The organism is Campylobacter sp. CFSAN093260, from assembly GCF_012890095.1.
Lineage (GTDB): Bacteria > Campylobacterota > Campylobacteria > Campylobacterales > Campylobacteraceae > Campylobacter_D > Campylobacter_D jejuni.
Genome location: NZ_CP040618.1, coordinates 57672 through 287632 on the forward strand (window position 1 = coordinate 57672; position 229961 = coordinate 287632).

Below are 229961 nucleotides of genomic sequence, written 5' to 3' on the forward strand. Positions count from 1 at the left end.
CTTTGCTTTTTAAATTTTGCCCCAAAACGACGTAAAAATAAATTTAAAGCATTAATTTGTAATTCTTTTTGTGCGAGTTTTAGTTTTTTGGCTGTAAAACGAAAGAAAAAAACACCTACAAAAACAGCTAAAATTACTGCGATTAAGGCATCTCTTATAAAAACAAAGGCTAAAAAACCTACAAGTAAGGCTTCGATAATGCTTAGGAATTTTAAGATTCCTAAGCGTTTAAGTATATAAAGTCTATTATTTTCTAAGCTTTTTAAATCCATTAAGATTTTGCTTTTTCCATTCTTTTTCTTTGAGTTGGGTCAAGATAGCGTTTGCGAACACGCACATTTACAGGTGTAACTTCTACAAGTTCATCTTCTTCTATCCACTCTAAAGCTCTTTCAAGACTTAATTTTCTAGGTGGCACAAGTTTGATTGCATCATCGCTTCCACTTGCTCTTACATTGGTAAGATTCTTTCCTTTGATAGGATTAACATCTAAATCATTTGGACGAGAGTGCTCACCTATAATCATACCGGTATAAACTTTAGTTTGAGGCTCTATGAAAAGTACTCCACGCTCTTGAAGGTTAAACAAAGAATACCCTAAAGCCACGCCATTTTCCATAGAAATTAACGCTCCATTATTACGCTTTTCAACCGCACCGCTAAAAGGACGGAATTCTAAAAAGCTATGATTCATCACGCCTTCGCCTTTGGTATCAGTTAAAAACTGACTTCTAAAACCTATAAGTCCGCGTGCTGGAATTTCAAACTCAAGTCTTGTTTGTCCATCGCCTGTTGGTGCCATGGTTTTCATTTCAGCTTTTCTTTTGCCAAGTTTTTCTATTACCGCACCACTAAATTCTTCAGGCACATCGATAACTAAATGTTCAAAAGGTTCTGTTTTAACTCCATCTTCAACTTTTACGATAACTTCAGGTCTTCCCATGCAAAACTCAAAACCTTCACGACGCATATTTTCAGCTAAAATAGTGATTTGAAGTTCGCCCCTACCGCTTACTTTAAATTTACCTTCTCCTGTGCTTTCGTATTTCATAGCAATATTAGTTTTCATTTCAGCTTCTAAACGTTCAGCGATTTTATTTGAAGTTACATGTTTTCCTTCAGTTCCTGCTAATGGTCCATCATTTACAGAAAATACTATGCTTAAAGTCGGCTCTTCAATGTGTAAAGGATCAAGTGGCATAGGATTGTTTGGATCTACAACGCTATCACCCACATCTAAAGCTTCAAAACCTGCTATAGCTACGATATCTCCACTTCCTGCTTCTTCGATGTCCATTTTTTCTAAGCCCATAAAGCCAATGAGTTTTGAAATTCTACCATTTACCTTGGTACCATCAGCTTTTGCAAGCATTACGCTTTGGTTTTTCTTCACAACCCCATTGAAAATTCTAGCAATGCCTATTTTACCTACGAAATTATCATACCCCAAAGTGAAAACTTGAAGCTGCAAAGGATTTTCATCACTACCACTTGGAGCTGGAACGCGTTCAAGTATGGTTTTAAAAAGTGGCTCCATATTATCACTTTCATCGTTTAGATCAAGCTTAGCATAACCATTTTTTGCTGCAGCATAAACTATAGCAAAGTCAAGTTGCTCATCGTTTGCATCTAGGGCTACAAAAAGATCAAAAATTTCATTGATCACTCTTTCAGGATCAGCAGCTGGTTTGTCTATTTTGTTGATTACAACTATAGGTTTAAGCCCTAAAGATAAAGCTTTTTTAACCACGAATTTAGTTTGTGGCATAACGCCTTCTTGAGCATCTACTAAAAGCAAAACTCCATCAATCATTTTTAAAACACGTTCTACTTCTCCGCCAAAATCAGCATGCCCTGGAGTATCTATGATGTTGATTTTTGTACCTTTGTAATTGATCGCTGTGTTTTTTGAAAGTATGGTAATACCGCGTTCTTTTTCTATATCGTTGCTATCCATAACGCGTTCTGAAATTTGTTCTCTTTCGCTAAAGGTGCCTGATTGTTTTAACAATTCATCTACCATAGTGGTTTTACCATGGTCAACGTGAGCTATAACTGCTATATTTCTAATGTTTTCCAAATTTTCTTCTCCAAAGCTAAATTTTTAAAAGCTTAAATTATACAAAAATTTAACTTAAACTACAAAGTATCAAAACTTGGAACACTTCTTGCTTTAAAAACTTATGAAATTAAAATTTTAAAAAGGAAGTTAAAATGTCAAAACCATTAAATGAAGAGATTTTTGTTGAATTTAAAAGTGATTTAGCTGAAAGAAAAAATGAAGTTTTGCTTCAAGTTTTAGAGCTTTTAGAAACTTTTAGATCAGATGAAAACGAAAAAATGGCAAGAATTTCAAGTGAGCTTACAGAAATTTTAGAAAATGAAGAAAATTTAGAGAAAATTTTAAATGCTAAAAATTTAGAAGAGCTTTTAAATATCTTAACTGCTTTAAATGAAGATAAGATGATTAAAGTATATGAAGATTCTTATTTGAAAGAAAAATTTCCTAATGTAATGGTAGATAAATTTTTAAAATAATTTTTTGAAGGAAAAGTGATGTCAAATTTAGCTCCGCAAAATGATGTTTTAAATCTTACGCCGAGTAAAACTTCTACTACTAGCAGTTCTTTTAGTAAAACTAGTAAAAATAAAGAACATGAAAGTAGTGATAGTAAAAATTCAACTCAAGATGATACGGAAAGTTTTTTAAATTCTTTGCTTAATTCTATCAATGAAACCAATGAATTTTTACCTGATCATATGAAGATCAGTCAAAAAGAAGTTGTTAATGAAGCGATGAGCAGACTTCAAAAAGGAGCTTTTGATGAGAGCGATAAGATAAGCATTTTCGAATCTGCTTCTTTTATGCAAATTCTTTCTTTGTTAGATAAGCTAAAAACAGATACAGCAGATGTTAAACTAGCAAATCTTTCTACTCAACTTTCAAGTCTTATTAAAACAGAGGCTAATTTTAATGCTTTAAAAGGTGCATCAAATCTTAGTGAGCTTTTGGACATAGCTAAAGATCTGGGCTTAAATGTAAAAAATATTAAAGTAGATCGTCTTCTTGATCTTAAAGCAACTTTTCCAAATTTAGATAAGGCTGATTTTTTTAAGGGTGCTGTGGATAATGTTTTTAAAGAAATCATCAATAATAAAATTTCCAATGTGAGTAAAAATTTAAATCACAATTTAGAAAATACAACTCATACTACAAGCACTCATTCTATGCAAAAAACAAATTCTAAAGATAGCGGTTCTTTGCTTTCTCAAACTTTAAAAAATTTAGATTCCATACTTTCATCCAAAGAAAGCAAACACGAAAAAAACGATAAAGTTAAATCAAAAATAGAAGAAGATACCACAGATGCTAAAAATACTTTAAAAAATATCAAAAATGATGAGTTTGCAAAAAATTTAACAGAAGAGTTAAATATAAAAGATAAAAAAAACCAAGATAATTTAAATAAAGAAAGCAAAGACTTAAACAAAGATTTTAATAAAGAGTTAAATAAAAATCAAGAAAAAAACAATTTAAATCAAGAAAATATACAAGATCAAAATAAAAATTTAAAGAACAATGATCAAAATTTAAATCTTGATAAAAATTTAAATAAAGAAATTGTTAAAGATACTCAGAAATTAGTTTCAAATTTAACACAAAAAGATTTTAATCTAAATAAAGAGCCTAAAAACAACAACAAAGAAAATAAAGATATAAAACAAAATTTCTTTGATCAAAAATTAAATTTTGAAAATTTAAATAAAACTCAAGTAGTTCAAAACAAAGAGAATAATGCAAATTTTAATAATAATACTACTAATAAAGAAACTTTTACTCAAGAGCAAACAAAAACGCACAGTGAAAATGTAGATAAAAATAGCTTAGATGAGTTAAATTCTTTAGTCAAAGATTTAAATAAAGTAACACAAAACAATGCTCGCAATATCACTCCTAAAGAAACTTTGCAGTATTTTTCACAAGATTTAAAAGAGGCTGTAGATCAATATAAAGCGCCTATTACTAAACTTAGTATCACTCTAAATCCTAATAATCTTGGAGAAGTGGAGGTAACTTTGATACAAAGAGGTAATAACCTTCATATCAATTTCAACTCCAATACCAATGCAATGAATTTGTTTATCCAAAATCAAGCCGAGTTTAAAAATTCTCTTGTAAATATGGGATTTACTGGACTTGAAATGAATTTTAGTGATCAAGGTAAAAGAGAGCAAAATCAAAATCAAGGAAAAAATCGTAGTGGATATGGTTTTAAAGATGCTTTAGATGGAAAAAATGAAAGTGAAAAAGTCAATCTAGAGCTTGTTTTAGCGAAGTATTTTTAAATTGGAACACTTATTGCTTAAATAATAAAAAACTAAATAAAAAGGAGTTTATAATGATATCATCATCGGATTGGAATTTAAATACCACTGCTACAACTTCAGGTACTACTTCTTCAGGAAGTACTAGTGGAACAACTAGAACAGATTCAAGTAGTAGCTCAGGAATAGTGAGCAATCCAAACGCTACCTTAGATAAGGATGCGTTTTTAAAACTTCTTTTGATAGAGCTTCAACATCAAGATCCAACAGATCCTATGGATAGCGATAAAATGCTTACTCAAACTTCGCAGCTTAGCGCACTTGAAATGCAGCAAAATACCAATACAACTATGCAAAAAATGGTTGAAACTATGCAAAAGCTTTCTGATTCTTTTAGTACAAGTATGAGTACTTCAGCTTTAGGGGCTATTGGTAAAATGGCAACTGTTTCAGATAATAAAATCAAACTTACAGGTGCAGATGAGCTTATCGCTCTTAAAATGTATTTGCCTGAAGATTCTGATGAAAACGGTGTTACGCTAGAAATTTATGATAGCAATAATAAACTTGTTTTCAGTGAAAAAAGCGATGCTAAATCTATTTCTCAAGGTTTATTTACTATGGAGTGGCCAGGAAGAAATAACGATGGGGTTTATGCAGGTGATGGTGAGTACACTGTTAAAATGGTTTATAATAATAAAAATGGTGAAAAAATCACTGCAAATTACGGAACTTATCCTATCGAAGGTGTTGTTTTTAAAGATGGTGTTGCCTATGCAAAAATGGCTGGACAAGAAGTTCCTTTTGATGCGATACAAGAAATAACAGATTATAAGCTTGGTTCATCTTCATCTACTGGAGGAAGCGGTTCAAGTGGAGACTCAAGTGGTGGTTCAAGCGATGGAGATTCTTCTGGGTCTGGATCTACAGAAGATGGCGACAAAGAGGAAAAGGCATAAGCCATGATGAATTCATTTTATAATGGGATTTCTGGAGTAAAAAGCAATAGCTTTGGTATTGATATCACTGCTAATAACATAGCAAATGTCAATACCACGGGCTTTAAATACTCTGATGCTCAATTTAAAGATATTTTTTATACTACCATAACAACCCAATCAACCAACCCTGCTCAAGGTGGTTATGGTAGCGGTGCAGCATCTTCTCAAGTTGTTTTCGAACAGGGTTCTCCTGTTGCAAGTGATGGCGAATTTGATGTGGCTTTGCAAGGAAAAGGATTTTTTGGGGTTTTAGGGGCTGATGGCAATGCTTACTATACTAGAAATGGATCATTTAGAAGAGATGCCAATGGATATTTGGTAGATTCTTATGGAAATTTTGTTTTAGGAACAATGAATCCTGCTTTTACTGGTATTAACTATAGCGATAGAGTTGCTGGGCTTATGGGGGATTATCTTAACACAGGAACTCCGGTAAATAATGGTTTTACTGTAAATTCAAATAATTCTTTCAGTATAGGCACAACCGCTTCTCAAGGGGCTATTAAAGTACCTGTGAATATGTATTTACCTCCTCAAGTAACTCAAAATGTAAAATGGAGTGGAAGTTTAAATACTAACACAACAACAGAAGTAGTTAAAGTAGATCTTGATCCTAGTAAATTTAACATTACAAAAACTGAAGATGGAAAATATGTAGTTAGTGGTAGTGTTAGCAAAGAAGATGTGTTTAGTGCTAAAGCGGGTGATAGGATTATTTTAAATTTCACTGATGATAATGGCGTAAAAACAAGCTTTGAAGCGACTTTAGATGAAAATCTAAATTTTAAAAGTAACGAGCTTGATTTAAAAGGATTGGATGAAAATAGCATCAAGCTTGATACAGCTCAAATTTCAACAGAGCAACAAAAAGCCAATAAAGATATTTTAGAATCCCCTATTTATAATGCAGATGGAAGTAAAAGCACTTTAAGGGTTACACTTGAAAGAGTTTTACCGCAAGAAGGCGATAATATACAATATAAAGCTATTGCACAAATTTATGATTCTAATGGCAATGCCGTAGGCAATCCGACTGAAGGAAATATGGTTTTTGATAAAAATGGTGCTTTGCTTCAAAACAATATTACAAGCATTGCAAATCCAAATGGTGGAACAATTAATATTGATTTAGGTTCTCCTTATGATGCTAACAAGCCTGGTTCGGGTTATAGTGGGATTTATATTAAACAAGGCGTCGAAAAAAATGTAGTTACACAACAAGATGGTGTAGCTGAAGGGTTTTTTGAACAATATAATATATCCGATGATGGAAGTATTGTTGCGCAATTTAGCAATGGTAAAAATGCCATAGTTGGAAAGCTTGCTTTATATAATTTTATCAATGAGCAAGGATTAGTTGCTATGGGAGATAATATTTTTGCAGCAACGGCAAATAGCGGTGATGCAAGTTTTATTATGAAAGATGGTCAAGTTGTTAATACAGCTAAATTTAAAGGCGGATTCTTAGAACAATCAAATGTTGATTTAAGCGCAGAGCTTTCAAACCTTATCGTAACTCAAAAAGCCTTTGATGCAAGCTCAAAAAGTATCACTACAAGTGATCAGATGATACAAAAAGCCATTAATATGAAAAGATAATTCTTAGGAATTATCTTTTTCTAATTTTTCAAAAATAATTTTAATTTCTTCTATGTCGCTTTCGCTATAATTATGACTTGATTTAATATAACTTACTTGCTGTCCTTTTTCAAGATATAAAACCTTTTCATAGTCTTTTAAATTTATATGATGTTTTAGTTCAAGGTTGGTGTTTGTGTTAGGATAAAATTTTAAAAAATTATCCTCTCCGATATTTTCGGCTTTTATGTATATTTTTACATTGTAAACCATTTCATTTAAGAAATTTAATTTCGCATCAATTTGATATTTTAATTTTATAAATTTTTTATACGAAATGCTAAGATGATTGTATTTTTTTATGATATCGTGATAAAGATTTGAAAATTTCATTTCTATGGCGCTAGGATTTTTAGTCTTTTGAAGTTTGATGATTTTGATTTGATTTTTGATTAGATAATCATAGTAATTTTGCATTTTGCTTATGGTGTCATCAAGCTTACTTTTTATTTTAAGGCTTAGATTTTTAAGATTTTCGCATTCTGTATCTGAGTTGTTTTCAATAGAAACTAGTGGTGAAACTACGATATTGTTTTTAAATTTTATATTGTTTGTTATGATTAGATTTTTTCTTGGATATAAAGTATTATCCGTTAGTAAATTGCAAATATAAATATTTTCTGCTTCTATTTTTCCACCCATGCAGTTTTCAACAAATACATTTTTAGCTATAATTGTCCCATTTTCTAAATTTTTTATATATACAGTGTCAGCTTGCAAAGTTCCTTTGTGTGTTGTAATAAAAATATCTTGTGCAAAAATTTCGCTTTTTGCATGAGTTAAGCCTTTGATACTGATATTTTTTCCATAAAGTTTTGTTGCTCCAACATTCCCATTTACTTTTATATTTGAAGCTTGAACATTTACAATACCTGATTTAATAGCATCATCACTTATATCAAAATTAGTGATTTCTAAGTTTATATTTTCATCGGTATTTGTTTTGATTGAACCGGTTGTTTTAAGCCCTATTTGTGATAATTTTAAATTATTTGCGATGCAATATCCTGTATGATCTTTGTTTAAAAATCCATAATTGGCGCTAAAATATTTAATTCTATCTTCTAATTCTTCTGTGTAAATGCTTTCATCTTTTATGATAAAAGGATTATCAAGAAAGGCTATTGGATTTAAATGAAGTATCTCTCCTCTTAAATTTCGTCCTTCTTTTCCAAGAATTCTATAAATGTATTCAAAAAGTAGCTCATTTTTTTCAATAGGTTTACAGTAGTTTCCTTCATCATAGTTAATATTTTCGTCAAAACATTCTTCGTTAACATCTCTATGATAAATAATTTCATCACTTTTATGTTCAATCTTATCTACACCTTTGGCAATTTCAAGCTCTATTTCTTTAATAGATGGACTTTTTTGTATTGATAAGATAAAATCATCAATCTTATCAAATAAATTTTTATCAAGTCTTAAGATTAAAAATTTTTGTTTGATCATTATTTTGTAGATATTTTGCAAAATATCAAATTTTAAATTAGGGTAATATTTAAAATTTTCTGTAAGGTTGATACTGGCTTTTAGATGGGTTAGGTTGGAGTTGGATCTAAGTTTGACTGTAAAAGGAAAACTTTGGGTTTTTGGGTAAATTTCTATAAGAAATTTTTGCACTATGGTATTGTAGTTTTTTACAAAAAAATCATCTGCATAAAATAAGTCAAAATCCTTTCTTTCATAAGTTTTTGTTTTTGCTGGTTTTACACTAGAACACAGAAGTTTAAAATCTATAACTCTAAAATCAAGAATTTGTTCTGTGTTTGCTTGTTCATGATTTAAACTTTCAAAAGGATTGAAAGTTTCTAAGGTTTTTACTTGAAAATTCATCTATCCCCCCCCCCATATCATTTTTTTGAGTCGTGAAATGGTGATTTTGTAGTGCATCTTCAAAAATAGCATTGAATTTTTCGAAATTTTGATTCAAATCAAAATAATCCAAATGAACTAAAATTTGCCCACATTTTTCGCACTTTAAGGTATTTTCTTTGCTAACAAGCTCTTGATGTATAGTCTGTGGAACTGCATGGATACGCAAAGAACAATTGCAAATATAATCATGAGTTTTTTCAGCTCTTAGGTCTTGTTTGATTGATTTTAGTTTTATGTATTGTTCTAAGGTATAATGGATTTCTTGAAGGTGTAGGGTTTTTTTTGTAAAATTAGCTATCCATAAATCTTCATTAGCAAAATGATCTAAAATCCAATCTTTGGTTAATATGGAAAGTTCTTGAGACATTTTTACAATATCATTTGAGTGTTCTAAAAGCTCTTTAGTTTTTTCTACTAATATTTGATGAGATTTTTTATGTTCTTCAATCAAAGGAAAATCAATGCTTTCCATAAATTTTTCTTCATCTTTAAAATGAATTTTGATGTATTGAAATAGCTTTACAAGAATTTGTTTTAAATCATTTTTGTGTTGTGTATTATTATCTTGAATGTTTAGAGCTAAATCATTTGCAAGATTGGTAATTTCAAAAATTAGTTCGTGTTGTTTGTCTAATTGCATATTTTTAATGCTAAAATCTCTACTCCATTTAACTTTCATATTTTTTCCTTGCGATATAAATTATTTTTATATCGTATTTTTAGAGAATAAAATAATAGTTTTTATAAATAAATTTTAAAAAATGTATAAAATTTTAACCAATTTATTATTTATATATTATTTTTTTAGTTTTATAATTCTCAAGGCTTTTTAAGTATATTGTGATATAATTTTAGAGCCTTTTCTTAGACCTGTGCAATGCTATTTTTAAGCACCGCTTCAGGGTGGGAACACAGCAGAGCACTTGATTTTAGTGTGTGCCGCAGTTATCTGGGGAAGGGTTTTATTCATTTTAAAATTCCCTATTTATTTTTCAATCAGGCTAGCTTTTTTATAAATTAAAAATTTATTTAAAAATTATAATTTTAAGATTTATTAAAATATTAGTTAACTAGAATTTCATTACCAATATCAAAAGATAAACAATGGATAGAAAGAAAATTCCCTTGTTGGTGCTGCGTATTTTAATTGCAGCTGTGTTTTGGCCTATACCTACTCCTTGTAGGTTTGGAAGATAATTCTTGGCATTTTCTTGGGCTTTTTATTGCTGTGATTATGGCAGTGATTTTACAAGTAATGCCTTTGGGGCCTGTTTGTATGATAGCTATTGCCATAGTAGCTCTTAGTGGCATTACCACTACCCAATTGAAAATCTAAGTAAAATTTACACCAAAGCTACTTCGAAAACTTCTACGCAACAACTTATTGATGAGACTAAAATTTCCTTTAAATACTTCAGCACTTGATTTTTTATATCAAAAGAGCATAAGATGAAAAGGTAAATACTGCTATATCAAATTTAAAATCTAAAACGGGTATAAAAGACGCTTTAAGTGGTTTTTCAAATTCTCTTATTTAGCTTATAGTTATTCTATTATTGTGGCTCGTGGAGTTATTAAAACAGGACTTGGAGAGCATTTGGCTTATCATTTTATCAGTATTCTTGGTAAAAAAACCTTAGGTATTGCTTATTCTATAGCTTTTTGTGAAACTATTTTAGCTCCAGTTACTCCTTCAAATACTGCAAGAGCAGGGGCTATCATAAATCCTATAGTTCAAGTTATTGCAAGAAGTTTTAAATCCACTCCTGAAGATGGAACACAAAATAAAATAGGCACTTATCTTTCTTTGGTAAATTATCAAGAGCCAATCCTATTTCATCAGCTATGTTTATTACAGCTACAGCTCCAAATCCTTTGGTGGTTGATCTTATAGCACAAGCTACAAATTTAGAAGTGCATTTAACTTAGGGGTAATAGGCTTTAGGGATGTTTTTACCTGGTATAGCTGCTATGCTTTTGATGCCTTTGATGCTTTATTTTCTCTCTCCGCTAGAAATTAAATCCACGCCTAATGCTTCTACTTTTGCTAAAGATAAATTAAAAGAACTTGTAAAAATGAAAAATAGTGAAAAAATCATGCTCAGTGTTTTTATCTCGCTTTTACTTTTATGGGCTGGAGCTTTGGGCTAATTTCTCTTGATGCGACTAGTGTGGCTTTGCTTGGGTTGTCTTTGGTGTTGATTAGTGGAGTTTTAACTTTTGGGGAAGTTTTGGCTGAAAAAGCTGCTTGGAATACTTTAGTATGGTTTTCAGCTCTTGTAATGATGGCAACTTTACTTGGCAAACTTGGTGTTACACAGTTTTTAGCTGAAGCTTAAGGTGAATTTGCTTCTGCTATGGGACTTGGGGAAATTTCTATTATGATATTTTTAAGCCTTGCTTTTTTTATATACACACTATTTCTTTGCTTCTACTACAGCTCATATATCAGCAATGTTTTTTGTTTTTTATAGTGCAGCTTGCCAGGAGCACCACCACTTTTTTGTGCTTTTATTATGATAGCTTCAGGTAATGTTATGATGGCATTAACTCACTATGCAATAGGAACAGCTCCTGTTATTTTTGGAACAGGCTGTGTAACTCTTAAAAAATGGTGGAGTACAGGTTTTGTGATTTCCATAGTTGATATAGTAGTGATGATAGCTGTTGGGCTTGTTTAGTGGAAAATTTTAGGATTTTATTAATAATTTCTAGGAATTAATTCCTAGAAATTATTCTATAAAACCACTTGCTATGACTTTATCATGATCATAAAAGACTGCCATTTGTCCGCTAGCAAGTCCATAAACAGGATCTTTTAGGATGATTTTTGCACTTTTATCTTCATAAATTTCTACCTTGCAAGGTGTGGATTTTGAACGATAGCGGATTTTCACTTCGCAATCAAGCTCTTTAGCGTCTATAAAAAGATTGATATTTTTTAGGTTAAATTCACTGATTTTAAGTTCTTCTTTGGTTCCTACGATGATTTGGTTTTGCTTAGGATTGATTTTTAAAACAAAATGTGGTTCATGTGCCCCACGCACTTCAAAGCCCCTTCTTTTGCCTATGGTATAGTGCATATAGCCCTCATGTTTGCCTACCACTTTTCCGCTACTATCTAATACTTCTCCAGGAATTTTTGTATCCATAAACTGATCTAAAACTTGCACATAAGTATCTTCAACAAAGCAAATTTCAGAACTTTCCTTTTGGGTGGCAAAAGATTTTAAAACCTCTATAGTGGAAGCAAATTTTTTCACATCTTCTTTTTTCATTTCGCCTAACGGAAAAATAAGATATTTTAAAGCTTCTTTATCTGCGCTAGCTAAAAAATAGCTTTGATCCTTGCTTTCATCTACTGCGGTTTTTATTAAGTTGTTTTCAAGTCTTGCATAATGCCCTGTGGCAAGTTTTTCACAACCTAAACTTTTAGCAAATTCTAAAAGTTTTCCAAGTTTGATAAAACGGTTACATAAAGCGCAAGGATTTGGTGTTTTACCCTCTTTATAAGTATCCACAAAAGGCATGTAAACTTTGTTTTTAAAATCTTCTTGTAAGTCTAAAATATGATAAGGAATTTGCAAAAAGTTTGCAACTTTTTCTACTTTTTTGATATTTTCTTCGTGATAATTTGGTTTGCCATGAAGTTTCATATAACAACCTATAACTTCATGACCTAAATTTTTAAGTTTATAAGCAGTGACTGTACTATCAACTCCACCGCTCATAGCGACTAGAATTTTCATTAAATTTCCTTTAAAGTATTAATTATAAAATCCAAGTCGTCAGTGATTTTATACTTTAACTCATCTCCTTTAGAAATCACTTCAAGTTTGAGTAAAGAATTTCTGACGAACTCATCAAAACCTCGCCAAAATTCACTCCCAAACAAAATAATAGGAACATCTTTTTTAAATTCTAATTGTTTTAATGTAAGAATTTCACACAATTCATCAAGTGTTCCAAAGCCGCCTGGGAAGATCACAAAAGCTAGACTCTTTTCAATAAGAGCCATTTTGCGTATGGCTAAGCTCTCAAAAGTAATATTATATTCTACAAAATCATTAAGTTTTTGCTCGTGAGGTAAAAATATATTAAACCCTACAGAACTCATTGAATTTGTATTATTTTTTTGTGAAAAAGCACCTTCGTTGGCTGCACGCATAATACCACCACCTCCACCACTTATCACACAAAAACCATTTTGAACACATTTTTGTGCCAAAATTTTAGCCTGCTGATAATAAAAATTATCTTCTTTAAGTCTTGCTGAACCAAAAAAAGTTACGGCATTTTTTAGGTTTGGTATGTTAGCAAATTTTTCTAAATCTTGGCTTATTTTTTCATTCATTTTTCAACCTTTAGTTAAAATAAATTCCATTCTAGCTAAAAATTTATAATAAGTTCTTTATTATATAAGTTTTAATAGGTTTATTTTATTAAGATTAGGAATTTAAAGACTTTTAAATCCTTAAGCTTTAATATCTATACTTTTTTGTGCAGTATTTTGAGAAATAATTTTGTTAAATTCTCCTGTGTTATCATCACTAAATTTCATACCAAAAAGAAGTTCTAACTCATCGCTTGTGCCAAATTTATTTTCCAGTAGCTTTTTTAAAAGCTCATTCATTTTATTATCATCTTTATAGGTTTCGCTTGAACTTTGCGCTTGTATAGGTTTAAATGGCTTTTTTTTGTCTTCTTCTGAAGTTTCTTTGTTATTTGTATTTTTTGTAGGATTGTTTAAATTTTCTTTTTGTTCTAGTATTTTTTGTTTAAAATCATCAATGCTCATATCTGAATTTAATAAATCAAAAAGCTTAAAAATATCTCCTTTAAAATTCATACTATTTTCACTTATGAATTTGTTTAAATTATCAATTTCACTTTGACTCATAGTTTTATCAAATCCTTGCATTTTGCCTAAAATACTTGTTTGTCCTTCGATAAAATAGTTTTTTGCTTGAAATCCAGTAAAGAAAGTCATAAAAATACCACTTTTTGTTATAGTTTTATCATTATTACTATAAGGAGTAGGATCTATTAAAGAATATTTAAAAATATCACTTTTATCATCAAGTGAGAAAAAAGTCATTATTTTTATATTATGGGAAGTCGGAGAGTAATTTTGATAATTAGACATAAAATCTTTATACTCTTTATCATTTAAATTATATTTTTTATTTATCTCCAAAGTATTTTGATTAAATTCGAAACCTTGTGGTATTTTTACTAAGTCTTCTTTTGTAAAATTGATTTTATTGTTTAACTCATCATTTAAAAGTTGTGAAAATACTTTATAAGCATTTCCTATACTTTTTGCTATATCAATATTAATATAACTTGATAATAGACTTTTTGTTTGAATATTAACAAAATTTTCTATATCTTTAGCATAAATCTTATAATCTTTTGGTAAGCCTGCAGCTTCGTTAAAATCGCTTGTAAAAAAGCCATCTTTATCTACGCCATATCCTAGCATTTTACTTACTGCCCTAGATTTATCGCTTACAAGGCTTGAGTTATCATTTGCAACATTAGATGATTTTATATTTGAAGTATTATTACTAAAAGTATTTGTGTAATTGTAGCTTGAATAAGAATTTATACCATTAATCATTTTTACCTTCCTGTAAGTAAAGTTTTATTTATAAGATAAATCGGCAAAAATGATTTTTTCATAAGTTTTTTATCTTCTAGCTCTAGCAGTCCAGCCACCAAGATTACTTTCAAATTGAGTTTTATATTTCATAGTTAATTCTTTAATAACCTGATTATTATTTAAAATCTCACTCGAATTAACTCTATGCAACCCCGTTTGTCTATCAAGTAGTGCAACACCATAGTTAAAAAGAACATAAGGTTTTCCCGAGCTTGATATTGCGATATTTCTTTTTACTGTATAACCTAAAAATGTATTTGAAAAAGTGTTATCGCCAGTTACGGTATAAATGGCTACCAACTGTTTATATGTTGTTGTTATCTGGAATAGCTAATGCTATATATTCAGAATTTCCAAGTTTGCTTGTAAGAACTTGATATCCACCCTTAACTTGTTTCATCTCATCTAAATTAAGAGCCTTAACTCCTTGAGAATTATCACTTAAAGCACCATTACTAACCTTAGCTAAAAAATCCCCAGCAAAAGCAGAACTTGTAAATAAAGAACCCAAAATTAAACAATTTACTAATTTTTTTAACATATAATTCTCCTTTTCTTAACTATTTTACTCTTTATTTGAATAATATCATAAATTATATATTAAAATCAAATTTTTTTATTTGGAACATTCATTGCTTTAAAAAAATTTTTTAAAATATTTAGAAAGGTAACAATGAAAAAGATTTATTTAACATTTATGGTTTTAGTCAGTTGTGTTTTTGCTAGTGATGAACTAAATATAGACAGTTTGTTTAAAAAGCAAATAGGTTTAAGAAGTATTACAAGCTTTTCTTTACTTAGCACAGGAAATGCAAACTCGTATTCTCTTTATCCTAATATAACAATAGGCGGAGATCCTACAATTTGGAATGATACAAAGCAAGTGTTTTTAACTCAAACTTTCATTTATACCATAACACCTAAGTTTGACATACTTATTTCAGGGGGCGGAAGTTATGCAAGACAAGAATATACAAACTTTTTTACAAATGAGTATTCTAGTAAAACAGAATAGGTTTTGATAGTTTATGGCTAGGTTTTATTTATACAGGCGATAGCATTGCAGATTTAATTCCACAAATTACCTTTCAAACTGCAGTCGTTCAAAGAGAAAAAGCAGTCAATCAAACCAAAAACTTTTACCTAAAATCACAAAGCTTACAAGCTAGTCTAAGGGGATATAGCGATCCTGTTGTATATAGCATTTATACCGGCTTTGGTTATAACCAATCAAGAAAATTTAAAACCCTTAAAATAGAGTATGGAAATAGTATTTATGTGGGTGGGGATTTATCTATTATTCTAAGTCCTAAAATTACTTTAGATTTAGGAGCAGAGCAAAGATTTCAAACCGAGCAAAAAATTAATGGTTATCAAAATTCTGAAGTGCGTTCTATTCCAACTTTAAGTTTAGGTTCTACTTATAGCATTAATTCAGATACAGCAGTCTCAGTTAATGCTAGTTTTGGAGGAAGCTCTGCTTCTCCTGATAGCATATTTGGGATAAGCTTATGGAAAAAATTCTAAAAATTTTATTATTTTTACCCATTCTTACTTTGAGTGCAAAAGCGGAATGGGTAGTTAAATCCTATCAAGAAATTAAAAACGAAAGAGTAATAAGGCAAACTTACGAGCAATCTTGTGGGGCTTCATCTTTGGCAACTTTACTCAATATACTTGATGATAAAAAGTTTGATGAACTTGAACTTTTAAAGATTATGAGTGGACAGGAACTTTATACGGATATGGTAAGCTTTGCAGATTTAAGCGATGCAGTTGAAAAACTGGGCTTTCAAAGCAATTCATATCAAATCAATAGAGAAAACTTGGATAAACTTGTAAATATTCCAATGCTTGTAAAAATTGAAGATGATCCACGCTTTCCACATTTTGTTATAATTATCAATCATAAAGGTAATTATTTACAAGTGCTTGATCCAAGCCATGGAGAATATATAAGTTCTAAAAGTCAATTTTTTAGTATTTGGGATAGATATAATAAAGGTGGTTATGCTTTAATTGTTGCTTCTAAAAAAGAGCTAAAACCTTTTAAGTTAAACACTCCAAAATCTTTACATTTTGATTTCAGCCCTTTTAATTTGTTTTAGTTTTAATTCGTTTATATTTATTATTCTTAATTTGTAGGCTAAAACTTTTTATCTTAGTTGTTCTAATCTTTCTTTTTTAGAACCAATTTCTGTAATTTGAACGCCGAAGTTACCATCGACAATTACTACCTCGCCATAAGCAATTCTTTTATCCCCAATTAAAATTTCAAGCGGATCGTTTGCAAGTTGATTAAGCTCCACAACTGAACCTATATCCATAGTTAAAACATCTTTTAAAAGCATTTTTTTATTGCCTATACGCACACGAACAGGCAAACGCACATCCATGATAAGATTGATATTTTTAAGCTCTTCGCTAAGCATTATCGCTTTTTCTTCAGTATTGTGATTAGAATCAGTGCTTGTATTTCCTGTTTCAGCAGGTTTCCCGCTTAGGATGTTATGGAGTGTTTGATCCATGGCTAAAGAAACTTGTTCTTCTAAATCGCCTATTTTTACATCATATAAAAATAATTTTTTAAAATCTTTAAAATCTACGCTTTCAGGCACAAATTCACAAGATTCTATGCTAAAATCCATTTTTGGAATGTCTTTTTGGGCTCCTAAGGTTGTAGAAAATGCTGAAATGATATTTTGGATGGCTTCTTTAGCTGCATCCATTTCATCAGGACCTAGTTTATCGTTTTTGGTGATCTCTTCTTCACCCATCATCCATTCACCAATAGCACTCATTAAAACAGCACCAGCTAAAATTCCTATTTTTCCACCATTTGCTATATTAAATATAGCATACACTAAAGGTGCTTTTAAAGTATCGCTTGCATTGACATCAAATTCTTTATATTCGCTAAATTCAGCACTTTTTCCTGTTAAACCTTCAATGGTGCTGATGCATTCATTTGTAAACATTTTTAAAAAATCATTGATCATATTTCTTCATCCTCCTCTTCAGGCTCATCATAAACACTGGCTTTAGCTTTACGCTCTTCTTCGTATTTTTCCAAAATTTCTTTGATTTCATCTTTATCTGTGCGTATAAGTTCTAAAATTTTAATAGATTTTCTAAAACGATGCAATCCAATTTGTGCTAAGAAAACATCTTTTTTATCGATACTTACTATAGCTTTATCGTCTGCTTCTCTATCAAGCCTTAAAATATCGCCTTGTTTAAGTTCTAAAAATTCATGAACATTAATTAAGGTTTTTCCTAAAATTGCCTCATATACCACTTCAGCACGACCGATTAAAGTTTTAAGCTCTTTGTTACGTGATTTTTTGGCTGAGGTTTCACCCATCATAATATCACGGTTTGCTAAACGGCTTAATATACTTTCTAAATGTACTACAGGATAGCAGATATTTACCATTCCGCTTGAATTTCCTATGATGATTTCCATTACTACCATGATAACAATCTCATTTTGAGATACGATTTGCACAACATTTGGACTTGATTCTTTAGCTTCTATACTAGGATAAATTTCAGTTACGGTAGCCCAGCTTTCTTTAAGTCTTTGCATAATGATACGCAAAATAGAATCAAGTAAATTAAGCTCAATATCCGTAAGCTCACGCGAAGCTTCATAGCTATCGCCTTGACCACCTAAAAGCCTGTCTATCATAGGAAAAGCTATGCTTGGATTGATTTCTAAAACACAGTTTCCATCTAAAGGTTTGATAGAAAAAACATTAAAACTTGTTGGGCTTGGCAAAGACATTAAAAACTCTCCATAAGTCATCTGATCGACTGAATGAAGTTTAGTTTCAACAATACTTCTCATCATCGATGAAATTTGAGAGGCTAAATTTCTTGCTAATTTATCATGTATGCCTTTAATCGTCCTAAGTTGTTCTTTTGAAACTCTGTTGGGACGCTTAAAATCATATACAACGATATTTCTTTCATCTTTTTCATCTTTTGAATTTGAGGCTATGGGTGTGTCGGTGTTATCATCGACAACTTCAAGTAGAGCATCAATTTCTTCTTGGGAGAGTATCTCAGCCATTACACTAGCCTTTCTCTAAGTTTTTTAAGAAGTTTTTTGTGAATTTGTGAAATTCTGCTTTCACTGATTTGTAAAATTTCACTGATTTCTTTTAGGCTTAATTCTTCATAATAATAAAGCTGAATAATTAACTGATCGCGCTCTTTAAGATCATCTAGCACTTCGTGAATTTTTTCTAAAAGTTCTTCTTTTTCAATTTTTTCTAAAGTATTGTCTTCATTATAAAGTTCGATTTGCTCATCAATGGGCAGGGTATAGCTAATAGCATGAGCTGTTCTTACTTCTTTGATTTTTTCTACATCTAAATCAAGTTTTTTGGCTAGATACTCATCATCAGGTTCGCATTCATGTTCTAAAAAATATTCATCCATGATTGCATCAATATCTTTAATAATTTTACGATTATTCCGACTCATTACATCAAGACTTCTAAGATAATCAAGCATAGAGCCGTTAACTCTTTTTCTTGCAAAACCCCAGAAGTTATCATTTTGTTCTTTATCGTAACGGCGTGAAAGCTTTATCATTTCTTCAACGCCTATGCTAATAAGATCATTAACATCTATACTTGAAGGCAAGCGTTCTTTTAGTCTAAAAGCCATAGCACGCAGAGCTGGCATGTAAGAAAGCACAAGCTCATCTTGCTCTTTCTTTAGCATTTGTGCATAAGCTTTAGGCGGCTCTTTTAGCATTTCTTCGTCTTTCTTTGAATTCATTTTTCTTTAGCTCTTCTCTTTCTTCATTGAGCTTTTCTAAAATTATATCCATTTTCTTTTCACGAATAACTAAATCGTTGATAATATTATTGCTAGTTTTTTCATAATCGTGTTTATTAAAGATTCTGCCACTAATTTTCTTTACATCTATAAAATTCATAATAGCAATATGAACAAAAACATAAAACATAAAAGTAATAAAACAAGTAAAAATCAGTATATCAAAGGCTTCATCTATACTAATAATGCTAAATGCAAGTCCTATAAAAAATCCACAAACAGTGAAAAATGCTACGTAATTTTCTGGCCTCATAATCTCTTCTCTTTATTGCTAAAATCTTTCAATAATTTTTCTAAAAAAACTTGAAAAACTACGATTTGAAACATTATCAAGCACTTTCCGTTCCAATCTATATAAAAGCTTGGAAGCTAGGGCTTTAATCTCATCACTTGAGGCTGTGTTTTCATCGCTAAATAAAGTTCTTTTTTTAATACTACCACTTACATCTTTAGAAGCGCTTAAATGACCTAAGAATTCTAAATTTAAAGGATTTTTAATGTTTGCATCTGCAACTTTTTTAATATTTTCAAAAACTTTTAAAGCTTCATTTTCATTTTTTACAACATTAAAGAGCATTAGTAAATTTTCTTTTGTCTTAGAAGTTGTTTTTATGGTTGCATACGCATCAGTGATTGCTGCAGGATCAGGAACAGTTACTACTATAACTTCATCAGCCATTTCTAAAAAATTTAAAATATTTCCACCAATACCCGCGCCTGTGTCGATAATAAGAAAATCAAGTTCATCTAAAATACTTGCTTGATTTAAAAATCTCTCGTAAATATTTTTATCATTATATTTTAAAATCTCATCTCCACTTTCGCCTGGGATGAGCCATAAATTTGGCTTAACTTCTATTAAAATGTCTTCCAAGGAGCATTCTCCGCGTAAAACATGCAAGAGATTTTTTTGTATGCGTACATTTAAAATGACATCCAAATTTGCCAAGCCAATATCAGCATCAAAAAGCCCAACTTTATAGCCATTATTTGCTAAAACATTGGCTAGATTCGCGCTAATCGTACTTTTTCCAACGCCACCTTTTCCACTTGTAATAGCTATAAAATGAGTGTTTTGGGATTTTTTGGTTCCATTTTGACTCATGAGATTGAGAAGTTTATTTGCTTGGTTATTCATTATTTTTTCCTTTGTTAAACCCTTCTAAAATACAATGAACTAGAAAATCACTATTGGCTACTTCTAAATCATCTGGCACTTCTTGTCCTATAGAGAAAAAGCTTAGAGGAATATTTGTTTCATAAACAAGAGAGAAGATATTTCCAAAAACCTTTGTTTCATCAAATTTAGTAATAATCAAAGTATCAATATTTAAGAATGAAAAATTTTTATAAATTTCCATTAAATCTTCCTGTTTGGTGTTTGCAGAAACCACTAAATTTACATCAATTTCTGCATTTGAGTGCATTAAAAATTCTTTAGTTTTAGCAAGTTTGCTTTGATCGTATTGTGAATTTCCTATAGTATCAACTAAAATTACTTCGCAATTATTTAAGCTTTTTATCGCTTCATCTAAATCCTTTGGTTCTATGCTATCAATAATAGGAAGTTTCATCATTTTTGCATACTGAAAAAGTTGCTCAACCGCACCGATTCTATAAGTATCAAGCGTAATAATACCTGTTTTATAACGCTTATCTCCATAAGCATAGCGAAAAGCTAACTTAGCTAAGGTTGTTGTTTTTCCGACTCCTGTTGGGCCTACTAGCATCATGATTTTTTGTTTTTTTATATCGCTTTCAACACGACAAGGCAAGATATTTCTTAAAAGTGAGTGAAAATATCTTTGAACCGCATCTTTGTTGGTTTTCATAGCAGCTGGCATATTTTCTATAGTTGCTTTCATAATCGCTTCTAGATGATTTTCAAGCATTCCACTTTCTTTGGCTTGTTTATAAATACTTGCAAATTCAGGAGGTATCATAAGATTTTTTCTAGCTTCAGCTTTATCGTCCCACATCATATCTGCAAGAAGATCTATTTTATCATTAAGCTTGTTGATTTGTTTTTCAAATTGCTTTTCAAAATTTTCTATTTTTTTATTATAATTTGGATTAGGGGTGTAATTTTCTAAAGGTGTGTTTGTGACTTTAGAAATTTCATTGCTAACTTCACTTAGTTTTTCTTTGAAATCATCAAAGCCTAGAGTCTTATTTTGATGAGGGTTGATTTTGTTTTGCGGAAAATCTTGATAGGTTTTTTTAGTTAAGTCATTGTTTTTTACAGTGTTTAAATTTGTATTTAAGCGAGTGTTTGAGAAATCCAAGACTACATCTTCATCTTCTTGAGGGATTTGAGATCTAATTTTTTCTTCTGCAAGAGAGGTAGAAGATGGTTTTGGCGAGCTTTTTTTTGCAGGTAAAGATTTTCCTTGTTTTTTTAAGTGTTCTTCATAGTCGCTTTCTTCTATGGCTACCATAACCTCATAAAGCGCACTGCGATTTAAGGTTTTAGGACGAATTTGTTTATTTGTTATAATTAAAGCTTTATCTCCGTAATCTTCTTTTACTTTGGGTATAATTTGTTCTGTATCTTCAACAGTAAAAGTATGTATAAGTTGTCCCATTTATATTCCTTATATCATGCCTAAAGGCAAAATTACACTCACTCTTTCTTTAGCCCCTTTATGAGGCACCTCACACCACTTATCACGCTTGACTTTTTGTGAAAAGTATAAAAGATCTAAATCAAGCGTTCTAGGAGCGTTTTTGAAAGTTCTCTTGCGTTTAAATTTTACTTCATAGTAAAGTAAAACTTTCAAAAGTGCTCGTGCATGCAAATTAGTTTGTATCAACATAACAGCATTGGTAAAATCTTTTTGCTCTTTAAAACCAAAGGCTTCATTTATCAACATAGGAGATGTGGATAAAATTTTAAATCTTTTATCATCCATCATTACTCGAAAAAGCATATCAAATCTTTTTTTTTCGGGCTCTATATTGCTTCCTAAGCCTATAAGAGCTAAATATTTAAAAGATCGTATATTTTGACTAAAAAAAGGAAAAAAACGACTTTTTTCAAAGTGTTTTACTCCTTGAATTTTTAGCATTATTATTTATTCGTTTGTTGTGCTTGTTGCATTGCGCGCAAATTTTTTATTTGTTCGCAAATTTGAATTATACCCATTAAAGCCAAGTGATAGCCAAAAGGACCAAAACCAACAATAGTTCCAGAACATACAGGCGCTATAAGACTTTTTTGACGAAATTCTTCTCTGCGATAAACATTGCTAATATGTACTTCAATTGTAGGCAAAGCTACTGCTGCAATAGCATCGCGAATAGCTACTGAAGTATGAGTATAGCCTGCTGCATTGATAATAATTCCATCAACTGTTCCAAGGCATTCTTGAATTTTATCTACGATTTCACCTTCAAAATTACTTTGGAAAAAGTCAAGTTCTACATTATTTTGCGATGCTGCAAGTTTCATTTGCTCGTGAATTTCTTCCATTTTCATAGCACCATAAATTCCCACTTCTCTTACGCCAAGCATATTAACATTTGGGCCTTGGATAATCATTATTTTCATGGATTTAACCTTAAAAATTTATTTTTAACCTTTTATTATAACATTTTAAAAATAAATTTTTGCTACAATGTAATTTTTGAAAGGAAAATCGTGTTTATAATTGCTGCAAGATATCTTTTTTTATGCGATGAAGATTTTACAATACTAGAAAATCAAGCCTTTGTTTTTGAAGATAAAATTTTAGAATTGGGTGAATTGGATAATTTAAAAAAAAAATATCCTAAGGCTAAAATCATCAAAACACCTAAAAATTCGGTTATTTTACCTGCTTTTATAAATCCTCACACACACTTAGAATTTAGTGCAAATTCAACAACTTTACATTTTGGAGAATTTTTAATTTGGCTTAAAAGTGTTATAAATTCTCGTTCCATATTAAATGCACAGGCCAAAGAAGAATTAATACTTCAAAGCATTAAAAAAATGCAAAAAAGTGGTATAGGCACTATAGGTGAAATTTCAAGTTTTGGGAGTGATTTAGATCCTTGCTTAAAGGCTAGTCACAAGGGTATGCGTATAGTATTTTTTAATGAAATTTTGGGTACAAATGAAAATCAAGTTGAAGATAAAAAACAAGAATTTTTAAAAAGATTTGAAAATTCTTTGAAATTTAAAAATGATTTTTTTATCCCGGCAATTTCGATTCATTCTCCTTATTCAACTCATCCTAGTTTGGCTTATTTTGCTCTTGATTTAACTAAAAAGCAAAATTTACTAGTTAGTACGCATTTTTTAGAAAGTAAGACTGAAAATATCTGGCTTAGAGAGTCTAAAGGGGGTTTTAAAAAATGGCTTGAAAATTTCACACTTCATCCTAAGCCTCTTTATACACCAAAGGATTTTGTTAAACTCTTTAAAGGAGTAAGGACTCTTTTTACGCATTGTGTTTATTTAAAAGAATATGAATGGTTAGATAAAAATTTACATTCTATTACACATTGTGCATTTTCAAATCGTCTTTTAAGTCAAAAAAGCTTAGATTTAAAAACGGCTTTAAAAAGTGGATTAAATATCCATTTAGGAACCGATGGACTTAGCTCAAATATTTCATTGTCCTTACTTGATGAAATGCGCGCGAATTTGCTTATACATAAGAATTTTGATTTATTAGAGTTAGCCTCTAAGCTTTTGCAAATGGTAACACTTTATCCTGCAAGGGCTTTAAATTTAAATTTAGGAGAGCTTAAAAAAGGTAAAATTGCTGATTTTAGCGTATTTGAGCTAGGAGAATGTGATAAAAAGCAAGCTCCTTTGCAGTTTATTTTAAATGCTAAGGAAGTGGATAAATTATTTATAAAAGGAAAAGAATGCAAATTTTAAAATCATTTTTTAAGGCTTTAGGATGCGGTATAAAATTTATTAATACTTATTTTAAAACCTTTGTTTTATTGTTGATTGTTATATGGATTTTAATGCCTAGTGCAAATTCAAGCTCCAATCTTGCAAATTTAGAACGCATTGATTTAAAGGGTGAAATTTTTGACAGCTCTGCGGTTTTGGAAAAAATTATCAATGCTAAAAATGATAGCAATATCAAAGGAGTGCTTTTTGTTATAGACTCTCCTGGTGGAGCTTTTGCTCCTAGTATGGAACTAGCTCTAGCTATAAAGGATTTAAAAATTAAAAAGCCTGTGCTTGTTTATGCAAGCGGAACTATGGCAAGCGGAAGTTATTTAGCAGGAGTTGGAGCTAATAAAATTTTAGCCAATCCAGCAAGTTTTATAGGCTCTATCGGTGTGATTATGCAAGGAGCTGATTTAAGCGGATTGGCTAATAAACTCGGTATTAAAGAACAAACTATTCAAGCGGGTGAATTTAAAAGTGCTGGAACTTTTGCAAGAGCTTGGAATGAGAATGAAAGAAATTTTTTACAGGGTTTAATTGATCAAAGTTATGATCTTTTTACAGGTTTTGTTGCCAAGGAAAGAGCATTAGATCTTAATAAAAAAGATCAATGGGCAAATGCAAGAGTGTTTTTAGCTGCCAAGGCTAAGGAGCTTGGTCTTATAGATGAGCTTAGTAATTATGAAAATGCTAAAAAGGAGCTTGAAAAACTTGCTAATGTTTCAAATCCTGTTTGGAAAGAAGAAGATAAGATTGATAAATTTCTTAACCGCCTAGAAGGACAAACATCAAGCTTGATAAGTAAAAGCTTAATCGAAATCGCTTATAAAACTAATAGCAGTTTTATAAACGCTAGATAAAATATATAAATATTTTTATTTAATTTTTGTAATATTTTTATGCAATAATTATTTATATCTTAGATAAGGAGTAAAATAATGAAAAAAAATATTGTTTTTTTCGAAGTTAAAGGTGGGAGTGATAAAGGTGAAGATGGTTATAGAAAAGATACTATGCCTATGGTAAATGCCTTAAAAGCTAAGGGTTGGAATGCTGAGGTGATTTTTTTTGAAGTGGGTAAAAAAGATGAAATTTACAAATATGTAAAAGAAAATTTTGATGGTTATGTTTCTCGCATCAATCCTGGCAATCTTAAAGAAGAAAATGAGTATTTTGATATGTTAAGAAAACTTTGTGCCGATAAGCTTGTAGGTATGCCTCATCCTGATGCTATGATAGGTTATGGTGCTAAAGATGCACTTACAAAATTAGTAGATACTGATCTTGTTCCAAGCGATACTTATGCTTACTATGATATTAAGACTTTTAAAGAAAATTTTCCAAAAAGTTTGGCTAAAGGTGAAAGGGTTTTAAAACAAAATCGTGGCTCTACAGGAGAGGGAATTTGGCGTGTGAGTGTAGAGGGTAATGTTAGTGGAGATAGTTTGCCTTTAAACACAAAAATCAAATGTGCTGAAGCTAAGGATAATCATGTAGAACATAGAGAGCTTGGGGAATTTATGGATTTTTGCGAGCAATATATCATAGGTGATAATGGTATGCTTGTGGATATGACTTTTTTACCGCGCATTAAAGAAGGTGAAATCAGACTTTTAATGCTTTATAACACCCCTGTAAATGTAGTGCATAAAAAACCAGCCGAAGATGCTGATGCTTTTTCTGCTACGCTTTTTAGTGGGGCAAAATATCGCTATGATAAGCCAGAAGATTGGAAAACTTTGGTGGATATGTTTTTAGGCGAGCTTCCTAAGGTAAGGGAAAAATTAGGCAATTACGACTTACCATTGATTTGGACGGCTGATTTTATTTTAGATACTGATGAAAAGGGCAATGATAAATATGTTTTAGGCGAGATTAATTGTTCTTGTGTAGGTTTTACTTCTCATTTAGAACTTGCTGATGAAGTAGCTTCAAATATTATTAATATTGTAAGTAAAACTAAGGCTTAGTCTTTAAGCTTAATGTCCATTTTATTATTGCAAAATGGACATTCTTTTTCTATTGTTTTTAAGTTTGAGCTATATTCTATCGAGAAAAAATTTTCACAAAATGAGCATTTTGTATCTTTGGTTAGTATTAGGATAGGAATAGTCAAATTTATCCAAAATAAAATATTTTATTTTTTTATCCTTAAATTTCCTTCTTTGTCTAACTTATACTTTATTTATTATTTTAACGCATAAATAGTTAATTAGAAATTTTCTGAATATTTTTTATAAAACTGTATGGCTTCTTTGCATTTTTTACATTTAAATTTTACGCCCTTAAGTTGAATTTTTTGATGAATTCCAAATGGTACATCATGCATTTGTTCTACGCATTCGCATGTATAAAGATAAACTGTATTTTCATCATCTTTTTCTTCTTTGACTTCTTCAAAGCTTACTTCCCCATCATCTTCAGAAGTTAAAGAAGATCTTCTGTATTGTTCAACTTTCACATCTTTATAGAGTATATGTTCTAAAAGCCATTTTTTAGAAACTGTGTAAAGCTTCTCTTTTAAATCATTAGTGGTTTTTATGTTTTGTATAAGATAAGACATATCACGAATGATATTTTATGCATGATTTTGTGTTCATTTAAATAAGGATAATGAATTTCTTGCATATAATCTTATTCATTACTAAAATGTTCTTTCATATAGTTAAAAAGTTCTGTTAAAATTTCTTTGAGTTCTTCTCGTTTTACAAATTTATAAACAGCACTTTCAACCTTGCTTGCAAGTTCACAAAGTTTTTGGTGTTGAATGTCAATCATTGTGTCATGAATACTGTATTTTTCATTTCAAGTTGGAATTAATTTATCCAAAAGCACCTTCTTTAATTTTTGTATTTAAAATTAATTTAATATATTTGAGTGAAATATTACATAATATTTTATTAAAATATTATTAATTAGAAATTATTTATTTTATTTATATTTGTATAATATAAAAAATATATATAATTAATATTAAAAGTTAAGACTTACTGATTCTAGATATAGAATCAGTAAATAATAATATGTGCAATTTGTGGCCCATGAACACCAAAAACAGTGATAAGTTCTATATCTGCTGTTCTTGAAGGCCCTGCTATAAATAAGATATTAGTAGGTAAAATTTCATTTTCTTTTTTTACTAAATTTAAAGCTTCGCTAAGACTTTTAACAACATTTTCTTTTTTAAGTAATACTATGCAAAGTTTAGGTGCAAGGCTTAGCATTCTAGGTTGGGTTTTACTTGAAGGTATAAGTGCAACTCCGTGAGAACTTACCCCTGCTCTTGCGTGAATGATGGAAAAATCACTATGAAAAACTTCAGATCTTAAATTTTCGATTTCTTTATCAAAGCAAATCTTTTTTTCTGCTTTGATTTGTTCTAAATTTAAATTTAAATCCGCTCCATAAATCATACTTTTAAAGCCATATTTTGCGACAATTTCATTGATTTTTTCTTCTAAGGTATCTTTTGTAGCATTTTCAACGATGTATTTGTTATCGCTCATTTTTTGCTTCATTTCTGTAAGCATATCTTGGGTTGTCTGGATATGTTCTACAGGATCTATACTTTCAATGCGTGTGAAAGTTGTTTCTTTGTAAGCTTTTTTAAGATGTTCTAAAATATTTGCTTTGCTTTTGCTTGAAATTTCATCGATTTTACTCATAGCTTACTCCTTCTAGTTTTTGCACTTCTTTATAAAGATCCATTTTAATTTGAGGTAATTCTTTAAAAGCGTACCATTTTTTAATCACAGGCAAAATGCTTGCGAAATTTTGTACCGTCCAGTTGAAATAATGTGCTTTTGAAAGTGAAAAACGCCATTTATCGCCATTGGTTGCGATATTTTTAAATTGTTTAAAAGCAAAGGCTTCTAGGGCATTGTGATGAACATTATTTGCTCCTAAAGGTGGATTTTTACCTTGTCCTATTTTATCACATCTTAATTTGCGAATAAGATCAGCCAAAGGAATTTGGACTGGACAAACTTCAGAACAACGCCCACAAAGTGAACAGAAATTCAAAATATCTCCTGTATGATCTATACCAAAAATATTAGGACTGATTACTTCTCCTATAGGTCCTGGATAAGTGGTTTGATAAGCATGTCCGCCGATTTGATCATAAACAGGGCAAAAATTCATACAAGCCCCGCATCGAATACAACGCAAAGCCTCATAATAATCCTCATGAGCTAACATTTTAGAGCGATTGTGATCAAATAAAATCACATGTACTTCTTTAGGACCATCTAAATCTCCATTTTTTCTAGGGCCTGTAATGATATTGTTATAAGTTGGTATAAATTGTCCTGTGGCTGAAGGAGTAAGTAAAGAAACCATAGTAGCCGCATCTTCAAAGCTTTCCATGACTTTTTCTATACCACAAAGTGCGATATGAATATCAGGTGCTGTAGTGCACATTCTACCATTTCCTTCATTTTCTATAAGCCAAAAAGCTCCTTCTCTTGACATGGCAAAATTGACCCCACTAAGTCCAAGTTTTAAGCCTTCAAAATCTTTTCTTAAATGTTCTCTAGCCACCGCATTTAAACTTTCGGGTTCATCGTTTTCTAAATTTGCTCCTAATTTTTCTTTGAAAATTTCTCCGATTTCATGGCGGTTTCTATGTATGGCAGGTACAACTATGTGTAAAGGGGGTTCTTCATTAAGCTGTAAAATAAGCTCTCCAAGATCGGTTTCTATAGCTTTTAACCCTTTTTTTTCTAGGTAGTGATTTAGGCCTATTTCTTCGCTTGCCATAGATTTACCTTTTAAAAGCTTGGTGATATTTTTTTCTTTCATGATTTCATAGACGATTTCACAGGCATCTTCATCACTACTTGCCCAATGCACTTTAATGCCATTTTTTGTAGCATTTTTTTCAAATTCTAAAAGCCTTTCTTCTAAACTCATTAAGGCATTGTTTTTAGCTTGTTTAGCTTTAGATCTTAAACCCTGCCAGTCTTTAAATCTAGCATCAATAACATTGAGTCTATTTTTTTGTAAAGTATGCATGGCAGTCATTAAATTTTCTTGCATTTGTTTGTCATTGAGTTTAATTTGAACGATTTGTTCGTGAGGAATTTTTTGACTCATAGTCTTTCTCCTTCTAAGCGTTTAAGTAAAAAGTCATATAAATGTATGCCTTTTATATCTAAACCCATTCTTTTCATTGTACCATCTATATTTAAAAGACAACCTCCATCGCCACTGATGAGATATTTTGCACCGCTATTTTGTATATCTTTAATTTTACTTCTTACCATAGCATTTGAAATTTCAGGCTCTTTTACTGAAAAAGTTCCGCCAAAACCACAACATTCTTCTTCGTATTGAAGTTCTACTAATTCTACATTTTTTAGTTTTTTGATAAGATTCTTGCTTGCTTGTATGCTTTTTTGCACTCTTAAAGCATGGCAATTAGAATGCCAAGTTACTTTTATAGGTGCACCTTTATCTTCATAATCTACTTTTAAAACTTCATCAAGGTATTGTGAAAGTTCTATAACCCTAGAGCTAAAATCTTTGACTTTAGAAAATTCAGGTCTGTTTTTAAAAAGTTCTTTATAGTCATGACTCATCATACCCGCACAAGAACCACTTGGCACAACGATGGGATAATCTTTATCAAATAAATCTACATTATATAAAGCAATCTCACGACTTTCATCGAAATAACCTGAGTTAAAAGAAGGTTGAGCACAACAGGTTTGATTTTTTTTAAAAATCACTTCAATACCTTCACGCCTTAAAAGTTTTATTGCATTTAAAACGCTTTGTTGCATAGCAGCAGTTCCTAAGCATGTGGCGTAAAAATACACCTTTTTCATCATCTCTCCTTTTGGGATAATTTAGGATAAATATTCTAATCCTGTAAAAATAAAAGCAAAGTAAAATTTCCAACAAATATTCTAAAAATGAATATTTGTTGAAATAAAACTTAAATTTTTAATTATTTCACTATAACTTCAGGGATGATTCCTTGTAAGAAAAAAGCTATAATGCAAGTCCAAATTCCTATTAAAACAATAAAAGCTACAGAATATTTTAATGTGAATTTGAAAAGATCAGATTCTTTTCCCACAAGTCCAACCGCTGCACAAGCTATAGCAATGCTTTGTGGACTGATCATCTTTCCAACAACCCCACCTACTGAATTAGCTGCTAAAAATAAAGCTTCGCTAATACCTAGTTTTTGAGCGCTTACTTGTTGCAAGGTTCCAAAAAGTAAATTAGCACTTGTATCAGAGCCTGTTAAAAATACCCCTATCCAGCCAATGATTGGTGAAAAGAAAGAAAAAGCATCACCTGTGTGTGCAAAAGCAAGTCCTAAAGTAGTGCTCATACCACTATTTTTAGAGATAAAAGCAAAGGCCACAACCAAACCTATGGTGATACAAGGTATAGCCATTTCTTTTAAGGTAACCCAAAAGCATTCTGCAGCATCTTCGGCTTTGATTTTTAAAATAGCTATAGTTAGAAAAGCGGCAAGTAAAATCGCTGTTCCTGCTTGAGCTACGGTTTTTCCATTGATTAAATCTACACCCAAGGCCAAAGATAAAGGCTTAGCTTCTCCTATGCCTGTGATAGAAGGGCTTAAAATTCCAGTTGTGATATTGCTAAATTGTAAAGTAATACTTGTATAGCTTAAAATTCCGTCCTTGTCAAAGAGGGCTTTAAACCAAGGTTGTGTCCAAATGATAATACAAACAATGAGTAAAATAAAAGGTGACCAAGCTTTTAAAATTTGATTAAAACTTAAGGTGTTATCTTGAGTGAAATTGCTTTCATTGTCAAATCTAAAAATATTTTTTGGTTTCCAAAATTTCAAAAATACAGTCGTAACTGCTAAAGAAACCACAGCTGAAATAATATCAGGTAATTCCGCTCCTAGGTGATTTGAGCTTAAAAATTGAGTAGTTGTAAAACTTAGCGCCGCAACTAAAATAGCTGGAAAAGTTTCTTTAATACCTTTAAATCCATCCATTAAAAAAACTATGAAAAAAGGTATAGTAAGGCTTAAAGGAACTAGCATTCTACCTACCATGGCAGAAACTGAATGCTGTTCTATGCCGACAAGATTTGCCATAGCAATAATAGGAATTCCCACCGCACCAAAAGCAACAGGAGCGGTATTTGCGATAAGACAAAGCCCTGCAGCTTGTAAAGGACGCAAGCCAAGTCCTACTAAAAGTGCAGCGGTTATAGCCACAGGGCCACCAAAACCTATAGCACCCTCTAAAAATGAACCAAAACAAAAACCTATTAAAATCACTTGAATTCTATGATCTGGAGTAATGCTCATCACGCTTTTTTTAATGATTTCAAAAGAACCTGACTTGATAGAAAGTTTGTAAAGAAAGATTGCCGCGATGATAATCCAAGCTATAGGCCACATACCATTTGTAAAGCCTTGAATAAAACTTGCACCCACTAAATTCCAAGGCATTTTATAGGCAAATAAAGCTACTAAAGTAGCAAGTATAACAGTTAAAAAACCTGCTTGATAGCCTTTAAGTTTTAAAACAACCAAACAAACTAAAAAACATAGTATAGGTAAAAATGCCACTAAAGCACTTAGCCAAATGTTTGAAAAAGGGTCATAAATTTGTTGCCATGTTAAAATTTGTTCCAATTTTTCCTCCTTGATAATTATTATGTATAAATTTATTGTAACAAAAAATTAAATTAAAATAAAAGAATTATAGAGTAAGGTAAATTACATTGTATTATTATTAATTATTTTGTGTATTTTAGTAATATCATAAATATTAAATAAATATAAAAATAGAACAAGATAAAAATCTTATTCTAAAGGGGTAGCAGCTGTTAAAGGTGGGGTTATAATCATTAGTTCATTTACTTCAGCAAAAAAAATAGGATCTAGGGTGCAAGGGGCTATTCCAAAGCGTTTTTGTATAGGAATATTTGGATTAAAAAAAGTTACTATACATTCATCAGATTCCAAAACTAAAGAACGAATTTGCACAGCTGAAGTTGTTGTTGGCATTATAGAAAATACAGTTTCTAATTTACCATCTTTTAGATCATCTTGACAAGATTTTGCTCCAAAGGTTCCATCTTCTAAGATGGCTAAACAAAGATCGCTTTCTTTTGGATTTGTAAATTGCACATAACCAAAAGGAAATTCATCAGCTAATTTATCTTTTTGTTTTAACTCATCGCTTAAAACAATTTCTTTAATATTCCAATTTTGATCAATAGGATCTTTTGAGGTATCCCTAAAGGCGCTTAAAAAAATTCCCGTTTCTAAGCTTCTTATAGAAACCATTTCGGTAAAATCTTTCAAATCTCCAGTAGGAGTTGCAAAGGCTAAAGTTATAAACATAAAAAACAAAGTAATAATTTTTTTCATATTAAATGTCCTAAAATTTTCTAAAATTTACTGGAAAATGATCTGAAACTATATGAGATCTTAAACTTGCAAGCATTAAAATTGCAGCTAAAAGCGGTGGAGTATAGGTTTGTTGTCTATTTGAATTTCCTGTAATTGCATAATCAAGAGTCCCTCCGCTTGCTTGAGTTGCGCTAGTTGGAAAAACCACTCTAATTCTATTTGCTAATTCTCTATCCACTGTACTTGTTATAGTAGAAGGATCACGGTTAAAATCCCCTGCTATCATCCAGTTAACTTGAGGCATATTTGCAAAATGTGCATCTACAGCTGTGATAATTGCTCCTACATCTGTTCCTCCATTAGCTAAAGCATGGATATTGAAAAAAGCATCATTTCCATTGCGAATTCCTATAATGGGTCTTGAAACTGTAGTAGGTGGAGGTAAAACAATCACTTCTTCAGCTTGCATTCTTGAAACTATAGCTAAATTTACACGATTAGCTCCTACATCAACGCGAGAATAATAAATAAAAACCCTATCAGGCCTTGAAAGAGTTCCTAAATTCCACTCATATTCATCAATAGGTGTTCCACCTTGTTGCACATGGCGTCCTGTTGGAGTGGCTGTTCTTGGTAAAGTTCCTGCTTCTTGTATCATTAAGATATCTAAGGGGTTTGCTCCACTTACAAGTTGTCTTACGCTAACACTCCATTTGCTTTCTGTGGCTGCGGATGAGCCTTGCAAATTCCAAGTGCCAACATTAAAATTTTCTAAATTTGCAAAAGCAAGGTTAAAAGATAAAAATAAACATATAATTTTTTTCATCGTACCTCTCCTTGGCGATATAAAGGTTTTGCAGTAAAAGGCGGAGTAGTTAAAAACCATTGTTGATCAAAATTATCTTTTTTTGCACACTCTACGGTAAAAATTTTAAAAACCTTGTGAAAATCACCATAAAGATTTGTAATAGGTGCTTGTATGCATTTTCCATTTCCTAAATTTTTAATTTGAACCGCTGTATTGCTCATAGGGATAAGTTTCCACATTTGTGCGTGATTGCTTGCATCGCAAGGATAATGGACAATTCCATTACCATAAGCATTAAGACAAGTATTGGTTTTGGCATTTTTAATCATTGCAAAATCATTAGGATAAAGCAAAAGTTGCCAAACTCTAGCATCGCCAAATCCTTTACTATCGATTAAAGTATAGCCCCAAATCCAATTTCCTTGTGCTAAAGCCCAAACCGTTAAAGCTGCTCCGCTAGGGCCTAAAATGGTTAAAAAATCAGAAACCGCAGGGCGATTTTCAAAAATTAAAACATCATTAAAAGCTTCGTCTTTAAAGCGAGGATTGATCCCATTTACTGCATTATTGTTGGCACTATTGCTTGTTCTAGTTAAAGGTGGGGTAATAGGAGTAATAGGTACTAAATCAGCACCGCTAATTAAACTTGGAATTTCTTGATTGGTAGGAAAAGTAGGTTCAAGTCCTAGTTTTAAAGGATCAGTATCTTCAAATTCGCCAAATGAACGCCCCAAAGGATTTACATTTTCAAATTTAGAAGAACATGCATAAAGAAAAAAAGTCATAAAACAACATAAAATAAAAACTATAATTTTTTGCATTAAAAACCTTGATATGTATTTAAATTTTTAAGAAAATAATAACATAAATTTCATTATAATTTTCCGCTTTTTAAAAATGTTTTATTTTGTTGTTTTTAAAGGTAGAATTTACATGTATCTTAAACACTTATATTTTAGCATCTCTCAAATTTTTAATTTTTACAAAGAAGGTTTTAAAAATTTAACTCTTGGAAAGACCCTTTGGAAAATTATTTTTATCAAACTTTTTGTTATGTTTGTGATTTTAAAACTTTTTGTTTTTGATGTAAATTTTAATTCTATTTTTAAAAGCGACAAAGAAAAAAGCACTTTTGTACTCAAAAATCTTACACTCGAAGGAAAATAAATGAACGAACTTAGTAGCGTTGATTGGTCAAGAGCGCAGTTTGCTTTAACTGCACTTTATCATTTTTTGTTTGTGCCTTTAACCTTAGGCTTGTCTTTTATGATCGCTATCATGGAAACCATCTATGTAAAAACTAAAAATGAAAGATGGAAAAAAATCACCAAATTTTGGCTTTCATTATTTGCTATAAATTTTGCTATCGGTGTAGCTACAGGCATTATAATGGAATTTGAATTTGGAACAAACTGGGCAAATTATAGCTGGTTTGTGGGTGATATTTTTGGTGCACCTTTGGCGGTTGAAGGTATTATGGCATTTTTTTTAGAGGCTACTTTTTTTGCAGTTATGTTTTTTGGCTGGGATAAAGTAAGCAAGGGTTTTCACTTACTTTCAACTTGGTGTGTGGCTATAGGAAGTAATCTTTCTGCTTTTTGGATTTTAGTGGCAAATGGTTGGATGCAATATCCTGTAGGAATGAGCTTTAACCCTGACACAGCAAGAAATGAAATGCAAAGCTTTTTTGAAGTAGCACTTTCTCCTGTAGCTATTTCAAAATTTTTACATACCATAGGCAGTGGTTATGTGATTTCAGCTTTATTTGTAATGGGAATTTCAGCTTGGTTTATGTTAAAAGGACGCCATATTATCGAGGCTAAAAAAAGCTTAGTTGTAGGAGCTAGTTTTGGTTTGGTTTGTTCAATCTTTTTGTTTTTCAGCGGAGATGAAAGCGCTTACCGTGTAACTCAAACTCAACCTATGAAACTTGCAGCTATGGAAGGGGTTTATCAAGGTGAACATCGTGCAGGACTTGTACCTTTTGGAATTTTAAATCCTAAAAAAACCATAGATAATAACGAAAGTGTGTTTTTATTTGACATTACTATACCTTACGCTCTTTCTATATTAGGAAACCGTGATCCAAATTCTTTTATTCCAGGAATTGAAGATTTGATCTATGGAAATGAAAGCAAAGGTATAGAACCTATGCAAAATCGTATCGATAGAGGAAAAATCGCTATACAAGCTCTAAAAGACTATAAACTTGCTAAAGAAAACAATGATACAATAGCTATGGCAAATCACAAATCCATTTTAGAAACTCATTTTAAAGATTTTGGTTATGGATATTTAGAAAAACCAAGCGATACTATTCCACCTGTGGCTTTAACTTTTTATAGCTTTCATATCATGGTTGCTTTAGGAAGTTTTTTCTTTTTACTTTTCATCGTTACGCTTTATCTTACCATGGCAAATGATATTGAGAAATTTAGAAAAGTACTTTGGGTGTGTTTGTTATCCATTCCATTGGGTTATATTGCCGCTGAAGCAGGTTGGATTGTTGCTGAAGTAGGCAGACAACCTTGGGCAATTCAAGACTTGCTTCCTGTACATATCGCAGCAACACAACTTGGAAAAGTCAATGTTCAAATTTCATTTTGGATTTTTGCAGTACTTTTTACAGCCTTATTGATTGCAGAAGTTAAAATCATGCTTACTCAGATTAAAAAAGGTTTTGACGCACATGCAGGACATACTCCACTTATGGGCAAAGGAGAAAAATAATGTTTTTTGGTTTAGAACTTGAAGGTTTGCAAATTTATTGGTGGTTGATTTTAAGTTTACTCGGCGGACTTTTGGTTTTTATGTTTTTTGTCCAAGGTGGACAGACTTTAATCGATGAGCTTAGCAAGGATGAGCTTGAAAAAACCATGCTAGTCAATTCTTTAGGGCGTAAATGGGAGCTTGGTTTTACAACTCTCGTACTTTTTGGTGGAGCAGCTTTTGCGGCTTTTCCACTTTTTTATAGTACAAGTTTTGGCGGTGCTTATTGGGCTTGGCTTTGTATTTTATTTTGTTTTATCTTGCAAGCTGTAGCTTATGAATATCGCAAAAAAGAAAATAATGTTTATGGCTCTAAAACCTATGAAATTTTTCTTAAAATCAATGGCTATTTAGGTGTGTTTTTAATCGGAGTTGCGGTAAGTAGCTTTTTTAGCGGCTCTGAATTTATCTTAAATGAGCATAATTTTGTTTCTTGGCAAAATCCTTTGCATGGCTTAGAACTTTTACTTAATCCTTTTAATTATCTCTTAGGCTTAGCTTTAGTATTTTTAGCAAGGCTTTTAGGTGCAGCGTATTTTATGAACAATATCAATGATGAGAATATCAAAATAAGAGCTATGAAAAAACTCATGGTCAATAGCATTTTATTTTTACCTTTTTTCTTAGGTTTTTTAGTGTGGATTTTCTTAAAAGATGGTTTTAGTGTAGATGCAAATGGAGTTGTAAGCATGAGTGCGAATTTGTATTTATATAATTTCTTAAATCAAATGATTTTTGCTATCTTGCTTGTTGTTGGTGTGATTTTAGTGCTTTTAGGTATGGTTCAAGGAGCAAAAGGTTGCTCTAAAGCTATTTTTACCCTAGGACTTGGAACGGTTTTAACAGTTTTTGCTTTATTATCAAGCATTGGTTTAGGTCAAAGTGCTTTTTACCCATCTTTAAGTGATTTGCAAAGTTCTTTAACTTTAAAAAATGCAAGTTCAAGCTATTATACTCTAAGCGTCATGGCTTATGTGTCTTTACTTGTACCTTTTGTTTTAGCTTATATTATCTATGTTTGGAATGCAATGGATAAAGTAAAAATCACACGCGAAGAAATCGCAAACGATGATCACGCATATTAAGGAGAAAAAATGTTACATGCTTTGTTTTTATTGGCTTGGCCTTTAGTAATTTATCTAAGCTATAAATTTATCATGCTAAATATCAATCAATTAGAAAAAGATAGCAAACTATAAAGCAAGATAAGATTTAAACCGATATAAGTATAAATCTTTTCAAAATATTGCAATTTGCCCATTTTTGGGCATCTTTTAATTATAAATCTTTTAAAGCTTCATTAGCAGCATCAAGGGCGTGAATAAGACTTGTATCAAAAATTTTGATATTTGTATCATTTTTGGATATTAATAAACCAATTTCAGTGCAAGCTAAAAGCACTCCCTTTACCCCTTTTTCTTGTAGTTTTTTTATAATATTTAAATATTTTTCTTTAGATTCTTGCTTGATTTCACCTTTACAAAGCTCATTAAAAATAATATCATTAACGATTTTTATATCTTCATCGCTAGGAATAATAACGCTAATATTTTCTTCAATAAGCACTTTTTTATAAAAATCCTGCGTCATTGTGTATTTAGTACCCAATAAACCAATTTTTTGTATGTTTTCTTGTTTTAAAGCCTTAGCAGAACTTTTTGCAATATGTAAAATAGGGATATTTATATTTTGTTGAATTTCATCAAAAACCTTATGCATAGTATTAGTTGCAATTATTATAAAATTAGCCCCTGCAAGTTCTAATTTTTTAGCACATTGAGTCAAAATTTGTGCAGCTTCTTGCCATTTATCTTGGCTTTGTAAATTTTCTATTTCTTCAAAATTAACACTGTAAAGTAAAATTTTTGCAGAATTTAAAGATTTTAATTTATCATTTATAGCTTGATTTATTGTTTTATAATAAGTAATAGTGCTTTCAAAACTCATTCCGCCTATAATACCAATGGTTTTCATTTTTCTCCTTAAGAATTAATTTTTGAGTCGTTTTATTACAATATATTTCATAGAAATATGATTTATTTTTAAATAAATAAATATATTTTAATATTTTTATTAAAGTTTAAAATAATTTTTTAAACTATTTTCCAATCTATAGGAATTTTACCAACTTTTTTTAAAAATTCATTAGCCTTTGAAAAATGCTTACAACCTAAAAATCCTGTTCTAGCTAAAGGACTTGGGTGAGCTGCTTTTAAAATCAAATGCTTAGTATTATCAATCAAAATCTCCTTGTTTTTTGCGTAATTTCCCCAAAGCATAAAAACAAGCCCTGATTTTTCATTACTTAATTTATGTATTATAGCATCACTAAATTCTTGCCAACCCCACGAACTATGGCTAGCTGCTTTATTTGCTTCAACGCTAAGAATAGAATTTAAGAGCAAAACTCCTTGTTTTGCCCAAGAGCTTAAATCTCCGCTTTTTGCTGGAGTGATGTTTAAATCATTTTGCAATTCTTTAAAAATATTATTAAGACTTGGTGGGATTTTTACATTTTTTGGAACCGAAAAACTAAGCCCCATTGCTTGATTTGGTTGATGATAAGGATCTTGTCCTAGGATAATAATTTTAATTTCTTTTAAAGGACATAAATTAAAAGCATTAAAGATTAAATTTGCAGGCGGATAAATAACTATATTTTGATTAATCGCATTTAGGTATTGTTTTTTGATTTCTAGAAAATATTTTTTTTGAAATTCGTCTCTTAAAAATTCTTTCCAGTCATCATTTATTTTAATCTTATCTATGTTTATTGTAATTTCTTCCATATTATCCCTAATTATTTAAATTATTAAAAATTTTATTCTAACAAAAAAGCTTGCAAAAATATATTAATTTTTTTTGAAGTAAATAAAATTTTTTATATTAATAAAAATTAAATATAAAGACATAATAGGATATAAAAATACTTAATTTATTGTATTTGAAAGTAGTTTTCTTATTAATCAATTATTAACTAAAAATGCAATATCATTATTTTATGATTTAAATCAAAAATTTTTGATTTTAAATTAAAATACTTTTATGAAAGGTTCAAAATGGGAACAAGAAAAGAACATGATTTTATTGGGGAATTAGAAATCTCTGATGAGGTTTATTATGGAGTGCAAACTTTTAGAGCTGTTGAAAATTTTGATATTTCTCATGATAGATTAAAAGATTTTCCTCGCTTTGTTAGAGCTTTGGCTAGAGTAAAAAAAGCTGCAGCTATGGCAAATCATGAATTAGGTCTTTTGGATAAAAATATCCAAGATGCGATTATTAAAGCGTGCGATAAAATTTTAGAAGGCGGGTATTATGATCAATTTGTAGTAGATATGATCCAAGGAGGTGCTGGAACAAGTACAAATATGAATGCTAATGAAGTTATAGCGAACATAGGACTTGAACTTATGGGTCATAAAAAAGGTGAATACCAATATCTTCATCCAAATGATCATGTTAATTTAAGTCAAAGTACTAATGATGCTTATCCTACGGCTTTACACCTTGCCTTGCATGATTATTTAAGTGATTTGGCAAAAGCTATGGAACATCTAAAAAAAGCTTATGAGAGAAAAGCTGAAGAATTTAAAGATGTTCTTAAAATGGGTAGAACCCAACTGCAAGATGCTGTACCTATGACTTTAGGTCGTGAATTTAAAACTTTTGCCGTAATGATAGGTGAAGATATACAAAGAGTATTAGAAGCTAGAAAATTGATTTTAGAGATCAATTTGGGTGGAACTGCTATTGGAACGGGAATTAATTCTCATCCTGATTATCCGAAGGTTGTAGAAAGAAAAATAAGAGAAGTGACAGGTTTTGAATATACTGTGGCTGAGGATTTGATCGAGGCGACTCAAGATACGGGAGCTTATGTACAAATTTCAGGTGTTTTAAAACGTGTTGCAACAAAACTTTCTAAAGTATGTAATGACTTAAGACTTTTAAGTAGTGGTCCAAAATGTGGTCTTAATGAGATTAATCTTCCAAAAATGCAACCAGGTAGTTCTATCATGCCAGGTAAGGTAAATCCTGTTATTCCTGAAGTAGTTAATCAAGTTTGTTATTTTGTTATTGGAGCAGACGTAACTGTAACTTTTGCTTGTGAGGGTGGACAATTGCAACTTAATGTTTTTGAACCAGTTGTAGCATATAGCTTATTTAATTCTGTTGTAATGCTAGAAAAAGCAATGTATACTTTAGCTGATAAATGTATAGATGGTATTACCGCAAATGAAAAAATTTGTTCAGACTTTGTCTATAATTCAGTAGGTATAGTAACAGCTTTAAATCCTTATATTGGTTATGAAAATTCAGCTTCTATAGCTAAAGAGGCAATGAACACTGGAAAAAGAGTGGCTGATATTGCGCTTGAAAGAGGGCTTTTAAGTAAAGAACAAATTGATGAAATTTTAACTCCATCAAATATGCTAAATCCTCACATGGAAGCTAAAAAATAGCATTTTAGGATTTAATATGGATATAATGATAATTTTGCAAGTAATCGTCCTTCTTGGGGCGATTTTTATCGGTATTCGCCTAGGCGGCATTGCTATAGGTTATGCTGGAGGATTAGGTGTAGTTATACTAGGACTTGTTTTAGATATGAAACCTGGTAATATTCCTTGGGATGTTATTTTAATTATTGCTGCAGCTATTGCAGCAATTTCTGCTATGCAACAAGCAGGTGGACTTGATTATATGGTAAGGGTGACAGAAAAAATTTTAAGATCAAGCCCTAAATTTATAAATTATTTAGCTCCAGCTTGTGGATGGTTGCTTACAATCTTAGCAGGAACAGGAAATGCAGTATTTTCTTTAATGCCTGTTGTAGTTGATGTTGCAAAATCTCAAAACATAAAACCTAGTGTTCCACTTTCATTAATGGTTGTTTCTTCGCAAATTGGAATCACTGCTTCTCCTGTAAGTGCAGCTGTGGTTTATATGAGCGGAGTTTTAGAGCCACTTGGATGGAATTATCCAACTTTAATTGGAATTTGGATTAGCACAACTTTTGTAGCTTGTATGCTTGCAGCTTTTATAGTGAGTTTAATCACTCCTATGGATTTGAGTAAGGATAGTGTTTATCAAGAACGATTAAAAGCAGGACTTGTAAAGGATGCAGGAGCTGTTTTGCATGGCGAAGATAAACCAGGTGCTAAACTTTCAGTGGTAATTTTCTTGATCACTGTTTTGGCAGTTGTACTTTATGCAACCGCAATTTCAAGTAATATTAAATGGATTGATCCTGTTGTGGTTCCAAGAGATGCAGCTATTATGAGCTTTTTGCTTACTGCAGCAACTTTGATCACTTGGCTTTGTAAAGTTGAACCAGGTAAAATTCTTGACACTAGTGTATTTAAAAGCGGTATGACTGCTTGTGTTTGTGTTTTTGGTGTAGCATGGCTTGGAAATACTTTTGTTGCAGGACACGAAGCTTCTATCAAAGAAGTAGCAGGCGACTGGGTTAAACAAACCCCTGCTATGTTAGCAGTTGCATTTTTCTTTGCAAGTATGCTTTTATATTCCCAAGCAGCAACCGCAAAGGCCATTGTACCTGTAATTATCACTGCTTTAGGAATTTCAGCAGCAAATCCGCATGATTCTTATATGCTTGTAGCTTGTTTTGCAGCAGTTTCGGCACTTTTTGTGCTTCCAACTTATCCAACCTTGCTTGGTGCAGTGCAAATGGATGATACAGGAACGACTAGAATTGGTAAATTTATATTTAATCACTCATTCTTTATACCAGGGGTTTTAGCTATTGCAATTGCTGTAGTATTAGGCTTTGTATTAGCTCCTATGCTTATTTAAATCAAACCCTAGGTTTTTCTCCTAGGGTTAAATTTTTTTCATTAGTTTTTAAGTATATACTACGTTATAATATTCATTTTCAATTTTCTTTAAGAAAGGAATTTAATGAAGATAAAAGTTGGATTGATTTTTTCAGGTATTGTTTGCCTTTTTTTAACAGCTTGTGTTAATCAGGTTAAACAAAATACAACATTTGAAAATACTTTAACACAAAAATATTGTGGTGATGATTTTTTCAATCAAAATTTAGAAAAAATTAAAAAAAATGATGATGTCATTTATACAGGATTAAATGCAGGTTTGATTGCTAGAAATTGTGGTGATTTTAATAAAAGTAATGTATTTTTTGATGCTGTAGAAGAATCTTATAAATATGATGTGGATTTAGAAAATGTAAGCCCTAAAGCAACTAAATTTGTTGGTACAACCTTGCTTAATGATACTATAGTAGATTATGATGGTTCTTTATATGAAAGAATTATGGTTAATATATATAAAGCTCTAAACTATATGGAAGAAGATGATTATGAAAATGCAAGAGTTGAGTTTAATCGTGCTTTAATGCGTCAAGATAAGGCAAAAGAATATTTTGCTAAAGAAATTGAAAAAAATCGTGCTGATTTAGATAAGGCAAAAGAAGATAAAAATTATGATAAAAATATGAATGAAAATTCAAAAGTTATAGAAGAGCAATATGACAACTTATTTAAAGAATTTGATACAACAAAAAATTTCATAAATCCTTATGCGACTTATCTTGCTTCAATATTTTTCTTTATGGATAAAGATTATAGAAAAGCTGCAGATTTATTTAGAGAAGTAGCTATTATTTATCCAAAAAACAAAACTATCAAAAAAGAGGCTAAAATTTTTAAAGAATATGCCACAAAAATAAAAGTTAAAAAAGCTAAAAAATATGTTTTTGTAGTTTATGAAAATGGATTTGGTGTAGTTAAGGATGAATTTGCTTTAACCTTACCTTTTATAGTGGATAAAAAAATTATTAGCACAAATATTGCTTTACAAACCTTAAAAAAAAGGGAAGCTTCTTTTGCAAATTTAAATATAAATGGTCAAAATACAAATGATTTTGTAGATTTAGACAATATTGTCACTACTGAATTTAAAATAAATATGCCTGCAATGATTGCTAAAGCCTTAGCTCAAACTATAATTAAAACCACTTTAAATGTAGCTGTTGCAAATAATGACTCTACAGGTGGATGGCTAAGTCTTGCAACAGCAGTAGCAACTGCTGCAACCAATAAAGCTGATGTGCGTTCTTGGAGAGGTTTACCAAAAAGTATTGCCATAGCAACAATAGAAAACGACGGAAATTTAGAAATCAAAGATCCACAAGGCAATATTTTGTTTCAAAAATCATTGGATAAAAATAAAAATGCTCTTGTGATAGTGCGTTCTTTTGCTCCGTATTTACCCGCAAGTGTTGCTATCATGGAAAAATAAGGCTAAAAGATGAAAAAAAATATTTTATTTATTTTAATGTTTTTACTTAGTGCTTGTGTACCAAGTTATCAAATAAATTCAAATCAAAATACTGTAATTTTAGGTTCAAATTTACCAAAAAGTTTAGTAAAACAATTTCAAAAGCGTATAAATAGCAATGGTTATTTAGAATTTGAAGTGATTTTACGCAGTACTTTTGCTAAAGATGTAATTTATAAAGTGGATTGGTTAGATAGAGATGGTTTTGTGCTAAGAGATGTTTTAAATGAGGACTATCAAGCCCTTAGAATTCCAGCAGGACAAGAGGTGATTCTTCGTAAACTTGCATCTGATACAAGAGCGAAGGATTTTAGATTAGAAATTAAAGCAAAAAATTAATCTCATTTTAGGAAGGATAAATCATGAAAAAAACAAAAATTTTAGGAACAGCTCTTATTGGAGCTTTGCTTTTTAGTGGTTGTGCGCAAATAGCTTATACAGATGGAAAGGCAAGTCAGATAAAAAAAGGCGATGCTTTAACCTTGGGTCTTGATAGACAAGATTTTGAAAGTGCAGCTGAAACTATGATAAATAGTATGTTAAGCGATCCTGCTTTTGCAAATATTAAACCAGGTACAAGAAAGGTTATTGCTATTGGTAGGGTTGTGAATGATACCCCGCAAAGAATCGATACTGAAAAACTCACCGCAAAAATCACTTCTGCATTAAGAAAATCAGGTAAATTTGTTCTAACTTCAGCAGTTGCTGCAGGCGGAGCACTTGATAGCATGAGTGAAGATGTAAGAGAATTAAGAGATAATGATGAGTTTAATCAAAAAACCATAGCAAAAAAAGGGACATTGGTATCGCCTGATTTTTCTCTTGCGGGTAAAATTAGACAAGATAATGTAAAACTTAGCAATGGTAAAACTCAAGTAGAATACTTTTTCTTGTTAAGACTTACTGATCTAACATCAGGTTTAGTTTATTGGGAAGATGAGCAAACTATTGATAAAACCGGTTCTAGTAAATCAGTTACTTGGTAAAATAAAAATTAATTTATGAATAAAATTTTTTAGCTCAAGTGTTTAGCTTGGGCTTTTTTTATGATTTTTAAAAGGATACGAAATGAAAAAAATATTATTTATCGGCTCTTTAGTTATGGCAAGTTTACTTTATGCACAAGGTTCCCAGCCTGTAGAAATTACACAACAAGATATAAATACTCAAAATGAAATGTCTGACGCAAGTACTAAGGATATTACCCCAAAGTCAATTGAAGATTTTTTTGAAGAATTTGCCGATAATTTCGGTATAGAATATGGTATAACCAAAGATGGAAAAACTTTTTATACTGGAAAAAGTACTGTTGCTGTAAATGATACTGATCCACAATTTGCACAAGCTTTACAAAATGCTTACCAAAAAGCAATGTTAAATTTGCAAAGCGAATTTATAAGAGATGCTTTTGGAAGAATTGCTACAAGCAAGATTCAAAATTATGAAGCAGATAATTCTACTAATGCTAAGGAATTTGATGAATTGCCAAAAGGTGATAAGGTTGATCAAATTTTAAATAAACTTACACAATTAGCTGGTGCTCAGCTTGATAAGGCATTAAAAGATTTAGGTATAGATACAAATTCTTTAAGCGAAGACAGAAAAAAGACTTTATTAAAGCAAGAATTTCTTAATAAAACTATGACAAATGCCATAGGTTCTATGAGTGGACTTGTTCCTGTGCAAACTATAGTTACACAAAGAAGAGGTGAGTATGATGTAGGTGTTATTGCTGTTATTTCCAATAAAACTCGCCAATTAGCAAAAGATATGGCACTAGCAAGACAGAGTGCTATTAAGGGTAAAGGCAAGGCAATAAGTGAGTATCTGCCAAAAGATACAAAAGGCTTTTTAAATGAATATGGAATTCGCTTAGTTTATGATGAAAATGGTGCACCTATTATTTTAAGTTATGGAAACTGGGGTTATGTAGCAGATCCTAGCAATGCTAAAAAAACAAATATTTTAGAAGATAGAGCCAAAGAAACAGCACTTACTATGGCTGATGCTGCTATTATAGAGTTTATTAATACAAATTTAAGTCTTAAAGATGAAAGAACAACTGGTGATACTTACGAGGAAATCATCAAACAAAGTATTAATGTTAATGATAGTTCCACTCAAGAACAAACTCAAAACATAACAAATATTATTGATAAAGTAAATAGTAAAATAAAAGCAAGCGCAAGCGGTAAAATTCGTGGTATTCGTACTCTTAAAAAATGGAGCTATACAAGTGAAAATGGTATTGAACATGTAGGAACTGTGAGATTTTATTCTTATGAAAATTTAGCTAACACAAATGAGGCTTTAAATTCAAAGTCAAATGCAACAAAAAATGAAGCTAAAAAATCTTCTAGCATACAAAGAAGCTCTAATGTTGTAAATAGTATGGATGATTTTTAAAGGTAAAAGATGAAAATAATTAAAATTCTTTTTTTAGGCTTATTTTTAAGCCTAAGTCTTAATGCTAAAGTTATAACCACAACTTCAACAAAATCAAGCACAGGTGAAGGCACAGGCTTGACTAGGGAAGATGCGATAAACAATGCCATTATAGAGGCTATAGGAAAAATGAGCGGAGTAAGCATCAATTCTCTTAAGAAATCTAATACTAGCGTTTCAACTGATAATTCAGGTTCAAATATACAAGATAATTACAGCGAGCAAATTTCAAAAGCCACCAAAGGTAGAGCTGATACTTATGAAATCAATAGTGTTGAACAAGATGCAAATGGTAAATATACAGCCAATGTAACGATTTTTAAAACCACAACAACAAAAAAGTATCAAGCTCCAGGTTTAAGTGCAGATAATAGAAGAAGTATTACTGTTTTTGATTCTACTCCAGATGCTGCAAAAAGAGGTATAGGCTCAGCTTTGCAACAAAAAATCATTTCTGATTTATTGCAAAGTCGTAAATTTAATGTTTTAGACCGTGATTCTAGTGGCTATTATGAAATGGAAAAAGCTTTAATCAAAAGTGGCGACGCAGCTAGCGATGAAGTTTATAAACTTAAAAATGTGTTAGCAACAGATTATATTTTATTGTTTTCTATTTCAGGACTTGAAGGTAAACAAAAAACAAGCAATTTAACAGGAAAAAGCAAAACTGAAATTGAAGTTATCGTAGATTATCGTGTGCTTTTATTTGCTACAAGACAAATTAAATTTTCTAATACTTTAAGCATGAAAGTCAATCTTAAAGACAATAGTCTTAGTGCCAATGAAACCGCACTCAAACAAATTGCAAATCGTATAGCAGGAGATATTTTAAACGCAATTTATCCTTTGAAAGTTGCAAGTGTTGAAAACAATGAAGTAATATTTTCTCAAAGCTTAAATCAAGGTGATGTTTATGAATGTTTTGCTCTTGGGAAGGTTATAAAAGATACTTATACAAAAGAAAATACAGGAAGAGTAGAAAGCAAAACAGGAAGTATTGAAATCACTCGCACAAGCCCTAAATTTTCTTATGCAAAAATCACAGAAGGTAGTGTAAAAGTGGGCGATATTTGCAGACCTTTAAGTAATACTGGTAGTGGAAATGGCTACACTATAGGTCGTGATGCAAATTATCAAACCCAAGAAGGCGGCGGAGTAAATCTAGGCTTTTAAATTTTTAGAGTTTGATTTTTCTCAAACTCTAAACTCTTTCTTAAATTCATCAAAAATTAAAGAAAAATTTTGTAAAATCGAAATTTTATTAAACCACTAAAGCTTTTAAATCCGTTATTACGGTGCTTTATGGTACTACCAATTTATAAGGAAAAGCAATGTATGCTATTATCAAACACAGCGGAAAGCAATACAAAGTAAGTGTTGGCGATGAGCTAAAACTAGATCACTTTGAAGCTGAAAGCAAAGCAAGTATTGAAGTAAGCGAAGTTCTTGCTATCAATGATAAAGAATTAAAGGTAGGTGCGCCTTTCGTAGCAGGTGCAAAAGTTGTTTTGGAAGTGATCAATCACGGAAAAGATAAAAAAGTTGTGATTTACAAAAAAAGACGCAGAAAAGATTCTAAACTCAAACGCGGTTTTAGAAGACAATTTACTCGCGTTGTAGTAAAAGATATTAAAGCTTAAGGAGTAAAGAATGGCACACAAGAAAGGTCAAGGTTCAACTCAAAATAACCGCGATTCCATAGGTCGTCGTTTAGGTGTTAAAAAATTTGGTGGCGAGTTTGTTAGAGCTGGAAATATCATCATCCGCCAAAGAGGAACTGCAACTCATGCAGGTAACAATGTAGGCATGGGAAAAGATCATACTATCTTTGCTCTAATTGATGGTTTTGTAAAATTCGAAAGAAAAGACAAAGATAGAAAAAAAGTTTCTGTATATCCTGCATAAGTTTTTAGGACGCTTTTTAGCGTCTTGAAAACTTTAAATTTATAAATTTAACTTCTTTTATTTACTCAAATTTAGCTTTATAAATTTAAAGTCAAAGGCAATTTAAATGTTTATTGATAGTGTTAAAATTACTTTAGCTTCAGGCGATGGTGGCAAAGGTGCTGTAAGTTTTCGCCGTGAAAAACATGTTCCACTTGGTGGCCCTGATGGAGGAGATGGTGGAAATGGTGGTGATATTATTTTCGTATGTGATAATAATACCCACACTCTTGTAAATTTCAAAGGCAAAAGAGAATTACGCGCGCAAAATGGTGCTGGTGGAATGGGACGCAATAAAAATGGCAAAAAGGGTGAAAATTTAGAACTTATAGTGCCCGAAGGAACGCAAGTTATCGATGTACAAACCAATGAAATTTTACTTGATCTTACCAAAGAAGGACAAAGAGAGCTTTTTTTAAAAGGTGGAAAAGGTGGACTTGGCAACACCCATTTTAAACACGCCACCAATCAACGCCCCGATTACGCACAACCTGGTATAAAAGGAGAAAGTCGCTTAGTCAGACTTGAACTTAAACTTATTGCCGATGTAGGGCTTGTGGGCTTTCCAAATGTGGGAAAATCTACTCTTATAAGCGTTGTTTCAAATGCAAAACCTGAAATTGCAAATTATGAATTTACCACCCTTACTCCAAAACTTGGACTTGTAGATGTAGATGAGTATAATTCCTTTGTTATGGCTGATATTCCAGGGATTATCGAAGGAGCAAGTGGGGGTAAAGGCTTAGGACTTGCCTTTTTAAAGCACATAGAAAGAACGAGCTTTTTACTTTTCGTGCTAGATCCTATGAGGCAAATGCCTTTAAAAGAACAATTTATAGTACTAAGAAAAGAACTTGAAAAATTTTCCAATGAACTTTTTGGGCGTAAATTTGGCATCATGATTTCAAAAAGTGATAGTGTTCGTTTAGGAGAGGAATTTGCTGAGCAAATTGCTTTAAACATTAATGAGTTAGACAATTATCTCAAAGAAATAAATAATCCACAAAGCTTTTTAATCAAAGTCTCAAGCCTTGAAAAAACAGGACTTAAAGAACTTAAATTCATGCTTTTAGAAGAAATTAAAACTTTAAGAAACAACAAAAAAATTTTAACAATCTAGGAAGTGTTTTATATTAAAAATTTCAAACACTCCCTATTTTTTCAAAAATAACTAGTTTATATGAAATTTTGGCTAAAATTATAAAAATTTTTCAAGGAATAAGCATGAAAAGAATAGTTGTTAAAGTGGGTTCTCATGTGATTAGCGAAGAAAACACTTTAAGTTTTGAGCGTCTTAAAAATTTAGTCGCATTTTTAGCTAAACTCATGGAAAAATATGAAGTAATTTTAGTAACCTCGGCGGCTATTTCGGCAGGACACACCAAACTAGATATCGATAGAAAAAACCTTATTAATAAACAAGTTTTAGCTGCTATTGGACAACCTTTTTTAATCAGTGTTTATAACGAGCTTTTAGCCAAATTTAACAAACTAGGCGGACAAATTTTACTTACAGGCAAGGATTTTGACTCTAGAAAAGCTACCAAACACGCAAAAAATGCTATCGATATGATGATAAATTTAGGAATTTTGCCTATTATCAATGAAAATGACGTTACAGCTATAGAAGAAATTGTCTTTGGTGATAATGATAGTTTAAGTGCTTATGCTACGCATTTTTTTGATGCGGATTTGCTTGTGATTTTAAGCGATATTGATGGATTTTACGATAAAAATCCTAGTGAATTTAGTGATGCAAAGCGTTTAGAAAAAATCACTCATATTAAAGAAGAATGGCTACAAGCAACCATAAAAACAGGTAGTGAGCACGGAACAGGTGGTATAGTAACCAAACTTAAGGCAGCTAAATTTTTACTTGAACACAATAAAAAAATGTTTTTAGCAAGTGGCTTTGATTTAAGTGTGGCAAAGACATTTTTATTAGAAGATAAACAAATAGGTGGAACTTTGTTTGAGTGATTAATTTATTAAATTCTCTTTTAAAATCAAATAAGCTATAATTAAAACTTTTAATTTCACACAAAGCGAAAAAATGAAAAAAATTATTTTTATGGGCACTCCATCTTACGCAACTTGTATTTTAAAAGCACTAGTAGAAAATGAAAATTTTAAACTCGTAGCACTTTTTACTCAGCCTGATAAAGCCGTAGGTAGAAAGCAAATTTTAACTCCAAGTGATACTAAGGCTTTTTTAAGTCAAAATTATCCTAGTATTCCTATTTTTACTCCAAGTTCTTTAAAAGATAAAAATATTATAAGAGAGATTAAGGATTTAAATCCTGATTTTATCGTGGTTGCTGCCTATGGAAAAATTTTACCTAAAGCCATTTTGGATTTAGCGCCTTGTGTGAATTTGCACGCTTCTTTACTTCCAAAATACCGTGGTGCCAGTCCGATCCAAAGTGCAATTTTAAATAAAGATGAAAAAAGTGGAGTTTGCACCATGCTCATGGAAGAAGGGCTTGACACAGGTGCTATACTTGAAAGCTTAGAATGTGATATAAAAGATAAAAATTCAAGTGAAGTTTTTGAACTTTTAGCAAATTTGGCCGCTAAGCTGATCCTCTCTACTCTTTTAAATTTTGATAAAATCACCCCTAAAAAACAAGAGGAAAGTCTAGCAACGCTTTGTAGAAAAATCAAAAAAGAAGATGGGCTTATAAATTTGCAAAATGCAAGAGAACTTTATCAAAAATATCTAGCTTTCACCCCTTGGCCTGGAGTTTTCTTGGAAAATGGACTTAAATTCTTAGAACTTGAACTTGTGGATGAATTAAAACAAAATGCTAAGATGGGTGAAATTTTAGAATTAGAAAAAGAAAGTTTTTTGCTTGCTTGCAAACAAGGAGTTTTGCGTATTAAAAAACTTCAAGAAAGTGGAAAAAAAGCTCTTGATGGCAGGACTTATTTAAATGGAAAAAGGCTTAAAAGTGAAGATAGTTTGTGTTGAAAGTATAGACTCAACTCATCTTTTTTTATGCGAGCAAATACGCAATGGAAAGATTGATGAAAATTTTGCTATTTATGCTTTAGAACAAACAAATGGAGTTGGAAGTAGGGAAAATTCTTGGCAAAGCTCTAAAGGAAATTTACATCTTTCTTTTTGTATTAAAGAAGAAGATTTACCAAAAGATTTACCTTTAGCTTCTGTGAGTATTTATTTTGCTTATTTACTTAAAGAAGTTTTACAAGAAAAAGGTTCTAAAATTTGGCTTAAATGGCCTAACGATCTATATTTAGATGATAAAAAAGCTGGAGGAGTTATAAGTGCTAAAATTTCAAATTTTATCATAGGCGGTATGGGTTTAAATCTTAAATTTGCACCCCAAAATACAGCTTTATGCGATATAGAAATTTCGCTTAAAGATTTAGTGAGTGAGTTTTTGCAAAAAGTAGAAAAAAAAATTTTATGGAAGAATATTTTTAGCAAGTATATGTTAGAATTTGAAAAATCAAGAAAATTTAGCGTCCATCATGAAGGTAAAGTTTTTTCACTTGAAAATTCTTTTTTGTACGAAGATGGTTCAATTTTACTAGGCGATAAAAGGGTGTATAGTTTAAGATGAGCGAAATTATTACAATAGCAAATCAAAAAGGTGGAGTAGGAAAGACTACAACAGCAGTAAATTTAGCCGCTTCTTTGGCTGTGGCTGAAAAAAAAGTACTTTTGATTGATGTTGATCCGCAAGCTAATGCGACTACAGGACTTGGTTTTAATCGTAATAATTATGAGTATAATATTTACCATGTTTTTATAGGAAGAAAAAAGCTTTCAGATATTATTTTAAAAACAGAATTGCCACAACTTCATTTAGCTCCTTCAAATATAGGTCTTGTAGGTATAGAACAAGAGCTTGCTAAAGGTGAAAATAATGAGAAAAAAATGCTTCTTAAAAATCAAATTCAAGAAGTAATTGATGAGTATGATTTTATTATTATTGATTCTCCACCTGCTCTTGGAAGTATTACTATAAATGCTTTTGCAGCAAGTGATAGCGTAATTATCCCTATACAGTGTGAATTTTATGCGCTTGAGGGTGTAGCTATGGTTTTAAATACAATTAAAATTATCAAAAAAACTATTAATTCTAAACTCAGGGTTCGTGGATTTTTACCGACAATGTATAGCTCTCAAAATAATCTTTCTAAAGATGTTGTAGATGATTTGAAACAAAATTTTAAAAAACAACTTTTTACTATTAATGGAAACGAAGATGACTTTATTGTGATCCCTCGCAATGTAAAACTTGCAGAAAGTCCAAGTTTTGGAAAGCCTATAATTCTTTATGATATTAAATCGCCAGGTTCTGTTGCTTATCAAAATTTGGCGTATTCTATATTAGGATAATTATAATGGGGTTAAATAAAGATAAGGGTTTAAGTAGTTTAATCAGTGATATGGATACTGTTTATAGCAAAGAATTGGGTTTTGATAAAAATCAAAGCACTATGATAGAAATTGATCAAATTTCACCCAATCCATTTCAGCCAAGAAAGAATTTTGATCAAGAAGCTTTAGATGAGCTTGCTAATTCTATCAAAGAATTTGGACTTATTCAGCCTATTATTGTATTTAAAAAAAATAATAAATTTATTTTAATTGCTGGGGAACGTCGCTTAAGAGCAGTGAAAGCATTAGGAAAAAAAGAAATTCTAGCTTTTATTGCTGATATTGATGAGAATAAACTTAGAGAATTGGCTCTTATTGAAAATATACAAAGAGAGAATTTAAACCCTATTGAACTTGCTAATTCTTATAAGGATTTGATGCAAGTTCATAAGATTACTCAAGAGAATTTAGCAGAACTTATTCATAAGTCTCGTACTCAAATAACAAATACTTTAAGACTTCTGAATTTAGATATTAGAACTCAAAAGTTGATTGCTTCTGGAAAAATTTCTCAGGGTCATGCTAAAGTTTTGGTTGGTTTAGATCAAAAAGATGAAAAAATGTTGGTTGATAGCATAATAGGTCAAAAACTTAATGTTAGAGATACTGAAAAAATAGTTAAAAAAATAAAAAATAATGAAAGCTTACCTAATCAAGAATTTGAAGATGAAATAAAAAAATTAAAACAAATACTAAATCGCTTTGGATTTGACTGCAAAAATAAAAATAATGATTTTGTAATTCATTTAGAAAATATTGATAAAATTAAAAAATTAATCAAAATGCTTGAAAAGCTTTAACCAAAATCTTAGCTTTTTTATGGTAAAATAGTCCTTCGAAAATTCTAACCAAGGAGAATTATGTTTGAAGATATGCATCCTTCCATAATGCTTGCTACTATGGCTATTTTTTTAGCTATGATAGTTATTTTAAATAGTATGCTGTATAAGCCGCTTTTAAAATTTATGGATGAAAGAAATGATTCTATAAAAAATGATGAGAATAAAGTAAAAGAAAATTCTCAAGAAGTTTTAGGTGTGAATGATGAATTAGAAGCTATTCATATTAACACTAGAGAAGAAATTCAAAAAATTAAACAAAGTGCTATAGCTGCTGCTAAAGAAGAGGCAGAGCAAATTCTTAGAAGCAAGAAAGAAGAATTAGAAAGAAAAATGGCCAGTTTTTATGCAGATTTAGCCGTTCAAAAAAAAGAGTTGCAAGAACATTTAAACATATATTTACCTGAGCTTAAGCAAGCTTTGCAAAATAACATAAAGAAAATTTAAGAGGAGAGAAATGAGTAAGTTATTCTTTATTATATTTTTGCTACCTTTATATGCTTTTGGTGCATCAAATGGTAGTGGAGAATATGATATTATTCCAAGGACTATTAATTTTCTAATTTTTGTGGCTATATTGTATTATTTTGTTGCAACTCCATTTAAAAATTTTTACAAAAACCGTATTGTAAAAATTTCTTCTAAACTTGATGAAATTCAAAAAAAACTTTTAGAAAGTAAAGCTAAGAAATTAGACACGATGAAAAAACTTGAAGAAGCTAAGGCAAGTGCTGCTGCCGCTTTAATTACAGCAAAAAAAGAAGCTGAAATTTTAGTTCAAAATATTAAGAAAGAGACTCAAGATGAGTTAGATTTACTTCAAAAACATTTTGAGGAACAAAAAGATTATGAATTTAGAAAAATGGAAAAAGAATTAGTATCAAATACTTTAAATGAAATTTTTTCTGATCCAAATATGACATTAAAACAGAGTGAAATAATAGAACTTATGATGAAGAAGGTATCTTAAATATGGAAAATATAATTGCAAGAAGATATGCAAAAGCGATAGCTTCAAGAGCTGATATAAATGATTTTTATCAGAATTTGTGTATTTTAAATTTTGCTTTTGTTTTGCCAAAATTTAAAAATATTATAGAATCTAATGAGATTAAAAAAGAAAGAAAAATGGAATTTCTTGATTCTTTTTTTGATATTAAAAATTCTAGTTTTCAAAATTTTTTAAGACTTTTGATTGAAAATTCAAGATTAGAATGCATTCCTCAAATAGTTAAAGAACTTGAAAGACAAAAAGCTTTTAAAGAAAATATTTTTGTTGGTATTGTGTATTCTAAAGAAAAATTAAGTCAAGAAAATCTTAAAGATCTTGAAGTAAAACTTAACAAAAAATTTGATGCAAATATTAAACTAAATAATAAAATCAGTCAAGATGATAGTGTTAAAATAGAATTAGAAGAATTAGGTTATGAACTTTCTTTTTCTATGAAAGCTCTTCAAAATAAGCTAAACGAATATATATTGAAAATTATCTAAGGAGAAAAAGTAAATGAAATTTAAAGCTGATGAGATCAGTTCAATAATCAAAGAAAGAATTGAAAATTTTGATTTAAATCTTGAAATTGAAGAAACAGGAAAAATTATTTCTGTAGCTGATGGTGTTGCTAAGGTATATGGACTTAAGAATATTATGGCTGGAGAAATGGTAGAATTTGAAAATGGTGATAAAGGAATGGCCTTAAACCTTGAAGAGTCGAGTGTAGGTATTGTTATACTTGGAAAAGGAGAAGGTTTAAAAGAAGGTGCTTCTGTAAAAAGACTTAAGAAATTACTTAAAGTTCCAGTAGGTGAGGCTTTGATTGGCCGTGTTGTAAATGCTTTAGGTGAGCCAATTGATGCTAAAGGTGTGATCAATGCTAATGAATATCGTTTTGTTGAAGAAAAAGCAAAAGGTATTATGGCGAGAAAAAGTGTTCATGAGCCTTTACATACAGGAATTAAAGCTATTGATGCGCTTGTGCCAATTGGTCGTGGTCAAAGAGAGCTTATCATAGGTGATAGACAAACAGGTAAAACTACTGTTGCTGTTGATACTATTATATCTCAAAGAGGTCAAGGAGTTATCTGTATATATGTTGCAATTGGTCAAAAGCAAAGTACAGTGGCACAAGTGGTTAAAAGACTAGAAGAACATGGTGCTATGGAATATACTATTGTTGTAAATGCCGGTGCTTCAGATCCTGCGGCTTTACAGTACTTAGCTCCATATACTGGTGTAACCATGGGTGAATTTTTTAGAGACAACGCAAAACATGCTTTAATTGTTTATGATGATTTGAGCAAGCATGCTGTAGCTTATCGCGAAATGTCTTTGATTTTACGTCGTCCTCCAGGTCGTGAAGCTTATCCAGGCGATGTTTTTTACCTTCATTCAAGATTGCTTGAAAGAGCAAGCAAGCTAAATGATGAATTAGGTGCTGGTTCTTTGACGGCATTGCCGATAATTGAAACACAAGCAGGAGATGTTTCTGCTTATATTCCAACTAATGTTATTTCAATTACAGATGGACAAATTTTCTTAGAAACTGATTTATTTAACTCAGGAATTCGTCCTGCAATTAATGTTGGTTTATCAGTATCTCGTGTAGGTGGGGCTGCTCAAATTAAAGCTACAAAACAAGTTTCAGGCACATTAAGACTTGACCTTGCTCAATATAGAGAGCTTCAAGCTTTTGCACAATTTGCTAGTGATTTAGATGAGGCAAGTAGAAAACAACTTGAACGTGGACAAAGAATGGTTGAACTCTTAAAACAACCACCTTATTCTCCGCTTAGCGTTGAAAAACAAGTAGTTTTAATTTTTGCAGGAACCAAAGGTTTCTTAGATGATATTGCTGTTTCTAGAATTAAGGAATTTGAAGATGGAATTTATCCTTTTATTGAGGCAAAACATCCAGATATTTTTGAGCAAATTCGCTCTAAAAAAGCTTTAGATTCTGATTTGGAAGAAAAACTAGCTAAAGCCATTAATGAGTTTAAAGCAAATCATTTATAAGGTCTTTTATGTCTAATTTAAAAGAAATTAAAAGAAAAATTAAAAGTGTTCATAACACTCAAAAGACTACAAATGCTATGAAGCTAGTTTCTACTGCTAAGTTAAAAAAAGCAGAAGAAGCAGCTAAAAGATCAAAAATTTATGCACAAAAAATCGATGAAATTTTGAGTGAAATTTCATTTCAGATCAATAAAATTGTTCACAATGAAGATGATGTGCGTTTATCTTTGTTTCATAAAAAAGAACAAATTAAAACCGTAGATTTAATATTTATCACTGCAGATAAAGGCTTATGCGGTGGTTTTAATATTAAGACTTTAAAAACAGTAAGTGAAATGCTAAAAGAATATGAAGCAAAAAATATTAATATTCGTCTTAGAGCTATAGGTAAAACTGGGATTGAATATTTTAATTTTCAAAAAATAGAATTGTTAGAGAAATATTTCCATCTTAGTTCTAGTCCTGATTATGAGAAAGCATGTGAAGTAATTCATGCTGCTGTAGATGATTTTTTAAATGGAAATACAGATGAAGTGATTTTAGTTCATAATGGTTATAAAAATATGATTACCCAAGAACTTAAAATTAATCATCTTATTCCAGTTGAGCCAAAGAGTATTGAACAGACTCATAATTCTCTTTTAGAGCTTGAACCGGAAGGAACTGAGCTTTTAGAAGATTTAATGAAAACGTATTTTGAGTATAATATGTATTATGCGTTAATCGATTCTTTGGCGGCAGAGCATAGCGCAAGAATGCAAGCTATGGATAATGCAACTAATAACGCAAAGGCAAGAGTGAAACAACTAAATTTAGCTTATAACAAAGCAAGACAAGAATCCATTACTACTGAGCTTATAGAGATTATCAGTGGTGTTGAATCAATGAAATAGTAAAATTTTAAGGAGAAGATAAATAATGCAAGGATTTATTTCACAGGTATTAGGTCCGGTTGTTGATGTAGATTTTAACGACTATTTACCTCAAATTAATGAAGCAATTGTTGTAAATTTTGAAAGCGAAGGAAAAAAACATAAACTTGTTTTAGAAGTAGCAGCTCATTTAGGAGATAATAGAGTTAGAACTATTGCTATGGATATGACAGATGGTTTGGTAAGGGGCTTAAAAGCTGAGGCTTTAGGTGCTCCTATTAGTGTTCCTGTTGGTGAGAAAGTTTTAGGAAGAATTTTCAATGTTACTGGAGATTTGATCGATGAAGGTGAAGAAATTTCTTTTGATAAAAAATGGGCAATTCATAGAGATCCACCAGCTTTTGAAGATCAAAGCACAAAAAGTGAGATTTTTGAAACAGGGATTAAAGTTGTAGATTTACTTGCTCCTTATGCAAAAGGTGGTAAAGTAGGTCTTTTTGGTGGTGCAGGTGTTGGTAAAACTGTTATTATTATGGAGCTTATTCACAATGTTGCATTTAAGCATAGCGGCTATTCTGTATTTGCAGGTGTGGGTGAGAGAACTCGTGAAGGAAATGACCTTTATAATGAAATGAAAGAAAGTAATGTTTTAGACAAAGTTGCTCTATGTTATGGACAAATGAATGAACCACCAGGGGCAAGAAATCGTATTGCTTTAACAGGTTTAACAATGGCTGAGTATTTTAGAGATGAAATGGGTCTTGATGTGCTTATGTTTATTGATAATATCTTTAGATTTTCACAATCAGGTTCTGAAATGTCAGCACTTTTAGGAAGAATTCCATCAGCTGTGGGTTATCAACCAACCTTAGCAAGTGAAATGGGTAAATTCCAAGAAAGAATTACTTCAACTAAAAAAGGCTCAATCACTTCAGTTCAAGCTGTTTACGTTCCAGCTGATGACTTAACAGACCCAGCTCCAGCAACTGTTTTTGCTCACTTAGATGCTACAACGGTTTTAAATAGAGCTATTGCTGAAAAGGGTATTTATCCTGCAGTTGACCCACTTGACTCAACTTCAAGAATGCTTGATCCAAATATCATTGGAGAAGAACATTATAAAGTTGCTCGTGGTGTTCAATCAGTGCTTCAAAAATACAAAGATTTACAAGATATCATCGCCATTTTAGGTATGGATGAGCTTAGCGAAGAGGATAAACTTGTAGTTGAAAGAGCAAGAAAGATTGAAAAATTCTTATCACAACCATTTTTCGTTGCAGAAGTTTTCACAGGTAGCCCAGGAAAATATATAAGCCTTGAAGATACAATAGCAGGATTTAAGGGAATTTTAGAAGGTAAATATGATCATTTACCAGAAAATGCTTTCTATATGGTTGGAAATATAGATGAAGCTATTGCAAAAGCGGATAAATTAAAAGGTTAATTTATGAACGATTTGATTAATTTCGAGATAGTTACGCCTTTGGGTGTAATCTATCAAGGAGAAGTAAAATCTGTTACTTTACCAGGTAGTGAAGGAGAATTTGGTGTGCTTAAAGGACATGCTGCTTTGGTTTCTTCTTTAAAATCTGGAGTAATTGATATTGAAAAAGCTGATTTAAATCATGAGTTAGTTGCTATTGATGCTGGACATGCAAAGGTAGATGAAGATAAGATTTGCGTGTTAGCAAAGGGTGCGATTTGGGTTTGTGGAAGTGATGAAAGTGAGATTGAAAGAAATCTTGCTCAAGCAAAAGATTTGATTAAATCTATGAGTTCTGATAATGCAGCTTTAGCAGCAACTTTTTCAAAACTTGATAATGCAAGGATGCATTAATGAATTTTGAAGCTATATTTCATTTTTTCAATAGTTCAAGTATTATTACTTATATAGTTTTATTATGGCTTTCTTTATATTTTATTTTAGCATTTAGTATTTTGTTTGCTAGATTGACTTATTTGGCTACATGGAGAAACAAGGAGAAAGAAAGTTTAGAAACTTTGCTCTTGGGTGAGAAGGATTTAAGTCGTACTGATTCGATTTTAAGAAAATGTAATGATACAACTTCAAATCATTTAGAAATCTATAAAAATTTAGCAAGTCGCCGCGCTTCTGCTGGACTTACTTGGCTTAGTATTATTGCTTCAACTTCACCTTTTATAGGTCTTTTTGGGACAGTTATTTCTATACTTGAAACTTTTGGTGGGCTTGGAACTCAAAATTCTTTAAGTCTCATAGCTCCTAAAATCAGTGAGGCTTTAGTTGCTACAGGTTGTGGTATTTTAGTAGCAATTCCTGCTTATACATTTCATCTCATCATTAAAAGAAAAGCTTTTGAACTTTTAAGCATTATTGATAGCGAGATTAAAGTTATAAGTTCGAGTAAATAAGGTTAAAAATGCCATTTGATGATGAAAAACCTGAACTTAATATCACACCTTTAGTAGATATTATGCTTGTATTGCTTGCGATTTTAATGGTAACAGCTCCAAGCATTACTTATGAAGAAAAAATTAATCTTCCACAAGGTAGTCAAAAAAATACTAGCGCTCCAACTGTTAAGAGTTTAATTATTAGTATTAATGCAAAAAAAGAAATTTTTTTAAATCAAGAAAAATACGATTTTATAAGTTTTGCTGACAATCTTGCTCAAAGAAAAGCACAATTTAATACCGAAGATCCGGTTTTTATACGCGCTGATAAAAGCTTAAAATATGACGATGTTATTTCAGTCTTAAGAAGTGTAAAAAATTTAGGATTTAATAAAGTTGCTTTACAGACTGAATAATCATGAAAAATTATGGTTTGAGTAATTTAAATTCGTTTTTACTTGCTTTAGCAATATATGTTGGTATAGTAATTCTTGTTTTTTTTAGACTTGTAAGCGAGGTTGAACCTGCTATACAATATACCGATATAAAAGATAGTTTTGTAGATATTGAACTTGCTGAACCATCAAAACAAGTTATTACTCAAAGCAACACTCCTAAAGAAATACAAAAATCAACAGAGCAAATTGATATAGAAAAGCTTTTTGCTCAGACTACAAATAAAACAGTTAAAACCGAAGATATTGACCAAAAGGCAAGTAATTTTAATGAGCTTTTTGGAAATATTAAAGAAATACAAGAAGAAAAGACTACAAAAATTCAATCAAGTGCTAAATCAGGAATTTCTAGTGCCCCAAAACCTCAAGCTTCTGAACTTGTAAAACAACTTAATGATAGCTTGCTTCAAGAAGAAAGTTCAACACAAGGTGAAAGTACAAAGGCACAAAAAATTGGAATTTATGATGAATTTTTAGGGAAAGTTGTGCGTATTATCACTCAAAGATGGACTCAGTATTATCCAAATAGTGAAAAAATTTCTGTTAAGGTAAAAATTTTTATTGATGAAAATGGAAAATTTGGCTATACTTCAGTTGAAAAAAGTGGGAATCCTTTATATGATGCTAAAGTGGCTGAATTTTTACAAAGTCAAAAAGGTAAATTTATTACTTATCCTCCGCAAAATAAAAATATAAGCATTATCATGAATTTAAGAGATGAAGTGAAAGTTAAAAATGATTAGGAGAAAAAAATGAAAAAAATTGTAGCAATTTTTTTAGTCTTTTTAGGAAGTCTTTGGGCAGAAGATCCAGTGATTGATGTTGTTAATTCTGGTGTAGTTTTACCAAAGATTATTGTTAAAGACAATTCAAATTTAAGTGACGAGAATTTAAAGAAAAGCTTTTATAATATCATTGTGAACGATTTGAAAGTAAGTTCAAACTTTGAAGTTGTTGCTAATGCAACTGAGACAAGTAATTATATTTTTGAATACACTTTAAATAAAAATGGTAACACTTTGAGTTTAAATGTAAAAATAAAAGCTGGCGGTTCTGATAAGTCAGAGCAAACTTATACTTTAAATGGTTTAGAGCAATATCCATTTTTGGCACATAAAAGCGTCAAAGCTTCTGTAAATGCGTTAGGACTTGCACCTGTTGATTGGATGGATCATAAAATTTTGATCGCGAGAAATTCTAGCTCTAAAAAAAGTCAAATTATTATGGCTGATTATACTTTAACTTATCAAAAAGTTATTGTTGATGGTGGACTTAATTTATTTCCAAAATGGGGAAATAAAGAACAAACTCTATTTTATTATACAGCTTATGATCATGATAAGCCAACTTTATACCGTTATGATTTAAATACCAATAAAGCTAGTAAAATTTTATCAAGTGGCGGTATGGTTGTAGCAAGTGATGTGAATGTAGATGGAAGTAAACTACTTGTTACCATGGCTCCAAAAGATCAGCCTGATGTTTATTTATATGACTTAAATACCAAAAATCTAACACAATTAACTAATTATTCTGGTATTGATGTTAATGGAAATTTTATTGGCTCAGATGATAGTAAAGTGGTATTTGTAAGCGATCGTTTAGGATATCCTAATATTTTTATGCAAGATTTAAATAGCAATAGTGCTGAACAAGTTGTTTTTCATGGTAGAAACAATTCGGCTGTTTCGACTTATAAAGATTTTTTGGTTTATTCAAGTCGTGAACCAAATCAAGCAGGTGTTTTTAATATTTATTTGATGTCAATTAATAGTGATTATATTCGTCAACTTACAGCAAATGGAAAAAATTTATTTCCAAGATTTTCTAGTGATGGTGGAAGTATAGTATTTATCAAATATTTAGGTGCGCAAAGTGCTTTGGGTGTTATTCGTGTAAATGCAAATAAGACTTTTTATTTTCCTCTTAGGGTTGGAAAAATTCAATCAATTGATTGGTAAAAATTTCAATTTTAGGTTAAAATTAATTAAAAATTAGATATAATAATAAGAATTTATTAACTTTGAAAGGTCATAAATGAAAAAAATTCTTTTTACTTCAATCGCAGCTCTTGCAGTTGTTATTAGTGGTTGTAGCACAAAAAGCACTAGCGTAAGCGGTGATAGTAGTGTTGATTCAAATCGTGGTTCAGGTGGAAGTGATGGTTGGGATATTGATTCAAAAATTTCTCAACTTAATGATACTTTAAATAAAGTATATTTTGATTTTGATAAATTCAACATTCGTCCTGATATGCAAAATGTTGTAAGCACAAATGCTAATATTTTTAACACTGAAGTAAGCGGTGTAAGTATTACTGTTGAAGGAAACTGCGATGAGTGGGGAACCGATGAATATAACCAAGCTCTAGGTTTAAAAAGAGCAAAAGCTGTAAAAGAAGCTTTAATCGCTAAAGGTGTAAATGCTGATAGAATTGCTGTTAAAAGCTATGGAGAAACAAATCCTGTGTGCACTGAAAAAACTAAAGCTTGCGATGCGCAAAATAGACGTGCTGAATTTAAATTATCAAGATAATTAATGAAAAAAATATTCACAGTAGCTCTTCTTGGAGCTACTTTACTTTATGCAGAAAGCTCAGCTTTTGGTGCAGGAGATATAACAAGCAATTCTTCTTATGGTTTAACTTCAAATGAAAAATTATTTAAAGAAAAGTTAGATAATTTAAATAATGAAAATATACAAACAAATGCTAGAATTAATGAAATTAACGAAAGAATCGAGGGTTTACAAAGCACTTTAGAAGGTATAAATTCTCAATATGCCAAATCAAATTCTAGATTAAGTCAAGTTGAAGAGAATAATCAAAATATTGAAAATAATTTTACTAGTGAAATTCAAAAATTAAAGGCTTATGTTGAAGAAAGTAGAAAAATTCAAGAAGCTAATAATAAGCAAGTAAAAAAAGTTTTAGCCGAACTTAGTTCTTTAGTAGATGCTATTAATGCAAATTATGTTTCTAAAAACGAATTAAATGATGCAAATTTAAGCGTTAAAACTATTACACCTAGTGTTGTTGTTTCAACTACAGATTCAAATAGTACCATTGAAAACAATAATACTCAAAATACCCAAGATGATAAAGCAAAACAAATTGATGAATCTTGGAAAAAGAAAAAAAATAATGAAATTTTAGAATTAGCGATAAAAGATGTTGATAAAAATGCTTTTGAAGATTCCAAAGCAAAATTAAATTTTCTCATAACAAAGCAGTATAAACCTGCAAGAGCAAATTTTTGGTTAGGGGAGATCGAGTATAAACAAAAAAATTATAACAATGCTATTGTTTATTATAAAAAAAGTTCTTCTTTGAGTACAAAAGGAGATTATTTCCCAAAACTTTTATATCATACTGCCATTTCATTGGATAAAACAGGTGATACAAAAACAGCAAATGGTTTTTATAAAGCTTTAAAAACTAATTATCCAAATTCACCCGAAGCAAAAGCTTCACCTAATAGAAAATAAATTAAGGAGATAAAATGGCTATAGAAAAAAATAGTGTAGTTTCAATGTTTTATGAGTTAAAAGATGCAAATACAAATGAAGTTTTAGAATCAAATTTATATTCTCAACCTATTTCTTTTATTTTAGGCAAAGGTCAGATTTTAGAAAGCTTAGAAGAAGAAGTGATGAAGCTTGATTGCCCTAGCAATGCTGATGTGGTAATTAAAAAAGAAAAAGGTTTAGGCGAATACGATGAAAATGCGGTTCAAACTTTACCAAAAGAGCAATTTGCAGGTATTGATTTAAAAGTAGGTATGGAACTTTTTGGCGAAGGTGAAAATGGCGAAACCGTTCGTGTAACTGTAAAAGAAATTGGTGAAAATGATGTGACAATTGATTATAATCACCCTTATGCAGGTCGTGATTTGCTTTTTTCTTTAAATATCGTAGATGCTAGAGCTGCAAGTGAAGATGAAATTCTTACAGGTATTATCGCAGGAAGTCATAGTTGTGGTTGTGGGAGCGGACATGGGCACGATCATCATCACGGACACGGACACGGTGGCGGCGGTTGCTGTGGCGGCGGTGGTTGCGGTTGTCATTAATGAAGACTGCGTTTATATTTCCAGGTCAAGGCTCACAAAGTCTTGGCATGGGAAAAGATTTTTATGAAAACTCTATAAAAGCCAAAGAACTCCTTCAAAACGCAAGTGATTTTTGTAAGATTGATTTTAAACATTTGCTTTTTGAAGAAAACGAAAAACTCAATCAAAGTGAATTTACTCAACCCGCCATCGTTTTAAATTCCTTAATGGCTTATAGTGTTTTACTTGAAAAAAAACCTGATTTAAGTTCGAAATTTGCTTTAGGGCATTCTTTGGGAGAATTTTCAGCCTTAGCTGTTAATAGTGCTTTTGATTTTTTAGAGGCTCTTTCTTTGGTCAATAAAAGAGGACTTTTTATGCAAGAAGATTGTGCAAAAGTTGAAGCAGGTATGATGGTGGTTTTGGGGCTTGATGATGAAAAGGTTGAAGAGCTTTGTCAAAAAGCACAAAAAGAAAACAAGCAAATTTTTGCTGCAAATTATAACTGCGATGGACAAATCGTTGTAGCAGGTTTAAAACCTGATTTAGCAAGTTATGAAAGTGTATTTAAAGAAGCAGGAGCTAAAAGAGCTATGCTTTTAAATATGAGCGTGGCAAGTCATTGTCCTCTTTTGGAAAATGCTTCAGCTAAGCTTTGTGTGGAGCTTGAAAAGGTATTAAAACCAAATTTTAAAGCCGTGCTTTCTAATGCAAATGCTAAAATTTATACATGTAAAGAAGAAGCCCTTGAACTTTTAAAAGCACAACTTATCTCACCTGTGCTTTATAAACAAAGCATTAAGGCATGTGAAAATGAAGTAGATTATTTCATAGAATTTGGTGCAAGCGTGCTTAAGGGTTTGAATAAAAAAATCACTTCAAAAGAAACTTATGCTTTAACAAATATGAATGATATTGATGAATTTTTAAAGGTTATATGATGAAAATAGCAATTTTAGGAGCCATGAGTGAAGAAATCACTCCTTTGCTTGAAACACTTAAAGATTATACAAAAATAGAACACGCTAATAATACTTATTATTTTGCAAAGTATAAAAATCATGAACTTGTTTTAGCGTATTCTAAAATCGGCAAGGTAAATTCTACTCTTAGTGCTAGTGTGATGATAGAAAAATTTGGCGCACAAGTGTTGCTTTTTACGGGTGTTGCAGGTGCTTTTAATCCAGAGCTTGAAATTGGTGATTTGCTTTATGCAACAAAATTAGCTCAATACGATCTTGATATTACCGCTTTTGGGCATCCTTTGGGTTTTGTTCCAGGTAATGAAATTTTTATCAAAACCGATGAGAAATTAAACAATCTTGCTTTAGAAGTTGCTAAGGAATTAAATATCAAACTGCGTGCAGGCATTATTGCAACGGGTGATGAGTTTATTTGCGATGAAGCAAAAAAAGCAAAAATCAGAGAAATTTTCAATGCTGATGCTTGTGAAATGGAAGGCGCAAGTGTGGCTTTGGTTTGTGATGCCTTAAAGGTGCCTTGTTTTATCTTAAGAGCTATGAGTGATAAAGCAGGGGAAAAGGCTGAATTTGATTTTGATGAATTTGTGATCAATTCAGCTAAAATTTCAGCCAATTTTGTGCTTAAAATGTGCGAGAAATTATGATAAATCTTAGCAAAAAACTTATACGCCAAGTTGCACAAGCTAATGCTAAATTTGGACTTATTAAAGATGGAGATAGGGTTCTTTTAGGGCTTAGTGGCGGGAAAGATTCTTTGGCTTTAGCCCATCTTTTAAATCGTATGCAAGCTCATGCTCCTTTTGAATTTGAACTTGAAGCGGTAACTTTGAGTTATGGCATGGGCGAGGATTATTCTCATCTTCATGCACATTGTGAAGAACACGGCATTAAACATAGCGTGCTTGATTCAAATATTTATGAAGTTTCAGGCGATACCATAAGAGAAAATTCAAGTTTTTGTAGTTATTTTTCGAGAATGCGTCGTGGAGCTTTATATACTTACGCTCTTGAAAAAGGTTTTAACAAGCTTGCTATAGCCCATCATTTAGATGATGCAGCAGAAAGCTTTTTTATGAATTTTATTCATAATGGAGCTTTAAGAACCTTAGCGCCTATTTATCAAAGCAAACGCGGTATAACTGTGATACGCCCTTTGATTTTTGTGCGAGAAAGACAGCTTAGGGATAATGCTACGCAAAATGAACTTAGCGTGATAGGAAATGAATTTTGTCCTGGTATGAAACTCAGCGAAAAAAATGTAAAATTTCCACACGCTAGAGAAGAAGCTAAACAGCTTTTAGCAAATTTAGAAAAAGATCATCCTAAGTTTTTTACAAGCTTAAAAACTGCTTTTGCAAATTTACACACAGAAAGTTTTTGGCTAGAAAGGACAAAAATATGAAAAAAGCTTTTGTTTTAGTGGATTATCAAAATGATTTTATTGATGGAAGTTTAGGTTTTGATAAGGCTTTAAAAATCAAAGAAAATATTCTTAAAGCCTTAAATCAAATCGATTTTAATAACACGCATTTGCTTTTAACCTATGATACGCATGATGAGCATTATCTACAAAGTAAAGAAGGTTTAAATTTACCTGTAAAACATTGCATTAAAGAGAGTTTGGGTTGGCAAATGCCAAAGGAATTTGAACCTTTTTTACAAAAAGCTCATAAAATTTTTTATAAAAATACTTTTGGTAGCTTAGAATTAGCTAATTTCATACAAAAAAGTGATTATGAAGAACTTCATTTTGCAGGGCTTGTTTCTCATATTTGTGTGTTTTGTAATATTATTTTAGCTTTTGGTGCTAAGCCTAATGCAAGGATAATTTTACACCAAAATTTAAGTGCAAGTTTTGATGAAAATTTAGAAAAATCCGCTTTTGATATACTTAGGGCTTATGGTATTGAAATTGTTTAATGCAAGGCTTTATACTTCATACTCAAAAAGTTAAAGATGAGGATTTGATTGTTTATATTTTAAGTCCTAAAATGCTTATTAAGGCTTATCGTTTTTATGGACTTAGACATTCTAGTATTTTAAGCGGCTATAAAATCGACTTTGCTTTAGAAGAAAATCCTAGTTTTTTACCAAGACTTAAAGATGTATTGCATTTGGGATTTTTATGGATTATGCAAAGGGATAAAATGCTTATTTGGCAAGAATTTATCCGTCTTTTATATAGGCACTTAAAAGATGTAGAAGAGCTTGATAGTTTTTATTTTGATTTACTTGATGAGTGTGTGAAAAGGTTTGAAAAACAAAATCCAAAGCGTGTTATTGTTGATGCTTATTTAAAAATTTTGGAATTTGAAGGAAGATTGCATAAAGATTTTTTTTGTTTTGCCTGTGATGAGAAAATTCAAAATTCCATTACATTGCTAAGGGCTTTTTTACCTTCGCATTCTCAATGTGCTTTAGGATTTGAGTTTGAAGAGAAAAAACTAAAACGATTTTATAGTAGTAAAAATTGTGCGATTTTTGATGATGAAGAAATAGAAAATTTATATCATTTGATTAAGGAAGGTTTATGATATTAAGTGATGAAAAATGTGATTTTTTAGAATCTATAGCAAGTTTTTTAAGTCCTAAAGATGTGGAGCTTGTCTTTGTGGATAGTAAAGAAATGCAAGAAATTAACTTAGAGCAAAGAAAACAAGATAAAACCACTGATGTACTTTCTTTTCCACTTGAAAATATCGATGAGAGTTTGCCTTTGGGTTCTGTTGTGATCAATGTGGATTTGGCAAAAGAAAAGGCTAAAGAGTTAGGGCATAGCTATGAAGAAGAAATAAGCTTGCTTTTTATCCACGCTATGCTTCATTTGTTAGGTTTTGATCATGAAAATGATAATGGAGAAATGAGAGAAAAAGAGAAAGAACTTATAGAGCATTTTAATTTACCTAAAAGTTTGATTGTAAGGACTTTGGAAGATTAAGTAAGATTTTTTTCAAGGGCTAGAAGACTTGCGCTTTATATTTTAAATATATGAGTAAAAATATTAAAAAAAATCATTTTTGCCGATTTACTTTAGAATAAAATTTATTCCAAGGTGATAAAGATGATAGTATTTCCTCTAAGCTCTTTTAATAGATATTTTGGAAACAATCCTTTGCAAACACTTACCAAAATAAGAGATGAAAGTATTGAAAATGGAAATCCCGAGCTTACAAAAAAACAAAGAGAAGAATTAGGTAATGATTTGATAGATTTGTATAAGATTTCTAAAAAATTCAGCGATAAAATAGAATTAGTCGAGGGTTCAATAGAAGATAAGCTTAGAAACAATGAATTACCAGAATCAGAAGTTAAAAATTTATTTCAATGGATGGATGAAAATGCTAAACACCCTCGTTGGATGCATATTGATGGCGTGAGTTATGATGAAGCTTATGTTAAAATTTTTCACATAAGCAAAAGTATAGATGAATTTAAAGAAAAATATCTTGAGCTTCAAAAAAAATATTTTGTTGATTTTAACAATATTGATTCATCTCAGAAAAAACTGCAAGAAACTTCAGAAGAAGACAAAAAAGCTTTCAAACCTATACAAGTAGAAAGTAAAAGTGAAACCTACAAAGATGATAATAAAATGAATGAGCTTTTAAGAAAACTACTAGAAACTAAATTTGGCACAAGCGATGAGTTAGAACTTCTTTTTGGTATGAAATTTAGTGATGATAACACAGGAGAATTTAATAAAATTCTTTCTTTAAATTCTACACCAAAAGGTATAGATATTAAGGCTTAAGGTTTTTTAATTATAAAAATCGATCAAGCTAAACTAAAAAATTCTTCTATTTTTTTTCGCATTTTTTCTGTATTGTCGATACGATTGACTTCATCTCTAAAGACTGAAGCGTCTTTGTGTCCTTTAGAATACTCGTGTAAATGCTTGCGAAATATACTTACGCCTTGATCTTTGTAGTGTTTTATCATTTCATCAAAATGAGTGAGTATGATTTCTTTTTTGAGTTTTTCATCTACACTTTTACCGCTTTTGATTTCATAAAATATCCAAGGATTTCCTACGCTTGCACGCCCTATCATGAGTCCATCACATTTTGTGATTTTATAAACTTCTTTAGCGTTTTGTGCGTTAATATCGCCATTTGCAATCACAGGAATTTTCACGCTTGCTTTAGCATTGGCAATGGATTCATAATCGGCTTTTCCGCTATAAAGCTGTTTTCTTGTGCGTCCATGAATACTTACAAAATCCACCCCCAAGCTTTCGCAAATTTTAGCCATTTTTTCAGGATATTTTTCATTAAATCCTAGTCGAAATTTCACACTTGTAAGGCTTTTTTTATTGTTTTCTTTAATCACTCCTACAAGATTTTTAAAAAGCTCTAAATTTTCTAGCAAAGCACTGCCAGCACATTGTTTAACAACTTTATTTACAGGGCAACCGCAATTAAAATCGATCCCATCTACAAAATCCATTTCATTTAGCATTTGCACTGCTTTTTTTAGCACTTCTTTATCTCCACCTGCAATTTGGACTATATAGGGATTTTCTAATTCAGCTCTTTCTAGCATATGTAAAGTTTTAGAACTTTCATAAACTAAGGCATTAGAACTTATCATTTCACTTATGGTAATATCAGCGCCAAATTTTTTTACTACATTACGAAAAGGCAGATCTGAAAAACCTGCCATAGGGGCTAAAAACAGGGGTTTTTTGCTAAAATCTATCATTGTATGAGTTGATTTAGATCGATTTTGATATTTTTTTCACGCAAGGCTAAAAAGGCTTTAAAATCATTAAATTTTTTATCATCATTGTGAATTTGTTCTCTTAACTCATCTAAAAGTCCAAATTCAGCCAAAAGATATAAATATGCTCTTAAAGCTTCGCTTTTTTCATTTTTAATTTTGTTAAAAATTCCTAAAATAGCATCAGGATTTAAAAGTTTAGTACTTAGTTTTGCTGCGTTAAGATAGTCTTTTTCGCTTAATATGTTGTGTGAAAGTAAAACTTCATATTCTGCTACACTAAGTTCTAAATTTCCTTCTTTAAAACGCTTGATAAGTGTGAGAACTTCAGAAGGCTTTTTAGGGATTTTTACATTTTTAATTTGCTCATAACTAGCTTTTTCTATAAGAGTGTTAAAAGCAATTTCTTCAAATTCATCTTTGATTTCATTAAGGTTTTTAAGTTTGTTATAGGCATAATTTGCATCATTTTTGAGATGATTTTTTTCATTTTGCAAATATAAAACATTGTTATTTTCGAGTTTAAATTTGCTAAGGTTAAAAAATTCGTTTTTATTTAAACCATCAATAAGATCTAAAATTTCATTGATTTTATTTGAGTGTGGAATTTTTTCATGTGTTTTTATGGTTTTAAAAAGTTGTGCTACAGATCTAAATTCTTTTGTTTGAAAAGTGGTTTTAAGATCTTTTTCAAGGAGTAAATCTTGAGTATAAGCTTCAAATTTAGCTGCATCTTTAAAAAAATGCTTAAATTTTAAATAACGCAAAAATCCATAAAATGCTATGTGTAAAACGGCTAAAATCATATAAATAAATAAAGGAATAACAAGCCATATCATAATAGGTAGTTCAAAGGTATAAGTGCTGATATTTAGAGTATAGCTTCCTAATTCTAGATGCCAAGCAAAGGCAAAAATAAGTGCTATATAAATAAAACTTGCAAGTAAGAAGAGTTTAATTTTCATGTTTTTTTCCTTGTTCCGCAATTTGACGGCAAGTGATACAATATCTTGCGTGAGGTTTGACTTTTAGTCTTTGAGAGTCGATTTCATCATCGCAAGATTCGCAAATTCCATAAGTGCCGTTTTTGATTTTATCTAAAGAATCTTCGATTTCTATGAGTTCTTCTTTGAGATTGGTACTGATAGCAAAGTCAATTTGAGAGCCTGTTTCTATGACAGAAAAATCTACACTATCGCTTGGGACGCTATTGTGAAGAGCTTCGATTTCATTCGAATTGCTTTGCAAATTTTCTAAGATGGCTTTTTTTCTTTCTTCTAAAATATTTTTGAAATTTTGTATTTCATTTTTTTTCATTTTAAAACTTTCTATTTGTGATAAGGGTGATTGTTGTTGATGCAAAATGCACGATAAATTTGTTCTAAAAGTAAGGTTTTAACAAATTGATGTGCTAAAGTAAGTTTGCTTAATGATAGTCTAAAATCCAAACTTTGATTAAATTCTTCTCTTAAACCATAAGCACCGCCTATAAAAAAACTTAATTCATTTTTATCTTGGATGAGTTTTGCAAATTCTATACTTGTAAGATCTTTCCCTTTTTCATCAAGAGCGATACAATAGCCTTTTTTATAAGGCATAAAAGCTTCTTCATAGCTTTTTTTTGCTTCTATGGCATTTAAATTTTGAGCTAAGGCTATTTTTTTATTAAAAACATTTATTTCTTTTAAAGTGGCGTATTTGGAGATGAGTTTAGAGTATTTCTCATTCCAAGTTTTAAATTCATCACTTTTTTGAATACAAAAGATATTAACTTGCAAATTATTTTCCACTAAAAAATTTTAGTACATCGCTAAGATATTGTTTTTGTTCTCCTCTTTCAACTATGGCATCTATAAGTCCATGTTCTAACAAGAACTCTGCTTTTTGAAAACCTTCAGGCAAATCTGCTCCTATAGTTTGTTTGATAACTCTTGCACCAGCAAAACCTACTAAAGCTTCAGGTTCAGCGATGATTAAATCTCCAAGCCAAGCAAAAGAAGCACTTACCCCACCCATAGTAGGATCAGTTAAAATGCTAATATAAGGAAGTTTTTCTTTGCTAAGAAGTTTAAGTGCGGCACTAGTTTTGCTCATTTGCATCAAAGAATAAGTGCTTTCTTGCATTCTAGCTCCACCACTTGCACTTACGATGACAAGAGGGGTTTTACTTGTGATGGCTCTTTGTATAGCTCTAACGATTTTTTCTCCTTCAACAGAACCTAAAGATCCGCCCATAAAAGAAAAATCAAATACAACAAGTTGGGTTTTTAAACCATTGATTTCACATTCTCCACTGATGACAGAACTTTTTCTACCTGTTTTACTTTCACCTTCGCTAAGGCGTTTTTTATAGGATTTGCTATCAACAAATTTTAAAGGATCTATAGCTTCTAAATTTGCATCATACTCAATAAAACTGCCTTCATCGCTTAAAAGTTTAATACGTTCATCAGCTGAAATTCTCATGTGATAATTGCATTTAGGACAAACATTAAAACAAGATTCTATTTCTTTATAATACATCAAAGCATGACAACTTTGGCATTTTACCCAGTGATTTGGAGCTTCTTTAATACTAGGTTGTTGTCTTCTTATTTTTGAAAAAATATCTGCAAAATTCATATATTCACCTAATTATTTTTTAAAAATTCTAAGATTATATCAAAAATTTTTTTGTCTTGGCTTAGGAGAAGGAAATTTTCATTTTTTTCTATATATAAATTTTGATGAATTGCTAAAGCAGCTGCTGTATCAAAAATTCGTGTTTTTCCAAGAATTAATACAAAACTAAAATACGAAGCATAAGCAAGACTTAAGGCTGTTGCACCCAAAGAGCGAAATTTTAATTGATTTTTTGTTAAAAAATCGAGAAGTTCTGGATAAAATGAAATTTTTTCAACTATACCTATTTTAGGAAATAGATTAGGTGTTAAGGGTGAGTATTTTGGATCGGAAAGATTAGATTTAAAAGCTTGATTGTTCTTAAAAGCAAAAATTTCTTGACTGACAAGATTGCAAACAAAAGCACTTTTTGCCTGATCTTTTTCCATAAGAGCTATAGAAGTCCCATAAAATGGTATTTTAGAAACAAAATTTGAACTTCCATCCAAAGGATCAAGAATCATTTGTTTTGGGCTAGCTTTTCCGATCAATCCGCTTTCTTCAGAAAAAATTTGTCCAAAACAACTAAGATATTTTATGAAAATTTGTTCACATTTTAAGTCAAGCTCATAGCCTTGATTTTTATCATAGCCTAATTTAGAGCAAAGTTTAAGATCATTTTGTGGGATATTGTTTAGATACTTGCGTATTTGCAAATTTGCATTCAAGCAAGCATCTAAAAATTCTTTCATTAAAAGCGTGTTCCAAGATTAAATTCAAAACTATTAGTATCATCACCTTTTTTATCATTAAGAGGTTTGGCAAATACAAGTTGTAAAGGTCCAATAGGTGTAATCCATTCAATGCCTATACCTGTACTCATTCTTTTTATTTCATCTAAATTTTTACGCCCTATCATACCATAATCAAAAAACACGCTACCACGAAGTTTGATTCTATCAATCAAAGGAAAACTAAGTTCTACGGAATTGGCAAAAGCTATGGTTCCGCCTATTTCATCTCCCCATTGATTTTTAGGACTTACTGTTCTGCTTTCAAAACCGCGTATCGATCTAATACCACCTAAATAAATTCTTTGGTTAATTGGTAAATAACCTTCATCCCATACTTTATAAAAACTCGCTTTATAGCGATAAATAAGATCATATCCTATATAGTCTTGCAAACCTTGATAAAAGTTAAATTTAGAGCTTGATGAAATAAATTCTTGATCTCCGCCAAGTCCAGCGTATTCTAAACTAGTTGAAGCAATAATACCTGATCGTGGCAGATAATAATCATCTGTATTGTTAAAGGTGATTGCTGGAGTTATAGAGCTTTTAATACTTTTGCCAAGTTCATATCCTGTTCTTAAAAGAGTTGGACTTAAGTGATATATATCGCTTTGTTCAAGATTATAAGTTAAGCTTACATTATAGTATCTTGCAAATTGGCGTCCAACTGTTATATCAAAGCCGTAATTTTTTTCTGAATAATTATCCCATTCATAGTCATTTGAATAAAGTGTTCCACCCAGACTATATTGACTATCAAGAACGCGTGGATTTACGAGACTAATCCTTCCCGATAAAGTATCATCGCTTTTATCTACGCTTACAGAGCTTTTTATTCCTGAACCAAAGATATTTGTATCCGATAAAGAAGCGTTAAGCAAAATACCATCGCTTGATCCATAGCCAATGCCTCCAGAAATAGCTCCTGTAGAAGCTTCTTTAACATCAACAATCAAATCAATATGTGTATCATCAACTTTTTCTTCTTTGATATTTACATCGTCAAAATAAGAAGTTCTTTTTAAAGCATTTTTTGACTCGCTTAAGTCTGTTCTATTGTATAAATTACCTTCTGTTATATATAATTCTCGGCGTATGACGCGATCTACGGTGCGTGAATTTCCTGAAATAATAACATTTCTTATATAAACTTTATCGTGAGGGATTACTTTAAATACAACGGTGGCTTCTTGAGTTTGATCATTTTTTTGAATATCAGGATAGACTTCTACAAACGCATAACCCAAATCAGCACTTTGTGTTTCTATGGTTTTAACATCTTTTCTAATGTCTTCGATATTGATAGTTTTGCCAGCGCTTGATCTTAAATCTTTTACGGTTTGTGCATTTTGCTTATCATCAAATAAAGGATTTTCTATGCTTATACTTTTAATTTTATAAGGCTTTCCTTCTTTGATAAAATAAGTCAAATTTGCTTGATAAGTATCTGTGTAGGTTTTAAGATAAGGGGAGGATACTTGAACATCTAAATATCCTTTTTTCATATATTCATCAGCAATTCTTGAACTATCGTTACTAAGTTCAAAAACTTTTAATTTTCCATCATTGCGTCCCCACATCCATCCCATAAATTCTTTTTCTTTGTTAACAACAGCAGGTTCTATATCAGAATATGAAAATTTCTTTGCTCCACTTAAATGAACATTATCAATAATGATATTTTCACCACGATTTACTATAAATTCAAGCTCTAGTCCATCAGTATTTTCTAAAGTCTTTTTTTTGTATTCTACAATAGTATCAAAATAACTTTTTGCTTCATAATAAGCTTTAATGCGTTCAATAGCTTCTTTTATACTTCCTTCATCAAGTAGTGTACCTCTTTTAATCCCTAAAATACTTTCAACTTGTTTTCTATCATTTGAAGCTATACCTGTGATAGTAACCTTTGCTATAGTTGGTTTTTCAGTAACTATAATTTCCAAAATTCCATTGTTGTTTTCTACTGCAATATTTTCGAAATAATTTTGTTTATAAAGATTAAGAATAGCAGTGTTGATTTTTGCAGGATTTATTTCCTCGCCTATTTTAAGCCCCGTGATATTTATAGCGCTTGTGTTCGATAAATGATTTAATCCGATAAATTTAATATCTTTAATGGTTGCTGCATTGGCCATAGCAACTAAAGCACAAATACTAATAAGATGTTTTTTCATTGATTTTTTACCTAAAGCTTTATTAAAAGCTGTATAATAGCAAAAAAAATTTAACAAAAAAACTAAGGTAGAAAGTATGAAAATAGCAATTATAGGGCTTGGGCTTATGGGTGGATCTTTAGGGCTTTGTTTGAAAGAAAATAAGCTTATTTCTTGTGTTTATGGTATGGATTTAAGCAAAGAAAATGAAAAAGATGCCCTGCAATTAGGTCTTATTCATGAGCTTATAGAATTTAAAGATTTAGCTTTATGTGATATGATTTTTGTCGCAACTCCTGTTGATGCTATTATAGAAATTTTGCAAAAGTTAGTTGATTTGCCTTCTAATGTAACAATTATAGAGCTTGGAAGTACAAAAAGAAAAATTATAGAAAGTTTGCCTAAGAATTTAATCAAACAAACTCTTTTTGCTCATCCTATGACAGGAACTGAAAATTCAGGTCCAAAAGCAGCTTTTAAAGAGCTTTATAAAGATGCAGTTTGTGTTCTTTGTGATAGTGAAATAGCTGATGATTTACATCAAAAAAGAGCGGTAGAAATTTTTTCTCATTTAGGGATGAAAATTGTTTTTATGGATAGTAAAGCCCATGATCATCATGCTGCTATTATTTCTCATTTGCCTCATGTTATAAGTTTTTCTTTGGCAAATTTTGTAATGAAGGAAGAAGATAAAAGAAATATTGTTCATTTAGCCGGAGGATCTTTTAAAGGTATGAGCAGAATTGCCAAATCATCGCCACAAATGTGGGAAAGTATTTTTTTACAAAATAAAGATAACTTATTAAGTTCTATTGATTTTTTTCAACAAGAATTAGAGAGATGTAAACAAATGATACAATTAGACAAAAACGATGAATTAAGAGAATGGATGAAACAGGCTAATACCCTAAGAGAAATTTTATAAATTTGCTAGATATTTACTGAAAATATAATAGAATTTATATTAAAAGCAACAAAAATATTGAAAATTTTTAAGGAAGGTTATGGCAAAAAGAAAAGGCAAAACTTATTTATCTGTTTTAATTTTAGTTTTAATAGCAATTTTGATTTTTTTTATTTCAAGATTAAGTATTTTTGAAAAAAATCCTCCTCAAATTTTAATGCCAGATGTTGTATATACTGATCTTAAAAAACCTATTTTAGTGCATATTAAAGATGATGAAAGTTCTATCAAAAACGTACAAATTATATTGCATAAAGACGACAATACTAGTGCAATGGTTATAGCAGATGAAAAGATTTCTAATTTAAAAGATATTACCTTACAAGTTGCTTTGCCAAAATTTGGTTACAAAGAAAATGTAAAATCTTTTGTTTTGGAGGTGATAGCTAAAGATTCTAGTTTTTGGAATTTTTTTAGTGGCAATGAAGCAAGAAAACAAATTGCGGTATTAGTAGATAATACGGCTCCAAAAATCAATATCATAAGCAATTCTTACCAAATCGAGCAAGGTGGTGCTGGGGCAGTTGTTTTTAAGGCTGATGATGCTAATTTAGATAAGGTGTATATAGAAACAAATAAAGGTAAAATCTTTAAAGCCACACCTTATGTAAAAGAAGGATATTATGCGGCTTTGATTGCTTGGGATGCAAGAGATGAGGAATTTCGTGCATTTGTTATCGCTACGGATAAAGCGGGCAATATTTCAAAAGAACGTATAAGGTATTATTTTGTTAATCGTAAATATCGTGTTTCAAATATCAATCTAACGGATAAATTTTTAGATGGAAAGATTGAGAATTTAGCAAATCAGTACGCTCCAAAAGATAATAATCTCAATCGTTATGAAAAATTTAAGTTTGTCAATGAAACTTTAAGAAATAGCAATGAAAAACTTATCCATGAAATCACTTCAAAAGTACCTGAGGAAAAAATTGATAATTTTGATTTGAATTTATTTTTACCTCTTAAAAATGGTATGAAAGTAGCGGATTTTGCTGATCATAGGTATTATTCTTATAATGGGCAATTTGTGAGTGATTCTTATCATATGGGACTTGATCTAGCAAGCGTAGCACAAGCTCCTATCATAAGTAATAACGCAGGCAAGGTTGTTTTTGCTGCTGAAAATGGAATTTATGGTTTAAATTTAATTGTTTATCATGGTTTTGGAGTATATAGTCTTTATGGGCACTGTTCTTCTAAAAATGTTGATTTAGATGAAATGATTAATAAACAAAGCATTATAGGCAAAACAGGAACAAGTGGTTTAGCCTTAGGCGATCATTTGCATTTTGGAGTTTTGGTTCAAGGGGTTGAAACGCGTCCTGAACAATGGCAAGATAAAAAATGGATAGAAAATAATATTTACAATGTTTTAAATGATGGTAAAAAGATAATTTTAGGAAAAAATTAATGAAACAATTAACTTTAGCAAAAACTGTCAAAGGCGTAGGTATAGGACTTCATAAGGGTGAACCCATAGAAATTACTTTAGAGCCTTTAGAAGCAAATAGTGGTATAGTATTTTTTAGAAGTGATCTTAATGCAAGCTATAAGGCAAGTCCTGAAAATGTGATCAATACTCAAATGGCAACTGTTTTAGGAGATGAAAGAGGGTTTATTTCTACAATAGAGCATTTAATGAGTGCGATTAATGCTTATGGAATCGATAATGTACGCATTGTTTTAAATGCAAATGAAGCTCCTGTTATGGATGGATCAAGTATTAGTTTTTGTATGATGCTTGATGAAGCAGGGGTAAAAGAACTTGATGTGCCTAAAAAAATTATGGTAATTAAAAAGCCTATAGAAGTAAGAGATGGTAATAAATTTGTGCGTTTAACTCCTACTAAAGAACCCCGTATTAATTACACAATTAAATTTGACAATGCTGTCATAGGTGAACAAAGTTACAATTTTGAATTCAGCAAAAAAAATTATATAGAAAACATAGCAAGGGCTAGAACTTTTGGTTTTTTAAAAGATGTTCAAGCTCTTAGGAGTATGAATTTAGCACTAGGTGGAAGTTTAGAAAATACTATAGTAGTAGATGAAAATCGTATTTTAAATCCTGAGGGTTTGCGTTTCAAAGATGAGTTTGTAAGACATAAAATTTTAGATGCAATTGGAGATTTAACCTTACTTGGATATCGTGTTTTTGGAGATTATACTTCATATGCTGGGAGTCATCATTTAAATCATTTACTTACTAAAGAAGTTTTAAAAGATAAAGATGCTTATGAAATTGTAAGCCTTGAAAAAACAACCCAAAAAGCTTATGAAAAGGTATTTGCATAAAAACTTCTCTTTTACTTAATACTTTATCTAAGCCTTTAATGATCGGAATTTATCAAGATGATAAACTTATAAAAACTTATAAAAGTGAAGAAAAAGCAAGCGAATTTTTACCAAAAATTTTAGATGAATTGCTTAAAGAATATGATTTTACAAGTTTAATCTATGCTAATGGTCCAGGTTCTTATATGGGGATTAAAATTTCTTATGTAAGTTTGAGTACTTTAAGTATAGTAAAAAATATTCCTTTATTTGCGGTGAGTGCTTTTGAATTAAATGGCTATAAACCCATAAGTGCAAATAAAAATTTTTGTTTTGTATATAAGGAAGGTGAAATTTGTTTAGAGCAAAATATCCCAGCAGAGTTTTTTTTACCAAAAAATTTACAAGAGCTTAAACTAAATAATGATAATCTTCCCTTTTATTTTTTAGATGCAATTTAGGATGAAATTTGAAAATTTTAGTTCCAGCTACGAGTGCGAATTTAGGGCCAGGTTTTGATTGTTTAGGACTTAGTTTAAAGCTTTTTAATGAAACTCAAATCCAAAAATCAGGTGTTTTTAGCATTAGTATTGGAGGCGAGGGAAGTGATAATATTTTTCTTAAAAAAAACAATATATTTGTAAATATTTTTTATGAAATTTATGAAAAACTAAGCGGAAAAAAAGATAATTTTCGTTTTATTTTTCAAAATAACATTCCTCTTTCAAGAGGATTAGGAAGCTCTTCAGCTGTGATTGTTGGAGCTATTGCCAGTGCTTATTATATGAGTGGATTTAAGGTAGAAAAAGAACGTATTTTAGATGAAGCTTTAATTTATGAAAACCATCCAGATAATATCGCTCCAGCTACTCTTGGTGGTTTTGTGTGTTCTTTGGTTGAAAAAAATAAAGTTTATAGTATCAAAAAAGAGATTGATAAAGATTTAGCTGCTGTGGTTGTGATCCCAAATTTGGCAATGAGCACGGAACAATCACGCCAAGCTTTGGCCAAAAATTTAAGTTTTAATGATGCGGTTTTCAACCTTTCTCATGCTTCATTTTTAACCGCTTGTTTTTTGGAGAAAAAATATGAATTTTTAAAATTTGCAAGTCAAGATAAGCTCCATGAAATCAATCGTATGAAAAACTTACCCGAGCTTTTTGAAGTGCAAAAATTTGCCTTAGAAAATAAAGCTTTAATGAGCACACTTTCAGGTTCGGGATCGAGCTTTTTTTCTTTAGCTTTTAAAGATGATGCTTTAGCTTTAGCAAAGAAAATACAAACAAAATTTAAAGATTTTCGTGTGCAATATTTAGAATTTGATGATAATGGCTTTGAAATTTGCTAAAAAATATAAAAAAAAGATATAATTTTGAAAAAACATATACCAATTAGAATGTGCATAGTGTGTAAAAACCGCTTTGAGCAAAATATGTTATTTAGATTTAAAGTTGTTTTAGGAGATATTGTGCCTAAAGCAGAACATGGAAGAAGCGGATATTTATGTCAAAATTGTATTGAGAGAGAAGATAAAGTCTTACAAAAAGCATTTTCTAAAATATGTAAAAATTTAAATACTAAAATTACTCAGCAAGGACTTAAGGAGATATTTTTAAATGGCAAAGATTAGAATTCATGAAATCGCAAAAGAATTAGGTTATGATAGTAAGGAAATTATTGAAAAGGCAAATGAATTAGGACTTGGAATTAAAACAGCATCAAATGCTGTAGAACCTGAGATTGCGGCAGCTATTTATGAGTATATACAAACAAGAGAAATTCCAGAAGCTTTTAAGAAAAATATCAAAACTCCTACGGCAAAAAAGCCTAAAAAAGAAAATATAAAAGAACAAGAAAAGCTAAATGAATCTGAAAAAAAAGAACCTAAAAAAGAAGAAAAGCTTAAACAAGAAGTTAAAAAAGAAGAATTAAAAATTGAAAAAGAAAATGCAAAAGAGGAAGAAAAACAAGAAATTATTGATGCTCATAAGCCACAAAGCCTTGCTAGTGCAACTTTAGCCAAAAGACGCGGACTTGTTATTGTTAAAAAGAAAAAAGACGAAGAAGAAATTCAAGTTAAAAAAGAAGAAGTAAAAAATTCAAATGATATATCTATCAATAATGAAGAGCGCTTAAGTTTAAAAACTATGTTTTCAAATGCTGATGAGAGTTTAAAGAAAAAGAAAAAAGAAAAAAAATCTTTTGTTGCGAGTAAAAAAGAAAGTACCGAAAAAATGAATTTTTTAGATGAACATGATTTTGGTGATATTTCTTTAGATGATGAAGATGAGGTAGTATTACCTGATTTTAGTGTAAAAGAACAAGAAAAACCACAAAATATCAATAAAAAACAACCTAATTTTATAAGACAAGCTGTTGGAAATTCTGCGGGTTTTGGGCTTGAAGGTGGAATTCAAAGAAGAAGTCGTAAAAAACCATCTAAAAAGATTGAAAAAAAGGAAGTAGAAGAAGTAGGTAGCGTTGCTATTTCTAAAGAAATTCGTGTGTATGAATTCGCTGATAAGATAGGAAAAAGCACTAGTGAAGTGATTTCAAAACTTTTCATGCTTGGAATGATGACAACAAAAAATGATTTCTTAGATGAAGATGCGATTGAAATTTTGGCTGCTGAATTTGGTATAGAGATCAATATCATTAACGAGGCTGATGAGTTTGATTATGTAAAAGACTATGAAGAAGAGACTGATGAAAAAGATTTAGTGACTAGAGCACCTGTGATTACCATCATGGGGCATGTTGATCATGGTAAAACTTCTTTGTTAGATTATATTAGAAAATCACGTGTTGCAAGTGGTGAAGCAGGGGGTATTACTCAGCACGTGGGTGCTTATATGGTAGAAAAAAATGGACGTAAAATTACTTTTATTGATACTCCAGGTCACGAAGCTTTTACTGCTATGCGTGCAAGGGGTGCAAGTATCACTGATATTGTAATCATCGTTGTAGCCGCAGATGATGGGGTAAAACCACAAACTAAAGAAGCGATAAATCATGCTAAAGCAGCAGGTGTGCCTATTATTATTGCTATTAATAAAATGGATAAAGAAGCAGCAAATCCCGATATGGTAAAAACTCAACTCGCAGAAATGGAAATCATGCCAGTAGAATGGGGCGGATCTTATGAATTTGTAGGAGTTTCGGCTAAAACAGGAATGGGGATTGAAGATTTGCTTGAAATCGTGCTTTTACAAGCTGATATTTTAGAACTTAAAGCCAATCCAAAAAGTTTTGCTAAAGCAAGCATTATAGAAAGTTCTGTGCAAAAAGGGCGTGGTGCGGTGGCTACTATCATCGTGCAAAATGGAACACTTACTGTAGGAAGTACCGTGGTTGCAGGTGAGGCTTATGGAAAAGTGCGTGCGATGAGCGATGATCAAGGTAAAGCCTTAAAAGAAATTAAACCAGGCGAATGTGGGGTTATCGTAGGGCTTAGTGAAGTAGCAGATGCAGGTGAAATTTTAATCGCAGTAAAAACCGATAAAGAAGCAAGAGAATATGCTAATAAACGCCACGAATACAATCGCCAAAAAGAACTTAGCAAATCCACTAAAGTTAGCATTGATGAGCTTGGAGCTAAGATCAAAGAAGGTAATCTAAAAGCCTTGCCTGTTATTTTAAAAGCTGATGTGCAAGGATCTTTAGAAGCCTTAAAGGCAAGTTTAGAAAAACTTAGAAATGATGAGATTAAAGTGAATATCATTCATAGTGGAGTAGGAGGAATCACGCAAAGTGATATAGAGCTTGCAAGTGCGAGTGAAAACTCTATAGTACTAGGTTTTAACATACGCCCAACAGGGGAAGTTAAAGAGCGTTCTAAAGATAAAGGTGTAGAAATTAAAACTTATAATGTGATTTATAATCTTTTAGATGATGTAAAAGCCTTGCTTGGTGGTATGATGAGTCCGATTATTTCTGAAGAGCAATTAGGACAAGCAGAGATTAGACAAGTGATCAATGTACCAAAAATCGGACAAATTGCAGGTTGTATGGTAACCGAAGGGGTGATTAACCGTGGGGCTAAAATTCGCCTTATCCGTGATGGAGTTGTGGTTTATGAGGGAAATGTAAGCTCACTTAAACGCTTTAAAGATGATGCTAAAGAAGTGGCAAAAGGCTATGAATGTGGCGTAGGTATAGAAGGGTGCGATGATATGAGAGTGGGTGATTATATAGAAAGCTATAAAGAAGTAGAGGAACAAGCAAGTCTATGAACCCAAGTGAGATTAAAAAACTACGCACTGAAAGTATCTTAAAAGAGCTAATCCCTGAAGCTTTAGCAAATTTAGATGATGAAAATTTGAAAAATTTGTGTGTAGTGGATGTAGAGTGTAAAAAAGGCAGATATGATGCTTTTGTGTATCTTGATAAGATGTTTTTTAATGTTCATGAGCAAGAAAAAATTTTATCTTCTTTAAAAAAGGCAAGTAGAGCTTTGCAAAATTACTGCATGAGTGAGCAGGGTTGGTATAGGTGTCCGAATTTTCATTTTAAATTTGATGATAGGCTTGAGTATCAAAACCATATGGATGCACTTTTTGAAAAAATAAAAAAGGATAAAAATGAATCTTGAAGCCCTTTGCAAAGAAGCAGAGCTTAGCTTTTATGATGATGAACTAGTAAGTGAAAATGGCAGAAAAATTTATAGAATTTATGTGCAAAAAGAAGGTGGGGTAAATCTTGATGATTGTGCAAGGCTTAGTGAAATTTTATCGCCTATTTTTGATGTAGAGCCACCTGTAAATGGGGAGTATTTTTTAGAAGTATCTTCACCAGGACTTGAAAGAAAACTTAGCAAGATAGAACACTTTGCTAAAAGTATAGGTGAACTTGTGAAGATCACAACCAATGAAAAAGAAAAAATCGAAGCAAAAATCATTGCTGTAGATGATGAAAATATCACTTTAGAAAATTTAGAAAATAAAGAAAAAACTACTATAAATTTTAATGATATAAAAAAAGCTAGAACCTTCATACAATGGTAAAAATTTAGATTTTTTTATATAATTAAAATAAAAACAAAAAATCAAAAGGCATGCAATGTTAGAAAATAAATGTGATTGGAAAATAAGTAAGGCAGATCAAAATGGTAATGTGTATTATTATTTTCCAAAAGATGAAGATGAATTTAAAGAAGCAGTTGTAAAAAATGGCGGTATGAGTGTGTATGTTTATCAAGAAGGTAAATTTATAGATGAATTTCACACAAAAAGTCAAGGTGATAAATGGACTTCTTCTATTCTTAATTATTTAAAAACTATGAGTAAAGATGGAGAAATATTTTATAGATATTATAAAAATTGCAAATTTTTTGCTATACCAAAAAATACATTTTCTAAAGATGATTTTAAAATTATAAAGGATAATATAAATAATAATATATCCTTAAACCAAATTCTTTATGGGTCTCCAGGGACAGGAAAAACTTATCATACTATAGATAAGGCTTTGGAAATCTTGGGTGAAAATTTAGAAAGTAGAGATGAGAAAAAAGCTAAATTTGATGAGTATGTAAAAAATGGACAAATAGTATTTACTACTTTTCATCAAAGCTATGGATATGAAGAATTTGTAGAAGGTATAAAGCCTCACATAGATAGCGAAGAAAATTCTAAAGAAATAAAATATGAAATAAAAGATGGAATTTTTAAAGAACTTTGCGAAAAAGCTTTAGAAAATAGGGATAGTATAAAAAATTTTAATTTTTATATAGATAAATTAAAAGAAAAAGTAAAAATAGATGATAATAATCCAGAAAAATATTTTGAATTACCAAATACTAAATATTCTATTCAATATAGAAATGGAAAAACATTTAGAATTAAATTTGATGATATGAGTAAAAATCATAAAGATTATCCAGTAAGTATAGATAATATAGAAAAATTATATAAAACTTCTAATATAGATGAAATATATAATTCAGCATATGTTAGAGCTATATTAAATTATTTAAAATTGCAGGGTTTAGAAGATTACAAAGAAAAAGATGAAAAAGTAAATTTACCTTATATAATCATCATCGATGAAATCAATCGTGGTAATGTAAGTAAGATTTTTGGTGAGCTTATAACCTTGATAGAAGCTAGCAAAAGGATAGGTGAAAAAGAAGAGTTAAAAGTGACTTTGCCTTATAGTGGCAAAGAATTTGGAGTACCTAAAAATGTTTATATCATAGGCACTATGAATACAGCCGATAGAAGCATAACTTCTCTTGATACAGCTTTAAGAAGAAGATTTGAATTTATTGAGATGATGCCTGATGTGAGCAAATTATCTATGGATTGTGAAGGTATTAATTTACAAGAATTATTAAAAGCTATAAACACTCGTATAGAATATTTACTAGATAGAGAAAAAACCATAGGTCATGCATTTTTTATAAGTGTTGAAAATTTAGAAGATTTAAAAAAGGTTTTTAAAAATAAAATCATCCCACTTTTGCAAGAGTATTTTTACAATGACTATGTTTTGATTGACGCAGTTTTAAATAAAAATGGTATGTTGGAAATTAGTGTTGAAAATAAAGATTATTTAAAAAATATGACAGAATTTATAGAAAGCGATAAGATTGTTTATAAATTTAGTGATAGTAATAATTGGAGTAAAGATACTTTTATAAAAATATATGAATAATGAAAACAAGTAATACTTTTTCCATCATCGAATACCAAGCTTTTTCTAAAGAAGATTTAAAAGAAATTTTCAAAGAAAAGGCTGAAGGGTTTTATAAAGAGCTAGAAGACTTTGCAAAAAATAATGAAAATCTTCTAGGCTTTAAAAACAAAAATTCCTTAAAAGCTAAAAATTATGTCGGCATTATACAGACCAAAAGCGGGGTTTTGGAGATTTTGCCAAAATGCACGAATTTAGATAGTTATAAAAAAGAAGATAGTTCTTCAAATCATGACAAAGAAAAACTAAGAAGATGTTATGAATTAGACAATATTTCTAAAAATAATGATTTTTATGAAAAAGATTTTAAATTTAATCCTAAAAATCTTTTGATAAATATGCTAAAAACCTTAAAAAACTCCCCCTTTAAAAAATCGCAAATTTCATCTTTGCAAAGTTCTAAAATTCCTTTATTTGAAGTGTTTATCACTATGTTTTTAGATGAATTTGATAGCGTATATAAAAAAGGCTTGATGAGATCTTATCTAAGTTGCGAAGAAAATAGGGCTTTTTTAAAGGGAAAATTACTATTTAACGAGCATATCAAGCGAAATTTGATACACAAAGAAAGATTTTTTACAAGCAATGATGAGTTTGTTTTAGATATAGCACCCAATCGTTTGATAAAATCAACGCTAAATTTTTTAAAATCAAAAACAAGTTTGAATAAATTTAGACTTATAAAATCTATGCAAATTCTCGATGAGGTAGAATTTTCTAAAAATTATGAAAAAGATTTTAGTTATAAAATTTCAAGACATTTTGATTATTATGAAAACTTGCTTTTGTGGTGTAAAATTTTCTTAAAAAATGAAAGTTTTATGCCTTATCATGGTAAAAATGAAGCTTTTGCTTTGCTTTTTCCTATGGAGAAAATTTTTGAAGATTATGTAGCTTATATGCTAAAAAAAGTAAATCCAGCTCAAGATATTAAAGTTCAAAACAATGGAAAGTATTTAATCTCAAAAAATGATGAAAATTGTTTCATGTTAAAGCCTGATTTATATATAGAAAATAAAATGATCCTAGATACCAAATGGAAAATTCCAAATGATAGTGAAGATGAGAAAAAACAGGGTATAGAACAAAGCGATTTGTATCAAATGTTTGCTTATGCTTGCAAATTTAAAATTTATGATATTAAACTTGTGTATCCTTTATGTGAAAAAACTCAAGATTTACAAAGAAAAATCGCAGAAAAATTTTTTGTTTTTAAGGCAAGCGAACATTTGTATTTTAAAGAACAAGGGCAAAAAGATATAAAAGTGCAAGTGTTTTTTGCACCTTTACCTTTTTAAAAATTTTTCTATCAAATGCACTAAAAAACCAAAGCAAGCTACAGCTATGATGCAAGCACCGCTTGAGAGATTAAGATAATAACTAAGTATAAGTCCTAAAACACAAAAAATCATACTTAAAAAACTTGCCAAAATCATGATAAAGCCAAGTCTTTTAGTAAAATTTTCAGCAATAAAGCTTGGGATACTAAGTAAAGCCACAACTAAAATAAGTCCTACAAGGCGTATAGAAATAACTATACAAAAAGCCATAAGGGCGATTAAAAGATAATGAAAAAAACTTGTATTGATACCACGAACTTTTGCAAATTCCGCATCAAAGCTTAATGCTTCAAATTGTCTATAAAATAAAAAAATTAAAAGCACTACTACGCCATCAACCAAAGCCATAAGCCATAAATCTTGTGTTCCTACAGCTAAAATACTTCCAAAAAGATAAGCCATTAAATCTGTGTTATAACTAGGGCTTAAATCGATTAAAATAATCCCAACAGCCATTCCAAAAGCCCAGATTACAGCGATAATGCTATCACTTCTGTGTTCATAGCGTTTAGCTAAAAAAGCTACTAAAAAAGCCAAAAATAAAGTAAATATTCCCGTGCTTAATAAAATAGGCAAAGAGAAATAAAAAGCTATACCTATACCACCAAAAGCCCCATGTGTTATACCTCCAGCCATAGAAAAAAGGCGATTTATCATCACCAAAGTGCCTATGATCCCACAAGTTATACTGACTAAAATCGCTCCTAATAAAGCGTTTTGAAAAAAGGTGAAATTTAAAATTTCAAGCATTATTTTCCTTTGAAAATTTTAAACAAAAATTTTCTTTTTTAAATTCTGTTTTTTTCAAATTTCTTCTTGTAAATTCTTGTTCGCATAGTTTTTTACTATCGCAATTTTCTTCATCGCAAAAACAAGTATTTAAACTCATTTCTACATCACAAAAATGAGAGTGGTTTTCGCATAAATGTTTTAAAAATGAACTTTTTTCTTTTTCTTTAGTGTTGGTATGCAAGAAAAGTTCTTTGTTTAAATGTGCAATTTTATCGCTATAAGCTAATACAAGGTTGATATCGTGGCAAATGAGTAAAATTCCCATGCCTTTTTGGTGCAAAGAGCTTAGAAGTTCAAAAATTTGTATAGCAGACTTGTTATCAACGCTTGCGGTAGGTTCATCTAAAATAAGCATTTTGCATTCACTAGCTAAGGCTCTTGCGATAAAAACACGTTGCCTTTGTCCTCCACTTAGAGAATCAATGGTTTTGTTCCAAAATTTTTCCATTCCTACACTTTTTAAAGCTTGCATAGCTTTTTCTTTATCTTTTTTCCCATAAAAACCAAAAATTTTTTTACTTACAAGTCCCATAAGAACGATTTCAAGTACTCTTGGACAAAAATTAGGATTGGCTAGAGTGTGTTGAGGAACATAGCCTATTTCTTTTTTTTGAAGAGCTTTGAAATGGATTTCATTTTTGGATTTTAAAAGTCCTAAGATAAGTTTTACGAGTGTTGATTTTCCTGCGCCATTTGGACCTATGATAGAGAGAAAGTCTTTATTGTCATAGCTAAGATTGATGTTTTTTAAGATGATTTCATTATTATAAGCGTAGTTTAGATTAGAAATTTCAAAAAAAAGCATCAAAAAACCTGATTATAAATTATGAGAAAAGGCATCAGCAGTTTTTAAAAGCTCATTTTCCCAATCATAAGATAAATGATCTATTTTGTAAATTTTTGCATCACATTCTTTAGCAAGTGTTTTTACTGCATTTTCAGGGAAACCATTTTGAACAAAAATGACTTTTAAATTTTTATTTTTCATTAGAGTGATAAGTTTTTGCAAATCTTTGCTTTTTGGTTCCTTGCCTAAAATTTCTACAGGAATTTGCGTAAGATTATAGCGTTTTGCAAAATATGTCCAAGAAGGATGATAAACTACAAATTCTCTATTTTTTAATTTTTCTAATTTTGAGGCAATTTGTAAATTTAAACTATCCAATTCTGCTAAAAATTTATCTAAATTTTCTTTATATAAATTTTCATTTTGTGGATATTTTTGAATTAAGGTGTCATAAATATTTAAAGCCATAGTTTGGACTAAAATAGGATCTAGCCAAGTATGAGGATCAAAATGCTCATGTTCGTGGTGTTCATGTTCATGAGAGTGTTCGTGTGTATCATGAGTTTGAATCAAAGCTATGTTTTTTTGCATATTTATAACTTGAAGTTTTGGAAAATTTTGTTTAAATTTATCCGTAAAAACTTTTTCAAATTCTAAGCCTATAGTGAAATAAATATCACTTTTTTCAAGTTTTTTCATAGTACTTGGTTTAAATTCAAAATTATGCTCATTGCTATTTGGGGGCAAAATAACATTGATATCTAGAGTATTTGCAGCTATTTTTTTAACAAAAAATGCTTGAGGTGCTATACTGACACTAACTAAATTGCTACTAGTATTTTGTTCTTGCTCTAAATTTTTAGCTTGTGTGAAAGTATAAAATATCCCTAAAGATAAGATAAATAATATAATTTTTTTCAAAATATTTCCTTTCGATATAAATTTTTTAAATTATAACGATATTAAGCTTAATACATAGAATTTTCGAAGCGATATTTATTTAAATAAAATTTTTTATTACTTTTATATTTAAGTAAAAATCTAGATTTTTTAATTTATAATTCTAAAACTTTATGTAGATATCCCTATAAAATAATATTAGAAAGGAGCGCTTAAATTATGAAAAGCGTAAAATTGAAGGTTTCACTGATTGCAAATTTAATCGCAGTAGTGTGTTTGATAATTTTAGGTGTTGTAACATTTATATTTGTAAAGCAAGCAATTTTTCATGAAGTTGTGAATGCTGAAATAAATTATGTTAAAACGGCTAAAAATTCTATAGAGTCTTTTAAGGCAAGAAATTCTTTAGCTCTTGAAAGTTTAGCTAAAAGTATTTTAAAGCATCCTATAGAACAGTTAGATAGTCAAGATGCTTTAATGCATTATGTTGGAAAAGATTTAAAGAATTTTAGAGATGCTGGAAGATTCTTAGCAGTTTATATTGCTCAACCAAATGGCGAACTTGTTGTAAGCGATCCAGACTCTGATGCTAAAAATTTAGATTTTGGAACTTATGGAAAAGCTGATAATTATGATGCTAGAACAAGAGAGTATTATATAGAAGCAGTTAAAACAAATAAACTTTATATTACCCCATCTTATATTGATGTAACTACAAATTTACCTTGCTTTACATATTCTATTCCGCTTTATAAAGATGGTAAATTTATAGGGGTTTTGGCTGTAGATATTCTTGCGGCAGATTTGCAAGCTGAATTTGAAAATTTACCAGGTAGAACTTTTGTATTTGATGAAGAAAATAAAGTATTTGTTTCTACAGACAAAACTCTTTTGCAACAAGGTTATGATATTAGTACTATTGCAAATCTTGCTAAAACTAAAGAGGATCTTGAACCTTTTGAGTATACTAGACCAAAAGATGGTAATGAAAGATTTGCTGTATGCACAAAGGTTTCTGGAATTTATACTGCTTGCGTTGGAGAGCCAATAGAACAAATAGAAGCTCCAGTTTATAAAATTGCATTTATACAAACTGTGATTGTTGTTTTTGCAAGCATTCTTAGCGTCATCCTCCTTTATTTCATCGTATCAAAATACCTCTCCCCACTTGCAGCTATCCAAACAGGTTTAACTTCATTCTTTGATTTTATCAACTATAAAACAAAAAATGTTTCTACTATAGAAGTAAAAAGCAATGATGAATTTGGACAAATCTCAAATGCTATCAATGAAAACATTCTTGCTACTAAAAGAGGCTTAGAACAAGACAATCAAGCCGTTAAAGAATCAGTTCAAACCGTATCAGTTGTAGAAGGTGGTAATTTAACAGCAAGAATTACTGCTAATCCAAGAAACCCACAACTTATTGAACTTAAAAATGTTCTAAATAAACTTCTTGATGTTTTACAAGCTAGAGTAGGTTCTGATATGAATGCTATTCATAAAATTTTTGAAGAATACAAAAGCTTAGACTTTAGAAATAAATTAGAAAATGCTAGCGGTAGTGTAGAATTAACTACTAATGCTTTAGGTGATGAAATAGTTAAAATGCTAAAACAAAGTTCAGACTTTGCTAATGCTTTAGCTAATGAAAGTGGAAAATTACAAACTGCTGTTCAAAGCTTAACCACTTCTTCAAATTCTCAAGCTCAATCTTTAGAAGAAACTGCAGCAGCTTTAGAAGAGATCACTTCTTCTATGCAAAATGTTTCAGTTAAAACTAGTGATGTTATCACTCAATCTGAAGAGATTAAAAATGTTACAGGTATTATAGGTGATATTGCAGATCAAATCAATCTTTTAGCTTTAAATGCAGCTATTGAAGCAGCTCGTGCTGGAGAACATGGTAGAGGCTTTGCAGTGGTAGCTGATGAAGTTAGAAAGTTAGCTGAAAGAACTCAAAAGTCTTTATCAGAAATTGAAGCTAATACTAATTTACTTGTTCAATCTATCAATGATATGGCAGAAAGTATTAAAGAACAAACTGCAGGTATCACTCAAATCAATGATAGCGTAGCTCAAATTGATCAAACTACTAAAGATAATGTTGAAATTGCTAATGAATCAGCTATTATTTCTAGTACAGTAAGTGATATAGCTAATAATATCTTAGAAGATGTTAAGAAGAAGAGGTTTTAATTAATCATTTATACCTAGTGAAAAACTAGGTATAAATTTTTTCTTCAGTTTAAATTTTTCATCAAAGTTTCTAAAAAGTTTCCAAATATTTTTATACTTCCATTGTTTTAAATTTCAATATGGGGTAAAAACAAATGGAAAGAAGATTGTTTTTAAAAGGTTCAGCTTTAGGTTCTATGGTGGCTTTTTTTGCAAGTTCAAATTTAAGTGCTGCTATGCTTAAGGATAAGGATTTGCTAGGTTTTAAAGCTGTTAGTGCAAGCACACAAGATAAAGTTATAGTACCACAAGGTTATGAAGCAAAGGTTTTAATTTCTTGGGGTGATCCACTTTTTAGTAAAGCAAAACCTTATGATGAAAATAAAATCATCGACATGAATGCAGTTAAAAATGCTCATTTGGTTTTTGGAGATGACAATGATGGTATGAGTTTTTTTCCACTTTCAAAAAACAGAGGAATTTTAGCCGTTAATAATGAATATATAAATCCTGAAATCATGTTTAATCATCATGGTAAAAATTTAAGCAAAGAAGATATTTTATATGAGCAAGCCAGTGTGGGTGTGAGTATCTTAGAAATCGAAAAAAAAGGTGATGATTGGACTGTGGTTTTAGACTCTAAGTATAACCGCAGAATCGATGCAAACACTAAAATGCAAGTAAGTGGAGCAGCTAAAAAAGAAGTTTTAAAAAATGAAAAATTTGTTCATGGAACTTTTGCAAATTGTGCAAATGGACAAACACCTTGGGGAACTTATATCACCTGTGAAGAAAATTTTGACGATTTTTTTGGAAGTTCAGATGAAAATCTAGAATTTAATGATGCCTTTAAGCGCTATGGATTTAACAAAACTAGTCTTTATGGATGGGAAAAATTTGATGAAAGATTTGATTTAGCTAAAAATATCAATGAAGCCAATCGTTTTGGTTGGATAGTGGAAATCAATCCTTTTGATGCAAAAAGCACACCTGTTAAAAGAACTTCTTTAGGGCGTTTTAAACATGAAAATGCAGAAATTATCGTAGAAAAAGATGGTTCTGTTATAGTTTATATGGGTGATGATGAGATGAATGAATTTATTTATAAATTTGTTAGCAAACATAAATACAAAAAAGGTGCTGATACAAGTAAAATTTTAGATGAAGGCACTTTGTATGTAGGACAGTTTAACGGCAATGTGGGAGATTTTAAAGGACAGGGAAAATGGATAGCTTTAGAATATGGCAAAAACGGCCTAGATGAAAAAAATGGTTTTAAGTCTCAAGCTCAAGTACTCATCAATACGCGTCTTGCTGCAAGTATTGTAGGTGCAACTCCTATGGATAGATGTGAATGGATAGCAAGCCATAAACAAAGTGGTTCTAAAGAGGTATTTGCAACACTAACGAACAACAAAAATCGCCAAGAACCTAATGCAGCAAATCCAAGAACTAAAAATGTTTATGGACAAATTTTAAAATGGATGCCAAAAAATTCTCATAAAGACGATGATTTTACTTGGGAAATTTTTGCTCTTGCTGGAAATCCTGATAACCAACAAGGCTTATATAAAGGTTCAAATAATATTACAAGTGAAAATAAATTCAATTCTCCTGATGGACTTAAATTTGATAAAGATGGAAGACTTTGGATACAAACAGATAGATCTTATTCTAATAAAGACGAATACGAAGGCATGGGAAATAACTGCATGCTAGTAGCAAATCCAAAAACAGGGGAAATCAGACGCTTTTTAACAGGACCTATTGCTTGTGAATTAACAGGGATTGCTTTTAGTGAGGATTATACCACAATGTTTGTAGGCATACAACATCCAGGAGAAGGTTTAAAAGGTAGTACTTTTCCTTATGGAAAAACACCAAGATCGAGTGTAATGATGATAAGAAAACTTGATGGTGGAGTGATAGGAAGCTAAATAAAAATAAAGTTGCTTTTAGCAACTTTATAAAATCTTAATGCAAGCTTTCTATATAAGCCATAGCACTTAATGCAGCTACAGCTCCATCACCTGCAGCACAAATCACTTGCTTAGGTGCATCTTTTCTAAGATCTCCTGCGGCAAAAAGTCCAGCAATACTAGTTTGCATTTTAAGATCAACACTTACTTGCCCACCTTCTTCCATATTGCATAAAAACTTACCATCGTCTTGTTTTAAAATTTCATTTCTTACATTAAGACCAACAAAAGTAAAAATTCCTGGAACATTTAAATCTCTAATACTACCATCTTTTAATTTTACTTTTACCCCAGTAACACCCATTTTATCACCATATACTTCATCTACACTTGCACTAGTAATGAGTTCTATTTTTTCGTTTTTCTTAACTTTTTCTACTGTAGATGGAGCCGCTCTAAACTCATCTCTGCGGTGGATAAGATAAACCTTAGAACAAATATTTGCTAGATACAAGGCTTCTTCTAAAGCCGTATCTCCACCACCTAAAACTGCAACTTCTTTATTTTTATAAAAAAATCCATCACAAGTTGCACAAGTACTTACACCTTTTCCAAAAAATTCATCTTCGCCTTTAAAACCTGCTCTTTTTGGAGCCGAGCCTGTGCAAACTATCACAGCTTTAGTAAGTTCTGTTTTACCACCTTCTAATTTGATGGTAAAACTTCCATCACTATTTTTTAAAATTTGTTCTACTCCAACCATTTCATGTTTTAAACCAAAACGCATACATTGTTCATTCCAAGGAGCCATAAAAGAAATTCCATCCATAACTTGGGCTACACCCGGATAATTCTCTATTTCAGAACTTGAGGTAATTTGTCCACCAGGCATACCTTTTTCAAACATTACTACATTCTTAAGACCACCTCTAGTTGCATAAAGTCCGGCACTAAGTCCAGCAGGACCTCCACCTATGATTGCTACATCTAACATTTACATTTCCTTTATATTGAATTTTATTATTAATAATGATATAAAAATTATTCTTAATAGTAGTTAATAAAAATTATTATTTAGTATAAATTTGAAATTTTTAAGAAGAAGGCTAGTTATACTAGCCTTTAGTTTATAGTAAAGAGTTTAGTTTATCACTAATTGCTTGTTTAGATTGTGCACCAACGAGTTGATCTACAACTTCACCATTTTTAAAGAAAATAAGCGTAGGAATAGAGCGAACACCAAATTCAGCTGCTAAATCACCTTGTTCATCTGTATTTACTTTGCAAATTTTAGCTTTACCATCGAAGTCATTTGCAAGTTCATCAATAACTGGAGCAAGCATTCTACAAGGTCCGCACCATGGAGCCCAAAAATCAACTAAAGCTACACCTTCTTTTGCTTGAGCAAAATTATCACTTGTTAATTCAATATATTTTCCCATAATTTTTCCTTTCTTTAATTTTTGTCTAATTGTATTTTATTTTTTTAAATATCAGCTTAAAAACTTATATTTTCGCAAAATTGTATCACATCATTTTTAATGCAAATCAGATCAATCTGAAAATCCGATGAAATTCCATTTTTAAGATGATAAAATTCTATAGTTTTTAAAATTTTTTCAAGTTTTTTTCTATCCAAACGCTCGGAAACTTCATAATCATCTTGAGTAAATTTAACCTCTATAAAATGTAAAATTTCATCTTTTTTGGCTATTATATCGATTTCTCCAAATTTAGAATAGAAATTTCTTTTTAAAATTTCAAAGCCCTGTTTTTTTAAAAATTTACAAGCCTTATCTTCACCTAAAATTCCATCTAAATAAGCTTTTAAACCCATTATTCTATACGCATCATAAAAGGTTTGGTTTTTATAAAATCTTGTTTGCGTAAAATTTCAAGCAAATTTTGTATGCTTTTTTCATAAGTTAAATGTGTAGTAAAAAACAAAGTACTGTAATTTTCATCATTTTTTTTAGGTTTTTGTAAGAAACTATCGATAGAAATATTATTTTCACTCATCAATTGTGTGATTTTAGATAAAACCCCTATTTTATCTTCAACTTTCACCCTTAAATAATATTTTGTATAAATTTCATCTTTGCTTAAAAGCTCGTATTCTAAAGTGTTCACAAAACCAAGCATTGGTGCTTTTACCTGATCTCTTGTTATATCCATAAGATCTGAAATCACAGCACTTGCAGTGGCCTCTCCTCCTGCTCCTGCTCCATAATACAAACTTTCACCCAACAAATCTCCATTAATGCTTATAGCATTCATCACTCCATCAACTTTTGCAAGCATTTTTTCTTTATCTATCATAGTAGGATGCACCCTTAATTCTACTTTATTTTCACGCACCTTAGCTATACCTAAAAGTTTTATGGTAAATTCAAACTCATTAGCAAAATACATATCTTCAGGTGCAATTTCACTAATACCCTCGATCAAAATATCTTCAGGTTTAGCTTTAAGATTATAAGCGATACTTGATAAAACAAGCAGTTTATGTGCTGCATCTTGCCCTTCTATGTCAAAAGTTGGATCAGCCTCTGCATAACCTAAATTTTGAGCTATTTGTAAGGCTTGTTTAAAACTCATATTTTTTTGACTCATAGAACTTAAAATATAATTACTCGTACCATTTAAAATCCCTTTTATAGCCAAAATATTATTTGCACTTAAACCTTCTTTTAAAACCTTTATAATAGGAATTCCTCCAGCCACACTTGCTTCATAACCAAAGGCTAAATTTTTAGCCAAATTTTCAAGTTCATAACGATGATAAGCAAGCATAGCTTTATTTGCAGTAACAACAGCTTTTTTCTTTTTTAAAATTTCACTCACTATTTTAAAAGCTTCATCCACCCCACCCATTAATTCCACAAAAACATCTACATCAGCATTTAAAATTTCTGCAACGCTATGAGTAATTGGAATTAAAGCATTTTTTTTAGGACTTCTAGCAAGAGCGATCACAGGAGTTATGCTTTGCCCACATCTTGCACGAATAAGTTTATCATTTTCTAAAAGAAATTTAACCACCGCACTTCCAACAGTGCCATAACCAAGAATCGCTACTTTCATAACTTACTCTTTTAAATATTTTTTGATATTACGTGCAGCTTGGCGTATGCGATTTTCATTTTCAATTAAAGCAATTCTTACATACTCATCACCTGCTTCGCCAAAACCTACCCCAGGACTTACTGCAACACTAGCACGCTGTAAAAGTTGCTTTGAAAATTCTAAACTTTTTAAATGTCTTTTGCTTTCAGGGAGTTTTGCCCAAACAAACATACTTGCTCTTGGTTTTTGAAGTTTCCAGCCTGCATTTTCAAAAGCTTCAAGTAAAATGTGCATTCTTTTATCATAAGTTGCACGGATTTCATCTACACAAGTTTGATCTCCATCTAAAGCTATGGTAGCTGCTACTTGAATAGGTGTGTACATACCATAATCAAACCAAGATTTTATTTTTTTAAGCGCGCTGACTAAGCGTTTATTTCCTACTACAAAACCCACGCGCCAGCCTGCCATATTGTAAGATTTTGAAAGAGTGTAAGTTTCTACCGCTACATCTTTTGCGCCTTCAATTTCCAAAATAGAAGGAGTTTTATAGTCATCATAAGTTAAATCTGCATAAGCAATATCTGAAATAATATAAAATCTTTCTTTTTTTGCCGTTGCTATCAATCTTTCATAAAAACTTTTCTCACAAGTTACTGTTGTTGGATTATGCGGGAAATTAACAACGACATATTTTGGACGCGGGATGCTTTCATTTAAAGTTTTATGTAAATTTTCAAAAAATTGATTTTCATCAAGCTCAAATTTTTCATTATAAGCTAAAGGCATTTTTGCTACATTACCTCCTGCTATAATAAAAGCTTGAGTATGTATAGGATAAGCAGGAGTTGGCACAATAGCAACATCTCCAGGATTTATAATCGCTCTTGCAAGATTTACAAAACCCTCTTTTGAACCCATAGTAGCTACAACTTCATTTTCAGGATCTAGGTTGACATTATATTTTCTTTTATACCAATTACAAATTGCTAAGCGAAGTTTATAAATCCCCATGGATGTAGAATATCCCGAGGTTTTATCTTTGTTAGCACTTTCACAAAGTTTATCTATAATGTGTTGTGGAGTTTTACCATCGGGATTTCCCATTGAAAAGTCGATGATATCCTCTCCAGCACGTCTTGCTGCCATTTTTATCGCATTTACTTCTGCGAAAACATAATTTGGAAGTCTTTCTATGGTATTAAAACGGATTTCATCAAACATTTCTTAATCCTTTATTTTTTAAGTGTGATTTTTAAACCCCTGCGTATATTATCTAAACTATACATATCGCTTACAATAGCATATATAGCACCATTTGGAATAAGTTCTGAAAAATGATTATTTTTATTTTCGCTTTTTACTGCTTTAATTAGATTCAGATTTTTATCTAAAAAGAAGATTTTAGGAAACCAATTGTCTAAATCATTTGCATCAATAATCAAATTTGTAGCATTTTTTAAATCAAGCACATAGTCTTTAAGGGGTTTTTCTAATGATTTTGGAGTATTTAAATTAACATTTGTATTGGTTTTTAATACAGCATTGGAAAAATTTAAATCATATTCATAGTCATATGCCCCAATGCGCTTAATATTATCTATATAGACAGAATTTTCTTTTAAGAGATTGTAAAGCGTTCCAGGATCTAAAACATATTGAGATTCTACTTGTATGGTATAGTCAATATTTCCTTCTCTTAAAATCAAATCTGTAGGGATAAAATATATATATCCGGCATCTGTTAAAACATCGGATAAAATTTTAAAAAACATAACTTCATCAGCTTTTGCTTTAAAATTTAGTTTTAGACTTTGAGGATTTGATAGTGTTAAGGCAATTAAAGAATTGGTTTTTAATATTTGAGATATTTTTGCAATATCACAATTTCCATTATTATCTATGTAAGAATTATTTGAGAATAATAATTCTAGTTGAGAATTTTTACTAGGATTGTTTACTAAATTTTTTGCTAATTCAAGACTTGAGATTGCAAAAGATATATTAACCCAAAGAGTAAGAATAATAATTTTTTTTACCATTCTTTACCTTTATTTAATTTTACAAATTCAGCAGCTGAAATACTTGTAATTTTTCCATCTTTAATCAAGAAACGTTTTGAAATTCCTACAGGAAATTTTTGTTCTTTATTTTCTTGATCAAACATTGTTAAAGCTGCAGCCCCTGTTAAAATTAACTGATCTTTATCTAAAGAAATATTAAAATCTTTTTCTTTAACAAAGCTTGTTTTTTTAAGGCTTTTTAAATCTATCAAACCTATCCAAATCTTGGTAGAGGTTTTAAAATGTGCTTCTTTTAAAGAATCAGTTTTTGGTGTATTTGTGTCTTCTTGGATTTGGGTATTTTTTTCTTCATCGAGTAGGGTTGTGTTATTTTCACTGATATTATTTTCTATGCTTATGTTTTTATCATTTTCTTGTAATGAGATGTTTTGGCTTGGTAAAACGCTCTCTGTTTGATTTGTTTCTTGTGCTTTATTGTTGTCTATAACAACAACATTGTTTCCACCTAAAGATTTTAAATTTTCTTGTGCTTGTCCTATGATATCTATAACTGTTGCACTAGTATTATTTTGTTCATCTTTGAAAAAAGTTCTAAGTGTATCAAAATAATAAATTCCACTTCCTATAATCACTAAAACAATAAGAACAATCAAAAAAGGCCAAGTGTTAAAGGATTTTTGACTATAAGCATCTAGTTTTGGGGTTATCATTTTTGATTTTGTTTGTGGAGTAGGATTGTTTTCGTTAAGATAAGCTTCATACTCTTCGTTAAAATCACTAAAGTCGAGTTCGTATTCTCTGCTCAAAATTTTAACAAAACCTTTAACATTAAAACGACTTAAAACAGCAAAATTCTTTTCTACTAAAGCTTCAAGAAAATCAAGTTCAATTTGCGTTTTTGCTGCAACTTCTTTTAAATTTAATTCTTGTATTTTTTTCCAATTAAGCATTTAACATCCTATCACAAAGTATTGCAAAAGCAGCGCTGACATTAAGACTATCAAAATTATTTTTCATCGCAATGCCCACACATTCATCGCATTTTTTTATAATTTTAGAGCTTAAACCAAAACCCTCACTACCCAAAACTAAAACTTTTTTACCATTGCTTATTTTTACACTGTGAATTTCTTTTCCCGAGCCATCACTCGCATAAAAATAAAAACCTACTTGTTTTAGTTCATTTATTACACTTAAAGCATCGTTGCTTATCACAATAGGTAAATCAAGAGCCGCTCCGCTGCTTGTGCGAATTACTCCTTCCATGGCTAATTTTTCACCAATAAAAATTAAAGCCCCAACCCCTAAAGCATAAGCTGTACGCGTGATAGCCCCTATATTTCCTACATCACTAATTCCATAAAGCATAACAATAAAATCATTTTTTTTGATCTCATTTAAATTTGCAAAAGAACTTTCTTTAATATCTAGCAAAAAACCTTGATGATTTCCACCTTTCGCATAAGCTTGAGCAGTTTTAAAATCAAGTTTTTTGATTTTAAAACCAGATTTTGCGATTTTGGAAAAAGTAATTTTATCACATTCTTTTGCTAAATAAAGCTCATTGATACAGTCTTTATGATATTCTAAAATATAAAAAAATATTTGCTTCCCATAAACTATCATATTAAAATTTTACCTAATCTTGACTTAAAAGCAGTTTTTGATAAATTTCTTTTGCATTTTTTCCATTGATCTTTGATAATAATTTTGCTTTTGCTTTTAAAGACAGCTCTAAATCCATAATATCTTTTTCACAAAGAGTATTTTGCAAAAAATTTTGCTCTTTTGATTGCAGTACTACAACCCATTCACCGTTTAAATTAGACTTTTTTAAAATTTCAGAAAGCTCTTTAGCATTGCCTTTAAATTTTTTTTCAAATTTTTTACTGATTTCTTTAATCAAAAAAATTTCTCTTTGGCTGTCTAGAATCATAATCTGTTCTACTAAAGATAAAATACGCTTGGGGGATTCGTAAATAATACTTGGATAAGGAAAGTTTAAAATTTTTTCTATATCTTTTTGTCTTTCTTTGCCTTTATTTGCTAAAAAACCAATAAAGATAAATTCTTTTTGACAAAATGCTGAGCTTACAAGAGCAACTAAGGCTGCATTTGCACCTGGTAAAATTTCATAGGTGATATTATTTTCTTGTGCAAATTCTACCAAAGCCTTGCCAGGATCACTAATCCCTGGCATTCCTGCATCGCTTAAATAAGCTACATTTTTTTCAAATATCTTTAAATCAATACTTGCTAAAACTTCTTTTTCATTATGGGAGTGTAAGGCTATAAATTTAGAAATATGTATATCAGTGTGAAATTTGGTATTTAATAACGAAATCAAAGACTTACTTACTCTTGTATCTTCGCAAAACACAAGATCGCAAGTCTTTAAAAGTTCTAAGGCTCTAAAAGAAATATCGCTTAAATTTCCTATGGGAGTAGGAATAAAATAAAGCATAATTATTGCATTGCGTATTTTTTCTTAAATTTCTCTACACGACCTGCAGCATCTACAATTTTTTCACTGCCTGTAAAAAAAGGATGGCAATTTGAACAAATATCTACTCTTAATTCTGCTTTGTTTGACTTTGTTGTAAAAGTATTTCCACAAGCACAACTTACTTTACATTCTACATATTCTGGGTGAATTTCTTTTTTCATTAGTTTTCCTTAAAAATTAAAACAATAAGCCGTGATTATAAATTATTTAACATAAAAAAGAGATTAATTTAAGAAAAGTTAAAGCAAAATTTTTGAAGCTATAGCTATAATAGCTGTTTGACTTTTTAGAATATTAGAGCTTTTAAGAGAGATTTTCCGGTTAAGCAATAATCTCTCATCATTGTTAAATCCACCTTCAGGACCTATAAAATATAATTCTTTTTCATCGAAATGACTTTGTTGTTCTCCTTGAAAATCAACCATAATTGCATTTGGAAATTTTTGAACAAATTCTTGAGTGCTTTGGTGGATAATTAAATCCATTTTAGTATTTCTACCGCATTGTTCACAAGAAGAAATAATGATTTTTTCAAATCTTTCTAAATCGATTTTAAAATTTCTTTGTGAAAAATTTGTAAAAACCAAATGTAACTTTTTTACTCCAAGTTCATTTAAGAAAGGTAGAGTTTTTTCTAAAATTTTAATATCTATAATGGCTAAGGCTAAGTTTAATTCACTTTGTTTTATATTTTGTGATTTTTTGTTTAAAAATTTTAAAGTGCAAGAATTTCTTGTTAAATTTGTGATTGTATAGTTGTAAAGAAAATTATCTTGTAAATTTCTAAGATTTAGCTCCGAATTTTCCTTTACTCTTCTTACTTTTAAATGGTTAAAGTTTTCACCTTGAAGTTGTATAAACTCTTCTCCAGCTTGCTTGTTATACAAAAATTGCATTTTATAGATATCTTTCTATTAAAAAAGGCAAAAACAATAAAAAAATTTCAAAAGGTAAAATCAAACAACTAATCCATCTAAAAGTGGCATATTTTCTAAATCTTCTTGCTTTTTTAAAACAAATAAAGTGAAAAATTGCTAAGGCAAAAATTAAGATCCAAGAAAAAATCATTACCCAGATATTGACATTCATTTGAAATTGTTTCATTGCTGATAACAAACAACCTGTAAAAATAATCAAAGCTAAAAATAAATAATAAATTGGTAAAAATAATCGTATTCTGCGAATAAAAATGAATTCGGTTTTAAAATTTCCTTGTGTTAGTATAAGATAAAAAAGCATTAAAAAACCGCTCGCATAAAGACTATAAAGATGTAAAGCTAAAAAGAATTCGTAACTTTGATCCATTATTTTCCTTTGTTTATAAAATCAGCTAAATTTTGAATTTGTTCATCACTTAAAAAACTATGGTTTTTATCTTTTATCGTTTTTATTTTTTGTATAAAAATTTTATTGCTCAAGGTTTTAATGGCCGTGCTGTTTTTAGGTTTTAATTCCCCTTTTTCTCCATGACAAGTGGCGCATTTTTGTTTATATAAAGAGTTGATAATACTAGGATTGACTTCATGTTCATCATCTGAACTTTGTGCTTCATCATCTACAGGTAAAGGCAGGTTGGAGTCACTTAATTCTGTTTTTTCATCGTTTTGTTCTATTTGGACTACTTCTTGATCTGTATTTTGAGTCTTGGAAATATTTTTTTCATCATTAGAACAGGCAGATAAAACTAATAAAAAAAAACTTAAGGCAATTAAAATTTTAGCTTTTTGCATTAAATCTCCTTTGGATTTATAAAAATTTCTTCATTTTTTAATTTGTTATAAAAATCTATATCATTCCATTCTACTTTAATGCCATTGGAAAATTCTATGTCTTGAAGTGAAATTTTTGGCATTAACTCACTATAGGCATCTTCTCTAAAACCTTGTGCATAGCCTGTTCTTGTTTCATGAACAATGATGCTTTGTAAAGTCACTCCTTGTTCTCCATTTACCATTTTCGTTTGTTTTAATAAAGCATCTATAAGTATGAAAAATACACGACAAAAATTTTCAGCACTTACATTAACAGGCAGGCAAATCCAACGACTTGAATATTTTTTCATTTCTTCTAAATATTTTGCGTCATCATATTTAAAAAGAGTGATAGCATGATCAAAACTATCAATAATTTGGCGTATATAGGTTTTTAAAAGTCCAAAATCATAGACCATTCCAGCATTATCTAAATATTTGCTTTCAAGTAAAACTTCAACTTTGTAAGAATGTCCATGAATACTACTTTTGCAACGCTTAGAAGAACAAAATCTAACAATGTGTGCGTTTTCAAATTCAAATAATTTTCTTATAATCATACACCCTCTTTATCGTTCCAAAGACGAATATGAATTCTATCAGAATAATTATAACCATTCTTAATACAAAATTCAGCAATTTTTTGAGCATTTTTTTTAAGGTTTTGCTCATTTTCACCCATAGGCATACAAAAAATTTGATTCGGAGCTTCTTTTAGAATTTCATTGATTTCTAAAAATGAATTATCAAGGGTATTGGCATCTAAAACAAATTTATAAAAACTATCTTTTGCGTAATTTTTAAATGCTTTTAAAGCTTTAAAATTTAATCGTTTATCTTTTTTTATCCCACTATTTTGGAGTTTAACGCTTAAAGCAAAAATACATTCTTTGTAAAAAGGATATCTATCAAAATCAATTTCTATGCTTCCATTGCTTTCAAAGTGTATTTCGAATTTATTTTTTAATAACATTTGGATAAATTCTATAAATTCAGGATTTTCATAATGGATTAATGGCTCTCCACCTGTGATAACAACTATAGGATCAAAGTCTTTTTTTAATTTTATCACTCTTTTTAAAAGTTCATTAGCATTTAAAGTTTCATAACTTTCTTTAAAATCTTTTGTGAAAACAGCTCTTATCGTGTCACATCCAATGAGAGTTTTATCGTTTTTTGATATTTTTACATTAAAACCTAAACAGTTGAAATTGCAACCAGCAAAACGCATAAAAATAGCTAATTTTCCATTATATTTGCCTTCTCCTTGAATGCTTAAGAAACTTTCAACAAGTTGCAAAATTAACCTCCAGTTTGATAAAAAGCACGAGATGAGGTTTCATTATCAACAACACTCCATTTATTTTTTTCTGGTTTATTTCTTAATACTTCTTGTAATATTTCTACAGCGGCTTTAATATCACCTTTTCGAACCGCTTCTTTTATGCTTAATGCTTCATCAAAATAAAGGCAAGGTATTAACAAGCCTTCAGCACTTAAGCGTATGCGATTGCAAGAATCGCAAAATTCATGGCTATGAGGATCTATAATTCCAAATTCATAATCATCTGCCTTGTAAATACTCACAGGTGCTTTTTCATCTTTTTTTATAAGTTGAATTTGATATTTTTGACTCAAAATTTGTATAATTTCATCTCTTTTTAATCCTTGTAATTTACCATAAGCATGAGTATTTTCCATAAATTCTATAAAGCGAATTTGAGCTTTTTTTGATTTTGCAAATTCCAAAAGAGATATCAGTTCATCATCGTTTAAATTTTTAAGAGCTACAGTATTAAGTTTTACTTTCAAATCTAGATTTAAAGCTTCATCAATTCCAGATAAAACACTATCTAATACATCTTTTTGCGCAAGAGTTTTTGCTTTTTTGTGATCTAGGGTATCAAGTGAAATATTAAGTCGTTTAAGTCCAGCATTTTTTAGGTCTTTAGCAAAGTCTTTTAGTAAAAATCCATTTGTAGTTATAGCAAGGTCAATATCGCTTTTATAATCGCTAATCATTTTTATAAAAATACTTAAATCTTTTCTTAATAAAGGTTCTCCACCTGTTATACGGATTTTTTCAATTCCTTCGTCTATAGCTGCTTTAACAAATAAAAAAAGTTCTTCGAAGCTTAATAAATTTTCTTTTGGCTGATAATCGAAAGGAATTTTTGGCATACAATAAAGGCAGCGAAAGTTACATCTTTGTGTAACTGAAATTCTAAGATAATTTATCTTTCTACCGAATTGATCTATAAGCATTTATTTTCCATTCTATTTTATTAATTTCTTAAATTTTAAGACAAGTTCTACATTTCCAGTGCCAATGCGTAAATCTTTAGCGATTTGTTCTATGCTTTTTCCTTCTTTGAAAAGATTTTCTATTTTTTGTTCTTCTGTATCGTAATTTGGCGTAAGTTTAGCCATGCTTTGTGCTTTTTGTTCTAAATTTAAAAGACGATTTTGTTGTTCATTTTGAAAATCTTCTATGATATGTTCCATAGTTTTTAGTGTTCTTAAAACAGGAGTGATTTTTGAACTGATTTGTTTATCAAGTTCAATCATAATTTCTTCTTTTAAAAGAGAGGTTTTATAGTCTTCATCCTCTTCGCTATCATCTTTAACTCCTAATTCTTTACGAAAATAATGAAGTTCTTTGGTAATATCTTCTATCACATTTTGAAGTTTTGCTATTTTTGCATTATTTTCTCTTTCTTTGATATTCATATAGGCTAGCATTGCAATTAAAAGCACAATTATAAAAACTAAATAAAGTACATCATCACTCATTCTTGGCCTTTCTTATTTCTTATCATATTTCTTTGAATTTCAACAACAAAAGCATCAAAAGCCATTTTGTCTTCAGGCTTAATTTTGATAATTTTTGCCAATGTTTGACTTTGAGCTTTGATAAAAATAGCTATTTTTTGATTATTTAAATCAAATCTTAAATAATATTCTTTATCTTCTTCTAAAATAGTATCCAAAAAATTTAGATATTCAAAATTCAAAGATTCTACTACCCCTTTTTGCTTAAGTGGTATAAGTTCTTTATTTTTATCTAAAGAATTTTCAAGCCTTAAAATATCTTCTTTTAGACTTAAAAGAAGATCAAAAATAATTTTTTCACCCTCGTCAAAATCAATGCGTAAAGCAAGTTTTTTCCATTTTAAAATTTGAGAAATTGCTCCAAGTTTTAGGTATTCTCCAAGAAAACGGTTATTTTCTATTTCACAACATTCTAAATGAGCTTCAAATCCTGCTTTAAAAAGTGCTAATTCCATAATAAATCAATCCAAATAAAAATAAAAAAGATAATACTTAAATAACCATTTAGAGTAAAAAATGCTCTATCAATATGAGCAAAATTCTTGTGAACAATTTTATGTTCCAAGGCTAAAATAATACCGCTTATAATTACCCCAATAAGTGCTATTTTTCCAAGTGCTACACCCCAAACTTCCCACACAAAAAGAAGCCAAAATAATACCGCTAAAATATGGCAAAAAGCTGATATAAATAAAGTAGCCTTTGAACCAAATTTAGCAGGAATAGAGTGAAGTCCTATTTTTTTATCATACTCCATATCTTGTAAAGAATAAAGCAGATCAAACCCAGCTGTCCAAAAAGTTACACCTAAACATAAAATAACGCTATAAATGTGAATTTCACCCATAATTATAACACTTCCTGCAATAGGCGCAAGTCCTAAACAAAATCCTAAAACTAAATGTGCTAAAGAACTAAAGCGCTTAAAAGCTGAATAAATAGCCAATACCAAAAGCACAGGAAAAGACAAATAAAAGGCCAAGGTATTAATAAAATAAGAACATGATATAAAAATAAGTGCATTAATAATGATAAAAATCCATACGCTTTTTCTACCTATTTTTCCACTGACATTAGGGCGATTTGCACAACGAGGATTATCCTTATCTATATCTTCATCCATTAAACGATTTGTAGCCATGGCAAAATTTCTTGCACTTACCGCACAAATAATGCCTAAAATCAACGCCTTAAAACCAAACCAAGCAGTGTCATTTGCAAGTTTTGATGCTACAATCATAGAGGAAAATAAAAAAGGCAAAGCAAAAATAGAATGCTTAAATACTACAAGTTCTAAAATATCTTTAAATTTTATCCAGAATGTGTTCATTTTTCTACTTTAAAATATTTTTTGCTATGATTTTACTAAAATTTTTATAAATTTTAGGATAAATATTAAAATGTTTTTTGAAATAGCATTAATAGGAACAACTGCGAGTGGAAAAACATACATAGCCAATACTTTAGCAAGAGAATTTAATGCTGTTGTTTTAAGTCTTGATAGTCTTTGTGTTTATAAAGAGATTAATATAGCAAGTGCCAAGCCTTCACAAGATGATCTTGCGAGTATAAAATACTTTGGGGTAAATTTATTGAGCGTGAATGAACATTTTAATGTTGAGTTATTCATAAGAGAATATCAAAAAGCAAAAGAATTTGCTTTAGCTAGAAATTTACCTCTAATTATAGTAGGTGGAACTGGATTTTATTTAAAAACTATGATAGATGGTTTAAGTGAAAAAACCTTAGAGTCAAAGAGTTCTTTAAATAACGATGAAATTTATGCTCTTTTATTAAATATTGATCCAAACTATAAAATAGAAAAAAATGATACTTATAGATTAAAAAAATGGCTGGGTATTTATGAACAAACAAGAGAAATTCCTAGTGAATTTTTAAAAAGAACACAAAAAACTGGAGTGCTTAAAGATATAGAAATTTATGAGCTTGCGTGGGATAAAGAAATTTTAAAAAAACGTATTAAAACTAGAACAAAAGAAATGCTTGATAATGGACTTTTAGATGAAGCAAAAATTCTTTTTTCTAAATTTGATCATAAACTTAAAGCATTAAATTCTATAGGTTTGAAAGAGTGTAAAGAATATTTAGATGGAGAAATTTCCTTTAAAGAGCTTGAAAATTTAATCACGATACATACTACACAACTTGCCAAAAGACAAAGAACTTTTAATAAAAAATTTCAAAGTAAAGCCTTGGAATTTGATAAAGCTTTAGCTACTTTAAGAATGAAATTTTCAATCGAAAAATAAATGTTCTATTAGAATTTTTACTCCTAGTATAATTAAAACCAATCCGCCTAAAAGTTCAGCTTTATTTTTAAGATAAATTCCAAATTTATTCCCTATTTTTAGAGCAATGATACATAAAATGAAGGTGATAATACCTATTAAAAATATAGCTAATAATAAATTTACATTTAAAAATGCAAAACTCACACCAACTGCTAGTGCATCGATACTCGTAGCAATTGCTAAAGCTAGCATGGTTTTAAAGCCAAATTGATTGGCATTACTATCGCAATTTTCATTTTCCAATGACTCTTTGATCATTTTTAATCCTATTAAAGAAAGTAAAATAAAAGCTATCCAATGATCAATACTCGCAATAAAAGATGCAAAAGTTATGCCTATAAAATAACCAATAGTTGGCATCAAAGCTTGAAATCCACCAAAATAAATTCCAACAATAAGATAATGTTTTAAATGTAGTTTTTTAACACTAAAACCTTTACATAGTGATACAGCAAAAGCATCCATTCCTAAAGCACAGGATAAAAAAATAAGACTATAAAAATCCATAATAAATCCTAAAATTTTATAAAAAATTGAAGATGAAATTATAATTAAACAAAGATAAAAATCACATAATTTTGATATATTTAATTAAATTTTAAGAAATAAATATATATAATTCAATTTCATTTTTATTTTTTACTCCTTAAAAGTGGCCCATTCGTCTAGCGGTTAGGACATCGCCCTTTCACGGCGGTAACACGAGTTCGAGTCTCGTATGGGTCACCACTTTTTAATTTTTCTTTTAAAATAACAATTTTTTCATTTTTTCTATTGAAATTTAATAAATATTAATAATTTATTTTGTAGAATACGAATAGCTTTTGATATAAGTCTATTATAGACTTATATCAAGGCTGGGCATTATTGAGCTGGTGTTTGCTCTTTTGTTTTTTTGTGAGTTTTAGCTTCATGTTTTTTATCAGCTTTAGCTTTTGAATGATGAGCTTTTGTATGTGTTTGATTCACATCGCTTGGAGTATTAGCTGCAAAAACATTAGCTGCGAAAGCACCTAGTAATGCTGAGATTAGTACAACTTTTTTCATATTTTCCTCCTTATGAATAATTTTTAGTTGCAAATTAATTGTAATTATTAAAAATCAACAAATAGATATTTTTGTAAAAATATTTCAAAAAAATATAATTTTTTATAATATATTTAAATTATTATTAAAATATATTATAAATGTATCTTATTTTATTTAGGTTAAATAAATAGAAATTTTACCCACTAAGCTTTTAAGATATTTTTACTCTTTTTAATATTATTATGGTAATATTTTCAATATCAAACTAAAAATAAAGGAGAAATTATGTTTGAATTAAGAAAATTACTTTATGATACCAATGCTTTTGGTGATTTTTTGAGTGCTGAAACTTTTAGCTATCATCATGGAAAACATCACAATACTTATGTTACAAATCTAAATAATCTTATTAAAGATACTGAATTTGCAGGTAAAGATCTTGTAAGTATTATCAAAACTTCAAATGGGGGCGTATTTAATAACGCAGCTCAAGTTTATAATCATGATTTTTATTTTGATTGCATTAAGCCAAGTACAGGCTGTGGCTGTGGCGGTTCATGTCAAAGTATAGATGCTAATTTACAAGCGGCACTAGAAAAAGAATTTGGATCTTTAGAAAATTTCAAAGCTGAATTTATCAAAGGTGCTACAGGAGTTTTTGGTTCAGGATGGTTTTGGTTAGTTTATAATACTAAAAATCAAAAACTAGAATTTGTAGGTACTTCAAACGCAGCTACACCAATTACTGAAGATAAAGTTCCTTTACTTGTTGTAGATGTTTGGGAACATGCTTATTATGTAGATCATCGCAATGCGCGCCCTGCTTATTTAGAAAAATTCTATGCTCATATTAACTGGGAATTTGTTGCAAAAGCTTACGAATGGGCTTTAAAAGAAGGCATGGGATCAGTTAGCTTTTATGCAAATGAACTTCACCCTGTAAAATAACTTTAATCTTTTTTGTGCTAGAATGGATTTTGACATTAAGTCAACATTCTACACAAAAAGGGACAAAAATGGATAATTCTTTATCTGCATATACTCAAAAATATGACAAAGAAGGTTATGGACTTCAATATCCTGATGGTCATGTTATAAGATTTTACGAGAGAATCTTAAAATACAAACTAAGCAAAACAAGTGGAAAATTACTTGATTTTGGTTGCGGAAATGGAGTGCATTCTAAGTATTTTAAAAATATAACCGGGGGGGGTATAGAGCCTTATGGCATTGATATAGTTCCTAGTTTAAAAAAAGTTTGGGAAAAAGATCCTTGCTTAGATTCTAAAAATTTTCACATCATATCTCCTAATTCTAGCTTTAAAAAACTCTTCAATACAAAAATGGATTTTATATTTGCAAATCAAAGCTTATATTATCTTACAAAACAAGCTTTTAAAGAAGCTGTGCAAGAATTTTATGAACTATGCAATGAAGGAGCTATTATATTTGCAACCATGATGAGCGATAAAGGCTATAGTATGTATGAAAGAGGAGAACTTATGGATAATGGCTTGCGTGAAGTAAAAGGATGTCCAAGTGGTAGATTGAGTGGTTCTTCATATATACGCTTTACTAAAGACATAGAAGAATTAAAAGAAGATTTTAAACCTTTTAAACCTTTATTTTGGGGAGATTATGAATTAATTAATCTGTATAATTTTGAAGGCAGTGTGGAGCACTTTATTTATATAGGACAAAAGTAAGTGCTCTAGCACTTACTCTCCTAAGCTTGGAGTCATTTCGATAATCTTCCAAGGAAGTCCTTGAGAATTCAGTTCTTCCATAAAAGGCTTAGCGTCAAATTCTTCCATATTAAACACGCCTTTTCCTTGCCAAATCCCTTTAGCGATTAATTTCGTACCTATCATAGCAGGAACACCTGTAGTATAGCTCACAGCTTGTGCACCAGTTTCTTTATAACATTCTTCATGATTGCAAACATTATAAATATAAACTTGCTTGTCTTTTCCATCTTTTTTACCACGAATCACACAACCTATATTGGTATAACCTTTAGTGCGTGGTCCCAAACTTGCAGGATCAGGAAGTAAGGTTTTTAGAAATTCTATAGGAATGATTTCTTTTCCTTGGTGCATCACAGGTTTAATCCCTAACATTCCAACATTTTCAAGACATTTCATATGAGTTAAATAACTTTGTCCAAAGGTCATAAAAAAGCGTATTCTTTTTAAACCTTTGATATTTTTTACCAAACTCTCAAGTTCTTCGTGATAAAGCAAATAGCTATCTTTCACACCTACTTCTGGATAATCCCACTCCATTTTTATTTCCATAGGCTGCGTTTCTATCCACTTGCCATTTTCCCAATAACGCCCTTTAGCAGAAACCTCACGCAGGTTGATTTCAGGGTTAAAATTGGTCGCAAAAGCATAGCCATGATCACCTGCATTGCAGTCTAAAATATCTATATAAGAAATTTCATCAAATAAATTTTGCTGTGCATAAGCACAAAAAACATTAGTTACACCAGGATCAAATCCACTTCCTAAAAGTCCTAAAATTCCTGCTTGTTTAAACTCATCATTTCTCGCCCATTGCTCTTTGTATTCAAATTTAGCTAAATCAGGATGTTCATAATTTGCCGTATCTACATAATCAATTCTTGCTTTTATACAAGCATCCATTAAACTCAAATCTTGATAAGGCAAAGCCACATTGAGTAAAATTTGTGCTTCTGTTTTCTTGATAAGTTCTACAACTGCATTGCTATCATCAGCATCAATTTGTGCCGTTTCAATTTGAACCCCTAAACGCTCTTTGATAAAAGCAGCGATTTCATCACATTTGCTTTTTGTTCTACTAGCTAAAGTGATTTTACTAAAAGTATCAGAATTCATTGCACATTTTACAGTAGTCACACGACTTACCCCACCTGCGCCTATGATTAAAAGATTTTTCATTCCTATCCTTCAAAAATTTTTTTGATTTTATCAAATTTAAACTAAAAATTGATAATATCAAAACTTATTTTCTCTTCTAAATCATAACTTGAACTCACCAAAATAAAAAAAATTATATTTTTATAAAGTAATTTTAGCCTACAAAAAGCCCCTAAAAATTCTTTTTGTAAAATTTTAGCCTCAAAGCGATTTCCTATTTTAAGCTCTGCATAACCAAAAATATAATTTTTTGAAGCTATCCAAGCAAAAAATTCATCTTCTAAATCAAGTTTTTCTTCTATGATATTTAAATCAGGTAAAATTTGTGCACTTTTAAAATCAGGTTTAAAATAAAGTTCTTTAGGATTTGCATGAGCTAAAATTTTTCCTTTTTCTAAAAAAGCGATTTGATCAGACATGCAATAAGCATCTTCAATATCATGAGTTACCATAATAGCCGTAATGCCTTGATTTTCTATCATTTTTTTCAATTCTCTTCTTAAATCCTGTTTTAAATTTTGATCCAAATTAGAAAAAGGTTCATCTAAAAGCAAAAGCTGACATCCTCTTGCTATAGCTCTAGCAAAAGCCACTCTTTGCGCTTGCCCTCCTGAAATTTCATCGATTTTTTTATATCTTAAATCTTCAATTTCAAAAGTTTTAAGCAAATGATTTAAAATTTGATTTTTATCTTTTTTATCGTAAAGTGCAAAAAGTATGTTTTTCTCAACATTTAAATGAGGAAATAAAGCATAATTTTGAAACATCAAAGCCACTTCACCTTTGCAAGAAAACAAATCATAAGAACTAGCTTGTTCAAGCTTAGCAATAATCCTTAAAAGCGTGCTTTTTCCACTTCCACTACCTCCTAAAATGCTTAAAAATTCTCCTTCTTTGACATGAAGATTGATATTTTCTAAAGCTTGTATTTTTTCAAAATTTTTAGATAAATTTTTAATTTCTAACATCATCTTTCCTTGTGATTTTATCCATCCAAACAACAACCATTAAAGAAAGAAAAACGATAAACAAGGAAGGCAAAGCTGCATCATAAATTCTTTCATCACTTGCAAACCAGAAAGCTTTAACACTTAAAGTTTCAAAGCCAAAAGGCGCTAAAATTCTACTTAAAGGAAGTTCTTTAATCGTATCAATAAAAACAATAATAAAAGCCAAAAATAAAAAATGTTTCATTAAAGGTGTGTGAATTTTAAAAAATAAAATAAAATAACTCGCTCTTAAATTTAAACTTGCCTCATCAATATTTAGATGAATTTTACTATATCCTCCTTCTAAAGAATAAATTGCACTCGCTAAAAAACGAATTATATAAGCAAAAACAAGAACAAGTAAAGAATTTCCCAATAAACTCATGTGAAAAAATTTATCCAAAAATACAAAAAGCACTATAATGCTAATCCCTAAAGCAGCAGCAGGTATAGAATAACCCAAAGAACTTATTTTTAAAATAAATAAATTAAAAAAATGATTTTTAACTATCCTAGAGCTAAACATCAAAAAATAAGCTAAAAAAGTGGTAATTAAAGCAGTGATTAAAGCTAAGATTATAGTTTGAAAACTGATAATATAAAATTGCGATTCAAAAAGCTTATGATCTTTTAGCCCCCAATAAACTAGCCAAATAAAAGGTAAAATAAAACCTACAAAAGCAATCATAAAACAATAAATACAGGATAGAATTTGTTTAATAGGATTTAATTTTCTTTTTTTGATAAAAAGAGCTAAATTTTGATTAAAACTATAATGATGTTTATTTTTATAATAATAATCCACATACATAATCAAAAATACAAAAAGCATTAAAATACCCGATAAAACACTAGAAGAATAAGAATCATTCAAATCATACCAGAGTTTAAAAATTCCAGCCGAAAAAGTATCCACTCCCAAATAAGCACTTGCACCATAATCACTCAAAGTTTCCATTAAAACCAATAAAGCTCCAGAAAAAATGGCAGGTTTTGCACTCAAAAGTGCCACGCGTGTAAAAATTCTAAATTCAGAATATTTCATGATTTTAGCTACTTCATAAGCCTCTTTAGCTTCACTTTTAAAAGCTGTTTTAGCAAATAAATAAATATAAGGATATAAAGAAATAGCCAAAACAAAAATAACACCATAATGATTGAAAAAATCCATCCTAAAGCCAAAATTTTCGTGAAAAAATCCTTGAAAATCCATAATTCCCACATAAACAAAGGCTAAAATATAAGCAGGTATGGCTAAGGGTAAAATGAGTAATTTTTCTAAAATTTTACAGAAATAAAAATCATAATTTGCAATCAAATAAGCAGAACTCACACCCAAAATCAAGCTTAAACACAATACTCCCATGCTAATTATAAAAGTATCTTTGATGAATTTTAAAAATAAATAATCAAAAAAATGACTCAAATTTTCTTTAATAGATGAAAATTGGGTTAAATCACTTGTATTAAAATTTTGAAATAAAATATAAAAAAGTTCAGCAAAAATACCAAAAATAGGTAAAGCAAGAAAAAGGGCAAGTAAAATTGCCCCGAGTTTATAGTATTTTAAGGTTTTATACATTATCTAAAACCGACTTCATCGTAAATTTTAACCGCTTCTTTAATATTTTCTGCTATCTTACTCACAGGGATTTGATCTTCTTTGAAAGTTCCAAAATCTTTTACCGTTTGGCTTAATTCTACATCATTTCTTATAGGAAATTCATAATTACTATCAGTAAGAATTTTTTGAATTTCAGGACTTAACATAAATTCCATAAATTTTTTAGCCGCATCTTGATTTTTACTTGATTTTGTCATAGCAATACCGCTAATGTTAATATGCGTTCCTCTATTGTCTTGATTAGGAAAAATAATACCCAAAGAATTGCCCACTTCTACATCTTTTGGATTTTTAGAATTCTTTAAAAGCCCTATATAATAAGTATTCATAACTGCAAATTTAGCTTCGCCTGCAAATACTTGTCTGGCTTGATCTCTATCTCCACCCTTTGGATTTGTCGCAAGATTTTCAAGCACACCTTTAGCCCATGCTTTAGCCTCTTTATTTCCATCATTAGCTATAATAGATGCTAAAAGAGTTTTGCTATAAGGAGCTGTAGCACTTCTCATAACAATTTCTCCTTTAAATTCAGCTTTTGCTAAATCTTCATAATTTTTCATTTTGCTAATATCGATATTTGCGTTTTTGTTGTAAGCAATAATTCTTGCTCTTTTTGTAATCGCAAACCACTCTTTATCCTTATCTCTTAAATGAGCAGGTATAAATTCTTCTAAATATTTTGATGAAACAGGGGATAAAAGTCCTAAATTTTTAGCTTCTGTAAGATTTGAAATATCAGCTGTGATGAAAATATCAGCAGGGGAATTACTTCCTTCAAGAGAAAGTCTTTTAATAAGTTCTGAAGCTTTAGCTTGAGTATGATTGACCTTAATACCTGTTTTTTCTTCGAATTTTTTTATGATTTCAAAATCAGCATCATAATGTCTTGCTGAGTAAATATTAAGCTCACTAGCACCTAAAAATGAAAAAGCCGTTAAAAACATAAGAAAGATTTTTTTCATATTTTATCCTTTATTGAGAATTATACTCGGTTTTATTAAGATCTTTAAAATCGGTATGAGAATGTTCAGAGCAAGCAAAAGCAAAGCCAAAGCACAGTAAAAATAAAATTATTTTTTTCATAGGCATTAATTCCTTTTTATATATTTTGATAAGAAATATTAATATTAAAAAGTAAATATAAAGTAACTTAATAATTTTATAACTGATAAATATTTTCATTTTATTATAATAAATTTTGATAATAATTATAAATAATTAAATTTTAATATAAATATTTAAGAGTATTTTTATATATAAAATATTAATATTCAATATCAAAAATAAACCACTAAGAAAGTAACAATAATAATGAAATTTTATACTATTTTAAGCATTCTATTTATAAGCTTTATGTTGAGCGCTTGTGCTGTTTTGCAAAAATCATCTCCACTTCAAGAAAATAAAGATTTTTATATACTTGATACGCATACTCAAAAAAAGATTTCTTTTGAAGATATGATTTTAGAATTGCTAAAAGCAGATGTGATACTGCTTGGCGAAAAACACGATGAGGTTAAACATAAGATAAGTCAAGTTATGATTTTTAATGCCTTAGAAGGAAATTTAAGTTCTCAAAATATAAACTTTGATGTAGCTTTAGAAATGTTAGCAAGCACAGAGCAAAATCACTTAGATAAAGCTTTTAAAAATAAAAAAACCATTAAAGCCAATGAACTTACTAATGCATTAAATTGGGATAAGATCTGGAAATGGAAAGATTATGAGCAATTTGTCAATGTGGTTTTTTATTCAAAGTCAAAAATATTGGGTGTAAATCTTTCACGCTCAGAAATTACAAGTATTTATAATGGGGCTCAGCCCTTAAAGGGTTATGTTTCAACCACAAATGAAGTAAAAAAACAACTTTTTGACATTATATCCTTAAGCCATAAGCTAAATCCTGAAGAAAATAAAGAATTACTAGATAAATTGGTGGAAATTCAACAATTCAAAGACAGGCGTATGGCTGATGTATTGGTTCATCATGTAAATAAAGTTTTATTGCTAGCTGGAAGCTATCATACAAGTAAAAAAATAGGAATTCCTTTACATATACAAGATTTTAAAAGCAGTAAAAAAATAGTTGTAGTGAATTTAAGCTATGGAGAAATAGATTTAAAAGACAGTGATTATGTTTTGATTTATAAGGGGGAGGAATGAAAAAATTAAGTTTATTTTGTGCTGTAGGTTTATGTTTTGCTAGTTTTGCTTTTTCTGAAGAATTAGAATTTGATAGTCTTGAAATTTCAGGTTCAAAAATCAAAAACGATGAAAAACCTTTTGTAACTTCTGGAGCAACAAGCACAAGAGAGGGTATAGGTTCAGATACACAAAGTATAGATTCTATAGTGCGTAGTATACCTGGAACCTACACAAACACAGATCAAGCTCAAGGTACAGTTCAAGTAAATATTCGTGGTATGAGTGGTTTTGGGCGTGTTAATACCATGATTGACGGTGTTACTCAAACTTTTTATGGTAGTGCATCAGATGATCCAGCTAGATTTCATTCACAAACGGGAACTTCAGCTTTTGGAGCTGTTATTGATACAAATTTCTTAATCGGAGTTGATGTTACAAGGGGAACTTTTGAAGGAGTAGGTGGAGCAAATGCCTTGATGGGATCAGCAAATTTTAAGACCATAGGTATAAATGATATTGTACATGATGGCAATATCTTTGGATTTTTAGGACGATTTTCTTATGGAAGCAATGGAATCGGACCAAGTTATATGAGTGCAGTGGCTGGAAAGACTGAACTTGAAAATAATGGATATGTGGGCGCGCTTTTTGGTTATAGCGCAAAGAGAATTACTCAAAATTACACTGTAGGCGGGGGTGGCAAGATAGGTAGTAGTATGGTTGATACTGATGGAGATGGTATAGCTGATACCAATATCGCTCCTTTTGATCCAGATTTTTTAACCCAAAAACCAAACTCTCAACTTTTTAAACTTGAATATGTCCCAAATTCTTTTACAAACACTATATTTTCTTATCGTAGATATCAAAACGAACTTGCCGGTAGAAAAATACACAATGACAATTATCAACTTGATTTTTGGCACAACCCTAATGAGTGGCTTAATGTAAATACGCTTATTGCCTACAATCAAGGCATACAAACCTATGGATCAAAATCTACTTTTGCGGCAAACGATGCCATAGCTAACACAAAGGCAAAAAATACTGCCACTACTTTTGATATAAGTGATACTTTAGAGGGTGAATGGCATGGATTTAATCTAAACACACGCTTTGGAGCAAATATTTTGCTTAATGATTATAAAAATACCTTAAATACATCAATTCAAGGAGTAAATTCTATACCTTTTCAGCCTCGTGGAAAACAAAATCTTTTTACTTATTATCTTGATAATAGTCTAAATTATGGTATCTTTACACTTGATACTAATGTGAATCTTTTAGATTGGAATATCAAAGGACACAGACCTGCTTGCGATGAAGTAAATTTTATGTGTTTTCCAAAAGCGGCGACAGATATAGATAAAAATGGACTTCGCCTGAATGCTTCTGTCATGCTTTCAGCTGCCATACACGAGCTTTTTACACCCTTTGTAAGTTTTGCGAGAACAAATAGAGCCCCTAATGTGCAAGAAATGTTTTTCTCAAATAACGAAGGCAATGGTATCAATCCTTTCTTAAAACCAGAACAAGCCAATACTTGGCAAATAGGTTTTAATTCTTTTAAACATGGACTTTTAAAAGATGATGATCGCTTTGGTTTTAAAGCCGTGTATTATCATACAAAAATAAAAGATTATATTTATAATGAACAATTTTATCTTGAAGATCCAAGTAAAATTCCTCCAAGCTCGCAATTTTATATGCACTTAAATTCAGCTGATGATACTATATTTAAGGGTGTGGAGTTAGAATTAAGCTATGACTTGGGTTTTGCTTATGCTAAAGCTATGTATTCAAGACAAGATACAAGTTCGACTATTTCTCAAACTTCAGGACCTCTTCTTGGCTCTTTTTCGGCAAGTAAAATCATGGAGCTTCCAAAAGATTATGCAAATGTAGAGCTTGGCTTTAGGCTAAATGACAAAATAAGCTTTGGTGGTATAGCAAAATACACAGGCAAAGCAAAAAGGGTAAATCCAAATACAGATGATTGGAATAAGGATCCAAACAATCCTTATTATCCTAAACCAACCACACAAGACTTACCAAAAATTCCTATTATAGTAGATTTATATTGGAATATAGAATGGTTTAAAAACCTCACAATGAGAGCAGAGGTGCAAAATTTATTTGATAAAAACTACATGGATGCCTTAAATGCTTATAATTCCTTAGATAATCAGCTTCAATATAATGGAGCAGGTGATCCTATCTATCTTTTTAGCAATTCTGCTCGTGGTCGCACCTTTGTAGTAAGTTTTGAATATAAATATTAAGGAATATACAAATGTTAAAAAAATGTTTTTATTTTGTTTTTTTATTGTTAAATTTAAATGCAGAAGCAAATGCAACAGATACAAATTTATCTTTTGATTCTTCTAAGATAGAAACCAAAGCACCTAAAATAGAGCTTTCTCTTTCTAGTCTTTATCAAAATGCTGATGAGGTGGTAAAAGGTGTTATTTATATATTGGTTTTATTTTCCATTTTAGCATGGGCAGTTTTTATTTCTAAGCTTATGCAATTTTATTTTATGAAAAAAAATCTAGACTTGTCTATACAAAAGATAAAAGAATTAAAAAATCTCAATGAATTAGATCAGACAAAAGATTTTGCAGGTGTTTTATCTTTAGAAATTCAAGATGAGCTTGAAAAAAGTGAATATAAAAATGATCACATAAAAGAGCGTATAGAATTGCGTTTGCAAAATACCATCTCAAAGCAAATCACAGCAAGCAAAAATGGCTTGAGTTTGCTTGCGAGCATAGGTGCTAGCGCACCTTTTATAGGGCTTTTTGGAACAGTTTGGGGAATTATGAATGCATTTATAGGTATAGCAAATCTTGGCAATGCTTCTTTGGCAGTCGTTGCGCCTGGTATAGCTGAAGCCTTGTTTGCTACAGCTTTTGGCTTGATAGCTGCTATCCCTGCGGTGCTTTTTTATAATTATCTTACAAGAAAAAATTTAAAACTTATGCACCATTTAGATGAGCTTGCAAATTTTGTCTATATACTTTTTCATAGGAGTTATTTTAATGATAAAAACTGAAATGGCTCACAAAGAAGAGGAGTTAAGTGAGATCAATATAACTCCTTTTATAGATATTATGCTTGTATTATTGATTGTTTTTATGGCTGTTACTCCTCTTATCACAAGTTCTATCAAAATAGAATTACCCAAGAGTTCGCAGCAAGCAGAGGATAAGCTTAAAAATCCCATCATACTTTATTTAAATACTGATAATACTTTGGCTATTAATGATGATAAATTAAGCCTAGAAAATCTTTCAAGTGCTTTAGATATAAAAACCAAAGGCAATAAAGAAGAAATTATTTATTTTCATATCGATAAAAGTGTAAAGTATGAAGATATTATGCAAGTAATGCAAAAATTAAAAGAGAATGGCTATGGAAAAATAGCTCTTTCAAGTAAAAAGATGGATTAGTATGAAGTCTAGTGTGATTTTTGGGTTTGTGTTAAGTTTGATATTGCATACTTTAGTATTAATGTTTTTCCTTTTTTCTTTTTATACTCAAGAAAAATCAAGTGGTGTTGATTTTAAACAAGGAGCGGAATTTACTTCCATTATGATGGTATCAGAGCTTCCTATCGGGGAATTAAAAGAAGTTTCGATTGATCAAAAAAAGAGTAATTCTCAAGATAAAAACAAAAAACAAGATGAAAGAATAAGTCTTAATTCTCAAGATAAAAATGCTGTATTAAAAGTTCAAAAAAAGATTGAAAAGCAAGATGAAAACCAAGCTCAAAAAGAAATAGCTAATGCAAGTGAAAATTCAAAATTTAAAAATGAATCGCTCAGTGCTCCGCTACAAAGTAATGAAGATAAAACACAAACTATAGTAAGTGGCAATGCCAAAGAACAAGTTAAAAGCTATCAAGCTTTGCTTATGGCTCATTTGACTAAATTTAAAAAATATCCTCAAGAAGCGATAATGCAAAAACAAGAAGGCGTTGTAAGAATTCGCGTAAGCATTGATGAAAGCGGAAATGTCTTAAGCAAAGAGCTTAAAAAATCTTGCCCTTATGCAGCGCTCAATGATGAAGCTTTAAGTTTATTTAAAAGAGCTTCTCCATTGCCAAAACCGCCTAAAGAAATGTTAAAAAATGGTGATAAAATCAGTTTTGTTATGCCTATTGATTACAATATTAAAGACTATTTAGGTAAAAAATAAACTTTTCATTAAAAAAAGTTTATTAGAATTTTTATTTTAAAGGTGATGATTATGTTCTCTTCGTTTTTTAAAAGTAAAAAATGGGCTTTATGGGCTTATTTGGGACTTTTTTTACTGTTATTTTTCTTATATATACAAACAAGCTTAAATGTTGCGATCAATTCATGGTATAGTGATTTTTACAATGTTTTACAAAAGCCAAAAATAGAACTTTTGGATTCTAATTCTACGCAAAAAATAGAAGAAAATCTTGAAAATAATGCCACTTTAATCCAAGAGGCTAATCAAAGAGCTGAGCAAAATTTCCAAAAAGCTAATTTTATCAATAAAGGCGCATTGTATTATTATCAAAATTTATTAGAATATTTTTTCAACTCTAGGGCTATGATTGAAAAGCCAAATTATTCAGCAAGTGATTTTTATGCTTTGATTTTAGTTTTTTTGGCTATTGCTATTCCTTATGTTTTAATCGCTACAATTAATATCTATTTTGCTAGCGTCTATGCTTTTAAGTGGCGTGAGGCTATGACTTTTTCTTATTTAAAATTTTGGAAAAATAAAGATGATAATATAGAAGGAAGTTCGCAAAGAATTCAAGAAGATACTTATAATTTTTCTAAAATCGTAGAGAGTTTAGGACTTAGTTTTATAAAAGCTTTGATGACCCTTGTAGCATTTATTCCGATTTTATGGAGTTTAAGTGATGTTGTGAGTAAAGCTTTATTTGCAAATTTAAGCGAAAATTCTTTTTTTTATTTTTTAAAAAACATTGATGGTTTGCTTGTTTATATTGCACTTTTGATTTCTTTAGGAGGCTTGGTTGTGTCATGGTTTGTAGGTATTAAGCTTCCTGGACTTGAATATAACAATCAAAAAGCTGAAGCAGCTTTTAGAAAAGAGCTTGTTTATGCTGAGGATAATCGCAAAGAATACGCTAAAAATGAGACTATGATAGAGCTTTTTACAGGGCTTAAATTTAACTATAAAAGACTTTTTTTACATTATGGATATTTTAATATTTGGCTCATTTTATTTGAGCAAATGATAGTTATAGTGCCATTTTTAATCATGGCACCAGGGCTTTTTGCTGGAGCTATAGGACTTGGTATTGTAATGCAGATTAATAATGCATTTGATCAAGTGCGAAGCTCTTTTAGTGTTTTTATCACAAACTGGACAACTATCACTCAACTTAGAAGTATATATAAGCGTTTAAAAGAATTTGAGAAAAATATTTCTTATAAGCCTTAGTTTTTTCTTATAAAATACAAGAAAAAATTCAAATATTAAATTTACTTTTAATTGTGTATAATAAGGTTTAATAATATTTTATTTCTTAAGGAGCTTCATTGGACCCCAGTCAGGTTTTGGATTTAAACCAAACTTCTACAGCATCTTTTGATGCAGGATATTCTATGCTTATGGTTGTTGTTGCACTTGCTCTAGTGTTTTTAAATGGTTTTTTTGTTTTGTCTGAATTTAGTATTGTTAAAGTACGTCGTTCCAAGCTTGAAGAGATGGTAAAAGAAAAAAAAGCTGGTGCCAAGAAAGCTTTGGAGGTTACTTCAAGGCTTGATACGTATCTTAGTGCTTGTCAATTAGGAATTACTTTAAGTTCTCTAGCTCTTGGTTGGATAGGTGAGCCTGCTATTGCAAAAATGCTAGAAATTCCGCTTATTAATCTTGGTTTTAGCACTGTTATTATCCATACTATAGCTTTCATTATTGCTTTTAGCATTATTACTCTTTTACATGTGGTTTTAGGAGAACTTGTGCCAAAAAGTATAGCTATTGCAGTTGCAGATAAAGCGGTTTTATTTATAGCTAGACCGCTTCATTGGTTTTGGATGCTCTTTTTGCCTTGTATTAAAATTTTCGATTTTTTAGCAGCTATAAGTTTGAAACTTTTTGGAATAAAACCTGCTAAAGAAAGCGAGCTAACTCATAGCGAAGAAGAAATTAAAATCATAGCAAGTGAGAGTCAAAAAGGTGGAGTTTTAGATGAATTTGAAACAGAGATCATACGCAATGCTGTTGATTTTTCAGATACTGTTGCTAAAGAGATTATGACTCCTAGAAAAGATATGATTTGTCTAAATAAACAAAAAAGTTACGAAGAAAATATGCAAATCATTTGTGAGCATAAACATACTCGCTTTCCTTATATTGATGGTTCTAAAGATACTATTTTAGGTATGATACACATACGAGATATAATACAAAATGAATTAAACCATAAAAGTCAAAATTTAGATACTTTTGTGAAACCTTTGATTTTGGTTCCTGAAAATATCAGCATTTCAAAAGTACTTGTAATGATGAATAAAGAACGCTCTCATACTGCATTAGTAGTTGATGAGTATGGTGGAACTGCTGGAATTTTAACCATGGAAGATATCATGGAAGAAATTATTGGCGAAATTAAAAGCGAGCATGAAGAAGACAGCTATAAAAAACTTGCTGAAAATATCTATGAATTTCAAGGACGATGCGATATAGAAACTGTTGAAGAAATGCTTGTAATAAACTATGATGAGGATTTAGAACAAGTTACTATAGGTGGTTATGTATTTAATCTTTTAGGACGCTTGCCTATGGTAGGAGATCGCATTGAAGATGAACTTTGTTACTATGAAGTTAAAAAAATGGATGGGAATTCTATAGAGCGTGTTAAGGTGGTTAAAAAAACAAATAAAGATGAAGAATAAGCCTCTTTAGGCTTATTTCTTTTTGTAAATTTGGTTTTTAATTTCTATACACTCAAAACCTTTTTCATCTAGTGTAACTACGCGTAAATATCCACCATCATCTATTTTACCCTCGCATAAAAATACTCTTTTGGCTATTTTCATAGGAAGTTTTTCTTTATTTCTGTGTCCAAAGATTTGATAAAGATTGTCCGAGGTGAAATTACAAAATTGATTTGCTACTTTTTGACTGTCTTCATATCCACCTACACCATAAATAAAGTCATGGCTTGGTATAAAACTTATTTTTTCAGGTTTGGAGGGTATAAAATTTACTCCTCCATGTGAACAAAATATGAATTTATTTTGGAATTTGTAGTATAAACATTCTTTTAGATGAGGATAGAGTTTTCTAGCATCTCTTGGAGTAAGTTTTTCTTTTCTAAAATCCTTTAAAGTATTTTCATTAAATTCTTTGGAATTTGACAATTCTCCATTAGCCCATTTTATAAGATGTCTTTCGTGATTTCCTTCTAATAAGCATACGTTTTCTTTTTCGCAAATTTTTAAAAGAAATTTTATTACTTTGCCATTTTCTATACCTCTGTTGATATAATCTCCCAAAAATATATAAAATTCATCTTCTTTGATTGTTTTAATGTATTCTTTTAAAACACTATAGCAACCTTGTAAATCTCCTATATGATGAATTTTTTTGTATTTGCTTAAATTTGGCATTTGGTAAAGACATTTTTTCCAGTCTCTTGAGTCTAAAATTGGGTATTTTTTTGGATTTTTTTTGAGCAAATCTTGAGTTTTTTCCAAAAGAGCATAAGGAATGATATATCCATTTTTTTTAGCTTCTAAAAGATTTTTTTCTTGACATTGTTTTAAAGAGCTATCAAAAACAATAACATATATTTTATAGCGATATTGTTTAGCTAAGTCTTTATAAATTTTTAATGTTTCGTTGTAAGCGTTTATGATGCTAAACTCACCTTTTTGCATACGCATTTCTAGAAGTTTGAGTAAAATTTTACTCAAATCTTCATCATTTTTAACATTTAAAATTTTATATTCACTGACTATATTTTTAACGCTTCCTGATAAAAGACGCAAAGCATTTAAATCAAGTGTATAATTTTGAAGTTTATTATTTTTGATAAATTCTTCTTGTCCTGCGTAATAATTCCCTCTTAAAACAAGTAAGATTCGCACATTCTTTGCCTAGATTTTCTTTAAAAATTCAGTTTTTAAAACAATAACGCCAAATTTATCTACTCTAGCCTCAATTTCACCTTCTTTAGAAGTGAGCTTAATATTTTTTATAGTAGTTCCACGTTTTAAAGTTGTACTTGCACCTTTAACCTTAAGATCTTTTATTACACTCACGCTATCACCTGTGTTAAGTTCTATTCCATTAGCGTCTTTAGCCATTTTTTTCCTTTCTTTGATCTAAAATATTTAAAATTTGCACCACTAAAGCAAAAGCCATAGCGGTATAAATATATGCCTTATCAATATGAATATCAAAACTTTCAGCAACTAAAACTACGCCTATTAGCACCAAAAAAGCTAAGGCTAAAATTTTAATGCTTGGATATTTTTCAACAAAATCTGCTATAGGTTTAGAAGCAAAAAGCATCACAGCTACTGCGATAATAACAGCGATAATCATGATGGTTACATCTTGAGCAATTCCTACTGCGGTAATAACACTATCAAGCGAAAACACTATGTCAATCACAGCAATTTCAGCTACAACTATCCAAAGTTTATTGCTTGCTTTAAAATGACTTTGACTTTCTTCTTGATGAGAAATTTGCTCTTTAATTTCTTTAATAGACTTTACAATCAAGAAAAGCCCACCTAGTAAAAGAACTAGATCTCTTCCTGAAATTTCATTGTCTAATACACTAAACAAAGGTGTTACAAGTTTCATCACCCAAAAAAGAGATAAAAGAAGTAAAATTCTTGTAATCATTGCAAAAGCTAAACCTAAGATACGTCCTTTATCACGATGTTCAGGGGGTAGTTTGCTTACTAAAATAGCTAAAAAAATGATATTATCTATCCCTAGTACAATTTCAAGAGCACTTAAAGTAGCTAAAGTAATCCAAGCATCAATACTAAATATCCATTCAAACATAAATTTCCTTGAAAATTTTAAAATTTTTTAAAGCGATATTTTATAGTTTTAAAGCAAATACCTTTAATTCTTTAAGAAAAAATTTCAATCACACTTAAGGGTAAAATTTCATGTTCTAGACTATGAATTTTTTCTTCAAATTCTTCAAAACTCAAATTTCTTTTTTCAAAAGCTTTTTGAGCTATAATCATTCCACCATCAAGTTCTTCACTGACCCAATGCACACTGACTCCAGCCACTTTCATATCACTTTCATAACTTTCTTTAATCGCATGTGCTCCTTTAAAAAGGGGTAATAAAGAAGGATGAAGGTTAATTGTCTTGATATTTTTTGTAAAAACAGGACTTAAAATTCTCATAAAACCTGCTAATACAGTAAGATTTGCTCCACTTTCTTTGATTTTTTGTACCAAAATCGTATCAAATTTTTCACGAGTATTATAAGCCTTATGATCAACAATTACAGTATCAAGACCAAATTTTTTTGCCCTTTGTATACCAAAAGCATCTTTTTTATTGCAAAGGCAAAGTACTACTTCATAGGTATTTTCCCCTATGGTTTTTTTATGAAGTTTTTCTAAAATATTTTCTAAATTACTTCCATTTCCACTAAAAAGTACAGCTAATTTTACAAGCATTTTAATCCTTTGATAAGTTTTAAAGCGTCAAAGCTATTTTTATTAAATTTATATTTTTTTGCAACAAGTCCATGAGCTAAAGTAGCATTTTTTGCTGCTTCTAAAGCGCTAAAACCAAAACCTAAATGTGCAGCAATCATTCCACTTAAAACATCTCCACTCCCACCTTTAGCTAAGGCTTGATTTCCTAAATTTACAACAAATAATTTTTCTTTTTGCACAATAATAGGATTTGCTCCTTTTAAAACAAGAACACAATCATAATTTTGCGAAAATTTTCTAGCATAGAAAAAGCGATTTTTTTGCAATGTTTCTATATCTAAATCCTCATCAAAGCACATTTTATAAAGTTTTATAAATTCTTTTGGATGAGGGGTTATAACAACATCTTTTCTGTTTAAATACCAAAGCAAAGCTTCACTTAAAAAGCAGTTTGCATCCAAGATCAAAGGAGTGTTTTGCAAAATTTCATCTTTTAGAAAATCCAAATTTTCAAGCCCCATACCTAAAGCAATAGCACTTGCATTATTTTCAATTTTTTCTTTTAACATCAAAAGAGGCGAGAAGCTTTTTTGCGCTACTAAAGAAACAAGACCTGCTCCAAAATTTAAGGCTCCAAGTCCTGCTAAAGTTCCAGCGCTTGCATTGGCAACTATATAAATATGGCCAAAATTTCCTTTATTGGCGTTGATTTTTCTATCTATAGTTTTTAAATCTTTTTTTTCAAGCAAAAAAGCTTGAGAATTAGAGTAAAATTTCTTAGAGCTAATGCCTAAATTGGCTATTTTAATCCTTCCTACAAATTCCTTAGCAAAATCTTCAAATAAAATTTCCTTTAAAACTCCCATACAAAGTGTAATATCAGCTTTAAAACAAGGATAAAATCCCAAATTTGTAGGTATATCACAAGCTATTTTTAAAGCCTTACTTTGATTAACTTTTTGAATAATTAAACTTGTTTTTTCATCTAAACAACGATTTGAACCTGTACCTAAAATACAATCAATGATAATATGAAATTTTTTAAAATTAGGCTCCTTTTGACAAAATTTAAAAGCATAATTTTGTAAAATTTGCTCTTGTTTTTTAAAAAGCGTATTTTCTTTAAAGCCTATTTTATAAGCTTTAGCGTGTTTTAAATTTCTTAAAGCCACCAAGCCATCTGAAGCGTTGTTACCCCCGCCTAATAAAAAAAGTATTTTTACTTTTCTAATCTTGCGTTGAATGCGAATTTTTTTAGCTTCTTTTTTAATTAGCTTGGCTAAATTTAATCCCGCATTTTCCATTAAAATAAGCTCATCTAAGCCTTTATTTATAGCATTTTGTTCTAAAATTTTTATATTATCAATAATAGCTTTCATAATCTTTTTTCACCAAAAAATATATATTTTTTTCTCTTTCTTCTTCAAATTTTTTCATTTTGGGTAAAAATTTCTGGATCAAAGCACGAAAATTCTTAAAACCATAATTTTGCGGATGAAAATCCGAGTATTTGCGGTTCATATTAGTACGGATTTGTGCGTATTCGGCACGCCCTTTTTCATCGATAAGTTGTTCGGTGATATTGATTAAAGCTCTTAAATAATCCTTACTTAAAATATCTTCTTTTTTACTCTCATCTTTATCTAAATAAAAAAATTCACTAAAGGCATTTACATAAGATTTTATAGACTTTTCAAGCCCCATTCCTATAACTTGTTTTTTATTTTCTCTTAATTTTTGAATGAGTGAAGTATAATCACTATCGCTTGAAACAATAACAAAAATATCTATATTTTTTTCATAAAATATGGACATAATTTCAGTGATTAAATACATATCGCTTGAGTTTTTGTTGGCTGCAAAATTAAATTGTTGCATAGCGATTAAAGAATATTCAGCAATTTGCTCTCTCCAACCTTGTATATTTTTTTGGGTCCAATCCCCATAAATGCGTTTAATGATAACCTCTCCGTAATCTGAAGCGATATCAAAAATACTTTTAGCGTATTTTGCAGGGATATTTTCTGCATCTATAAAGATAGCTATACTTTTATTTTCCATTTTAATTCCTTGCTCTAAAGCTTAAAGCTTCTAAAATATGGGTTTTGCTAATATTAAGACTTTGTTCTAAATCCGCTATACTTCTTGAAACTTTTAAAATTTTATTAAGCGATCGCAAAGAAAGATTATAACGTGAAATTGCTAAATCTAGCGTATCTTTGGCATCTTTTTCCAATACACAAAAACGACTTAAATCTTCATCTTTTAATTTCCCATTAAATTCTTTTTGCCCCCGTTTTTTACTAAAAATAAAAGCTTGTAAAATTTTTTCACTCATTTCTTTAGAACTTATACTCGTTTTATCATCCTTGCTGATCTCATCCATAGCTACATAAAGATCAATCCTATCCATAATAGGAGCTGAAATGTGATTTTTGTATTTTTTAATCTCATTTTCACTACAAACACAAGAAAGATTTTTGGAGAATAAATTTCCACAAGGACAAGGATTTTGGGCAGCTATAAAGCTAAATTTTGTTTCATAAGTGATTTTAGAATTTACTCTTGAAATATGAATTTTATGATCCTCTAAAGGTTCTCTTAAACTCTCTATGATTTGCTTGTTAAAATGTGGAAATTCATCAAAAAACAATACTCCACCATTTGCAAGTGCGACTTCTCCAATTCTAGCATTTTTTGTTCCTCCGCCAAAAATACTTGCTCTTGTAGAAGTATGATGAGGATGACGAAAAGCACGAATTTTAGTAAATTCACAATCTTTTGAATCTAAAGACATATAAGCATTTTGCATTAAAATTTCATTTAAACTTTGAGGAGGCATGATATAAACAAGGCGTTTAGCACACATACTTTTACCACTTCCTGGACTTCCTTCAAATAAGATATTATGCATACCTAAAGCAGCTATCATACAAGCTCTTTTGGCTTTTTCCTGCCCTTTGATGTCTTTAAAATCAAGTTTAAAATCCATATTTTGTAAAAAAATTTCATTTTCTATTTGTAAAGGGTTTGCAAATAAAGGATGATTGTGAGAAAAACGAAAATTTTCATAATTTTTTTCTTTAAAAAACTCTATTGCTTCATTTAAATTTTCAAGTCCATAAACCTCTAAATTTGGTATCATGGAAGCTTTTTGTGCTATACTTTTTGGAACAACGATCTTAGCTTTTTTAATTTTAGCAGAGAGAAACAAAAGCAAAGAAAAAAGCTCATTTGTGCTTTTAATACTTCCATCAAGTCCTAATTCTCCTACTACAAAAAAGTCATCTAATTCTTCATTTTGCAAAAGGATTAATAAAGCGATAGCCAAATCAAAATGCGATCCCTTTTTTGGGATGCCTGAAGGACTAAGATTGATAGTGATTTTTTTAGCAGGAAAAGCAAAATCACAACTTAAAAGTGTGGCTTTGATGCGTTCGACACTTTCCTTAATCGCTGTACTTGCAAGCCCTACTATGCTTAAATTTGGCAAACCTCTTGTAAAAGTGGATTCTACCTCTATAATGTCTAAGCCTTCATGAAAGCTTATGCACTTTAGTTTTTTCATTTCTCTTTTTTATGATTTTTCTTTTTTTTCTTAAATTCTTTATCGAATTTTTGACGCTTAGTAAAGGAAATTTTTTCTATAAATAAATGTCCATTTAAATGATCATTTTCGTGTTGAATAGCCACAGCTAAAAAACCTTTTGCTTCAAGTTCTTTAAATTCTCCAAAGCGATCTTGATATTTAAGCAAGATATGATTATAGCGTTTCACTTCTTCAAAAAAATCTGGCACACTCAAACACCCTTCTGTGCAAGTGATCATTTCTTCATCTAAAGGAATAATTTCAGGATTGATAATCTCTAGCAAATCTTCTTTTTTTTGTTCATCGTTTTCATCAAAAATATTTACAAGTAAAACACGCAAAGGAATATCCACTTGAATAGCTGCTAAACCTACTCCATTACTTGCTATCATAGTTTCATACATATCATCAAGCAAGGTGTGAAGTTCTGTATCAAATTTATTTACAATTTCAGAGTTTAAAAAAAGTCTAGGATTGGGATAGGTGATAATTTTTCTAACCATTAAAAAACCTTTGTTTTAAATGATCTCCAAAGAAATCATTTAAAACTTTTTTCCAAAACCTTATCAATCAGCCCATATTCTTTAGCTTCTTGTGCTGACATGAAAAAATCTCTTTCTGTATCTTTTGCTATTTTTGCAACTTTTTGCTTAGTATTTTTTGCCAAAATATCATTAAGTATAGTTTTGAGTCTTAAAATTTCTTTGGCTTGAATTTCAATATCTGTGGCTTGACCTCTAGCTCCACCTAAAGGTTGATGAATCATAATACGTGAATTAGGCAAAGCAAAACGTTTTCCTTCTGCGCCACAACTAAGCAAAAATGCTCCCATAGAAGCAGCTTGTCCTATACAAATCGTACAAACATCAGGTTTGATATAGTTCATAGTATCATAAATACTAAAACCACTTGTAATTACACCACCTGGAGAATTGATATAAAGATAAATATCTTTTGTAGGATCTTCAGCTTCTAAAAAAAGAAGTTGTGCTACGATAGAAGCGGCAAGTTCATCATGAATTTCACCACTTAGCATAATAATTCTATCTTTTAAAAGGCGTGAATAAATGTCATAACTTCTTTCACCACGACTAGATTTTTCAATAACATAAGGAATAAACATTATTTATCTTCTTTCTCTTTTTTGCTCACTTTTTCCGATTTTTCTGTTTTTGGTATAAAAATATCATTAAAAAGTTTTTCTTCAATTAAAGCCATTTTCACAGCAGGCAAAGCTCCTTGTTTTTTATAGTTTTCTAAATGCTCTTTTGGATTCATACCATAGCGATATGCTTCAAAATAAATCGCTTGAATCAATTCTTGATCATTTACTTCAATCTTACGCAATTTTGCAAGTTCATCAATGATAAAAGTAAGTTTTACACTTTTTTGTGCTTCTTCTTTAAAAGAATCACGTTTTTCTTGATATTTTTCTTTACTTGCTTTAAGCTCTTCAATTTCTTTTTCGCTAAAAGTATTAAAAGCCGCACGCATCTGCATATCAGTTTCTTGTTCTACTATGCCTTTAGGTAAATCAAAATTATATTTTTCAATCAAAGCATCTGCAAATTTGCCTTTTAATTCATCATTTACAAGTTTGAAAAGTTTTTCATTTTTGATTTGCTCTTTTAATTTTTCATCTAAAACTTCAACACTAGCTTTTTCTTCTCCTGGTAAAAGTTTTTTAAGCATTTCATCATCAAGTTCTGGAATTTTAAGCTCTTGAATTTCATGTAGTTTTACTTTAAATACTGCATCTTTACCCGCTAAATGCGCTGCGCCGTATTCTTTAGGGAAAGTTACTTTGATATCTTTTTCTTCACCTATTTTCATTCCCACCATACCATCTTCAAAACCTGGAATAAATTGCTTAGAACCAATTTCTAAAACATAATTTTCAGCTTTACCACCTTCAAAAGCTTTATCATCTACAAAACCTTCAAAATCAAATTTTGCAAAATCACCTTCTTTTAAAGCTCTTTTTGTTTTTATAGCTTCAGGAGTAGCAAAACGCTTTAAAAGTTCATCTTTTTTCTCATCAATTTCTTTTTTACTTACTTTTGGAGTTTGATATTCAGGGATGAGTTTTTCATAACCCTCAAGTTTGATTTCAGGTTTAAAAGAAAGTATTAATTCAGCAATAATTTCTCCATCTTTACGATCAAATTTTTCAAAATATGGCTCACCTACAAGCTCTTTATTTTCTTTTTTAAGTTCTTGTAAAGCGCTATTTACAGCGGATTTAAAAAGATTTTGTTCTGCATCTTGAGTGAGCTCTCTTTCATATCTTTTAAGTACGGCACTTACAGGAACTTTTCCTGGTCTAAACCCATCCATTTTTACACTTTTAGAAGCTTTTTTTGCTAAATTTTCTACTTCACTTTTGATCATTCCTGAAGGAATTTTTACACTAGCAGTCGCATTAACAGAATCTAGTTGCTTTGCCTTTACTTCCATAGTTTTTTCCTTATAAAATAAAATTTGCCTTCAATGATAGCAAATTTTTCCTTATTACTTGCATAAAATTTTAAAGTAATTTATGATAAAATTGCAATATTACATTAATTATTAAAATATAAAAAATATTTTTGGAGAAAAATTTGCAAAAAAAATTTGAAGATTGTGTTAAAACCATACTTGGAATTATAGGAGAAAATCCAAATCGTGAAGGGCTTATTAAAACGCCAAATCGTGTTTTTAAAGCTTATGAATTTCTTACTAGTGGTTATACGCAAAATGTCAAAGAAATTTTAAATGACGCTTTATTTGAAAGTTCTAATAATGAAATGGTTTTAGTGCGTGATATAGAATTTTACAGTCTTTGCGAACATCATCTTTTGCCTTTTTTTGGGCGTGCTCATGTAGCCTATATCCCTAATAAAAAAGTAGTAGGTTTAAGCAAAATTCCACGCCTTGTAGAAGTGTTTGCAAGAAGACTTCAAATTCAAGAACAACTTACTGAACAAATCGCACAAGCTTTAATGGAAAATGTCGATGCAAAAGGTGTGGGTGTAGTCATAGAAGCAAGACATATGTGTGTTGAAATGCGTGGAGTGCAAAAAGCTAATTCCACCACTACAACTTCAGCTTTACGTGGAATTTTCTTAAAAAATGAAAAAACCAGAGAGGAATTTTTTTCTCTCATAAACTCTGCTAAACAGGTAAGATTTTAATGAATCTTGAAAAACTACGCTCCAAACTTGGCAAAGAAAATTTAAGTGCTATTTTTGGAGAGATTACAAAAATTTCTGCTACAAGTATAGAAATTCGTGGGCTTAAAACAGGGGTTGGAGATATAGTGAAGTTAGTTTCTAATGAAAATGAAAATTTAAACACTCTAGCTATGGTTGTAGAAATCAAAGAACAATTTAGCTATTTAAGCCCATTTTCTTTTATAGAAGGTTTTAAAATAGGCGATCGTGCTTTTATAAGTGATGCAGGTATGCAAATAGGCGTTAGCGATGAACTTTTAGGCAGGGTAGTAGATCCTTTTATGCGTCCAAAAGATGGTAAAGGAGCTATAGAAGCAACCAAATATATGCCTATAATGCGTGCACCTATTGATGCCATGAAAAGAGGGCTTATAGAAGAAGTTTTTCCCGTGGGTGTTAAAACCATAGACGCGCTTTTAACTTGTGGTGTAGGACAAAAACTTGGTATTTTTGCAGGAAGTGGGGTAGGAAAATCCACTCTTATGGGAATGATAGTTAAAAATTCCAAAGCTCCTATAAAAGTAGTGGCACTCATAGGAGAAAGGGGGCGTGAAATTCCTGAATTTATACAAAAAAATTTAGGCGGAAAGCTCGATGATACAGTGATTATTGTTGCTACAAGTGATGATAGTGCTTTGATGCGTAAATACGGTGCTTTTTGCGCAATGAGTGTGGCAGAATACTTTAAAGAACAGGGCAAAGATGTACTTTTTATCATGGATAGTGTAACGCGTTTTGCTATGGCGCAAAGAGAAATAGGACTAGCTCTTGGGGAGCCTCCTACAACCAAAGGTTATCCGCCAAGTGTTTTAAGTCTTTTGCCTCAACTCATGGAAAGAACCGGTAAAGAAGAAGGTAAAGGCACTATAACAGCCTTTTTTACCGTTTTAGTGGATGGTGATGATATGAGCGATCCAATCGCCGATCAAAGTCGTTCTATCTTAGATGGACACATTGTTTTAAGCCGTGAATTAACAGACTTTGGAATTTATCCTCCTATTAATATACAAAACTCTGCTTCAAGGGTAATGAGCGATATTATAAGTCCTGAACATAAACTTTGGGCAAGAAAATTTAAGCGTTTAAACTCGCTTTTAAAAGAAAATGAAGTATTGCTTCGCATCGGTGCTTATCAGAAAGGAAGTGATAAAGAACTTGATGAAGCTATTTCTAAAAAAGAATTTATGCAAAAATTCTTAGGACAAAATCCTGAAGAAAGCTTCGAATTTAATCAAACTTTAGAGCTTTTAAGTCAAATTGATACACCAAATACTCCTTTGCCACCAACTCAAAATATAAATGTAGGAAGTGCAAGTGCAACTTTGCCTAATCCTAATTTAAAATAAAATTATTTAATAAAATAATCTCCATCAAAACTGATTAAAGAATATTTCCTTTCATCGCCTATGCTTTGAGTTAGCTCTTCTATGCTTAAAAAACTTAGCGTATCAGCTTCTACATATTCACGCACTTCTTCAGCATTTTTATTTGCACTGATAAGTTCTTCAAAAGTTGGAGTATCTATGCCATAAGTATCAGGAAATTTGATCTCAGGACAAGCTATGGCAAGATGGATTTTGCTCGCTCCTGCAGTACGAAGCAAAGAAATTATTTTTTTAGAAGTAGTGCCACGCACCAAGCTATCATCAATGACTACGATTTCTTTGCCTTCTAAAACTTTACGCATAGGATTAAGTTTTAATTTTACTTTTAAATTTCTAAGCTCTTGAGTTGGCTCTATAAAAGTTCTTCCTACATAATGATTTCTTACTATTGCCATTTCAAGAGGGATTTGTAAATATTGCGCAAAACCTATAGCTGCACTTACTCCACTATCTGGCACAGGCACGACAAAGTCTGCTTTATAAGCAAATTTTTTAGCTAAAGCTTCGCCCATTTTTTTACGCACTTCATACACGCTTTTGCCTTCTACTATACTATCAGGTCTAGCAAAATAAATGTATTCAAAAGCGCAAATTCTAGGAGTTTGAGAAAAAAGTTCTATGCTTTCAAATTTATCATTTCCCTGAGTAAAAATAAGCATTTCCCCTGGTTTAACATCACGAATAAATTCAGCCTCTATAAGATCAAAAGCACAAGTTTCACTAGCAACTATATAGCCTCCATCTTTTAAACGCCCTAAAGACAAAGGACGCACCCCATGAGGATCTCTTACAACATAAAGTTTATCTTTGCTTGCTAAAACAAAACAATAAGCTCCTATACATTCTTTTAAACTCTCAATAAATCTATCTTTTAGACTTTCTTGCTTACTTCTTGCGATAAGATGGACAACATTTTCTGTATCCATATTGGTTTGAAAAATAGCCCCATCTTGAATAAGTCTTGATCTTACCTCTTCTTTATTGACTAAATTTCCATTATGCGCTAAAGCAATATCACCTAAAACCGAAGTAGCTGCTATGGGCTGAGCGTCATTTAAACTTGAATTTCCTGCTGTAGAATAGCGATTATGCCCTATAGCGATTTCACCTTCTAAAGTTTTTAAATTATCGGGATTAAAAATTTGACTCACTTCACCTTTGGCTTTAATAGTCTTAATATTTTTACCATTACTCACACTAATACCACTTGCCTCTTGCCCACGGTGTTGCATAGCAAAAAGCGCATAATACGCATAAGTACTAGCATTTTTTGAATTAATAACTCCTACAACTGCACACATTTTAAATTCCTAAAAAATCATTGATTGAATACATTTTTGCTTCTTGCTTGCTAAGCCAAATAGCGATTTTAATCGCACCTTTAGCAAAAGTCGCCCTTGAAGTAGCGGTATGATTAAGTTCTAAAAATTCTCCATCTTCATAAAAACCTACTGTATGACGTCCTACTATATCGCCACCCCTTAAACTCATCACGGCAATCTCATCTTTGCTTCTTTCACCTATAATGCCATCTCTTCCACTTACTCTTACTTTTTCAAGTTCTAAATTTCTAGCTTTTGCTACACTTTGAGCTAAAGTCATAGCTGTACCACTTGGTGCATCTTTTTTATGGCGATGATGCATTTCTAAAATTTCTATATCAAAATTTCTTAGCATTTGACTGGCTTTACTAGCAAGATAGTTTAAAACCGCAACACCTAAAGACATATTGGTCGCATAAAAAATCGGCATCACTTCACTAGCACTTTGCATCAAATGTAAAATTTTCTCATCAAGCCCTGTTGTACCTATTACCAAAGGTTTAGGCATAGTTCTTGCATAATTTAAAAGCTCATGAGTTCCACTTGGGGAAGAAAAATCAATAATCACATCGCTTTTTTCAAAAAGCTCTCCTAAATTTCCACCCTTATCATAAAGTATCGAAATTTGTGCTTGTGTTTCGCTTTTTAAACATTCTTCAATCTGTTTTCCCATTCGTCCTTTAGCGCCATAAATTCCTATTTTAATCATCTTTTTCCTTGAAAATAAAATATTGATTTTAGCATTTATTTTGTAAATTTTAAATAATAAAATTAAGCTTTATGGTTTTTTAATTTATATAAATTATCTAACAATTTTGCTTCTTCTCCTAAGCCCTTGCTATGATAAAATTTTAAATTTTTACTAAGATATTTTTGCTCTACCCGGCCACCAAAATCATGTGGATAAAGATAGTTTTGTTTTTCTTGATGATTGTTGTTAAGATAATTAGGTATTTCTAAAGCTTCATTATTTTTTACATAGTTTAAAGCTTCATTGATAGCTTTGTAGCTTGCATTAGATTTGATTGTGCTTGCTAAATAAACTACGCATTGGGCTAGGATAATTCTTGCTTCAGGATAACCTATATTTTTAACAGCCTCTAGAGTCGAAACCGCTAAATTTAAAGCATTTGGATCGGCATTTCCGATATCTTCACTTGAAAAAATCACCAAACGCCTAGCGATAAAATCCGCACTTTCTCCTGCATCAATAAGTCTTGCAAGATAATAAATAGCTGCATCAACGTCACTTCCGCGTAAACTTTTTATCATTGCACTTGCTAAAATATAATGTGTATCTTTTGAGCTAACACCTTCACTATTTATGGTGTTGCGAAGTTTTTTAAGATTTTCAAGACTGATATGTTTTTCATCTAAAACCAAGACAAATTCAAGCAAATTTAGCATAGCTCTTGCATCAGCACTTTTCAGTAGAAAATCTTTAGCTTCTTTATCAATACTAAATTTCATTTTTTCTTGTACACGCAAGAGTAAAGTTTCAAGTTCCTTTACCCCTAAAGATTTAAATTCAAAAAGCATGGAACGACTTCTTATACCAGAACTTAAAACAAAATAGGGATTTTCAGTGCTTGCGCCGATTAAAATTAAACGGTAATTTTCCATAGGAATTAAAAGCATTTCTTGTTGGGTTTTGCTAAGGCGGTGAATTTCATCAATAAAAATTAAAGGCTTATAAAGACTATTTTTATAATTATCTAAAATTTTTCTTAGTTCTTCGAGTTTAAAATTTCCTCCATCAAATTCATAACAATCTAAGCCAAATTCTTTGGCTACAACTCTAGCAAAAGTTGTTTTTCCAGAACCTGCCGTTCCAAAAAAAATACTATGAGGAAGTTTTTGTAAAGCAGTAAATTTTTTGAAAATTTCTATAAGCTCATATTGTCCTAAAATATCATCAAAATTTTCAGGGCGAAAGGTCAAAGCTAGGCTCATTAATTTAAATCCATATTTGAAAATTCACTACCATTAATTTTTAGTTGAGGATTGGCTAAGCTATCATAAGATAAATTTAGAAAAAAGTTATTATTTTCTTTTAAAAAATATTGATTTAAACCTCCATAATCTTTTGTCCAAGGAAAAATTTCATCAGGCTCATCTGAACTGATAACTTGTAATTTTGCTTGATAAGAGTTGTTAATATTTAAATTGCCTTGTAGACTGATATTTTGTTTATTTTTTTCAAGAATTAAATTTTGTATTTCTAGATCAAGATTTTTTTGAATAAAATGAGAGATATTGAAATTTGAGTTAAGAAATTTATTTATGGTTATATTAAATTTTGTTTTGTCAAAATTTAAATTCTGACCCAATAAAGATTTAAGATCAATATCAATTTCATTGGATTTTCCTTGTATGTTTAAGTTTATTGTTGAATTTTCTTCATTAAAATTTACTAGATTTTTGCTATAAAAAGAATTGATTTTATTGTTATCTAACACAAGATAATCAAAGTTGATTTGTTGTTGGCTTTTGCTAAATAAATTTAATTCATAAAATTGTACAGGATTGTTAAAAAATTGTTCGTAATTTAAATTTTGCAACACAAATTTAGTATAAAATTGAGAAAAATTAATCATATCAAAATGTATTTTAATGTTTTTAATTTCTAAATTTTTATTCATTAAAGCTTCAATATATCCGCCGTTTATGATGGTATCTCCACCTTCATTGCTTAAATTTATATCTTTAATATTTAGAAATATTTTAGAGTTGTTATCGTGTAATTTGAGAGTAAAAGTTCCTAATTTATTGTTTTTTAACACTTTATCTAAAAAATCAAAAGGATTTGTAAAATTTCCTTTTATAATTTTATTTAAGAAAAAATAATTATTAAATTTAAGGTTGATTTTGGTTGAAAGCTGTGTATGAGAGTGATTTAAAGTAAAACTTCCTTTAGAGGTTAAAAAACCTTTTTTGAAGTAAATATCTGTAATTGTATAATCAGGATTGCTGTTTTTAATAAATTTATTAAATAAAAGTTCGTTAGTGTATCCTATATAAAATATATGAATAATAAAACCTAATATAAAACAAAAAACAATAAAAATCCATTTTTTCATTATTTGCCTTAGATGAAAATATAAGTGTTATTTTATAAATTGCTTGTTAAAAAAGAGTTTAAATTTTTATTTAAGAGTAATGAAGTAGTTTGCCGAAGAATGATTTTTATAAATCCCTTGTTAAGGGATTTATATTAATAAGCTTTTTTATAACATTGAATTTCAATTTTTCTAGCTACTGGAATAGCCTGAGTATTTGGTGTAGCAGGTATTCCATAAGAAATTTTACTTTCTAAAAAATTTCCAACCTGTAAATCTTTAAAAGTTCCATCTTTATCTGTTCCAAAAATACCACAATCATCCATTTCTATTTCGGTATTTGGTAGAACTTTTATAGCCATTTGTCCGCCATAAATAGAGTCAATAAGCAAGGTTTTATTGTTATCATAAATTTGTGCAATAGTACCTTCAAGTTTTAGACTATCTGCAAAAAGCATTGAGCTAGCTAAAAGTGCTGATGCGAATAAAATACTTTTTTTCATAATTATTTCTCCTTAATGTAAAGTGATGACATTATAAAATTTTTAAGTGAAGTGAATGTGAAATTAAAAATTTTTGACTTTCATAAAATTAATACGCTTTAATTATTTTCAAAAAAAGCTTGTGGAAAAAGATATAAACCTTCATTAAAAGGAGCTTTGATTAGAGTGTATTGAAGATGAAATGGGGTAATGGAGTTAATAGATTGTTCTAAAAAAGTAGTGCAGTAAAAAGCATCTTTATCTGTACTTATGATAAATTTTCTGCCTAAATGTTCCAAAGCTTTAGCAACTATTTTTTGTTTGGTTTTTTCATCAAATTTTAATCTTTTAATAGCAATTTTATGACTCAGTTTTAAAAAATCATCCATAGAGCTTAAGATAACTTGGTTTTTAGCATTTTTGTCATCATCTGTTGTAGCATGTATGAGTATAGTTGGAGAAGTTTTAACTACCATAGCGATATGAGAATAAGGGCTTTGACTTAAATTTTCTATTAAAAAACTTTCACTTCCTATTCCTGCACGAAAGACAAGATCACCTATTTCAAGAAAAGGTAGATAGGGTTTTTTGATGATTTGATTTGAAGGATTGGAATTTATAAAGAAACCCAAAATTCCAATCAATAAAAATAAAATTAAGAAAAAATATAAAATTTTATTTAAGTAAAACAAGCCATTTTCTATCTTTTTTAGCAAGAAAAACATTGCTGCTTTGATTATTATCATTGTTAAATAACACTAAAACTCTGATTTTAGCAGAATCTTTATTGATTGTTTTTTCTTCAATTTGAATATCTTTAACACCACCCATTCTTTTTGCTTTGGCTGCATTTTCAGCAACAACTTGAGTGATTTTATCACTAACAAATGTTTTTTCTTCATCGCTTTTAGCTTCGCTAAGATCAATGTAACTCATAACAGATTTAGTATCACCACTGTAAAGATCTTTTGTAAAATTTTTAGCTAAATCTTCAGGATTTGAAGAACCGCAAGTCACTAAAAAAAAGTAACTAAAGCCAAGAAAGAAAGTTTAAAAAATTTCATTTTTTTCTTTTGATAGTATAAATTAAAATATTCATAATTATAGCAAAATAATTCAAAATTATTTTTTTATTCTTGTTTATAATGGTTACATTAGAAAATATATTTTTTTAAAAAGCTATAAATTTAAACACATATAAGTTGGAGTTAAAATATCCTATTTTATTATCGAATAAAAATGATACAAAAGGATAGGATATGGAAATTTTTTTAGCTTTATTGGGTTTTTTCTCGTTAGGATTGATAGTTTGGCTTTTGCTAAAAGATTATACTACTCCAGCACTAGCTTTTATAAGTGTAAGTATTAGTGTAGCTTGTATTTTACTTATTCTTGAACGGCTTGGTTTTGGCGTGGGTGTAGCTTTAGGGGTTAAAGGAGGTGTTTTTGATATTAAAACATTGGTTGTTTTTATTAAAGATGGAGTCAAAAGCGTAACGGATACGGCAGCTTTGTTTGTTTTTTCTATACTCTTTTTTAGTGTTTTAAATACAAGTGGTTTTTTTACTAAAATTTTAAATGCATTTTTATCAAAAATGAAAGCTAATATATATCAAGTTTGCATTCTTACTGTTTTTATTGCTGCTGCTGTACATTTAGATGGTTCGGGTGCTTCTACTTTTCTTATTGTAATACCTGCATTATTACCTATTTATGAGCGTTTAAGTATAAGAAAGACTTCAATGTTATTGATTATTACTTCAGCTATGGGGGTTATGAATGTTATTCCTTGGGGTGGTCCTACTTTAAGAGCGGCTACTAATATAGGAATGGATGCAAATTTGCTTTGGCACCATATTATACCTATTCAGATTGTAGGTTTAGTATTATCCCTTCTTTTGGCAATTTGGATTGCTAAGATAGAAATAAAAAGAGGCGCAGGCGCAGGTAACTTGTCGGGAATAAAATTAAATATAGAAAAAAGCGAGCACCATAATGAAAAATGGTTTTGGTTAAATTTACTTGTAACTATTGGGGTTATTGGGCTTTTAATTAGTGGTATTATTCCTAGTTATATTTGCTTTATGATAGGGCTTGTAATAATTTTACCGCTTAATTATCCTAATTTAAAAATAGCTAAAAAAGTTTTAGATCGTGCAAGTGCTGGTGCAATGCTTATGTATATTACTTTAATTGGTGCTGGGATATTAATAGGCGTATTTGATAAAAGTGGTATTATGGAGAAAATGGGTGTTTTGATTTTAAATTTCGTTCCAGATTATTTAGGTACTTATATTCCTTTAATGGTAGGGATATTGGCTGTTCCAATGGCAATTATTTTTTGTACGGATTCTTATTTTTATGGAGTGATGCCTATAGTTTTGAGTGTAACTAAGGCTTTTGGTGCTGAACCTTTGACTATAGCTATTATCATGGTGATAGCAAGAAATTGTGCGACATTTATTTCTCCTGTTGTACCTGCAACTTTGCTAGGTTGTGGTTTAGCAGAGGTTAATATTAGAGATCATATCAAAAGAAGCTTTTTTTATATATGGGGTATAAGTATTATTTGCTTGATTTTTGCTGAGGTAGCTGGGATAATATAATTAAAATAAAAGAACTTTTGATTTTTCAATGATTAGCTCATTGTTTTATGATATTTTTGAGTCAAAAATTTATAAAAATATAAGCGTTTTTTTGTATTATTTTATTTTACTTTAGAGAAAAATTATAAATTTAAACTTATAAGAATATTTTTTAAGTTGAAAGTAAAATTTTAAAACGGAGAAATGATGTACAAAAAACAAAATTTACCAGAACTTACCTTAAGGGGTTTGATTTTGGGAAGTATTTTAACTATTATTTTTACAGCTTCAAATGTATATTTGGGGTTAAAAGTGGGACTTACTTTTTCATCATCAATTCCAGCTGTGGTCATCTCCATGGCGGTTTTGAGTCTTTTTAAGACTTCAAATATTTTAGAAAATAATATGGTTCAAACTCAAGCTTCAGCAGCAGGAACTTTATCATCAGTTATTTTTGTTATCCCAGGGCTTTTTATGTGTGGGTATTGGAGTGAATTTCCACTCTGGCAAACTTTTATGATATGTCTTTGTGGTGGCGGACTTGGAGTGCTTTTTACTATACCATTAAGAAGGACTATGGTGGTTGAAAGCAAGCTTGCTTATCCTGAAGGTAGAGCTGCAGCTGAAATTTTAAAAGTAGCCAATAAAGATCAGAGTAGTAAAAAAGGAAAACAAGGCATTAAAGAAATAGCATTAGGCTCTTTTATAGCTGCTATTTTTAGTTTGTTAAGCAATGGTTTTAAACTCGCTGCAAGTGAGAGTAATTTTGCTTTTATTTGGAATAAAATGGCTTTTGGTTTTTCTATGGGATATTCTTTGGCACTTTTAGGGGCAGGTTATTTAGTTGGTTTAGCAGGTGCTATAGCTCTTTTTGTAGGTATGTTTTTAGCTTGGGGTATTTTTACTCCCTATCTTTCAAATTTTGAATTCGATAGTGCAAAAAATGCCGTAGATTTAGCTTCTAGTGTATGGAGTTCTAAAGTAAGGCTTATAGGAACAGGAGCTATTGCTATAGCAGCGCTTTGGACTTTAATAGAACTTTTAAAACCCGTTATTGAAGGTATTAAAGAAATTGTTAAAAATGTTAAAATTACTAATCAAGAAAAAAATGAAAGAACAAATATAGACCTTTCTTTAAAAAGTATTTTTATACTTTTTGTTTTAATGGTTGCGGGTTTATTTATTACTTTTTATAGTTTTGTTGAAGATGCTAACTTAAGTATTTATTATCAAATGCTATTTTCATTTGTTGGAACTTTAGTTTCTGTTTTAATAGGTTTTTTTGTTGCAGCAGCTTGCGGATATATGGCAGGACTTGTAGGATCTTCTTCTAGTCCTATTTCTGGAATCGGACTTATTGGTGTTATTATTTCTTCTATTGTTTTTTTGGTTTTAGGTGTGGAACTTTTTCAAGATCCTATGCTTTCTAAATTTGCAGTAGCATTAGCTATTTTTACTACTAGTGTTATTTTAGCTACAGCTGCTATTTCGAATGATAATTTACAAGATTTAAAGACAGGACATTTAGTCGGAGCTACTCCTTGGAAACAACAAGTTGCTTTACTTGTAGGCTGTGTTTTTGGTGCTTTGGCTATAGTTCCTGTTTTAAATTTGCTTTATCAAGCCTATGGTTTTGTCGGAGCAATGCCAAGAGAAGGTATGGATGCTTCATCAGCTTTAGCAGCACCGCAAGCAAATTTAATGAGCACTATCGCCCAAGGAATTTTTCATCACAATATAGAGTGGGGTTATATGGCTTTTGGTGTATTTGTAGGAATTTTAATGATTATTATAGATAAAATTTTAAAAGGAACACAGAAAATGTCTTTGCCGCCTTTAGCCGTTGGAATAGGTATTTACCTTCCCCCTGCTGTAAATATACCTTTAGTTATAGGCGGAATTTTAAAATATATTGTAATGCAACACTTGACTAAAAAATATGCAAAAAATTCTCATAAAGAAGAAAAACTTGCAAGTTGTGAGCAAAGAGGCACGCTTTTTGCTTCAGGGCTTATAGTGGGTGAAAGTATTTTTGGGGTAATTATCGCAGGAATTACTGTATTTTCAGTAAGTATGGATGGTAGTGAAAATCCTTTAGCTTTAAATTTAGCAAATTTTCATGATAGCGAGCTTTTCGCACTTATCTTTTTTGTGGGAGTTGTATTATATTTTATTAAGCGTATTGTTAAAAAAGATGCTTAATTTTTGGGGTTAAAACCCCATTTAATCCATTCTGATATAATTTTTCTTTTGCAATTATCATTCAAGGATTAAAATGGAAAATTTATATGCTTTAATACTTGGAATTATAGAAGGTCTGACTGAGTTTTTACCTGTTTCTTCAACAGGACATATGATTTTAGGTACGACTATTTTAGGTATTGATATAGATGAGTTTTGGAAAAGTTTTTTGATTATCATCCAGCTTGGTTCTATTTTGGCGGTAATTTTTGTATTTTGGCGTAAATTGTTTCAAGGGCTTGATATTTGGTTAAAACTTGCAGTGGGATTTTTTCCTACTGGAGTTATAGGGCTTTTTGTGGCAAAATACTTAAATGCTTTATTTAATGGTTGGGTTGTGGTTGGAATGCTCATTTTTGGTGGTGTTGTGCTTATTCTTATAGAACTTGCGCACAAAAATAAACAATATCGTATCAATTTCTTAGAAGAAATAAGTTTTAAACAAGCTTTTTGTATAGGTATTTTTCAATCTTTAGCCATGATTCCTGGCACTTCAAGAAGTGGAGCAAGTATTATTGGTGGGCTTTTGTTAGGATTTAATAGAAAAGTGGCTGCTGAATTTAGTTTTTTGCTTGCTATTCCAACGATGATTATTGCTACAGCTTATAGTATTTATAAAGAGCCTGAATTACTGAGTAATGCAAATTCTTTAATTCCTTTAGGCATAGGTTTTATCACTGCTTTTGTTGTTGCGGTTTTAGTTATAAAATTTTTCTTAAAATTTATTTCTAAATTTGACTTTATCCCTTTTGGAATTTATCGCATTATTTTAGGATTTATTTTCTTTTATTTGTATTATAGTGGGATTTTAAATACTGGAAGTGAATTTAAGCTATAAATAAATATTAAATTTATTCTAAGATTTTTTTAAAAATAAGCTGAATTTCAAAAATAATTAAGTCTTAGAAAGTTAAAATTAGAACTTTATAAACACTCACAGGGTAAGTGAGCGACAAAGGGTTAAAAATATGGAAAAAGAAGTTATTGCGTATTTGGACAATGAGACAATAATTGACTCTCAAAGTGTGAAAAATACAAATTTAAAAGAAATTTATTTTGATAATTCTAAAGAAAGTTTAGAGGTAATCCGTCATTCTTGTGCGCATTTAATGGCACAGGCGATTAAGAGTTTGTATCCTGAAGCTAAATTTTTCGTTGGTCCTGTTATAGAAGATGGATTTTATTATGATTTTCGTGTGGAAAGTAAGATTGGCGAAGAAGATTTAGTAAAAATTGAAAAAAAGATGAAAGAACTTGCTGAAGCAAAGATTGAAATTTTAAAATATGAAATCACAAAAAACGAAGCTTTGGCTAAATTTCAAAATGATGATTTAAAACAAGAAGTTTTATTGCGTATTCCTGATGGAGCTGTAAGTATTTATAAACAAGGTGAATTTGAAGATTTGTGTCGTGGTCCTCATGTGCCAAATACGAAATTTTTACGCTTTTTTAAACTCACTCGTGTTGCAGGAGCGTATTTGGGTGGCGATGAAAAAAGAGAAATGCTTACTCGAATTTATGGTACCGCTTTTGCAGATAAGGAAAGTTTAAAAGAGTATTTAACCATTATTGAAGAAGCTAAAAAACGCGATCATAGAAAGCTTGGAACAGAGCTTAAGCTTTTTACTTTTGATGATGAGATCGGAGGAGGTCTTCCTATTTGGTTGAGTAACGGTGCAAGACTTAGATCTAAACTTGAACATATGCTTTATAAGATCCATCGTTTACGTGGTTATGAGCCTGTGCGTGGGCCTGAACTTTTAAAAGCAGATGCATGGAAAATCAGTGGGCATTATGCAAACTATAAAGAAAATATGTATTTTACACAAATTGATGAACAAGAATATGGCATTAAGCCTATGAACTGTGTGGGACATATTAAAATTTATCAAAGTGATGTAAGAAGTTATCGTGATTTGCCTTTGAAATTTTTTGAATACGGCGTGGTACATCGTCATGAAAAAAGTGGCGTTTTGCATGGACTTTTTAGAGTGAGAGAATTCACTCAAGATGATGCACATATTTTTTGTATGCCAAGTCAGATTAAAGAGCAGGTTTTAGAAATTTTAGCTTTTGTGGATAATTTGATGAAATTATTTGATTTTAGCTATGAAATGGAAATTTCAACTAAACCTGAAAAAGCCATAGGTGATGATGAAATTTGGGAAATAGCGACTAAGGCTTTAAAAGAAGCTTTAGATGAACAAGGTTTAAAATACGGTATTGATGAAGGTGGCGGGGCTTTTTATGGGCCAAAGATTGATATTAAAATCACCGATGCTTTAAAAAGAAAGTGGCAATGTGGAACCATACAAGTAGATTTTAACCTGCCAAGTCGTTTTAAACTTGAATACACTGATAGTGATAATGAAAAAAAACAACCTGTAATGTTGCATCGTGCGATTTTAGGTTCTTTTGAAAGATTTATAGGAATTTTAACCGAGCATTGTGCGGGTGAGTTTCCATTTTTTATCGCACCAACTGCGGTGGGTATAGTGCCAATAGGCGAAGCACATATTGCTTACGCAAAAGAAATTCAAAAAGAATTATTAGAGCTTAATATCGATAGCGAGGTGTATGAAAAAAATGAGAGCTTAAGTAAAAAAATTCGTATCGCTGAAAAGCAAAAATTACCTATGATTTTAGTTTTAGGCGATGATGAGGTGGCAAAGCGTAGCGTTGCTTTAAGAGATAGAAGAGCTAAAGAACAAAAAAATCTTAGCTTGGACGAATTTATTAAATTAGTTAAGGAGAAAATGAGTGAGGTACACTTTTGAGTAAAGAAAAAGAAGTATTGCTCAATGAAGAAATAAGAGCGGATGAAATCAGATGTGTTGGCGATGATGGCAAAGTTTATGGTATTATCAGTAGTGATGAAGCTTTAGAAATTGCAAATCGTTTAGGACTTGATCTTGTAATGATAGCTGCAGATGCTAAGCCACCTGTTTGCAAGATCATGGACTATGGTAAATTCCGTTATCAACAAGAGAAAAAACAAAAAGAAGCAAAGAAAAAACAAAAAGTGATTGATATAAAAGAAATCAAACTTTCTGTAAAAATTGCTCAAAATGATATTAATTACAAGGTAAAACATGCTTTAGAATTTTTAGAACAAGGTAAGCATGTGAGATTTCGTGTGTTCTTAAAAGGACGTGAAATGGCAACTCCTGAAGCAGGTGTAGCTTTGCTTGAAAAAATTTGGACTATGATAGAAAATGAAGCTAATCGTGACAAAGAGCCAAATTTTGAAGGTCGTTATGTAAATATGCTTGTAACTCCAAAAAAAGCTTAATCCACTTTTGTGGATAAGGCTTTTAAAGGTTTTAAATTTTGAAAGAAAATCCTTCTTTTTTAAAAGAGCAAATTATAACTTATCTTGGAAATAAAAGAGCGCTTTTAAGTTTTTTAAATAAGGGCTTTAAGGTAGCTAAAAAAGAACTTGGTAAAGATAAATTTAGTTTTTGTGATATATTTAGTGGCTCAGGTGTTGTAAGTCGTTTTGCAAAAGCGCACTCAAATTATATTTTAGCCAATGATTTAGAGGATTATTCAAAACTCATCAATGAGTGTTATCTTGCTAATAAAGACAAAGATTTACTTCAAAATATAAAAAAGTATTATAAAAATTTAATCCAAAATTTAGATTTTCAAAAAGGTTTTATCAGTGAGCTTTATGCTCCAAAAGATGATGATGATATTAAAAAAAATGAAAGGGTTTTTTATACTTTTAAAAATGCTTTATATCTTGATACTATAAGGCAAAAAATCGAAAATGAAATTCCAAAAGAATTGAGGCATTTCTTTATAGCTCCTTTGATTTATGAAGCCAGTGTTCATTCAAATACTAGCGGAGTTTTTAAAGGTTTTTATAAGGGTAAGGATGGCATCGGAAAATTTGGTGGCGAAGGACAAAATGCACTTAAACGCATTAAAGGAGAAATAGAGCTTAAAATGCCTATTTTTTCAAATTTTTCTTGTGAATTTGAAGTGATGCAAAAGGATGCAAACATGCTTGCAAAAGAACTTGATTTTTTTGATGTAGTGTATCTTGACCCCCCTTATAATCAGCACCCTTATAGTTCTAATTATTTTATGCTAAATTTAATTGCAAATTATAAAAAACCTGAAGAAATTTCTAAAATCAGTGGCATTCCAAAGGATTGGAACCGCAGTACTTTTAATAAGTCAAAATTTGCCCAAGATGCTTTATTTGAACTTATTAATGATTTAAAAGCAAGAGTGATTTTACTTTCTTATAATTGTGAAGGTTTTGTAAAAAAAGAAATTTTTTTAAAGCGCTTAAGCACTCTTGGAAAATGCCGGATTTTAGAGCAAAAATATAATACTTTTAGAGCTTCTCGCAATCTTAAAAATCGCAATATCCATCTTCATGAGCAACTTTATATTTTAGTTAAAAATTAGTTTTTCGTGCTAAAATTGCACTTAAAAATGAGGAGGGATTTATGAAACTAAAATTATCTTTTTGTACATTAATGGCATTTGGTTTTTCTAACTATCTTTTTGCTTCAGCTATTGATCCAAAGTTATTTTCAAGAATATCTTGATTTTGCCAGTAATAAAGGCAAATTTCAAGTAGGTCAAATTGGCTTTTAAATTTTAGCAAAAAATCCTAGTCAAAATATCTCTTTTAATGTGCCTATGATTGATTTTTCTACTTCAAATCGTGGAGGAAAATTCCAAGGAGAATTTACCAATATAGGATAATCTTATATAGTCAGCGCTTCTCATATGAGTACAAGTTTAAATACTGGGAAGTAAATAAAGGCTATGTGAAACAAGGTAGTGTTTTACACTTTGGAGGGGTAGCAAATAGAATCGTAAGCTCAAGTGATAATTTTACTTATAAAAAAGAAAATGTGGATTTTGCTGTTTTAAAAATGAGTAAGATTAGTCTCAATAAAAGTGCAAATTTGAGTAAAGATTTAAATCTTATTGAAAAAAATTCTGGCGATGGTGGAGATATTTATGAATATAAGGATCCATTTTGGGATAGTTGTCAAAGTGGAAAATGTGATTATTCAAAAGGTAAAGGCAAGCTTTTTGATAGTTCGCGTTATGAGTACTTTGCAAGAGAGGGAAGTGGTATTGTAGCTTTAGGTTTTGAAGATACAAATAAAGTACCCATTAAGATTTTTGATTCTAATGAAATCAATTTAGGAGGTTTTGTCAGTTTAACTCCTAAAAATACTGAAGATAAGCGTTTTAAGTTGCAATTTCTTAATTATACCAATGATAAAAGAAATCCTTTTACAAGTTCTTCAATATCCTGGGATTCTGGAAGTGGAGTTTATGTTTATGATAAGATTGATAAAAAATGGTATTTAGTAGGTGTAGTAAGTACGAGTAATTGTAATGCCCATTTTACTGATGGATATACTTGTTCACAGGTTGATTATGCTTTGATCAATCAAGTAAAGATCAATGAATTTCAAAATACTCATAAAATAGCCATAGGATCTGGAACTTATACACTTAGTAGCGAAGGTTTGATGAAAGATGATAAAAAAATAGAAAATGTAAGTTTGATTTCTGGGACTAATGCGGGTTATGTAAGTTATGAAAATGTTTTTGGTGATAAGGCTAAATATGATGATAGAATCAAAGAAATGCAAAATAGCAAGGATTTGTATTTTTCTCAAAATGGAAGTATAAATTTAAATAGCGATGTGGATTTAGGCGCTAGTGTTTTAAAATTTGAACAAAATTCACACTGGAAAATAACAGGCGATAAATGGCTTATACATGGCGGAATTTACGCTGATAAAGGTTCAAGTGTAGAATATAATGTTAAAACCAAAAAAGATGATTTTCTTTATAAAATGGGCGAAGGAGAGCTTATTGTCAAAAGTCAAAGTGTGGATGCAGGACTTAGAATGGGCGAGGGTAAGGTAAGTCTTGAAAGTGAAGGTTTAAGCTTTGGTGAAATTTATATGAATGGTGGAACTTTGGATCTATCGGGCTTAACATTAAAATTTGATCAAATTAAAGCTAACTCTAATAATGTTTTTATCACAAGCTCTAAAGCAGGGGCAAATTTAAATTTAGAAAACAAGCAAAATTATCTTTATCATGGCAATATTTTTTCAGATGAGGCCATAACAATTAGTGCTAATACAGATAAAGCTTTGATTTTTGATGGCAATATTTACAATAAAGAAGGTGTTTTTAAGGCAGAAAACGCCAAGTTAAATTTTCAAGGACATCCTAGCATACACGCTTATGTGAGCGAAAAACAAGCTAAAAAACTTCAAGAGCAAGGTTTAAGCGCTTTAACCAAACCTGTAAGTTTTGCACAAGAAGATTGGGAAGATAGGGTTTTTGTTTTAAAAGAGCTTAATTTAGATCAAAGCGAGTTTTATTTAGGGCGTAATGCAAGCTTAAAAGTAGAAAATCTTAATGCTAAAAATTCCAAAATAGAGCTTGGAAGTAAAAATTTGTGGATCGATGAAAAAGATGGGGAAAATATCACTGATAAAGTTCAAGATAGTTTTTATGGAGACGCTGCACAAACAGGAGTTGGTAAAGAAATGGGATTTGAGCAAAATCTTAAAAATACCCAAAATGCTAAGATAGAAAAGGTTTATTTTAGTGGAAATTTAAATCTTGATCATTCTGATGCTACTTTACAAAACATAGTTTTTAGCGGTAATATTAAAGGTGTTGATGATGCACAAAAAAATCTTGTAATCAAAGATTCTTTGTTTGAGTCTAATATACAAATGAGTAATATTCAAGCAGAAAAAAGTGCTATTTATGGGAAAGTTGATACAAACAGATTAAATGCAAATAATACAATATTTAAAATCAATGTGGATTTTGAAAATTCTAAAGCAGATTATATTAATTCTAAGGAAAGCACGCAAGGAGTAAATAATGCTTTAGTATTAAATTTTCTTAATAATCCTAGTAAAAAAGAGGGTTTAAATATATTACTAGCTAAAATAAACATTTAACAAAGGAATTTTTTACTATACCAAATGTGGAGCAAGGTTTTAGTACATATACTCCAAATGTTGTTTTTTCTTATAATGAAGAAAATTTTGCCCAGTGGAATTTAGAAAAAATTGATTCTAAAATTAAAGATGAGTATTTTTTTACTAATGATAATACTCAAGCTATTGCAAAAGCTAAATCTATACTTGCTCAAGCTACTTTAGGCTCCATGATAGAATGGAATAATATGCATAAAAGAATGGGAGAATTACGCAATAATCCTTATGAAAGTGGTGTATGGTTAAGAACTTTTGGAGGCGGTACGAGCGATGAGTATAATAGTGGAAAATACTTTGAAATTCAAAGCGGATATGATAAATTAAACGAGTATTCGAATTTCGAGCTTTACAGTGGAGTAATGATCAATTATACAAATATGAATTTAAGTGCTACTGATTTGAGTGCGAAATTAAATGGTTATGGAATAGGACAGTATTTTAGCTTCTTGTTTATGAAGGTTTTTATAGTGATTTTGTTTTAAGATATATTTATTATCAAAATGAAGTAAATGCAAATTTTATTCCAGGAAATCAAGGTAGATTAGATGATAATGATGGTTCGCATAATATTATCTTAAGTGCTGAGTTAGGTTATAGAAAAACTTATGATAAAATTTATCTTGAGCCGAGTTTGGAATTTATCAGTGGTTATGTAGAAGCTATGGATCTAAAAGGAGATATTGCTAGTTTAAAACGATCTTTTTATATTCCTTTAGTCGCAAAAACAGCATTTTTCATAGGAAGTCAAAATCAAAATTTAAATTTTAGAACAGGACTTGGTTTATATGCAGATCTGATTAAAACAGGAGATCAAATTTTAGAGGATCAAGCAAGTCAGAGAAGATATGAAGGAAAAAAGATCAAAGAATGTTTATAAATTTAGGAAGTGATTATAAGCTTAATGATAAAACACGCTTTAGTTTCGAATTTGAAAAGACATTTTTTGGCGATTTAAATGTGGATTGGAATGTAAATGCTAATTTAAGATATAGTTTTTAAATAAAAAATAATTTAAAAATTGTATTTTTATTTTAAGCTTTTTTGTTTATAATGCTTACTTTTACATTTAAAGGATAAAGATGAAAATAAAAGTTGGGATTTTAGGAGCGAGTGGTTATGCGGGCAATGAGCTTGTACGCATTTTGCTTAATCATCCCAAAGTTGAAATTTCTTATTTAGGTTCGAGTTCTAGCACGGGACAAAATTATCAAGATCTTTATCCGAATACCCCTTTAAATTTATGTTTTGAAAATAAAAATTTAGATGAACTTGAGCTTGATCTTTTGTTTTTGGCTACTCCGCATGAATTTAGTGCTAAGCTTTTAAATAAGAATTTGTTAAAAAAGATGAAAATCATTGATTTAAGTGCGGATTTTCGTCTTAAAAATCCTAAAGATTACGAGCTTTGGTATAAATTCACTCATCCTAATCAAGAGCTTTTGCAAAATGCAGTTTATGGACTTTGCGAGCTTTATAAAGAAGAGATAAAAAAAGCAAGTTTGGTGGCAAATCCAGGTTGCTATACCACCTGTTCTATCTTAAGTCTTTATCCGCTTTTTAAAGAAAAGATTATTGATTTTAACTCGGTTATTATTGATGCAAAAAGTGGAGTAAGTGGAGCAGGAAGAAGTGCAAAGGTGGAAAATCTTTTTTGTGAAGTTAATGAAAATATCAAAGCTTATAATTTAGCTTCGCACCGCCATACTCCTGAAATTGAAGAGCATTTAAGCTATGCGGCCAAAGAGAAAATCACTCTACAATTTACCCCTCATCTTGTGCCTATGCAAAGAGGAATTTTAATCAGTGCTTATGCAAATTTAAAAGAGGACTTGCAAGAACAAGATATACGCGATATTTATACAAAATACTATCAAAACAATAAATTCATAAGGCTTTTACCGCCGCAGTCGCTTCCGCAGACTCGGTGGGTTAAATCAAGCAATTTTGCGGATATAAATTTTAGTATAGATCAACGTACAAAGCGTGTTATTGTGCTTGGTGCTATTGATAATTTAATCAAAGGTGCAGCAGGACAAGCTGTTCAAAATATGAATTTAATGTTTGATTTTGATGAAGATGAAGGACTTAAATTCTTTGCAAATTTGTAAAGGATAAAAATGTTAATACGAGCTATGCAAAAAAGCGATTATGAAGCCGTTTATAAGCTTTGGTGTGAGATAAAAGGCTTTGGGATAAGAAGCATCGATGATAGCAAAGAAAATATAGAAAATTTTTTAGATAGAAACCCAAATCTTAGCGTTGTAGCAGTGATTGATGAAGAAATTGTAGGAAGCATACTTTGCGGGCATGATGGACGCACAGGGGGATTTTATCATGTATGTGTGCATAAAGATCATAGAAAAAAGGGTATAGCACACGAGATGACTAAATTTTGTCTTGAGGCCTTAAAAGCTCAAAAGATTAATAAAATCGCCTTAATCGCTTTTAAAAACAATGATTTAGGCAATGAGTTTTGGAAACATTATGGTTTTACTTTAAGAGAGGATGCGAATTATTACGATCTTTCTTTAAATGAGTATAATCAAACCAGCTTTAATGCTTAAGGAATGATCATGCAAAAATATTTAGAAAAAGCTAATGTCTTAATCGAAGCTTTGCCTTATATACGCAAATTTAATTCCAAGATTATACTTATAAAATATGGTGGATCAGCTATGGAAAATGAGGAGCTAAAGCATTGTGTGATGCAAGATATAGCTCTTTTAAAACTTGTGGGTTTAAATCCTATCATTGTACATGGTGGAGGAAAAGATATTTCTGCTATGTGTGAAAGATTGGGCGTAAAGAGTGAGTTTAAAAACGGTCTTAGGGTTAGTGATAAAGCCACTACTGAAGTAGCCAGTATGGTTTTAAATCATATCAATAAAAATTTAGTCCATAGTTTGCAAAATTTAGGAGTTAAAGCCATAGGGCTTTGTGGTAAAGATGGCGCGCTTTTAGAATGTGTGAAAAAAGATGAAAATTTAGCTTTTGTTGGCACGATACAAAAGGTAAATTCGAAAATTTTAGAAGAGCTTTTGGAAAAAGATTTTTTACCTATCATTGCTCCTATTGGCATGGATGAGAATTTTAATACTTATAATATCAACGCTGATGACGCAGCTTGTGCGATCGCTAAGGCTTTAAGGGCTGAAAAACTTGCTTTTTTAACTGATACTGCAGGGCTTTATGAGGATTTTAATGATAAAAATTCTTTAATTTCTAAAATCAGCCTTGAACAGGCTAAAATTTTAGCTCCTAAAATAGAAGGTGGTATGCATGTAAAATTAAAATCTTGCATTGATGCTTGTGAAAATGGAGTCAAAAAGGTACATATTTTAGATGGACGCGTGAAACATTCTTTGTTGCTTGAGTTTTTTACCGATGAAGGTATAGGCACTTTGGTGGGTTAAAGGATGAAAATGGATTATAAAGAACAAAGTCATATTATCCCTACCTATAAGCGTTTTGATATAGTTTTAGAAAAAGGGCAGGGGGTTTATCTTTTTGACGATAAGGCTAAAAAATATCTTGATTTTTCAAGTGGCATAGGTGTTTGTGCTTTAGGATATAATCATGCTAAATTTAATGCCAAAATCAAAGCTCAAGTGGATAAACTTTTACATACTAGCAATTTATATTATAATGAAAATATAGCTGCTGCAGCTAAAAATTTAGCCAAAGCTAGTGCTTTAGAGCGTGTTTTTTTTACAAATTCTGGTACAGAAAGTATAGAAGGAGCGATGAAAACAGCTAGAAAATACGCCTTTAACAAAGGCATTAAGAGTGGACAATTTATCGCTTTTAAGCATTCTTTTCATGGGCGTACTTTAGGGGCTTTATCGCTTACTGCTAATGAAAAATATCAAAAGCCTTTTAAGCCTTTAATTTCAGGGGTTAAATTTGCAAAATATAATGATATTTCAAGCGTTGAAAAACTGGTAAATGAAAAAACTTGTGCCATTATCTTAGAAAGCGTGCAAGGAGAAGGTGGGATAAATCCTGCAAATAAAGATTTTTACAAAGCCTTAAGAAAGCTTTGCGATGAAAAAGATATATTATTAATCGCTGATGAAATTCAATGTGGTATGGGTAGAAGTGGAAAATTTTTTGCCTATGAGCACGCACAAATTTTGCCTGATATCATGACTTCAGCGAAGGCCTTGGGTTGTGGGCTTAGTGTGGGTGCTTTTGTAATAAATCAAAAGGTAGCAAGCAATTCTTTAGAAGCGGGCGATCATGGTAGCACTTATGGGGGAAATCCTTTGGTTTGTGCAGGAGTGAATACAGTTTTTGAAATTTTTAAAGAAGAAAAAATTTTAGAAAATGTCAATAAACTCACGCCTTATTTAGAGCAAAGTTTAGATGAGTTGATCAAAGAATTTGATTTTTGTAAAAAACGCAAAGGTTTAGGGTTTATGCAAGGGCTGAGTCTTGATAAAAGTGTAAAAGTATTCAAGGTCATTCAAAAATGCCAAGAAAATGCACTTTTACTGATAAGTTGTGGAGAGAATGATTTGAGATTTTTACCTCCTTTAATTTTGCAAAAAGAACATATTGATGAAATGAGCGAAAAGTTAAGAAAGGCTCTAAAGAGTTTTTAATAAATTTTGTAAAAAAGTTTATTCTTTCCCATCTACTATAGGCACAAATAAACATTCTTCTAAAATTTCTTTTTGTAAATTTGTGCCATTTTTTCTAAGGCGTGTGATGAATTGTTTGCCATTGTGTAAAATAGGAGCAACTAAAATACCATCATCGCTTAATTGATCGAGTAAAATTTCAGGAATTTGTGTCGCATAAGCAGAAAATAAAATCCTATCATAAGGAGCATAATTTTTCCAGCCATTTTGTCCATCATCAAATTTTACATTGATATTAAAAAGTTCTAATTCTCTGAAAGTTTGAGCGGCTTTTTTGGCTAAATTTTCTATGCGTTCTATGGTAAAAACACGCCTTATGACTTTGCTTAAAATCGCAGCTTGATAGCCACTTCCACAACCTATCTCTAAAATACTATCAGCATTTTTAAAATCTAAAGCCATAGTCATTTTAGCTACAGTTAAAGGTGAACTAATCCATTGAGAATTTGCTAAAGGCAAAGCATCAAGGCGATAAGCATGGGCTTTTAAAGGAGAAAAAATTTCACGCGGAATTTGACAAAAAGCATTAAAAAGCTCTTCATTGATAAAAACTTTTTGTGCAATTTCTTCAGCCATATTTTGACATCTTTTTTGTTCAAATGCGTTCATTACTTCTCCTATAAATTTAAATAAAAATTGTAACTAAAAAAGTTGAAATAGAGTTAAACTTAGCTATACTTAAATAAAAAGGAAAAAAATGCTTATAAAATTTAAAAATCATAGTCCCAAACTAGGTCAAAATGTTTTTGTTGCAGAGGGCGCTAAAATCATAGGAGAAATAGAAATAGGAGATGAAAGTAGTATTTGGTTTAATTGTGTTTTAAGAGCCGATGTTAATTTTATAAAAATTGGCAAAAGAACCAATATTCAAGATCTTAGCACAGTTCATGTTTGGCATAGGGAATTTGATAAAAAAGGAAAGTTAAAAGATGCTGGTTTTCCTACGATAATAGGAGATGATGTAACTATAGGACATAATTGCGTTATCCATGCTTGTGTGATAAAAAATCGTGTTTTAATCGGAATGAATGCTGTTATCATGGATAGTGCTTTGATAGAAGAAGATAGCATAGTGGGTGCTGGAAGCGTTGTAACAAAGGGTAAAAAATTTCCGCCACGCTCTTTGATACTTGGAAATCCTGCAAAATTTGTGCGTGAATTAAATAATGAAGAAATAAACTTTCTAAAACAATCCGCTTTAAATTATGTGGATTTTAAAAACGAGTTTTTAAAAGATCTTCAGTGATATTTTGAAGTTTAGGCGAGAGTTTTACTTCAAATTTCACAAAACGATCAAGATCTAAAAAATTCTCATCGAGTTTTGAAATTTGCTCTTTTGTATAATCTTGAATAGTATTTAAAGATGACTTTTTAAGAAGTCTTTTTTCTTTGTAGACTAATTTTAAAAGTTCTTTGCGTTCTAAATTTTCATCTTGATTTGGGTTTTCGTCAAAAACATAAAGCTCATCAAAAAGGATTTTTTGCGTGTTTTTATCATAAACCCTAAAAAGCTTTTTAAAATGAGGTAGGGTTGATTTTTCGTTATTTTCGCTAATTTTGATTTTAGGTTTTATGCCTTGATCTTCTAAGGCTGCGAGTTTATAAACGCAACTAAAAATAGGGTCACTTGAAGCAGTGATCAATCTTTCGCCTACACCAAAGATATCAATAGGTGCATTTTGTTCTTTAAGTTTTTTAATGCTCCATTCATCAAGGGCGTTAGAAACTATGATTTTACATTTTTGAAGTCCTGCTTGATCAAGTTCTTGTCTGATTTTCAAACTCAACTCAAGTAAATTTCCAGAATCTATTCTCACGCCGCCTTCTTGAATATCAAATTCTTTAAAAACTTTAATCGCATTTTTAAGTCCGCTATTTAGACAATCATAAGTATCGATCAAAAAAATAGGATTTTTTGGATAAATTTTCACATAAGCTTTAAAAGCTTCAAGTTCATTTTCAAACATTTGCACCCAAGAATGTGCCATAGTTCCATTGATAGGGATATTATAAATTTTTCCTGCTAAAGTACAAGCACTTCCTATGCAACCTCCTATAAAAGCTGCTCTTGCTCCTTTTAAGGCTGCTTCACTTCCTTGTGCTCTGCGTGAACCAAATTCTAAAATTTTACTGTCTTTAGCTGCACGCACGATACGATTGGTTTTGGTAGCAATAAGGCTTTGGTGGTTTAAACTTAAAAGTAAAAAAGTTTCTAAAAGCTGTGCTTCTATGGTTGTAGCTTTAATACATAGCAAAGGTTCGTTTGGAAAAATCACTTCTCCTTCACGCATAGCATAAATTTCACCCTTAAATTTAAAGTTAGCTAAAAAATCTAAAAATTCTGTATCAAAAATACCTTGTTTTCTTAAAAATTCTATATCTTCTGCATCAAAACTCAAATTTTCAACAAAGTCTAAAATATCTTCAAGACCTGCAAAAATAGCAAAAGATCCTGAATCTGGAATTTTTCTAAAAAATATATCAAAATAACAAATTTGATCTTTTTTATTGTTTTTGAAATAGCCTTGAGACATTGTAAATTCATAAAAATCACAAAGCAAGGTTAAAGAAGTTTTAGAAGTCATCAAAGCTTATACTACCCTTAGAATAATTCGTTACTTTACTTTCAAAGAAATTGCTCTTTTGATCGTTAAATTTTGAAAAATCATCTACCCATTTAATAGGATGTTTTGCATTGTATAACTTATCTAAATTGATCGCGCTTAATCTTTGATCTACAAGATAATGGATATATTCTTCTATGATATCATCAGTAAAGCCCATGATTTGATTTTGAGTGATGTATTTACCCCATTTGATCTCAAGATCTCCAGCTTTTTTAAACATATCATAAATTTTATTGATATTTTCATCATGGAATAAATCAGGTCTTTCTTTGCGTACTGAATTGATCATATTTTGAAATAATAAAAGATGTGTGATTTCATCTCTTTGGATAAAGCGGATCATTTGTGCTGAACCTAGCATTTTTCCTGCACGTGCAAGTGCGTAAATGGCAGTAAAACCACTATAAAAATATACTCCTTCTAAAATTTGATTTGCCACCATAGCCAAAAGAAGTTTATTATCATCTACATCGCCTGCTAATTCTTCATAAATGCTTGAAATAAAGTCATTTTTTTCACGCAAAGTTTCATCATGCTTTTCCATTTCATAAATCAAATCTGTATTATCGCAAATCGCTTCTACCATAACAGCGTAAGATTTTGAATGGTTTGCCTCTTCATAAGCTTGGCGTGCCAAAACCGCATTGATTTCAGGAGCTGTGATGTAAGGGTTGATATTATCTGCTAAATTATTGGTTTGAAAACTATCCATAGAAATAAGCTGACTCCAAACCAAATCATACATTCTTTTTTCACCTACAGTTAAATTACAGCGATAATCAAGTGCATCTTTAGTTGTATCCACTTCTTTTGGAAACCAAGTATTTGCCTCCATTAAATCCCAAAGTTTTAAAGCCCAAGTATATTTTGCCTTAGTAAAATTTAAAATTCCATGTGGGTTACCATCAAAAACTTTACGATCTCCTAAGGTTTCGTTTGAACTTGGATTGTAAATTCTTTTTCTTTGCATTTTTAACCTTTCTTTATGCTTTAGTAGCTATACAACTTTGAGTTAAAATATCGTGTAAATTTAAACGATCTTTTCTTACAAAACTGACAAATAAACCAAAGAGTAAGCCAAAACTTATAATAAATATCACATATCTTAGTAAAATTCTAAGAAAACTTAGTTTCTTTCCCGTTTTTATATCAATAAGATATAAATCATATGCTTTAAGACCTGGGCTTTGTGCCTTTTTTGTTAAAAAAATAGCTTGAATCAAACCAAATAAAAAAGTACATAAAGTTGTGATAAAATGGTTGTTTAAAAAAGCTTCTTTAGAGCCTAATAGAAAATAAAATAAATACAAAATAGGAACATAAATAAGAAAAATATCTATAAGCAAAGCTCTAAATCTTAGCCATCTAGAGCTAATTTTTGCTTTAGTTTTCATTTAATTTCCACGGCTTCCTGGTTTTATAGCTTTACTCCCTTTTTTACAAAGTGGACAATTTGTTTCATCATAAATTTCAAATTCAAAATTTCCTAGAGTAAAGAGTGGTAAATTTTCAGGTAATTTCGCATTATCTTTTCTTGGAGATTTTAAATTTTCTACTGCACAAAAACCACGATTTGCCAATGCTGCAAAACCTACAACAATGCCACCTAAACTTTCAATGATTTTTGCACTCTCTAAAGCACTACCACCTGTAGTAATGATATCTTCACAAATTATAAATTTTTCACCCTTTTTCACCTCAAAACCACGTCTTAAAGTCATTTCTTTATTTACTCTTTCAGTGAAGATAAAACGTTTACTACAAGCTCTCGCAAGCTCATAACCTGCTAAAATTCCACCTAAAGCAGGAGAACAAATGCTATCAAATTCTATCTTATAGCTTGCAATAATCTTTGCAAGTTCGTCACAAAGTTTTGCTGCTAATTTTGGATTCTCTAAAACTTTTGCACTTTGAAGATAAAATTGCGAATGTTTACCTGAACTTAGTAAAAAATGGTCTTCTAAATAAGCACCACAATCTTTATAAATTTGCCCTAAATTCATCGTTAAACCTTTAAAAGTTCACTTTCTTTACTTTTTACACTCTCATCAATTTTTATTGTGTAGGCGTCGGTAAGTTTTTGCACTTCATCATAAGCTTTTTTTGCTTCATCTTCGCTTATTGCCTTATCTTTTTCTAGTTTTTTAACTGCATCGTTGGCATCTTTGCGTATATTTCTTATAGAAACTTTTGCCTTTTCACCCATAGCTTTAGCTTGCTTTACGTTTTCTTCTCTTTGCTCTCTAGTCATCGGAGGGAAAAATAATTTTACACTTTCGCCGTCATTGTTTGGATTTACACCGATATTTGCAGCTGCAATAGCACTTTCTATGGTTTTTAGTAAAGGTTTTTCCCAAGGAGTGATGCTAATAGTTGAAGCATCGCTTGCTAAAACAGTTGCTACTTGATTTAAAGGAGTTTGAGTTCCGTAATAATCCACTGTAATATGATCTAAAATATGGGTATTAACTTTTCCAGTTCTTAAAGTGGTGAAGTCTTTTTTTAAGGCTTCTAAAGATTTTTCACTTTGGGTTTTTTGTTTGTTAAAAATTTCACTTAGCATTATCATTTCCTTTAATTATTTACTTGAATTAACATCGCTTGGAAGTTGTGGTGCACTTGGAGCGATAGAATTTGTGTTTGGGGTAGCAGGCACAATAGGAGCGCTTGGAATAGTAGTGTTGTTGTTTTCTACTTTAATTTTCTCTGCTAGAGAGTCCTTGCTAGCTTTATTGTATAAATAACCAAGACCAATAGTATTTGCAATAAGTAAAATTCCCATGACAAAGGTAAATTTTGCCAAAAATCCAGCTGGTCCTTTGGCACCAAATAAACTTTCATTGCTTCCACTATAAGCTCCAAGTCCTATACTTGAACTTTTTTGAAGTAAAACTGCTATACAAATAACTACAACGATGATAAATTGCAAAATGATTAAAAGAGTGATCATTGAAAATTCCTAAAAGTTAATTTTTAAATGATTATTTTAACTAAATAAAACTTGAAAAGTTTTGAAACTTAAAAAGTTTTGTGAGAAAAATCCCACAAAAATTTATCTGCTATTGAAGCTTCTTAAGATATTAAGTAAAGATACGAAAAGATTAACAAAATCAAGATAAAGTGCTACTGCACCTTCGATTGGAGTTTCATAATTTCCGCGGATAATATTCTGCGTATCATAAAGAATGTAAAATGAAAATAATATTGCAGCTACTGCTGAAATAGCTAGATTAACTATACTACTTTGGAAGAAAAGGTTTAGTAAAGATGCTGCTACAATAACGATTAATACTATAAATAAAGCTTTACCCATAACGGTAAAATCTTTTTTTGTATTCATAGCAAATACACTAAGTCCTGCAAAAGCAACCGTTGTTAAAGCAAAAGCTTGAGCGATGATAATTCCTCCAGCTGGTAGAGCTAACACTGAAATAAGCAAAGGTGTAAGCGTTAAACCTGAGCAGAAAGTAAAACCAAAAAGCAAAACAAGATTTAATGGAGCCTCTCTTTTTTTCCATTGTAAAGCAAATAAAAGTCCGATTTCAACAGCAAAAAGGATCCAAAAAGTTACTTGTGATTGTATAAAAAATGATGCTAAAGCAAAAATTCCTACATACGCACCTACTGTTGCAGCTAATAATGAAGCAGCAAAAAGTTGATAAGTTTGTTTAATAAAAATACTTAATTCGCTTGAGCGTGTATTTTCAAATTCTTTTGATCTTGAGTAGTCTCTATCATAAAGACTCATAAAATTCTCCTTGCAAAATTGTTAGATTTTTTAAAATCTTGAGCGAAATCTAACATATTAGACTAAATAAAAAGTTAATTTATATAATATCTTTATGATTAAATGAAATCTTTGCTGAAATTTTGTTATAATTTCAAGATTTTAGTTTCAGGTTGGTTTTATGGAAAATCTTATTAGTGGTGCGATTAAGTTTATGCAAGAAGACTTTAAGGAGCATGAAGAACTTTTTGAAAGTCTAAAAAATAAGCAAAATCCCCATACTCTTTTTATAGGTTGTTCTGATTCTAGAGTAATTCCAAATTTGATCACCAATACGGGTCCAGGTGAGCTTTTTGTAATACGAAATATTGCAAATATAGTTCCACCTTATCGCATTGGGGAAGATTACTTAGCGACAACTTCAGCAATAGAGTATGCTTTAAATTCATTGCATATTAAAAATATCGTCGTTTGTGGCCATAGTAATTGTGGAGGTTGCAATGCTCTTTATTATTCTGATGAAGAGTTAAATAAAATTCCTAATGTGAAAAAATGGCTTACTATGTTAGATCCGATAAAAAAAGATGTAATGATTTTTGCAAGAGACGATTTGGCTATGCGTTCATGGCTTACAGAAAAATTAAATTTAGTAAATTCTTTGCAAAATATACTTACTTATCCAGGCGTGCAAGAAGCTTTAGATGAAGGAAAAATAGAAGTACATGCTTGGTATTATATTATAGAGACAGGTGAAATTTATGAGTATGATTTTAAAGCAAAAATTTTTACTTTAATACAGGATAGGAAAGTTCAATGAAAAAAATTATTTTTAGTTTATGTTTTTTTATTTTATACCTTGGAGCACAAGAATTTAAATTTATTGATGCAAATATGAGTAAAGAGGATGAAGGAATTTATGCTTTAGTTGAAAAATATGTTGATCTTAACAATCAAATTAAAGAATTTAAGAAAAACAATGATGAAAATTCAAGCACTTTTAATGGTATTTTAAGTGAATTTGAAAAAGACAAAAAGACTATTTTAGCAAAAATACCCGATATGATAGTAGGACAAAAGATTAATGAAGAGGCAGTGGCTAGATTTTTAAAAGCAAAAGAAAAATTACTAGATGTTCAAAAAAAGAATATTAATAAGCCTTATATTTATACAGATGCCACTCTTAATCTAGTTTATTTTAATATTGTGGAAAGTTTTTATTCTTCTTTGTTTGAAGTGGAAAAACTTTTTAAAAATACAGCAAGTAGTGAAGATTTGATTGCTACTGTTGATAAGGCAATGGAAAATTTACAAAATTCTTCTAATGTTAATTTAGATAGTTTTAAAAGCAAAATTACAAATTCAGAAGAATTAGAAAAAATTACCCTAAAAGAAAGATATATCAGTAATGCTGTAGATTCTTATTCTGAAATTCTTAAGTATTTACGCTCAAATGCAGATTTGCTTGAAAGTAATTATATTTTTTCATTACTCGAGCTTCAAGTTTGGATAGATCGTATAAATGAGGCAATTGGGGTAAGTTTTGTTAATATCGGAAAAATAGTAATTTCTGCTTTGGTTTTAGTATTTTTTATATCTTTAAGACGTTTTTTTGCAAATATAGTATATTTTTTCCTTGTTCAGTTTTTTTATAGAAATAAAAATGATGTAGATGATATTAAAGTCATTTTTATTGAGAATATTAAAAAACCCGTAGGCTTCTTGTTGATTGTCTATGCTATTTCTCTTTGTCTTACTATAGCAACTTATCCTGCACCTTTGAGTGTAAATTTAAGTAATTTTTTTCATATAGTTTATGCAGTTTTAATTGCATGGCTTATTTTAAGAATGCTTGATGGTTATGGCGTGGTATTGGTTTCTAAACTTGCTCAAAAAAGTGGAAAAAAAGAAGTTGTAAATTTAATTATTAAAATTTTATATTTTGTCATTATTATTATAGCTTTATTATATATTCTTGCTCAACTTGGTTTTAATATTTCGGCTATTATTGCATCTTTGGGAATTGGTGGTTTAGCTGTTGCTTTAGCGGCGAAAGATATCATTGCAAATTTCTTTGCTTCTATACTCTTACTTTTTGATAATAGCTTTAATCAAGGAGATTGGGTAGAGGTTTCAGGCATAGAAGGAACCGTGGTTGAAACAGGACTTAGAAAAACTACTATTAGAACTTTTGATAATTGTCTTGTGTTTTTGCCTAATTCTACTATTATGGGAGCAAATATAAAAAACTGGAGTAAAAGACGCATGGGGCGTCATGTTAGAATGTATTTGGGTGTTGGTTATGATGCTACTCCTGAAAAATTAGAAAATTGTGTGAAAGATTTAAAAGAGCTTTTATATACAAGTCCTTTAGTAGCACATGAAGATGATGGAGCATTAAAGTATGGCGATCATACAACAAAATATCGTCAAAATTTAGTTTCTATCAATGATCTTGAGGGTTATAAAAATGCTTGTTATGTGGCTTTAAGTGAATTTGCAGATAGTAGTATTAATATAGAGCTTTATTTTTATATCAAAGAAATAGGTGGAAAAGATTTTAGAGAAGCTAGACAAAGTTTAATGCTTGAGTTTATGCGTATAATTGAAAAAAATGGTTTAACCTTTGCTTTCCCAAGTCGTAGTATTTATATAGAAAATTTACCACCCCTTGATTTGCAAGCAAAAGCTATAAAATAGCAAGATTTTATCTTGCTATTTTTTAAACCGGCATAACGCGTATATTTGGACTTAATTCTTCTTGTAAAATTGTTTCAATAGCATAAAGTGTTGCACCACTTCCACTAGAACAACCACTACAAGCACCAAGATAACGAATATAAACATCAATTGCTGCACCTTCAGCCTTTTGTATATCAATCACTTCCAAATCTCCACCATCATTATGAAGCATAGGGCGAATTTCAGCATCTAAAACACTTTCAACTGCTTTTAATTGTCCCACTACGGTCATTTCATCAAAAGCTACATCACTTTTCATTGTATTTTTGAGTTTTTCTCTATCTATTTCAGCTCTAGTTTCAGCTAAAATATCTACAAGGTAATAATCTCTTTTTTCATGTCCGCCTGGTTTGATACAGGATTTACAAAAAGCACCCGCTTTAGTATATTGTGTGATTTCTTCTACAGTGTGTAAATCATTAAGTTTAATCACTTCTTTAATAGTTCCAAGACTTACCCTAGCGCACTCGCAAACTATAATTTGATCTTCAAAATCTTCAGGACTTATACCTTTATAATGCGCTGCTGCTTGTTTGATTACATCATAAGCCATAACCGAACAGTGCATTTTTTGAGGTGGAACAGCTGGAGTTTCTGGATTATCACGCATAGCAAATTCCACATCTAAATTTGTGATTTTTACTGCTTCATCTACAGTTTTTCCTATACAAAGATCCACCATAGTATCACTACTTGCTATAGCTGTACCACAACCAAAACTTTTAAATTTTGCATCGATAATTTTATCAGTTTTTTCATCTACAAGCCAAAAAAGTCTTACCGCATCGCCGCAACTTTCTGCACCAAAATCAGCTACGATCAATTTTGCATTGCGCGCTTTAGCATCTTCTTCACTAAATTCTCCCATATGTTGAGGATTATTCATTCTATTTTGAACTTTTTGTGAATACTCATCCCAAATGGATCCACCAATTAAACTATTTTTTCCCATTTTTTATCCTTATTTGTAATTATTTGGATTATAAGCATAAGTACAAGAAATTGCTCTTAATCTCTGTGTTGCATTTTTAATTTGTTTTGCTGCATAATCAATTTCTTCTTCAGTGTTAAAACGTGACAAAGAAAGCCTTAAAGCTGTATGCGCTAAATCATGCTCCGCACCGATAGCTTCCATAATAGGATTGCTTTCTAAAGCTTCACTTGCACAGGCTGAGCCCGTACTTGCAGCTATACCATTTTTATTTAAATCCCAAAGCATTGCTTCGCCTTCAACTCCTTTAATACTTGCTAAGATTGTATTAGGCACACGGTGTTCTCTTTTTCCAACCACTGTTGTATCAGGCAAGGCTAAAATTTGATCTTCTAGTTTATCTCTTAAACGGCGTATATGAGAATCTTCAAAATCAAGCATAGTATTTGCAATACGCAAAGCCTCGCCCATAGCCACTATATAAGGCACATTTAAAGTCCCGCTTCTACGACCACCCATGTGTTCTCCACCGTGTAAAAGTGGAGTAAGCTTAAGTCCTTTTTTTATAAAAAGTCCACCCACACCCTTTGGTCCATGAAATTTATGTGCCGAAAATGAAGCAAAATCAACTCCTACTTGAGTTAAATTAACCTTTATTTTACCTACTGCTTGAGTAGCATCTGTATGAAAAAGAGCACCAAATTCATGCGCAAGTTCTGCCATCGCTTTAATATCAAAAATCATACCTGTTTCATTATTTGCCCACATAACACTTACAAGTGCTGTTTTATCGCTAATCACTTTACGCAAATCTTCTACAGTAGAAACTCCTTCTTCGTTTACAGGAAGTTCTATGACTTTTACTCCAAGACTTTTTAAAAAATAAGCAGCAGCAGCAACAGCAGGGTGTTCTACGCTAGAAACAATCACTTCATTGCGCTCTCTATCTAAAATATGATCAAAATACACACCCTTAAGCACCCAGTTAATGCTTTCTGTCGCACAGGAGGTTATAACTATGTCATCTAAGTCATTTGCTCCAAGCCCTGCATAAAGTTTATCTAAAGCTTCTCTTAAAGCAGGATGTGTTGCGCTTCCATATTGATGAAGGCTATTTGGATTTCCATATATATCCTTTAAAAAAGGTAGCATCAACTCATAAGCATTAGGATCAAGCATTGTCGTTGCGTTGTTATCTAAATATACTTTCACTTTAAAATCCTTAATTTATCCTTAATTTTAATTAGGATATTTTTTATCTTTATTTGAAAACGGATAATAACAAAAATTTATAAAAATTAGGTTAAAAATTATAACAAAAATAAAATGCTAAAGTAAAATTTTAAAGTGAAATATTTTGTGAATTTTATATAGCAAAAATGAGAAATACTATTTCTTAAATTTTTCTTCGTAATATTTTACTATTTTTGAATCTTCTTTGGCTGTATGTTTAAAGATAAAATCTTGAACAACGAGATTTAATTTTTCGGTCATTATATTTACAAATTTAGCTTCACTGATGATAATTTCTTCAATTTCTAAGATAATTTTTCTGTGAATTCTTGTATGATGGTTGATATAAGGATATTCTATTTTTCTCATAAAGGCTTCTTCATCTGAAAAATGTCTATTGATCATTATCAACAACTCTCTTAAGACAATTTTTAATTCTTTTGTTCCAACATGACATTGGTTCATTAAAGAGAGTTTTTTAGAAATTTCAAAAAGTTCTTTATGTTGATGATCTAAAAGATCATTATTCATTGAAATAATTTTTTCATTATAAATCATGGTTTTGAGTACTTTTATATTTATATTTTTCGAGAGCGGATTATAATGCTATAATACTTAAAATTTTATTAATTAATTATATAAAAATTATTATTATTAAAGTATTTATAATTTATATATTTTTTAAAAAATTATTTTAAACCATCACAGACATATAAGAGTTTAAAATTTTATTTATATTTGCTTGTTTTTGACGACGATCTAAAAAATTTTCTATAGAGCTAGAACGTAGTTGATTTGCTTCTTCTAATCTTTGCGTATCTTGACTTTGGTTTTGATATTGTTTTTTAAGAGCATCAAAATCATTGCGATTTTGATCGATATAAATTTGAAATATTGAACTTGAATTTGCAAATTCTCTTAAATCCATATCTTTTTGGTAGTTAATATATTGTTGAAAAAATACAGATAGTTTATCTTGAATACTTGTTTTTTTATCTACGCCATTCACATAAAGATAAAGATCAAAACTCATCTTTTTTTCATTTTCTTTTTTGATGTAATCTTCTATATCTGTTTCACCCTTGAGAATTTTTTGTAAATTTTGATGAGAGCTTAGTTCTAAAGTGGCAGGTTTCATAAAAAAGTTAAATTCTTTTTCGTTTTGAGTTTTTATATCATGGTAGATAAAATTCATTAAAAGACCAGATTTTGATACTTCTGCATTTTTAGTTAAATAAGGTTTTAAAATTTCATTAGAAGAAGTGTTTTCTATGGCTTTATCAAAGTGAAAATTAGTTATTTTATTATCTAACATTAAAGTATTTAAATTTGTGATATTACTTAATGCCAAATCAATTTCTTCTTGATTGTTGTAAATTCTTGAAATTTGGCCTAAAAATTCTCCATTATCTGTTGAAAAACCTGATGATAGTTTTGAAATAAGATCGCGACTTAAATAAGCATTATCATCTTGTAAAAATTCTGAATTTATAGATTTTAATGAACTATGATAGCTATTTAAAAGATAAGGTAGATCAATTTTATTGTAGTTTAAATTTTCATCTTGTTTTGCGAGTTCTTTCGCTATGCTTCTAACGCTTTTAATGTTGATATCATAAGATTCTGGTATATTTGCAATTTTATTTAAATCTTTATCAAAAAAACCTTCTTCATTGATTCTAAATCCAAATTCACTAGCATAAGTGATATTATTAAAAATATAACTTAATTGTTCTAAGCTATTTTCATTTCCTTTTTGATCTAAGGCTTTGCTATCTTTAATCAAATTTAGAGCAGAGCTATTCTGCAAAGGATTAGATAAGGTTAAATTTTGATATGGATTTGCCGAATTTATAGTCATTTTAAATCTTTCCAAAATATTGCTGATTTTTTTATAAGCAAAATGTGTGCCAAGTTTTTTAAAAATTAAATTCAGTCAAAAATTAGAAAAAATTTGATAGTATTTATCTTTTCTTTTAAAGTTTGAAAAATAAAAATTTATCTAAATAAGGAAAGCGTATGCCAAAGATGAAAAGCGTTAAAAGCGCAGTTAAACGCTTCAAAGTAGGTAAAAATAAAATCAAAAGAGGCTCAGCTTTTAGAAGTCATATTTTGACTAAAAAACCTGCAAAAAGAATGCGTGATCTTCGCACAGCTAAATATGTGCATAGCACAAATGTAAAAGCTGTTGAAAAAATGCTAGGAATTTAAGTTTTTGACTAAAAGTCATTCAAACTCCCCTCTGAGATAAAATTTCAAGGGCAAGCTCCAAATTTGGACGCCACTTTATGAAAGGAAATAAAAATGGCAAGAGTAAAAACAGGTGTTGTTAGACGCCGCAGACATAAAAAAGTTTTAAAATTAGCGCGTGGTTTTTATAGTGGACGCCGCAAACATTTTAGAAAGGCAAAAGAACAATTAGAAAGAAGTCTAGTCTATGCTTATCGTGATAGACGCCGTAAAAAAAGAGACTTCCGTCGTCTTTGGATTGTGCGTATCAATGCTGCTTGCAGACTTAATGATTTAAGTTATTCAAGATTTATCAATGGTCTTAAAAAAGCAGGCATTGAACTTGATAGAAAAATTCTAGCAGATTTAGCTATGAATGATGCTGCTGCTTTTGCAAAAATTGCAGAGGCCGCAAAAAAAGCACTTTGATTTTTTAGTGTAAGAATTTCAAGATTTTTGATTTCTTGAAATTCTTAATTTTTTAGTATTAATTTAGTTTAGCTAGAACATCTTCATAACATTTGAGTTGATTTAAGATTATTTTATTAATCTCATTTGTCATTTCTAGTTTTTGACCTTTTATATTAAGATAATAGTATTTAAAATCACTGTATTTTTGTATGAAAGTTTTTAAATATCTAGGTTTGAAATCATTAAAATTTTCAACTTCATAAAAAAATATTGCCACTAAACTTTTTGCAATTCCCACTCCATAAATTTCTCCAAAACTAGAAAAACCAACTATAGGAAAATCATTAAAATGGATTTGATTTAAATGTTCTTTGTTGTGAAGCCTTCTTAAGATACAATCGTTAAAAATTGCTCCTAGTGATTTTGGTTTATTAAGAGAAAATTTTTCATAATCTTTTTTATAGCTTCAATAAAATTTGTTTTTTTAAGCAAGCATAATTCTTGAGCGCTTTCTATATCACAATAACTAAATAATGTTTTATCTGGGTTGATTTCCATAGGGGAAATAAGATAGTCTTCTCCAATTTTTAAAGCAAAAGTATATTCTTGCATTTTATTTTTAAGTTCTTCAAAAGTGCAGTTAAAATAATTACATAAAGCTTCAACCGCGTTGATGGATTGAAAGGTTTTTTATCAATAAATTCATGTATGGTTTTATCATATAAACTTGCATCAAGTATGGTAAAGGTGATATTGCTTTGAGGATTAAAATTTTGAGATTTCATTAAATCAAAACGATATTTAGGTTTAAATTGAACATGTATGCTTAAAGCTTGATTTTTAATATTTCTCCGTTATAAAATATAAATACTCCGCTAAAGTCCATGTTTCCGCTAGATCCACCCCCTACTAAAGCACAAGGATAGGGATTGTGTTTGTATAAAAGTTCTAAAAGAGAACTTTCGCTTTGACTTAAACCATCATAAATTAAATAATGCAAAGTATTTATGCAGTGTGCTTCAAAAGGTACATTTATAGATAAAACTTCTTTTTCTATCAGTTTTTTTCTTTCTGTATAATCTTTTATATCACTAAAAAGCTTGATTTTATTTGTGCAAAGATTTTCTATCATATCTTCACTAAAAAGTATCAAGCTTATTCCTTGGATATTTTGTTTATAAGGACTGTTTTCAATGTTTGAGTTAGAATCAAGGTTGCATAATAAATCAGTAGCACTGCTTAAGATGATATCACATTGCTCATTTATAGAATTTTGAATCTTATTTCCTATGATCGCTAGATTAAGTTGATTGACACAAAGCCTATAATTAATTTTGGCTTGATGTTTATTTTTTTTAATTTTTCTTCAAGTTCATTTTATTGAAGATATAGAGCTTCTAAAACTTTTTTACTTCTTCTTTTTTTGTTGAGCTTTTATTTTTAAAATTAAAAAAAACATCAATTTAACTCCATTAAAACTATTTTTTAATTACTAGTTAACTAAATCAAGACACCATAAATTCGGCATTTATTTGTAATTTTTATTACACCTTAAGTTATAAAAAATGCAATAAGTAAATTAAAATTTAGATATAATTGCAAATTATAATAATATTAATTAAGGATAAATTAAATATGATTGGAGATATGAATGAGCTTTTATTAAAAAGCGTTGAAGTATTGCCACCTTTACCTGATACTGTAAGTAAGTTAAGAAAATATGTGAGCGAGGCTAATTCAAATATAGAAACTATGAAAGTTGCTGAAATCATTTCAAGCGATCCGTTGATGACGGCTAAGCTTTTGCAATTAGCAAATTCTCCTTATTATGGTTTTACAAGAGAAATTACAACCATAAATCAAGTGATTACTTTATTAGGTGTTGGTAATATCATCAATATAGTTATGGCTGACTCCATTAGAGATAATTTTAAAATAGACGTTTCACCTTATGGTTTAAATACTCAAAATTTTTTAAAAACGTGCAATGAAGAGGCAACTTTTATCGCAAATTGGCTTAATGATGAAGATAAAAAACTTTCTCATCTTTTAGTTCCTTGTGCAATGCTTTTAAGGCTTGGTATTGTTATTTTTTCAAATTTTCTTATACAAAATCATAAGGATAAAGATTTTTTAGCTTTTTTAAATAAAAATGAAAATCTTGCTTTAGCGGAGAATGAATTTTTAGGCGTAGATCATATTTCTTTCTTGGGATTTTTGTTACATCGTTGGAATTTTGATGATGTTTTGATTGAAAGTATATGTTTTGTTCGCACTCCTCATGCTGCTCGCGAAAAAGTGAAAAAATCCGCTTATGCTTTAGCAATAACAGATCATCTTTTTGCTCCGCATGATGGCTCTTCTCCATTTAACGCAAAAGCTGCAGTTGCTTTACTTAAAGAGGCAAAAACTCAAGGAATTAATTTTGATTTAAACAATCTTTTATCTAAGCTTCCTAACAAAGCTAAGGAAAATTTAAACAAAGAAGATTAAAGAGCCTTTTTAAGGCTCTAAATTGTAGTGATGAAAAGTTTAATCTTACCTCCTAATGAATTTTTAGATCACTATATTTTAAATACTGAATTTCATCGTTTTGCTGGAATTTCAAAAAATGCTTATAAATTTTGGAAAAATGTAGAAATAGGTAGATATCAAGGAACAAGAATTATATTTTTGCATAGAAATTGCATTTTAGAAAAACATCAGCAAGCTTTAAGGCAATGTAGTGGTTTAAATGGTTTTGTATTGGCAAGTGCTTTTTGTTCTTTTACTGGATTAGCCCCTTCTCATTTAGTGGAAAAAAATAATTCTTCTATTTATAAACTTTTAGAGCTTAAGGAGATTTGCGGGATTAAATTTGTTAATCTAAAAAAATTTTATGATTTTTTAGGGCTAAATTATCATCAGCATATTTATATAGAAAAATGCCATTTTTTTAGCCCAGCTCCTTTTGAAAAGCGTATTAAAATCACTGAGAGTATGTGCGTTGGGTATTATTAAGATAAGAAAAAATAAATGCACATAACAAAGCTACAATAGCCAAAAAGAAAACATAAAGTCCCAAAGAAAAACGCCAAAAATTACTTAAATTATTTAAGGCAAAACTATGCAAGAAAAAAGCAAGTTGCGGAGTTAAACCTCCAGCTATAGCATAAGCAATATTATATGAAAAAGAAAGTCCTGAAAATTTAATTTTTGCATCAAATACTTCACTCATTATTAAAGGGCAAAAATTCATCACTCCGCTAAAAAAACATACAAGTAAATATAAGCAAGCTACTAGGTTAAAATCAGCATTTTGTCTATATAAAGTATTAAAATAAAGCAAGCTTGCAATTCCAAAAAAAACACTAAAAAATACACAAGATTTAATAACGCCCATTTTATCCGCTAAAATTCCACTTATAATACACCCTAGGCAAATAAGCAAAATTCCACCTATTTGAAGATAGGTTTGTATAGAAGTATTAATTTGAAGTATTTTTGCCATATAACTAGGCATAAGTAAAATCATTACAACAATACAACCTGTCAAAACCCAAGTAATCATCATAGAAAGAACAATTCCCATTTTAGCTTTTTTAAACACTTCTTTTAAAGGAAATTTTTCTAAAGCCTTGTCTTTTTTCATTTGTTCAAAAACAGGAGTTTCTCTTAAAAATTTTCTCAAATAAGCAGAAATAATCCCAAAAATTCCACCTAAAAAGAATGGAATTCTCCAAGCCCATTCATGAAGTTCTTCTTGGGTATAAATTTTATTCATAATTAAAAAAACTAAACTACCTAATAAAATTCCACCTACAACCGAAGCGGTTAAAATTCCCAAATAAGTTCTTTTTTGACCTTGTGGTGCGTGTTCGTATACAAAAACCCAAGCTCCAGGAAGTTCCCCGCCTATAGCTATACCTTGACAAATGCGTATAAAAACTAAAAGCACAATACAAAGAAAACCTATACTTTCATAATTTGGAATAAAAGCTAGAGTAAAAGTTGGAATAACCATTAACAAAATACTAATCATAAACATTCTTTTGCGTCCAAATTTATCTCCAAAATGTGCCAGTATCACACCCCCTAAGGGACGCGCTAAATATCCAGCTGCAAATATTCCATAAGTATTAAACATTTGCCAAAAACTACTTAAATCTTTTGGAAAAAAGTTTGTTGAAATATAATTTGCAAAAAATACAAAAATAATAAAATCATAAAATTCTAAAGTTCCACCTAATGATGAAAGTCCTAAAACTTTTATATCTTTTTGGTTAAGGGTTTTGTTCATTCTTAATCTCCATCTCATAAAAATCATCATCATTGTTATCATCATCGTATTCATAATCATCATCATCATAATTATAATTTTTATGGTGATTTTGTGTATATTCTTCATCTTCATTTTCATAATCATCGTAATTTAAATCTTCTTCATCTTCATAAGCCATTGTTTTCTCCTTAAATAAAAATACAAAGCTTATTTTATCTTAAATTTGTTTGGTTTTGCTATAATTTTTATAATTTTTTAAAAGGTGAATTTATGAAATTAAGTCATTTAGATGAAAAAAATCATCCTAAAATGGTAGATGTAAGCGATAAAAATATTACTTCAAGAATAGCCACAGCTAGTGGTATGATATATATGAGTCAAGAAGCTTTTGATGTAATTAAAAACAATACCGCAAAAAAAGGTCCTGTTCTTCAAACAGCTATTATTGCGGCCATAATGGGGGCTAAAAAAACAAGTGAAATTATTCCTATGTGCCATCCTTTGATGCTTTCTAAAGTTGAAACTAATATTGTGGAATTTGTTAAAGAATGTGCATTTAAGCTTATTGTAACAGTTAAGTGTGAAGGTAAAACAGGTGTTGAAATGGAAGCTTTAAGTGGAGTTAGTATAGGACTTTTAACTATATATGATATGATCAAGGCTATAGATAAATCAATGAGAATTACGGATATAGTGCTTGAAAGCAAAGAAGGAGGTAAAAGTGGTAAATTTGTGCGATCTTAAAAAAGAACCTCAGATCAATTATCCTACTTTTTGGGATTATAAGGTGATTTTTGAGGTGCATATTAAGGCAAGTGAAATTTTTGAAGAAATTTTAGGTCAAAGAGAATATAAATTTGAACATTCGAATTCAAGTGCGAGTGGAAAATATCAAAGTTATTTGTTAAATGTTTATGTTGATAGCAAAAAAGATCGTTTGGATATATTTGATAAATTAAAAGCTAAAGCAAAATTTGTACTTTAAGAAAGAAGGAAAAATGAAAAATACTTTAATTATTTTTGAAAATTCTTTATCAAATCTCGGTAAAGATGAAGCAAGTGATTTACTTGAAGACTTGAGTTTTAATCTTGCGTATAAGCAAATTTCACATAATCCTCATGAAACAAAAAAAGTTTTAAATTCTCTTTTGGTTGAATTTTTAACTATTTTGAAAAAACTTGATTTTTTTGATGATGAAAATGTTACAAAGGTTATCAAAGCTTTGGTTAAGGCGAGTATTGTAGATGCTCAAAATTCACTTTATGGGTATATTAGCGAAGCTGAATTATTAAACAAACAGATTGAAAATCAAAAGAATTTGATTAAAAATCAAATCAGCGATAATTTTTTTGAATTCGAGAATATTTTACAAGAATGTTCTTTTTGTGATGAATTTAGTGGTGGTTTAAATGATGCTATTTTATTTGATATAGAAATGCTTGGAATTTTAAAAGAAACCGCTGAAAGTGCTTTTTTAACTACATTAGAAAAGGCTGAAGATATAGAACTTACAAGTAGTGAAATAGCTAAAAATCTCGTATATAATGCCATTTGCGAAGCTCATTTTGAAAAAGAAAGAATTTTAAAAATTTCAAGTATTATTTTAAATACCGCTTTTGAAATAGCTAATGAATCTATGGCTTATGCAAAAGATCTTTGTTTAGGAGTGATTAAAGGCACAAGGGATGGTATTGTTTTGGCAATGGAAAAATTTAAAGCTTCATTAACTTATGCAAATTTTGAAGAAGATGTTAGTTTAAAAAGCAAAGAACTAATAGGTATAGAAGATGATTTTATTGCTCTTTTAAAAAAAGAGATTCAATTACAAAATGATCCTTGTAAGAGTATAGTTGAGAATTTGCTAGAACATGAACTTGATAATCTTTTTGCTAAATTTAGACGTCTTGCAGGTGAAAGCAGAGAGCAACTAATATTAGTTTTAAATGATATTAAGAAAAATCCAAAGATTAATGATTTTAACAAACTTACTCAAAGAAAATTAAATCGTTTTAAACAAGAAATTTTTGAATTAGAAAAAATTGCTAGTGAAAAATACAAAGATTTAAATTCCAAAAAAGCTAAAAAGCTCGGTGTAAGACTTTGGGAAAAAGCAAAAAAATTCGTTAAAAAATAATATCCCATTTTTGGGATATTAAATATCTATTTCTATACCTACAGGTGCGTGATCAGAGCCAAAAATATCATCTCTTATGAAAGCGTTTTTAAGTTTATCTTTTAAACCCTTTGAAATGAAAAAATAATCAATCCTCCAGCCTACATTTCTTTCTCTTGCTTTCATTCTATAGCTCCACCACGAGTATTTTTCTTTGATTTCACCATTAATTTCTCTAAAAGTATCTATAAAACCAAGCTTTAGCAAATCATCAATCCAAGCTCTTTCTATAGGTAAAAAACCTGAAGTGTTGGCATTGGCTTTTGGATGAGTAAGATCGATTTCTTTATGAGCGGTATTGACATCACCGCAAATGATAATTTCAAATCCATCCTTTAAAAGCTTATCCAAATACACTAAAAAATCTGCATAAAATTTCATCTTAAAATTTAAACGCTCTTCATCTTTTTGACCATTTGGAAAATAGATATTAAAAAGTGCAATATTTTTAAAGCGGTGTTCTAAAACCCTACCTTCTTCATCATCAAAAAATTCGCATTTTTTTACTTCGCTATTAAAATTACAAAGACTCATTACCCCAGAATACCCCGCTCTTTTAGCAGAATTAAAATACATGTGTTTAAAAGGATATTCATAAATTTTTTTAGGAAATTTATCTTCATGTGCTTTGATTTCTTGAAAACCTATAAAATCAATTTGTTCTTGTGCTATCCAATCAAGTGCATTTTTATCACAAATAGCTCTTAAGCCATTGACATTCCATGAAAGTAGTTTCATTATTTTCCTTAAAATTTTCATTAAAAGTGTAAATCATAACATAAAAAGATTTAAAACTACAATCCATTTAAAAAAATTCAATAAAATTAAAAGCTTAAATTTGGAGGTGGGATTTATATGCTTAGATTAACTTGGCTTCAGTTTACTTTTTTTAATTCTTTGATGATTGTATTGTTGAATTTTAATTTATTTTATTTTGTGTATGAAAAAAATACACAAAACTGGTTTATAACTTTTGTTTTTATTGTGGCCTATTTTGCCCTTGTTCATGTGATTTGCTCTTTGCTTTTTATAAAGTTTTTTACTAAATTTTTTTCTATATTATTTATAATATCATCTTTTTTAAGTGTTTACTTTATTAGTTTTTATGGGGTGCTTATAGATTCTGATATGATACAAAATGTTGTTCAAACAGATATCAAAGAAGTAAAAGATTTGTTAAATTTAAAATTAATCTTATTTGTTGTTTTGGCTTTATTGTTGGTTTTTTATGTTGTTAAAGTAAAAATTGATTATTATGGTAGTTTTAAATCCCATCTAAAAATTAAAATTATCAATATAATATCAGGTTTGATTGTTGTTTGTGCGGTTTTAATCCCTTTAAGTAAAACTTTCTTGCCTTTTTTTAGAAACTATAATGAAATAAGAATGTATAATACCCCTTTTTATCAAATTTATGCCGTATATCGCTATTATGTTCGTTTTGTAAAAGCTAAGCCAGAATTTAAAACTATAGCTAATGATGCTTATAGAGAAAACAATCACACTAAAAAACTTTTAGTTTTGGTAGTGGGTGAAACCGCTAGAGCGGCAAATTACTCTTTGGGTGGATATGCTAAAAATGATACCAATTTTTATACCAAAAAAGATAATGTAGTGTTTTTTGATAATTTTTCATCATGTGGAACAGCAACAGCGGTAAGTTTACCTTGTATGTTTTCTATTTCTAAGCGTGAAAATTATTCAAGTTCAGAATTTCAAGAAAATGCGATGGATGTGCTTTATAAAACAGGTGTAGATACTGCATGGTTTGATAATAATTCTGGTGGTTGTAAAGGGGTTTGTGATAGATTAGCTTATAAGCAAAAGCTTTCTAGTGATTTGGATGAAAATTTACTCGCTCCTTTTAAAGAAAAATTAAATCATTTAAGTGATCAAAATATATTAGTTCTTCATTTGCAAGGTTCTCATGGGCCAACTTATTATAAACGCTATCCAAGTGAATTTAAAAAATTCACTCCAACTTGTGATACTAATGAGCTTTCAAAATGTGATAACGAGGCTTTAATCAACACTTATGACAATACTTTACTTTATACAGATTATCTTTTAAGTGAGATTATAAAACTATTAAAAGAGCAAAAAAGCTATGAAAGTTCTTTGTTTTATCTTTCAGATCATGGTGAAAGTTTGGGTGAAAATGATATTTATCTTCATGGTATGCCTTATGCTATAGCGCCAAGTTATCAAACCCGTATTCCTGCTATTTTTTGGAGCAATGATGAAAAATTAATGAATTTAGCTAAAGAGCATAAAGGTTTAAAACTTTCTCAAGATAATCTTTTTAGTACTCTTTTAGGATATTTTGATGTAAAAACAAGTGTTTATGAGCCAGAATATGATTTATTAAATCCTAAACTTAAGGCAAATCCATGAAGCCTAAATATCATTTTTTAAATAATGCAAGATATGCTTTAGAAGGGATTTTTGCTTTATTTAAAAATGAAATGGCGTTTAGAATTGAACTTTGTATTATTATCCCAGCGATAATTTGTAGTTTTTTCTTAAAAGTTAGTTTTTTGGAGCATTTATTGTTGGTAAGTGTTTTAATGCTTATTTTAATTATCGAGGCTTTAAATTCGGCTATTGAAGCTTGTGTTGATTTGATTACAAATGAATGGCATGAAAAGGCAAAAATTGCTAAAGATTGTGCGAGTGCGGCAGTGTTTTTTAGTGTGCTTTTAGCTCTTTTTGTTTGGAGTTTTATTTTATATAGTATTTACTTATGAAATTTGAAAATTTAATACAAGAAATTTTGGGAAAAAAGCGTTTTGAATTGTTAAAATTTTTATGCGAAAATGCCGATGAAAATGGTTTTATTATGATTAAAATCAGTGAGCTTGAAGAAAAATTAAACCAAAGCAAGCCCACTATCATCGCTACTTTTAAATTTTTAGAAGAAAAAAAGCTTTTTAAGCGTCTTAAAAATGGATTTTATCAGCTAAAAATATAGGAGATAAAATGAAACTTAAAAACCCTTTGGATATGCATTTACATTTACGCGATGAAAGTATGCTTGCGCTTGTAGCTCCTTTTAGTGCAAAAGACTTTAAGGCAGGGGTTATCATGCCAAATTTAATCACCCCACTTACTGAAATAGATGTATTAAAAGCTTATAAAGAACGCATTTTAAAAGCATGTAAAAATGAAGATTTTACGCCTTTGATGACTTTATTTTTCAAAGACTATGATGAGCAATTTTTAGAAAAAGCTAAAGACGAGCTTTTTGCTATCAAGCTTTATCCTGCAGGCATCACTACCAACTCAGATAATGGAATTTCAAGTTTTGATATAGAAAAGTTAAAACCTACATTAAATACTATGAGCGAATTAAACATACCCTTACTTGTGCATGGAGAAACCAATGATTTTGTCATGGATAGAGAAGCAAATTTTGCCAAAATATATGAAAAATTAGCTAAAAACTTTCCAAAATTAAAAATTGTAATGGAGCATATTACCACTAAGGTTTTGTGTGATTTATTAAAAGATTATGAAAATTTATACGCAACTATCACTTTGCATCATTTAATGATAACGCTTGATGATGTAGTGGGTGGTAAAATGGATCCACATTTATTTTGCAAGCCTATTGCAAAACGCTATGAAGATAAAGACGCTTTATGTGAGCTTGCTTTTAGTGGCTATGAAAAGGCTATGTTTGGAAGCGATAGCGCGCCTCATCCATTGCACACTAAAGAATGTTGTGGTTGTGCGGCTGGAGTTTTTAGCGCACCGGTGATTTTACCTGTATTAGTTGAACTTTTTGAAAAACATTCAAATGAAACAAATTTACAAAAATTTATTTCAGATAATGCTTGCAAAATCCATAATCTTAAATTTGAAAAAGATAAAATCGTCATCTTAGAAAAACAAGAATGGCAAGTAGCGCAAAAATACGGCGATGTAGTGCCATTTATGGCAGGGAAAACTTTAAATTTCAAAGTCGCAAATTAAAGGAAATTAATGCTAAAAGCTTATCTAGAAAACATAAAAGATATTTCTACAAACGATAAAGAACATACCCATAGAACAGCTTTGCAAAATTTATTGCAAGCTATAAAAGATAATCAAGACAAGCAAAATAAAATCTCTATCAAACAAGAACCAAATAACGACAAAGAAGGTAGAGGTGCTCCGGATTTTTTGATTACAAAAGATTTTTTAACACTAGGTTACATAGAAAACAAAAGAGTAAATGCAAATCTTGATAACATCATAACAAGTGATCAAATTTTAAAATACACAAAATTAAGCCCAAATATCATTCTCACAGATTATTTAAGATTTATATTATTAAGTTTAAATGATAAGAATGAAATTATCATTTGTAAAGAAGTAAAAATTTGCTCTCTTGATGAGATAAAAAGCGTTATTAAAAATCAATCTTTGCTAGATACTAAAACACAAGAGTTAAACGAACTTTTTAGCATATTTTTTTCTAAAATCCCAAATCCCATAAATTCAGCTTTAGATTTTGCAAACCATCTAAGCCTAAGAACAAGAATTTTAAAAGATGAGCTTTTATTATCAAGCAAAAATGAAACTTTATTAAGTTTATTTAACACCTTCAAAGAAACACTTTATAAAGAATTATCCTATGAAGAATTTTGCGATTCTTTTGCACAAACTTTAACTTATAGCTTATTCTTAGCAAAATTAAATAACGATACCGCAAAAGAAATAGATCTAAACAATGCTAAAAAATTCATACCAAAATCATTTCCATTGATCCGTTCTATGAGTGGATTTTTAGATGATAGTTTTGAAAATTTAGAAAATATAAAATGGCTTTTAGAAGAAATCATAAACATTATAAATCACATAGACATTACAAGCATTATTAAAGAATTAAACAAAACAGGCGAGAAAGACTTATTTAATCGTCCTACTATTTTATCTACTCACAAAGATCCTTATTTGCACTTTTATGAAACATTTTTAGCAAGCTATGATCCAAAGCTTAGAGAAGTAAGGGGAGTGTATTATACTCCTGCGCCTGTAGTAATTTTCATCATAAATGCCATAGATGAAGCTTTAAAACAAGATTTCAATCACAAAAAAGGCTTAAGCGAAGCTTTAGATAAAAATATAACCTTACTTGATTTTGCCACAGGCACTGGCACCTTTTTACTTGAAGCTTTTAGAAAAGCTTTAGAACCTATAAGCAAAAATAGCGTTAATTACAATCCAAAAGTTTTGATAGACAAATTTTGTGGTTTTGAATTTTTAATAGCCCCTTACACCATAGCACATTTAAAAATTTCTCAAAGTTTTAAAGAAGAATTTAACTCTCCATTAAACGATGATGAAAGTCTTAAAATAGCACTAACAAATACTTTATATTCTAAAAGCATATCCAAAGAACAAAATGATCAAAACACGCTTTTTACTCTCATTGATCTAACAAAAGAATTCAAAAAAGCACAAAAAATAAAAGAAGAACAAATTCTAATCATCACAGGCAATCCGCCTTATAGTGGAGCAAGTAGCAACAAAGGCTTATACGAAGATGAGATCAAAATAAGCTATGGTTTAGAACCAAGCAAAGCAAATCTTAATAATGAACAAAAAAAGTGGATAAGCTCGTATTTTAAAGAAAAATCCAAACAAAACACAAGTACTTTTAAAGCCATATATGAAAAACACAAACTAGAAAATGAAAAAAATTCAAAAGTAATGCTTGATGACTATGTAAAATTCATACGCTTTGCCCAAAGTAAAATCGACTCTCAAGAAAGCGGAATTTTTGCTTTTATTTCAAATAATAGCTTTTTAGATAATCCTACCTTTAGAGGTATGAGATATTCTTTAATGCAAAGCTTTGATAAAATTTATATACTTAATTTACACGGCGATACTAGAAAAAAAGAAAAAGCTCCTGATGGAAGCAAAGATGATAATGTCTTTGATATCATGCAAGGTGTGAGCATAAATATCTTTATAAAACAAAATTCAAAAGCTAAAAATACAAACATTTATTATCATGATTTATACGGCAAAAGAAAGGATAAATACGAATTTTTATATGAAAATGACTTAAATTCTATAAAATGGACTTTGGTAAAAAACAACGAGCCTTTTTATCTTTTCTTACCACAAAATAATGATTTATTAGAAGAATACAACAAGGGCATAAGCGTAAAAGATATTTTTATGCTTTCAAGCGTAGGAATTGCAAGCTCTAAGGATGCTATATTAATCTCAACGAATAATAAAAAATTAGAACAACAAGTTTATAATTTTTATAATGAATTTGATAAAAAATACATCAAAGAAATAGCATATAAACCTTTTGATACGCAAAAAATTTATTATGATATAAAAAAAGTGGAAAGACCAAGAATTGACATAATGGAACATTTTTTGGGGTATGAAAACATAGGTTTGATTTATGATAGAGGCACTAATCTAAAAGAAATTTCAAATTTATTTATAAGCTCAAAAGTTATAGATAAACATTTAGTCGGAGCAAATAGCTATGTTTCTCCACTTTATCTTTATCCTACAACTAGAAGTAAAAAATTCCTAAAAAAAGAAAATCCAAATTTTAACGAAGAAAATTTCACCTCAAAAATAGAAAATTTCAAAGAAAGCTTTAGAACTTTCATAGATGAGCTTTATAAAGAAAAATTCTCACCAGAAGACATACTAGGCTATATTTATGCGGTGCTTTTTCATAAAATTTATAAAGAAAAATATCTTGATTTTTTAAAAATTGATTTTCCAAAAATTCCTTTTACAAAAGATAAAAATACTTTTAAAAATTTAAGCAAACTAGGCTTAAAACTTGTAAATTTACATTTATTAAAAAATGATGAGTTAGATTTTAATATAGGTGAAGCCTTGTTTAAAGACATTAAAAATAAAAATTTCAAAATACAAAAAATCAAATACAACAAAGACGTAAAAGAACTTTTCATAAACGAAAGTTTGTATTTTAATAAAGTAAGTCCTGAAATTTATGAGTTTAAAATAGGCGGCTATGCTGTGCTAGATAAATACCTAAAAAGCCACAAAGAAGAAGACATAGATCATAAGCATTTTACCTTGATCATACAAACTTTAGATGAAACTTTAAAAATTCAAGATGAAATTTCAAAAATCAATCTTAGCTAGTATAACTAGCTAATGATTAAAAGTTTTATCTTAGCTTCTATAATCTCTTCTACTTCATCTTTTACAAAGCTTTCTAACTCTTGTTTGTTTGTATTAATACCATTCATACTTAAATGCCACAAAGCATTTTCTATCGCACTTTGTTTGTCTCTTTTTACCACTCTAGTTTCGTTAAAAATTTCATACTCATAAGGGATATTTTGTGTATTTAAAAAACCTTGCAAATCACTTTCATAAAAACCTTTAAAATGAGTGTTAAAATGCTCAAATATAGGATCTAAAAAGCTACTTTTACGCCTACTTGCCCAGCCTAAATACACTTTTTTAGAAGCTAAGTTTAAAAAAGCTTTATAGTCTTTTTCATTTTGTAAAGCAGGAGACATACTTAAAAATGCAAGATCAAATTTAACATTAGGATTGTTTTGCATCCAAGTTTCAAAGCTCAAATTTTCGCATTTTATATTGTTAAGATTTAGTTTTTTAGCATCTTCTTGTAAAATTTCAAGCATAGTATTTGCACTATCTAGGGCTAAAATTTCTTTAGCTTCTTTAGCTAAGTGTAAAGTCCAAACCCCAGTTCCACATCCTATATCTATAATGCTTTTATTTTGAAAAGAAATATTTAAATTTTGTAAATATTCAAAAGTTTGCTTTTGTATGGTGTTTAAAGTGTTTTGATATCTTGCGTAAGTTTTGGCCTTTTTATCCCATAAATTCATATATTTTCCTTGATAAAATATACAAAATCATAGCATAAATTTTTAAAATTCAAGCCCAAAGAAAGGGCTTGAATGATTAATTAAAACCTCTTCTTCTTAACATCTTCTAAGATATTATTAGCTATATCACTTACTGTACTAGAAATAATAGCTGATTCATTAGCAATTTCAACATTATCTTTAGTAGTTTGATCAATTTGAGCTACGCTATCATTGATTTGAGTGATACCTGCAGTTTGTTCTTTAATACTTTCTGCCATATCATTGATAGATTGAACAAGTAAATTAGTATTAGCTTCAATTTCTGATAAAGACTTTTGAGTTCTTTCAGCTAACTTTCTAACTTCATCAGCTACCACTGCAAAGCCTCTACCATGTTCTCCAGCACGAGCTGCTTCAATAGCTGCATTTAAAGCTAAAAGATTGATTTGATCTGCAATATCACCTATAATACCTGTAACATTTTTAATCTCTTCAGATTGAGTGATAACATCACTAGTTTTAACTGAAACATTTTGCATAGAAGAAGTGATCTCTTCTAAAGCTGCTGCAGTTTCTTCTAAAGATTGAGCTTGAGAATTTGAAGAAGTGGTTAAGCTTTGAACAGCAGTTTGTAATTTTCCACTTTCATTAGCTAAAGCATTAGCAAAGTCTGAACTTTGTTTTAGCATTTTAACTATTTCATCACCTAAAGCATTAGTAGTTAATTCTACACTACCGCTAGCATTTTCTAATTTATTTCTAAAGTCTAAGCTTTTGTATTCTTCAAAAATTTTATGAATAGCATTCATATCAGAACCTACTCTAGCTTGTAAAACATCAAGAAGTTTATTTAGAACATTTTTAAGTTCAATAAGTTGTGGGTTTCTTGGATTAGCAGTAATTCTTGCTGTTAAATTACCACCTTCTACAACTGATACGGTTTGAACTGATTCTTTAACGGCTTGATTGTCTTGTTCTAAGCCTCTTTTAGTAGCAAGAATGTTTTCATTGATAGCATTTGAGATTTGTCCAAATTCATCATTGCTTTTTACTTCTATAGTAGAAACATTTTTTGTTTTATAGTTGATAAAATCAAAGAATGAAGTTAAACCTGTTTGGATAGCTGCAAGTGGGGAGAGGCTTCTGCTGATTAAAAATCTAATCAAGATTAAAGCTATGATTATAGCTATAATACCAACTATAACTTGTTTCATTAAAATAGAATTAACAGCTTCGGTATAAACTTTGTTTTCTGTTATTGTACAAATTCTAAATAAAGGATTAAAAGCAGAATTACACATAATCGCATAATCTACGCCTTGGTGATCTTTAGCGGTAAATAAAGTATCTTGGTTTCTTGGATCAATAAGAGCAGGATTTGCTTTGATTGCATTGGCGATATTGATACTTAATTCTGTTTTTGTTAGGATTTTAGTGATATCGTCTCTAAAAAGTATCGTTCCTTCTGGATCAAGCACTACGGTATAGGTATTTTGTGATTTACCCACAGCTAACACATCGGTTGAAAATTTTGCTAGATCATAATCTCCACCCACAACACCTCTAAAATTTCCATTTCTATCATAAAATGGAGCAGCGTAAGTTAAACCAACCTCTCCGCTATTGGCGGATTTATAAGGTTCTGTTACTATAAGTTTTTTTGCTTCTTTGGCAGCTTTATACCAAGGACGATTTTTAGTATCATAACCTTTTGATAAGTCTAAAATTTGATCATCAGATTGATAATTTTTTCCTGTATTATCAAATCCTACATAAACTAGATCGTAGCCATTAACTTCTTTGAATGCTTTGATAAGATTGATTAGCTCTTCATCGCTCATATCAGGACGTTTGTTAAGCTCATTGGCTAGTATTTGAATACCATTTCTTTTTGACATACCATAGCTTTCAAAGAAAGCACCCACATCTTGCATAGTTTTTAACTGAGTGTCTTTTAGCAATTCATATGTATTGTTTCTCGAATCAAAGTAACTAATAGCACTTGTGATTGCTAAAATTAATACAACTAAAATTCCAACCCATAGCGTAAGCTTGGCTGAAATTCCAACGGATTTGCCTGAATTTATTGATTGCATTATAACTCCTATATTTATATTGAAAATGAAATAAAAATATTATTCTAACAAAAAATAAGAGAAAAAGTGTATAAAAAATGAACTTTTTTACATAAAAAATCAAAAATTTTTAATTATTTTGTATATTTTTATCAAGTATTAACTTTTTATAAATATAAAGAGTTTTAAAATATTATTTATTTAAGAATATTAATGCAATTTACATTTGAACAAATTTTTATCGCAATGCTATTGACTCTTTTTGCAGGTTTTTCTACGGCTATAGGTTCTATAATAGCCTTTTTTTCCAGAAAAGATGATTTAAGAGTGCTTTCTTTGGGGCTTGGTTTTTCAGCTGGAGTAATGATATACATTTCTTTCATGGAAATTTTACCTACTGCACTTAAAGATTTTAAAAATCACTATGATTCGCATTGGGCTGAGCTTTTGGGATTAGCTTGTTTTTTTGGTGGAATTTTAATATCTTTATTGATTGATAAATTAATCCCCGAAGATGTCAATCCTCACGAGCCTAAAGAGGATTTAAGCGAGTTAAAAATTTGTCCCTTGCCCCAAAAAGGACAAAATCCTCCGAAATTTCATCCTGGAGAAAAGTTGCATCAGATCAATACTAAAGCTTTAAAACGTACAGGGATTTTTACAGCTTTGGCTATTGCTATACATAATTTCCCAGAAGGTTTTGCTACTTTTATTTCAAGTCTTGATAATCTTACTTTAGGAATTGCTATAGCTATAGCTGTGGCTATACACAATATCCCAGAAGGTTTGGCTGTGAGTTTGCCGATTTATCATGCTACAGGAGATAAGAAAAAAGCTTTTATTTATTCAGCTCTTTCGGGTTTTGCAGAGCCTTTGGGTGCTTTTGTTGGAGCTTTGATTTTATTGCCTTTTATAGGCGATCTTACTTTAGCTATAAGTTTTGCTGTGATTGCAGGAATTATGGTTTTTATATCTCTTGATGAGCTTTTGCCCGCTGCAAAAACTTATGATAAGGCTCATGATAGTTTATATGGACTTATCGCAGGAATGATGATAATGGCTTTAAGTTTAAATTTACTTGAATATTGAAAATTATTTTTTGTTGTTAAGTGTTTATTTATAAAATATACAAAATCATAGCATAAATTTTTAAAATTCAAGCCCAAAGAAAGGGCTTGAATGATTAATTAAAACCTCTTCTTCTTAACATCTTCTAAGATATTATTAGCTATATCACTTACTGTACTAGAAATAATAGCTGATTCATTAGCAATTTCAACATTATCTTTAGTAGTTTGATCAATTTGAGCTACGCTATCATTGATTTGAGTGATACCTGCAGTTTGTTCTTTAATACTTTCTGCCATATCATTGATAGATTGAACAAGTAAATTAGTATTAGCTTCAATTTCTGATAAAGACTTTTGAGTTCTTTCAGCTAACTTTCTAACTTCATCAGCTACCACTGCAAAGCCTCTACCATGTTCTCCAGCACGAGCTGCTTCAATAGCTGCATTTAAAGCTAAAAGATTGATTTGATCTGCAATATCACCTATAATACCTGTAACATGTTTAATCACTTCAGATTGAGTGATAACATCACTAGTTTTAACTGAAACATTTTGCATAGAAGAAGTGATCTCTTCTAAAGCTGCTGCAGTTTCTTCTAAAGATTGAGCTTGAGAATTTGAAGAAGTGGTTAAGCTTTGAACAGCAGTTTGTAATTTTCCACTTTCATTAGCTAAAGCATTAGCAAAGTCTGAACTTTGTTTTAGCATTTTAACTATTTCATCACCTAAAGCATTAGTAGTTAATTCTACACTACCGCTAGCATTTTCTAATTTATTTCTAAAGTCTAAGCTTTTGTATTCTTCAAAAATTTTATGAATAGCATTCATATCAGAACCTACTCTAGCTTGTAAAACATCAAGAAGTTTATTTAGAACATTTTTAAGTTCAATAAGTTGTGGGTTTCTTGGATTAGCAGTAATTCTTGCTGTTAAATTACCACCTTCTACAACTGATACGGTTTGAACTGATTCTTTAACGGCTTGATTGTCTTGTTCTAAGCCTCTTTTAGTAGCAAGAATGTTTTCATTGATAATTTTACCCATTTTGCCCAATTCATCATTAGCTTTAATTTCAATTGTCTGAACTTCTATTTTTTCATGATTTAAAAAGCGAAAGAAATTTTCCAAAGACTTAAGTATAAGAGGAATTCTAGAGCCTATGATTTTTCTTATAAAAAAGTACACAACAGCCAAAATAGCAATTAGTGCTATTATAGCAACACTAATAATAATATATTGTAGTTTATATAAAGGGGCTAAAACTGATTTTTTAGGAGCTGTTACAATTACACTCCAATGACTAGAATTACCTAAAGTGCTAAATGAAGAGATACTAGCATAACTAAGATCTCCTGTTGAGGCAATATAATTATCTAAGATTTCATCTTTATGGTTTTTAACTGCCTCAACAATTAATTGAGCAGATTGATCTTTGTTAATATCAAATAAAGTTTTTAAAATTGCATTTTTATTTTTATGAATAGCAATAATACCCTGATCGTTCATTAAGAATCTTAGATCCCCTTCAAAAAAGTTGAATTTTGGATCCAATATAGTCTCGGAAATTTCTAGTAAATCTATAGTATATCCTATAACTCCAATAAATTTGCCCTTATTGTTAAAAATAGGCATACCGAAATTTATACCTAAAAATTCATTATTATCATAATTAAGTTTTCTAGGAGAATCTACAAAAACAGAGTCTTTATCTCCATATTTTGCATTTTGTTCGATATTTTGTATTAGATTTAATTGAGAGAAATTGTTTGGAGTTGAAATAGTAGTTATTCCACCAGATTTTTCTACTATTTGATCAAAAAATATCATAGAAAAAGTTTTTCCATCTGGGCTAATATATTTTTTATCTACATTCTGCATATCACTTAATACAGTAGTATCTTTTAAATAGAGAAATGTATATGCTGCATAGTGACTACTATCAAAAGTATTTTTTATAAGACTTTCAATTAAATCGATATCTATATGATCATTATTTTGAAACATTTCATTTAACGATGTAGCAACTCCTTTGGTTAGTGTGACTTCTTCATTTAACATACCTTGTATATAATTCACATATCTTTTTGAAGATAAGAAAATAGTATCTTTGGCTTCTTTTTCTGAATATGAAGCAACTTGAAAAGAAACAATAGCAATCATAAGAGCTGTAGCTAAAATAACACTAATAGCAACTGATAATAAGAGTTTTGAACTAACGCTCGATAGTCTAAACATGAAAAACCTCACATAAATTTTTTACTAAAAATAAAGCTCGTTAGCATATCAAAAAAAAATAAAATTAATATAAAATTATTTTTTATAGATGTTTTAAAACTATTTAACAATATCAAATACATTTTAAGGTGTGATAAAATTCAGGATTATTAAAAGTTGGAGGAAAAGGAACGCTAGCTCTAAATTCTTTATAGGTATTACCCGGGAGTGTGTCTATGATTTCTATAGTATAAGAAACACTTGTATTTTGCATTTTAGCGTTACGGATATTTTTATCATTGAAAATTTCACCTCCTACTTGTTGTTGGTTTAATATGCTAAGTATCAAATAGCATTTTTTGATTTCAAATTTAGTAAGATTTTGAACTTTTCCACTTACTATAACGCTTTCATGTCTTAGATCTCTTGTATAGGTTAGTTTGCTAAGATCGGCTTGAGTGGTGAATTGATTGATTGTCAGAAAAATAGAATATATCAAAAGTGCGGTAAAAATAGTAGCTATGGTATAAGAAATCAAAGCCATTTCTTTTTGTTTGACTTTTAGAAAGATTAAAATACAAATCAAGGCAAAGCAAATAAGTAAAATGATAAAAACTATAATATGAAAAATTGTAAAATGCATTAAAAACACTCCGAAACTAAGCGTACGGTATAGTTATTTTCATAGTTAAAATTTTCAAAAGCAATTCTTTGAAATTGGGTTGCGTTTTTCTTTAGATCTTTAATTTCTCTACTTTTTTGTCTAAAAGGGATAAATTTCTTTTTATATTCTTCTATGATATTATCATTAGGTATTTTATCTGCAAAAATTTTAGCTGTAATTTTACATTCTTTAAAATTATTTTTTGAATTATTTGTAATGTTAAAATCAACAATTAAATCATTTGAGCTTTGTATCATTTTTTGATCTGTAATAGCGATTTTTCGAGTTCTTACTTCATTGTCTATTAGTTTATACCCATAGATATAAACTAAAAAACAAATAATAATATCAAATGCAATAATAAAAAGTGCTGCTATAGGTCTATGGCGTAAAAATACGCAAAGAAGTAAAACACAAGTGAAGAGAAAAAAAACTAATAAAATCAGCATATAATCTACTAAATATAAATGAGTAGTGTAAAAAAGCACAATTTCTCTTAGTTTCTCCACTTGCGTATCCTTTTAGTTTATGTTGGCAGAACTTTGCTTTTTAGCATCTTTGGTATCAACCCAAATGTTTGGCACTGCTCCACCTGGAGTTAAGAAAATTTTAGCATCTTGATTGACTTTTAAGGCTTCATTAAATTCTTTTTGAGTTTCAATTTGCTTTAAATTTAATAAAGGGGTGTTTAGGCTGTTTGCGATTTCTTTATTAGAATAAGCTTGCGCATCTGCTTCTATTTTAACAGCCATAGCTTTACCTTTGGCGCTGATTATGGTTGCGTTTGCTTCCCCTTCAGCTAAGGCAGCTTTTTTTAAGGCTTCTTGATTAGCTCTTTCTACTTCATATTTGGTTCTTTCAGCCTCTTGTTTTGCAATTTGTACGCGTTCGATTTGTTCTTTTACTTTTGAAGGTAAAATAATTTCTCTAAGTTGTACAGCGCGAAGTTCTACAGGTTCATTTGGTTGAGCTTCTATGGTTTTTCTTATACCTTCTTCTATTTGAGCGGCTATTGTATTACGATTAGTAGGAAGTTCTTCGGCTGTATATTTTCCTACAACACTTCGCACTACATCACGAACAACTGGATCGATAATTTTATTTTCCCAATTTAAGCTCCAAGTAGCTATAGTTTGAGGAACTTGCAGAGGATTTAAGCGGTATTGTACTGTAACATCAATAGATACAGGCAATCCACGAGAGTCAAGCACAGAAATACTATTTTTATTAATAACACCTGAACCTGAAGATAAATTTTCATTACTTCCCTCTATAGAAGCATAGTTGATTTGTCTTACTCTAGTATCGATTATGGTTATTTTTTGTACAAAAGGTAAGAAAAAGTGAAGTCCTGGTTCTAATGGATTTGGGTCATATTTACCTGTTGTTGATTTAATTCCCATTTCCCCAGAATTTATCACCATAAAAGGTTTTGCAACGATTAAAAATAAGATAATAATAATCACCCCATAAATAAATGGAGAGAATTTTCCAAAACCTTTAAAATTAAATTCTGGTGCTTTGAAATTGAAATTTTGACGGTTGTTGTTTCCGTTATTGTTAGAATTTCTATTTTTTTTATTGAAATAATCATTTAAATCAGCTGGCATTTATTTCCTTTTTTAAATATAAGTTAGCATAGATGCGTATTTTTCATTGCGTCCATAAACTACATCAAAATAAGCATCTTGAAGTTTTTTAGTTACAGATCCTCTTAAACCATTTCCTATTATTCTTGCATCAATGTTGTTAATAGGTGTGATTTCAGCGGCTGTTCCGGTAAAAAATGCTTCATCAGCAGTATAAACTTCATCTCTTGAAATTCTTTGGCGAAGCACGGTGATACCAAGATCGTGAGCGATTTTAAGCACTGTATCTTGAGTAATGCTTTTTAAAGAAAAATCATTTGGAGGTGTGATTAAAACCCCATCTTTTACAATAAAGAAACATTCTCCTGTTCCTTCTGCGATAAAACCTTCTTCATCAAGCATTAAAGCTTCTTCATAGCCTGCTTCAATAGCTTCAAATTTTGCAATTTGAGAGTTAAGGTAATTCGCGCTTGCTTTAGCTTTTCCCATGCATGATTTAACACTATTTCTTGCAAAAGACGAAATTTTTACTTTTATGCCTTTTTCTAAACCTTCTTCTCCAAGGTAAGCACCCCATTCCCAAGCCGCAATTCCAACTCTTACAGGAGCTTTTATATGATAAAGTCCCATAACTCCATCGCCTAAGAAAATCAAAGGGCGGATATAGACATTGCTTTTAAAATTGTTTGCTTTTAAGAGTTCAATTTGTGCATTTTCAAGCTCTTTTTGAGAAAAAGGACAATTTAAAAGAGTAATTTTTGCAGACTCTAAAAGTCTTTTGGTGTGATCTTCAAGTCTGAAAATTGCTAAGCCTTTATCTGTTTTATAGGCTCTAGTTCCTTCAAAAACAGCATTGCCATAATGCAAAGAATGGGTTAAAAAGTGCAAAGTTGCATCTTTAAAATCAACTAATTTTCCATCCATCCAAATTTTATCTGCTGAGATCATTTTTTTTACCTTTTATAGTTGTTTATTTCTTAAAAAATATTATTTTAAGAATAAATCGGGATTTTATCAAAAATATACTAACAATAAGCTTTTATTAAATTAAGGTTTTTTGTTAAAAAAAATATTAGGTATTTTTTGAAATAATTATGAAAAATTATCGTTAAAAAGGAGAAATTATGCCATTAGTAAATATTAAATTAGCAAAGCCGTCTTTAAGCAAGGAACAAAAAGCGGAGCTTATAGCTGATATTACCAAACTTTTAAGCACGAAATATAATAAAAGTAAAGAAAGAGTTGTGGTGGTTTTAGAAGATGTAGAAAATTATGACATAGGCTTTGGCGGAGAAAGCGTTGAAGCTATCAAAGCAAAGGCAATTAAATGAGTTTAAACATAGGAGATAAAGCACCTCAGTTTGAGCTTTTAAATCAAGATGGGGTAAAAATAGCATTAAAAGATTTTATTGGCAAAAAGGTGATTTTGTATTTTTATCCAAAAGATAATACTCCAGGTTGCACTACAGAGGCTTGTGATTTTAGTTTAAATTATGATAAATTTGGTGGTAAAAATGCAGTGATTATTGGTATCAGTCCTGATAGCGTGGCAAGTCATGAAAAATTTATCTCTAAATTTGATTTAAAACATATTTTACTTAGCGATAGTGAAAAAGAAGTTGCTAAAGCTTATGGAGCTTGGGGGCTTAAAAAAAATTACGGAAAAGAATACGAAGGTCTTATTCGCTCTACTTTTGTTATTGATGAAATAGGTAGGATTGCTCAAATTTATAGTAATGTTCGTGTAAAAGATCATGCTTTAAAAGTGCTTGAAAGTCTTTAATGTTGGTGCATATTTGTTGCAGTGTGGATAGTCATTATTTTATTGAAGAACTTAGAAAGACTTATCCTGATGAAAAAATTATAGGATACTTTTATGATCCAAATATCCATCCCTTAAGCGAATACGAACTAAGATTTTTAGATGTAAAAAGATCTTGTGATAAACTTGGTATTAAGCTTTATAAAGGTGAGTATGAGTATGAAAAATGGCTTAATGCTGTGCGTGGTTATGAAGATGAGCCTGAAAAGGGTGCAAGGTGTGAAATTTGCTTTGATGTAAGAATGGGATCTAGTGTTAAATTTGCTGCTAAAATAGGAGAAAAAAAGCTTACTACTACGCTTTTAACCAGCCCTAAAAAAGATTTAGAACAGTTAAAAAATGCTTTACAAAAAGAATGTGAGCCTTATGGAGTAGAGTTTTTAGCTCCTGATTTTCGTAAAAATGGCGGTACTCAAAGACAGTTTGCTTTAGCAAAAAAGGAAATGCTTTATCATCAAAACTATTGCGGCTGCATTTATGGGCTTAAAAAACAAAAACAAGATAAGAATTTTATTGATGAATTAATGTCTCCTGTAAATAAGCAAATTTTACCTGCAAGTATAGAAGCAAGAATAGCTCTTTATAAAAAAGTAGTTTTATGGGAAAAAAAAGGTATAAAATTTGAAATTTTAAGAGAGAAATTTTTAAATTATCGTCTTTTAAGTGCTTTGATAAAATTAGATAAAAAGCCCGTTAAATCTCATATTTTATTTTATTCGCATTTTAAAAACGCTTATACAAGATTTTCTTTGGATGAGGAAAATTTAAAACAAAATTTAAAAGAAGGCTTTTATAGAAGTACTAAAGATGAAATAGTTTTAGTGGAATTTTGGCGTTTTAATGCATTTTTTAAAAACAAATGGAAAAATTTTGAAGATTTTTTAAAAAAACCTTTAAGTGTTCAAGCAGAAATTAAATGGCGTAATAAATTGTTTGGAACTTATAATCTTAGTCCTATTATCATCCTCGAAAATATTTTACCTTCAAGATATGAAGTGATAGCAAAAAGTGAAATTTATCATGATAATCAAGAGGTGCTTGTAAAAATTTAAGAAATTTATTAAGAAAAACTTTTTTTGTTAATATAATTTTTAATGATTTTTTTATATAATAAAATTTTTAATTGTTTTCAAGGTTAATTTAATAATGATAGATGTAATGCAAATTCAAGAAATTTTACCACACCGTTATCCTTTTTTACTAATAGATAAAATTACAGAATTAAAAGTTAAAGAAGTGGTGCGAGGATATAAAAACATCAGTATAAGTGATCATGTTTTTATGGGACATTTTCCAGGGCATCCTATTTATCCTGGAGTTTTGATTTTAGAAGGTATGGCTCAAACAGGTGGAGTTTTAGCTTTTGAAAGTATGGAAGATAAAGTGGATCCAAAAAGTAAAGTAGTTTATTTCACAGGCATAGATGGAGCAAAATTTAGAAATCCTGTGCGTCCTGGAGATAGGCTTGATTATGAAATGAGCGTGGTTAAAAATCGTGGTAATATGTGGATTTTTAAAGGGCAAGCTTTTGTAGATGGAAATTTAGTTGCAGAGGCCGAGCTTAAAGCTATGATAGTGGATAAATAATGAAAAAAATTCATCCAAGTGCGGTGATTGAAGAGGGTGCACAACTTGGTGACGATGTTGTAGTAGAAGCTTATGCTTATGTAAGCAAAGATGCTAAAATAGGTAATAATGTTGTCATCAAACAAGGTGCTCGAATTCTTTCAGATACAACTATAGGTGATCATTCTCGTGTATTTTCTTATGCTATAGTAGGCGATATTCCTCAGGACATATCTTATAAAGAAGAGCAAAAAAGCGGTGTTGTTATAGGGAAAAATGCAACTATTAGAGAATTTGCAACGATAAATTCAGGTACAGCTAAAGGAGATGGTTTTACTCGTATAGGCGATAATGCTTTTATTATGGCTTATTGTCATATTGCTCATGATTGTCTTTTAGGTAATAATATTATTTTAGCTAATAATGCAACTTTGGCAGGACATGTAGAGCTTGGAGATTTTACGGTTGTAGGCGGGCTTACACCTATTCATCAATTTGTCAAAGTAGGTGAGGGTTGTATGATAGCAGGAGCAAGTGCACTTTCTCAGGATATAGTACCGTTTTGTTTAGCAGAAGGAAATCGTGCAAGTATTAGAAGTTTAAATTTAGTAGGTACTCGTCGTCGTTTTGATAAAGATGAAGTAGATAGACTTAGTAGAGCTTTTAAAACTTTATTTAGACAAGGAGATTTAAAAGAAAATGCTAAAAATTTGCTTGAAAATCAAGAAAGTGAAAATGTTAAAAAAATGTGCCATTTTATATTAGAAACAAAGCGTGGAATTCCTGTCTATAGGGGTAAAAATAATGTCTAGAAAATGTAGTTTTTGCAATGAAGTGGAGAATCCACAAAGAAGAATTTTAGCAAATGAAAATGATGATGCTTTTATTTGTGAATATTGCGTTGAAGGTGCTTATAGTATTATTTATGGAGAAGAAAAAGAATTTAAAGAACCTAAACAAAGTTATAATACAGAATTTAAAGATATCACTCCAAAAGAATTAAAAGCTTATTTAGATCGTTATGTCATAGGACAAGATAGAGCTAAAAAAGTTTTTAGTGTTGGAGTATACAATCATTATAAAAGACTTTTTAAAGCTGAACTTCAAGATGATGATACAGAGCTTTTTAAGTCAAATATTTTACTTGTTGGGCCAACAGGAAGTGGAAAAACTTTATTGGCGCAAACTTTAGCTAAATTTTTAGATGTACCTATAGCAATTTGTGATGCAACTTCTTTAACTGAAGCAGGATATGTAGGTGAGGATGTAGAAAATATTTTAACACGTCTTTTACAAGCTGCAGATGGAGATGTGCAAAGAGCTCAAAAAGGTATAGTTTTTATTGATGAGATTGATAAAATTGCCAGAATGAGTGAAAATCGTTCTATTACTCGTGATGTAAGTGGAGAGGGTGTACAACAAGCTTTACTTAAGATTATCGAAGGAAGTTTGGTAAATATTCCACCAAAGGGGGGGAGAAAACATCCAAATCAAGAGTTTATACAAATTGACACTTCAAATATTTTATTTGTTTGTGGTGGAGCTTTTGATGGTTTGGAAACTATCTTAAAAAGAAAACTTGGAGATAAAGTTGTAGGTTTTTTTGATGATGCAAAAGAAGAAAATAAAGCTTTACTTGAGAAAATTGAACCTGATGATTTGGTGCATTTTGGTTTGATTCCTGAGCTTATAGGTCGTTTGCATGTGATTGCATCTTTAAATGAGCTTAATGAAGAAGATATGGTAAGAATTTTAACTGAACCTAAAAATGCCATTATTAAGCAATATCAAAAGCTTTTTGCTATTGATGGGGTAAATTTAAAATTTGAAGAAGATGCTCTAAGAGCTATCGCACAGCTTGCATTGGAGAGAAAAACAGGGGCTAGGGGGCTTAGAAGTATTATAGAAGAAATGATGGTAGATTTAATGTTTGAGTTACCAGAGTATAAAAACTATGATATTGTAATAACCAAAGAAGTTGTTAAAGACAATGCAAAGGCATTATTAATAAAAAGAAAAATAAGTTAAAAGGATAGAAATGATATTAGATCAACTTATAGGATTTTTTTCTAGTGATATGGGGATTGATTTAGGAACAGCTAATACGCTAGTTTTGGTAAAAGATAAGGGTATAGTGATAAACGAGCCTTCTGTTGTGGCAGTTGAAAGAGAAAGGTATGGTTCCAAAGCAAAAATTTTAGCCGTAGGTAAAGAAGCTAAAGATATGGTGGGAAAAACTCCAGGTAACATCGAAGCTATTCGTCCTATGAAAGATGGCGTGATTGCAGATTTTGATATGACTGAAAAAATGATCCGCTATTTTATAGAAAAAACACATCGTAGAAAAAGTTTTTTACGCCCTAGAATTATTATTTCTGTTCCTTATGGTTTAACTCAAGTAGAAAGAAAAGCGGTAAGAGAAAGTGCTTTAAGTGCAGGTGCAAGAGAGGTATTTTTGATCGAAGAGCCTATGGCAGCAGCTATTGGTGCAAGTTTACCTATACAAGAACCTAAAGGAAATTTGGTAGTAGATATAGGGGGTGGAACTACTGAGATCGGAGTGATTTCTTTGGGTGGACTTGTGATTTCAAAGTCTATTCGTACAGCTGGAGATAAGCTTGATATGAGTATAGTTAATTATGTAAAAGAAAAATACAATCTTATCATAGGTGAAAGAACAGGCGAAGAGATCAAAATCACCATAGGTTCAGCAATACAACTTCCAAAAGAACTTTCTATGGTGGTAAAAGGACGCGATCAAGTAAGTGGACTTTTAAGTCGTATTGAACTTACAAGTGAAGATGTAAGAGAAGCAATGCGTGAGTATTTAAAAGAAATTGCTGATGCTTTAAAAATGGTTCTTGAAATGATGCCGCCTGATTTAGCAAGTGATATAGTAGAAAATGGTGTAGTTTTAACAGGTGGTGGAGCATTGATTCGTGGTTTTGATAAATACTTAAGTGAAATTGTACGTTTGCCAGTTTATATCGCAGATGAACCGCTTTTAGCTGTAGCAAAAGGAACGGGTAAAGCTTTAGAGGAAATTTCATTATTGCAACAATTAACCAATGAAGAATAAGATTTTTTATGTTCTTGTCTTAGCCTTTTTGGTTTTTATATCTTTTTATTATGGAGGACTTATCAAGCAAAATGTTCTCCGTGTTAATGATTTTGTTATAGGTAATTTTTATAATATTAAAGATTATTTGGGAAAAAAAATTTCAGAACACTTTAATCAAGCAAATCAAATTCAGCAACTAAAAGCTAGAAATAAAGAATTAGAAGATATTGCTGTAAAGGTAACTAGTTTTGCAAATCAATTAAATCGTATTTTAGAGGATCAAAATTCTACAAAATATTTACCTCAAGTTTCTTTAACTAGAGTTATTTCTTACGTTCAATTGAATGATTATAAAAAATTATGGTTAGATTGGAGCAAAATTCCAGTTGGTAAAAATCGTGGTTTAATATATCAAGGATATACTGCAGGTATAGCTATTAATAAAAATGGTAGAGCAATGGCTCTCTTACAAGGTGATGATCAGTGTGTTTTTTCTGTTTATATAGGAAAATCCAAAGCTCCAGGTTTAATCCAGGGTGAAGATGGCAGGATTGTGGTTAAATTTATTCCAAAATGGGCAAAAATTAATACCGGAGATGAAATTTTAACAAGTGGACTTGATAATATTTTCTTTTCAGATATACCTGTTGGTATTGTGAATAGAGTTAATGATGAAGATATGTATCAAAGTGTAGAAGTAAAGCCTTATGTTAAGATTAGTATTCCTGCTTATTTATATGTAGTAGATAATTTATAAGTCAAGGATTAGACTTTTTAAAAATTTTCTATATTTTTGCTAATTATTATAACTTTGTTTAATGCTAAAAATTTTGTTAAATTATCAAATAAATGTTTATAATTGAATGAGAATTTTATAAAAAATCTTAAATTTCTTTATGTATTATTTCCTAGATTAAAAGCAGAGTGTTTATTTTTTAAAATTATATCGATAATTTCAAAGTTTATAAAACTAATTTTTGTTATAATCAGCCCAAATTTATGCTCTTAGGAAAATTTATGCCAAAACGAACAGATATTAAAAGCATTTTACTTATAGGAAGTGGTCCTATTGTGATAGGACAAGCTTGTGAATTTGATTATTCTGGAACTCAAGCCGCAAAGACTTTAAAAGAATTAGGATATCGTGTAGTATTAATCAACTCAAATCCTGCAACCATCATGACAGATCCCGAATTTGCAGATGCGACTTATATAGAACCCATAACAAAAGAAAGTATTTTAAGTATTATTAAAAAAGAAAAAATTGATGCAATTTTGCCAACTATGGGTGGACAAGTAGCGTTAAATGTTGCTATGGAAGTTTATGAAAGCGGACTTTTAGGAGATGTGAAATTTTTAGGCGCAAATCCTGAGGCGATTAAAAAAGGCGAAGATCGTCAGGTTTTTAAAGAATGTATGAAAAAAATTGGCATGGATTTGCCAAAATCGATGTATGCGTATAATTATGATGAAGCTTTAAAAGCTGTAGATGAAATTGGCTTTCCTTTGATGATCCGTGCTTCTTATACTTTAGGGGGTGCTGGAAGTGGCGTGGTTTACAATATGGACGAATTTAAAGAACTTGCCAATACTGCTTTAGCTTTATCACCTATCCATGAAATTTTGATTGAAGAAAGTTTGTTAGGTTGGAAAGAATATGAAATGGAAGTTATACGCGATAGAGCGGATAATTGTATCATAGTTTGTAGCATAGAAAATATCGATCCTATGGGAGTTCATACAGGAGATAGTATTACAATAGCTCCAGCATTAACTTTGACGGATAAAGAATATCAAGTTATGCGTAATGCTTCTTTTGCTATTTTGCGTGAAATTGGCGTAGATACAGGCGGAAGTAATGTGCAGTTTGCTATCAACCCAAAAAATGGAAGAATGATAGTTATAGAAATGAATCCAAGAGTTTCAAGATCAAGTGCTTTAGCTTCTAAGGCAACGGGCTATCCTATAGCAAAGGTTGCGACACTTTTGGCAGTAGGCTTTAGTTTAGATGAGATTAAAAATGATATTACAGGAACTCCTGCATCTTTTGAGCCTGTGATTGATTATATTGTAACAAAAATTCCTCGCTTTACCTTTGAAAAATTTCCAGGAGCAAACACAACTTTAGGTACAGCTATGAAAAGTGTGGGTGAGGTGATGGCTATAGGACGCACTTTTAAAGAAAGTATACAAAAAGCACTTTGTTCGCTTGAGCGTTCTTTAAGTGGTTTTGATAGAGTAAAATTTGAAGATAGAAATGATCTTGTTTTTAAAATTCGCAATGCCAATGAAAAGCGTTTACTTTATGTTGCTCAAGCTTTTAGGGAAGGTTTTAGCGTAGAAGAACTTTATGAGCTTTGTAAAATAGATCCTTGGTTTTTAACACAGATTAAAGAAATTGTAGATTTTGAAGAGCAAATTGATATGGATATTTTAAACAATAAAGCTCTTTTGAGAAAAGCAAAAACTATGGGCTTTTCAGACAAAATGATAGCTTTGCTTGTAAATTTGAAAGATAATTTAGAATTAAGCCAAAATGATATTTATTATGCAAGAATGAAGCAAAAAATCATCGCAGAATTTAGTGAAGTGGATACTTGTGCGGGTGAATTTGAAGCTTTAACTCCTTATCTTTATTCAAGTATCAATGTAAGCGAACTCACTCAAAGTAAAAACGATACTAAGGATAAAAAAGAAAAAAAAGTGATGATTATAGGTGGGGGGCCAAACCGCATAGGACAAGGTATAGAATTTGACTATGCTTGCGTACATGCTTCTTTTGCGCTTAAAGATATGGGTATTAAAACTATTATGTATAATTGTAATCCTGAAACCGTTTCGACTGACTATGATACAAGTGATATTTTGTATTTCGAGCCTATTGATTTCGAACATTTAAGAGCGGTGATTGAGCGTGAAAAACCTGATGGAGTGATTGTGCATTTTGGTGGACAAACTCCTTTGAAATTTGCTAAGCGTTTAAGTGCTTTTGGAGCTAAGATTATAGGTACTAGCTCAAGAGTAATTGATATGGCAGAAGATAGAAAGAAATTTGTCGAATTTATTACAAAGCTAGGTATCAATCAGCCAAAAAATTCTACTGCAACAAGCGTAGAAGAAGCGGTTCTTAAGGCTAGTGATATAGGGTATCCTGTGCTTGTAAGACCAAGTTATGTTTTAGGTGGGCGTGCGATGCGCGTGGTAAATGATGAGGCTGAACTGAGACTCTATATGCAAGAAGCTGTGGATGTAAGCGATAAAAGCCCTGTTTTGATCGATCAGTTTTTAGACAATGCTACAGAAATTGATGTTGATGCGATTTGTGATGGCAAAGATGTTTATGTTGCAGGAATTATGGAGCACATAGAAGAAGCAGGAATTCATTCAGGTGACAGTGCTTGTTCTTTGCCGCCTTGCAATATCGATGAAAAAATGCAAGAATTTATTGCACAAAAAACCGCAGATATTGCTTTAAATTTGGGAGTTGTAGGGCTTTTAAATATACAATTTGCTTTACATAATAATGAGCTTTATATGATAGAGGTAAATCCTAGAGCTAGTCGTACCGTACCTTTTGTTAGTAAAGCTACGGGTATTCCTTTAGCAAAAGTGGCAACGCGTGTGATGTGGCAAGGAAATTTAAAAGAAGCTTTAAAATTTTATGATACTTTTAAAGTGGTTAATTTTGATACTAAAATTTTACGCCCTAAAACTCCAAAATATATGAGCGTGAAAGAAGCAGTATTTCCATTTGCAAAACTTAGTGGAAGTGATTTAGAATTAGGCCCTGAAATGCGTTCAACGGGTGAAGTTATGGGTATAAGCAAGGATTTTGCAAATTCTTATGCGAAAAGTCAAATTGCATCGTTTAATCATCTTCCAGAGCAAGGCGTGGTATTTATCTCCTTAAAAGATAAGGATAAAAAATATACCAAAAAAATCGCTGCAGAATATGTAAAGCTTGGCTTTAAGCTTATGGCAACAGGGGGAACTTGCAAGGAAATTTTAGAAAGTGGTTTTGAGTGCGAACTTGTACATAAAATTTCAGAAGGACGCCCCAATGTTGAAGATAAATTGAAAAATGGGGAAATTCACTTAGTTATCAATACAAGCGATAGTCACAGTTTTAAAGGCGATACGAAAAAAATTCGTGAAAATATTATTCGTTTTAAAATACCTTATTTTACAAATTTACGATCAGCTTTAGCAGGTGCAAAATCGATTAAAGCTATACAGAGTAAATCTTGCCTAGATGTAAAGAGTTTGCAAGAGTGGCTTAAATCTTGATTTATTTAGCTCAAACAGATACTACGGTAGGATTTTTAAGTAAAAATTTAGAAGAGATTAATGCTTTAAAAGGTAGAGATAAAAATCAGCCTTGCTTAATCACTTCTGCGAAATTTTGCGAGTTAAAAAGTTTAGCAAGAATTCCAAAATCTTTTAAAAATTTAGTACGTCGTTCTAAAAAAACAACTTTTATTTATCCCAATAATCAGGCCATTCGTATTGTGAAAGAGTGTAAACATGCGAATTTTTTAAGTAAAAATGGCTATTTTTATTCATCTTCGGCAAACAAGCATGGAAAAGAATTTGATGAAGAATGGGCTAGAAGTGTTGCCGATATAATACTTGATGAGAAATTTTTCGAAAATATCCCATCAAAAATATTAAAACTTTCAAAGAATAAAATGATAAAAATACGTTAATTAAAGAGCTTTTAAAATATCTTCAAAAGCAATACAAAATTGCTCTAGGCCATCACTTAATAAGTCATTGCAAGCTTTTTCTCGTTCACTTTGAGAAATGATTTGATTAAGTTCTGTATAAATTTCAAAATTCATTAAAGGTTTTTTAAAATGCATTTTTCTTTTAAATGCCTCTATTGCATCAAGAGGAGCAGTATTAACAGAATTCTCAAAAAGAAGTTCTTTGATATAATAGTCTTTTGGCAGATCATCTCCTTTAACTCCGGTGCTTGCAAACAAGGCGCGAATATTAGGTTCATTTTTTGAGTAGATATTGTTATAAGCTAAATTTGCATTTAAAATTCCAATACGATTTTGCTCCTTAGCCTTAGGATTTAAAAGTCTATCAAAACGACTTACAAAAATACTTATAACAGCTTGTGGTGTTCTAGTGTTTTGTTCTTTTAAGGCTATATTGTTTTTTCTAAATTCGACTAAACCTGCATTTAAAGCTTCAAAACATTTTTGACTTTGTTCAAGAGAAAAAATTAAGGTAGCATTGACGCTAATACCATTTTTCATAAGTTCATACATTACTTCATAAGAAGCTTTTGTAGCTGGAATTTTAATCATTATATTTTCTTTGCCAATAGCACTATAAAGTCTTTTAGCTTCACCTAAACTAAGAGTTGTGTTATCATGAAGTCTTGGATCTATTTCAATACTTATAAATCCATCATTTTTTTGATAAAAAAGAGGAGCTAATTTATCAGCTGCTTTTTGAATATCAGAAATTGCTAATTCTTCATAAATATCTTTTGTTTTTTTTTCTTTTAATTTAAGAATTTTATCTTTATAAATTGGAGAATTTAAAATAGCATTTTTAAAAATAGCAGGATTTGAAGTAGCGCCATTAATTCCATGTGATAATAAAATTAAAAATTCATTATCTAAAAAACTATTTTCTATAAAATCACACCAAAGAGAAAAATTTTTCATTGTATTACCTTTATTATTTCTTTTAAGTCTTTTATATCTATGCAAATATCAGCTTGAGAACGTAAAATTTCTTTAGCACAAAATGCAATCTTTAATCCACTTTCGTTAAACATTGCCAAATCATTTGCCCCATCGCCAACACACATCACTTCATCTGTTTTCAAATTTAAAAAGCTTTTTAATCGTTGTAGCATTAAGCCTTTTGAATTTGAAAACATCATTTCCCCACCAACTAGCCCTGTTAAAATGTCATTTTTATGATGCAGATAATTTGCAAAACCGAGGTTAATTCCAAGTTTTTGCATAGCAGGATTTATGCCTTCATGAAAACCACCGCTAAAAATAACAATTTGTATATTTTTAGATTTTAAATATTGGATAAGTTCATGTGCTCCACGCATTAGTGGAAGTGTGCTACTTAATTCTAAAACTTTTTTATAAGACATACCTTTTAAAAAGCTTACTCGTTTTTGAAGACTTTCGAAAAAATCAAGTTCTCCAGTCATAGCATGGCGGGTAATTTCGCTTGTTTGATTACCCTTGCCATGCGCTGTAGTTAAAATATCGATGGTTTCACCATCCATTAAAGTAGCATCAAAGTCAAAAACACAAAGTTTAATCATTAAAATTCGCGCTTAAGCAAAGCTTCTACTTTGAGTATAGTTAAGATATTTTCATCTCTTTTTCCTATACCATAAATCATACCTTTGTCTTTAACTAAAGTTTCAGGTGGTGGATCGATTCTGTTTCTGTGAATTTTAATTGCTTCAGTTAATCTATCTATAACAAAACCAGCATTTCCTCCAACTCCAGTTCCATTTGTCTCACCTCTTAAAACAATATATCTTGTTTGAGGTGTCATTTTAGAACTTCCTAAATGAAAGCGTTGAGCTAGATCAATGAGCGGCATAACATTACCACGCATATTAAAAACCCCTAGAACATAATCAGGTACACTAGGAACTCTAGTATATTCTATAGGTTTGATGATTTCTTGTATATTAAGAATTGGAATCGCATATTCCTCATCTCCAACTACAAAGCCAACAAGTTGGATGATATCATCTTCTCTTTGATCGACATCAGGACCAGCCATCTGAGTTTGCTGTTTTTGCAAAATTTGCTCTAATTTTTCATTACTCATATTCTTATCCTAGTTTCAAATTTTTTCTAACCACATTTTCCAAGTATTCTGGAGAATAAGGTTTAGTGATATATTCAGTCATACCCACTTCAACACCTCTTAAACGGTCAGTTTTACTTGTTCTTGAAGTAACTGCTATCAATGGTAAGTTGCGATATTTAGAATACTTTCTAATTTCACCAGCTAAGGTGTATCCATCCATTCTTGGCATTTCGATATCTATAAGCATTGCATCAATATCATGTTCGCCAGATTTTATAATATTCAATGCTTCAACACCATTTGTTGCTTCGATTAAACTAACTCCTAGCGGTTCTAAAGCTTTTTGCATTAAAGTTCTATCCATTTTAGAATCATCTACAATTAAGACTTTATAATCACTTGGTTGTTCTTTAGGTTTTTTCGCACTTGATTCTAATTGCGCTTTAATATCAACTTTAATTTCTTTGGCCATATCCATCATAGCGCCTACATCAATGATTAATGTCACCCTACCATCACCACGGATTGTAGCTCCTGCTATACCTTGGATATTTTGTAAATAATCACCCATGGATTTAATAACTATTTCTTCTTGTCCTACAAGAGTATCTACTATAATACCAAGCTTGCTTTCTGCTACCCCTATAACAACGACATAAGTTTGATCACCGCTTTCAAGGACTTGTTTAACTCCAAATACATCTGAAAGTCTCACAAGAGAAAGCACTTCATCTCTTAAGCGTAATACATTTTTACCTTCGATAGTATAGATATCATCAATTGGCACTCTAACTGTTTCAAGAACGCTTGCAAGTGGAATTGCATAGAATTCCTCTTGAGTTCCTACAAGTAAAGATTGAATGATTGCCAAGGTAAGAGGAATTTTAAGTTTAAATGAACTTCCTTTACCTAACTCACTATCAATTTCAATTACCCCATTAAGTTTTTCGATGTTGGTTTTAACAACATCCATTCCTACGCCACGACCTGAAACATTTGTTACTTTAGCCGCAGTTGAAAAACCAGGCTTGAAAATCAAAGCAAAAGCTTCTTTGTCTGTCATTTGATCTGCTTCTCTTTCGGTAATCAAATTTTTCTCTATAGCTTTTGCTTTTAAGCCATTTGGATCAAGTCCTTTACCGTCATCTGTAATTTCTACAACGATGTGATTGCCCTCATTATAAGCTTTAAGTTGGACTATACCTTTTTCAGGTTTTCCATTCGCTGCACGAGTTGCTGGATCCTCAACACCATGATCACATGAATTTCTAATCATATGCATGATAGGATCGCCAATTTCCTCTACGATAGATTTATCAAGTTCAGTTTCTTCACCTGTAATTTCAAGTTCTATTTGCTTTCCTAATTCACGACTTAAATCACGAACAACTCTTGGGAATTTATTGAAAACTTTTGCTATAGGTTGCATTCTTGTTTTCATCACAGCAAGCTGAACATCAGTTGTAATAATACTTAATTGACTTACAACCTGATTAAGTTCTTCAAGGAATTTTTCTCCTTCATAACGCTCTTCAACATCATCGTAAATTTTAAGCAAACGGTTTTTGCCTAAAACAAGCTCCCCAATTAGATTCATTAAGTGATCTAATCTTTTTACCTCCACGCGTATGGTTTGATCCATACTGCTAGCATTACTACCTGAAGCAGGAACTTTTTTCTCTCCACTTTCCGTAGGTTTATTTGCTGTATTGTTAGTCGGTTTAGGTGCCGCATTTGTTGTTTGTTTCTTTTGTGCGCGACGAGCTTGATCTTCAGCTTTTCTAACTTTTAAAAGTCTTTCTATTTCAGCTTCAACTTCAGAATCACTTAATTGATTAACATCTACTTCAGGTTCTGGAGTAGCTATTTCTTGTTTTGGTGCTTCTAGTTCTGCTTGTGGAGTAGATTTTTCATTTGAATCTGTTGCCACAACAGGAGACTCTCCCTCTGAAATAGCTGTTAATCTTGCGCAAATTGGTTCTATATCCATACCAATAGCAGTATCGTTGCCATTATCACGAATGGAATTAAGTAAAGTTTTCATTCTATCAATAGACTCTAAAACCACATCCATGATATCTGGAGTTATTTTTAACTCGCCATGTCTTGCTTTGTTTAAAACATCCTCCATGTGGTGAGTTAACTTTGTTAAAACATCAAAATTTAAGAAGCTTGATGATCCTTTAACCGTATGTGCAACACGGAAAATTCTATTTAATAATTCTAAATCTTCTGGATTTGATTCAAGCTCTACTAAATCATGGTCGATTTGCTCAACAAGCTCAAAAGCTTCAACCAAAAAGTCTTCAAGTATTTCTTGCATATCTTCCATATTTTACCCCTGTTCTTGAGATTGATGTTTTTTAATAACCTTTGCAATTTCATTGAAGAAATCGCTAGCGTTAAATTTGACAAGATAGCCTTCTCCACCAGCTTCTTGAACACCTTTCTCATTCATAAATTCATTTGATAAAGATGAGTTAAAGACTATAGGAATATCTTTAAATCTTGGATCTTCTTTAATGCGTGCAGCAAAGTGGAAACCATCCATTTGTGGCATTTCGACATCGCTTACTATAATTTTTAAAGTATCGTTTAAACTTTCACCATAAATTTGGCTTAATTCTTCTAATTTGTTTATGCCCTCTACGCCGTCCTTAGCTTCAACAACTTGAAAGCCCATCTGTTGCATCATTTCTTTGACGCGTTTTCTAGCAGTCATGCTGTCATCAAGTATAAGTGCTGTTCCAGTAAATTTTTCTATTTTTCCAAAATCTATATCTGTTTTTGGAGCGTAAATTCCTAAATCTTCAACAACACTTTCAAGATCTAAAATTAGCAACACTTCATCATTTTCAATGCGTGTTACACCTGTAATTTTACCTTTATCTAAAGCACCTGATCCTGTAGAAAAAGTTGCTGGTTCTATATCTTTCCAGTTTATTCTACGAATTCTTTTTGCTTCGTGAACTATAAAACCAATAAGAATATTGCTAAATTCAGTAATAATAACTCTAGGTTTTAGCATAGTGCTTTCTGGCTCAGTGATTTGCATCCATTTGGCAAGATTGACTACAGGTATAACCACTCCACGAAGATCAAAGATACCTTCGATGTAATCAGGTACACCTGGAAGTTCTGTAAGGCTTGGGATTTTTATAATCTCCCTTACCTTAGAAACATTTACACCATAAATTCCTTCATAGACTTTATCGTGCCCTTGCTTAAAGATACGGAAATCGACAAGCTCCATTTCATTTGAACCCGTTTTCACGATATTTTCATCAAACATTTTGACCCCTCAATTTCTGTTCTCGAAATTTGATTTCTTGCTGATATTCTACTACAAAAAAACTTCTCTTATATGCAAAACTAGCTAAGTTAAGATATTTAATGTTTTCTTTGTTGATTTGATGATTTTGATGATAGTGTCCTTCACATACCCAAAATCCTAAATTTTCATATTTTTCATATCTTTTTTTCGCTAAATTTTCAAAATCTTTTATTTGATAAAAAAGGTTTTTTTTGTTTTGATTTTGAAGAATTTTATTTGAAATAAAATTACGAGTAATAATATTTAAAAAATTCAAAAATACAAGCAAATAATGATTTCTTAATGTTTTCAGAGTAAATTGTAAAAGAGGTGGTAAAAAAATATCTCCGTGAGCTAATTTTATAAAAGCATTATTTAAAACAAGATTATTACCTTTACTTGTATGCAAATTAAGCTTTATGGGCTGCTCTTGTAAGTTAAAAATTTTTACCCTTTTAAAAAAACAAGAAAGATTAAAATCATGATTGCCTTCTAAGTAGATAATTTCAATTTTTAAGGCCAATTCTTCTAAAAGTTCTATGTAAGGTTTAGCAAATTCATGTGTAGCAGAGATTTCGCCTATAAGCAAATCGAAAATATCACCCATAAGTATGAGTTGAGGGGTGGAAATTTTACCTTTTTTTAAGGCTTGTAAAAATTCCCAAAATCCCTTTCTTTGTTCATTTTCATGAGCATCTGCGATTAAAATCGCTCCATTTTGTAGTAAAATTTTTTATCCTTAAAATTTCAAAGGCTCATAATTTATAGAAAGGATTTCAAATTCACTTTCACCTTTTGGCAAACGCACTTTAAAATCATCTCCTTCTTTTTTTCCAAGCATAGCTTTTGCTATTGGAGATGCGATGGAAATATAACCCTTATCTAAATTTCCTTCGCAAATTCCTACTAGAGTATATTTGCTTTCTTTTTCTGTATCCAAATCCATGATCACAACACTTGAACCAAATTTCACACTATCGTGCTCATAGCTTGAAGGATCGATCACTTGAGCTCTTGCTAGCAAGTCACTAAGCTCTGCAATACGACTTTCTATCAAAGCTTGCTTTTCTCTTGCAGCATGGTATTCAGCATTTTCTTTCAAATCCCCATGACTTCTTGCTGTATCGATTTCTATTACAACGGCAGGGCGTTGATTGTCTTTTAAATCTTTTAATTCTGCGGCTAACTTATCATAGCCAAATTGACTCATTGGTTCTTTTTGCATGATTTATCCTTTTATATTTCGTTTAGGATTTTTGCTAAATTTTTAGCACTTCCAAATTGTAAATATTCTTTTAAAAAATCAACTTTAGCAAAAAATGCCTTATAATCATATTTATTGTAAGCTTCATATAAATTTAAAACATTGACTTTATCTTGTAAAAATTCAGGATTTAAAGCTTCTTTTCCAGCGAAATCACAAAAAATATTTGCAAGTCCTATATGTTTTAATTTTACAAAAAGTTTTGCGATAAAAATATCGATAGCCTTTGCCTTATAAGCAAGAACAAAAGGAGTTCCCACTAAAGCTGCTTCTAAAGTAGCTGTTCCACTACAAATAAAGGCAAAATCAGCTTTTTTAAGCACTTTTGGAGTGTTACTTTCTATCTTAAATTCGCTAATATCACCATAAACTTCTAATTTTTCAAGATTAAATGAGGGAACGCAAAGAATTTTTTCACCCTTAAATTTTTGAGAAAGTTCTTTAAAAATAGGCATTAAACGCCTAATTTCACTACGCCTTGAACCTGGTAAAAAGGCTATAGTTTTTTCATCATCTTTTTTTGAAAATGTATGATTAATATCTTCTTGATTTTTAAATTCTTTTATCTCATCTAAAAGCGGATGGCCTATATAGGTGCTTTTGTTAAAAAATTGATTATCAAAGGGCAAAATAGAAGCTAAAATATCAAAATGACTTTCTATGATAGGTATGCGACCTTTTTTCCACGCCCAAACTTGAGGCAAGATATAATAAATGCGTGGAATTTTACTGCCTGCTTTTTTTAAAGCCTTGGCAAAAGGGATATTAAAAGCGGGAGAATCGATACATAAAACTGCGTCCATTGTTTGGCTTAAAGTTAGATTCACTAATTCTTTGATCGCTTTTTTTGCTTTGAAAATCAAAGGTAAAACTTCTATAAAACCCATAGCACTAAATTCATGTGAGCTATAAAGTGGTTTAGAATTTAAATCAAATTCCTTACATAAACTCTCATCATAAATCCCATGAAGTTCAAATTCACCAAAATCTTTTTTATAAGCTTTTAAAACTTCTTTTAAATGCAAATTTGCTGAAGGTTCTAAAGCACAAACTAAAAAGGTTTTCAAAAAATTTCCTTATCAATATTTTAAACATTTTATCTTATTTTGGCTTAATTAAAAGAAGTTATGGAAGAATACACGCTAAAAAGCGTGTATGAAGATTTATTCTCTCCAGCCGTATTTTTTAAAAATTTCTTTAGCTTCCTTAGAACTTAAATAAGTAATAAAATCTTGTGTTTCTTTGCTCGCACCTTCTTTAGCTACCACATTAAAAGTTCTATAAACAACCAAATCTTTTTCTATAGCTACGGCAGTTCCTATATCAGGATTGCTTTTTGACCAGTCAATCCAAGTGATCCAAGCATCGGCTTGATCTTGTGCGAAAAGCTTTCTTGCACTTCCACTATTTGGAACAAAGGCCACGATATTGTTTCTAAAATTTTGTATGGTTTTTATATCTTGAGTTCTACCTATCATATCTTCCCAAACTCCAGTTCCAGAAGTATTGCTCTTTCCAGCACCTTCAGGCACAACGATTCTTACTTTTTTATTAGCCAAATCTTTTAAACCTTTGATTTTTAAAGGATTGCCTTTTTGAGTAAGTATGATGGCTTCTCTAAAATATAAAGGCTTGATTTTACTCACATTAAAATCTTTTCCAAAATCACTCGCTATAGCTAAAGCCGATTGATCTGAAGCGCCAAATAAAATATCTGCATCTTTTTTAGCCTTTTCAAACCAAGTCGCTTGAGGGCCAAAATTTACATTTACTTTAACGCCTGTTTTTTCGCTATATTTGTTTGCTATATCTTTTAAGGCCGTGTGTGGGCCACCTGGTCCGTAAAGGTTTACATCTGCATTTGCCATACTAAAAGCTAAGGCACATGCACCAAATAAAGTAATAATTTTTTTCATAGTATTTCCTTTTATGATAAATTTTTATTGATTGAAGGTAAGATTTTAGAAATTATATGTTAATAAATAGTTATAATGTAACAAAAATATTATTAAAATCTAACTTTTGCTTGGTATTTTTGCAAGCAAAAGTTAAAATTGTTATTGATGCTTCTTTTTAGCGCTAAAATGACATAAAGTAGAACAAAGTATACAAAGAATACAAGCACTAAGGAGCATGATAAGACCAGCATTCCAACTACCATAGTAATCCACAGCCCAACCTATGCTTTTGTTCCAAGTGAAGCGCCAACTACATAACTCATAAAGCCACGAAGTCCTACACAAGATCCTACTGCAAAAGCAGGAACGACTTCCATAGTTTGCACACTTGCTAAAAATTGTGGTATATAGACTAAACACCCCGCCATAGCTGCAAAGAAAATAACCATATAAAGATTATTTGAAGTAAAATATCCAATAATCATAAAGAAAATAATCACCATGGCGCCTATATCAGGAGGCATTCTATAGCCTTTAAAAATTTTATCTGAAATATATCCTGCAAGTAAAGTAGAAGGTATAGCAGCCCATTCAAAAAGCCAAAAGGCAATACCCATTTGTTCTTTATTAAAGCCTTTTGTTTCTAGCAAGTAAATAGGAAGCCAAGAAATAAGCCCAAAACGCACCATATAAACAAAAGTATCCATCCAAGCTACATACCAAGCATTTTTGTTTTTAAGTACATAATGATAAAAAATTTCAAAACTGCTTAAATTTGGAGTTTCTATAGCTTTGATTTCTTCTGTTTTAATCCCTCGCATTTCATTGATTTCAGTAATATCAACCAAACCTTCATTTTTAGGATTTCCTTTAACTGCATAAAGCGCATAAAGACTAATGATAACTGCACAAGTAGCAGGAGTATAAAAATGATTCATGTGTCAATATGTTTCGTTAAAATTTGCCATACTCACACCCAATAATGCTGCTAAAGCAAAACCTGAAAGCGAAACTATAGGAGCAACTATCCCGCCTCCTATATTATGTGAGATATTCCAAACGGCCGTGTAAATTCCCCGCTCTTTTTTAGGATACCAGTTTGCAAGAGTGATAAAAGAAGGACCTACCCCCATACCTTGAAAAACCCCAAGCGCGATAACAAAACCTACATAAGCGTAAAAAGAATTTGAAAAACCAAGTAAAACATTTGCAAGAGCACATAAAATAAGACCTAAAGCCATGTATTTTTAGGACCAGCTTTGTCGCTTATAACGCTCATTGCACCCTTGCTAATCCCGTAAGCTATAAGCATTGAGCCTGTGATTGTTCCGATGTCTGATTTACTGAGATTAAGTTGATTTTGTATAAATGGAGTTGAAAGAGTGATATTATTTCGCACAAGATAATATCCCATATATCCTATAAAAACCCCACTTAAACTCCAAGTTCTCATTTTGTAATATCTAGGTAAAATTTCCTAAAGAGGAAATTTAATAGCTTTTGCCTTAGGTTTGAAAAAATCAAACATATTTAAACCATCCTTACTAACTTTATATTTTTATAGTTTAAATAATGTTAATCGATATAAAATAAAAAAATAATTAAAAATAATACGAAATTTATATAATTTAAAAATTAAAATTTTATACTATGAAGCTTTAAAAAAATATGTTAAAATCCAGATTTTTATCTTTTGCAAGGAAGACAATGAAAGAAATTCTTATCACTAATGACGATGGTTATGAAAGCGAAGGACTTAAAAAACTCATTAAGATGTTAACAAAAGAATTTAAAGCCAAGATCACCATAGTAGCTCCTGCTAGTGAAAAATCAGCTTGTTCGCACTCTATAACCCTAACCAAACCTTTGCGTTTTGTTAAAGTGGGAAAAAGATTTTACAAACTTGATGATGGCACTCCAGCAGATTGTGTTTATCTTGCTTTGCATGCTTTATACAAAAAGCGTTTGCCTGATCTTGTAATAAGTGGGATTAATAAAGGTGCTAATGTAGGCGAGGATATTACCTACTCAGGAACTTGCGCAGGAGCTATGGAGGCGGTTTTACAAGGAATTCCTGCTATCGCTCTTTCTCAATTTTATAAGAAAAGTGAAAAAGAGCTTGATTTTAAAAATGCTTTAAAAGTTACTAAAAAAATCGTTCAAAATATCTTTGATAAAGGCTTTCCTTTAGGAAAAAAAGAATTTTTAAATATCAATTTTCCTGCAAAATCAAAAATCAAAGGCATTAAAATTTGTAAAGCAGGCAAAAGGGTTTATAATTTTGAAGCCCATTCAAATGTCAATCCGAGAGGAGTAGAGTACTATTGGCTTGCAGCGGCGAATTTAGACTTTGAAGATGAGAAAAATAGCGATATTGCCTTACTTAAAAAAGGCTACGCTACAATAACACCTATAATGCTTGATTTAAGTGCTTATGACAAAATGAAAAAAGTTAAAAAATGGTTAAAGGCAAATGATGAATGATAGATTTACACGTATAAAATGGCTAGTTGGAGAAGAAAAATTTCAAAAAATTTCACAAACAAAAGTTTTGGTTTGCGGACTTGGTGGAGTGGGTGGAATTTGCGTTGATGCGCTTTATCGTAGTGGTTTTAAAAACCTTACTTTAATCGATGCGGACAAATTTGAAATCACCAATCAAAATCGCCAAATTCATAGCGAAAATATAGGCGAAGAAAAGGCTAAAGTATTTGAAAGAATTTATAAGGTTAAAGGTATAGTCAGTAAAATCGATGAAAATTTTTTAAAAAATTTTGATTTAAGTGAGTTTGATCTTATCATAGATGCCATTGATGATATTCCTGCAAAAGTAGCTTTGGCTCATCTTATAGATTTTAAAAAACAAATTTTTATCTCCTCAACAGGTGGAGCTAGAAAGCTTGATCCAACACGCATTAAAACTACAAGTATTTTTAAAACTCACGGCGATGCTTTAGCGAAAAAATTTCGTTACGAGCTTAGAAAATCAGGTTTTAAAGGAAATTTTGATGTGGTTTTTTCAGATGAGGAAGCGCATTGTAAAGATCTTGGATCTTTCATGGGTGTGACTGCATCTTTTGGTTTAGCTTTAGCAAGTTTAGCATTAAGAAAAGTTCTTGCTAGATAAGATTGAAATTTAAATATTTATCTTAGATAAATGAATTTATCTAAGATAGAAAAAATTACAAAAATAGTTAGATATTAGAAAATAGCTCCGTGTTTTTCATAATTTGTTATTTTTGTAGCAGTGTTATTTTCATCTACAAAGACAACTTTTGGTTTAAATGTTTTTGCTTCTTCTTCGTTAAAATCAGCATAAGACATAATGATCACTTTATCTCCTACTTCAGCAAGACGAGCTGCAGCGCCATTTAAGCATACAACCCCTTCTTCTTGTGTAGCGATGGTGTAGGTTTCAAATCTAGCGCCATTATTGACATTGACTACTTGAACTTTTTCGTATTCTAAAATTCCACTCGCTTGCAATAATTTTTCATCTATGCTTATGCTTCCTACATAATCAAGCCTAGCTTCTGTTACGTTTGCACGGTGTATTTTTGATTTGAGTAAAGTAATGTTCATTTTAATCCTTGTACTAAAAAATTATCAATGAGTCTTGTTTTTCCAACAAAAGCAGCCACTGCTCCTAAAACATTATCGGCGATATTTTTAATATTTTCCATAGTGTTAAAATCAACTAATTCTATATAATCGATTTTGATTAATTTTTCTTTTTCTAAAATATCTTTCATAGCTTGGATAATTTTGGAAGTATCTTTTTCTCCTTCTTGGACTAATTTTTCAGCTAAAAAAATGCTTTGAGATATAGCTAGTGACGCTTTTCTTTCTTCTTCGCTAAGATATACATTTCTAGAGCTTTTAGCTAAGCCATCTTCTTCTCTAATGATAGGACAAATTTGAATTTTTAAATCAAAATTTAAATCATCAACCATATGTCTAACGACTACGCATTGCTGCGCGTCTTTTTGCCCCATATAGACTATATCAGGGTTTAGGATATTAAAAAATTTAGCCAAAACTGTGCAAACGCCTCTAAAATGCCCCAGTCTTTTAGCTCCACAAAGCTTATCCGTGATCGTGTTCATATCCACATAGGTGCTAAAATTCTTAAGATACATTTGAGCTGCATCGGGGATAAAAACCATATCAACGCCATTATCTTGACACATTTTAATGTCGCGTTCTAAATCTCTTGGATAACTAGAAAAATCTTCATTAGGGCCAAATTGCATAGGATTTACAAAGATACTTACTATGACTTTATCTTGTGTTTTGGCATTTTTGACTAAACTTAAATGCCCATCGTGTAAAAAGCCCATGGTTGGAACATAGCCTATGCTAAGGTTATGTGATTTCCAATTTTTTACAATTTGTTTTACTTCTTTGATAGAAGTAATGACTTCCATATTTGTATCCTTAGTATAATTTATCTAATAATTCATCATCTAAATAATCAAAGCTGTGCTCTTCGGAAGGAAAAATACCGCTTTTAACTTCATCTCTATATTTTTCAACTCCTACTTGAGGGTCAATTTTATCAAAATGCTTTACAAATTTTGCTTTAAAATCTTTATTTAAACCTAAAAGATCATGATAAACTAAAACTTGTCCATCGCAGTATTTACCTGAACCTATGCCGATTGTTGGAATTTCTAAAATAGAGCTTATTTTTTGTGCTAATTTTACAGGTACGCATTCTAAAACCAACATACAAGCACCCGCATCTTGCACAGCTTTTGCATCATCTATGATTTTTTGAGCCGATTGTAAATCTTTACCTTGAACTCTATATCCACCTAGCATATTTACAGCTTGTGGGGTTAGTCCTAGGTGAGCAACGACGGGTATTCCTGATTGGGAAATTAATTTAATCTTGCTTGCGATTTCTATACCCCCTTCCACTTTTACCCCATTTGCATGGCTTTCTTTGATAAATCTTGAGGCATTTAAGATAGCGTCACGATCCGAGCTTTGATAAGACATGAAAGGCATATCCGCAAGTACGAAAGACTTTTTAGCTCCGCGAGAAACAGCTTTGGTAAAGATCAACATTTCATCCATGGTCACACTTAAAGTATCTTGCATGCCAAGCACTGTCATAGCTAATGAATCTCCAACCAATATGATATCTATATCGCAATTATCTAGAATTTTTGCACTATGGTAGTCATAGGCACTTACCATGGTTATTTTTTCATTTTTACCTTTTTTTTCCAAAAAACTAAGAATACTTTTTCTCATTTAAAATACCTCGTTTAGCTATAAAATAATAAGCAAAAAACTAGCATATAATTTTTCATAAATAGTAAATGAATGATAAAGTAAGTTATATTTAATCGATGGATTGCTTTAATGGTTACAATTTTAGAAAATTTCAGTTCATGTTAAAGGATATTTAAAGAAAATAAAGCTTTAAAAAGTATTTTGTTTAAAATTATTTAAATAGAAAGATATTTTATGAAAAAAATAACTTTATTTTTACTTTTCTTAAATTTAGTGTTTGGGCAAGATAAGATATTAAATAATTGGTTTAAAGAGTATAATACAAGCGGCACTTTTGTTTTTTATGATGGAAAAACTTGGGCGAGTAACGACTTTTCAAGGGCTATGGAGACTTTCTCTCCCGCTTCCACTTTTAAAATTTTTAATGCTCTAATTGCACTTGATAGTGGTGTGATAAAAACTAAAAAAGAAATTTTTTATCACTATAGAGGTGAAAAAGTATTTTTATCTTCTTGGGCGCAAGATATGAATTTAAGTTCAGCTATAAAATATTCTAATGTTCTTGCTTTTAAAGAAGTGGCAAGAAGAATTGGTATCAAAACTATGCAAGAATATTTAAACAAGCTTCATTATGGTAATGCTAAAATTTCCAAGATCGATACTTTTTGGCTTGACAACTCACTAAAAATAAGCGCTAAAGAACAAGCAATTTTGCTTTTTAGACTTTCACAAAATAGCTTACCTTTTTCTCAAGAAGCAATGAATAGTGTTAAGGAAATGATTTATTTAAAAAATATGGAAAATTTAGAGCTTTTTGGAAAAACAGGTTTTAATGATGAGCAAAAAATTGCTTGGATTGTAGGTTTTGTGTATTTAAAAGATGAAAATAAATATAAGGCTTTCGCGCTAAATTTAGATATTGATAAATTTGAAGATTTATATAAAAGAGAAAAAATTTTAGAAAAATATTTAGATGAACTTGTAAAAAAAAGTTAAAAATGATGGCTAGTGAGTATTTCGTAAAATGCAAAAATACTTAATTGTATGATTTGCGTACACTTAAAGTACTCATTAAAAAATTAAATTTTTTGCTCTTATTTATCAAGTTTTCCTACGATGATAGGGTTAAAGGCTTTTATGGATAGCAAAAGCGTATCGCCGATTTTTACATCTTTATAAGATTTTAAAAATTCCTCTTCGCTAAGTGTGATTTTAACGATATCTTGATTTAAAAGCAAAGTAAAAATAACTAAAATATCACTTTTTTTCATCTCAAGCAAAGTCGCGCTCAAGCGCAATTTCGCACTTAAATTTGATGAGGTAAAAAATTCATTTGTTCTTGCATCTTTGATGATTTTTCCATCACTAAGCTCTAAAATTCTATGGCTCAATTTGTAAATTTCAGCCAAATCGTGACTTACTAATAAAGTCGTGATTTTAAAATGTTGTAAAATTTTCACAAGCTCATCTTGTAAAAAAGATCGCATTTTAAAGTCCAATGCACTCAAAGGCTCATCTAAAAGTAAAATTTGTGGCTCTCTTGCTAAAGCCCTTGCTAAAGCCACTCTTTGTGCTTGTCCGCCACTTAAATTTTTGGGATAAATTTTGGCTAAATTTTCCAAATTCATTAAGCTTAAAAGCTCTTCTGCTTTTTGTTTTGAAGTCGCAGCATAAGAAATGTTTTCTTTTACGCTCATATTTGGAAAAAGAGCGTAATTTTGAAAAACAAAGCCGATTTTTCTTTTTTGTATGGCTAAATTGACATTTTTTTGGGTATCAAACCAAAGCTCATCTCCTACTTCTATGCGTCCAAATTCAGGTTTTATAAGTCCTGCAATGATTTTAAGTAGAGTTGTTTTTCCCGCACCGCTTTCCCCAAAAATAGCAGTGATTTCATTTGCTTTTAAGCAAGTGTTTAATTCTAGTTGCTTCTTGCCTTTTGCTGTGTTGATGGGAAGTTTTATATCGATTTTTATCATAAAAGTGGCCTATAGAGCGATTTTTTTATTTACAAAATAAAGACTTAAGAGTATGGTAAAAGAAATCGCAAATAAAGTAAAAGCGTATTGATGTGCTAAAGTATAGTTTAAAACTTCAAGCTCATCATAAATAGCAATACTTGCGACCAAAGTTTCACCTTTTTTATGTCCACCTATCATCATCACCACTCCAAATTCACCGATAGTGTGTGCAAAACTCATCGCACAAGCGCTAAAAATCCCTACTTTAGAATTGGGCAAAATTACTCTAAAAAGTGTGTAAATTTTACCCTTTCCTAGAGTATAAGAAGCATCAAGTAGGTTTTGATTGATCGATGAAAAAGCACTTTGTAAAGGATTTACCATAAAGGGCAGGGAAAAAATCAAAGAAGCAAAAACCAAACCTTCAAAGCTAAAAACCAAAGAAAGATTAAAATATTCTTTTAAAAATTGTCCTAAAAAGCTGTTTTGTGAAAAGCTTATGAGTAGATAAAAGCCCAAAACACTTGGAGGTAAAACCAAAGGCAAGGCTACAAAGGTTTGTACCAAACTTTTAAAAGGAAATTTCACAAAGCTTAAAAGATAGGCTAAAAATACTCCGATGAAAAAGAGCATAAAGGTGGTGATAAATGCAAGTTTAAAGGTAAGATAAAGGGTTTGTAAAAAATCATTATCCATAAACAGCCTTTAAAATGATATCGTTTTCCTTGACAAAGCAAAGCCATTCTTGTCCTTCTTCGAGCTTAAGCTCTAAGGCTTTTTCTTTAGCGATAATGCTAGAAATTTCACCACCCTCAAAATCAAAAAAGATATGATATAGAATTTTGCCCTTTTTAATACTTTTAATCCTTGCTAGAAATGAATTTTCCACACTTAAAATAGAATGAGGCAAGGCAAAGCCAAGTTCGTGTTCTTTAAAAAGCACTTGAATTTTTGTACCTATTTTAAGATCTTGCAAAGAATGAAGATCAAGCATTAAAACTTTAAAAATATGCTCTTTAATACTGATCTTAACGATGACAATCTCACCCTCATTTAAAAGCTCTATAATCTTGCCATTTAAGATATTCAAGGTGTGTCAAATCCGTATTTTTTAAAGATTTCTTTTGCTTTTTGTGAGCTGATAAAATCGCTAAATTCAAAGGCTAATTTTTTATCTTTAGCGTATCTTGTGATGACATAGCTTTGTTTTAAAGGGGTGAAGTATTTTTGATCGATTAAAATAGCTTTGCCCTTAGGATGATTGATAGAAGATACTAAAGAATAAGCCACAATACCCAAATCCGCATTATTGCTATCGACATGTAAAACGGGCACGGAGATATTTTCACCTAAAACAATTTTATCTTCAAAGAGTTTGTCTAAATTTAAATTTTCAAGCACTTCTTTAGCAGCTACTCCATAAGGAGCAACCTTTGGATTTGCAAGGCTTAGGTGATGAATTTTATTTGCTTTATCTTTTAGCTTTTCTATCCCACCTTCAAGTAAGCTTTCATCTAAGCTATATAGGGCTAAGATACCTAAAACATAAACTTTTGGTTTATCTAAAGCGTTTTGATCCTCATAAATTGCTTGCGCGTATTTTGTATCGGCTGAAAAAAATAGATCAAATTCCCGCCCTTGTTTCAAAAGTTGATAATACTTTCCTGAAGCGCCAAAAACAAGATCTATATTGTCATTAGGGTGTGATTTTAAAAATTCATTTTTGACCTCTTCCATAGCTTTTGAAGCCGAAGAAGCTACGAAAACACTTAAATTTTGCGCATTTAAATTTAAAGATAAAAACAACACTATAAAACATAACACGAGCTTTTTCATTGCACTTTCCTTTGTCGATAATCTTGATTTTTTATATTATAACATAAGAAATTTTATTTTGTATCTTTTTTGCATAAAATAAAAATAGGATGATAAGTGAGTTTATTTTGAAATTTTTCTTCAAATTCTTTTAAGAATTGCTTGTTTAAGCGATAAAATCCCAAAGAATTTACTCCGCTTAATTTTAAATGTCTAAAAACTTCTAAAGCGTTTTGAAATTCCAAATTTACAATTTCTTCTGTGATTTTAATATCGGAAAAATAGGGTTTGAAAATTTGTTCAAGTTCTTTTGTGCTAAAATATTTTAAACCCAAGCTTGTGCTTTGTTTGATCTCTTTTAAATTCATTTCTCCAAAAGTAGAAAGAAGTAAAATTCCTTTTTTATTTAGCATATTTGCTAGCGTGGGCAAAACCTGCTTTAAATCAAGCCATTGCAAACTTGCATTAGAAGTGATAAGATCAAATTTTTGCTTGCTTAAATTCTGTGTAGCTAGGGTATTCATATCAAAAATTTCTACATTAAGATTATCAGGATAATCCAAAATATCATTTTTTAAATATTCATCAAAAGTGATAATTTTTGAAAGTTTGTCGCTAAATTCGCCCCTGCCACAACCAAATTCAAACACTTTTTTAAAATGCGAAATTTCTAAATTTTTTAAAATTTCACAAAGTTTTAAGCCCATTAAATCTTGCACTTTTGCGTGTTTTTGATAATCTTTTGCTTTTAAAAAATTCAAATTTCATCCCAAGTTTTAAAATGAAAAAAAGCAAAATGCGGCTCATCTAAAAAAATAAGCTTTGAAAAAGTATTTTTTAAAGCATTTTGAGGAAAAATTTCATCATGATTGCTTGAGCAAATTTTATCCCAAATAAAGCTTTCGTTACGCTCTTTTAAGGCAAATTCGAAAAGTTTTTCAAGCTCGGTTTTTAAATCTTTTTCATCTTTAAAGATAAAATCTTTTGCTTCATTTTCGCGCTCTTTAAATAAAGATTTTTTAAAAGCTGTAAGATCAAATTTTTTAATTTGCTTAGCAAAAATTGCAGGATGAATTCCTTTTAATTTATCTATACCAAAAGGAGTACCATTGATAGCTATTTTTTGCGAAAACTCTATATTTTTTAAAACTCTACTTGCCACGCAAACTCCCATAGAAAAAGCTATGAGAGTGATTTTAGAAAAAGAGTTTAAATCAAATTTAAAGTCTAAATTTTCATAATCATAAACCAAAACTACATTTTTATCGCTTTTTAAATGTGCAAAATGGCTAGGATGTGAAGCAAAACCGCCAAATACTAAGATAAGTTCTTGTGAGTTTTCATTTTGAATTAAATTGCTTATTTTCATAAAAGTTCTACCACTTTCTTTAAATCTTCTTTACTAAGTCCTGCATGCAAAGAAAAACGAATTCTAGCTGTATTTTTAGGCACCGTAGGTTCTTTTATAGCGGGTGCAAAAATGCCATTTGTTTCAAGTTTTTTTGCTAATTCTATAGTCTTTTGATTTTCTCCCAAAACCAAGGAGATGATGTAAGCATCGCCTAAAATTTGATGATTTTTTTCTATGAGTTGATTTTTAAAAAAGTTGCCTATGATTTGTAATTTTTCTCTTTTTTCTTTTAGCTCGCTCATTTTTTCAAAAATAAATTTTGTCCAAGCTATATTGATAGGAGGCAGCGCTGTAGAATAAATAAAAGCTCTAGCTTTGTTGATAAAAAAGCTTTTATAAAGATTATTACAAATCATGCAAGCACCCATAGAAGCAAGAGCCTTGCCAAAGGTAAAAACTATAAAATCAACCTTTTCTTCCAAATTTAAAGCTTTAACAAGTCCCAAGCCCTCCTCATCAAAGCAACCCACGCTGTGCGCTTCATCGATATAAAGTTTGATTTTAGGGTATTTTTCTTTAAAGGCGATGAGTGTATTAAAATCAGAAAAATCACCATCCATGCTAAATAATGCTTCGCTTAAAATGATGATATTTTCATAATGATCATAATGTTTTTGAATTAAATTTTCTAAATGATTCATATCGTTATGATGAAAGCGAAAAAATTTTGCTCCGCCAAGTTTTAGTCCATCAATCATACTTGCATGGATGAATTTATCTGCTAAAAAAAGTGTATTTGGAATGCTCGCAAGTGCAGCTATACAAGAGATATTAAGATGATAACCGCTGTTAAAATGTAAGATTTCTTTTTCTTTAAATTTGGATTTTAAAAAGCTTTCTAATTCCTCATAAATTGTAAAATTTCCACTCAAGCTCCTTGAACTTGAGCTTGAAAAAAATAAGTCTTGTTCTTTGACATTATCTAAAAATTCATCTTTTAAAGATTTGCAAGAGCTTAAATTTAAATAATCATTCCCCGCTAAATTTAAAAGCTTTTTACCCTCTTTAAAAACAAAATTTCCTTCATGTTTGAGGCTTGTAAGTTTTCTAAGATTGTGATTTTTTTCAAGGGCTTCTAAGATATTTTCAAGGCTCATTTTTTTCCTGTAAATTTAAAAATTTAAAGTATTATTTTGCCAAAATATTTTTAAAAAAGAAGTTATAATGCAAAATCAAATCTTAAAAAATCTCGATTTAAAACACATTTGGCACCCTTGCACACAAATGAAAGATCACGAAACCCTACCTTTAATTCCTATAAAAAAAGCAAAAGGTGTATGGCTTTATGATTTTGATGATAAAGCTTATATGGATTGTGTGAGTTCTTGGTGGGTCAATCTTTTTGGTCATTGTAATGAAAAAATCACAAATGCCATTAAAAAACAAGTTGATAAGCTAGAGCATGTGATCTTAGCAGGCTTTACACATGAGCCCATCATCAAGCTTTCTGCAAGACTTTGCGAAAAAGTAGGCAGGAATTTTAATAAATGTTTTTATGCAGATAATGGCTCAAGTGCTATTGAAGTAGCACTTAAGATGAGTTTTCATTATCATTTAAATAAGGGAGTGAAAAAAAGTAAATTTTTATCTTTAAGCAATTCTTATCATGGTGAAACCTTAGGAGCCTTAAGTGTGGGTGATGTAGCGCTTTATAAAGATACTTACAAAGCCTTGCTTTTAGAGTGTTTAAGCACGCCTGTGCCACAAGGCAAAGACTACACTAAAGAGCTTGAAATTTTAAAAGATATTTTAGAAAAAAATGCAAGTGAAATTTGTGCTTTTATACTTGAACCCTTGGTGCAATGTGCAGGAAATATGCATATGTATGAAGCAGGGTTTATTGATGAGGCCATAAAGCTTTGCCATAAATTTGGAGTGCAAGTGATTTTTGATGAAATTGCAGTGGGCTTTGGACGCACAGGAACTTTGTTTGCCTTACATCAATGCAAACAAAGCCCTGATTTTATCTGCCTTTCAAAAGGGATAACGGGTGGATTTATGCCACTTTCTGTAGTGCTTACAAGAGATGAAATTTATAATGCTTTTTATGATACTTATGAAAGCCAAAAGGCTTTTTTACATTCTCATAGCTATACGGGAAATACCTTAGCTTGCGCGGCAGCAAATGCGGTTTTAGATATCTTTGAGGATGAAAATATTTTAGTAAAAAATCAAATTTTAAGCGAGTTTATCAAAAAAGAATTTTCAAGACTTGAAAAATTTGACTTTTTGGGTAATTTTAGAACTTGCGGGATGATCAGTGCTTTTGATATTTTAAGCACCAAGTATAAACGCGTAGGACTTTTTGTATTTCAAAAAGCTTTAGAAAAAGGTTTGCTTTTAAGACCTTTAGCAAATACGATTTATTTTATGCCTCCTTACATCATCACAAAAGAACAAATCGTTTATGTACTAGAGAGTTTAGAGCAGATTTTTAAGGAATTTTAATTATAATAAAATTATTAATAATAAAAAAAGGAATTAATAATGTTTCCTAATATACTTATTCAAATTCGAGAATTTTTATTAAAAAATAAAGCTCAATTAAAGCAATATTCAAGAGATGGAAGGATAAATTCTGCTTTTAATGAAGATGAGATAACAAATATTATATATGATAATTTTAGTATTAATTTGCCAAACGCTAGAGATTGGTTTGATTTTAGTTTTGAAGAAAGTGGTAAATTTTATCCTGTAAATATAAAAATTACAACAACGCGTACTATAGATAATTTAAATTGCAAACTAGGAATATATTACGCTTTAACTGGTGATATTCCTAGTTTTAATAATGGAATAAATTGGGATCAATACTTTTGTAATTTAAAAACAAATTTGAAAGAAAATTCAAAGGATTATTATTTTTTAATTATAAATAAAAATGATGTCCAAGATATATTTATAGCCTCACTTAAGAGTCTTGAAAAAATATCACCTAATGGCAATAATCTACCCTTTCAAGCAAAATGGAATGAAAACAGACATCCTGTACAAAGAGAATTTAAAGAAGCTAAAGATTTTATAATAAAATGTTTTGCTGATTCTTTAAAACTTAGAGCTGATGCATATTTTTATTTTAAAAGATACTTTAATGAATACTTTTAATGTGAAAGAACTAGGGCAAGTTTTTACTCCACAATATATAGTAAGCGATATGATGAATCTAATTCAAAACAATGGAAGATTTTTAGAGCCAAGTTGTGGAGATGGAGCCTTTTTTAAAAATTTACCTAGTAACAAAGTAGGTATAGAAATAGATAAAAATGTCATAAATGATGAACAAATTTTAAATATAGACTTTTTTAACTATCCATTGAATGAAAAATTTGACACTATAGTAGGAAATCCACCTTATGTAAAATATCAAGATATAAAAATTGAGACAAAAATTTTATTAAAAATTTACAATCAAATATTTGATGAAAGAAGTAATTTATACCTATTTTTTATTTATAAGTGTATTTTACATTTAAAAGACAAAGGGGAATTAATTTTTATCACCCCTAGGGATTTTTTAAAAAGCACTTCTAGCATAAAATTGAATAATTTTTTATTTTCACAAGGAAGTATAACTGATTTCATAGATTTGGGCGATAAAAAAATTTTCAAAAGTGCACAGCCAAATTGTGCCATATGGAGATTTGAAAAAGGAAATTTTAAAAGAAACACAAATTGTTTAAAAGAATTTAATTGTATAAATGGACAAATATTATTTACCAAAACTCATTATTTTATACCATTTTCGAAATTATTTTTTGTAAAAGTAGGAGCTGTAAGTGGAGCTGATCAAATTTTTACAAATGAAAAATTTGGAAATATGGAGTTTGTTTGTTCATCAACAAAAAAAACAAAAAAAACAAAAAAAATGATTTATGGTATATATGGAAAAACTTGTAAGTATTTAATACAGAATAAAGAAATACTATTGACAAGAAAAATTAAAAAATTTAATGAAAATAATTGGTGGCAATGGGGTAGAGATTATTATAAAAGTGATTTAGAGAGAATTTATGTCAATACAAAAACAAGAAATAAAAATCCATTTTTTATAAATGATTGCAAAGCTTATGATGGTTCAATTTTAGCTATTTTCCCAAAATTTAAATGTGATAAAAAGCTTTTACAAGAAATATGCGATAAGTTAAATGAAATTGACTGGGAGGAACTCGGATTTGTTTGTGATGGAAGATTTTTATTTTCCCAAAGGAGTTTAGAAAATTGCCTTCTTAACGAAAATTTCAAAGATTTTTTAAAATTTTCTTAATACCATAGCAAACCCTATCATCAAATTCTATGATAGGAATTTTTGTGTATTTGCTTATAAAATCCTTGCTAAAATGATCTTCACTTTTTAGCACTAAGGCAAGGATTTTTATATCTCTTTGTTTTAAAATTTCTATGCTTAAAAGTGTATGATTGATGCTTCCTAAATAAGTCCTAGCCACCAAAATAGTAGGATATTTAAACTTGCTTATATAATCAATCATAGTTTTTTCATCATCTATAGGAGAAAAAAGTCCCCCAGCTAACTCAATGATGAGTTTATTACTTTGTGGAATTTGTATATCAAAAGCTTTATAGCTTAAATTTTCTAAAATCCTACCTTTGTGTGGTGAAGCAGGAGTTTGTAAAAAAACACCCTCTTTAAAAACCTTTGTTTTTGGGCTAAATTTTGCAATAAATTCGCTATCTGTTGGAGTCCCTGCTTGAATGAGTTTAAAATAGTCAAAACCCAATTTTTTGCAAATTCTAGCACTTAAATAAGTCTTACCAACACCTGTATCTATACCACTAATATATATTTTCATTATTTAAACCTAAGAAAGAAATTTTAAACCCACTGTACAAGCAATAATCACAGCGATTAAAAAAAGTTTTAAAAAACTTTTACTTTCTTTATAAAAAAGTACTCCTATCATTACCCCACCAGCAGTTCCAGCTCCTGTCCATATAGCATAAGCAACACTCATAGCGATATTTTGCATACTTAAGCTTAAAAAAGTAAAAGAAAATCCAAAACACACAATCAAAGCCAAAAGGTAAAGCTTGTTTTTAGTGCTTACAAGTTCTTTCATGATCACCACACCAAAAATTTCACAAGCAGTAGCTAAAAACAAATAAAACCATTCCATAACTAAGCTTCCTTGCTTACCCATTTAAGGGCTATAATGCTTAAAAGTAAAATCGCTATAAGCACAAGTTTAATTATAGAAACAGCCTCATTAAAAATAAACATTTCATTTAAAACCACTCCTATAGTGCCAATGCCTACAAAAACACTATAAGTAATGCTTACTTCAAGTCTTTCACAAGCTTTTAAAAAACAAGTAAAAGAAATACAAACCCCAATGGCTGTTAAAATATAGTGCCAAATTTCTGTAGAATACTTAAGTCCACTTACCCAAAAACATTCTATAATCCCGCCTAAGATTATTAAAAACCAAGCTATATTGATATTGAATTTTTCATTCACATGAAGCCTTAAATTAACATAATTTATAAAACAAATTATATCTTAAAGAAATTAAAAGAAGCTATAAATTTACTTTTCCATAAGCCAAAATTAGATATAATCAAAGCTCATTTTTTAAGAAAGGACAAAAGATGTTAGAAGGTATCGTTAGAGAGAGTATCGGTAGAAAAGCTGCTAAAGCTTTAAAAAGAGATGGTTATCTAATCGCAAACATCTATGGAAAAGGATTAGAAAACATCAATGCCGCTTTTAAAGTAAATGAGTTTATTAAGGAAGTTCGTAAAAAAACTACTTTAATTTTTGATGTAAAAGTAGGTTCTCAAACTTTAAGCGTTGTAGTTGTGGATTATCAAAAAGATCCTGTAACTGCAGAACTTAAACATGTGGATTTAAAAGTTGCACAAAAAGGTGTGATTTCTAAATACATGGTTCCAGTTAAAATCACAGGAACAGCTATAGGTCTTAAAAATAAAGGTGTTTTAATCCAATCAAAAAGAAGATTAAAAGTAAAATGTGCAGCTGAAAATTTACCAAATTTTTTCGAACTTGATGTAAGTAAACTTGATGTGGGTGATGCTTTACTTGTTCGTGATATTGTAGTTCCTGCGGGAGTAACTATGATTGATGCTGATAGAGTAGCGGTTGTAGGTGTAGAAAAAGCTAGATGATTTTAGTCGTAGGGCTTGGCAATATAGGCGTAGAGTATGAAAATACCCGCCATAATGTCGGTTTTATGCTAATTGACTTGCTTTTAAAAGAAAGCAATTTTACAAATCTTACAAACTCTAAATTTAAAGGAGAACTTTTTAAAATAGGTTCTTCTTTACTTCTTCTTAAACCTAGTACTTATATGAATAATTCAGGACTTAGTGTAAAAGCAGTGAATGATTTTTATAAATGCGAAAGAATGATAGTTATCCATGATGATATAGATATAAATTTAGGAGCCTTGCGTTTTAAAAAAGGCGGTTCAAGTGGTGGACATAATGGGCTTAAAAGCATAGATACTTTATGTGGAAATGATTATGAAAGAGTGCGTATAGGAGTGGGAAAGGGTGAAAATGTGATTTCCCATGTTTTAGGTAAATTTAAACCCGAAGAAGAAATAACCTTAAGCAAAGTTTTAGAGCATACAAAAAAAGCTTTGCTTGAGCTTATTGAAAATGATGATTTGTCTGCTATATCATCTAAATACAGCCTAAAGGCTTAAGATGTGGATATTTTTTCGTTTTATTTCAGGGATTTATTTAAAAAATTTTTTTATTATATTTTTTTCTTTGCTTGGTTTTTATTGCGGTATTGATTTGCTCTTAAATTTTAAAGATCTACCAAAAGCCGCAAATCTTGATTTGCTTTATGTTATGTTTTTATCTTTTTCGGCAGTGCCTTATGTATTACCCATTTCTTTGATTTTTGCTTTGGTAGTTTCTTTGATTTCTATGATCAGAGCAAATGAATTTGTAAGTCTTTATGCATTAGGACTGAGCAGAAATTATGTTATTTTATTTCCCTTTTTATGGGCTTTATTTTTTTGTTGTATTTATATAGGATTGAATTTTACTTCTTTTGCTTATGCAAATGATTATAAGAGAAATATTTTAAAAAATGGTACTATTATGAATCAAAGTGGAGAAGTGTTTTTGAAATTTAACAATAATTTTGTTTATATTTCAAAGATAAACAATGGACAAAATAGTGCTCAAAATATAAAAATTTTTAATATCAATGATTTAAATTTAAGCTCTTTTGTAAGTGCTAAAAACGCCTATTTTGAAGGTGAAAGTTGGATTTTGCGAGATGGTAATATTACATTATTACCTAAAAATTATGAACTTGCTAATGATGGTTTAAAGATACAAGATTTCTCCGAGCTTAAATCACTTGAGGGTTTTAAACCAAAGATTATAGAAGGGGTTGCTAGTAATAGTGATTATTCAATATCTGACGCACTTGAAAGTTTTGAGCTTTTTAAGGCGCAAAATGTCAATACAGATGCTCTTAAAATCAATCTTTATAAATTTGTTTTTACTCCTTTTTTTGCACCATTTTTAATGCTTATTATGTATTATTTTTTTCCTGTAATAGCAAGATTTTTTAATCTTGCTTTTGTAACTTTTATAGCTTTTGTAGTGACTTTGATGATTTGGGGAGTCTTGTTTTTGCTTACTAGATTAAGCGAAAATAGTGTGATTGCAAGTGAAATTGGCATTGTAGTGCCTATTATAATTTTGGGTTGTTTAAGTGCTTATATGTATTATAAGCATCGATAAATTAAGCTTTGTGTAGTAAAATTATAAAAATTAAAGGTTAAATATGGATTATAAACAATTAAAGCAAGAATTTAATACTCCTTTTTATATTTACAATTTTGATTTCATAAAAGAGCGTTTTTTAAATCTCAAAGAGGCTTTTAAGGCAAGAAAATCTCAAATTTTTTACGCTGTAAAAGCCAATTCAAATTTAAGTTTGTTGCAAATGCTTGCAAATTTAGATAGTGGATTTGATTGTGTAAGTATAGGCGAGGTAAAGCGTGCCTTAAAAGCAGGAGCAAAAGCTTATAAGATTATTTTTAGTGGAGTAGGAAAAACCAAAGAAGAGTTAAGACAAGCTTTAGAATATGATATTTTATATATTAACCTTGAAAGCGAAGCTGAAATGATGCTTTTAGAAAGTGTGGCTAAAGAACTTAATCTAAAGGCAAGAATCAGTATTCGTGTTAATCCAAATGTTGATGCAAAAACTCATCCTTATATTTCTACAGGATTAAATGAAAATAAATTTGGTGTTGAAATTGACATAGCAAGAAAAATGTATCTTTATGCAAAAAATTCATCTTTTTTAGAGCCCGTTGGAGTGCATTTTCATATAGGTTCGCAACTTTTAGATATTTCTCCTATTCATGAAGCAGCAGCCATTGTTGCAAAACTTGCAAGAGAGTTAAAAGCCTTGCAAATTGATCTTAAATTTTTTGATATAGGCGGTGGCTTGGGTGTGGCTTATGAAAAAGATGAGTGCGAACCTGATCTTTATAATTATGCACAAGGTATATTAGCACAACTTCATGGGCTTGATTTAACCATAGGAATGGAGCCTGGAAGGTATTTAGTTGCTAAAAGTGGAGAATTTGTTTGTTCAGTACTTTATGAAAAACAAA

The 229961-nt window shown here is 30.3% G+C and carries 245 protein-coding genes, 1 tRNA gene, 1 other RNA gene and 7 pseudogenes (2 of these 254 cut by a window edge); 126 read left to right on the forward strand and 128 right to left on the reverse strand.

The window, feature by feature from the left end; all coding sequences use genetic code 11:
- Both FBF22_RS00210 and typA read right to left on the reverse strand, forming a co-directional pair.
- On the reverse strand, nt 1-272 hold the 5' portion of the coding sequence (locus tag FBF22_RS00210; RefSeq protein WP_165433239.1) for a poly(A) polymerase. 376 nt of this gene lie to the left of the window's left edge; 272 of the gene's 648 nt are visible here — the first part of the coding sequence; it begins with the start codon at nt 270-272; the stop codon falls past the left edge of the window.
- Complete coding sequence (typA, locus tag FBF22_RS00215; RefSeq protein WP_002859745.1) at nt 272-2080, reverse strand: translational GTPase TypA; 1809 nt, start codon at nt 2078-2080, stop codon at nt 272-274. Before typA ends, FBF22_RS00210 begins: the two co-directional genes overlap by 1 nt.
- A 134-nt stretch (nt 2081-2214) precedes the next feature.
- Here typA and FBF22_RS00220 point away from each other — a divergent pair, with 134 nt between their 5' ends.
- From FBF22_RS00220 to FBF22_RS00235, 4 genes are read left to right on the forward strand one after another with little or no spacing between them, the layout of a single operon-like run.
- Complete coding sequence (locus FBF22_RS00220; RefSeq protein WP_002782892.1) at nt 2215-2538, forward strand: hypothetical protein; 324 nt, start codon at nt 2215-2217, stop codon at nt 2536-2538.
- Nucleotides 2539-2553: 15 nt separating this feature from the next.
- Nucleotides 2554-4347, forward strand: a complete 1794-nt coding sequence (locus tag FBF22_RS00225) for a flagellar hook-length control protein FliK (RefSeq protein ID WP_074471117.1) — start codon at nt 2554-2556, stop codon at nt 4345-4347.
- Between the two features lie 53 nt (nt 4348-4400).
- Nucleotides 4401-5285: a flagellar basal body rod modification protein gene (locus FBF22_RS00230; RefSeq protein ID WP_002805290.1), complete on the forward strand. Its 885-nt coding sequence runs from the start codon at nt 4401-4403 to the stop codon at nt 5283-5285.
- A 3-nt stretch (nt 5286-5288) separates the two neighbouring features.
- Entirely contained in the window at nt 5289-6926 is a 1638-nt protein-coding gene (locus FBF22_RS00235) for a flagellar hook protein FlgE (protein WP_002805291.1), read from the forward strand.
- A 3-nt stretch (nt 6927-6929) separates the two neighbouring features.
- Here FBF22_RS00235 and FBF22_RS00240 read toward each other — a convergent pair whose 3' ends face one another.
- Both FBF22_RS00240 and FBF22_RS00245 read right to left on the reverse strand, forming a co-directional pair.
- The gene (locus FBF22_RS00240; protein ID WP_002788188.1) at nt 6930-8801 is read right to left on the reverse strand and encodes a flagellar assembly protein A; all 1872 of its coding nucleotides are present in this window, start codon (nt 8799-8801) and stop codon (nt 6930-6932) included.
- The gene (locus tag FBF22_RS00245; RefSeq protein ID WP_004315859.1) at nt 8758-9522 is read right to left on the reverse strand and encodes a bacteriohemerythrin; all 765 of its coding nucleotides are present in this window, start codon (nt 9520-9522) and stop codon (nt 8758-8760) included. The genes FBF22_RS00240 and FBF22_RS00245 overlap by 44 nt, the downstream gene beginning before the upstream one ends.
- Nucleotides 9523-9704: 182 nt before the next feature.
- Here FBF22_RS00245 and ffs point away from each other — a divergent pair.
- From ffs to FBF22_RS08585, 5 genes and pseudogenes are all read left to right on the forward strand, one after another.
- Nucleotides 9705-9802: signal recognition particle sRNA small type (gene ffs / locus FBF22_RS00250), an RNA gene on the forward strand.
- A 227-nt stretch (nt 9803-10029) separates the two neighbouring features.
- A complete protein-coding gene (locus tag FBF22_RS00255) occupies nt 10030-10179 on the forward strand; it encodes a hypothetical protein (RefSeq protein WP_002857729.1) in 150 nt (49 codons plus the stop codon).
- Between the two features lie 222 nt (nt 10180-10401).
- Nucleotides 10402-10737, forward strand: coding sequence for an anion permease (locus tag FBF22_RS08575; protein ID WP_002874626.1), 336 nt, complete (start codon nt 10402-10404; stop codon nt 10735-10737).
- A gap of 53 nt (nt 10738-10790) precedes the next feature.
- Nucleotides 10791-10994, forward strand: a complete 204-nt coding sequence (locus tag FBF22_RS08580) for an anion permease (protein ID WP_002885679.1) — start codon at nt 10791-10793, stop codon at nt 10992-10994.
- Nucleotides 10995-11014: 20 nt separating this feature from the next.
- Nucleotides 11015-11524, forward strand: a pseudogene (locus tag FBF22_RS08585) (anion permease).
- Between the two features lie 51 nt (nt 11525-11575).
- On the opposite strand, the gene mnmA reads toward FBF22_RS08585, so the two are convergent.
- From mnmA to FBF22_RS00295, 4 genes and pseudogenes are all read right to left on the reverse strand, one after another.
- Nucleotides 11576-12592 (reverse strand): tRNA 2-thiouridine(34) synthase MnmA, encoded by a 1017-nt coding sequence (gene mnmA, locus FBF22_RS00280; RefSeq protein ID WP_002851977.1) that lies wholly within the window; start codon nt 12590-12592, stop codon nt 11576-11578.
- On the reverse strand, nt 12592-13197 hold the full coding sequence (locus tag FBF22_RS00285) for a TIGR00730 family Rossman fold protein (protein ID WP_002851677.1): 606 nt from the start codon (nt 13195-13197) through the stop codon (nt 12592-12594). The genes mnmA and FBF22_RS00285 overlap by 1 nt, the downstream gene beginning before the upstream one ends.
- 120 nt (nt 13198-13317) lie before the next feature.
- Complete coding sequence (locus FBF22_RS00290) at nt 13318-14466, reverse strand: hypothetical protein (RefSeq protein WP_002859749.1); 1149 nt, start codon at nt 14464-14466, stop codon at nt 13318-13320.
- Nucleotides 14467-14535: 69 nt separating this feature from the next.
- Nucleotides 14536-15049 (reverse strand): annotated as a pseudogene (locus tag FBF22_RS00295) (hypothetical protein).
- Between the two features lie 132 nt (nt 15050-15181).
- Here FBF22_RS00295 and FBF22_RS00300 point away from each other — a divergent pair.
- Together FBF22_RS00300 and FBF22_RS00305 are read left to right on the forward strand one after the other, a co-directional pair.
- A pseudogene (locus FBF22_RS00300) lies at nt 15182-16035 on the forward strand (hypothetical protein).
- Nucleotides 16020-16616 carry a C39 family peptidase gene (locus FBF22_RS00305; protein ID WP_002884887.1) on the forward strand — a complete coding sequence of 199 codons (597 nt, stop codon included), beginning with the start codon at nt 16020-16022 and terminating at the stop codon, nt 16614-16616. The pseudogene FBF22_RS00300 and the gene FBF22_RS00305 overlap by 16 nt, the downstream one beginning before the upstream one ends.
- Before the next feature lie 48 nt (nt 16617-16664).
- Here FBF22_RS00305 and fliY read toward each other — a convergent pair whose 3' ends face one another.
- The 8 genes from fliY to aroQ are packed head-to-tail and all read right to left on the reverse strand — an operon-like array spanning nt 16665 to nt 22909.
- A complete protein-coding gene (fliY, locus tag FBF22_RS00310; protein ID WP_002859752.1) occupies nt 16665-17507 on the reverse strand; it encodes a flagellar motor switch protein FliY in 843 nt (280 codons plus the stop codon).
- The gene (gene fliM / locus FBF22_RS00315; protein WP_002851710.1) at nt 17504-18583 is read right to left on the reverse strand and encodes a flagellar motor switch protein FliM; all 1080 of its coding nucleotides are present in this window, start codon (nt 18581-18583) and stop codon (nt 17504-17506) included. The genes fliY and fliM overlap by 4 nt, the downstream gene beginning before the upstream one ends.
- Nucleotides 18583-19275, reverse strand: a complete 693-nt coding sequence (locus tag FBF22_RS00320) for an RNA polymerase sigma factor FliA (protein ID WP_002851943.1) — start codon at nt 19273-19275, stop codon at nt 18583-18585. Before FBF22_RS00320 ends, fliM begins: the two co-directional genes overlap by 1 nt.
- Nucleotides 19256-19612 (reverse strand): membrane protein, encoded by a 357-nt coding sequence (locus FBF22_RS00325; protein WP_002851727.1) that lies wholly within the window; start codon nt 19610-19612, stop codon nt 19256-19258. The genes FBF22_RS00320 and FBF22_RS00325 overlap by 20 nt, the downstream gene beginning before the upstream one ends.
- Nucleotides 19613-19630: 18 nt before the next feature.
- Entirely contained in the window at nt 19631-20497 is an 867-nt protein-coding gene (gene flhG, locus FBF22_RS00330; protein ID WP_002884883.1) for a flagella biosynthesis ATPase FlhG, read from the reverse strand.
- Entirely contained in the window at nt 20490-21944 is a 1455-nt protein-coding gene (flhF, locus tag FBF22_RS00335) for a flagellar biosynthesis protein FlhF (RefSeq protein ID WP_002860569.1), read from the reverse strand. Before flhF ends, flhG begins: the two co-directional genes overlap by 8 nt.
- Nucleotides 21945-21953: 9 nt before the next feature.
- Nucleotides 21954-22427 carry a 2-amino-4-hydroxy-6-hydroxymethyldihydropteridine diphosphokinase gene (gene folK / locus FBF22_RS00340; protein WP_002851803.1) on the reverse strand — a complete coding sequence of 158 codons (474 nt, stop codon included), beginning with the start codon at nt 22425-22427 and terminating at the stop codon, nt 21954-21956.
- A gap of 2 nt (nt 22428-22429) precedes the next feature.
- Nucleotides 22430-22909 (reverse strand): type II 3-dehydroquinate dehydratase, encoded by a 480-nt coding sequence (gene aroQ / locus FBF22_RS00345; RefSeq protein ID WP_002852001.1) that lies wholly within the window; start codon nt 22907-22909, stop codon nt 22430-22432.
- A gap of 90 nt (nt 22910-22999) precedes the next feature.
- Here aroQ and FBF22_RS00350 point away from each other — a divergent pair, with 90 nt between their 5' ends.
- The 3 genes from FBF22_RS00350 to FBF22_RS00360 all read left to right on the forward strand — a co-directional run bounded on the left by FBF22_RS00350 (nt 23000) and on the right by FBF22_RS00360 (nt 26223).
- The gene (locus FBF22_RS00350) at nt 23000-24229 is read left to right on the forward strand and encodes a metal-dependent hydrolase (RefSeq protein ID WP_002884880.1); all 1230 of its coding nucleotides are present in this window, start codon (nt 23000-23002) and stop codon (nt 24227-24229) included.
- The gene (gene sppA, locus FBF22_RS00355) at nt 24217-25113 is read left to right on the forward strand and encodes a signal peptide peptidase SppA (protein WP_002859758.1); all 897 of its coding nucleotides are present in this window, start codon (nt 24217-24219) and stop codon (nt 25111-25113) included. The genes FBF22_RS00350 and sppA overlap by 13 nt, the downstream gene beginning before the upstream one ends.
- A gap of 78 nt (nt 25114-25191) precedes the next feature.
- Nucleotides 25192-26223 (forward strand): Cj0069 family protein, encoded by a 1032-nt coding sequence (locus tag FBF22_RS00360; RefSeq protein ID WP_002884878.1) that lies wholly within the window; start codon nt 25192-25194, stop codon nt 26221-26223.
- A 242-nt stretch (nt 26224-26465) separates the two neighbouring features.
- On the opposite strand, the pseudogene FBF22_RS08395 reads toward FBF22_RS00360, so the two are convergent.
- The 8 genes and pseudogenes from FBF22_RS08395 to cdtA all read right to left on the reverse strand — a co-directional run bounded on the left by FBF22_RS08395 (nt 26466) and on the right by cdtA (nt 34241).
- Nucleotides 26466-27031: pseudogene (locus FBF22_RS08395) on the reverse strand (hemerythrin domain-containing protein).
- A gap of 230 nt (nt 27032-27261) precedes the next feature.
- Entirely contained in the window at nt 27262-27918 is a 657-nt protein-coding gene (locus FBF22_RS00375) for a lactate utilization protein C (protein ID WP_002857772.1), read from the reverse strand.
- On the reverse strand, nt 27911-29350 hold the full coding sequence (locus tag FBF22_RS00380; RefSeq protein WP_002885326.1) for a LutB/LldF family L-lactate oxidation iron-sulfur protein: 1440 nt from the start codon (nt 29348-29350) through the stop codon (nt 27911-27913). Before FBF22_RS00380 ends, FBF22_RS00375 begins: the two co-directional genes overlap by 8 nt.
- Nucleotides 29347-30087 carry a (Fe-S)-binding protein gene (locus FBF22_RS00385; protein WP_002859761.1) on the reverse strand — a complete coding sequence of 247 codons (741 nt, stop codon included), beginning with the start codon at nt 30085-30087 and terminating at the stop codon, nt 29347-29349. The genes FBF22_RS00380 and FBF22_RS00385 overlap by 4 nt, the downstream gene beginning before the upstream one ends.
- 119 nt (nt 30088-30206) lie before the next feature.
- Nucleotides 30207-31889 (reverse strand): L-lactate permease, encoded by a 1683-nt coding sequence (locus FBF22_RS00390; protein ID WP_002859762.1) that lies wholly within the window; start codon nt 31887-31889, stop codon nt 30207-30209.
- Between the two features lie 171 nt (nt 31890-32060).
- Complete coding sequence (gene cdtC, locus FBF22_RS00395) at nt 32061-32630, reverse strand: cytolethal distending toxin subunit Cj-CdtC (RefSeq protein ID WP_052777749.1); 570 nt, start codon at nt 32628-32630, stop codon at nt 32061-32063.
- 10 nt (nt 32631-32640) lie between these two features.
- On the reverse strand, nt 32641-33438 hold the full coding sequence (gene cdtB / locus FBF22_RS00400; RefSeq protein WP_002851847.1) for a cytolethal distending toxin nuclease subunit Cj-CdtB: 798 nt from the start codon (nt 33436-33438) through the stop codon (nt 32641-32643).
- On the reverse strand, nt 33435-34241 hold the full coding sequence (gene cdtA / locus FBF22_RS00405) for a cytolethal distending toxin subunit Cj-CdtA (RefSeq protein WP_002854626.1): 807 nt from the start codon (nt 34239-34241) through the stop codon (nt 33435-33437). The genes cdtB and cdtA overlap by 4 nt, the downstream gene beginning before the upstream one ends.
- 112 nt (nt 34242-34353) lie before the next feature.
- Between cdtA and FBF22_RS00410 the strand changes: the two genes are divergently transcribed.
- From FBF22_RS00410 to cydB, 3 genes are read left to right on the forward strand one after another with little or no spacing between them, the layout of a single operon-like run.
- Complete coding sequence (locus FBF22_RS00410) at nt 34354-34587, forward strand: DUF4492 domain-containing protein (RefSeq protein WP_002851632.1); 234 nt, start codon at nt 34354-34356, stop codon at nt 34585-34587.
- On the forward strand, nt 34588-36150 hold the full coding sequence (locus FBF22_RS00415) for a cytochrome ubiquinol oxidase subunit I (protein ID WP_002885330.1): 1563 nt from the start codon (nt 34588-34590) through the stop codon (nt 36148-36150). It begins immediately after the preceding gene.
- Entirely contained in the window at nt 36150-37274 is a 1125-nt protein-coding gene (gene cydB, locus FBF22_RS00420) for a cytochrome d ubiquinol oxidase subunit II (protein ID WP_002867829.1), read from the forward strand. Before FBF22_RS00415 ends, cydB begins: the two co-directional genes overlap by 1 nt.
- Before the next feature lie 193 nt (nt 37275-37467).
- On the opposite strand, the gene FBF22_RS00425 is transcribed toward cydB, so the two are convergent.
- Together FBF22_RS00425 and ung are read right to left on the reverse strand one after the other, a co-directional pair.
- Nucleotides 37468-38163, reverse strand: coding sequence for an aspartate/glutamate racemase family protein (locus tag FBF22_RS00425; protein ID WP_002885333.1), 696 nt, complete (start codon nt 38161-38163; stop codon nt 37468-37470).
- Between the two features lie 119 nt (nt 38164-38282).
- Nucleotides 38283-38978: a uracil-DNA glycosylase gene (gene ung, locus FBF22_RS00430; protein WP_002859767.1), complete on the reverse strand. Its 696-nt coding sequence runs from the start codon at nt 38976-38978 to the stop codon at nt 38283-38285.
- A 270-nt stretch (nt 38979-39248) separates the two neighbouring features.
- On the opposite strand from ung, the gene aspA reads away from it, so the two are divergent.
- The 36 genes from aspA to FBF22_RS00610 all read left to right on the forward strand — a co-directional run bounded on the left by aspA (nt 39249) and on the right by FBF22_RS00610 (nt 68650).
- The gene (gene aspA, locus FBF22_RS00435) at nt 39249-40655 is read left to right on the forward strand and encodes an aspartate ammonia-lyase (protein WP_002851742.1); all 1407 of its coding nucleotides are present in this window, start codon (nt 39249-39251) and stop codon (nt 40653-40655) included.
- A gap of 16 nt (nt 40656-40671) precedes the next feature.
- Entirely contained in the window at nt 40672-42009 is a 1338-nt protein-coding gene (locus tag FBF22_RS00440; RefSeq protein ID WP_002885334.1) for an anaerobic C4-dicarboxylate transporter, read from the forward strand.
- A gap of 105 nt (nt 42010-42114) precedes the next feature.
- Nucleotides 42115-43476 carry a COG3014 family protein gene (locus tag FBF22_RS00445; RefSeq protein ID WP_165433237.1) on the forward strand — a complete coding sequence of 454 codons (1362 nt, stop codon included), beginning with the start codon at nt 42115-42117 and terminating at the stop codon, nt 43474-43476.
- A 9-nt stretch (nt 43477-43485) separates the two neighbouring features.
- On the forward strand, nt 43486-43854 hold the full coding sequence (locus FBF22_RS00450; protein ID WP_002885336.1) for a YcfL family protein: 369 nt from the start codon (nt 43486-43488) through the stop codon (nt 43852-43854).
- 23 nt (nt 43855-43877) lie between these two features.
- Nucleotides 43878-44501 (forward strand): penicillin-binding protein activator LpoB, encoded by a 624-nt coding sequence (lpoB, locus tag FBF22_RS00455; protein ID WP_002867824.1) that lies wholly within the window; start codon nt 43878-43880, stop codon nt 44499-44501.
- A gap of 82 nt (nt 44502-44583) precedes the next feature.
- Nucleotides 44584-45921 (forward strand): DUF6844 domain-containing protein, encoded by a 1338-nt coding sequence (locus FBF22_RS00460; protein WP_002885339.1) that lies wholly within the window; start codon nt 44584-44586, stop codon nt 45919-45921.
- 9 nt (nt 45922-45930) lie between these two features.
- Nucleotides 45931-47133, forward strand: a complete 1203-nt coding sequence (locus FBF22_RS00465; RefSeq protein WP_002885343.1) for a CsgG/HfaB family protein — start codon at nt 45931-45933, stop codon at nt 47131-47133.
- A 158-nt stretch (nt 47134-47291) separates the two neighbouring features.
- Nucleotides 47292-47600, forward strand: coding sequence for a 50S ribosomal protein L21 (rplU, locus tag FBF22_RS00470; RefSeq protein ID WP_002778820.1), 309 nt, complete (start codon nt 47292-47294; stop codon nt 47598-47600).
- A 10-nt stretch (nt 47601-47610) separates the two neighbouring features.
- Nucleotides 47611-47865, forward strand: a complete 255-nt coding sequence (rpmA, locus tag FBF22_RS00475) for a 50S ribosomal protein L27 (protein ID WP_002800974.1) — start codon at nt 47611-47613, stop codon at nt 47863-47865.
- A 106-nt stretch (nt 47866-47971) separates the two neighbouring features.
- Complete coding sequence (obgE, locus tag FBF22_RS00480) at nt 47972-49024, forward strand: GTPase ObgE (RefSeq protein WP_002859773.1); 1053 nt, start codon at nt 47972-47974, stop codon at nt 49022-49024.
- A 104-nt stretch (nt 49025-49128) separates the two neighbouring features.
- A complete protein-coding gene (gene proB / locus FBF22_RS00485) occupies nt 49129-49884 on the forward strand; it encodes a glutamate 5-kinase (RefSeq protein ID WP_002885346.1) in 756 nt (251 codons plus the stop codon).
- Between the two features lie 73 nt (nt 49885-49957).
- Nucleotides 49958-50875, forward strand: coding sequence for a methionyl-tRNA formyltransferase (gene fmt / locus FBF22_RS00490; RefSeq protein ID WP_002859775.1), 918 nt, complete (start codon nt 49958-49960; stop codon nt 50873-50875).
- A complete protein-coding gene (locus FBF22_RS00495; RefSeq protein WP_002859776.1) occupies nt 50838-51491 on the forward strand; it encodes a biotin--[acetyl-CoA-carboxylase] ligase in 654 nt (217 codons plus the stop codon). The genes fmt and FBF22_RS00495 overlap by 38 nt, the downstream gene beginning before the upstream one ends.
- A complete protein-coding gene (locus FBF22_RS00500; RefSeq protein ID WP_002851697.1) occupies nt 51488-52273 on the forward strand; it encodes an AAA family ATPase in 786 nt (261 codons plus the stop codon). The genes FBF22_RS00495 and FBF22_RS00500 overlap by 4 nt, the downstream gene beginning before the upstream one ends.
- Nucleotides 52274-52278: 5 nt before the next feature.
- Nucleotides 52279-53115 (forward strand): ParB/RepB/Spo0J family partition protein, encoded by an 837-nt coding sequence (locus FBF22_RS00505; RefSeq protein WP_002885348.1) that lies wholly within the window; start codon nt 52279-52281, stop codon nt 53113-53115.
- 60 nt (nt 53116-53175) lie between these two features.
- Entirely contained in the window at nt 53176-53601 is a 426-nt protein-coding gene (locus FBF22_RS00510) for a FoF1 ATP synthase subunit B' (RefSeq protein WP_002854521.1), read from the forward strand.
- Between the two features lie 10 nt (nt 53602-53611).
- Entirely contained in the window at nt 53612-54124 is a 513-nt protein-coding gene (locus tag FBF22_RS00515; RefSeq protein WP_002851681.1) for a F0F1 ATP synthase subunit B, read from the forward strand.
- A gap of 2 nt (nt 54125-54126) precedes the next feature.
- Nucleotides 54127-54648, forward strand: coding sequence for a F0F1 ATP synthase subunit delta (locus FBF22_RS00520; protein ID WP_002854623.1), 522 nt, complete (start codon nt 54127-54129; stop codon nt 54646-54648).
- Between the two features lie 13 nt (nt 54649-54661).
- Complete coding sequence (atpA, locus tag FBF22_RS00525) at nt 54662-56167, forward strand: F0F1 ATP synthase subunit alpha (RefSeq protein WP_002851836.1); 1506 nt, start codon at nt 54662-54664, stop codon at nt 56165-56167.
- Between the two features lie 8 nt (nt 56168-56175).
- Entirely contained in the window at nt 56176-57060 is an 885-nt protein-coding gene (atpG, locus tag FBF22_RS00530) for an ATP synthase F1 subunit gamma (RefSeq protein ID WP_002860587.1), read from the forward strand.
- 25 nt (nt 57061-57085) lie between these two features.
- Nucleotides 57086-58483, forward strand: coding sequence for a F0F1 ATP synthase subunit beta (atpD, locus tag FBF22_RS00535; protein ID WP_002852005.1), 1398 nt, complete (start codon nt 57086-57088; stop codon nt 58481-58483).
- Nucleotides 58484-58486: 3 nt separating this feature from the next.
- Complete coding sequence (atpC, locus tag FBF22_RS00540) at nt 58487-58876, forward strand: ATP synthase F1 subunit epsilon (protein WP_002885351.1); 390 nt, start codon at nt 58487-58489, stop codon at nt 58874-58876.
- Nucleotides 58876-59430, forward strand: coding sequence for a MotA/TolQ/ExbB proton channel family protein (locus FBF22_RS00545; protein WP_002885353.1), 555 nt, complete (start codon nt 58876-58878; stop codon nt 59428-59430). The genes atpC and FBF22_RS00545 overlap by 1 nt, the downstream gene beginning before the upstream one ends.
- 8 nt (nt 59431-59438) lie before the next feature.
- Nucleotides 59439-59828, forward strand: a complete 390-nt coding sequence (locus tag FBF22_RS00550; protein ID WP_002866730.1) for an ExbD/TolR family protein — start codon at nt 59439-59441, stop codon at nt 59826-59828.
- Nucleotides 59829-59830: 2 nt separating this feature from the next.
- On the forward strand, nt 59831-60610 hold the full coding sequence (locus tag FBF22_RS00555; protein ID WP_002885354.1) for a TonB C-terminal domain-containing protein: 780 nt from the start codon (nt 59831-59833) through the stop codon (nt 60608-60610).
- A 9-nt stretch (nt 60611-60619) separates the two neighbouring features.
- Nucleotides 60620-61828, forward strand: a complete 1209-nt coding sequence (tolB, locus tag FBF22_RS00560) for a Tol-Pal system protein TolB (RefSeq protein WP_002858647.1) — start codon at nt 60620-60622, stop codon at nt 61826-61828.
- Nucleotides 61829-61904: 76 nt separating this feature from the next.
- On the forward strand, nt 61905-62402 hold the full coding sequence (pal, locus tag FBF22_RS00565) for a peptidoglycan-associated lipoprotein Pal (protein ID WP_002851617.1): 498 nt from the start codon (nt 61905-61907) through the stop codon (nt 62400-62402).
- A 3-nt stretch (nt 62403-62405) separates the two neighbouring features.
- Entirely contained in the window at nt 62406-63353 is a 948-nt protein-coding gene (locus FBF22_RS00570) for a tetratricopeptide repeat protein (RefSeq protein WP_002851738.1), read from the forward strand.
- A gap of 14 nt (nt 63354-63367) precedes the next feature.
- Nucleotides 63368-63937 carry a peptidylprolyl isomerase gene (locus FBF22_RS00575; protein ID WP_002851661.1) on the forward strand — a complete coding sequence of 190 codons (570 nt, stop codon included), beginning with the start codon at nt 63368-63370 and terminating at the stop codon, nt 63935-63937.
- Nucleotides 63938-63984: 47 nt separating this feature from the next.
- Nucleotides 63985-64857 carry an ACP S-malonyltransferase gene (locus FBF22_RS00580; RefSeq protein WP_234740478.1) on the forward strand — a complete coding sequence of 291 codons (873 nt, stop codon included), beginning with the start codon at nt 63985-63987 and terminating at the stop codon, nt 64855-64857.
- Nucleotides 64854-65543, forward strand: a complete 690-nt coding sequence (pfs, locus tag FBF22_RS00585; protein WP_002860591.1) for an aminodeoxyfutalosine nucleosidase — start codon at nt 64854-64856, stop codon at nt 65541-65543. The genes FBF22_RS00580 and pfs overlap by 4 nt, the downstream gene beginning before the upstream one ends.
- Nucleotides 65540-66301, forward strand: a complete 762-nt coding sequence (locus FBF22_RS00590; protein WP_002885356.1) for a tRNA 2-thiocytidine(32) synthetase TtcA — start codon at nt 65540-65542, stop codon at nt 66299-66301. Before pfs ends, FBF22_RS00590 begins: the two co-directional genes overlap by 4 nt.
- Nucleotides 66298-66819, forward strand: coding sequence for a cysteine hydrolase family protein (locus FBF22_RS00595; RefSeq protein ID WP_002785057.1), 522 nt, complete (start codon nt 66298-66300; stop codon nt 66817-66819). The genes FBF22_RS00590 and FBF22_RS00595 overlap by 4 nt, the downstream gene beginning before the upstream one ends.
- Entirely contained in the window at nt 66819-67433 is a 615-nt protein-coding gene (gene recO, locus FBF22_RS00600; protein ID WP_002885357.1) for a recombination protein RecO, read from the forward strand. The genes FBF22_RS00595 and recO overlap by 1 nt, the downstream gene beginning before the upstream one ends.
- The gene (gene ybeY, locus FBF22_RS00605; RefSeq protein ID WP_002851664.1) at nt 67430-67837 is read left to right on the forward strand and encodes an rRNA maturation RNase YbeY; all 408 of its coding nucleotides are present in this window, start codon (nt 67430-67432) and stop codon (nt 67835-67837) included. Before recO ends, ybeY begins: the two co-directional genes overlap by 4 nt.
- A 123-nt stretch (nt 67838-67960) precedes the next feature.
- Nucleotides 67961-68650, forward strand: coding sequence for a hypothetical protein (locus FBF22_RS00610; protein ID WP_052777746.1), 690 nt, complete (start codon nt 67961-67963; stop codon nt 68648-68650).
- A 23-nt stretch (nt 68651-68673) separates the two neighbouring features.
- Here the strand turns inward: FBF22_RS00610 and FBF22_RS00615 are convergent, their stop codons facing one another.
- The 7 genes from FBF22_RS00615 to bamA are packed head-to-tail and all read right to left on the reverse strand — an operon-like array spanning nt 68674 to nt 75190.
- Entirely contained in the window at nt 68674-69600 is a 927-nt protein-coding gene (locus FBF22_RS00615) for a tRNA-dihydrouridine synthase (RefSeq protein ID WP_165433236.1), read from the reverse strand.
- Nucleotides 69597-70583, reverse strand: a complete 987-nt coding sequence (locus FBF22_RS00620) for a hypothetical protein (protein WP_002851806.1) — start codon at nt 70581-70583, stop codon at nt 69597-69599. The genes FBF22_RS00615 and FBF22_RS00620 overlap by 4 nt, the downstream gene beginning before the upstream one ends.
- Complete coding sequence (gene dksA, locus FBF22_RS00625; RefSeq protein ID WP_002851949.1) at nt 70573-70935, reverse strand: molecular chaperone DnaK suppressor DksA; 363 nt, start codon at nt 70933-70935, stop codon at nt 70573-70575. Before dksA ends, FBF22_RS00620 begins: the two co-directional genes overlap by 11 nt.
- Before the next feature lie 11 nt (nt 70936-70946).
- Nucleotides 70947-71396 (reverse strand): 23S rRNA (pseudouridine(1915)-N(3))-methyltransferase RlmH, encoded by a 450-nt coding sequence (locus FBF22_RS00630; protein WP_002885411.1) that lies wholly within the window; start codon nt 71394-71396, stop codon nt 70947-70949.
- A 1-nt stretch (nt 71397) separates the two neighbouring features.
- A complete protein-coding gene (gene accD / locus FBF22_RS00635) occupies nt 71398-72240 on the reverse strand; it encodes an acetyl-CoA carboxylase, carboxyltransferase subunit beta (protein ID WP_002857277.1) in 843 nt (280 codons plus the stop codon).
- Between the two features lie 8 nt (nt 72241-72248).
- Nucleotides 72249-72971 (reverse strand): inositol monophosphatase family protein, encoded by a 723-nt coding sequence (locus FBF22_RS00640; RefSeq protein WP_002859348.1) that lies wholly within the window; start codon nt 72969-72971, stop codon nt 72249-72251.
- A complete protein-coding gene (gene bamA, locus FBF22_RS00645) occupies nt 72971-75190 on the reverse strand; it encodes an outer membrane protein assembly factor BamA (RefSeq protein WP_002885413.1) in 2220 nt (739 codons plus the stop codon). Before bamA ends, FBF22_RS00640 begins: the two co-directional genes overlap by 1 nt.
- Nucleotides 75191-75266: 76 nt before the next feature.
- Between bamA and FBF22_RS00650 the strand changes: the two genes are divergently transcribed.
- From FBF22_RS00650 to FBF22_RS00700, 11 genes are all read left to right on the forward strand, one after another.
- A complete protein-coding gene (locus FBF22_RS00650) occupies nt 75267-76094 on the forward strand; it encodes a prephenate dehydrogenase (protein ID WP_002851653.1) in 828 nt (275 codons plus the stop codon).
- A gap of 79 nt (nt 76095-76173) precedes the next feature.
- A complete protein-coding gene (locus FBF22_RS00655; RefSeq protein WP_002858680.1) occupies nt 76174-77547 on the forward strand; it encodes a M23 family metallopeptidase in 1374 nt (457 codons plus the stop codon).
- The gene (lpxC, locus tag FBF22_RS00660; protein WP_002869857.1) at nt 77547-78431 is read left to right on the forward strand and encodes a UDP-3-O-acyl-N-acetylglucosamine deacetylase; all 885 of its coding nucleotides are present in this window, start codon (nt 77547-77549) and stop codon (nt 78429-78431) included. The genes FBF22_RS00655 and lpxC overlap by 1 nt, the downstream gene beginning before the upstream one ends.
- Before the next feature lie 38 nt (nt 78432-78469).
- Nucleotides 78470-78871, forward strand: a complete 402-nt coding sequence (locus FBF22_RS00665; RefSeq protein ID WP_002851789.1) for a tRNA (adenosine(37)-N6)-threonylcarbamoyltransferase complex dimerization subunit type 1 TsaB — start codon at nt 78470-78472, stop codon at nt 78869-78871.
- Between the two features lie 8 nt (nt 78872-78879).
- Nucleotides 78880-79758: a homoserine kinase gene (gene thrB / locus FBF22_RS00670; protein ID WP_002851909.1), complete on the forward strand. Its 879-nt coding sequence runs from the start codon at nt 78880-78882 to the stop codon at nt 79756-79758.
- 24 nt (nt 79759-79782) lie between these two features.
- On the forward strand, nt 79783-80040 hold the full coding sequence (locus FBF22_RS00675; RefSeq protein ID WP_002859353.1) for a YlxR family protein: 258 nt from the start codon (nt 79783-79785) through the stop codon (nt 80038-80040).
- Complete coding sequence (gene infB, locus FBF22_RS00680; protein WP_002851655.1) at nt 80027-82642, forward strand: translation initiation factor IF-2; 2616 nt, start codon at nt 80027-80029, stop codon at nt 82640-82642. The genes FBF22_RS00675 and infB overlap by 14 nt, the downstream gene beginning before the upstream one ends.
- The gene (gene rbfA, locus FBF22_RS00685) at nt 82639-83001 is read left to right on the forward strand and encodes a 30S ribosome-binding factor RbfA (protein WP_002778650.1); all 363 of its coding nucleotides are present in this window, start codon (nt 82639-82641) and stop codon (nt 82999-83001) included. The genes infB and rbfA overlap by 4 nt, the downstream gene beginning before the upstream one ends.
- Nucleotides 82991-83413: a ribosome maturation factor RimP gene (gene rimP / locus FBF22_RS00690; RefSeq protein WP_002859355.1), complete on the forward strand. Its 423-nt coding sequence runs from the start codon at nt 82991-82993 to the stop codon at nt 83411-83413. Before rbfA ends, rimP begins: the two co-directional genes overlap by 11 nt.
- 55 nt (nt 83414-83468) lie before the next feature.
- Complete coding sequence (locus FBF22_RS00695; RefSeq protein WP_002885414.1) at nt 83469-85064, forward strand: AAA family ATPase; 1596 nt, start codon at nt 83469-83471, stop codon at nt 85062-85064.
- Nucleotides 85064-86401: an McrC family protein gene (locus FBF22_RS00700; RefSeq protein WP_002877223.1), complete on the forward strand. Its 1338-nt coding sequence runs from the start codon at nt 85064-85066 to the stop codon at nt 86399-86401. The genes FBF22_RS00695 and FBF22_RS00700 overlap by 1 nt, the downstream gene beginning before the upstream one ends.
- Here the strand turns inward: FBF22_RS00700 and FBF22_RS00705 are convergent.
- From FBF22_RS00705 to FBF22_RS00715, 3 genes are read right to left on the reverse strand one after another with little or no spacing between them, the layout of a single operon-like run.
- The gene (locus FBF22_RS00705) at nt 86390-87193 is read right to left on the reverse strand and encodes a metal ABC transporter permease (RefSeq protein WP_002885416.1); all 804 of its coding nucleotides are present in this window, start codon (nt 87191-87193) and stop codon (nt 86390-86392) included. The two genes, FBF22_RS00700 and FBF22_RS00705, sit on opposite strands and share 12 nt — an antisense overlap.
- A complete protein-coding gene (locus FBF22_RS00710; protein ID WP_002885417.1) occupies nt 87186-88040 on the reverse strand; it encodes a metal ABC transporter ATP-binding protein in 855 nt (284 codons plus the stop codon). Before FBF22_RS00710 ends, FBF22_RS00705 begins: the two co-directional genes overlap by 8 nt.
- Before the next feature lie 12 nt (nt 88041-88052).
- The gene (locus FBF22_RS00715; RefSeq protein WP_002885418.1) at nt 88053-88943 is read right to left on the reverse strand and encodes a zinc ABC transporter substrate-binding protein; all 891 of its coding nucleotides are present in this window, start codon (nt 88941-88943) and stop codon (nt 88053-88055) included.
- Between the two features lie 198 nt (nt 88944-89141).
- Here FBF22_RS00715 and FBF22_RS00720 point away from each other — a divergent pair, with 198 nt between their 5' ends.
- Complete coding sequence (locus tag FBF22_RS00720) at nt 89142-91121, forward strand: methyl-accepting chemotaxis protein (protein WP_014517177.1); 1980 nt, start codon at nt 89142-89144, stop codon at nt 91119-91121.
- 134 nt (nt 91122-91255) lie between these two features.
- Nucleotides 91256-93037: a PhoX family phosphatase gene (locus tag FBF22_RS00725; RefSeq protein WP_053921057.1), complete on the forward strand. Its 1782-nt coding sequence runs from the start codon at nt 91256-91258 to the stop codon at nt 93035-93037.
- Between the two features lie 37 nt (nt 93038-93074).
- Here FBF22_RS00725 and trxB read toward each other — a convergent pair whose 3' ends face one another.
- The 19 genes from trxB to mqnP form a co-directional block, all read right to left on the reverse strand.
- Entirely contained in the window at nt 93075-94013 is a 939-nt protein-coding gene (trxB, locus tag FBF22_RS00730) for a thioredoxin-disulfide reductase (RefSeq protein ID WP_002885293.1), read from the reverse strand.
- Nucleotides 94014-94146: 133 nt separating this feature from the next.
- A complete protein-coding gene (gene trxA / locus FBF22_RS00735) occupies nt 94147-94461 on the reverse strand; it encodes a thioredoxin (RefSeq protein WP_002778629.1) in 315 nt (104 codons plus the stop codon).
- A 56-nt stretch (nt 94462-94517) separates the two neighbouring features.
- Entirely contained in the window at nt 94518-94856 is a 339-nt protein-coding gene (locus tag FBF22_RS00740; protein WP_002854371.1) for a YraN family protein, read from the reverse strand.
- A complete protein-coding gene (locus FBF22_RS00745; RefSeq protein WP_002885292.1) occupies nt 94856-96103 on the reverse strand; it encodes a homoserine dehydrogenase in 1248 nt (415 codons plus the stop codon). The genes FBF22_RS00740 and FBF22_RS00745 overlap by 1 nt, the downstream gene beginning before the upstream one ends.
- Before the next feature lie 3 nt (nt 96104-96106).
- Nucleotides 96107-97309 carry an LL-diaminopimelate aminotransferase gene (locus tag FBF22_RS00750; protein ID WP_002854656.1) on the reverse strand — a complete coding sequence of 401 codons (1203 nt, stop codon included), beginning with the start codon at nt 97307-97309 and terminating at the stop codon, nt 96107-96109.
- Between the two features lie 11 nt (nt 97310-97320).
- On the reverse strand, nt 97321-98127 hold the full coding sequence (locus tag FBF22_RS00755; protein WP_002860658.1) for a hypothetical protein: 807 nt from the start codon (nt 98125-98127) through the stop codon (nt 97321-97323).
- Nucleotides 98121-99059: a hypothetical protein gene (locus tag FBF22_RS00760; RefSeq protein ID WP_002859364.1), complete on the reverse strand. Its 939-nt coding sequence runs from the start codon at nt 99057-99059 to the stop codon at nt 98121-98123. The genes FBF22_RS00755 and FBF22_RS00760 overlap by 7 nt, the downstream gene beginning before the upstream one ends.
- The gene (rlmB, locus tag FBF22_RS00765) at nt 99052-99735 is read right to left on the reverse strand and encodes a 23S rRNA (guanosine(2251)-2'-O)-methyltransferase RlmB (RefSeq protein WP_002869758.1); all 684 of its coding nucleotides are present in this window, start codon (nt 99733-99735) and stop codon (nt 99052-99054) included. The genes FBF22_RS00760 and rlmB overlap by 8 nt, the downstream gene beginning before the upstream one ends.
- Nucleotides 99736-99748: 13 nt before the next feature.
- Nucleotides 99749-100573, reverse strand: a complete 825-nt coding sequence (gene rsmI / locus FBF22_RS00770) for a 16S rRNA (cytidine(1402)-2'-O)-methyltransferase (RefSeq protein ID WP_002869759.1) — start codon at nt 100571-100573, stop codon at nt 99749-99751.
- Between the two features lie 2 nt (nt 100574-100575).
- Entirely contained in the window at nt 100576-100776 is a 201-nt protein-coding gene (gene rpmE / locus FBF22_RS00775) for a 50S ribosomal protein L31 (protein ID WP_002851603.1), read from the reverse strand.
- 78 nt (nt 100777-100854) lie between these two features.
- Nucleotides 100855-101511: a 16S rRNA (uracil(1498)-N(3))-methyltransferase gene (locus FBF22_RS00780; protein ID WP_002869760.1), complete on the reverse strand. Its 657-nt coding sequence runs from the start codon at nt 101509-101511 to the stop codon at nt 100855-100857.
- A gap of 1 nt (nt 101512) precedes the next feature.
- Entirely contained in the window at nt 101513-101920 is a 408-nt protein-coding gene (locus FBF22_RS00785) for a membrane protein (protein ID WP_002885291.1), read from the reverse strand.
- The gene (locus FBF22_RS00790; protein WP_002867930.1) at nt 101920-102345 is read right to left on the reverse strand and encodes a cytochrome c; all 426 of its coding nucleotides are present in this window, start codon (nt 102343-102345) and stop codon (nt 101920-101922) included. The genes FBF22_RS00785 and FBF22_RS00790 overlap by 1 nt, the downstream gene beginning before the upstream one ends.
- Nucleotides 102345-102926, reverse strand: a complete 582-nt coding sequence (locus FBF22_RS00795) for a 6-carboxytetrahydropterin synthase (RefSeq protein WP_002851757.1) — start codon at nt 102924-102926, stop codon at nt 102345-102347. The genes FBF22_RS00790 and FBF22_RS00795 overlap by 1 nt, the downstream gene beginning before the upstream one ends.
- The gene (locus tag FBF22_RS00800) at nt 102923-103666 is read right to left on the reverse strand and encodes a 7-carboxy-7-deazaguanine synthase QueE (RefSeq protein WP_002851883.1); all 744 of its coding nucleotides are present in this window, start codon (nt 103664-103666) and stop codon (nt 102923-102925) included. The genes FBF22_RS00795 and FBF22_RS00800 overlap by 4 nt, the downstream gene beginning before the upstream one ends.
- A 2-nt stretch (nt 103667-103668) precedes the next feature.
- The gene (gene moaA, locus FBF22_RS00805; protein ID WP_002868437.1) at nt 103669-104631 is read right to left on the reverse strand and encodes a GTP 3',8-cyclase MoaA; all 963 of its coding nucleotides are present in this window, start codon (nt 104629-104631) and stop codon (nt 103669-103671) included.
- 12 nt (nt 104632-104643) lie between these two features.
- Nucleotides 104644-105159: a hypothetical protein gene (locus FBF22_RS00810; RefSeq protein WP_002851715.1), complete on the reverse strand. Its 516-nt coding sequence runs from the start codon at nt 105157-105159 to the stop codon at nt 104644-104646.
- Nucleotides 105156-105653 carry a hypothetical protein gene (locus FBF22_RS00815; protein WP_002872897.1) on the reverse strand — a complete coding sequence of 166 codons (498 nt, stop codon included), beginning with the start codon at nt 105651-105653 and terminating at the stop codon, nt 105156-105158. The genes FBF22_RS00810 and FBF22_RS00815 overlap by 4 nt, the downstream gene beginning before the upstream one ends.
- Nucleotides 105644-106528: a menaquinone biosynthesis prenyltransferase MqnP gene (gene mqnP, locus FBF22_RS00820; RefSeq protein ID WP_002859371.1), complete on the reverse strand. Its 885-nt coding sequence runs from the start codon at nt 106526-106528 to the stop codon at nt 105644-105646. Before mqnP ends, FBF22_RS00815 begins: the two co-directional genes overlap by 10 nt.
- Nucleotides 106529-106598: 70 nt before the next feature.
- On the opposite strand from mqnP, the gene miaA reads away from it, so the two are divergent.
- Nucleotides 106599-107468 (forward strand): tRNA (adenosine(37)-N6)-dimethylallyltransferase MiaA, encoded by an 870-nt coding sequence (gene miaA, locus FBF22_RS00825; RefSeq protein WP_002851982.1) that lies wholly within the window; start codon nt 106599-106601, stop codon nt 107466-107468.
- On the opposite strand, the gene FBF22_RS00830 is transcribed toward miaA, so the two are convergent.
- On the reverse strand, nt 107454-108017 hold the full coding sequence (locus FBF22_RS00830) for a manganese efflux pump MntP family protein (RefSeq protein ID WP_002851996.1): 564 nt from the start codon (nt 108015-108017) through the stop codon (nt 107454-107456). The genes miaA and FBF22_RS00830 overlap by 15 nt on opposite strands.
- 147 nt (nt 108018-108164) lie before the next feature.
- Between FBF22_RS00830 and FBF22_RS00835 the strand changes: the two genes are divergently transcribed.
- Nucleotides 108165-108239 (forward strand) — tRNA-Glu (locus FBF22_RS00835).
- Between the two features lie 135 nt (nt 108240-108374).
- Here FBF22_RS00835 and FBF22_RS00840 read toward each other — a convergent pair.
- Nucleotides 108375-108557 (reverse strand): hypothetical protein, encoded by a 183-nt coding sequence (locus FBF22_RS00840; RefSeq protein ID WP_002851904.1) that lies wholly within the window; start codon nt 108555-108557, stop codon nt 108375-108377.
- Nucleotides 108558-108824: 267 nt separating this feature from the next.
- Here FBF22_RS00840 and sodB point away from each other — a divergent pair, with 267 nt between their 5' ends.
- Entirely contained in the window at nt 108825-109487 is a 663-nt protein-coding gene (gene sodB / locus FBF22_RS00845) for a superoxide dismutase [Fe] (protein WP_002885854.1), read from the forward strand.
- 68 nt (nt 109488-109555) lie between these two features.
- On the forward strand, nt 109556-110245 hold the full coding sequence (locus FBF22_RS00850; protein ID WP_002881173.1) for a class I SAM-dependent methyltransferase: 690 nt from the start codon (nt 109556-109558) through the stop codon (nt 110243-110245).
- Between the two features lie 12 nt (nt 110246-110257).
- On the opposite strand, the gene FBF22_RS00855 is transcribed toward FBF22_RS00850, so the two are convergent.
- From FBF22_RS00855 to FBF22_RS00875, 5 genes are read right to left on the reverse strand one after another with little or no spacing between them, the layout of a single operon-like run.
- Nucleotides 110258-111463: a saccharopine dehydrogenase family protein gene (locus FBF22_RS00855; protein WP_002869054.1), complete on the reverse strand. Its 1206-nt coding sequence runs from the start codon at nt 111461-111463 to the stop codon at nt 110258-110260.
- A gap of 41 nt (nt 111464-111504) precedes the next feature.
- Nucleotides 111505-112413 carry an ABC transporter ATP-binding protein gene (locus FBF22_RS00860; RefSeq protein ID WP_079269907.1) on the reverse strand — a complete coding sequence of 303 codons (909 nt, stop codon included), beginning with the start codon at nt 112411-112413 and terminating at the stop codon, nt 111505-111507.
- Nucleotides 112397-114013, reverse strand: a complete 1617-nt coding sequence (locus FBF22_RS00865) for an iron ABC transporter permease (RefSeq protein ID WP_002885649.1) — start codon at nt 114011-114013, stop codon at nt 112397-112399. The genes FBF22_RS00860 and FBF22_RS00865 overlap by 17 nt, the downstream gene beginning before the upstream one ends.
- Nucleotides 114013-115017: an extracellular solute-binding protein gene (locus tag FBF22_RS00870; RefSeq protein ID WP_002873946.1), complete on the reverse strand. Its 1005-nt coding sequence runs from the start codon at nt 115015-115017 to the stop codon at nt 114013-114015. The genes FBF22_RS00865 and FBF22_RS00870 overlap by 1 nt, the downstream gene beginning before the upstream one ends.
- A gap of 10 nt (nt 115018-115027) precedes the next feature.
- Nucleotides 115028-115144, reverse strand: coding sequence for a hypothetical protein (locus FBF22_RS00875; protein WP_002860993.1), 117 nt, complete (start codon nt 115142-115144; stop codon nt 115028-115030).
- Nucleotides 115145-115366: 222 nt separating this feature from the next.
- Between FBF22_RS00875 and FBF22_RS00880 the strand changes: the two genes are divergently transcribed.
- The 7 genes from FBF22_RS00880 to FBF22_RS00910 all read left to right on the forward strand — a co-directional run bounded on the left by FBF22_RS00880 (nt 115367) and on the right by FBF22_RS00910 (nt 123108).
- Nucleotides 115367-116218 (forward strand): ChaN family lipoprotein, encoded by an 852-nt coding sequence (locus tag FBF22_RS00880; RefSeq protein ID WP_002886402.1) that lies wholly within the window; start codon nt 115367-115369, stop codon nt 116216-116218.
- The gene (locus FBF22_RS00885; protein ID WP_002886404.1) at nt 116215-118482 is read left to right on the forward strand and encodes a TonB-dependent receptor; all 2268 of its coding nucleotides are present in this window, start codon (nt 116215-116217) and stop codon (nt 118480-118482) included. Before FBF22_RS00880 ends, FBF22_RS00885 begins: the two co-directional genes overlap by 4 nt.
- Before the next feature lie 11 nt (nt 118483-118493).
- Nucleotides 118494-119255, forward strand: a complete 762-nt coding sequence (locus FBF22_RS00890; RefSeq protein ID WP_165433275.1) for a MotA/TolQ/ExbB proton channel family protein — start codon at nt 118494-118496, stop codon at nt 119253-119255.
- The gene (locus FBF22_RS00895) at nt 119242-119652 is read left to right on the forward strand and encodes a biopolymer transporter ExbD (RefSeq protein WP_002851714.1); all 411 of its coding nucleotides are present in this window, start codon (nt 119242-119244) and stop codon (nt 119650-119652) included. The genes FBF22_RS00890 and FBF22_RS00895 overlap by 14 nt, the downstream gene beginning before the upstream one ends.
- Nucleotide 119653: 1 nt before the next feature.
- On the forward strand, nt 119654-120400 hold the full coding sequence (locus FBF22_RS00900; protein WP_002867104.1) for an energy transducer TonB: 747 nt from the start codon (nt 119654-119656) through the stop codon (nt 120398-120400).
- Nucleotides 120401-120445: 45 nt separating this feature from the next.
- Entirely contained in the window at nt 120446-121651 is a 1206-nt protein-coding gene (locus FBF22_RS00905; protein WP_079264533.1) for a putative transporter, read from the forward strand.
- A 98-nt stretch (nt 121652-121749) separates the two neighbouring features.
- Complete coding sequence (locus FBF22_RS00910; RefSeq protein WP_002869507.1) at nt 121750-123108, forward strand: hemolysin family protein; 1359 nt, start codon at nt 121750-121752, stop codon at nt 123106-123108.
- A gap of 12 nt (nt 123109-123120) precedes the next feature.
- Here FBF22_RS00910 and FBF22_RS00915 read toward each other — a convergent pair whose 3' ends face one another.
- From FBF22_RS00915 to tig, 10 genes are all read right to left on the reverse strand, one after another.
- Nucleotides 123121-124305 (reverse strand): metallophosphoesterase, encoded by a 1185-nt coding sequence (locus FBF22_RS00915; RefSeq protein ID WP_002851935.1) that lies wholly within the window; start codon nt 124303-124305, stop codon nt 123121-123123.
- A gap of 9 nt (nt 124306-124314) precedes the next feature.
- On the reverse strand, nt 124315-124524 hold the full coding sequence (locus FBF22_RS00920; RefSeq protein ID WP_002851709.1) for an alkylphosphonate utilization protein: 210 nt from the start codon (nt 124522-124524) through the stop codon (nt 124315-124317).
- Complete coding sequence (locus FBF22_RS00925; protein WP_002900759.1) at nt 124517-125236, reverse strand: TerC family protein; 720 nt, start codon at nt 125234-125236, stop codon at nt 124517-124519. Before FBF22_RS00925 ends, FBF22_RS00920 begins: the two co-directional genes overlap by 8 nt.
- A gap of 71 nt (nt 125237-125307) precedes the next feature.
- Nucleotides 125308-125874: a phosphoribosylglycinamide formyltransferase gene (purN, locus tag FBF22_RS00930; RefSeq protein ID WP_002900760.1), complete on the reverse strand. Its 567-nt coding sequence runs from the start codon at nt 125872-125874 to the stop codon at nt 125308-125310.
- Nucleotides 125865-127235: a bifunctional ADP-dependent NAD(P)H-hydrate dehydratase/NAD(P)H-hydrate epimerase gene (locus FBF22_RS00935; protein ID WP_004307574.1), complete on the reverse strand. Its 1371-nt coding sequence runs from the start codon at nt 127233-127235 to the stop codon at nt 125865-125867. The genes purN and FBF22_RS00935 overlap by 10 nt, the downstream gene beginning before the upstream one ends.
- Nucleotides 127219-127917 carry an NYN domain-containing protein gene (locus FBF22_RS00940; protein ID WP_002826913.1) on the reverse strand — a complete coding sequence of 233 codons (699 nt, stop codon included), beginning with the start codon at nt 127915-127917 and terminating at the stop codon, nt 127219-127221. Before FBF22_RS00940 ends, FBF22_RS00935 begins: the two co-directional genes overlap by 17 nt.
- 1 nt (nt 127918) lies before the next feature.
- Nucleotides 127919-129424 (reverse strand): YifB family Mg chelatase-like AAA ATPase, encoded by a 1506-nt coding sequence (locus tag FBF22_RS00945; RefSeq protein ID WP_002869505.1) that lies wholly within the window; start codon nt 129422-129424, stop codon nt 127919-127921.
- Complete coding sequence (def, locus tag FBF22_RS00950; protein ID WP_002917788.1) at nt 129421-129948, reverse strand: peptide deformylase; 528 nt, start codon at nt 129946-129948, stop codon at nt 129421-129423. The genes FBF22_RS00945 and def overlap by 4 nt, the downstream gene beginning before the upstream one ends.
- Nucleotides 129949-129983: 35 nt before the next feature.
- Nucleotides 129984-130568 carry an ATP-dependent Clp endopeptidase proteolytic subunit ClpP gene (gene clpP / locus FBF22_RS00955; RefSeq protein WP_002806309.1) on the reverse strand — a complete coding sequence of 195 codons (585 nt, stop codon included), beginning with the start codon at nt 130566-130568 and terminating at the stop codon, nt 129984-129986.
- Nucleotides 130568-131902, reverse strand: a complete 1335-nt coding sequence (gene tig, locus FBF22_RS00960; protein ID WP_002851938.1) for a trigger factor — start codon at nt 131900-131902, stop codon at nt 130568-130570. Before tig ends, clpP begins: the two co-directional genes overlap by 1 nt.
- A gap of 143 nt (nt 131903-132045) precedes the next feature.
- Between tig and folE the strand changes: the two genes are divergently transcribed.
- Both folE and fliI read left to right on the forward strand, forming a co-directional pair.
- Nucleotides 132046-132618, forward strand: a complete 573-nt coding sequence (gene folE / locus FBF22_RS00965; protein WP_004307579.1) for a GTP cyclohydrolase I FolE — start codon at nt 132046-132048, stop codon at nt 132616-132618.
- Nucleotides 132618-134003 (forward strand): flagellar protein export ATPase FliI, encoded by a 1386-nt coding sequence (gene fliI / locus FBF22_RS00970; RefSeq protein ID WP_002851735.1) that lies wholly within the window; start codon nt 132618-132620, stop codon nt 134001-134003. Before folE ends, fliI begins: the two co-directional genes overlap by 1 nt.
- A 2-nt stretch (nt 134004-134005) precedes the next feature.
- On the opposite strand, the gene purF is transcribed toward fliI, so the two are convergent.
- The 7 genes from purF to FBF22_RS01005 all read right to left on the reverse strand — a co-directional run bounded on the left by purF (nt 134006) and on the right by FBF22_RS01005 (nt 139922).
- Complete coding sequence (gene purF, locus FBF22_RS00975; RefSeq protein ID WP_004307582.1) at nt 134006-135343, reverse strand: amidophosphoribosyltransferase; 1338 nt, start codon at nt 135341-135343, stop codon at nt 134006-134008.
- A gap of 1 nt (nt 135344) precedes the next feature.
- The gene (gene dapB / locus FBF22_RS00980; RefSeq protein WP_004307584.1) at nt 135345-136073 is read right to left on the reverse strand and encodes a 4-hydroxy-tetrahydrodipicolinate reductase; all 729 of its coding nucleotides are present in this window, start codon (nt 136071-136073) and stop codon (nt 135345-135347) included.
- Between the two features lie 62 nt (nt 136074-136135).
- Nucleotides 136136-137317, reverse strand: coding sequence for an AAA family ATPase (locus FBF22_RS00985; protein ID WP_004307586.1), 1182 nt, complete (start codon nt 137315-137317; stop codon nt 136136-136138).
- Nucleotides 137317-138444, reverse strand: a complete 1128-nt coding sequence (locus FBF22_RS00990) for a hypothetical protein (RefSeq protein ID WP_002869065.1) — start codon at nt 138442-138444, stop codon at nt 137317-137319. Before FBF22_RS00990 ends, FBF22_RS00985 begins: the two co-directional genes overlap by 1 nt.
- A gap of 134 nt (nt 138445-138578) precedes the next feature.
- Nucleotides 138579-138926 carry a hypothetical protein gene (locus FBF22_RS00995; protein ID WP_002867117.1) on the reverse strand — a complete coding sequence of 116 codons (348 nt, stop codon included), beginning with the start codon at nt 138924-138926 and terminating at the stop codon, nt 138579-138581.
- Between the two features lie 98 nt (nt 138927-139024).
- Entirely contained in the window at nt 139025-139597 is a 573-nt protein-coding gene (locus tag FBF22_RS01000) for a YiiX/YebB-like N1pC/P60 family cysteine hydrolase (RefSeq protein ID WP_002825721.1), read from the reverse strand.
- Nucleotides 139581-139922 (reverse strand): DUF4878 domain-containing protein, encoded by a 342-nt coding sequence (locus tag FBF22_RS01005; protein WP_002900777.1) that lies wholly within the window; start codon nt 139920-139922, stop codon nt 139581-139583. The genes FBF22_RS01000 and FBF22_RS01005 overlap by 17 nt, the downstream gene beginning before the upstream one ends.
- Nucleotides 139923-140164: 242 nt before the next feature.
- On the opposite strand from FBF22_RS01005, the gene FBF22_RS01010 reads away from it, so the two are divergent.
- The 11 genes and pseudogenes from FBF22_RS01010 (at nt 140165) to FBF22_RS01075 (ending at nt 155348) form a co-directional block, all read left to right on the forward strand.
- A complete protein-coding gene (locus FBF22_RS01010) occupies nt 140165-141511 on the forward strand; it encodes an SLC13 family permease (RefSeq protein WP_165433274.1) in 1347 nt (448 codons plus the stop codon).
- Nucleotides 141512-141694: 183 nt separating this feature from the next.
- On the forward strand, nt 141695-143692 hold the full coding sequence (locus tag FBF22_RS01015) for an oligopeptide transporter, OPT family (RefSeq protein ID WP_079264875.1): 1998 nt from the start codon (nt 141695-141697) through the stop codon (nt 143690-143692).
- Between the two features lie 73 nt (nt 143693-143765).
- A complete protein-coding gene (locus FBF22_RS01020) occupies nt 143766-144569 on the forward strand; it encodes an undecaprenyl-diphosphate phosphatase (protein ID WP_004307596.1) in 804 nt (267 codons plus the stop codon).
- Between the two features lie 130 nt (nt 144570-144699).
- Entirely contained in the window at nt 144700-146508 is a 1809-nt protein-coding gene (gene thrS, locus FBF22_RS01025; protein ID WP_002882272.1) for a threonine--tRNA ligase, read from the forward strand.
- Nucleotides 146505-147023, forward strand: a complete 519-nt coding sequence (gene infC, locus FBF22_RS01030; RefSeq protein ID WP_002851726.1) for a translation initiation factor IF-3 — start codon at nt 146505-146507, stop codon at nt 147021-147023. The genes thrS and infC overlap by 4 nt, the downstream gene beginning before the upstream one ends.
- Before the next feature lie 38 nt (nt 147024-147061).
- Nucleotides 147062-148153: a DNA adenine methylase gene (locus tag FBF22_RS01035; protein WP_002869494.1), complete on the forward strand. Its 1092-nt coding sequence runs from the start codon at nt 147062-147064 to the stop codon at nt 148151-148153.
- 41 nt (nt 148154-148194) lie between these two features.
- Nucleotides 148195-151743, forward strand: a pseudogene (vvfC, locus tag FBF22_RS08360) (autotransporter serine protease VvfC).
- A gap of 80 nt (nt 151744-151823) precedes the next feature.
- Entirely contained in the window at nt 151824-152852 is a 1029-nt protein-coding gene (argC, locus tag FBF22_RS01060; protein ID WP_002872933.1) for an N-acetyl-gamma-glutamyl-phosphate reductase, read from the forward strand.
- 9 nt (nt 152853-152861) lie between these two features.
- Nucleotides 152862-153308: an N-acetyltransferase gene (locus FBF22_RS01065; protein WP_002860626.1), complete on the forward strand. Its 447-nt coding sequence runs from the start codon at nt 152862-152864 to the stop codon at nt 153306-153308.
- Between the two features lie 3 nt (nt 153309-153311).
- Nucleotides 153312-154157 (forward strand): acetylglutamate kinase, encoded by an 846-nt coding sequence (argB, locus tag FBF22_RS01070; protein WP_079263849.1) that lies wholly within the window; start codon nt 153312-153314, stop codon nt 154155-154157.
- 3 nt (nt 154158-154160) lie between these two features.
- Nucleotides 154161-155348 carry an aspartate aminotransferase family protein gene (locus FBF22_RS01075; RefSeq protein WP_074485628.1) on the forward strand — a complete coding sequence of 396 codons (1188 nt, stop codon included), beginning with the start codon at nt 154161-154163 and terminating at the stop codon, nt 155346-155348.
- 18 nt (nt 155349-155366) lie between these two features.
- Here FBF22_RS01075 and FBF22_RS01080 read toward each other — a convergent pair whose 3' ends face one another.
- On the reverse strand, nt 155367-155996 hold the full coding sequence (locus FBF22_RS01080; RefSeq protein WP_002851780.1) for a protein-L-isoaspartate(D-aspartate) O-methyltransferase: 630 nt from the start codon (nt 155994-155996) through the stop codon (nt 155367-155369).
- A gap of 88 nt (nt 155997-156084) precedes the next feature.
- Here FBF22_RS01080 and FBF22_RS01085 point away from each other — a divergent pair, with 88 nt between their 5' ends.
- On the forward strand, nt 156085-156633 hold the full coding sequence (locus FBF22_RS01085) for a gamma carbonic anhydrase family protein (protein ID WP_002874478.1): 549 nt from the start codon (nt 156085-156087) through the stop codon (nt 156631-156633).
- On the opposite strand, the gene FBF22_RS01090 is transcribed toward FBF22_RS01085, so the two are convergent.
- From FBF22_RS01090 to FBF22_RS01120, 7 genes are all read right to left on the reverse strand, one after another.
- Nucleotides 156602-157975, reverse strand: a complete 1374-nt coding sequence (locus tag FBF22_RS01090) for a nicotinate phosphoribosyltransferase (RefSeq protein WP_079264876.1) — start codon at nt 157973-157975, stop codon at nt 156602-156604. The genes FBF22_RS01085 and FBF22_RS01090 overlap by 32 nt on opposite strands.
- Complete coding sequence (locus tag FBF22_RS01095) at nt 157962-158984, reverse strand: ribonucleotide-diphosphate reductase subunit beta (RefSeq protein WP_002892686.1); 1023 nt, start codon at nt 158982-158984, stop codon at nt 157962-157964. The genes FBF22_RS01090 and FBF22_RS01095 overlap by 14 nt, the downstream gene beginning before the upstream one ends.
- A gap of 13 nt (nt 158985-158997) precedes the next feature.
- The gene (locus tag FBF22_RS01100) at nt 158998-159408 is read right to left on the reverse strand and encodes an RDD family protein (protein WP_002851998.1); all 411 of its coding nucleotides are present in this window, start codon (nt 159406-159408) and stop codon (nt 158998-159000) included.
- On the reverse strand, nt 159409-160017 hold the full coding sequence (gene pyrE / locus FBF22_RS01105; RefSeq protein ID WP_002857434.1) for an orotate phosphoribosyltransferase: 609 nt from the start codon (nt 160015-160017) through the stop codon (nt 159409-159411).
- 2 nt (nt 160018-160019) lie between these two features.
- Nucleotides 160020-160583: a ribosome recycling factor gene (frr, locus tag FBF22_RS01110; protein WP_079254734.1), complete on the reverse strand. Its 564-nt coding sequence runs from the start codon at nt 160581-160583 to the stop codon at nt 160020-160022.
- A gap of 9 nt (nt 160584-160592) precedes the next feature.
- A complete protein-coding gene (secG, locus tag FBF22_RS01115) occupies nt 160593-160964 on the reverse strand; it encodes a preprotein translocase subunit SecG (protein WP_002854650.1) in 372 nt (123 codons plus the stop codon).
- A gap of 102 nt (nt 160965-161066) precedes the next feature.
- Nucleotides 161067-161762: a Bax inhibitor-1/YccA family protein gene (locus tag FBF22_RS01120; RefSeq protein ID WP_002851668.1), complete on the reverse strand. Its 696-nt coding sequence runs from the start codon at nt 161760-161762 to the stop codon at nt 161067-161069.
- A 160-nt stretch (nt 161763-161922) separates the two neighbouring features.
- Here FBF22_RS01120 and FBF22_RS01125 point away from each other — a divergent pair, with 160 nt between their 5' ends.
- Nucleotides 161923-162558, forward strand: a complete 636-nt coding sequence (locus FBF22_RS01125; protein ID WP_002859401.1) for a carbonic anhydrase — start codon at nt 161923-161925, stop codon at nt 162556-162558.
- A complete protein-coding gene (locus FBF22_RS01130) occupies nt 162555-164438 on the forward strand; it encodes a mechanosensitive ion channel family protein (RefSeq protein WP_004307616.1) in 1884 nt (627 codons plus the stop codon). The genes FBF22_RS01125 and FBF22_RS01130 overlap by 4 nt, the downstream gene beginning before the upstream one ends.
- Before the next feature lie 22 nt (nt 164439-164460).
- Here FBF22_RS01130 and FBF22_RS01135 read toward each other — a convergent pair whose 3' ends face one another.
- From FBF22_RS01135 to FBF22_RS01150, 4 genes are all read right to left on the reverse strand, one after another.
- The gene (locus FBF22_RS01135; RefSeq protein ID WP_004307618.1) at nt 164461-165432 is read right to left on the reverse strand and encodes an iron-sulfur cluster assembly scaffold protein NifU; all 972 of its coding nucleotides are present in this window, start codon (nt 165430-165432) and stop codon (nt 164461-164463) included.
- A gap of 9 nt (nt 165433-165441) precedes the next feature.
- Nucleotides 165442-166623 (reverse strand): NifS family cysteine desulfurase, encoded by a 1182-nt coding sequence (locus FBF22_RS01140; RefSeq protein WP_002859404.1) that lies wholly within the window; start codon nt 166621-166623, stop codon nt 165442-165444.
- Between the two features lie 177 nt (nt 166624-166800).
- Entirely contained in the window at nt 166801-167202 is a 402-nt protein-coding gene (locus tag FBF22_RS01145) for a bacteriohemerythrin (RefSeq protein WP_002854195.1), read from the reverse strand.
- A 136-nt stretch (nt 167203-167338) separates the two neighbouring features.
- Nucleotides 167339-168505 (reverse strand): hypothetical protein, encoded by a 1167-nt coding sequence (locus tag FBF22_RS01150; RefSeq protein WP_002885300.1) that lies wholly within the window; start codon nt 168503-168505, stop codon nt 167339-167341.
- Nucleotides 168506-168663: 158 nt separating this feature from the next.
- Between FBF22_RS01150 and rpmI the strand changes: the two genes are divergently transcribed.
- Both rpmI and rplT read left to right on the forward strand, forming a co-directional pair.
- The gene (rpmI, locus tag FBF22_RS01155; RefSeq protein WP_002777995.1) at nt 168664-168855 is read left to right on the forward strand and encodes a 50S ribosomal protein L35; all 192 of its coding nucleotides are present in this window, start codon (nt 168664-168666) and stop codon (nt 168853-168855) included.
- 93 nt (nt 168856-168948) lie between these two features.
- Entirely contained in the window at nt 168949-169302 is a 354-nt protein-coding gene (rplT, locus tag FBF22_RS01160) for a 50S ribosomal protein L20 (RefSeq protein WP_002851731.1), read from the forward strand.
- 58 nt (nt 169303-169360) lie between these two features.
- On the opposite strand, the gene FBF22_RS01165 is transcribed toward rplT, so the two are convergent.
- Entirely contained in the window at nt 169361-169561 is a 201-nt protein-coding gene (locus FBF22_RS01165; protein ID WP_227944531.1) for a hypothetical protein, read from the reverse strand.
- Nucleotides 169562-169871: 310 nt separating this feature from the next.
- A pseudogene (locus FBF22_RS08645) lies at nt 169872-170437 on the reverse strand (FIST N-terminal domain-containing protein).
- 482 nt (nt 170438-170919) lie between these two features.
- Here FBF22_RS08645 and cheP point away from each other — a divergent pair.
- The gene (gene cheP, locus FBF22_RS01175) at nt 170920-171777 is read left to right on the forward strand and encodes a cheVAW transcriptional regulator CheP (protein WP_002851703.1); all 858 of its coding nucleotides are present in this window, start codon (nt 170920-170922) and stop codon (nt 171775-171777) included.
- Nucleotides 171778-171804: 27 nt separating this feature from the next.
- Complete coding sequence (cheQ, locus tag FBF22_RS01180; RefSeq protein WP_079263800.1) at nt 171805-172284, forward strand: cheVAW transcriptional regulator CheQ; 480 nt, start codon at nt 171805-171807, stop codon at nt 172282-172284.
- On the opposite strand, the gene FBF22_RS01185 is transcribed toward cheQ, so the two are convergent.
- Both FBF22_RS01185 and FBF22_RS01190 read right to left on the reverse strand, forming a co-directional pair.
- Entirely contained in the window at nt 172253-173563 is a 1311-nt protein-coding gene (locus FBF22_RS01185; protein ID WP_052777753.1) for an MFS transporter, read from the reverse strand. The two genes, cheQ and FBF22_RS01185, sit on opposite strands and share 32 nt — an antisense overlap.
- Complete coding sequence (locus tag FBF22_RS01190) at nt 173547-173723, reverse strand: highly acidic protein (RefSeq protein WP_002865818.1); 177 nt, start codon at nt 173721-173723, stop codon at nt 173547-173549. Before FBF22_RS01190 ends, FBF22_RS01185 begins: the two co-directional genes overlap by 17 nt.
- Nucleotides 173724-173815: 92 nt before the next feature.
- Between FBF22_RS01190 and moaC the strand changes: the two genes are divergently transcribed.
- From moaC to FBF22_RS01205, 3 genes are read left to right on the forward strand one after another with little or no spacing between them, the layout of a single operon-like run.
- A complete protein-coding gene (gene moaC / locus FBF22_RS01195; protein WP_002865819.1) occupies nt 173816-174289 on the forward strand; it encodes a cyclic pyranopterin monophosphate synthase MoaC in 474 nt (157 codons plus the stop codon).
- Nucleotides 174267-174530 (forward strand): DUF493 family protein, encoded by a 264-nt coding sequence (locus FBF22_RS01200; protein WP_002867797.1) that lies wholly within the window; start codon nt 174267-174269, stop codon nt 174528-174530. Before moaC ends, FBF22_RS01200 begins: the two co-directional genes overlap by 23 nt.
- Nucleotides 174520-175680 carry a hypothetical protein gene (locus FBF22_RS01205; RefSeq protein ID WP_002859413.1) on the forward strand — a complete coding sequence of 387 codons (1161 nt, stop codon included), beginning with the start codon at nt 174520-174522 and terminating at the stop codon, nt 175678-175680. The genes FBF22_RS01200 and FBF22_RS01205 overlap by 11 nt, the downstream gene beginning before the upstream one ends.
- Nucleotides 175681-175698: 18 nt before the next feature.
- Here the strand turns inward: FBF22_RS01205 and FBF22_RS01210 are convergent, their stop codons facing one another.
- On the reverse strand, nt 175699-176457 hold the full coding sequence (locus tag FBF22_RS01210; RefSeq protein ID WP_002867799.1) for an exodeoxyribonuclease III: 759 nt from the start codon (nt 176455-176457) through the stop codon (nt 175699-175701).
- Nucleotides 176458-176574: 117 nt separating this feature from the next.
- Between FBF22_RS01210 and eptC the strand changes: the two genes are divergently transcribed.
- From eptC to FBF22_RS01235, 5 genes are read left to right on the forward strand one after another with little or no spacing between them, the layout of a single operon-like run.
- Entirely contained in the window at nt 176575-178113 is a 1539-nt protein-coding gene (gene eptC / locus FBF22_RS01215) for a lipid A/FlgG phosphoethanolamine transferase EptC (protein ID WP_002876162.1), read from the forward strand.
- Nucleotides 178110-178466 (forward strand): diacylglycerol kinase, encoded by a 357-nt coding sequence (locus tag FBF22_RS01220; RefSeq protein ID WP_002876164.1) that lies wholly within the window; start codon nt 178110-178112, stop codon nt 178464-178466. The genes eptC and FBF22_RS01220 overlap by 4 nt, the downstream gene beginning before the upstream one ends.
- Nucleotides 178463-178690: a replication/maintenance protein RepL gene (locus FBF22_RS01225; protein ID WP_002867802.1), complete on the forward strand. Its 228-nt coding sequence runs from the start codon at nt 178463-178465 to the stop codon at nt 178688-178690. The genes FBF22_RS01220 and FBF22_RS01225 overlap by 4 nt, the downstream gene beginning before the upstream one ends.
- An 8-nt stretch (nt 178691-178698) precedes the next feature.
- Nucleotides 178699-179694 carry a dihydroorotase gene (gene pyrC / locus FBF22_RS01230; RefSeq protein ID WP_002876170.1) on the forward strand — a complete coding sequence of 332 codons (996 nt, stop codon included), beginning with the start codon at nt 178699-178701 and terminating at the stop codon, nt 179692-179694.
- Between the two features lie 9 nt (nt 179695-179703).
- Nucleotides 179704-182856, forward strand: a complete 3153-nt coding sequence (locus FBF22_RS01235; RefSeq protein ID WP_165433273.1) for a type ISP restriction/modification enzyme — start codon at nt 179704-179706, stop codon at nt 182854-182856.
- A 5-nt stretch (nt 182857-182861) separates the two neighbouring features.
- Here FBF22_RS01235 and FBF22_RS01240 read toward each other — a convergent pair whose 3' ends face one another.
- The gene (locus FBF22_RS01240; protein ID WP_002870138.1) at nt 182862-183575 is read right to left on the reverse strand and encodes a class I SAM-dependent methyltransferase; all 714 of its coding nucleotides are present in this window, start codon (nt 183573-183575) and stop codon (nt 182862-182864) included.
- Between the two features lie 80 nt (nt 183576-183655).
- Nucleotides 183656-185653 carry a methyl-accepting chemotaxis protein gene (locus tag FBF22_RS01245; RefSeq protein ID WP_052777752.1) on the reverse strand — a complete coding sequence of 666 codons (1998 nt, stop codon included), beginning with the start codon at nt 185651-185653 and terminating at the stop codon, nt 183656-183658.
- A gap of 192 nt (nt 185654-185845) precedes the next feature.
- Here FBF22_RS01245 and zupT point away from each other — a divergent pair, with 192 nt between their 5' ends.
- The gene (gene zupT / locus FBF22_RS01250) at nt 185846-186721 is read left to right on the forward strand and encodes a zinc transporter ZupT (protein WP_002919197.1); all 876 of its coding nucleotides are present in this window, start codon (nt 185846-185848) and stop codon (nt 186719-186721) included.
- Nucleotides 186722-186819: 98 nt separating this feature from the next.
- On the opposite strand, the gene FBF22_RS01255 is transcribed toward zupT, so the two are convergent.
- From FBF22_RS01255 to ilvE, 5 genes are all read right to left on the reverse strand, one after another.
- Nucleotides 186820-188937, reverse strand: coding sequence for a methyl-accepting chemotaxis protein (locus FBF22_RS01255; protein WP_168940556.1), 2118 nt, complete (start codon nt 188935-188937; stop codon nt 186820-186822).
- A gap of 112 nt (nt 188938-189049) precedes the next feature.
- Nucleotides 189050-189559 (reverse strand): DUF2393 family protein, encoded by a 510-nt coding sequence (locus FBF22_RS01260; RefSeq protein ID WP_002826340.1) that lies wholly within the window; start codon nt 189557-189559, stop codon nt 189050-189052.
- Nucleotides 189559-190089, reverse strand: coding sequence for a DUF2393 domain-containing protein (locus FBF22_RS01265; protein WP_002874128.1), 531 nt, complete (start codon nt 190087-190089; stop codon nt 189559-189561). Before FBF22_RS01265 ends, FBF22_RS01260 begins: the two co-directional genes overlap by 1 nt.
- Before the next feature lie 12 nt (nt 190090-190101).
- The gene (locus FBF22_RS01270; RefSeq protein WP_002874129.1) at nt 190102-191190 is read right to left on the reverse strand and encodes a prohibitin family protein; all 1089 of its coding nucleotides are present in this window, start codon (nt 191188-191190) and stop codon (nt 190102-190104) included.
- 12 nt (nt 191191-191202) lie between these two features.
- Nucleotides 191203-192117: a branched-chain-amino-acid transaminase gene (ilvE, locus tag FBF22_RS01275; protein WP_002851928.1), complete on the reverse strand. Its 915-nt coding sequence runs from the start codon at nt 192115-192117 to the stop codon at nt 191203-191205.
- Nucleotides 192118-192293: 176 nt separating this feature from the next.
- Here ilvE and FBF22_RS01280 point away from each other — a divergent pair, with 176 nt between their 5' ends.
- From FBF22_RS01280 to FBF22_RS01325, 10 genes are all read left to right on the forward strand, one after another.
- Entirely contained in the window at nt 192294-192500 is a 207-nt protein-coding gene (locus FBF22_RS01280; protein WP_002826901.1) for a 4-oxalocrotonate tautomerase family protein, read from the forward strand.
- On the forward strand, nt 192497-192952 hold the full coding sequence (gene bcp, locus FBF22_RS01285) for a thioredoxin-dependent thiol peroxidase (protein ID WP_002873457.1): 456 nt from the start codon (nt 192497-192499) through the stop codon (nt 192950-192952). The genes FBF22_RS01280 and bcp overlap by 4 nt, the downstream gene beginning before the upstream one ends.
- Entirely contained in the window at nt 192952-194043 is a 1092-nt protein-coding gene (locus FBF22_RS01290; protein ID WP_002884620.1) for an epoxyqueuosine reductase QueH, read from the forward strand. The genes bcp and FBF22_RS01290 overlap by 1 nt, the downstream gene beginning before the upstream one ends.
- Nucleotides 194044-194137: 94 nt before the next feature.
- On the forward strand, nt 194138-194578 hold the full coding sequence (gene fabZ / locus FBF22_RS01295; RefSeq protein ID WP_002884617.1) for a 3-hydroxyacyl-ACP dehydratase FabZ: 441 nt from the start codon (nt 194138-194140) through the stop codon (nt 194576-194578).
- On the forward strand, nt 194578-195369 hold the full coding sequence (lpxA, locus tag FBF22_RS01300; protein ID WP_002884615.1) for an acyl-ACP--UDP-N-acetylglucosamine O-acyltransferase: 792 nt from the start codon (nt 194578-194580) through the stop codon (nt 195367-195369). Before fabZ ends, lpxA begins: the two co-directional genes overlap by 1 nt.
- Complete coding sequence (gene clpX / locus FBF22_RS01305; protein WP_002884613.1) at nt 195362-196585, forward strand: ATP-dependent Clp protease ATP-binding subunit ClpX; 1224 nt, start codon at nt 195362-195364, stop codon at nt 196583-196585. Before lpxA ends, clpX begins: the two co-directional genes overlap by 8 nt.
- Before the next feature lie 10 nt (nt 196586-196595).
- Nucleotides 196596-197636 (forward strand): rod shape-determining protein, encoded by a 1041-nt coding sequence (locus FBF22_RS01310; protein WP_002857495.1) that lies wholly within the window; start codon nt 196596-196598, stop codon nt 197634-197636.
- Complete coding sequence (gene mreC, locus FBF22_RS01315; RefSeq protein WP_002859838.1) at nt 197626-198375, forward strand: rod shape-determining protein MreC; 750 nt, start codon at nt 197626-197628, stop codon at nt 198373-198375. The genes FBF22_RS01310 and mreC overlap by 11 nt, the downstream gene beginning before the upstream one ends.
- A 260-nt stretch (nt 198376-198635) precedes the next feature.
- Nucleotides 198636-201905: a carbamoyl-phosphate synthase large subunit gene (carB, locus tag FBF22_RS01320; protein WP_002884610.1), complete on the forward strand. Its 3270-nt coding sequence runs from the start codon at nt 198636-198638 to the stop codon at nt 201903-201905.
- The gene (locus FBF22_RS01325) at nt 201902-202324 is read left to right on the forward strand and encodes a hypothetical protein (protein WP_002851686.1); all 423 of its coding nucleotides are present in this window, start codon (nt 201902-201904) and stop codon (nt 202322-202324) included. The genes carB and FBF22_RS01325 overlap by 4 nt, the downstream gene beginning before the upstream one ends.
- Here the strand turns inward: FBF22_RS01325 and FBF22_RS01330 are convergent, their stop codons facing one another.
- From FBF22_RS01330 to FBF22_RS08415, 12 genes are all read right to left on the reverse strand, one after another.
- Nucleotides 202325-203302, reverse strand: a complete 978-nt coding sequence (locus FBF22_RS01330) for a transaldolase (protein ID WP_002884606.1) — start codon at nt 203300-203302, stop codon at nt 202325-202327.
- Nucleotides 203299-203925 carry a phosphoserine phosphatase SerB gene (gene serB, locus FBF22_RS01335; protein ID WP_165433276.1) on the reverse strand — a complete coding sequence of 209 codons (627 nt, stop codon included), beginning with the start codon at nt 203923-203925 and terminating at the stop codon, nt 203299-203301. The genes FBF22_RS01330 and serB overlap by 4 nt, the downstream gene beginning before the upstream one ends.
- The gene (locus FBF22_RS01340; RefSeq protein WP_002826355.1) at nt 203925-204446 is read right to left on the reverse strand and encodes a chemotaxis protein CheW; all 522 of its coding nucleotides are present in this window, start codon (nt 204444-204446) and stop codon (nt 203925-203927) included. Before FBF22_RS01340 ends, serB begins: the two co-directional genes overlap by 1 nt.
- Nucleotides 204447-204450: 4 nt before the next feature.
- A complete protein-coding gene (locus FBF22_RS01345) occupies nt 204451-206760 on the reverse strand; it encodes a chemotaxis protein CheW (protein ID WP_002859840.1) in 2310 nt (769 codons plus the stop codon).
- Nucleotides 206761-206763: 3 nt separating this feature from the next.
- Complete coding sequence (locus FBF22_RS01350) at nt 206764-207720, reverse strand: chemotaxis protein (RefSeq protein WP_002851778.1); 957 nt, start codon at nt 207718-207720, stop codon at nt 206764-206766.
- Complete coding sequence (locus tag FBF22_RS01355; RefSeq protein WP_323469532.1) at nt 207713-208471, reverse strand: UDP-2,3-diacylglucosamine diphosphatase; 759 nt, start codon at nt 208469-208471, stop codon at nt 207713-207715. The genes FBF22_RS01350 and FBF22_RS01355 overlap by 8 nt, the downstream gene beginning before the upstream one ends.
- 9 nt (nt 208472-208480) lie before the next feature.
- Nucleotides 208481-208966: a transcription elongation factor GreA gene (greA, locus tag FBF22_RS01360; RefSeq protein ID WP_002858660.1), complete on the reverse strand. Its 486-nt coding sequence runs from the start codon at nt 208964-208966 to the stop codon at nt 208481-208483.
- Nucleotides 208967-208977: 11 nt separating this feature from the next.
- Entirely contained in the window at nt 208978-210072 is a 1095-nt protein-coding gene (gene lpxB, locus FBF22_RS01365) for a lipid-A-disaccharide synthase (protein ID WP_002867737.1), read from the reverse strand.
- Between the two features lie 96 nt (nt 210073-210168).
- On the reverse strand, nt 210169-210921 hold the full coding sequence (gene peb3, locus FBF22_RS01370) for an AcfC family glycoprotein adhesin PEB3 (RefSeq protein ID WP_002884599.1): 753 nt from the start codon (nt 210919-210921) through the stop codon (nt 210169-210171).
- 263 nt (nt 210922-211184) lie between these two features.
- The gene (locus FBF22_RS08365; RefSeq protein WP_211159797.1) at nt 211185-211841 is read right to left on the reverse strand and encodes an MFS transporter; all 657 of its coding nucleotides are present in this window, start codon (nt 211839-211841) and stop codon (nt 211185-211187) included.
- Between the two features lie 3 nt (nt 211842-211844).
- Entirely contained in the window at nt 211845-212144 is a 300-nt protein-coding gene (locus FBF22_RS08410; RefSeq protein WP_053921011.1) for an MFS transporter, read from the reverse strand.
- The gene (locus tag FBF22_RS08415; RefSeq protein WP_020246855.1) at nt 212135-212356 is read right to left on the reverse strand and encodes a glycerol-3-phosphate transporter; all 222 of its coding nucleotides are present in this window, start codon (nt 212354-212356) and stop codon (nt 212135-212137) included. The genes FBF22_RS08410 and FBF22_RS08415 overlap by 10 nt, the downstream gene beginning before the upstream one ends.
- Before the next feature lie 254 nt (nt 212357-212610).
- On the opposite strand from FBF22_RS08415, the gene surE reads away from it, so the two are divergent.
- Together surE and FBF22_RS01385 are read left to right on the forward strand one after the other, a co-directional pair.
- On the forward strand, nt 212611-213387 hold the full coding sequence (gene surE / locus FBF22_RS01380) for a 5'/3'-nucleotidase SurE (protein WP_002884598.1): 777 nt from the start codon (nt 212611-212613) through the stop codon (nt 213385-213387).
- Nucleotides 213377-214030, forward strand: a complete 654-nt coding sequence (locus FBF22_RS01385; RefSeq protein WP_079263976.1) for a ThiF family adenylyltransferase — start codon at nt 213377-213379, stop codon at nt 214028-214030. Before surE ends, FBF22_RS01385 begins: the two co-directional genes overlap by 11 nt.
- Nucleotides 214031-214104: 74 nt before the next feature.
- On the opposite strand, the gene panD is transcribed toward FBF22_RS01385, so the two are convergent.
- Genes panD through panB form a run of 3 tightly spaced genes read right to left on the reverse strand, consistent with a single transcriptional unit; the run spans nt 214105 to nt 216165 of the window.
- Nucleotides 214105-214485, reverse strand: a complete 381-nt coding sequence (gene panD / locus FBF22_RS01390) for an aspartate 1-decarboxylase (RefSeq protein WP_002854245.1) — start codon at nt 214483-214485, stop codon at nt 214105-214107.
- Nucleotides 214482-215330, reverse strand: coding sequence for a pantoate--beta-alanine ligase (panC, locus tag FBF22_RS01395; RefSeq protein ID WP_002884594.1), 849 nt, complete (start codon nt 215328-215330; stop codon nt 214482-214484). Before panC ends, panD begins: the two co-directional genes overlap by 4 nt.
- 10 nt (nt 215331-215340) lie before the next feature.
- Nucleotides 215341-216165 (reverse strand): 3-methyl-2-oxobutanoate hydroxymethyltransferase, encoded by an 825-nt coding sequence (panB, locus tag FBF22_RS01400; protein ID WP_002854572.1) that lies wholly within the window; start codon nt 216163-216165, stop codon nt 215341-215343.
- A 216-nt stretch (nt 216166-216381) separates the two neighbouring features.
- On the opposite strand from panB, the pseudogene FBF22_RS01405 reads away from it, so the two are divergent.
- A pseudogene (locus FBF22_RS01405) lies at nt 216382-217156 on the forward strand (OXA-61 family class D beta-lactamase OXA-193).
- A gap of 85 nt (nt 217157-217241) precedes the next feature.
- Here the strand turns inward: FBF22_RS01405 and FBF22_RS01410 are convergent.
- The 7 genes from FBF22_RS01410 to FBF22_RS01440 are packed head-to-tail and all read right to left on the reverse strand — an operon-like array spanning nt 217242 to nt 222431.
- Nucleotides 217242-218126: a sulfate/molybdate ABC transporter ATP-binding protein gene (locus tag FBF22_RS01410; RefSeq protein ID WP_052777735.1), complete on the reverse strand. Its 885-nt coding sequence runs from the start codon at nt 218124-218126 to the stop codon at nt 217242-217244.
- 9 nt (nt 218127-218135) lie between these two features.
- Complete coding sequence (gene modB, locus FBF22_RS01415) at nt 218136-218804, reverse strand: molybdate ABC transporter permease subunit (RefSeq protein ID WP_002778136.1); 669 nt, start codon at nt 218802-218804, stop codon at nt 218136-218138.
- Nucleotides 218797-219198: a TOBE domain-containing protein gene (locus tag FBF22_RS01420; protein ID WP_002885464.1), complete on the reverse strand. Its 402-nt coding sequence runs from the start codon at nt 219196-219198 to the stop codon at nt 218797-218799. Before FBF22_RS01420 ends, modB begins: the two co-directional genes overlap by 8 nt.
- The gene (modA, locus tag FBF22_RS01425; protein WP_002885462.1) at nt 219195-219944 is read right to left on the reverse strand and encodes a molybdate ABC transporter substrate-binding protein; all 750 of its coding nucleotides are present in this window, start codon (nt 219942-219944) and stop codon (nt 219195-219197) included. The genes FBF22_RS01420 and modA overlap by 4 nt, the downstream gene beginning before the upstream one ends.
- Before the next feature lie 53 nt (nt 219945-219997).
- Nucleotides 219998-220684 carry a malonyl-ACP O-methyltransferase BioC gene (bioC, locus tag FBF22_RS01430; protein ID WP_002778141.1) on the reverse strand — a complete coding sequence of 229 codons (687 nt, stop codon included), beginning with the start codon at nt 220682-220684 and terminating at the stop codon, nt 219998-220000.
- Nucleotides 220681-221292 carry a pimeloyl-ACP methyl esterase BioG family protein gene (locus FBF22_RS01435; protein WP_165433277.1) on the reverse strand — a complete coding sequence of 204 codons (612 nt, stop codon included), beginning with the start codon at nt 221290-221292 and terminating at the stop codon, nt 220681-220683. The genes bioC and FBF22_RS01435 overlap by 4 nt, the downstream gene beginning before the upstream one ends.
- Nucleotides 221289-222431 carry a pyridoxal phosphate-dependent aminotransferase family protein gene (locus FBF22_RS01440; protein WP_002873470.1) on the reverse strand — a complete coding sequence of 381 codons (1143 nt, stop codon included), beginning with the start codon at nt 222429-222431 and terminating at the stop codon, nt 221289-221291. Before FBF22_RS01440 ends, FBF22_RS01435 begins: the two co-directional genes overlap by 4 nt.
- A gap of 67 nt (nt 222432-222498) precedes the next feature.
- Here FBF22_RS01440 and FBF22_RS01445 point away from each other — a divergent pair, with 67 nt between their 5' ends.
- Genes FBF22_RS01445 through FBF22_RS01455 form a run of 3 tightly spaced genes read left to right on the forward strand, consistent with a single transcriptional unit; the run spans nt 222499 to nt 225598 of the window.
- On the forward strand, nt 222499-223782 hold the full coding sequence (locus FBF22_RS01445) for an adenosylmethionine--8-amino-7-oxononanoate transaminase (RefSeq protein WP_002873471.1): 1284 nt from the start codon (nt 222499-222501) through the stop codon (nt 223780-223782).
- A 39-nt stretch (nt 223783-223821) separates the two neighbouring features.
- On the forward strand, nt 223822-224439 hold the full coding sequence (locus tag FBF22_RS01450; RefSeq protein ID WP_002794062.1) for a hypothetical protein: 618 nt from the start codon (nt 223822-223824) through the stop codon (nt 224437-224439).
- Nucleotides 224426-225598 (forward strand): class I SAM-dependent methyltransferase, encoded by a 1173-nt coding sequence (locus FBF22_RS01455; protein WP_032595691.1) that lies wholly within the window; start codon nt 224426-224428, stop codon nt 225596-225598. The genes FBF22_RS01450 and FBF22_RS01455 overlap by 14 nt, the downstream gene beginning before the upstream one ends.
- On the opposite strand, the gene bioD is transcribed toward FBF22_RS01455, so the two are convergent.
- Genes bioD through FBF22_RS01470 form a run of 3 tightly spaced genes read right to left on the reverse strand, consistent with a single transcriptional unit; the run spans nt 225573 to nt 226807 of the window.
- Nucleotides 225573-226142, reverse strand: a complete 570-nt coding sequence (gene bioD, locus FBF22_RS01460) for a dethiobiotin synthase (protein WP_002794058.1) — start codon at nt 226140-226142, stop codon at nt 225573-225575. The two genes, FBF22_RS01455 and bioD, sit on opposite strands and share 26 nt — an antisense overlap.
- Nucleotides 226143-226151: 9 nt before the next feature.
- Nucleotides 226152-226466, reverse strand: a complete 315-nt coding sequence (locus tag FBF22_RS01465) for a multidrug efflux SMR transporter (RefSeq protein ID WP_002794052.1) — start codon at nt 226464-226466, stop codon at nt 226152-226154.
- Between the two features lie 2 nt (nt 226467-226468).
- Entirely contained in the window at nt 226469-226807 is a 339-nt protein-coding gene (locus FBF22_RS01470; RefSeq protein WP_002810730.1) for a multidrug efflux SMR transporter, read from the reverse strand.
- 131 nt (nt 226808-226938) lie between these two features.
- On the opposite strand from FBF22_RS01470, the gene FBF22_RS01475 reads away from it, so the two are divergent.
- The 4 genes in view from FBF22_RS01475 to lysA are tightly spaced (at most 43 nt apart) and all read left to right on the forward strand, a layout consistent with a single transcriptional unit that may run on beyond the window.
- Nucleotides 226939-227475 (forward strand): 50S ribosomal protein L25/general stress protein Ctc, encoded by a 537-nt coding sequence (locus FBF22_RS01475; RefSeq protein WP_002791314.1) that lies wholly within the window; start codon nt 226939-226941, stop codon nt 227473-227475.
- Complete coding sequence (gene pth, locus FBF22_RS01480; RefSeq protein ID WP_002854409.1) at nt 227472-228017, forward strand: aminoacyl-tRNA hydrolase; 546 nt, start codon at nt 227472-227474, stop codon at nt 228015-228017. The genes FBF22_RS01475 and pth overlap by 4 nt, the downstream gene beginning before the upstream one ends.
- Nucleotide 228018: 1 nt before the next feature.
- Nucleotides 228019-229077: an LptF/LptG family permease gene (locus tag FBF22_RS01485; RefSeq protein ID WP_002867746.1), complete on the forward strand. Its 1059-nt coding sequence runs from the start codon at nt 228019-228021 to the stop codon at nt 229075-229077.
- A gap of 43 nt (nt 229078-229120) precedes the next feature.
- On the forward strand, nt 229121-229961 hold the 5' portion of the coding sequence (lysA, locus tag FBF22_RS01490; protein ID WP_002867747.1) for a diaminopimelate decarboxylase. It continues 368 nt past the right edge of the window; the window shows 841 of its 1209 coding nt (coding positions 1-841); the start codon lies at nt 229121-229123; its stop codon lies beyond the right edge, outside the window.

Coding starts and splice junctions, on each gene's coding strand:
- FBF22_RS00945 (WP_002869505.1), bottom strand. CDS start 129,424: ATGAAAAAACTAAAGTGCATAAGCTTTCATGAAGGCTTAGACATTATA.
- FBF22_RS00720 (WP_014517177.1), top strand. CDS start 89,142: ATGAAAAGCGTAAAATTGAAGGTTTCACTGATTGCAAATTTAATCGCA.
- rplU (WP_002778820.1), top strand. CDS start 47,292: ATGTATGCTATTATCAAACACAGCGGAAAGCAATACAAAGTAAGTGTT.
- FBF22_RS00580 (WP_234740478.1), top strand. CDS start 63,985: ATGGGAAAAGATTTTTATGAAAACTCTATAAAAGCCAAAGAACTCCTT.
- FBF22_RS00510 (WP_002854521.1), top strand. CDS start 53,176: ATGTTTGAAGATATGCATCCTTCCATAATGCTTGCTACTATGGCTATT.
- FBF22_RS00425 (WP_002885333.1), bottom strand. CDS start 38,163: ATGAAAACCATTGGTATTATAGGCGGAATGAGTTTTGAAAGCACTATT.
- aspA (WP_002851742.1), top strand. CDS start 39,249: ATGGGAACAAGAAAAGAACATGATTTTATTGGGGAATTAGAAATCTCT.
- pth (WP_002854409.1), top strand. CDS start 227,472: ATGATTTTAGTCGTAGGGCTTGGCAATATAGGCGTAGAGTATGAAAAT.
- atpG (WP_002860587.1), top strand. CDS start 56,176: ATGTCTAATTTAAAAGAAATTAAAAGAAAAATTAAAAGTGTTCATAAC.
- FBF22_RS01130 (WP_004307616.1), top strand. CDS start 162,555: ATGAAAAAAATTATTTTTAGTTTATGTTTTTTTATTTTATACCTTGGA.
- FBF22_RS00650 (WP_002851653.1), top strand. CDS start 75,267: ATGAAAATAGCAATTATAGGGCTTGGGCTTATGGGTGGATCTTTAGGG.
- FBF22_RS00710 (WP_002885417.1), bottom strand. CDS start 88,040: ATGCTTTTTTTTGAAATTTCTAATCTAAACTACGCTTATAATAATGAA.
- ybeY (WP_002851664.1), top strand. CDS start 67,430: ATGATATTAAGTGATGAAAAATGTGATTTTTTAGAATCTATAGCAAGT.
- surE (WP_002884598.1), top strand. CDS start 212,611: ATGAAAGAAATTCTTATCACTAATGACGATGGTTATGAAAGCGAAGGA.
- FBF22_RS01385 (WP_079263976.1), top strand. CDS start 213,377: ATGATGAATGATAGATTTACACGTATAAAATGGCTAGTTGGAGAAGAA.
- FBF22_RS00940 (WP_002826913.1), bottom strand. CDS start 127,917: ATGGAAAATAAAAGTATAGCTATCTTTATAGATGCAGAAAATATCCCT.
- FBF22_RS00860 (WP_079269907.1), bottom strand. CDS start 112,413: ATGATGTTAGAAATTAAAAATTTATCTAAAAATTTTGAAAAAATACAA.
- zupT (WP_002919197.1), top strand. CDS start 185,846: ATGCAATTTACATTTGAACAAATTTTTATCGCAATGCTATTGACTCTT.
- FBF22_RS00870 (WP_002873946.1), bottom strand. CDS start 115,017: ATGAAAAAAATCTTTCTTATGTTTTTAACGGCTTTTTCATTTTTAGGT.
- FBF22_RS00520 (WP_002854623.1), top strand. CDS start 54,127: ATGGAAAATATAATTGCAAGAAGATATGCAAAAGCGATAGCTTCAAGA.
- FBF22_RS00925 (WP_002900759.1), bottom strand. CDS start 125,236: ATGTTTGAATGGATATTTAGTATTGATGCTTGGATTACTTTAGCTACT.
- pal (WP_002851617.1), top strand. CDS start 61,905: ATGAAAAAAATTCTTTTTACTTCAATCGCAGCTCTTGCAGTTGTTATT.
- cydB (WP_002867829.1), top strand. CDS start 36,150: ATGTTTTTTGGTTTAGAACTTGAAGGTTTGCAAATTTATTGGTGGTTG.
- FBF22_RS01210 (WP_002867799.1), bottom strand. CDS start 176,457: ATGAAACTACTTTCATGGAATGTCAATGGCTTAAGAGCTATTTGTGAT.
- FBF22_RS00385 (WP_002859761.1), bottom strand. CDS start 30,087: ATGATGAAAAAGGTGTATTTTTACGCCACATGCTTAGGAACTGCTGCT.
- panC (WP_002884594.1), bottom strand. CDS start 215,330: ATGGAAGTCATTACTTCTATCAAAGAAGTAAAACAAATTGTAAAAAAT.
- folK (WP_002851803.1), bottom strand. CDS start 22,427: ATGCTAAAAATTCAAGGAGTAAAACACTTTGAAAAAAGTCGTTTTTTT.
- FBF22_RS01190 (WP_002865818.1), bottom strand. CDS start 173,723: ATGGCTTATGAAGATGAAGAAGATTTAAATTACGATGATTATGAAAAT.
- FBF22_RS00590 (WP_002885356.1), top strand. CDS start 65,540: ATGATAAATCTTAGCAAAAAACTTATACGCCAAGTTGCACAAGCTAAT.
- FBF22_RS00745 (WP_002885292.1), bottom strand. CDS start 96,103: ATGAAAGTAGCGATTCTTGGTTATGGCACTGTTGGAAGTGCGGTGGTT.
- eptC (WP_002876162.1), top strand. CDS start 176,575: ATGCTTAGATTAACTTGGCTTCAGTTTACTTTTTTTAATTCTTTGATG.
- lpxA (WP_002884615.1), top strand. CDS start 194,578: ATGAAAAAAATTCATCCAAGTGCGGTGATTGAAGAGGGTGCACAACTT.
- FBF22_RS00830 (WP_002851996.1), bottom strand. CDS start 108,017: ATGGATTTTTATAGTCTTATTTTTTTATCCTGTGCTTTAGGAATGGAT.
- cdtB (WP_002851847.1), bottom strand. CDS start 33,438: ATGAAAAAAATTATATGTTTATTTTTATCTTTTAACCTTGCTTTTGCA.
- FBF22_RS01340 (WP_002826355.1), bottom strand. CDS start 204,446: ATGAGTAATGAAAAATTAGAGCAAATTTTGCAAAAACAGCAAACTCAG.
- FBF22_RS01450 (WP_002794062.1), top strand. CDS start 223,822: ATGTTTCCTAATATACTTATTCAAATTCGAGAATTTTTATTAAAAAAT.
- FBF22_RS00790 (WP_002867930.1), bottom strand. CDS start 102,345: ATGCAAAAAGCTAAAATTTTAATTGCCTTAAGTTTTTTTTTATTAGTT.
- FBF22_RS01260 (WP_002826340.1), bottom strand. CDS start 189,559: ATGCATTTTACAATTTTTCATATTATAGTTTTTATCATTTTACTTATT.
- FBF22_RS00895 (WP_002851714.1), top strand. CDS start 119,242: ATGATAAAAACTGAAATGGCTCACAAAGAAGAGGAGTTAAGTGAGATC.
- FBF22_RS00325 (WP_002851727.1), bottom strand. CDS start 19,612: ATGAGGCCAGAAAATTACGTAGCATTTTTCACTGTTTGTGGATTTTTT.
- FBF22_RS00320 (WP_002851943.1), bottom strand. CDS start 19,275: ATGCTAAAAGAGCCGCCTAAAGCTTATGCACAAATGCTAAAGAAAGAG.
- FBF22_RS00445 (WP_165433237.1), top strand. CDS start 42,115: ATGAAGATAAAAGTTGGATTGATTTTTTCAGGTATTGTTTGCCTTTTT.
- FBF22_RS01075 (WP_074485628.1), top strand. CDS start 154,161: ATGAAAATGGATTATAAAGAACAAAGTCATATTATCCCTACCTATAAG.
- modA (WP_002885462.1), bottom strand. CDS start 219,944: ATGAAAAAGCTCGTGTTATGTTTTATAGTGTTGTTTTTATCTTTAAAT.
- FBF22_RS00550 (WP_002866730.1), top strand. CDS start 59,439: ATGCCATTTGATGATGAAAAACCTGAACTTAATATCACACCTTTAGTA.
- mnmA (WP_002851977.1), bottom strand. CDS start 12,592: ATGAAAATTCTAGTCGCTATGAGCGGTGGAGTTGATAGTACAGTCACT.
- panD (WP_002854245.1), bottom strand. CDS start 214,485: ATGAACATTACTTTACTCAAATCAAAAATACACCGTGCAAACGTAACA.
- FBF22_RS00555 (WP_002885354.1), top strand. CDS start 59,831: ATGAAAAATTATGGTTTGAGTAATTTAAATTCGTTTTTACTTGCTTTA.
- FBF22_RS00380 (WP_002885326.1), bottom strand. CDS start 29,350: ATGAGTCAAAAAATTCCTCACGAACAAATCGTTCAAATTAAACTCAAT.
- atpC (WP_002885351.1), top strand. CDS start 58,487: ATGAACGATTTGATTAATTTCGAGATAGTTACGCCTTTGGGTGTAATC.
- rimP (WP_002859355.1), top strand. CDS start 82,991: ATGAATCTTGAAGCCCTTTGCAAAGAAGCAGAGCTTAGCTTTTATGAT.
- FBF22_RS00780 (WP_002869760.1), bottom strand. CDS start 101,511: ATGCAATTTTTGTATAACAAGCAAGCTGGAGAAGAGTTTATACAACTT.
- FBF22_RS00900 (WP_002867104.1), top strand. CDS start 119,654: ATGAAGTCTAGTGTGATTTTTGGGTTTGTGTTAAGTTTGATATTGCAT.
- FBF22_RS08410 (WP_053921011.1), bottom strand. CDS start 212,144: ATGGCTTTAGGTCTTATTTTATGTGCTCTTGCAAATGTTTTACTTGGT.
- FBF22_RS00810 (WP_002851715.1), bottom strand. CDS start 105,159: ATGAGTGATGATGTACTTTATTTAGTTTTTATAATTGTGCTTTTAATT.
- FBF22_RS00995 (WP_002867117.1), bottom strand. CDS start 138,926: ATGAAAAAAAGTATTTTATTCGCATCAGCACTTTTAGCTAGCTCAATG.
- purF (WP_004307582.1), bottom strand. CDS start 135,343: ATGTGTGCAGTTGTAGGAGTTATTAATTCAAAAAATGCTAGTACTTAT.
- sppA (WP_002859758.1), top strand. CDS start 24,217: ATGCAAATTTTAAAATCATTTTTTAAGGCTTTAGGATGCGGTATAAAA.
- pfs (WP_002860591.1), top strand. CDS start 64,854: ATGATGAAAATAGCAATTTTAGGAGCCATGAGTGAAGAAATCACTCCT.
- FBF22_RS00785 (WP_002885291.1), bottom strand. CDS start 101,920: ATGGATCAAAGTTACGAATTCTTTTTAGCTTTACATCTTTATAGTCTT.
- FBF22_RS00460 (WP_002885339.1), top strand. CDS start 44,584: ATGAAAAAAATATTATTTATCGGCTCTTTAGTTATGGCAAGTTTACTT.
- FBF22_RS01135 (WP_004307618.1), bottom strand. CDS start 165,432: ATGGGAAAAAATAGTTTAATTGGTGGATCCATTTGGGATGAGTATTCA.
- FBF22_RS01475 (WP_002791314.1), top strand. CDS start 226,939: ATGTTAGAAGGTATCGTTAGAGAGAGTATCGGTAGAAAAGCTGCTAAA.
- FBF22_RS01120 (WP_002851668.1), bottom strand. CDS start 161,762: ATGAGTCTTTATGATAGAGACTACTCAAGATCAAAAGAATTTGAAAAT.
- FBF22_RS01255 (WP_168940556.1), bottom strand. CDS start 188,937: ATGTTTAGACTATCGAGCGTTAGTTCAAAACTCTTATTATCAGTTGCT.
- fmt (WP_002859775.1), top strand. CDS start 49,958: ATGAAAAAAATTATTTTTATGGGCACTCCATCTTACGCAACTTGTATT.
- FBF22_RS00985 (WP_004307586.1), bottom strand. CDS start 137,317: ATGAGCCTAGCTTTGACCTTTCGCCCTGAAAATTTTGATGATATTTTA.
- dapB (WP_004307584.1), bottom strand. CDS start 136,073: ATGATTAAAATAGGAATTTATGGCGCTAAAGGACGAATGGGAAAACAG.
- FBF22_RS01015 (WP_079264875.1), top strand. CDS start 141,695: ATGATGTACAAAAAACAAAATTTACCAGAACTTACCTTAAGGGGTTTG.
- FBF22_RS00855 (WP_002869054.1), bottom strand. CDS start 111,463: ATGAAAAATCTTTTAATCATAGGCGCAGGTGGGGTAAGTCGTGTGACT.
- panB (WP_002854572.1), bottom strand. CDS start 216,165: ATGAGAAAAAGTATTCTTAGTTTTTTGGAAAAAAAAGGTAAAAATGAA.
- FBF22_RS00505 (WP_002885348.1), top strand. CDS start 52,279: ATGGGGTTAAATAAAGATAAGGGTTTAAGTAGTTTAATCAGTGATATG.
- tolB (WP_002858647.1), top strand. CDS start 60,620: ATGAAAAAAATTGTAGCAATTTTTTTAGTCTTTTTAGGAAGTCTTTGG.
- FBF22_RS01290 (WP_002884620.1), top strand. CDS start 192,952: ATGTTGGTGCATATTTGTTGCAGTGTGGATAGTCATTATTTTATTGAA.
- cdtC (WP_052777749.1), bottom strand. CDS start 32,630: ATGAAAAAAATTATTACTTTGTTTTTTATGTTTATAACTTTAGCCTTT.
- FBF22_RS00620 (WP_002851806.1), bottom strand. CDS start 70,583: ATGAAAATTAAACTCTTCTTACTTGCAAGTTTTATTTATATAGCACTT.
- trxA (WP_002778629.1), bottom strand. CDS start 94,461: ATGGGAAAATATATTGAATTAACAAGTGATAATTTTGCTCAAGCAAAA.
- cdtA (WP_002854626.1), bottom strand. CDS start 34,241: ATGCAAAAAATTATAGTTTTTATTTTATGTTGTTTTATGACTTTTTTT.
- peb3 (WP_002884599.1), bottom strand. CDS start 210,921: ATGAAAAAAATTATTACTTTATTTGGTGCATGTGCCTTAGCTTTTAGT.
- FBF22_RS00615 (WP_165433236.1), bottom strand. CDS start 69,600: ATGATAGATTTTAGCAAAAAACCCCTGTTTTTAGCCCCTATGGCAGGT.
- bamA (WP_002885413.1), bottom strand. CDS start 75,190: ATGAAAAAACATCTTATTAGTATTTGTGCTTTAGTTGCTATGGCCAAT.
- FBF22_RS01350 (WP_002851778.1), bottom strand. CDS start 207,720: ATGTTTGATGAAAATATCGTGAAAACGGGTTCAAATGAAATGGAGCTT.
- rlmB (WP_002869758.1), bottom strand. CDS start 99,735: ATGATAGTTTATGGGAAGCAAATATTTTTTTATATTTTAGAATATCAT.
- proB (WP_002885346.1), top strand. CDS start 49,129: ATGAAAAGAATAGTTGTTAAAGTGGGTTCTCATGTGATTAGCGAAGAA.
- FBF22_RS08415 (WP_020246855.1), bottom strand. CDS start 212,356: ATGAGAACTTGGAGTTTAAGTGGGGTTTTTATAGGATATATGGGATAT.
- FBF22_RS00920 (WP_002851709.1), bottom strand. CDS start 124,524: ATGGCTAAAGACGCTAATGGAATAGAACTTAACACAGGTGATAGCGTG.
- trxB (WP_002885293.1), bottom strand. CDS start 94,013: ATGTTAGATGTAGCAATCATAGGTGGAGGTCCTGCTGGACTTAGTGCC.
- FBF22_RS01435 (WP_165433277.1), bottom strand. CDS start 221,292: ATGAAAATAAGCAATTTAATTCAAAATGAAAACTCACAAGAACTTATC.
- greA (WP_002858660.1), bottom strand. CDS start 208,966: ATGCAAAAAGAACCAATGAGTCAATTTGGCTATGATAAGTTAGCCGCA.
- FBF22_RS00290 (WP_002859749.1), bottom strand. CDS start 14,466: ATGATTAATGGTATAAATTCTTATTCAAGCTACAATTACACAAATACT.
- FBF22_RS01310 (WP_002857495.1), top strand. CDS start 196,596: ATGATATTAGATCAACTTATAGGATTTTTTTCTAGTGATATGGGGATT.
- FBF22_RS00595 (WP_002785057.1), top strand. CDS start 66,298: ATGAAAAAAGCTTTTGTTTTAGTGGATTATCAAAATGATTTTATTGAT.
- argC (WP_002872933.1), top strand. CDS start 151,824: ATGAAAATAAAAGTTGGGATTTTAGGAGCGAGTGGTTATGCGGGCAAT.
- FBF22_RS01410 (WP_052777735.1), bottom strand. CDS start 218,126: ATGATAAAAATCGATATAAAACTTCCCATCAACACAGCAAAAGGCAAG.
- pyrC (WP_002876170.1), top strand. CDS start 178,699: ATGAAACTTAAAAACCCTTTGGATATGCATTTACATTTACGCGATGAA.
- FBF22_RS00865 (WP_002885649.1), bottom strand. CDS start 114,013: ATGTATAAAACCTTAAAATACTATAAACTCGGGGCAATTTTACTTGCC.
- modB (WP_002778136.1), bottom strand. CDS start 218,804: ATGGATAATGATTTTTTACAAACCCTTTATCTTACCTTTAAACTTGCA.
- FBF22_RS00570 (WP_002851738.1), top strand. CDS start 62,406: ATGAAAAAAATATTCACAGTAGCTCTTCTTGGAGCTACTTTACTTTAT.
- ilvE (WP_002851928.1), bottom strand. CDS start 192,117: ATGATCTCAGCAGATAAAATTTGGATGGATGGAAAATTAGTTGATTTT.
- FBF22_RS01185 (WP_052777753.1), bottom strand. CDS start 173,563: ATGAACAAAACCCTTAACCAAAAAGATATAAAAGTTTTAGGACTTTCA.
- FBF22_RS00890 (WP_165433275.1), top strand. CDS start 118,494: ATGTTAAAAAAATGTTTTTATTTTGTTTTTTTATTGTTAAATTTAAAT.
- secG (WP_002854650.1), bottom strand. CDS start 160,964: ATGATCACTCTTTTAATCATTTTGCAATTTATCATCGTTGTAGTTATT.
- tig (WP_002851938.1), bottom strand. CDS start 131,902: ATGGAAGTAAAGGCAAAGCAACTAGATTCTGTTAATGCGACTGCTAGT.
- dksA (WP_002851949.1), bottom strand. CDS start 70,935: ATGAAAAAAAATGAAATACAAAATTTCAAAAATATTTTAGAAGAAAGA.
- argB (WP_079263849.1), top strand. CDS start 153,312: ATGATCATGCAAAAATATTTAGAAAAAGCTAATGTCTTAATCGAAGCT.
- aroQ (WP_002852001.1), bottom strand. CDS start 22,909: ATGAAAATAATGATTATCCAAGGCCCAAATGTTAATATGCTTGGCGTA.
- fabZ (WP_002884617.1), top strand. CDS start 194,138: ATGATAGATGTAATGCAAATTCAAGAAATTTTACCACACCGTTATCCT.
- moaA (WP_002868437.1), bottom strand. CDS start 104,631: ATGCTTATAGATCAATTCGGTAGAAAGATAAATTATCTTAGAATTTCA.
- FBF22_RS00545 (WP_002885353.1), top strand. CDS start 58,876: ATGAATTTTGAAGCTATATTTCATTTTTTCAATAGTTCAAGTATTATT.
- FBF22_RS01240 (WP_002870138.1), bottom strand. CDS start 183,575: ATGAATTTATGGGATAAAAAGGCCAAAACTTACGCAAGATATCAAAAC.
- thrS (WP_002882272.1), top strand. CDS start 144,700: ATGGAAAAAGAAGTTATTGCGTATTTGGACAATGAGACAATAATTGAC.
- FBF22_RS01220 (WP_002876164.1), top strand. CDS start 178,110: ATGAAGCCTAAATATCATTTTTTAAATAATGCAAGATATGCTTTAGAA.
- FBF22_RS01080 (WP_002851780.1), bottom strand. CDS start 155,996: ATGAACGCATTTGAACAAAAAAGATGTCAAAATATGGCTGAAGAAATT.
- mqnP (WP_002859371.1), bottom strand. CDS start 106,528: ATGAACACATTCTGGATAAAATTTAAAGATATTTTAGAACTTGTAGTA.
- sodB (WP_002885854.1), top strand. CDS start 108,825: ATGTTTGAATTAAGAAAATTACTTTATGATACCAATGCTTTTGGTGAT.
- FBF22_RS01445 (WP_002873471.1), top strand. CDS start 222,499: ATGCAAAATCAAATCTTAAAAAATCTCGATTTAAAACACATTTGGCAC.
- accD (WP_002857277.1), bottom strand. CDS start 72,240: ATGAATTTTGCAGATATTTTTTCAAAAATAAGAAGACAACAACCTAGT.
- FBF22_RS00905 (WP_079264533.1), top strand. CDS start 120,446: ATGATTATGTTCTCTTCGTTTTTTAAAAGTAAAAAATGGGCTTTATGG.
- FBF22_RS01125 (WP_002859401.1), top strand. CDS start 161,923: ATGGAAAATCTTATTAGTGGTGCGATTAAGTTTATGCAAGAAGACTTT.
- FBF22_RS00235 (WP_002805291.1), top strand. CDS start 5,289: ATGATGAATTCATTTTATAATGGGATTTCTGGAGTAAAAAGCAATAGC.
- rsmI (WP_002869759.1), bottom strand. CDS start 100,573: ATGCTTTATTTTATTCCTACTCCCATAGGAAATTTAAGCGATATTTCT.
- FBF22_RS00840 (WP_002851904.1), bottom strand. CDS start 108,557: ATGAAAAAAGTTGTACTAATCTCAGCATTACTAGGTGCTTTCGCAGCT.
- FBF22_RS01245 (WP_052777752.1), bottom strand. CDS start 185,653: ATGCAATCAATAAATTCAGGCAAATCCGTTGGAATTTCAGCCAAGCTT.
- rbfA (WP_002778650.1), top strand. CDS start 82,639: ATGAACCCAAGTGAGATTAAAAAACTACGCACTGAAAGTATCTTAAAA.
- clpP (WP_002806309.1), bottom strand. CDS start 130,568: ATGTTTATTCCTTATGTTATTGAAAAATCTAGTCGTGGTGAAAGAAGT.
- bioD (WP_002794058.1), bottom strand. CDS start 226,142: ATGAAAATATATATTAGTGGTATAGATACAGGTGTTGGTAAGACTTAT.
- serB (WP_165433276.1), bottom strand. CDS start 203,925: ATGATTAAACTTTGTGTTTTTGACTTTGATGCTACTTTAATGGATGGT.
- FBF22_RS00360 (WP_002884878.1), top strand. CDS start 25,192: ATGAAAAAAAATATTGTTTTTTTCGAAGTTAAAGGTGGGAGTGATAAA.
- fliI (WP_002851735.1), top strand. CDS start 132,618: ATGAATCTTGAAAAACTACGCTCCAAACTTGGCAAAGAAAATTTAAGT.
- FBF22_RS01280 (WP_002826901.1), top strand. CDS start 192,294: ATGCCATTAGTAAATATTAAATTAGCAAAGCCGTCTTTAAGCAAGGAA.
- FBF22_RS00375 (WP_002857772.1), bottom strand. CDS start 27,918: ATGAGTAAAATCGATGAAATTTCAAGCAAAAGCAAAGCAAATATTTTA.
- FBF22_RS00285 (WP_002851677.1), bottom strand. CDS start 13,197: ATGAATGAAAAAATAAGCCAAGATTTAGAAAAATTTGCTAACATACCA.
- FBF22_RS00240 (WP_002788188.1), bottom strand. CDS start 8,801: ATGAATTTTCAAGTAAAAACCTTAGAAACTTTCAATCCTTTTGAAAGT.
- flhF (WP_002860569.1), bottom strand. CDS start 21,944: ATGGGACAACTTATACATACTTTTACTGTTGAAGATACAGAACAAATT.
- FBF22_RS01465 (WP_002794052.1), bottom strand. CDS start 226,466: ATGGAATGGTTTTATTTGTTTTTAGCTACTGCTTGTGAAATTTTTGGT.
- FBF22_RS00755 (WP_002860658.1), bottom strand. CDS start 98,127: ATGGTAAAAAAAATTATTATTCTTACTCTTTGGGTTAATATATCTTTT.
- FBF22_RS01020 (WP_004307596.1), top strand. CDS start 143,766: ATGGAAAATTTATATGCTTTAATACTTGGAATTATAGAAGGTCTGACT.
- FBF22_RS00875 (WP_002860993.1), bottom strand. CDS start 115,144: ATGCCTATGAAAAAAATAATTTTATTTTTACTGTGCTTTGGCTTTGCT.
- FBF22_RS00515 (WP_002851681.1), top strand. CDS start 53,612: ATGAGTAAGTTATTCTTTATTATATTTTTGCTACCTTTATATGCTTTT.
- rpmE (WP_002851603.1), bottom strand. CDS start 100,776: ATGAAAAAAGAAATTCACCCAGAATATGTAGAATGTAAAGTAAGTTGT.
- FBF22_RS00795 (WP_002851757.1), bottom strand. CDS start 102,926: ATGATTATAAGAAAATTATTTGAATTTGAAAACGCACACATTGTTAGA.
- FBF22_RS00885 (WP_002886404.1), top strand. CDS start 116,215: ATGAAAAAATTAAGTTTATTTTGTGCTGTAGGTTTATGTTTTGCTAGT.
- rpmA (WP_002800974.1), top strand. CDS start 47,611: ATGGCACACAAGAAAGGTCAAGGTTCAACTCAAAATAACCGCGATTCC.
- FBF22_RS00850 (WP_002881173.1), top strand. CDS start 109,556: ATGGATAATTCTTTATCTGCATATACTCAAAAATATGACAAAGAAGGT.
- def (WP_002917788.1), bottom strand. CDS start 129,948: ATGGTTAGAAAAATTATCACCTATCCCAATCCTAGACTTTTTTTAAAC.
- FBF22_RS00935 (WP_004307574.1), bottom strand. CDS start 127,235: ATGAAAGCTATTATTGATAATATAAAAATTTTAGAACAAAATGCTATA.
- FBF22_RS01145 (WP_002854195.1), bottom strand. CDS start 167,202: ATGATTTATAATGAAAAAATTATTTCAATGAATAATGATCTTTTAGAT.
- clpX (WP_002884613.1), top strand. CDS start 195,362: ATGTCTAGAAAATGTAGTTTTTGCAATGAAGTGGAGAATCCACAAAGA.
- FBF22_RS01225 (WP_002867802.1), top strand. CDS start 178,463: ATGAAATTTGAAAATTTAATACAAGAAATTTTGGGAAAAAAGCGTTTT.
- FBF22_RS01150 (WP_002885300.1), bottom strand. CDS start 168,505: ATGACTATAAATTCGGCAAATCCATATCAAAATTTAACCTTATCTAAT.
- FBF22_RS00500 (WP_002851697.1), top strand. CDS start 51,488: ATGAGCGAAATTATTACAATAGCAAATCAAAAAGGTGGAGTAGGAAAG.
- cheP (WP_002851703.1), top strand. CDS start 170,920: ATGATTGGAGATATGAATGAGCTTTTATTAAAAAGCGTTGAAGTATTG.
- obgE (WP_002859773.1), top strand. CDS start 47,972: ATGTTTATTGATAGTGTTAAAATTACTTTAGCTTCAGGCGATGGTGGC.
- atpD (WP_002852005.1), top strand. CDS start 57,086: ATGCAAGGATTTATTTCACAGGTATTAGGTCCGGTTGTTGATGTAGAT.
- FBF22_RS00415 (WP_002885330.1), top strand. CDS start 34,588: ATGAACGAACTTAGTAGCGTTGATTGGTCAAGAGCGCAGTTTGCTTTA.
- FBF22_RS01270 (WP_002874129.1), bottom strand. CDS start 191,190: ATGCCAGCTGATTTAAATGATTATTTCAATAAAAAAAATAGAAATTCT.
- fliY (WP_002859752.1), bottom strand. CDS start 17,507: ATGATCAATGATTTTTTAAAAATGTTTACAAATGAATGCATCAGCACC.
- rpmI (WP_002777995.1), top strand. CDS start 168,664: ATGCCAAAGATGAAAAGCGTTAAAAGCGCAGTTAAACGCTTCAAAGTA.
- FBF22_RS01100 (WP_002851998.1), bottom strand. CDS start 159,408: ATGAAAACTAAAGCAAAAATTAGCTCTAGATGGCTAAGATTTAGAGCT.
- FBF22_RS00440 (WP_002885334.1), top strand. CDS start 40,672: ATGGATATAATGATAATTTTGCAAGTAATCGTCCTTCTTGGGGCGATT.
- FBF22_RS00880 (WP_002886402.1), top strand. CDS start 115,367: ATGAAATTTTATACTATTTTAAGCATTCTATTTATAAGCTTTATGTTG.
- purN (WP_002900760.1), bottom strand. CDS start 125,874: ATGCTTGTAAAATTAGCTGTACTTTTTAGTGGAAATGGAAGTAATTTA.
- FBF22_RS00700 (WP_002877223.1), top strand. CDS start 85,064: ATGAAAACAAGTAATACTTTTTCCATCATCGAATACCAAGCTTTTTCT.
- FBF22_RS00220 (WP_002782892.1), top strand. CDS start 2,215: ATGTCAAAACCATTAAATGAAGAGATTTTTGTTGAATTTAAAAGTGAT.
- FBF22_RS00760 (WP_002859364.1), bottom strand. CDS start 99,059: ATGCTTAATTGGAAAAAAATACAAGAATTAAATTTAAAAGAAGTTGCA.
- FBF22_RS00450 (WP_002885336.1), top strand. CDS start 43,486: ATGAAAAAAAATATTTTATTTATTTTAATGTTTTTACTTAGTGCTTGT.
- mreC (WP_002859838.1), top strand. CDS start 197,626: ATGAAGAATAAGATTTTTTATGTTCTTGTCTTAGCCTTTTTGGTTTTT.
- FBF22_RS00230 (WP_002805290.1), top strand. CDS start 4,401: ATGATATCATCATCGGATTGGAATTTAAATACCACTGCTACAACTTCA.
- pyrE (WP_002857434.1), bottom strand. CDS start 160,017: ATGAATTTAGGGCAAATTTATAAAGATTGTGGTGCTTATTTAGAAGAC.
- lpoB (WP_002867824.1), top strand. CDS start 43,878: ATGAAAAAAACAAAAATTTTAGGAACAGCTCTTATTGGAGCTTTGCTT.
- FBF22_RS01235 (WP_165433273.1), top strand. CDS start 179,704: ATGCTAAAAGCTTATCTAGAAAACATAAAAGATATTTCTACAAACGAT.
- bcp (WP_002873457.1), top strand. CDS start 192,497: ATGAGTTTAAACATAGGAGATAAAGCACCTCAGTTTGAGCTTTTAAAT.
- FBF22_RS00740 (WP_002854371.1), bottom strand. CDS start 94,856: ATGGGTTTAAAAGCTTATTTAGATGGAATTTTAGGTGAAGATAAGGCT.
- rplT (WP_002851731.1), top strand. CDS start 168,949: ATGGCAAGAGTAAAAACAGGTGTTGTTAGACGCCGCAGACATAAAAAA.
- miaA (WP_002851982.1), top strand. CDS start 106,599: ATGTTTTTTGAAATAGCATTAATAGGAACAACTGCGAGTGGAAAAACA.
- FBF22_RS00465 (WP_002885343.1), top strand. CDS start 45,931: ATGAAAATAATTAAAATTCTTTTTTTAGGCTTATTTTTAAGCCTAAGT.
- FBF22_RS01345 (WP_002859840.1), bottom strand. CDS start 206,760: ATGGAAGATATGCAAGAAATACTTGAAGACTTTTTGGTTGAAGCTTTT.
- FBF22_RS00815 (WP_002872897.1), bottom strand. CDS start 105,653: ATGGAATTAGCACTTTTTAAAGCAGGATTTGAAGCTCATTTAGAATGT.
- FBF22_RS01095 (WP_002892686.1), bottom strand. CDS start 158,984: ATGCAAAGAAAAAGAATTTACAATCCAAGTTCAAACGAAACCTTAGGA.
- FBF22_RS01085 (WP_002874478.1), top strand. CDS start 156,085: ATGCTTATAAAATTTAAAAATCATAGTCCCAAACTAGGTCAAAATGTT.
- FBF22_RS00575 (WP_002851661.1), top strand. CDS start 63,368: ATGGCTATAGAAAAAAATAGTGTAGTTTCAATGTTTTATGAGTTAAAA.
- ung (WP_002859767.1), bottom strand. CDS start 38,978: ATGGAAGAAATTACAATAAACATAGATAAGATTAAAATAAATGATGAC.
- FBF22_RS00610 (WP_052777746.1), top strand. CDS start 67,961: ATGATAGTATTTCCTCTAAGCTCTTTTAATAGATATTTTGGAAACAAT.
- FBF22_RS00640 (WP_002859348.1), bottom strand. CDS start 72,971: ATGAAAGAATTTTTAGATGCTTGCTTGAATGCAAATTTGCAAATACGC.
- moaC (WP_002865819.1), top strand. CDS start 173,816: ATGAAATTAAGTCATTTAGATGAAAAAAATCATCCTAAAATGGTAGAT.
- FBF22_RS01440 (WP_002873470.1), bottom strand. CDS start 222,431: ATGAGCCTTGAAAATATCTTAGAAGCCCTTGAAAAAAATCACAATCTT.
- FBF22_RS00705 (WP_002885416.1), bottom strand. CDS start 87,193: ATGCTTGAAATTTTAAATTTCACCTTTTTTCAAAACGCTTTATTAGGA.
- infB (WP_002851655.1), top strand. CDS start 80,027: ATGGCAAAGATTAGAATTCATGAAATCGCAAAAGAATTAGGTTATGAT.
- FBF22_RS00665 (WP_002851789.1), top strand. CDS start 78,470: ATGATCGGAATTTATCAAGATGATAAACTTATAAAAACTTATAAAAGT.
- FBF22_RS00695 (WP_002885414.1), top strand. CDS start 83,469: ATGTTAGAAAATAAATGTGATTGGAAAATAAGTAAGGCAGATCAAAAT.
- recO (WP_002885357.1), top strand. CDS start 66,819: ATGCAAGGCTTTATACTTCATACTCAAAAAGTTAAAGATGAGGATTTG.
- flhG (WP_002884883.1), bottom strand. CDS start 20,497: ATGAATAACCAAGCAAATAAACTTCTCAATCTCATGAGTCAAAATGGA.
- FBF22_RS00495 (WP_002859776.1), top strand. CDS start 50,838: ATGGAAAAAGGCTTAAAAGTGAAGATAGTTTGTGTTGAAAGTATAGAC.
- FBF22_RS00750 (WP_002854656.1), bottom strand. CDS start 97,309: ATGTTTGATGAAATCCGTTTTAATACCATAGAAAGACTTCCAAATTAT.
- FBF22_RS01330 (WP_002884606.1), bottom strand. CDS start 203,302: ATGAAAAATTTTTCTCTTTGGTGTGATTTTATAGAAAATAGTTTTTTA.
- FBF22_RS00305 (WP_002884887.1), top strand. CDS start 16,020: ATGGAAAAAATTCTAAAAATTTTATTATTTTTACCCATTCTTACTTTG.
- FBF22_RS01455 (WP_032595691.1), top strand. CDS start 224,426: ATGAATACTTTTAATGTGAAAGAACTAGGGCAAGTTTTTACTCCACAA.
- FBF22_RS00725 (WP_053921057.1), top strand. CDS start 91,256: ATGGAAAGAAGATTGTTTTTAAAAGGTTCAGCTTTAGGTTCTATGGTG.
- fliM (WP_002851710.1), bottom strand. CDS start 18,583: ATGGCTGAGATACTCTCCCAAGAAGAAATTGATGCTCTACTTGAAGTT.
- atpA (WP_002851836.1), top strand. CDS start 54,662: ATGAAATTTAAAGCTGATGAGATCAGTTCAATAATCAAAGAAAGAATT.
- FBF22_RS08365 (WP_211159797.1), bottom strand. CDS start 211,841: ATGAATCATTTTTATACTCCTGCTACTTGTGCAGTTATCATTAGTCTT.
- frr (WP_079254734.1), bottom strand. CDS start 160,583: ATGATAATGCTAAGTGAAATTTTTAACAAACAAAAAACCCAAAGTGAA.
- FBF22_RS00990 (WP_002869065.1), bottom strand. CDS start 138,444: ATGAAAAAATGGATTTTTATTGTTTTTTGTTTTATATTAGGTTTTATT.
- FBF22_RS01485 (WP_002867746.1), top strand. CDS start 228,019: ATGTGGATATTTTTTCGTTTTATTTCAGGGATTTATTTAAAAAATTTT.
- lpxC (WP_002869857.1), top strand. CDS start 77,547: ATGAAACAATTAACTTTAGCAAAAACTGTCAAAGGCGTAGGTATAGGA.
- carB (WP_002884610.1), top strand. CDS start 198,636: ATGCCAAAACGAACAGATATTAAAAGCATTTTACTTATAGGAAGTGGT.
- FBF22_RS01010 (WP_165433274.1), top strand. CDS start 140,165: ATGGAAATTTTTTTAGCTTTATTGGGTTTTTTCTCGTTAGGATTGATA.
- FBF22_RS01065 (WP_002860626.1), top strand. CDS start 152,862: ATGTTAATACGAGCTATGCAAAAAAGCGATTATGAAGCCGTTTATAAG.
- FBF22_RS00410 (WP_002851632.1), top strand. CDS start 34,354: ATGTATCTTAAACACTTATATTTTAGCATCTCTCAAATTTTTAATTTT.
- FBF22_RS08580 (WP_002885679.1), top strand. CDS start 10,791: ATGTTTTTACCTGGTATAGCTGCTATGCTTTTGATGCCTTTGATGCTT.
- FBF22_RS00655 (WP_002858680.1), top strand. CDS start 76,174: ATGGCAAAAAGAAAAGGCAAAACTTATTTATCTGTTTTAATTTTAGTT.
- FBF22_RS00245 (WP_004315859.1), bottom strand. CDS start 9,522: ATGAAAGTTAAATGGAGTAGAGATTTTAGCATTAAAAATATGCAATTA.